The sequence below is a fragment of the Kaistia algarum genome, assembly GCF_026343945.1.
Classification (GTDB): domain Bacteria; phylum Pseudomonadota; class Alphaproteobacteria; order Rhizobiales; family Kaistiaceae; genus Kaistia; species Kaistia algarum.
The window spans coordinates 278,903-499,619 of the sequence record NZ_JAPKNJ010000001.1 but is presented as its reverse complement, the minus strand read 5'-3'; the positions used below and the strand labels follow the sequence as shown (position 1 = coordinate 499,619).

The following is a 220,717-nucleotide window of genomic DNA, read 5'->3' as shown; positions in this document are numbered from 1 at the left end:
GGTTGGCGAGCGCGTCCCAGGCCGGATAGACGACCAGCAGCGCCGCGCCGGCGGGCGGCAGGCTGCGCCCGATCGTGAAGGCGGCCGCCACCCAGGCGACTGAAAAGGCGGCACGGGAGAAATAATACGATCTCAGCCAGCGCGACGCTTCGGCGGGACCGGAAGACGGGTTCATGGAATGGTTCACTTGAGGGCTCTTTCGGGATTCGGTTTGGACGAACGGAGAGGCGCCCGATCCCTTTCGGGCGGGACCGGGCTGGCCTTGACGGGCGATGGAGTGCAAATAGATCAGAGGGTTGCGGTCATCGTCCCCGTCGGTGTACGCCTTCCCATCGGGAGCCGGCCATGATGGAACCGCTGGAAAACTTGACCATTCATCCGGAAGACGCGCGCGGCGCGGTTTCCGGTGATCTGCTGTCGCATGTGCTGGCCCAGATTCGGCTGACCGGCGAGCATGTGGCCTCGCACACGCTGGAAGCGGCGGGGCCGCTGGAAGTCGGCTCGGAGGATGCCCATGTCGCCGTCGTGACGAGCGGCTCGCTCCGAATGGAGGAGGAGGATACCGCCACCGTCACGATCGGGGCCGGCGATCTCTTCCTCTTTCCCCGCGGCCGCGGCGGGGCGCGGCTCGTGGCGGAGGAGGCGAGAACGACGGTCGTCGTCTGCCGCTTCTGGTTCGATCCCGAGAGCCTGCGCGGCATGATCTTCGCGCTGCCGCGATGCATCCATATCCGCCGTGCCGATACCGACGGCTGGACGGACGGCATCGCTCATTTTCTGCTGATCGAGACGAAGGATATCCAGCCGGGCGCGGCGCTCATGATATCGCGGCTGATCGATCTCGTGGTCATCCGCGCGCTGCGCAGCTGGGTGCACCGGGAACGCGGCCGGGGATGGTTGGGCGGGCTTTCCGACCCGCGCATCTCCAAGGCGCTGAAGGCGATCCATCAGGAGCCGATGCGGCGCTTCAGCGTGCCGGTCCTCTCCGACATCGCGGGAATGTCGCGGTCCAGCTTCTGCGAACGGTTCGCCGCGCTCGTCGGACGATCGCCGCTGCGCTACCAGAACGAATGGCGCCTCGGCCTGGCGCGGGACATGCTGGCCCGGCGCGACGCGCGCGTCGGCGAGATCGGCCTGCGCGTCGGCTATGTCTCGGAGGCCGCCTTCAGCCGGGCCTACAAGGATCTCTTCGGGCACTCGCCGCGCGATGAATATTCCCCGCGGAACGGCACGGGACCCGGCTGAGTCGCATCCGTCGCGAAGGCGTGCCGGCGGGCCGCCAGCGCCCGGAAACGGCTAGAGCCGTTCATCGCTTCCTTGAATCGAGGCTCGGCTCTATCTTCTTGTTTTGACGCATTTTCTTCACGCGAACCGGGATCCGCTTCGCTCGAAAATGCTTCATGTCGCCGTGCCGCCGACCGTGATCTGGTCGATGCGGAGCGTCGGCTGGCCGACGCCGACCGGCACGCCTTGGCCGGACTTGCCGCAGGTGCCGATACCCAGGTCGAGTTCCATGTCGTTGCCGACCATGGAGACGCGCCGCATCGCTTCCGGCCCGTTGCCGATCAGCATGGCGCCCTTGACCGGTGCGCCGATCTTACCGTTCTCGATCCGGTAGGCCTCGGTCGAGGCGAAGACGAACTTGCCGCTCGTAATATCGACCTGGCCGCCGCCGAACGAGACCATGTAGAGCCCGTCCTTGACCGAGGCGAGGATTTCGCCGGGGTCCTGCGCCCCGCCAAGCATGATCGTATTGGTCATGCGCGGCATCGGCACATGGGCATAGGACTGCCGGCGGCCATTGCCGGTCGGCTGCATGCCCATCAGGCGCGCATTCTGGCGGTCCTGCATGTAGCCGACGAGGATGCCGTCCTCGATCAGCGTCGTCGCCTGAGTCGGCGTGCCCTCGTCGTCGAAGGAGAGCGAGCCGCGCCGACCGGCGATCTGGCCGTCATCGACTACGGTGACGCCCTTCGCCGCCACCTGCTGGCCCATCAGCCCCGAGAAGGCGCTCTCGCCACGGCGGTTGAAATCGCCTTCGAGCCCATGGCCGACAGCCTCATGCAGCATCACGCCAGGCCATCCCGGGCCGAGCACGACGTCGAAGGTGCCCGCCGGCGCGGGGATCGCCTCGAGATTGACCAGCGCTTGCCGCAGCGCCTGGTCGACGGCCTGCTGCCAGCGCTCCGTCGTCACGAACTGGCCGAAACCCTCGCGCCCGCCCATGCCGAACGAGCCCTGTTCCTGCCGGTCGCCTTCGCCGACGACGAGCGAGACATTGACGCGCACCAGCGGGCGGATATCGCGGCGGAACGTGCCGTCGGGACGCAGGATCTCGACGATCTGCCACGAGCCGGCGAGCGAGGCCGAGACCTGCTTGACGCGCGGATCCTTCGCCCGCGCATAGGCGTCGATCGTCTCCAGCAGCGAGACTTTCTCGGCGAAGCTCGGGCTGCCAAGCGGATTCTCGTCGGTATACAGCACGCGGTTGGTACCGGCCGGCGCAGCAGCCAGCATGCCGGAGCGCCCGCCCTTTACCGCCGCAACGGCCTCGCCGGCCCGGCGGATCGAATCCAGCGAAATCTCGCCGGAATGGGCATAGCCGACCGCCTCGCCGGAGACCGCGCGAAGTCCGAAGCCCTGGCGCGTATCGTAGCTGGCGCCGGAAAGGCGGCCATTGTCGAAAACGAGGCCCTCGGACTGCGCATATTCGAGATAGAGCTCGCCATCCTCGGCGCCGGCCAGCGCGGCGGCGACGACCTTCTCCGTCTCCGCAGGGTCGAGCCCGGCGCGGGCAAGGATGGAATGGGTATCGTCGGACATGGTGGGCTCCGGGGCAGGTAACGAGTTCAACAGATAGGAGAGGCGGACGCGTTTCGCACCCCCGAAACGCGAGGGCGGGCGACGGACCGCCGATCAGTCCAGGATCTCGGCCGGACCCGGCTCTTCCAGCTGGGCGGCCGCGTAGCGGTCCCGGCCACGCCGCTTGGCGTCGTAGAGTGCGCCGTCGGCACGATCGATGAGGCCGCCAATGTCAGCGATGCCAGGGGCGGGTACGGCAGCAAGGCCGATGCTGATCGTCAGCTGGATCGCCTGACCGCGCCAGGCAAGGGGAGCGCTGCGGAACGAGGCAACGAGGATTTCCGCGGTCGCCGCTGCGCCCTCGATGTCCATTCCGGGCAGCAGCAGGCAGAACTCGTCGCCGCCTGTGCGGGCGAGGAGAGCCTGAGACGGCAGCCGGGAGGCGGCGTGCCGGGCGAAATGGCCGAGGCTCGCGTCTCCAGCGGCGTGGCCGTACTCGTCGTTGATCTGCTTGAAATTGTCGAGATCGACGACGAGGAGGGCGAGCGGATCGCCGGTCGTGACGCTCTGGACGAGCGCGGCCGAACCACGTTCCTGGAAGGCCCTGCGATTGGCGAGGCCCGTCAACTCGTCGACGAGCGCCATGTCCAGCAATTCGCCGCGCAGCCGGTCGATCGCCATCATCACATAGCCGAAGTTCCACACCATGGCCGTGAAGATCTGAGCGAGAATGCCGGCCGTATAGACCGCGCTGTACGTTTCGAAGGTCGCCGCGCCATTAGCGTTAGCCGCGACGGCGCCGAAACAGGTGAAGCGGGCGGCGATGTTTGACGTCATCCCCCAGCTCGCCATGGCGAAGCCGGCAGCGGGCCGTCCGCCGCGCCGCAGTTCGACGATCGCGAACAGCAGGGGGAGCGACTGCCCGACCGCATAGATGAGGTTGCGGGCTGTCCGGTTTTCCTGGAACAGATAGAGCAGGGCGACCGAAACGATGATCAGGGCCGCGGTCTCCCGCCAGGGCTCCCGCCGGCCCAGGAACCGGCAGACGCCGACCCACGAGAGACAGTATCCGAGCAGGATGACCGCATTGCCGCCGATGGTAAGGGTCTGGGAGCGCAGCGGCTCGGCCGCCAGGAGAACCACCCCGCCGAGCGCCAAGTTGCCGGCGGAAAAGGTCCAGATCCGTGCGGCGTGAAAGCCCGGATAGGAGCGCCAGATGGCGAACCAGATGATGGTCAGCGTCGTCGCGTTCAGCAGGACCACGATGTAGATCGTGAGAAGGTCGACAACCATCATGTGCATCGAGGCCGGAGCCGGGGCAAGACGACCGATGCTCGGCCCCGAAGTTCAGGAGCCCATATGGTCGTCAAGCGAACCGGAGCCGGTCGTCGCTCCCTGCGGACTGCTATTCATTCTCAATAGAGGGCGCCGCGATAGCGCGCCAGCATCGCATCCTGGGCCTCGGGCGTATCGCTTGACCGTGTATGGTCCTTCAGCATCTCGCCCATGGTCGGCAGCGCTGAGCGTTCGACCCGGCTTTCGGCGGCCCATAGCTTCGAGCGCATCAGCGCCTTGGCGCATTGGAGATAGGCTTCCTTGACGGCGACGACGAGGACGGTCGCCGGCAGATTGTCGTCGACGCGGTGCGCCTCGCGCAGCGCCATGTCGTCGTCGATATGGGCCGTGCCGTTGACCCGCAGGGTCTCGTCCACGCCGGGGATCAGGAACAGCACGCCAATGCCGGGCCGTTCGACGATGTTCATCAGCGAATCGAGCCGCCGGTTGCCCGGCCTATCGGGGATGATCAGCGTCTGGTCGTCGGCGACGCCGACAAAGCCCGGATGGTCGCCGCGCGGCGTCGCGTCGCCGAGCCCGTCAGATCCCTGCGTCGCCAGGATCAGGAAGGGCGAGAGCGCGATGAAGCTTCGGCAATGCCGGTCGAGCCGGTCCAACTGCTTGGCCACAGCCCGGCCATGGGGCTCGCCATAGAGGGCGCGGAGCGCCGTGGTCGTCTCGATCCGCGCCATCGTCTGATCCCGTCAAGGCAGGGCGTCGAAGCCGGCCGCGAAGCCGTTCAGCGACACGGGAATGCCGAAACCGTCGTCCGGCGTCTGGTACACATAGAACAGCGCCGTCGTGCCCTTGCGCAGCATGTCCAGCACCGTCGGCGTCAGGTCGACATCGAGCACGCAACCATCCGGCAGGCAGCGGTCGAAACCAACGGCGCCGAGATTCTGGAACACTTCGGAAATCGCGATATTGGCCGGCTTCGCGCCGTTCCACTGTACATTCGCGACCCTGCCATTCATCGAGACGATGCGCAGGAATTCATTGGTGTCGGCGCGCACGAGGATATCGCCCTGCTTGGCGTCGACATTGTCGGGGACGGTGATCGAGACAGTCTTGTCGCTGTCCCCGGCGCCGACGTCGGATTTGAACGACACGGTCCTGCCGACCGAAACGCCGAGACCGCGCTTCAGATAGACGCCCAGCGGCGCCAGGACGCGCAGGATCTGCGCCTTCTTGTCGACGGTCTTCAGCGCGACGACGGCGAGGCCGACATTAGGCCGGTCCTCCGCCGAGACGAACTGCATGATGGAGCAGACTTCCTCCTGGGCGCCCGGCGGCTTGTCGCAGCGCGTCTCCCAGTCGCCATTCTTGCCTTTCGAGACGCCCTGCGCCGAAGCCCCGCCAAACGGCGCAAGCGCCAGCGTGGCCGCGAGGGCGACGCCCGCGAGGCAGGCGATTCGGCGTCCGGTCTGCGTCCAGCGAAACGCACTTGCCGCTGCGTTGGCCTTCAAGGGGTCGATCTCCTCAATCAATTGGCCTTCCAGCGTCTCTTATTGCACAGCTTGCGACCGATCGGCAGCACCCCGCTGCCCGTCGTTTTGACGGAGCCGGGCGCGATTTGCCGCATCATTTCGATCGATGCACCGTTGCGAGCCAAAGGACCATGTGGTTTGTGTCGGGCGATATTAGGCCGAATCCTAAATCGCCGTGGAAGCCTGATGGCTTCGGCCTATACTGTTGCGGAAAGTGGCGCAACGGAGGCCGGGCTGGCGCGGCGGAGAGGGCGCGGCCCGACAGGGGTTCGAGAAGGGAGTGACGAGGTGGCGAAGTCGATGACGCGTCTCGTGTCGGGGCTGGCGCTTGCAGGCGCGGTCACTGCGGTCTGGGGTGGAATGGCGGGGGTCGCATCGGCGGCCCAGCCGACGCCTTGGGCGATGTGGCTGCAGGAGCCTGCCTCGCCGATCATGGAAATGATCAACCGGTTCAATACCGGCATCACCATCGCGATGATCGCCGTCGTGCTCGTGGTCCTGGCGCTGCTCATTTATGTGATGGTGCGCTTCAATGCGAAGGCCAATCCTGTGCCTTCGAAGACCTCGCACAACACCATGATCGAGGTGGTCTGGACGGTCGCTCCGATCCTGATCCTGATCGCGATCGCCGTTCCCTCCTTCTCGCTGCTCTTCGCCCAGCAGGACCCGGGCCGTATCCTGAAGGACTACGATCCCGCGAAGGTGCTGACGGTCAAGGCGACCGGCATCCAGTGGTACTGGAACTACGAATATCCGGACAATGACGGCGTCGCGTTCGATTCGAACATGCTGACCGACGATCAGCGCACGGATCCGGCCAACCAGCCGCGCCTCCTCGCCGTCGACAACGAGATGATCGTTCCCGTCGGCACCGTGGTGCGCATGCAGGTCATCGGGCAGGACGTGATCCACTCGTTCACGGTTCCCGCTTTCGGCATCAAGATCGATGCGATCCCCGGCCGCCTGAACGAGACCTGGTTCCTCGCCGAGCGCGAGGGCGTCTATTACGGCCAGTGCTCGGAACTTTGCGGCATCAATCACGCCTTCATGCCGATCGCTGTGCGCGTCGTGAAGCCGGAGCAATTCAAGGCCTGGGCCATTGCTGCCAAGACGGATCTGCCGGGCGCCTACAAGGCGCTGACCGCGAGCATCCAGGCCGATATGGCCAAGGTTGCCGACGCGGGTTCGAAGGTTGAGGTCGCGGCGCGCTGAGGCGCCCGCGCATGAGTTGGAAGGGCTTCCCGCGCCGAGCGCGGTGAGGCTGAGGAACAGGAAGGGAAGCAGGCCATGGCCACGGGTGCTGCGCACGCCGCCGAACACCACGACCATCCGACCGGATGGCGGCGTTGGGTCTATTCGACCAACCACAAAGACATCGGCACGATGTACCTGATCTTCGCGATCATCGCGGGCATCATCGGCGGTGCGCTCTCGGTCGCCATCCGTCTCGAGCTTCAGCAGCCGGGCCTGCAGATCTTCGGCAATCCCTATGTCTTCAATACATTCGTGACGGCGCATGGCCTGGTCATGATCTTTTTCATGGTCATGCCCGCGATGATCGGCGGCTTTGGCAACTGGTTCGTGCCGATCATGATCGGCGCGCCGGACATGGCGTTCCCGCGCATGAACAACATCTCGTTCTGGCTGCTGCCGCCCGCGCTGCTGCTGCTGCTGATCTCGATGTTCATGCCGAGCGCGGCCGGCCAACATGGCGTCGGTGGTGGCTGGACGATGTATGCCCCGCTTTCCGGCTCGGGCCCTGAGGGCCAGCCTGGCCCGGCGGTCGATTTCGGCATTCTGGCGCTGCACATTGCCGGCGCCTCGTCCATCCTCGGCGCGATCAACTTCATCACGACCATCTTCAACATGCGCGCCCCGGGCATGACGCTGCACAAGATGCCGCTTTTCGCCTGGTCGGTGCTGGTGACCGCCTTCCTGCTGCTGCTGTCGCTGCCGGTTCTCGCTGGTGCCATCACCATGCTGCTGACCGACCGCAATTTCGGCACCACCTTCTTCAAGCCTGAAGGCGGTGGCGACCCGATCCTGTTCCAGCATCTCTTCTGGTTCTTCGGCCATCCCGAAGTGTACATCCTGATCCTGCCGGGCTTCGGCATCGTCAGCCATGTGATCTCGACCTTCTCGAAGAAGCCGATCTTTGGTTATATCGGCATGGCCTATGCCATGGTCGCGATCGGCGTCGTCGGTTTCGTCGTGTGGGCGCACCACATGTACACCACCGGCCTATCCTTCGAGACGCAGGCCTATTTCGTGGCGGCGACTATGGTGATCGCGGTGCCGACCGGCATCAAGATCTTCTCCTGGATCGCGACGATGTGGGGCGGCTCGATCGAGTTCAAGACGCCGATGCTCTGGGCGATCGGCTTCATCTTCCTGTTCACGGTCGGCGGCGTCACGGGTGTCATGCTCGCCAATGCCGGCCTCGACCGCTCGTTCCAGGACACCTATTTCGTGGTGGCGCATTTCCACTATGTGCTGTCGCTGGGCGCGGTCTTCGCCATCTTCGCGGCCTGGTACTACTGGTTCCCGAAGATGTTCGGCTACATGTACAGCGACAAGATCGGCAAGCTGCATTTCTGGGTCACCTTCATCGGCGTGAACCTGGTGTTCTTCCCGCAGCATTTCCTCGGCATGGACGGCATGCCGCGCCGCTACGCCGACTATCCGGATGCGCTGTGGGGCTGGAACTTCGTTTCGTCCATCGGCTCCTACATCTCGGCCTTCGCCGTCTTCATCTTCCTCTACGGCGTCATCGACGCCTTCCTGAAGAAGGTGCCGGCGCCGAACAATCCGTGGGGCGAGGGCGCCACGACGCTTGAGTGGCAGCTCTCCTCGCCGCCGCCCTTCCATCAGTGGGAAGTGCTGCCGCGCATCGGCGACGTGAAGCACTAAGAAGAGAAGTCGCGGGACGGGGCGGGTACGCTGCCCGTCCCGCTCCGAACAGGTAGAAGATAATGTCCGACGTGCAGCTCGAAGCGATCGACTCGGAGGCCGGCCAGCTTGCCGGTCCTTCCGATTTTATCGCCCTTCTGAAGCCGCGCGTCATGTCGCTGGTGGTCTTCACGGCGTTGACGGGCCTTGTCATGGCGCCGGGCGGCATCCATCCGGTGATCGCTTTCGCGGCCATCCTGTCGATCGCGGTCGGCGCCGGCGCCTCGGGCGCGCTCAACATGTGGTACGACGCCGATATCGACCGGATCATGAGCCGCACGCGTGGCCGTCCGATCCCGTCGGGCCGCGTCACGGAGGGCGAGGCGCTCGCCTTCGGCCTGACGCTCGCCGCCCTCTCCGTCCTGGTGCTGACGGTCCTCGTCAATCCGGTGGCCGGCGGGCTGCTCGCTTTCACGATCTTCTTCTATGTCGTGATCTATTCGATGGGTCTGAAGCGCTGGACGCCGCAGAACATCGTCATCGGCGGCGCGGCCGGGGCGTTTCCGCCGATCATCGGCTGGGCGTCGGTGACCGGCTCGGTCAGCCTCGAAAGCATCGTGCTGTTCCTTATCATCTTCATGTGGACGCCGCCGCATTTCTGGGCGCTCGCCCTGTTCAAGTCGGATGACTATGCCCGCGCCGGCATTCCGATGCTACCCGTGGTGTCCGGCGTTCCCGAGACTAAGCGGCAGATCCTGATCTATTCGCTGGTGCTGGCGCCGATCGGAGTGCTTCCGGCCATTCTCGGCTTCGCCCCGCTCGGATATGGCATTGCGGCGACGGCGCTTGGCGCCACCTTCGTGTATCTCTCCGTTCGGGTGATGCGCATGGATGCCGCCGACCGGGATATGCGTCCCGCCAAGCAGCTCTTCGCATTCTCGATCCTCTATCTCTTCCTTCTCTTTGCCATGCTGCTCGTTGATCGGCTGGCGATCCTCGCGGGAGTATCGGCGTGAGCGTAGCCCGTCCGGAAGCCAAGTCGCCGGTCCAGGTCGACGCGCCGGGCATAAGCCTTACGGCCGCGCAGCTGCGCCGTCGCCGCGCCCGCTCGATCGCGATCGGCCTCGCGCTCGGCGCGCTCGTCATCCTGTTCTGGGCGGTCACCATCGTCCGCCTTGGCGGCAATGTCGTGAACCGGTCGCTTTGAGACGATGATGGAACCGAACGCTCCAAACCCGTCATCCGCGCCCGGCAGCGAAGCCCAGGCTAAGCCGCACAAGGCGCAGTCACGCCGCCGCTCGTTTGCGGTGACGGCCGCGGCATGCGGCGTCTTCGGCGCCGCCATGCTCGGCGCGGCCTTCGCTTCGGTGCCGCTCTACAAGTTGTTCTGCCAGGTGACGGGTTATGGCGGCACGACGCAGCGCGCCGAAGCCCCGCCGGAAAAAGCGAGCGACCGGACGATCATCGTGCGTTTCGACGCCAATGTCGCCAACGGCATCGGCTGGGCGTTCCGTCCGGAGCAGCGCCAGATCAAGGTGCGCCTCGGCGAGCTCTCGAAGGTCAACTTCTTCGCCGAGAATCGGACCGGCGTCACCTCGAGCGGGCAGGCCGGGTTCAATGTTCAACCCGATTCGGCCGGCCGCTTCTTCAACAAGATTGCCTGTTTCTGCTTCAACCAGCAGACGTTGAAAGCCGGCGAGAAGGTCGATATGCCGGTGACGTTCTTTGTCGATCCGGCGATCGTCGATGATCCCGACAGCCGGTTCACCGACACCATCACGCTTTCCTATACCTTCTATCCGAGCCAGGCCGCGACGACGGCGCCGCTCGCGTCGATCGACGCGAAGGGCTCGGGCAAGCCACTTTGATCCGGACCGGGGAGCTCCTCCATGGCTGAAGCCCACGCCAAGCATCACGATTATCACCTCGTCAATCCGAGCCCCTGGCCGTTCGTCGGCTCGATCGGCGCTTTCGTGATGGCTCTCGGCTCGATCGCGTTCATGCACGGCGCTTCGCTGCTGTGGATCCTCCCGGGCCTGCTGATCGTGCTCTACACGATGGCGTCGTGGTGGACCGACGTGATCAAGGAGGGCCAGCAGGGCTATCATACGCGGGTCGTGCAGCTGCATCTGCGCTACGGCATGATCCTGTTCATCGCCTCCGAAGTGATGTTCTTCGTCGCCTGGTTCTGGGCATTCTTTGACGCCAGCCTGTTCGCCAACGAGGCGCAGCAGGTCGCCCGCGTGCAGTTCACCGGCGGTCACTGGCCGCCCCAGGGTATCGAAGTCTTCGATCCCTGGCACCTGCCGCTCCTGAACACGCTGATCCTGCTGACCTCGGGCACCACGGTGACATGGGCGCATCACGCGCTGATCCACGATGACCGCGAGGGCCTGAAATGGGGTCTCGTGCTGACGATCGTACTCGGCATGATCTTCACGACCGTGCAGATCATCGAATATTCGCATGCGGCCTTCTCGTTCGGCGGCAACATCTACGGCGCCACCTTCTTCATGGCGACGGGCTTCCACGGCTTCCACGTCTTCGTCGGAACCGTGTTCCTGATCGTCTGCCTGTTCCGGGCGCTGGCCGGCCAGTTCACCCCCAAGGAGCATTTCGGCTTCGAGGCGGCCGCTTGGTATTGGCACTTCGTCGACGTCGTCTGGTTGTTCCTCTTCTTCGCCATCTATGTCTGGGGCGGCTGGGGCGCGCCGATCCACGCGGCGTAATGTTCTTGGGCCGCCCGCTGCCGGGCGGCCCTTTTCACTTGAGTTAGGATGATAGCGATGAGCGATGCGGAAGAGGCGGCGGCGAACCGCCCGCGCGACCGGGCGCTCTATCCGCCGCTATCGCCGAGCGCGACCGGCATGCGCGGACTGTGCCCGCGCTGCGGCCAGGGGCGCCTGTTCGCGGGCTTCTTGTCCTTGCAGCCTCGTTGCCAGAATTGCGGGCTCGACTATAGCTTCATCGACTCCGGCGACGGCCCTGCCGTTTTCGTCATCATGATCGTCGGCTTTATCGTCGCCTTTCTGGCGCTCTATGTGGAATTCACCTTCCAGCCGCCGATCTGGGTCCACATCATCCTGTGGTTCCCGCTGGTGATCGGACTTTCCCTCGGCATGCTCCGGCCTCTGAAGGGCCTGATGATCGGGATCCAGTACCGCACCAAGGCCGAACAGGCGCGGCTCGAGCCGTAGCCAGGGCGGAAACCGCCGAGCCGACATGTCAGCCACCACGATCGATCGTTCCCCTTGGAAGCGGCTCATCGCGCCGGCGATCGCCACCGTCATCATGTTCGCGATCCTGTGCTCGCTTGGCGCCTGGCAATGGCGCCGGCTGCACTGGAAGGAAGCATTGATCGCGCAGGTCGACATGAGGCTGAAGACGGCGCCCGTCGCCGCGCCGGGGCCTGTCGGTTGGTCGACGCTCGACCTCGTGGAATTCGACTATACGCCGGTGACCGTCAGCGGCACCTTCCTGAACGACAAGGAAGCGCATCTCTACGGCCAGATCTCCCAGCCGCGCGGAAAGCTCGGCGGCGTTGGCTGGTGGATCTATACGCCGCTGAAGACCGATGAAGGTTGGATCGTCTATGTCAATCGCGGCTTCGTGCCGGATGGCAAGCAGGCGGCGGCGACGCGACGCGAAGGCCAGATCGATGGCCACGTTACCGTGACCGGTCTGGCGCGCCGGCCCGAGACGCCCTCGCACCTTTTCGGCGATGGCATCCCGGCGGATGATCAATGGTTCGCGCGCGAGCCCTCGCTCTTCGCCAAGGCAGCGGGTTTCCCGGCGGCAAGTGTTGCGCCCTATTCGATCGACGCCAACGCCGCGCCCAATCCCGGGGGCATGCCGCAGGGAGGCGAGACGCTCGTCGTCTTCTCCAACAACCACCTGCAATATGTGGTGACGTGGTTTGGGCTCGCCTTCGCACTGCTGGCGGTCTTTGCGGTCTATGCGCGCGGCGTCCTGAAGGGACGCGACTGAGCGACAGGGCTCAGGCGTGACCGGCCTCTCCGGAGAGCATCCGCGGGTCGATGCCGAGCAGGCCCATGGCGCGGCCATATTTGCTGTCGAGGTCGGAATCGAAGATCAGGTCGGTCTGCGCCTCGCAATGGAGCCAGCCATTCGACTGGATCTCGCGTTCGAGCTGACCCGCCGACCAGCCGGCATAGCCAAGTGCCAGCATGGCGCTTTCGGGCCCCGCGCCGGTGGCGATCGCCTTCAAAATGTCGAGCGTTGCCGTCAGGCAGATATTGTCGTCGATCGGCATGGTGGAATTTTCGGCGAAATAATCCGCGCTATGCAGCACGAAGCCGCGTCCTGTCTCGACAGGGCCGCCGCGCTGCACGAGCATCCTGTCGACCGAGACAGGAACGCGAATCTCCGGGCCGTCGGGCAGGATGTCGAGTTGGACGAGGAGGTCGACAAACTCGATCTGCGGCACGAGCTGGTTGATGACGATGCCCATCGCGCCCTCGGCCGAATGGGCGCAAAGATAGACGACGGCGCGCGCGAAGCGCTCATCCTCCATGCCCGGCATGGCGATCAGAAAATGCCCGTCCAGATAGCCGCCGGAGCCGGTATCGCGATAAATCCGCTCGCTCATAGGTCAAAGCCTATCACGGCGCCGATAAAAGAAAAGCGAGGAGCAGGACGGGACGCCCACACGAACAAATGATCGTTTTGTCGCGAGGCCTGCCGCGCGCCACCCTGTTCATTCGACCGGGCAGCCTCTAGCTTCCCGCCATGTCGAGATTGCTGGCCGTCCTGTTCGCGCTCCTTGCCGCTGTCCCCGCTCATGCCGCCATCGGCGAATGGCAGGCGGGAGATCATGTTCGCCTCCGGCTGATCGCCGCCCGGTCGGCCGATGGAGTGGTGGACGGTGTCGTCGAGCTTGAACTGGACCCTGGCTGGAAGACCTATTGGCGCAGTCCGGGCGATTCCGGCATCCCGCCGCGGCTCGATTTCGGCGCCTCGACCGGCGTATCCGACCCGGCGATCGACTTTCCGGCGCCGGAGCGCTCCGACGACGGCTTTGCCGTCTCCAATGTCTATCACGGCAAGGTTGCGCTTCCCTTCCGCTTCGCCAAGACGGTCGCCGGCGGGCCGATCCGCCTCGAACTCGCTGCCGATCTTGGCGTCTGTGACGAGATCTGCCTGCCTGTCGCGCTGACGACCGGACTCGACGTGCCAGACGGAGAGAGCGACTCGGCGGCTGCCGCGCAGATCGCCGAAGCGCGGGCGGCGCTTCCCGGGCCGGGGCGTCCGGGGGAATTCGAGATCCTTTCGCTGAAGCGGGCCGGCGGCACCGACAAGCTGCCGGTCTTCGAGGCGGCGGTCCGCAGCCATAGCGCGGGCGATCCCGTGCTCTTCGCCGAGACACCGGCCGACTGGTATCCCGCTGCGCCGACGGCGACAGGCCCGGCTAAATCCGGGGAGGCGACGTTCCGCTTCGAGGTCGATCGGAAGACGGCGACGACGCCGCTGGCCGGCGCCGCCATCCGCCTGACGCTGAAAAATAGCGATGCTGCAACCGAGCGGAGTTTCCATCTCGACGCGAGCGGCTCGCCACAATAATCTCCCGGCGGCCGGCATTCGCCGATCCCCCACGCCCTATCAGGAGAGAGACATGACGATCTCGGTCGGAGACCGCCTGCCCGACGCCAAGTTTCGCGTGATGACGCCGGACGGCGTTGTCGAGAAATCGACCGCCGACATATTCGCCGGCAAGAAAGTTGTGCTTTTCGCTGTTCCGGGAGCCTTCACGCCGACCTGCCACCGCAACCATCTTCCGGGCTATGTGGAGCAGGAAGCGGCCATCAAGGCGAAGGGCGTCGACGAGATCGCGGTCGTCTCGGTCAATGATGTCTTCGTCATGGACGCCTGGTCCAAGGCCACCGGCGGCGAGGGCAAGATCCTCTTTCTGGCCGACGGCGCCGGCCTGTTCACGCAGGCGGTAGGCCTGACGCTCGATCTCGTGCCGGCGGGTCTCGGCCTTCGTTCGCAGCGCTATTCGATGATCGTCGAGGACGGCGTCGTGACGGCGCTCAACATCGAGGATGCGCCGGGCGTGAACGTCTCAGGCGCCGCCGCGGTCCTGGATATGCTCTGACCGCTTGCGCTGCGTCGCGCCGATGGTTAGCTAATGTCTTAGCTAACCATCGGAGGCGTCGCCGTGATCCGCGTCAAGATGCATGAGGCCAAGACCAACCTCTCCAAGCTGGCGGCGCTAGTCGAAGCCGGCGAGGAAATCACTGTGATGCGCGGCGACAAGCCGGTGATGAAGCTCGTGCCGATTTCGCCGCCTGCAAAGGCGCTGCGCGTGCCCGGTAGGTTTAAGGGCGTTTTTGAGCTGGATGACCGCTTCTTCGAGCCATTGCCGGACGAAGAGTTGGAGGCTTGGAACAATCCGAAGTGAGGCTCTTACTGGATACGCATGCCTGGATCTGGTGGAATACCGGAAGCCCGAGGCTGCCGCGGTCCATCGGGGCCGCAATCGCAACCAATGGCGACGGTGTCTTCGTTAGCGCCGCCTCGATATGGGAGACGGTCACCAAATATCGTCTCGGCAAGCTTCCAGAGGCCGAGCCGTTCGTCGCCGGCCTGGAGGAGGCGATCGATGCGGACGGATTTGTCCGTCTGGCGATCTCGACGGTTCACGCCTATCGAGCGGCGTCGTTCGATCATCCGCATAAGGATCCGTTCGATCGCCTGCTGATCGCCCAGGCGCTCGTCGAGGACATGGACATCGTCTCGAACGAGCGAATCTTCGACGCTTTTGGCGTCCGGCGGCTGTGGGAATAGCTAACCGGAGACCGAGGGGGCAGGGCGCTTCTTCGTCTTGAACGGCGCCATGCCTTCCCGCGCGAGCTCGTCGGCCTTCTCATTGGCATCGTTGCCGGCATGGCCCTTGACCCAGTGCCACGTCACCTTGTGGCGCTTCAGCGCCTCGTCGAGGCGTAGCCAGAGGTCGACATTCTTGACGGGCTTCTTGTCCGCCGTCTTCCAGCCGTTCTTCTTCCAGCCGTGAATCCAGCCGGTGATGCCGCCCTTCACATATTGGGAATCGGTGTGGAGATCGACGGCGCAGGGGCGGGAAAGCGCGCCGAGCGCCTCGATCGCGGCAGTCAGTTCCATGCGATTGTTGGTCGTATCCGCCTCGCCGCCGCTCAGAAGCTTCTCGCGGTCCCCATAGAGCAGCACCGCCCCCCAGCCTCCGGGCCCCGGATTGCCGGAACAGGCGCCATCGGTCCAGATCGCGACGCGTGCACTCTCGCTTTCGGTCATGCTCAAAGGTTCAATCCATAGGCTCCGGCATCCTCCACCGACTGGTGAAAGCGGAGCTTCTTCCAATATTCGAGGGGGTCCTTGGGCGCGACCAGCGCACCCGGCGGCACGTTCAACCAGTCATAAAGCCGCGTCAGCAGGAAGCGCAGTGCCGAGCCGCGGGCGAGGAGCGGCAACGCCTCGATCTCCTCGCTCGAAAGCGTCCGCACCTTGGCATAGCCGGCGAGCAGTGCCCGCGCCTTGGTAACGTTCAATGCGCCATCCACCTCGAAGCACCAGGCATTCAGGCAGATCGCGACGTCATAGGCGAGAAAGTCGTTGCAGGCGAAATAGAAGTCGATGAGGCCCGACAGCTCTCCCTTTAGGAAGAAGACGTTGTCGGGAAAGAGATCGGCATGGATGACGCCGCCAGGCAGTCCGATCGGCCACGACGGCTCCAGATGGCCAAGCTCGGCCAGGATGGCATCGGCGAGGCCGGGCAGGACCGTATTGGCCCGCTCAGCCGATCGCTCGAACAGCGGTCGCCAGCTATCGACTGACAGCGCATTGCGTCGGCCGATCGAGAAGCCCTCGCCGGCAAGGTGGAGGCGGGCCAGCGCCTCGCCGACCGCCGCGCAATGTTCGACGCGCGGCCGCCGGATCCACATGCCTTCCAGGAAAGTGACGATCGCGGCAGGTTTGCCGGCGAGCCGTCCGAGCGCCTCGCCCTGGCGGTTGCGCACCGGCCGGGGACAGGTCAGTCCGCGGGTCGCGAGATGATCCATGAGCCCGATGAAGAAGGGGAGGTCGTTGGCGTCGACCCGCTTCTCATAGAGCGTGAGGATATGCGGCCCGGCCTCGGTGACGATCAGATAGTTGGAGTTCTCGACGCCCTCCGCGATGCCCTTGACGGACAGAAGGGCACCCAGCTCGTATCCGGCGATGAAGCGTTCCAGCTCCTCGTCGGCAATCTCGGTATAGACGGCCATTCTTTTCTCGTTACTCGGCGGCCGAAAGGCGCAGCTCTCGTGGCAGGTTGAAGGCGATCGTCTCCTCGGCCGTCTTCACCAGTTCGACGCGGACGTCGAAACGAGCCGCGAAAGCATCGATCACCTCTTCGACGAGAATTTCGGGCGCCGAGGCGCCGGCGGTAACGCCAACGCGGCGGATGCCGGCTAGGCGGCTCCAATCAATGTCGCTGGCGCGCTGGATCAGAATCGAGACCGGGCAGCCCTCGCGCTCGGCGACTTCGCGCAGCCGCTGCGAATTGGAGGAATTGGGCGCGCCGACAACAATCATGGCATCGACGAGGCTCGCAATGCGCTTCACGGCCTCCTGGCGATTGGTCGTCGCATAGCAGATATCTTCCTTGTGCGGCGCCGTGATCGCCGGGAAGCGCTCGGTCAGCACCTTCACGATCGCCGCGGTGTCGTCGACCGACAGCGTTGTCTGGGTGATGTAGGCGAGGTTCTGCGCATCCTTCGGCTCGAAGCGCTCGGCGTCGGCCACCGTCTCGACCAGGCTGACAGCTCCCTCGGGCAATTGCCCCATCGTGCCGATCACCTCGGGATGACCGGCATGGCCGATCAGCACGATCTCGCGCTCCCGCTTGAAATGGATCTGCGCCTCCTTGTGGACCTTGGAGACGAGCGGGCAGGTGGCATCGAGGAAGAACATCTGCCGCGACCTGGCGTCCTCCGGCACGGATTTCGGCACACCATGCGCCGAGAACACGACCGGCTGGCCATCGTCCGGAATCTCGCTGAGTTCCTCGACAAACACCGCGCCCTTTTCGCGCAGCCCATCGACGACATAGCGGTTGTGGACGATCTCATGCCGCACATAGACCGGCGCGCCGAACTTCTTCAGCGCCAGCTCGACGATCTGGATCGCCCGGTCGACGCCGGCGCAGAAACCGCGCGGGGCCGAGAGCAAGATCTCCAGCGGTGGCTTCAGGTCGGCTGTCATGGCGGATCCGTCGCGAGGAACGGTCGGAATAGAGGGATGCGCAGCGGCGCTGTCAAGCGGCGCGAAGCGGATCAATCGTCGAGATATCCAGGCGGCGCTCTGCATGCCAGAGGTCATGTTCCGCCTGCATCCGTAGCCAGACTCGCCCTCCATCGCCGAAAAGCCGGCCGAGACGTAGCGCGACCATCGGCGTGACGGGCTGGCGACCGGCCAGGACATCGTAAAGTGTCTGGCGGGATATGCCGAGCCGCCGCGCCACTTCCGACTTGGACAGGCCTGTCGCGGGAATGACGATCTCATTCAGGAGTTCGCCGGGATGGGCAGGTTCGATGTCGGGGCTGCGAGCGATCGCTTCACCCATGATAGTCCTCCAGATCCACATCGACGGCATCCTCGCCGTCAAAGGCGAATGTCATTCGCCAGTTGCGAGATACGGTGACGGAAAAGCGCCCTGTCTGATCACCAACAAGAGCATGAAGTCCGAGCCCGGGGAGGTCCATTTCCTGTGGAATTGATGCCGCGTCCAGACGCGAAAGAACGAGGCGAATGCGCTTGATCCAATCCGGCCTCAGACCGGAGCTGTCGGCCTTCGTCCAATAGCGAGACAGAGCCTTGCTGCGGAAAGTCCGGATCATGTTCGCAATGTAAGGCGATGCCTTACAGAAATCAATCCGCAGCCTGACCACCTACGCGATCATGACCTCGTCCTCGCGGAACAGCAGCTTGCCGGCCTCCTGTGCCGTCATCGGCTGGCCGAAGAGCAGGCCCGAGGCGAATTCGCAGCCGAGATCGTAGAGATCCAGCGCATCGTCCTCGCTCTCTGCGCCCTCCGCCGTGACATCCATGCGCAGTTCATGGGCGAGGCCGATGATCGCCTTCAGGATCACGCGGCGATGCTTGGCCGTCGGGCCGCGCACGAAGCTCTGGTCGATCCGGAGCGTATCGAAGGGGAAGCGCTGCAGATAAGAAAGCGATGAATAGCCCGTGCCGAAATCGTCGAGCGCGAGGCCGGCGCCGAGTTCGCGCACGCGGGTCAGCACCTGCGCCGCATATTCGGGATTCTCCATCACCAGGCTCTCGGTGAATTCCAGCTTCAGCGATCCCCGCTGCAGCGCCGTGCGCGACAATACCGATTTCACGTCGTTGATCAGATCGTGCCGCAGCAATTGGCGGCTGGAAATGCCGACCGAGACGAAGAGCGGCACGTCGCGGCCGAGCTGCTCCTGCCAGTCCGAGAGCTGCTTGGCCGCGCGGTCGAGCACGAAGAGGCCGAGCGGCACTATCAGCCCGTTGCGTTCGGCGAGCGAGATGAAATCAGCCGGGGCGATGCGGCCATGCTTGGGATGATCCCAGCGCGCCTGCGCCTCGAAACCGGCGATCGTGCGATCCTCGAGCCGCACGACGGGGCGGTACAGAACCTTGATCTCCTCGCGGCCGATGGCACGGCGCAGATCCGCTTCCAGCGTCAGCGTGTCGGTGCCGTGCTCGCGCAGCGTCGGGCGATAGGCCTCGATCCGGTCGCCGCCGAGCCGCTTGGCGTAATACATCGCCATCTCGGCATCCTTGACGAGATCCTGGGCGTCACCCTGCTTGGCGTCGTACATCGAGATGCCAATCGAGGCGGTCAGGAAGATCTCCTTGTCGCCGAACGAGATCGGGGCGCGCAGCGTGCGGCGGACGGAATCGGCGAAGGCGGCGATGCGTTCGGGTTCGGCTTCCGAGATCAGCAGGAAAGCGAACTGGTCGCCCGAAAGCCGCGCCAGCGTGTCCTGTGGTTTCAGCAGGCGGGCGAGGCGGCGGGCGATGGTCAGGAGGATTGAATCGCCAACTGCGAGGCCGAAGCCGTCATTGACCTGTTTGAAGCGGTCGACATCGAGCATGAAGATAGAAGGTGCGGTCGAGCCTTCCGCCGCGGTGCGCAGGACAGCGCTGGAGACGCGGTCGGCGAAGAGCTCGCGGTTCGGCAGCCCGGTCAGGTTGTCGTGCACGGCATCATGGAGCAGCCGCTCCTCCGCGGTGCGCTCGTCGGTAACATCGCTGATCGTGCCGACGCAACGCAGCACCTCGCCGTCCGAGCCGATGACCGGGCGTGCCCGAAGATGGAACCAGCGATAGTGCCCATCCTCGGAACGGAGGCGGAAATCCTGGCTGATTCGGCCGCGTCGCTGCTCGACCACGGCGTCGAGCGTCGATTTAAAGCGGTCTCGATCCGCCGCGTGCAGCACTTCGAGCCAGTCGCGCGCCGGGCCTTCGAGCGTTCCGCGCTTCAGCCCGAGCAGGTCCTCGGCATCCGATCCCGTAAAGATGCGATCGCGGGCGACATCCCAGTCCCAGACGATGTCGCCGGCACCGACCAGGGCCAGCGCGCGTCGCTCCGTCTCGCCGATCGTTCCTTGCGCGATCGTCCCGCCGGCAAAGGCGTGCTGCATCACGGTAAAGCCGATCAGCAGCACGATCAGCACCAGCCCGCCATTCAGCGCGGGCTGGATCACGTCATTGGCCAGCGTGCCCGTCACGGTCAGATAGGCGCCGGCCAGCCAGACCATCAGCAGGACCCAGGTCGGGATCAGCATGATGGCGCGGTCGTAGTGGTGCAGCGACAGATAGACGATGACGATGAAGCCGAGCGACACCGTAAGGCCGAAGGAGAAGCGGGAGACGCCGGCGGCTATCCCGGGCTCGAACACCGCGACGCCGAGCAGGATCAGCAGGCCGACAAGCCAGGCGATGGTCGCGTGGCTGTAGCGCACATGCCATCGGTTGAGATTGAGATAGGTGTAGGTGAAGATCAGCAGCGACGCGGACAGGAGCACCTCGGCGAAGGCGCGCCACATCTTGTCGTCGCCGGGCGCGATCTGGATCACCTTGTTCCAGAAGCCGAAATCGATGCAGAGATAGATGAGCACCGACCAGGCCAGCGCGGCCGTCGCGGGGAACATCGCCGTTCCCTTCACCACGAAGACGATGGTGAGGAACAGCGCCAGCAGGCCGGAAATCCCCAGCACGATGCCGTGATAGAGCGTGAAAGAGTTGATCGAATCCTTGTACCCGTCCGGATCCCACAGATAGAGCTGCGGCAGGTTGGGCGTACGCAGTTCCGCCACGAAGGTCACGATGGCGCCGGGATCGAGCGTGATGCGGAAGACGTCCGCCTCCTGGCTCGGCTGGCGCTCCGGCGCGAAGCCCTGGCTGGGCGTTACGGCCGCGATGCGCGAAGCGCCGAGATCGGGGATCAGCAGGCCGGAATTGGCGAGACGGAAATGCGGCGCCACCAGCAGGCGGTCGATCTGCTCGTCGCCATTGTTGGAAAGCGCGAAATAAGCCCAGTAGGAGGTGCCGCCGGCCTGGTTGGAGCGCACCTCGATACGGCGGACGATACCATCCGCGCCCGGGGCCGTCGAAACCTGCACGCGGTCCGACGGGTCACGCGCAGCGTAATCGATGGCTTCGGTGAGATCGAGCGTCTTGCCGTCGAGCGGAACCGTAACAGCGTCCAGAGCCTCGACCCGGGATGCGGTTCCAGCGAGCGCGAACAGCACGATGCCGATCGCGGCGACAATACGGTTAAGCGACAAACAAACCTCCTGCACGCCGCCGATAGGTACTATTCCGCGGCATGGCAGTCCAAGGAATTTTCAATTGGATAGAAATCGTGAAGGCGGGAAACGATTTTGACCGCCCGCTGCGGGGAAGGCTTCAGGGACGGGGATCGTCGGCGACGATGGCGAAGAGCAGGTGGTCCTGCCAGCGACCGTCGATGCACAGATACCGGCGTGCGTAACCCTCGCGCGTAAATCCGGCTTTTTCGAGAAGGCGGATCGACGCGGCATTGTGCGGAAGGCAGGCGGCCTCCAGCCGGTGCAGGCGCAGCGTATCGAACACGAACGGGATCACCGATTTGGCGGCGGCCGTCATGAGACCCTTGCCCGCGAAGGGCTCGCCCATCCAGTAGCCGAGCGAGCAGGATTGGGTGACGCCGCGCACGACATGCGACAGCGTCAGTCCGCCAACAAGGGCAAGGTCCTGCGTACGAAAGACAAGGAAGGGAAAGCCGGTCGCCTCGTTGAGTTCGCGCTGATAGCGGCGGAGGCGCCTCCGGAACGCTGCACGCGTCAGATCGTCGATCGGCCAGACGGGCTCCCATGGCATCAGGAAGTCGCGGCTGCGGCCGCGCAGATCGGACCATGCGCCGTAGTCCGCCATGGTCGGCGCCCGGAGAATGACCGTCTCCGTTGCGATCATTGGCGCGGGCTGGAAGGGGACGACCGATCGCAGGAATTCCATCGTCGCCCCGCCGCTCCGCGCCTATGCCTCGACGCGGGATCCGAGGCGCTCGGCGATGCGGTCGCGGCTCGCAAGCTGCTCGATCGGCCCGATTGCCGCGATTGTAGGTGGAGCGCTCGTGAAGATCGTCTCCGCCAGCCGGCGAAGCCGCTCGACCGAAACGCCGTCGATCCGGGCGACGAGTTCCTCTGTGGTGATCGGGCGGCCAAACAGCAGCATCTGACGCGCCAACTGGCCGGCCCGTGCCGCCGGGCTCTCCAGGCTCATCAGGAGGCTCGCCCGCATCTGCGCCCGGGCACGGGAGAGTTCCGCCTCGTTGATATCGTGGCTGGCGCGCTCCAACTCGCCCAGCACCACCGGCATCAGGCGGCCGATATCCTCGGCTCCCGTCGCGGCATGGATGCCGAAAAGGCCGGTATCGGCGAAGCTCCAGTGGAAGGCATAGATCGAGTAGCAGAGCCCACGCTTCTCGCGTACCTCTTGGAAGAGGCGCGAGGACATGCCGCCGCCGAGCAGCGAGGCGAGGATCTGCACGGCGTGGAAATCCTCCGCCGGATAGGGCAGCCCCTCGAAACCGAGGAGGATCTGCGCCTCCATGAGCGGCCTTGCCTCGCGCACGTCGCCGCCGCGATAGCGGGCGGGAGGCGGGGGTGGCGTTTCCGAGGCCGGCAGGCTGGCGAAACGTTCCTCGGCGAGGTTGACGAGCGCGTCGTGATCGACCGCGCCAGCCGCCGACAGCACCATGGACGGTCCGTGATAATGCCGGTCGAGATAGGAGAACAGATGGTCGGAGCGGGTCTGGCGCACCGTCTCTTCCGTCCCGAGAATCGTGCGGCCGAGTGGCTGGTCGGGAAAGGCGCCCTCGATGAAGAAATCGAACACCCGGTCCTCAGGCGTATCGAGCGAGGCGCCGATCTCCTGCACGATGACATGCTGCTCGCGTTCGAGTTCTTCCTCGTCGAAGGTCGAATGGCAGAGGATGTCGCTCAATATGTCGACGGCGAGTCCGGCGTCCGGCTTCAGGATGCGAGCGTAATAGGATGTGGTCTCGACGCTCGTCGCGGCGTTGACCTCGCCGCCGACCGCCTCGATCTCCTCGGCGATGTCGGTCGCGGAACGGCGCGCGGTTCCCTTGAACGCCATGTGCTCAAGGAGGTGCGAAATGCCGTGCTCGGTCGGCGATTCGAGCCGAGAACCGGCACCGATCCAGACGCCGAGCGCCGCGCTTTCGAGATGATCCATCGCGTGTGTCGCGACCGTCAGGCCCGACGATAGCTTCGTGACACGAACCGTCATGCCGGAAGACCCGCGAAATGTCGCATCATGACTCAACCCTCTCCCGTACAGCGCGCGAGCGCTGCTCGACGAACGCGGCGATGCTCGCCGCGTCGTTCGGCAATGTGGCGAACCGCTCCTCGCGGTGCATGAGATCGCCCGTCCAGGCTGGAAGGGCGGGGCGCATACCGGTCGCGCGCTCGACGGCATCGGGGAACTTGGCCGGATGCGCGGTCGAAAGCGTCACCATCGGTGCCGATGAGCGGTCCTGCCGACCGGCGACCGAGAGCGCGACGGCGGTATGCGGGTCGGCGAGGTAGCCGGCCGAGGCGAGCATCTGGCGCAAGGTCGCCGCCGTCTCGTCTTCGCTCGCCCGTCCCGCTGTGAATTCCCGGCGGATCGTCGCGAGCGCCTCGGGCGGAACCGTGAACGCGCCGGACTGCGAGAGCCCGCCCAGCAGACGGCGAACCGTCTCGCCGTCGCGCCCGACCGCGTCGAAAAGCAGCCGCTCGAAATTGGATGAAACCTGAATGTCCATCGACGGCGAAGATGTCGGCACCACTGCGCTCGTCTCGTAACGGCCGCTTTCCAGCGTGCGGGCGAGGATGTCGTTGGTGTTGGTCGCGATCACCAATTGCTCGATCGGCAGGCCGATGCGCTTGGCGACATAGCCAGCAAAGACGTCGCCGAAATTGCCGGTCGGGACGGTGAAGGAGACGGATCGCGCTGGCGCTCCCAGTGAGAGCGCGGCCGAGACGTAATAGACGACCTGCGCCACGATCCGAGCCCAGTTGATCGAATTGACGCCGGAGAGCGAGACCCGGTCGCGGAAGCGATGATCGTTGAACAGCGTCTTCACAATCGCCTGGCAGTCGTCGAAGGTGCCTTCGACGGCGACGGCATGGACGTTCGGGTCGACGGTCGTCGTCATCTGGCGCTGCTGCACCGGCGACACGCGGCCCTTCGGGAACAGGATAAAGACATCGGTGGCAGAGCGCCCGCGGAAGGCCTCGATCGCCGCCCCGCCCGTATCGCCCGATGTCGCGCCGACGATGGTCGCCCGCTGGCCGCGCTCGGCGAGGACATGGTCCATCATCCGCGCGAGCAGCTGCATGGCGACATCCTTGAAGGCGAGCGTCGGTCCATGGAACAGCTCAAGGATGAATTCGTTCGGCCCGGTCTGGACGATCGGGGCTACGGCCGGATGGCGGAAGGTCGCATAGGCCTCGGCGCACATTGCCCGGAGCGCGGAATCAGCGATATCCCCGCCGACAAAGGGCCGGATCAAGGTGAAGGCGATTTCGTCATAGGGCCGCCCGGCCAGGGCGGCCAGGGCCTCGGCGGAAAAATGCGGCCATTCGGCCGGAACATACAGCCCGCCGTCTCGTGCGAGTCCGGCGAGGAGAACATCGGAGAAGCCGAGCGCGGGGGCTTGACCTCGCGTGCTCACATATATCACGGAACTGACGCCTCCTCGTGACAGACCGCCTGTGGCGAGCCGCCGTACCGACAACCTATCGCCGCGCAGCCAAGCCGGCAAGGCGGACGAATTTTTGGGCGACGGTCACTAAGTCGCCAAAGATCGAGGGGACTGTTATAGAGATCGCGCTTCAGCGTCGAGGATTATCAGGATGCTTCTTTCGTCCGGCGGCAGCGCGGCGATTTCGTGCCGTAATTTGAGCCTTGTGGCATTGGCGGCGATAGGGCTCGCCGGATGCGGCAGCACGGCTGAGAACACCGGCACTGCCGGCAATGCTGTTACTAACGCGGTATTCGGCGCGCCGAACACGGCCCAGCAGGGCGCGATCGTCGTCAATGCCGAGAATTTCGGCTTCACCAGCACGACGGACTGTCCGCCGGTCGCGATCCGTCCCGGCACCGAGTCGGTCGTCACCTATCAGGCGGGCCAGAAGATCAATCCCGAACTCGGCGAGAAGCCGACGGTCCAGTACCAGTCCACCATAGTCGATACGGCCCGCGAATGCCGCAAGACGGCGACCGGCGTCGCCGTCAAGGTCGGCGTCAAGGGCCGCACCGTGGCAGGGCCAGCGGGCAAGGCCGGAACGGTCACGCTGCCGATCCGGATCGTGGTCATGCAGGGCACCGACAAGGTCGTGAAGTCGGAACTCTACAAGGTCCCGGTCAGCCTTCAGGAACCGGATCTCGCCGCGAACTTCACGAAGATCGACGACACGATCGAATTGCCCATCGCCCCCGGCAATACCGATTATCGCATCTATGTCGGGTTCGACGATAGCGGCGCCAAGAAGCGCGGCGGCTAGAGGCTGCATGGCAGATCGGCGCGCTGCGCCGATTGACTCGGCCGCGCCACTCCCTAGAGTAAAAGGCAAGCTGGATTCGCGTCGAAGTCCAGTTTGCAAGTCGCTGCAAGGCGGCTGGCCCAACGATCGCCGGGAGAGTCCGGCCGGTGAAAACCGGTCCGGCGCCGAAGGAGCAACCGCCCCGGAAACTCTCAGGCATAAGGACCGGACGGTCGTCGACGCTCTGGAAAGCAGCCCTTCGTTGCGAAGGGCTCACCGAAGGAGCAGCCGTGCCCGCAGGGGCGCGGGAAATCTCTCAGGTTCTCGGACAGAGGGGGCGCGGTGGATCCGATTTCGGATCGTGTCGTGCTGACTCTGGCTTCCGGGACCCTTGATGACCGAAAATTCCGAGACTGACCTGCTGGAGACGCCGCTCGCGTCGCTCCATCGCGAACTGGGCGCCCGCATGGTACCATTCGCCGGCTATTCCATGCCGGTGCAATATCCCAAGGGCATCCTGACCGAGCACAACTGGACGCGCGAAAACGCCGGCCTGTTCGATGTCTCGCATATGGGGCAGGCCCTGCTCATCGGTCCGGACCATGAAACGACGGCCAGGGCACTGGAGGCGCTGACGCCGGGCGACTTTCAGGCGCTGGCTCCCGGCCGTGTCCGCTACACGCTGCTGACCACCGATCATGGCGGCATCATCGACGATCTGATGGTGACCCGCCCTGCCGATCCGGCCGAGGACGGCACGCTCGGCGTGATCGTCAATGCCGGCCGCAAGACCATCGACTACGCCCATTTCGCTGCCCGCCTGCCACATGGCGTCCGGCTCGATGTTGCCGAGGACCGCGCCTTGCTGGCGCTGCAGGGTCCGAAGGCCGCGGAAGTTTTCGCGCGCCATTGCCCGGCCGCCGCCGGCATGGGCTTCATGACGTCGATCCGCACCGAGGTGGACGGGGTCGAAGCGATCATCAGCCGCTCGGGCTATACCGGCGAGGACGGCTACGAGATTTCGGTGCCTGGCCGCGCGGCCGAGGCCGTCGCCCGGGCGCTGCTCGCCGAACCGGAGGTCGAGCCGATCGGCCTCGGCGCCCGCGATTCGCTGCGGCTCGAGGCCGGGCTCTGCCTTTATGGCCACGATATCGACGAGGTGACGTCGCCCGCTGAGGCTGATCTCGGTTTCGCCATCGCCAAGCGCCGCCGCGTTGAAGGCGGATTTCCGGGCGCCGACCGCATCCTCGGCGAACTCGCCGACGGTGCGCCGCGCCTCCGCGTCGGCATCCGGCCCGAGGGCAGGGCGCCGGCCCGCGAGGGCACCGAGATCCGCAACGCACAGGGATCCGTCATCGGCATCGTCACCTCGGGCGGCTTCGGCCCGACCGTCGGCGGCCCGATCGCCATGGGCTATGTCGCCGCCGACTATGCCGCGCCGGGCACGCCCGTCTTCCTCTCCGTCCGCGGCAAGGATCTTGCTGCGCGCGTCGAGGCCTTGCCCTTCGTTCCGCACCGCTATTACCGCAAGCCTTCCGTCTGAACCGCCACCGGGGAACCCTCCATGACGACCTATTTCACCAAGGACCATGAGTGGATCCGCATCGACGGCGATATCGCGACCGTCGGGATCACCGATTTCGCCCAGTCGCAGCTCGGCGATGTCGTCTATGTCGAGCTGCCGGAAATCGGCAAGGCACTCGTCAAGGGCGATGAGGCAGCCGTCGTCGAATCGGTCAAGGCGGCAAGCGAAGTGTTCGCGCCGGTTTCGGGCGTGGTCGAGGCGGTGAACGCCTCGCTCACCGAGGAGCCCGGCAAGATCAATGAGAGCCCGGAAGCCGAAGGCTGGTTCGTCAAGCTGAAGCTCACCGCTTCGGATGAACTCGCCGAGCTGATGGACGAAGAAGCCTACAAGGTCTTCGTCGAGACGCTTTAGCAACCCGGCCGGTTTCGGCGAAGAGAACCCAATCGATGCGCTTTCTCCCCCATTCCGAGGCCGATCGCGGCGCCATGCTGGCGAAGATCGGCGTTGCCTCGATCGACGAGCTTTTCGCCGATATCCCGGCGCGGCTGCGCGTCAAGGGGCTCGATCTCCCGAGCGTCGCCGGCGAAATGTCGGTCGAGCGGACGCTCGGCCGCATGGCCGCGAAGAATGTGCCGGCCTCGTCCGTGCCGTTCTTCGTCGGCGCCGGCGCCTACAAGCACCATGTCCCGGCAAGCGTCGATCATCTGATCCAACGCTCGGAATTTCTGACGTCCTATACGCCGTACCAGCCCGAGATCACGCAGGGGACCCTGCAGGTCCTGTTCGAGTTCCAGACGCAGGTCGCAAACCTGACCGGCATGGAGGTCGCCAACGCCTCCATGTATGACGGTTCGACGGCAACGGCCGAAGCCGTGCTGATGGCGCACCGCGTCACCAAGCGGAAGAAGGCGGTCCTGGCCGGTGGCCTGCATCCGCATTATCGCGCCGTCGTCGAAACCACTTCGGCCATGGCCGGCGACGCCGTCGTGGCGCTGCCGCCCGATCCCACCGCGACCGAAGATATCCTCGCGGCAATCGACGGCGAGACGTCCTGCGTCGTCGTGCAGTCGCCCTCCTTCTACGGCCATCTGATCGACCTCGCTCCGATCGCGCAGAAGGCGCATTCGGTCGGTGCGCTGCTCGTCGCCGTCTTCACCGAGGCGATGTCGCTCGGCCTCGTCGAGCCGCCGGGAGCGCAGGGCGCCGACATCGTCGTCGGCGAGGGCCAGTCGATCGGCAATCCGCTGACTTTCGGCGGGCCCTATGTCGGCCTGTTCGCGACCCGGCAGAAATTCGTCCGCCAGATGCCGGGCCGGCTCTGCGGCGAGACGGTGGATGCGGAAGGCCGGCGCGGCTTCGTGCTGACGCTGTCGACCCGCGAGCAGCATATCCGCCGCGACAAGGCGACCTCGAATATCTGCACCAATTCCGGCCTCTGCGCGCTGGCGTTCACCATCCACATGACGCTGCTCGGCGAAAAGGGGCTCGGCCGTGTCGCGCGGATCAACCACGCCAACGCCGTCGAACTCGCTGAGATGCTGGTCGAGGTTCCGGGCGTAGCCCTCCTAAACGATTCGTTCTTCAACGAATTCACCCTGCGGCTGCCGAAGGACGCCGCCGAGGTGGTCGAGGCGCTCGCGGCACGCGGCATCCTCGCCGGCGTGCCGGTCTCGCGGCTTGAGCCGGGCCGGCCCGAACTCGCCAACCTCCTCGTCGTCGCGTCGACCGAGGTAAACACCGTCGAGGATCGCACGACCTTCGCCGCCGCGCTTCAGGAGGTGCTCGCATGACCATGAACACCCACGGCCGTCCGACCGCTCCCGGCGAGGCAGCCATCACCAATTCCGACACCTTCACCGGCAACCGCGCCCTCCAGATCGAGGAAGCGCTGCTGTTCGAGATCGGCCGGCATGACGTCACCGGCGTCGATTTCGACGAGCCGGAGGCCTTCACCCCGCGTCTCGGCAAGCTGGCCCGTAAGGCGCCGATCGATCTTCCCGGCCTCTCCGAGCCGGAGGCGGTGCGCCATTATGTGCGCCTCTCCCAGAAGAACTATTCGATCGACAGCGGTCTCTATCCGCTCGGTTCGTGCACGATGAAACACAATCCGCGCCTCAACGAGAAGATGGCGCGGCTGCCGGGACTCGGCGACATCCATCCGCTGCAGCCGCTTTCGACCGTTCCCGGGGCGGTCGAGCTGATGTCCGAACTCGGCCGCTGGCTGCTCGAAATGACCGGCATGACCTCCGTGGCGCTCTCGCCGAAGGCCGGCGCCCATGGCGAACTCTGCGGCATGATGGCGATCAAGGCCGCGATCGCCGCCAAGGGCGAGCCGCGCGACATCGTGCTGGTGCCGGAATCGGCGCATGGCACCAATCCGGCGACGGCGGCGCTGATCGGCTTCAAGGTCGTGACCGTTCCGGCTCGCGCCGATGGCACGGTCGACCCCGAGGCGGTGAAGGCGCTGCTCTCGCCGCAGGTCGCGGCGATCATGCTGACCAACCCGAACACCTGCGGCCTGTTCGAGCGCGACGTGGTCGAGATCGCCGCGGCGGTGCATGAGGCGGGTGCCTATTTCTATTGCGACGGCGCCAATTTCAACGCGATCGTCGGCAAGGCCAAGGTCGGTGAGCTCGGCGTCGATGCCATGCACATCAACCTGCACAAGACCTTCTCGACGCCGCATGGCGGCGGCGGTCCGGGCGCCGGCCCAGTGGTGTTCTCCGAGCGCCTCGCCGCCTTCGCGCCGTTGCCCTTCATCCGCATTGAGGCCGAGGGACCTGTGCTGGTCGAGAGCGACACGGAGTTGAAGCCCGGTGAGACGCCGTTCGGCCGCATGGTCGCTTTCCATGGCCAGATGGGTATGTTCGTGCGCGCGCTCTCCTACATGCTCTCGCATGGCGGCGACGGCCTGCGGCAGGCCTCCGAGGATGCTGTCCTCAACGCGAATTATGTTCGCGTCGGCCTGCGCGATCTGATGAGCCAGCCTTCCGGCGACCGCACCTGCATGCATGAGGTGCTGTTCGACGACCATTTCCTGGACGGGACGGGCGTCACCACGCTCGATTTCGCCAAGGCGATGATCGACGAGGGATATCATCCGATGACGATGTATTTCCCGCTCGTCGTGCACGGCGCCATGCTGATCGAGCCGACGGAATCGGAATCGAAGGCGTCGCTCGACCTCTTTGTCGCGACGCTGCGCGATCTGGTCATGAAGGCGAAGTCGGGCGACACGGCGATGTTCCATGAAGCGCCGCGCTTCGCGCCGCGCCGCCGTCTCGACGAGACCAAGGCGGCGCGCTCGCCGAAGCTTAAATGGGAAAAGCCACAGCCCTGGTCCGAAGCGGCGGAGTAAGTCTCAGCCGCTGGCGGTAAGGCGGATCGCGGGATAGCCCGCGTCCGCGATCCCGTCGCACAACTCTGACCATTCGCAATCCGCACAGGCGGTGCGGATGGTTCGCGCCTGGAAGGCGGTGCGCAGCGCCGCCAGCCGCTCTGCGCTCAGCGTCAATCGCGCGCCTTCGTCCGCCGGAATGCCGAGCAGGGCCGTGACGGAGGCCGCGGCCTTCGCGTCGCGGTCGACGATGCTGGTCTCAAAGCAATGATGGCCTTCGAGCGTTTCGACGGGCGCGCAGACATCATCCGGCCCGGCGACGACGAGGATTTCCTCGCCGGCCCCGAGCCGGGCGGTGATGGCGTCGAAGTTCGTGCAGAAGGCGTCCGTATAGCCCTTGCCCACATAGGTGAGCATGCAGAGCAGATGATGCGGACGCAGCCTTATTGTCACGCGGCGCCGTTGCTCCGCTTGGCGAGCGCGCGCTTCGCGACGACGAGCGTGCAGACGGCGAGCGCCGACTTCAGCAACGCGCCGACGATGAACGGGGTCACGCCGAGCGCGATCGCCTTATCGAGGCCGGTGAAGGTTGCGAGCCACAGCGCGCCGGGCACGAAGCAGATCGCCTGCGCCAGCAGCATGCCGAAGAAGGCGGGGACGATGCGCTGCGTCCAGCCCTGCTCGGCGAGCCAGCCCGCGAAGGCGGCGACCAGCGGGAAGCCGAACATGTAACCCGCCGTCGGGCCGACGAAATGCACCGCGCCACCGGCGCCGCCCGAAAGAACCGGGAAACCGACAACAGCCTCGGCAAGCCAGGCGATGACGGTGATCGCGCCGAGACGCCATCCGGCCAGCGCGCCGACGATGAGCACGGCGTAGGTCTGCATGTTCACTGGAACCGGCGCCAGCGGCACCTCGATGTAGGAGGACGCGGCGAGGAAGAGCGTGCCCAGGAAGATGAGGGCCACCTTGTGCGTCAGCGGCCGGCCGTCGAGGCGGAGCGGCACAAAGGCGGCGGGAGTGACGATGCGATCGGTCATGGAGAGGCCCGTGCTGGAGGGTCGAAAGGAGGGAATCAGACGTCGAGGCCCGGCCATGCCGCGATCGCGTCGATCGTCGCCGGCAGGTCAGCCATGCGGCTGATGACGGTCTCGGCACCGGCGGCGGTCAGCGCGTCGGCATGGCCCGGCCAGGAATGCGAGCCGCCGGTGAAGCCGATGACGCGCATGCCGGCCGCCTTGGCGCCGTGGATGCCGTGGGTCGAATCCTCGATCACGACGGCCTCGCGCGGATCGACGCCGAATTCCGCAGCGCCGTGCAGGAAGACGTCCGGCGCCGGCTTCGGCCGCTTGTTGCCGACCGCAACAGCCGAGAACACATAAGGGCGGAATCGATCATAGAGCTTGGTACGGGTCAGCGAGATCTTTAGCCGCTCCGGCGAGGAGTTCGAGCAGATGCAGCGCTGATAATCCAGCCGGTCGAGCATCTCATGCACGCCCGGAATGATCTCAAGCTCGGTGGAAAGACGGCGATCGAGCTCGGCGTCGGTCTCGTTGTGGAAATTCTCGGGAAGCGAATGGCCGAGATCGGCCTCGATCAGCTTGGCGATGCGGTCCCAGGTGAGGCCGGCAAAGCGATGCGACATCTCGTCGACGGAAATGTCATAGCCGACATCCTTGAGCCGCTCGCTGTCGACGCGGGAGGCAAGGATCTCGGAATCGACCAATACGCCGTCGCAGTCGAAGATCACGAGCATGAGTAGTCCAGTCGGTAGGGCGGTAGGGCCGGAAGGATTCGAGCGCTCTCTATCAGATCGAATCGACCCTGTCTGCGAACGATATTGCGGGTCCGCCCTGCGTCAGCGGACGGTGAGCGGCTCGGCGGCGAAGATCGCCTTGCCGTCGCCGGCAATGTATCGGATCTCGTAGCGGCCCGGCTGCTTCGGCGTCGTGAGCCGAACCTCCGGGTAGTTGGACCGTACGCGAGCCATGGTAACATGCTCCGTCGGGGCCGCGCCCGGAACCGCGACGACGATATCGTCGAAGCGAGCGCCAGGGCCGCTCCAGGTAACGATGATCCGGCTTCCCGCCTCGGCCGTCGCGGGCGCCTTGAGGCTCGCGGCCGGCGGATCGACCGTGAAATGCGTGCTGGCGCCGACATTGTCCTCGGCGGCGACATGGTATTGCGCCTCGTAAGAGCCGGCTTGGAGCGGTGCCTCCAGCGACACTGGCCTAGCCGTCTTGCTGACACGGATCGCGGCAATGGGGTCGCCGCCGCCCGCCGGCAGGACGCGGATCTCATCGAAGGGCGCCGCCGGGCCGGTCCAGGCGATCTGGAACGGCGCTCCCGCGGCGACGCTGGCCGGTGCCGAGACGCTGACGGGCGTCACGGTCACGTCGATGGTCCGGCTCGCGAGGATCGCGTTGAGCTCGGGATGATAATAGCGGATCTCATAAATGCCAGCCTCGGCAGGCGCCTTCAGGCTGCGACGCGCGCCATCTTCGCCGACGAGAACGCTGCGGATCTCGGAGCCCGGCGGCAGTCCCGGCCAGGCGATCTCGATCCGGTCATCCTTCGCCTTCGGCCCGTCATAGCCGACGCTGAACGCCTGCGACTGCAGGATGGTCGAGGGAGCATCGATCGAGGCGAAGGGGAGGTTTTCCGGCGGCGCCTTGGCGCTCGCCAGCGCCGCCGTGAGGCCGCCGCCGAGATCGGTGCCGTCCATGGCGTTCAGGAACTTGCCCCCGGTTTTCTCGGCGATGCAGGAGGCAGAGGGGATTTCGGTATCGTCGAGGCCGAGGCCGATGACCTCGATCGTCAGGTCCTTGGCCTTCTGTTTCAGCGATTCGGCCAGAACGCAGGGATCGGCCTCGCAGGCCTCGATCTTGTCGACGAAGACGACCAGCGTCGCCCGCTGGTGGCGATAGTCGAGCGCATTCGCGGCGCGGTCGATCGCCACCGCGAGCGCTGCCTTGCCGCGGGGCTGCAGCCCGGCCGCAGCGGCGGCGACGAGATCATTGCCATCCTGCTGCGGGCGCACCCGCACCTCGGCATCGGAACAACTGGACTTGCTCCGCCCGCCAAAGGCCAGCAGCCCGATGCGGGCTTCCGTCGGGAAATCGGCGACGGCGGTCTGGATCGCGTCGGCGACGAGGTCGGCCTTGCGGTCGCGGCCAAGCTTTCCCGCCATCGAGGCGGACGAGTCGACGACGAGCATGACATCGTCGGCGAAGGCTGGAACGGCGAGCGACAGGCTCGCGAGAAAGGCGCCGAACACGGCGAGGGAACGAAGGATCATCGGAGCCTCGGCAGGCGGCCCGTCGGGGGCCGGATCGGATCGCACCATAGACGAAGAGTTTCGGCGAAACGATGTCCCCTTTGCCACGGTTCTGCGAAACAATTGGTTAACCATGCTTCCTAACCCGACCTTCACCCTGTTCGCTAACCATGTCGGCATGTGGGCGTTGCGTGGGAGTGGCGGATGCGTGCGTTGCGGACGAAGACGGAAAGCGTGGCGGTGCGTCCCGCCTTCATCGATACGATTTTGAAGGGAGACTGCGTCGCGGCGTTGGAACAACTGCCCTCTGCCTCGATCGATGTCGTCTTCGCCGACCCGCCCTATAATCTCCAGCTCGAAGGCGGCCTGACCCGCCCTGACCAGTCAGTTGTCGATGCCGTCGACGACGAGTGGGACAAGTTCGCCAGCTTCGAGGCCTATGACGCCTTTACCCGCGCCTGGCTCCTGGCGGTGCGACGCGTGCTGAAGCCCGATGGCGCGATCTGGGTGATCGGCTCCTATCACAACATTTTCCGCGTCGGCACGATGCTGCAGGATCTCGGCTTCTGGATCCTGAACGATGTCGTCTGGCGCAAGACCAACCCGATGCCGAATTTCCGCGGCAAGCGCTTCACCAATGCGCATGAGACCATGATCTGGGCTTCGCGCGCGCCGAACTCGCGCTACACCTTCAATTACGAGGCTATGAAGGCCTTCAATGACGACGTTCAGATGCGCTCCGACTGGCTGCTGCCGATCTGCACCGGCGGCGAGCGGCTGAAGGACGACGATGGCAAGAAGATCCACCCGACCCAGAAGCCGGAGGCGCTTCTGGCGCGCGTCCTGCTCGCCTCGTCCAAGCCCGGAGACGTCGTGCTCGATCCGTTTTTCGGCTCGGGTACGACCGGCGCCGTGGCCAAGCGTCTCGGCCGTCATTATGTCGGCGTCGAGCGCGAGCAGACCTATATCGACGCCGCCACGGCCCGCATCGCAGCTGTCGAGACCGCCCCGGCCGCGTCGCTCGAATTGTTGAAAGGCAAAAGGTCGGAGCCGCGCGTTCCCTTCGGCTCGCTGCTCGAAATGGGCCTCGTCGTTCCGGGCTCGGTCCTGACCGATGCGCGCGGCCGTCACCAAGCCCGCGTGCGGGCCGATGGCTCGCTGGAATCCGGCGACCGGGTCGGCTCGATCCACCGTGTCGGCGCGCTGGTCCAGGGTTTCGATGCCTGCAATGGGTGGACCTTCTGGCACGTCCACCACAACGGCCGTCTGACGCTGATCGACGATCTGCGCAAGATCGTCCGCGACGAGATGGCGGCGGCGGGGGCTTGATGGCGGGTTCGCTCAGATGAAGCGGAAATCGGGCGGGTAGCTGTGGAAACCGTCGAAATCCGCCTTGCCGAGCGGAACCCCGGCCATGCGGAGGATCGCGAAGGCCGTCACCAGGTGAAAGAAGAAGTTCGGCAGCGCGTATTGCGTGACGAATGTCATCGCATCGGATTCGAACCGGGCCTCGCCGGCCCGTTCGCAAACGAGGCTTGATTCCTTCCCGTTGATATCTTCGGGCCGCAGCGCGGAGAGGGCCGCAATCCGCTCGGCGATCCGCAAGCGGAGCTCCGCCACGGACGTGGCCTCGGCTGAAGGCAGCGCTTCCAGCGCCGGAGCGATCGGCCGCAACGACCGGACGGTGAAGTCTGCCGCGATCAGGACCTGACGGCGTAGGTCGAACATGCCGTCGCTCAGCGACAGCACCAGGAACGTGGCCTCGTCTCGACCCTGATCAGCGGCATAGGCGGAGAGGCAGCCGAGCATGCCGTCGAGCCGCCCGAGATAGCGGATCAAGACCGGGACGGAGAGGTTGTAGAGATCGGCCACGCAGCCCTCGCTCCTGCCGCCGCCAGTCGCCAGGCGAGCTACGCCAGCAGCTTGATCCCATAACGCTTCAGATCCGCCCTCATCGTCGCCGGATCGACGAATCGCTCGGCGTTCCAGCCGGCGGCGCGGGCTGCTTCGATATTGGCCGGCATGTCGTCGAAGAACAGGATGCCGGCCGGGTCGAGGCCGTGGCTCTCGGCGTGCAGGTGGTAGATTGCGAGATCGGGCTTCACCAGCTTCACCTTCGCTGAAACGGTGATGCCGCGAAAGCTCTTCAGATAGGGGAAGCGCTGCTGGGCCTCGGTGAAGGTGTCATCGGCGAAATTGGTCAGCGCCGTCACGTCGTGGCCGGAGGCGATCAACGTTTCCAGGATGGCGGCGCTCTCCTCGATCGGTCCCGGCACCATCTCATGCCAGTTGCTTCGCCAGGCGCGGATGTTCTCCTCGTGATGCGGGAAATCGGCGATCACGGCCGCCTCCGCGTCCTCCCAGCTGCGGCCGCGATCCTGCTCGAGATTCCATTCATGGATGCTGACATCGTCGAAAAAGCGCTGGCGCGCCTCGGCATCCGGGATGAGGCGGCCATAGACGATTTCCGGGTCCCAGCGGATGAGCACGTTGCCGATGTCGAAAACGATGTGGCGGATCTCGGTCATGACGCGTTTCCCGGTTCGAGTGCCATGCTCATGGCGGCTTTCCGGCGGTATCGCAAGGGCATGACGGCTCTGTGATAGCAGTCACTGCGCATAAGCCGGGACGGGCGGACACTGCCGGCCGAGGGTAGGTTCGCCTGCTCGAGGAGGCCAGGAGGTGGCCTCGGATCGCAGGCCGGCGGGAACCTGCCGGCAGCGATCGACGCCTCGGAGGATGATCATGAGCCTTGCCGTTCCGGTGGCCCGCCCACCGCGAGATTTTGCTCGGACCCGGCGCCGCCGGTCCCTCGCCGCAGCCTTTGCCCTGATCCTCGCCTCGTTCGCCGCGCCCGCAGCCTGGGCGCAGCAGGCGATCGTGGGGCCGGAAGATATCGTGGCCACGGGCTTTTCGGGCTTTGCCGATGGCGCGACTCCCACCGGGGCCGATCCCCTCGATTACAAGATCATCGCGCCCAACGGCCCTTCGGCCCGCATCGTCGACGTATCGCGGCTTGGCCCGCAGGGCGGGCTCTCGCGGGTTTCGAAGCCGTTCACCGTGACCGCGGCCGAGATCGGCCAGGTATTTGGCGTCGCGCTCGACGACGCGCAGGCGCCCAACATCTATCTCGCGGCGACGGCTGCCTACGGGCTTTCGATCGGCGTTGCCGACCCGTCCGGCGCGGTGAAGCGACTGCGTCAGGGCGATGGCGGCGCCGCCTATATTCCTGGAATGTTCGGCCCGTCGGCTGAGGGCGGCGGGCCGGGCTCGATCTGGCGCATCGACGGTGCCGGCGGCCAGGCGACGAATTTTGCCAATATCGGCGATGGCTTGCCCGCGTCGCTCGGCGCGCTCGCCTTTGATCCGAAAAGCCAGCAGCTCTTCGTCTCCGACCGGGCCACCGGCCTGATCCATAGGCTCGGGCTCGACGGGAAGGATCGCGGCAATTTCGACCATGGCGTCGAGGCGCGGCCAGCGGCGGGTTTGCCGGATGCGCCGCTGGCGCCGATTTCGGTCGATATCACGACATCCGATTTCGACACGGAGCAGCCGGCGACCTGGGGTTTTGCCGATCCGGAGCGCCTGGTCTTCGGCCTCGCCGTCCAGGACGACCGGCTTTACTATGCCGTCGCGGCCGGCCCCGAGATCTGGTCGGTCGGCATTGCGGCGGACGGGTCCTTTGCCGCCGATGCGCGCTTCGAGCTCGCCGTTCCGGCATTGCAGGCTGGCATGGAGGTCGCCCAGATCGCCTTTGACGGCGAGGGGCGGCTTTATGCGGCCGAGCGTTCGCCGCCGACCGGTGCCTATGATTTTCAAGCCCTTGCGACGGGCGGCGACAGCCGTGTGCTGCGCTTCCTGCCGAAGCCGGTGCCGGACGGCAATCCCGGCTTCTGGCTTCCGGATCCCGAGACCTACGCGATCGGCCTCGCCCCCGAGCACCGCAATGCCGATGGCGGTATCGTGCTCGGTCGTGGCTATGATGCCAACGGCCGGATCGCGCTGGATCAGTGCCGCGCCACCTTGTGGTCGACGGGCGAGAAGCTGCTCGGCGATGGGGCCTCGAACGACCCGGTCGACGGACTTCAAGGCAACGATCCCTCGCTCGTCGCTCCCGCCAATGTGCCACCAATCGCGAGCTGGTTCGTCGACTATGACGACCTGCCGGGCGACCCGCTGAATGCGGGCCATATGGGCGCGCTCGCCGTTGTCGCCTGTCAGGGTGGCGTGCGGGCCGAAATCCCGCCGCCCCCGCCGCCGGTCATCGTCAACTGCCCGGTCGGCACGATGCTCGTCGGCGGCGCCTGCCTGCTGCCGCCGCGCTGCCCGCCCGGAACCCGCTTCCGCGACGGCTATTGCGTCGTGGTCGGCTGCCCGCCGGACATGGTCCGCGTCAACGGCGCCTGCATTCCCCCGCCTCGGATCTGCGATCGTTACGAGACCTTCGTCAACGGTCGTTGCCTGCCCTGGGCCTGCCCTGGCGATCTCGTCCGCATGCCGAACGGCTATTGCGGCTGCCCGCCGAGCGAGATCTATCTGCGCGGCAAATGCGTGCCGCCGCCAGCTTGCCCGCCGGGAATGGTCCAGACGCGGGATGGGCGCTGCCTGCCGCCGCCTTGCCCGGAATTCTGGCAGCGCGACCGGGCTGGCCGCTGCTTGCCGCCGGAGTGCCGTCGTCCCTTCGTTCAGGATCGGGCCGGCCGCTGCGTCTGCCCGCCGAACCTCGTGCAGAAGGGTCGCGAGTGCCTGCCGCCGCCGAAGCAGTGCCCGCCCGGATTTGTTGCGGGACCCAAGGGCCGCTGCGTTTGCCCGCCGAACCTGATCCAGAAGCGGGGCGTCTGCGTACCGCCGCCGGTGGTTCAGCCCTGCCCGGAGAACAAGGTGCGGGATGCGAAAGGTCGCTGCGTCTGCCCGCCGAACCTGATCCTGAAGCGGGGCATCTGCGTCCCGCCGCCGGTGGTTCAGCCTTGCCCGGAGGATAAGGTGCGGGATGCGAAGGGTCGTTGCGTCTGCCCGCCGAATACGATCCAGCGCAAGGGCCGCTGCGTGCCACCGCCCGTCGTCCAGCCTTGCCCTGAGGGCCAGCTGCGCGACAAGCGTGGCCGCTGCGTCTGCCCACAGGGCCTGATCCTGCGGAACGGTGTCTGCCGCCCGCCGGTGGTGATCGATTGTTCGCCGGGCTTCGTCCTGAAGGGCGGCACGTGCATACCGGTGCTGCGGCCCGACCTGCCGATCCGCCCGATCCCGCCGAAATGCGAGCCCGGCGAGCGCCTCGTGAACGGCCGGTGCATCACGGTCATCAACCCCGGACCGCTGTGCAAGAAGGGAACCGTGCCCCGGGATGGTCGCTGCGTGCCGATCCGGATCGAGACGCCGCAGAACGACAACCCCGAACCGCCGGTCCTGCGCCAGCAGGGCATCCAGCTGATGGTGCCGGGCAAGATGATGGTGGCGCCGCAGGATCCAGCGCCGCAATAGGGCCTGGTTCGGTTGAAGAAGGAGGGTGGCGGCCGGTATTTCCGGCCGTCACTTCTTTTTGCGCGTCGCTCCCGGCAGCGCCGCTTCCACGACCTTCTTCATGACGCTCGGAAGCGCCTCATGCGGCAGGTCGTGCCGCGCCGACCACCAATGGCCTTCCGGAGCGGCAAGCGCATTGTCGATGCTGGCCGTGAAGACGTCGAGCGTCAGCCCGAAATGGGTGAAGACATGGTTGACCGGGACGGAGGTCCGCTGCCAGCCGGCTTCTATCGGCGCGGCAGAGTGCCGTTTGTCGATAAGAAAACCCTCGGACCATTCGCTCCCCGGCACCTCGGCCATGCCGCCGAGCAGGCCGCGCTCCGGGCGCTTCCGGAGCAGCACCGCGCCATCCTCCCGAACCGCCACATAGGCCGCGCCTCGCCGCTCCGGCCTGACAGCCTTCGCGCCTCGTCGCGGGAAGGTTTCGGCATCTCCCGCGCGATAGGCTGCGCAGGCGCCGTTCCACGGGCAGAGCGAGCAGGCCGGCTTCTTCGGCGTGCAGATGGTGGCGCCGAGATCCATCATCGCCTGCGCATAGTCGCCGGCGCGCTTCTCAGGCGTCAGTTCGGCCTGCAGGCGGCGGATTTCCTTCTTGGCGGCGGGAAGCGGCGTCTCGATGCGAAAGACGCGCGCGATCACGCGCTCGACATTGCCGTCGACCACCGCCGCCGGCTCGTCATAGGCGATGGCCGCGATCGCCGCCGCCGTATAATCGCCAATGCCGGGAAGCTCGCGCAGCCCTAAGGCGCTGGACGGAAAGACGCCCGCAAGTTCGCCGGCCACCTGATCGGCGCAGGCCTTGAGGTTGCGCGCCCGCGAATAATAACCAAGCCCGGCCCAGGCCCGCATGACGTCGTCGACCGGCGCGGCGGCGAGATCGGCGACGCGCGGCCAGCGATCGAGGAAGGCCTCGTAATAGGGCTTCACCGTGGTGACGTTGGTCTGCTGCAGCATGATTTCGGACAGCCAGACCCGGTAGGGGTCCGGCTTGACGCCCGCGGCGCGCTCGCGCGGGCCAGTGCGCCAGGGCAGCCGCCGCGCATGGCGATCATACCAGGCGAGCAGATCGGAGGGGGAGGGGGAGGGGGTGTGGCGTGGCGGAATCATCCGCCCATTTTGGGCGAGGGAAGGCCTCTCCGCCAGCCCGGCGATGGCCGGCCTTTGATCGGGAGCAAGGCGCTTTCCACGCCGTCATGTTCATGAAGCCGAGCCGCGCCAAGCTCTCGCATCACCCATCCGGAGTGCCGCCATGCCGATACCGCCGTTGAAGCAGCTCGAACACGATGTCTCATTGCTCACAAAGGCCGTCCGCGCCGAGGGCGATGCTCGTCTCGACGACTGGTCGCCCTGGATCGGGCGCGAGGCGTTTCGCGACAGCGCCGCCAACCTTGCCGAATATCTGGCGCTGCGCAGCCGCGACATCCGTCCGCTGCAGCGCAGCCTGATGGTGCATGGCCTCTCTTCGGTCGGTCGGCTGGAGAGCCGCGTCATGCCGACGCTCCATGCTGTCGGCGCCGTCCTGAAGGCGCTGAATGCGGGCGCGCCGCTGGAGCCGGTCTCCTCCGAAGAAGCCTTCTTCATCGGCGAGAAGCGCCTTGCCGAGCGGACGGAGGAGATCCTCGGCCCCTCCGCCGCCCATCGTTCCGTCCATCTCCTCGTCACCTGCCCGAGCGAGGCGGCAGACGGGCCGGATTTCATGCGGAAGCTGGCCGAACTCGGCGTCGAAGCGATCCGCATCAACTGCGCCCATGACGATGCGGCGGCGTGGAAGCGCATGATCGATTTCGCCCATGCGGCAAGCCTTGCCACGGGACGCCCGATCAAGGTGCTGATGGATCTCGCCGGACCGAAGATCCGCACCGGCGCAATCCACCCGCTGGATGGAGGCAAGCGCATCCAGCTCGAGGAGCGCCTCGCCATCGCCGCGCCGGGCCGCCTTGCCGAAGCGCCGGTAGGCATCCTCGCCGTTGAATGCACGCTGCCGCAGGCGCTCGCCGCCGCGAAGCCGGAGGAACGGGTCTTCATCGACGACGGCAAGCTCGGCACGATCGTCGAGAGCGTCGCCGATTGGGGCATTGTCGTCCGAGTGAATGCCTCGCCGGACGAAGATGGCTATAAGCTGAAGGAGGAGAAGGGCGTCAATTTCCCCGACACTGACTTCCAGATCCCCGCGCTCACCGACAAGGACGTCGAGGACCTTTCCTTCATCGCCGCCCATGCCGACGGCATCGAATTCTCGTTCGTGCAGTCGGAGGCCGATGTCGCTCTCTTGCACGAGACCCTGGCGAGGATCCGCCCGGATTGGCAGAAACTGTCGTTGGTGCTGAAGATCGAGACGACGCGGGCCATCGCCAATCTCCCCGAGATCGTGGTGCGCGCCGCCGGCCGCCAGCCGACTGCGATCATGATCGCCCGCGGCGACCTTGCGGTGGAGATCGGCTTCGCCCGGCTCGCCGAAATCCAGGAGGAGATCCTGTGGATCGGCGAGGCGGCACAGGTGCCGGTGATATGGGCGACGCAGGTGCTCGAGCATCTGATCAAGAAGGGCTATCCCTCGCGCGGCGAAATGACCGACGCGGCGATGGCGGCCAGAGCCGAATGCGTCATGCTCAACAAGGGCCCGCATCTGTTCGAGGCGATCACCGAACTGGACGGCCTCCTCGCGCGCATGGGCGAGAACCAGCACAAGAAGACGCCGATGCTTCGGAAACTGATGAGCTGGTAGGGGGGCGTCGGGAGCTTTGGCGACCTACGGCAGCGGCTTCCCCTCTCGCGCGGGAGAGGGGAAGGAAGGGTAGTCGCCTCACCCCGCCTCCAGAAACCGCTCCGCCGCCTCCAGATCGACCGACACGAGCTGGCTCACCCCTCGTTCCGCCATCGTCACCCCGAACAGCCGGTTCATCCTCGCCATGGTGATCGGGTTGTGGGTGATGGTCACGAAGCGCGTGTCGGTCGAGCGGGCCATTTCGTCGAGGAGGTTGCAGAAGCGTTCGACATTGTGGTCGTCGAGCGGGGCGTCGACCTCGTCGAGGACGCAGATCGGCGCCGGGTTGGTGAGGAAGACGGCGAAGATCAGCGCCATCGCCGTCAGCGCCTGCTCGCCGCCGGAGAGAAGCGTCATGGTCTGCGGTTTCTTGCCCGGCGGGCGGGCCATGATCTCGAGGCCGGCTTCGAGCGGATCGTCGGATTCGGTGAGCTGAAGCTCGGCCGTGCCACCGCCGAAGAGATGGGTGAAGAGCCGCTGGAATTCGGCATTCACCACCTCGAAAGCGGCCAATAGCCGCTCGCGGCCCTCGCGGTTGAGGCTGGCAATGCCGAGGCGCAGGCGCCTTATCGCCTCGATGAGGTCGTCGCGATCGGTGATCAGCGTCTCGCGCCGCGCGGCGGTCTCTGTCGCCTCCTCCTCGGCGCGCAGATTGACGCCGCCGAGCTTCTCGCGCTCCTGCTTCAGCCTTTCGAGGCGGGTTTCGACCTGGGCGAGATCGGGCAGCGGCGCAGCGAGGTCGATCTCGGCGAGCTTTGCGACCTCATGCGGCTCGCAATCGAGGATCTCGACGATGCGGGCGCCGATCTCCTGCCGGCGATCCTCGGCCGCCTTCAGCCGCTCCTCGGAACGGCCACGCTGCTCGCGCGATTGCGACAGCTCGGCCAGTGCTGCCTGCGCTGCCCGGTCCGCCGCGACGCTGCCGGCCTCGGCCTCGCCGCGTCGCTCGGCCGCCTCGCGCCGTTCTCCCTCGGCTTTAAGGATGGCGGTGAGCAGCGCACGGCGCTTCGTCTCGATCTCGGCCGGCGAATCGGCGTGGGTCGTCCGCTCCGCTTCGATCGTGCCGAGCCGACCCTGCAGAACGCGGAGCTGGCTCTCGGCCCCCGCCGCGCGCTGGATCCAGCCCTTGCGCTCATCCGCGATCGCCGAGAGGCGGCGGCGGCGATTGTCGCTCTCTCGCGCCATCTGGTCGGCGGTGGCGCGCGCCTCGGCGAGAAGGGCGCGGGCTTCGGCGACGGCGGCGCGGCCGAGCGCCATTTCCTGCTCGGCGCGGCTGGTATCGGCGGCCTCCGCCAGCGCGGCTTCGGCGGCATGGTGCTGAGCCTCGGTCTCGGTTAGCGAATCGGCGAAGCGCTGGCGGGCTTCCTCGACGGCCGTGCGCCGCGCCGTCAGCCGCCCGGCCTCGCGCTCGGCAATGGCGAGCCGGTTTCGCGCCTCGTCCAGCCGCGCCCGTGCGCCGCGAACGGCTTCGCGCGCCTGTCGTTCGGCGTCGAGCGCGGAACGGGCGGCCTGGGCGGTGCGGTCGAGCGCCTCGCGCCGCTCGGCTGTGAGCTGGCGCACTGCGGCGGCTTCCGTTTCCAGTTCGGCGAGGCGATTGCGGCTGGCGAGGCGCTGCGCCGCCGCGGTCGGCGCGTCGGCGGTGGCGACGAAGCCGTCCCAGCGCCAGAGGTCCCCCTCGCGCGAGACGAGGAGCTGCCCCGGTGCCAGCATCGCCTGCAGCATCGGGCCCTCGATGCGGGCGACGATGCCGATCTGCACCAAAGCGCGGGCGAGCACGGCAGGGGTCGTGACCTTATCGGCGAGTGGCGTCGCCCCGGCCGGCAGCTTCGGGTCGCCGGCGAGCGGCGGCACGTTTCGCCAATGCGTGACGGCAGAAAGATCGTCCGAGGCGTCGAGCCCATCGCCGAACGCCGCCGCTAACGCAGCTTCGAAGCCGCGTTCGACGGAGAGCGAATCGAGGATCGGCGGCCGGCGGCCTTGGATCGTGCCGGCGCCGAGGATCTTGGACAGCGTGCGCGCCTCGGTCTCGATCGCGGCGAGCGAGCGCTCGGCCTCCGTCAGCGGACCGCGCGCGGCCGCTTCGGCCTCGCGGGCGGCAGACGAATCGCGTTCCGCCGCGCTCGTGCGGGCCTCGGCGGCGGCGAGCGCGGCCTCAGCTTCCGCCGCGCCGGCCTGCAATCCCGTCATGCCGGGCAGGGCTGCGATCTGGCCGTCCAGCGACGTCTTCTCGCGTTCGACCTCGGCCAGTTGCGAACGGGCGCGGGCCAGCCGCTCGCCGGCTTCGCGCGCCCCGCGCTGCAATTCTCCCCGGCGGGCGACGAGGGCCGCATGGGCGGCGCTGGCTTCCGTCAGCCGCGCCTCGCGGCCCGCCAGTTCCGTCTCGGCCGCTTCCCGCGCTTCCCGCGCCTTGGCGAGTCGGGCGGCAATATCGGCCTCGCCTGATTCGATCTCGGTCCGCTCAAGGTCCAGCTTTTCGACGAGGCCAGCATTCTCGCGCGCCATGCGCGCCTCGCGCTCGATATCGCCGCGCACCTGCGCCATCTGGCGGTCGAGATCGGCGATCCGCTCGCGCAGCCGCTTTTCGTCGGCGTCGAGCGCGTCGCGGGCGAGCACGAGCCTTTGCAGCGCGGCGGCGGCGGCAGCCTCGGCCTCGCGCAGCGCCGGCAGGGCAGAGCCGGCCACGGCCTGGTCGCGCGCCGCCTTGCCCTGTGCCTCGGTACGTTCGGTGACGAGGCGATCGGCGGCCTCCAGCGCCATTTGCGTCGCGCGCACCTGCTCACCCGAGGCGGCGAGCTTCAGATACAGCGCGGTCGCCTCGGCGCGGCGGATATCGCCGGAGAGATTTCGATAGCGATTCGCCTGGCGCGCCTGGCGCTTGAGGGCCTCCAACTGCGCCTCGATTTCGGAGACGACGTCTTCCAGCCGTTCGAGGTTGGTCTCGGCCGCCCGAAGCCGTTGCTCCGCCTCGTTGCGGCGCGAATAAAGGCCGGAAATGCCGGCGGCTTCCTCCAGGATCGCGCGCCGCGCTTGGGGCTTGGCCGAGATCAGCTCGCCGATCCGGCCCTGGCCGACCATGGCCGGCGAGCGCGAGCCGGTCGAGGCGTCGGCGAACAGCAGCTGCACGTCGCGGGCGCGCACGTCCCGGCCGTTGATCTTGTAGACTGAACCGGCCTCGCGCTCGATCCGCCGCGTTACTTCGAGCTGGTCGGCATCGTTGAAGGCGGCCGGCGCCTTGCGGGCAGCGTTGTCGACGAAGAGCGTCACTTCGGCGGTGTTGCGGGCCGGGCGATTGCCGCTGCCGGAGAAGATGACGTCGTCCATGCCGGACGCGCGCATGTTCTTGTACGAGCTCTCGCCCATCACCCAGCGCAGCGCCTCGACGAGGTTCGATTTTCCGCAGCCATTCGGCCCTACAATGCCCGTAAGGCCCGGCTCGATGACGAAGTCGGAAGGCTCGACGAAGGATTTGAAGCCGATGAGGCGAAGCCGCGTGAACTTCATGGCGCGGCCGTCAAAAAGACAAAGGCCACCCGCCCGGCGGGCGGATGGCCAGTCGGATGGAGGGCTGCGTCAGACGAGCAGCTTCTCGATTTCTTCGAGCGTAAGAGCACCCGGTGCCTTCACTCCGTTGATGAAGAAGGTCGGCGTCGCGTCGACCCCGAAGGTCTTCGCGCCGCGATCCTTGACGGCGTTCACTGCATCGAGCAGCGCCTGGTTTTTCAAGGCCAGCTCGAAAGTCTCCTGTGTAAAACCGACCTGCTTGGCAAGGTTTAGCAGCGCCGGCACCGGGGCATCGACAAAAGCCCAGTTGGCCTGCTGGTCGAAGAGGAGGTCGACCATCGGGTAGAAATTGTTGCCAGGCGCCGCATGGGCCAGCATGAAACCGGCGGTGGCGAGCGGATCGAGCGGGAAGTCGCGCAGAATGAAGCGCACCTTGCCGGTGTCGATATATTTCGTCTTCAGGTCCTTCCACGTCGTGTCGTGGAAATGCTTGCAATGCGTGCAGGTCAGCGACGCATATTCGACGATGGTGTTCGGAGCATCGGCCGGGCCGAGGCTCTGGTCGCCGAGCGGGCCGGGCTTCATGAGCTCGGCAATATCGACCTTGTCGGCGGCGAAGGCGCCCGCAGGGAGCGCCGCCAGAGCACCGGCTCCCAATGCGGCGCCGCCCAGTCCGGTGAGAAACGCTCTACGATTGAACGGCACGATCACAGTCTCCTTGGGTCGTGCGCTGCGCCGGGCGCCGCGCGCTATGGCTTTGCGGCGAAACGATTGCCACGCCTGCGCAATGCATTGCCACAAAAATTGCGGCGAGCGTGCGGGCGCGCGCCTTCACAATCTCTCGACCGCCCGGAAGACGCCGCGGCCGAGCCGTTCCAGCGCCTCGCGCAACGGGTCGCTGTCGATCGCCTCGACACACTCCTTTATATGGGCCTCGGAACGAGCGGAAATCGGCGCCGGTGCGGTACGGTCGGCGGCGCGCGAGGATGGCTCGACCGGGCCTTGCACGATCTTGAGGGTCGAGATGGCGGCGAAGCCCAGGAAGGCGTTGACCTTTTCCAGGATCAAGGTCGTCTCGTGCTGGAGATAGATCGCCATGCCGGCATCGACGCGGACGATCAGCGTGGCGCCGCGCGAGGACGCCGATTCGCGGCGCGGCCAGGCGATCTTCTCCGGCTGGGTGACGCGGGCGTAGCGCGGACCGACGATTTCGTCCCAGGCGCCGATCAGATCGGCCGAGGCGAAGCCGCGCTTGGCGCAGATCGGATCGATCACGCTGCCGATCAGCGCGCCGATCGGCCGTGCCTCGCGTCTGTCGCCTTTTCGTGTCGTCTCCGCCATGCCGAAGGTGTCGCACGACGCCGCCCGAAGGGGAAGGGCGCCCCGCCAAAGCCGCGCCGCATTGAACGAGAAGGGGTATGCTGCTTTAGAGAAATTACAGACGAATCATATAGTTACGATCGGGCCGACTCGCCTTGACACGCCATGATGCCGTCACTATTGTGCGCGCGGTTTCGGGGAAGGCGCGAAGTATGCCCTGTATCCATTGCCTGGCGAGGGTGGCGCGATGAGCGAGTCGGGTTCGCAAGGTGACGGGGGCAGGGGGAGACGTTCCGCCGAAGACGAAGCCGCGTTGTCCGAAAGGCTGCGCAAGCTCGGAAGCAAGCTCGACAAGGTTGCGGAAGAGCAGAAGCGCGAGGCCGACAAGGCGGCACCATCCGGCGGCATGCAGGGAATGGGGCTGGCTTTCCGGGTGGCGGGCGAGTTTGCCTCTGGCGTCCTGGTCGGCGCGGGTTTGGGCTGGCTCTGCGATCATTTTCTCGGTACGTCCCCCTGGGGACTTATCGTGCTTCTGTTGCTTGGCTTTTTTGCGGGCGTCCTGAATGTGCTAAGGGCGGTCGGCAAGGTGTCCCAGCCGGAAGAGCGGTTGAACCGCCGTCCTGGCGGCGGCAAGGATTGAATACGGAGCCGTGGCCGATGCCGCGGCGATAGAAGGAAAAGGCGGGCTCGGTGGCGAACGATCCGATCCATCAGTTTCAGATCCACGAGTATTTCCCGCTCGGCCAGTTCGGCGGCATGGAGTTCCATTTCACGAACTCCGCTCTGTCCATGATCGCCAACGTCGCGGTGGTCACCGGCTTCCTCTATTTCGCGACTTCGAAGAAGAGTCTCGTCCCCGGGCGCGTCCAGTCGGTCGCGGAACTCGGCTACGAATTCGTCGCCAACACGCTGAAGTCGAGCGCGGGCAAGGAGGGGATGCGCTTCTTCCCCTTCGTCTTCTCGCTGTTCTCCTTCATCCTGATGGCCAATTTCTTCGGGATGTTCCCCTATTTCCTGACGGCGACCAGCCAGATCATCATCACCTTCGCGCTCGCGATGACGGTGATGCTGGTGGTGGTCGGCTATGGCTTCTATCGCCACGGCATCGGCTTTCTCGGCCTTTTCGTGCCGCATGGCGTTCCGGGCGCGGTGATACCGCTCGTTTCCGCGATCGAGGTGATCTCGTTCCTCTCGCGGCCGATCAGCCTCTCCGTCCGTCTTTTCGCCAACATGCTCGCCGGCCACATCACGCTGAAGGTGTTCGCCGGCTTCGTGGTGACGCTGGCCAGCCTCGGTGCCGTCGGCATCGGTGGCGCCATCGTGCCGCTGGCGATGACCGTGGCGCTCACGGCGCTTGAGTTCCTCGTCGCATTCCTGCAGGCCTATGTCTTCACCATCCTGACCTGCATGTATCTGAACGACGCCCTGCATCCCGGCCACTAGGGCCACCGCACGGCACCCCTCAACACGATTTCGAATTACCCCTGAAGGAGAGAATGCAAATGGATCCGATCGCCGCCAAGTACATCGGTGCTGGTCTCGCTTGCTTCGGCATGGCCGGCGCGGCCCTCGGCCTCGGCAACATCTTCGGCAGCTTCCTGTCGGGCGCTCTGCGCAATCCGTCGGCTGCCGACGGCCAGTTCGGCCGTCTGATCCTCGGCTTCGCCGTGACGGAAGCGCTGGGCATCTTCTCGCTGCTCGTCGCCCTGCTGCTGCTGTTTGTCGTCTAATCCGGCGGGCCGGCTCTGGCCGGCCTGAAGGCTGTTCGCGTGCGGCGGCGTTTCCGCCGCACGACGTCGTCCGTTTGAACCGGGGTCTTTGATGACTTGGCTCGTCAGCGCCGCCATGGCGCAAGAATCGGCACCAGCTCCGGCCACGGCTCCGCCGGCGGCTGAAGGCGCGGCTGCCCCGGCAACGGGTCATGCCGAGACCGGCGCGGCTCCGGCCGAAGCTGCGACTCATACCGAAGTCGGGCATGGCGGCGAACATAAGGGCCCGTTTCCGCCCTTTGACACGCACACGTTCCCCTCGCAGATCTTCTGGTTCATCATCTGCTTCGGTGTGCTCTACATCCTGATGAAGCGGGTGATCGCTCCGCGCATCGGCTCGATCGTCGAGGGCCGCGCCGAGCGGATTGCGAATGATATCGCCGAGGCGCAGCGCCTGCGCACCTCGTCGGATGCGGCGCTCGCCGCCTATGAAAAATCGCTCACCGAGGCGCGCGGCTCGGCCCAGAAGATCGCCCAGACGGCGACCGATGCGGCCAAGACGGCGGCCGACAAGCGCCGCGTCGAGATCGAGGCGGACGTTGCCGCCAAGCTCGCCGAGGCGGAGACGCGGATCGGCGACATCAAGTCCAAGGCGCTTGCCGATGTGGGCGCCATTGCCGAAGAGGCCGCGAGCGCGGTCGTCGAGGCTCTCATCGGACAGCAGCCGGCCTCGGATGAGGTCAAGGCCGCCGTCGCCGCGGTTGCGACCAAGTAGGAGGGCGGAACCATGGAGTTCGATGCTACATTCTTCGCGCTTGTCGGGCTGATCCTGTTCTTTGTGCTGATCGGCTATCTCGGCGTCCACAAGACGCTGGCCAAGGCGCTCGACAACCGCTCGGCCCTGATCGCCAAGGAACTCGACGAGGCCAAGCGCCTTCGCGAGGAAGCCGCCGCGCTGCTCGCGGACTACCAGAAGCGGGCCAAGGATGCCGAGGTCGAGGCTCGCTCGATCGTCGATCAGGCAGGCCGCGAGGCTGCCGCGCTCGCCGAGGAAGCCAAAGCCCGTCTGGAAGACTACGTCACCCGCCGCACCCGCATGGCCGAGGACAAGATCGCCCAGGCCGAGCATCAGGCGCTCGCCGAAGTCCGCTCGCTGTCGGCCGATGTCGCCATCGCCGCTGCCGAGAAGATCATGGCCGCCAAGGTGAAGGCTGGCGCGGGCGTCGGCCTGGTTGCCTCCGCGATCAACGAGGTCAAGAAGCGCCTCAACTGAGGCCTTTGCTTTACTCGGCGAGAATCAGCTCTTCGAAAATCACGCCGCCGGTCCATCCGGCGGCGTTTTCGTTGGTGAGCACGGCCCGAACCGGCGCGAAGGTCGTCCGGTGCAGCGCGCAGGCGCCGTGCTCGCGCAAGGCCGTCAGATGGAAGGCCGTGCCATAGCCCATGTGGCGGTCGAAGCCGTAGCGCGGGAAATGGCCGGCGGCGCGGATCATCATCCGGTCCCGCGTCACCTTGGCGACGATCGAGGCCGCCGCGATCGAGACGGAGCGCGCATCGCCCTTGACCAGCGCCTCGCTGGCGCAGGGCAACCCCGGTGGTACGTCAATGCCGTCGACGATGGCGTAGTCGGGGACCAGCGGTAGCCCGGCTGCGGCGCGGCGCATCGCCCAGAGCGTCGCCTGGCGAATATCGGTCGCCCCGATCCGCCCAACCGAAGCCGCCGCAACGGAAACGACCGCGTTGGCGAGAATCAGCGCGAATAGTCGTTCCCGTTCGGGGCGGCTGAGCTTCTTCGAATCGTCGAGGCCTTCGGGGATGTTGCGCGGGTCGAGAATAACTGCCGCCGCCACGACCGGCCCAGCCAGCGGCCCTCGCCCGGCCTCGTCGATGCCGGTAACCCGCTTCGAGCCAAGCCGCCGCAGGCGCCGCTCAATCGAATCGGTCGGGGCAGGGGGGAGTTCGAACAGCAAGGGTGATTCGGCAGGACGGCGGGCCATGGACCGACTGTCAGCAATCATGGGCGCGGAAGCAAGGCGGGGGAGGGTGGTTACGCTTCACCTCTCTAAAGGGAGAGGTGAAGGGAAAGCGTCTCTACTTCGCCTTCCGGCGAATCATCACCGCCTTGCCGCCGGCCTCCATGTCGACGCGGCGGATTTCGACGCCCGGCACCGTTTCCATCAGGTCGACCATCTTGCGATAGCCGAAATTGCGCGGGTCGAAATCGGGCATGCGCTTGAACAGGATGGTGCCGACCGCGCCCAGATGCGCCCAGCCATCGTCGCCGGAGACGTCCTCGATCGCCGAGAAGATCTCGTCCTTCGGCAGCTTCGGGCCAGTCTTGGCAGGCGCGGCGGCGGTCTTCGCCTTGGCCGGGGCCTTCTGCGCCTTCTCTTCGGCGAGCAGCAGATCGCAATAGAAGAAGCGGTCACAGGCGGCAACATAAGGCTTGGTCGATTTCTGCTCGCCGAAGCCATAGACGACGAGGCCATCCTCGCGGATACGGCTCGCCAGCGTCGTGAAATCGCTGTCGCTGGAGACGATGCAGAAGCCGTCCAGCCCCTTCTCATGCAGCATGTCCATGGCCTCGATGGCGAGCTTCATGTCGGTAGCATTCTTGCCGACGGCGGCCGGCGGGACATGCACGGGCGTCAACGCATGGCTGTGGAGCAGCGGCTGCCACGCGTTCATCGTGCTGGAGGCGAAATGGCCATAGACCCGGCGGATGACGATCCGCCCGAGCGTCGAAGCCTCGCGGATGACGATCGGCAGAAATTCGGCGCGGACATTGTCGGCGTCGATCAGCAGCGCCAGCTTCGCGGTGGCATTCGGGGCGGCATCGGTCATTCGTAACTCCAAACGCCGCGCGAGCGGAACGTTCGGGCGACTTCTATTGAGCCGCCATTCTCGCACAGGCGCGGCGCTATCGCACGCCTTCAGAACAGGCTGAGCTGCTTCACCATTTCGGCGGGCGGCGCGAACAGATCGGTGCGGAGCTTCAGATGCCGCCGGTTCAATTCCAGCCGCTTGGCCGCGATCTCGAAGCGACGGCCGATCTGCCAAGCATAGGGTCCCTCGCCCTTCTGCCGCTTGCCGAAGGCAGCGTCATAATCCATGCCGCCGCGCATCGAGCGCAGCAGCGTAAGGACATGGCGGTAGCGATCGGGATAATGGCGCAGCAGCCATTCCTTGAAGATCTCGTTCACCTCGAGCGGCAGCCGCAGGATCACATAGCCGGCCTCGGTCGCGCCGGCCGCCGCTGCCGCGTCCAGAATGCGTTCGATTTCGGAATCGTTCAGAGCCGGGATGATCGGCGCCGTCATGACACCCACGGGAATGCCGGCATCGGCCAATCCCCGGATCGCGTCGAGCCGGCGCGTCGGCGTCGCGGCTCGGGGCTCCATGGCGCGCGCCATCTCCCGGTCGAGCGTCGTGATCGACAGCGCGACCTTGGCGAGGCCCTTTTCCGCCATCCGGCCCAGAATATCGATGTCGCGCAGGACCAGCGCCGATTTGGTGAGAATGCCGACCGGATGGTTGAAGCGCTCCAGCACTTCCAGAATGTCGCGCATCAGCCGGTGCTGGCGCTCGATCGGCTGATAGGGGTCGGTATTGGTGCCGATGGCGATCGTGCGCGGCTTGTAGCCGGGCGCCGAAAGCTCCTTCTCCAGCATGCGGGCGGCGTCCGGCTTGTAGAAAAGCTTCGATTCGAAATCGAGGCCGGCGGAAAGGCCCATATAGGCGTGGGTCGGCCGCGCGAAGCAGTAGCTGCAGCCATGCTCGCAGCCGCGATACGGATTGATCGAGCGATCGAAGCCGATATCCGGGGAATCATTGCGCGTGATGATCACGCGCGCCTTTTCCGCCTGCACATCGGTCTTGAAGGGCGGCAATTCGTCTAAGCTCTGCCAGCCATCGTCGAACGTTTCGGCCTGCAGTCGCTCGAAGCGGCCGGAATGGTTCGACTGCGCGCCACGGCCGCGGCGGCGGTCGGGATCGATGGCCGCGGCGGCCGCATCGGGCATCAGCGGCAGCGGATCGAGGGCCGGATCGAGGGGGCGAGCGAGCGACATACCGGAAGGGTAGGTCGAGAGAGAGAACAAATCAAGAACATTAACTTAAGGTCCTTACAAACTGCGGCATTCGTCTCGCGATTGATGAAAATTGGCGCTAAGCAAGGGGAATGATCAGTGTGATCCTTCCAACATGCAACGACGAGGTGGCCCTCGCCCATGCGCTGGCGGCGCTGGTGCCGGCCGCCGCCGACGGCATGGTGCGCGAAGTCATCGTCGCGGATGCCAGTTCGGAGGACGGCACGCTTCAGGTGGCCGATGCCGCCGGCTGCCGCATCTTCAGGGGCGGCGCCTCGCTGGGCGAAGACCTGTCGCGCGCCGCCGCGCTCGCGCGTTCCGACTGGCTGCTCTTCCTGTCGCCGCGCGCCATGCTGGAGCCGGGATGGCAGCGCGAGGCTCATGATTTCATCGACCGCGTCGCCATGTCGCCGGCCGGAGGAGAGCGCGCCGCCGTATTCCGCTACACGCGACCTGAATTTGGCTTCCGCGCGCGTTTCGCCGAGATGGCGGCCGGCCTGCGCTCGCGCCTGTTCGCCGCGCCCAATCTGGAGGAGGGCCTGCTGGTTCCGGCCCGGCTCTATCGCGAACTCGGCGGCCACCGCGCGCTGCCACGCCTCGTCGAGGTCGATCTCGCGCGCCGCATCGGCCGTGGGCGGCTCGTCTTCCTGCGCGCCCGCGCCGTGGTGCGCCGCGATACGCCGCAGGCGCTTGCCACGCGCGGCCTCAGCGACAGTACAGCCTAGACGGCCTGTCAGCCCCGCAGCTTGCCGCGCTTCAAATGCTCGTCCAGCCTCGGCATAATCTCGACGAAATTGCACGGCTGGCTGCGATAGTCGAATTGCGGCGCGATGATCCCGTCCCAGGCATCCTTGCAGGCGCCGGTGGAGCCCGGAACGACGAAGATGAAGGTCGATTTCGCAAGGCCGGCGGTGGCGCGCGATTGCACCGTCGACGTGCCGATCTTGTCGTAGCTGATGCGGTGGAAGACAGCGGAGAAGCCCTCCATTCGCTTGTCGAACAGCGGCTCGATCGCCTCGGGCGTCACGTCGCGGCCGGTGAAGCCGGTGCCGCCGGTGGTGATGACCACGTCGATGCCGGCATCGTCGATCCAGCGCGAAACCACGGCGCGGATGGCCTCGATATCGTCCGTCACGATCGCCCGATCCGCGAGGCTATGCCCGGCGCCCTCGATGCGCTCGGCCAGTGTCTGGCCGGATTTGTCTGTCTCCAGCGTGCGCGTGTCCGAAACGGAAAGCACCGCGAAGCGCACGGGGATGAAGGGCTGCGTCTCGTCGATGCGGACCATGGTGGCCTCCTGGAGGTTCGCGACAGTTTCCCATAGTTCGCCGGCCGGAGCGAGGCGGGATCAATCGCCCGGCGCATCGCTGACGACAAGGCCGTGCTTCGCCCACTCCCGCTCCGGAATCGGATCGCCGACGCGATAGGCGAAGGAGACGACCTTGCCGAGATCCGGTGCGACCGCGCAGCTGTAGCTGATCTGGTACCAGCGCCGCCGGCTGCGAAACGCGCCGCCATCGGCGGCCACGGCGTGTTCGGAGAGCTTCACCTCCGCCATCGCATAGGCGACGAGGAAATCGGGCTCAAGCAAAGGGGCATTCGCTGTGTGGACCTGTTCCAGCGCCTCGATGTTGCACAGTTGGATGATCCGCTCGTCCGGCGCCAGTCCCGGCAGCGCCTCGCGCGCCCGTCGGCTGCGCGGGTCGGCGAGGAGGCCGCCGGAGAAGAAGCGCGTTGCCTGCGTCATCTGCTCGCCGGAAGAGCGCGGTTCCGGTGTGGCGGAAGCGGGCGCTGCGGGCCTCAAGGCCGCCGGGCGCCGCGCGGTTGCCGCTTCGAACTGTTCGGGCGTCAGGATCTCGACGGCTAGGCTGTCTTCCTGACGCGTCCGCGGCAGCCGCGCCAGGGGCAGCAGGAGCAGCCCGACCGCAAGTGTGACGTGCAGCGCCAGCGCCGCCGCGGCCGGCAGGAGGAAGGGCTCCGGGCCGTCATCCGGCTCCAGCATCGGCCGGGGCGCGGCTCGCGGAAAGGGCAAGGCGATATTGGCAGCCGTCACGATGCCCTGATGATCAGGGCGCAATACGCCGAGATCGTGGACATGGAAAGTCGTCCGACAGCCATTTTCGGCTCAATCAGCCGCGGGCGAGGCTTCCGCGCTGGTCGCGACGACCCACCAACTGGGATGGGCACTGCCGATGGCGCGCGCGGCCGCCTCGGCAGCCGCATCATTCGCGAAGAGCCCGAACACTGTCGCTCCCGAGCCGGACATGCGGGCGAGCCGGCAGCCGGCGCAAGATTCGACCTCGCGCAGTGCCTCGGCGATCATCGGCGCTTCGGCGATCGCCGGCTCCTGAAGATCGTTTCGCGTGGCTTCGGCGAGCCAGGCGGCGAGTTCCGCCATGCTGGGCGCTGGTGGCAGCTCCGGCAGCGGCGTGCGGTCGCGCCGTTCGAGACGGCGGAAGATGGCGGGTGTGGAGACGCCGACGCCGGGATTGACGAGGAGGAGGGAAAGGCGCGGTGCCTCCGTCCAGGGCGTGAGCCGCTCGCCTATTCCCTGGGCGCGCAGCGGGCGGGAGGCGAGGCACATCGGCACGTCGGCCCCCAGCCGCGTCGCGAGCGCCGGGAGGCGCGGATCATCGGCTGCGATCCCGGCATGCCTCGCTGCCAGCCGCAATGTCGCCGCCGCGTCGGCCGAGCCCCCGCCGATGCCGGAGGCGATGGGAAGGCGCTTGGTCAGGTGGAGCGCGAGGACGGGCAGGGGGGCGATGTCCGCCTCGAAGGCCGCCATCGCCTTCAGGACGAGATTGTCGTCGCCGGCTCCAAGGCCCGCGGCAAATGGCCCGTCGATGATGAGCCGGCCGGTGCCGGGCGCAGCTCTGGCAATTTCCAGCGTGTCGCCGATGGCCGCGAAAACGACAAGGCTGTCGAGCTCATGATAGTCATCGGCACGCCGCCCGACGACATGCAGGGCGAGATTGATTTTCGCCCTGGCCGTCTCCGCGAGCGTGCCCCCGGCTGCCGTCGTCACTTCGCCGAATCGGGCGCCGGCACTTCGATCACGAGGCCGGGCTCGATCCGGTTGGGATTGCGGAGCTTGCCGCGATTGAGGTCGATCAGGCGGATATAGAGTTCGCCATTGCCGTAGAGCTTTTCGGCGATCTTCCAGAGGCTGTCTCCCGCCTTGATCGTCAAAGTCGTCGGCATAGGTGCTGCCGCGGCCGCCGTCGTCGCGTCGGTCACCGTATTGCCGGTTGCCGAGGCGACGCGTTCCTCATCGACGCGGTCGAGACCCTTGGCGAGCTTGGCGAGAATGCGCGGCTTGTCCGCCGGCTCGGGGTTGAGGTCGCGGGCATGCATCCACTGGAACGTCGCCTCGAGCTTGCGACCGGCCTTCCAATAGGCGTCGCCGAGGTGATCGTTGATCGCGGCATCGTCCGGCCTAAGCGAAATGGCGCGCTCCAGCTGTGCCACGGCCTCGTCATAGTGGCCAAGGCGATAATAGGCCCAGCCAAGGCTGTCGACGATGTAGCCATCGTCCGGCTTGAGGTTGACCGCCTTCTTGATGAGCGCCGTGCCCTCGTCGACATTCATGCCCTTGTCGACCAGACTGTAGCCGAGATAGTTGAGCACATCCGGCCGGTTGGGCGAGAGCTGGATCGACTTGCGGAAATCGGCCTCGGCCTTTGGCCATTCGTTCAGGCGCTCATAGGCGATGCCGCGGAAATAATAGAGCAGCCAGTTGCGTGGATCGTCCGGCGTGATGACGGCGAGCGCCTTGCTGTAATAGTCGGCCGCCTCCGCATAGCGCTTGTCGTTGCGATACAGCGTGCCGAGGCTCGTGAGCACCTCGGGGTCCTTCGGATCGCTGACCGCGAGCTTCTTCAGATCCTTGATCGCGTCGGCCCGCTTGCCTTCCGCATCCGCGTTGAACGCGATCTGCATGTCGGCCGTGCGGCGCAATGGCGAGGCTTTCGGGATCTTGTCGTAGATCTTGGACGAGCGGGCGAAATCCTCGCTGCTGCGCAGCACTTCGGCGAGCGCCATCGTGGCGAGTTCGGATTTCGGATTGAGATAGAGCGACAGCCGCAGATAGACGGTGCCGACATCGTCGCCGCCCTTCTGCGTCGAAAGCGCAGCGCCAAGCCCGTAAAGGATCTCAGCGGCGCCTTCGGTCGCGCTCGCCACCAGAGGCGCAGGTTTTTTGCCAGCGGCAATCTCGGCGGACAGCTCCTGGATTACCGGCAGCGCCGCTCCGGTCTTTGCGAACTGGTCGAGCGCCACCTTCGCTTCCGTGACCCGCCCCGCGCGCGCCAGAAGCCGCGCATAGGTTTCCACCACCCGCATGGCAGATGGGTCGGACTTGTAGGATTTCTCGATATAGGCGACCGCATCGGCCTGCCGTCCGGCAAGGTCGGCGATCAGCGCCATGTTGAAGAGCTTGAAAGTCTCGAACCAGGGCGGACCCTGCGTCGTTTCGACGATCTTCAGGGCCGCATCGGTTTCCCCGCCACCGGCAGCGGCCCAGGCTGCGAGCAGGCTGGCCGTCAGATTGGCCAGTTCGCCGCGATCGCCCTTGTTGAGGCGCTCGGCGCTGTCACGGTAATTCTTGTTCTTGAGTGCGCGAATGCCGAGGGCGATCTGGCCCATCCGGCTGATATCGCTGGTCGCCACGAGGCGTTCCGCGATCGGGAAGGCCTGCTCGACCTTGCCGTTGGCCAGAAGCAGCGTGAAAGTGCGGTCCAGCAAGAAGGGGTTCTTCGGGTCGAGGCTCAGCGCTTCCTCGAAGAAGATCGTCGCAGCGTCGAGGTCGCGGGCTTGCGCCGCGCTCATGGCCGCCAGATAGCTGCCCGACAGCGTCGTTTCGACGTCGTCCGGCAGCAGGTCCGCGATCGTCATCTCGGCTCGGGAGGGCTGGCTCCAGAGAACGGTAAGGGCCAGACAGGCAACCGCTAGGCGGAGCCGGCGGGCGCGCGAATTCACCATGCAAAACACCGATTATGCTGTCTGTAACCTCGGAAACGCTCTGCCCCAAGCATGGCTGTTTTGCGGCTGCGCCGCAAGAAAGCCTCAACTCGGCTCAATAGGCGCGCTCGATGCAGAAATCCACGACTTCGAGCAGGGCGGCCTTGTGCGGCGAATCAGGCAGCGGCGCCAGCGCGTCGCGCGATACCGATCCGAAATGCCGGGCCCGCTCGACCGTGTCGTCGATCGCGTCATGGGCCCGCAGCAGGTCGATCGCCTTTTCAAGGTCGCCTTCGGCGATCTCGCCGCGCTCCAGCGCGCGCTGCCAGAAGCCGCGCTCCGCTTCCGAGCCGCGCCGATAGGCCAGCACCACGGGCAGGGTGATCTTGCCCTCTCGGAAATCGTCGCCGACCTTCTTGCCCAGATCGGCCGAAGAGCCGCCATAATCGAGCGCATCGTCGATCAGCTGGAAGGCAAGACCGAGATTGGTGCCGTAGGAGCGGAAGGCGGCGCGCTCGTCGCGGCCGAGACCGGCGATGATCGGCCCCACCTCGGCGGCAGCCGAAAAGAGGGCGGCGGTCTTGGCGCGGATGACGGCGAGATATTCGTCCTCGGTCGTCGACATGTTCTTCGCGGCGGAAAGCTGCATCACCTCGCCTTCGGCGATGACGGCGGCGGCCGTGGCGAGAACGTCGAGCGCGTCGAGCGATCCGACCTCGACCATCATGCGGAACGCCTGGCCGAGGAGGAAATCGCCGACGAGCACGCTCGCCTGGTTGCCCCACAGCATGCGGGCCGACAATTTGCCGCGCCGCAATTCGCTCTCATCGACCACGTCGTCATGCAGAAGCGTCGCCGTATGCATGAACTCGACGCTGGCGGCGAGCTTCACATGCCCCTCGCCGCGATAGCCGCAAAGCCGCGCCGCCGAAAGCGTCAGCATCGGGCGAAGCCGCTTGCCACCAGATGAAATGAGATGGTTCGCCACTTCGGGAATCATCGCGACGTCCGAGCCGGCCTTGGAAAGGATCAGCTCGTTCACCCGGTTCATATCCGCCGACACGAGCTGAACGAGCGGCTCGATCTTCGCCGAACCCTTTTTCTTGCCCTCGTCGAGAGGAACTACCAATCCCACGGACACGCTCCCGGTTGCCGTTTCGGGGGGGACAATAGGGGGGGAGGGGCGTGGGAACAAGGGACACGATGGCTCAGCCGTCCCTGTATGACCCCGCGGCGGCGGCGGAAAGCACGCATGGCGGGAACGACGGCGTGCGCCAGCCGTTGCCGCCATGACGCGTCGCGCCTAGGCTCATCCGGCGGCGCAGCCAGCGCATCACGCAAGGGGGCCATATGGAAGAGCTCATCCGGACCAATGACATGGTCCTCATCTCCTTCGTCGAGGCGCTGCTGAAGGATTCGGGCATCGGCTATTATCTCGCCGACCAGAACATGAGCGTCATGGAGGGTTCTCTGGGCGTGCTGCAGCGGCGGATCCTGGTGCCGACGGACGAAATCGCCGCAGCCCGCGCGCTCTTGACCGATGCCGGCATGGCGGCGGAACTTCGGCCCGATACCGGGGGCGACTGAATGGCGTCCGCGATCGCCGGCGAGGGCCTGGAGGGCTGGAGCGTCGACGCGTTCCTCGGCGGCCGCGTCGAGGCGGTGCAGCCCCGCACCGGCCATCACCGCTCCGGTCTCGATGCCGTTCTGCTGGCCGCCGCCTTTGACGCCGATGTGCGGGGAAGATGCATAGACCTCGGTGCGGGGGCGGGCGTCGCAGGCTTCTGCCTGGCCGCGCGCTCCGTCGGCGCCGAAGTGATTCTCGCCGAGCGCGAGACAGAACTCCTTGCCGCCGCCCACACCGCGCTTTCCCGTCCCGCCAACGCCGCCTTCGCCGGCCGGGTCTCGCTCGCCGAGGCTGATCTGCTGAACGAGGCCGGACGCAGCCGGGCAGGGCTCCTGGCCGGGAGCTTTGATTTCGCTTTGATGAATCCGCCCTTCCATGAGCGTGCCAGCGTGCGCGCCTCCCCGGACCCGCAGCGGGCGCGGGCGCATGTTCTTGGCGAGGAGGGGCTCGAGGGTTGGTTTCGCGCTGCTGCCGCGCTACTGGCGCCTGGGGGCCAACTGGCGGCGATCCTGCCGGCCGTCCGTCTCGCCGATCTCACGGAGGCGATGGCCGGCCGGTTCGGCGGCCTTGCCCTGCTCCCCGTCCATCCCCGCGCCGACGCGCCCGCGCTCCGCATCCTGGCGCTGGGCACCAAGGGCAGCCGCGCGCCGATGCAGCTTTTTCCCGGCCTCATCCTGCACGGGGCCGGTGGCAACGCCTTCACGCCGGCGCTCTCGGCGATCTTGCGCGAAGGCGCAGCCTTGTGCGACGTGCATCCTTGGGTGGCGCCCGGCGCTGCAAAGACAAAGAGGACATGATGGCATCGTCCCTCGAACCCTGGCTCGCCTGGCTGCCGGAGCGTTTCCGGCGCGAGAAGATCGTCGTTCCGGTCGTGCGTCTCTCCGGCGTCATTGGCCAGGTTTCGCCGCTGCGCCAGGGCATAACGCTTGCCGCCGTGGCCGGAACGCTGAAGCGCGCCTTCGCGGTGAAGAAGGCGCCGCTGGTCGCGATCGTGATCAATTCGCCCGGCGGCTCGCCCGTGCAGTCGCATCTGGTCTTCAAGCGCATCCGCGCGCTGGCCGAGGAGAACAAGAAAGAGGTCATCGTCGCCATCGAGGATGTCGGCGCCTCGGGCGGCTACCTCATTGCGCTCGCCGGCGACGAGATCATCGTCGACGAAAGCTCGATCGTCGGCTCGATCGGCGTCGTTTCCGCCGGCTTCGGCTTCGTCAAGCTGATCGAGAAGATCGGCATCGAGCGCCGCGTCCATACGGCCGGCGAGAACAAGTCGATGCTCGACCCCTTCCAGCCCGAACGCGAAAGCGATGTGCAGCATCTGAAATCGCTGCAGCGCGACGTGCACGACATGTTCGTCGATCTCGTTCGCGCCCGCCGCGGCGTCCGCCTCGCCGATGAGCCGGCACTGTTCTCGGGCGCCTTCTGGTCGGGCACGCGCGCTGTCGAGATCGGCCTTGCCGACCGCATCGGTGATCTCCGGACCGTGCTGCGCGAGCGCTTCGGCGATAAGCTGCATCTGGTGCCGATCCAGCCGAAGCGCGGCCTGTTCGCGAGGTTCGGCGGCGGGCTGCCGTCCTCGCGCCTTGGCGCCGAGGCCGTGGAAGCGGCAGTGTCGGCGATCGAAGAGCGCGCCTGGTGGAGCCGCTACGGCCTTTGATTGGCGGACGATTTGCCGCATCGCCGCGGGGAGTTGCAGCGGCGGTCAGAAAGAGTCATGTTTGATCATGGTGGACGGCAACTTCGGGGCCGCTCGTGAGGGAAGGTCAAATGCCGCAGCTCGTCATGGTCGCACTGCTCGGAACGCTCGGCGTCGTCGCCGCGCGCACCTTTGCCAAGGCACGCGAGCACGCGGCGATCCGCCTTCGCGAAGCCGAGCGCGCCATGGCCGACCGCCCCACCGCGACCCTGGTTCAGGATCCGGTCACGGGCATCTATCGCCCCGTCCGTCGTGACTGAGTTTCGGCAAGCTTCGGTCTTCCTCTATCGTTGATGGCGTCTGGCAGCGCGGGACGAGGCTCGGGCCTCTGTTCCGTTCGTCTGGATTCGCTAGCCGCTCGACGGTCCCTTTCCGGCTTCCATGCCGTGGATCAGCATAGCCGGTCGGGAGAGCCGGATCATGGCTCGTCTCGGCCGACGACTTTCCTCTCGTCCTCGGCTTGGCTTTCCTCCCCCCGATGGATCTCCGCCGCGCTCGGAGCTCGCCGGGATCCCGATCTGTCCCGCAACGGCACGCGTCGTTAACCTCGTTTCAAGGTTAATCCATCAAGTTTTAGCGACGTGACCGGATAGACACACCCGGTCGTTCCGAGTTCGTGCGCGTGGAGTTGCGTGCTTGATGGTTCCGAGTGAGCAGCGAGTTTATTACGCATCGCGCTCCGGTGCCCCGCTGGGCCGCGATCCGCGCCTGGCGCTTCGCCGCCGCAAGCCGCGCCCGTCACCGGCACGCGCCGTCTTCTTCTCTCTCATTCTCGCTGCCGCACTGGCCCCGTTCGGCTCCGTCACGGTTGCACTGCAGGACGTTGTCGAGCTGTTCGGCAAGGAGAGGCCGGTCTCCGAACGCTGGCTGACCCGTGTCGTCGCGACGCCGGCCGGTGAAGCCTATCTGCCCGATGTCGGCGATCCGCAGTCGAAGTCCGAGCGCCTCGCCGAGAGCGAGGGCATTCTGATCGTGCCGAAGCTCGACGTCGCGCGCCGTGGCGGCCTCGTCTCGGCCCCGCCCTTCGAAGCGCCGGCCGTCAACCGTCTCGCCAAGATGGACATCACCGTACCGCTGAAGCCGGCACAGATCGCCTATGTGCGCTTCTCCGCCGGCACGCTGGTGGCGGAAAAGGAGAACATCGCCTTCGCCGAGCCGAACCCACGCCTTGCCGCCGCGCTGCTGCCGCGCGACGAAGTGAAGACGGGCGACACGACGGAGATCGCCTCGGCCGCGTCGGCGAAGAAGAAGATCGCCAATCCCACCGTCACGCTGGCCTCGATCGCGCCGATCGACCGGCCCGGCAAGGGGCGGCGCGGCCGACGGGCCGACACTGCCGATGTCGTCTCCGCCTATGCCAATCCCGATGACAATACGGCCCTTGAAGCGCCGTTCAGCGCCCTGCTCAACAAGCCCTCGGCGATGGGCATCGACGGCAGGCCCGACCATTCCTGGGTGACCAACCCGATCCCGCCCAATGCCCGCTCGAAGACCGAGCAGAAGTGCCTGGCGACGGCGATCTATTTCGAGGCGCGCGGCGAACCCGAAAAGGGCCAGCTCGCGGTCGCCCAGGTAGTGATCAACCGCCTGAAGAACCCGGCCTATCCCAGCACGGTCTGCGGCGTCGTCTACCAGAACAAGGACATGCGCAACGCCTGCCAGTTCTCCTTCGCCTGCGACGGCATCAAGAAGCGGATCACCGACGCCGCGGCGTGGAAAGAGGCGGAAACGCTGGCGCGCCGCGTGCTGTTCGACGATGGCTGGTGGAACGCCAAGGTCGGCTCGTCGACGCATTACCACGCCAATTACGTCAAGCCGCGCTGGGCCCGCACGATGAAGAAGATGCAGAAGATCGGCCACCACATCTTCTACAAGACCTATGGCGGCGGCTGGAGCTGAGCGGGAAATTTACCGCGACCTCCGTCCTTTCTTGAACTCGCCCTCAAGTGGAGGGTTCAAGAGCCATCCGCGCGCGCCGATTTTCACCAACCATCTACGTGCACCCCGACCTCGACGATATCACTCGTCGCCTCGATTCCGTCATTGAACGGGCAGGCGTTGCATCGCGCTGTCGAGCTTCCAAAGGCCAGCGGGATTTTTGCAACCTGAAGTTAAAATCCCGCTTGGATTCGTCGCCCAAATGATGTGAACATCGCGCTGGGAATGGCACGATGGGGGCAACGATGACTATTCCGCGCATGGCGTTTGCCATTGGCATCTTGGCTGCACTGGGTCTCTCGCAGGCTGCGTCGGCGCAGGAAGCGACAAGCTGGAATCTCTACGACAGCTACACGACTTCCTACACGATCAACTATACGAAGAATTCGAGCCTGGATCCTTCCGGGGCTGCGCTCTATGTGATGGCTTCGGTCGCCGGGGGAACTCCCGTCGAATACCAGCTCGATACCGGTTCGCAGGGCATGGTCCTGCCGCAATATCTTCTGCCGGACTTCCAGCAATCGTCCGATCTGCAGAAGATCGAATATGGCAGCAGCGGCAATTACGCGCTCGGCACATGGACGACGCAGACGGTCACCTTTACCGACAGCAATGACGGCAACGGCAACCTCGCCACGGCCGAGGTCGAAGTGTTCGTCGCGGCCGAATACTACGATTCGGCCAATCCCGGCGGCGTTTCATGCGCCAGTGCCGACTCTGGCTGCGCCCATATGATCGGCATCGGCTTCGGCCGCCCGGATACGGGCTGGGGGCCGGACTATCTGCCCTCGCTGAACAACAACCCGCTGCTCCACCTCACCGGGATGGACGAGGGCACCGTTCGGGCGGGCTATGTCATCACGGCGGATGGCATACAGGCCGGCCTCACCAGCGCGAATGCCGGTACCGGCTTCGCCTATGTCCAGCTCCAGCCCACAACCGGCGCGACGGCGCCCAACTGGCAGACGACGGCGGGTTCGGTGGTCGTCAACGGAACGTCGTCGTCGTCGCCGATCCTGGTGGATACGGGCCTGCAATATATGTGGGCCGATCTCGGCAGCAGCATCGCAGGGCAGTCCGTGCCGTGCGCCAGCAACGCCTCGTTCAATTGCGCACCCGACGGAACGCAGGTCTCCGTTTATTTCGGCGGGACAGAGGGTGTCGGCTACAGCTTCGTCGTCGGCGGCACCGACAACCCGCCCGCGACCCCTGAATTCGCTCGTCTCGCCGGCGGCGGCGTCAACACGGGCATCAATGTCCTCGCCTCGTTCACCTATGTCTTCGATGCCGTTGGCGGGTTCGTCGGCTATTTGGCAAACGATCCGCAGGGCTCGGGGATCACTTTCTCACCCTATCTGTCCGCTATCGGCGATTTCGACATGCCGTCGAGCTTCGCCACCAATCTCCCGGTCTATATCGCGGGAGATTCGGTGTTCTCCACGCCCGATAACGCGACCTTCGCCAGCGCGTTTACGGGCATCGGCGGGCTGACGCTCGATGGTCCCGGCGGCATCATTTTCCAGGCGAATATGACGTTGCCGGCCGGGATTACCGTATCGGCAGGCTCCGCGACATTCCAGGCGACGGTAGCCGCGCCGCTTGCCGTCGATGCCGGCGCCAGCGTTTCCAATCTCGGCACGATCGTCGGCAATGTGACGAATGCGGGAACCTTCGCCAATGACGGGACGGTCGATGGCAATTTCGCCAATACGGGTGTGCTCAGCGGCAACGGCACGATCACCGGCGATCTGACGACGGGCGGCGGCGTCTCGCCCGGCCATTCGGTCGGAATGACATCGGTACAGGGAAACGTCGCCTTCCAGCCAGGATCCTACTATGTGGCGGAACTCGGTGCCGGCGGCACCAGCGACCTTGTCCAGTCGGGTGGCCAGGTGTTCGTCGACAATGCAACGCTCTATGTGGCGCCGACGGCCGAATGGAAACCCGGCTTTGCGAGCTATCAGATCATCAGCGCCGCTGGGGGCGTCGTCGGCAATTTCGACGTGGTCGCGCCCAGCTTCGGCGCGATCGATGCCCCGTATCCTTTCCTCGACGTCGACACGACCGCCGACAGCGATGGCCTCCAGCTCGACATCGTCCGGAGCGGCATCGCCTTCGCCTCGGTGACCGAGACCGCCAACCAGACGGCGGCCGCCACTGCGCTCGATTCGGCCGCCGTGGGTCTCAACGCCCAGCTTGTCGTCCTCAATGCCGCGGACGCGCGCTGGGCCTTCGATCAGCTTCCCGGCTACGTGAACGCCTCGGTGAAGGGACTGCTGGTGGAGCAGAGCGGTCTGATCCGCGGCGCGCTCGACGGGCGTCTGCGGGCGGCTCAGGGCGGCGTCGCCGCATCGGCCGCGCCGGTGGTCGGCTATGCTTTGGACGGCGGCGCAGACAATCTGGCGGCTGCTCCCGCCACCACAGACGGCCTCGCGGTGTGGACGACCGGATTCGGCTCCTGGGGCGAGATGGCCGGCGACGACAATGCGGCGGGAATCTCGGGATCGACCGGCGGCTTCCTGATCGGCGCCGACACGGCGCTCGGCGATAGCTGGCGCGTCGGCCTCGCCGGCGGCTACAGCTACACGAACTTCAACCTGATCGACCGCAACGCGTCGGGGGACAGCGAGAACTGGCATCTCGGTATCTACGGCGGAAGGACGTGGAGCGGCCTCCCGGCGGGCGACATCGCGCTCCGTACCGGGCTTGCCTATACGTGGCAGAATGTCGAGGCGAACCGCTCGGTCGCCTTCAGTGGCTATGCCGACCAGCTGGCGGCCAGCTACAATGCCGGCACGCTGCAGGCCTTCGGCGAACTCGGCTGGCGGCTCGACACGGCGGTGGCAGCGCTCGAGCCCTTCGCGAACCTCGCTTATGTCCATCTGGATGATGGCGGCTACACCGAGGATGGCGGCTTGGCGGCGCTTTCGGCGCCGAGTTCTAGCATGGACACGGGCTTCAGCACGCTTGGTCTCCGCGTCTCGCGAAAGGCGACCTTGGCGGCGCTCGACGCCACGCTGCGCGGCGAGATCGGCTGGCGCTACGCCTTCGGCGATATCACGCCGATGGCCACGCAGACCTTCGTCGGCTCGGACGCCTTCACCGTGGCGGGCGTGCCGATCGCGCAGAACGCGGCCGTCCTGCAGGCGGGCCTGGACGTCAAGCTGGGTCAAGCCACCACGCTCGGCGTCGCCTATGCCGGCCAGTTCGGCGACGGCGTCACCCAGAACGGCTTCAACGCCAATCTCAAGATCGAGTTCTGATGCTGTGGCCCCTTACCCGATCTCGACCACCAGCCGGCCGCGCACCTTGCCCTCGACGATCTCCCGCGCCGCGTCGATCACGTCGGTGAAAGCGATGTGCTTCGTCGCGTCTGCGAGCTTCTTGCGGTCGAGGTCGCGGTCGAGCCGGTCCCAGGCGATGAGGCGGATCGCCTTCGGCACATAGACCGAATCGATACCATAGAGGGTGACGCCGCGCAGGATGAAGGGCGCGACGCTTGCCGGCAGGTCGAGGCCGCCGGCATTGCCGCAGGAGGCGACCGCGCCGTCATAGCGGATCATGGAAAGCACGTTGGCGAGCGTCTGCCCGCCGACCGCATCGATGGCGCCGATCCAGCGCTCCTTGGCGAGCATCTTACCCGGCGCGGAAAGCTCGGCCCTGTCGATGATCTCCTTGGCGCCGAGGCCCTTCAGATAATCCGCCTGTTCCGGCCGGCCGGTCGAGGCGACGACGTGGTAGCCGAGGTCGGCCAGCAGCGCGACGGCGATCGAGCCGAGGCCGCCCGAGGCGCCGGTGACGAGCACGGGGCCCGCGGCGGGATGGATGTCGTGGCGCTCCAGCGCCAGTACGGCACGCATCGCCGTATAGCCGGCCGTGCCGATCGCCATGGCCTCGTCGGCCGAGAAGCTGGAGGGCAGCGGCAGCAGCCAGTCGCTGCTCCAGCGGGCGCGCTCGGCCCAGGCCCCGAGATGGGTTTCGCCGATGCCCCAGCCATTGATGAAGACGCGGTCGCCGACGGCGAAGAGATCGCTATCCGAGGCCTCGACGATTCCGACCCCGTCGACGCCCGGCACCATCGGGAAGCGCCGCACCACCGGCGCCTTGCCGGTGATGGCGAGGCCGTCCTTGTAGTTGACCGTGGAGCGCTCGACGCGGACCGTGACGTCACCTTCCATCAGCTCGTCGTCTGTCAGCGTGCCGAAGGCGACCTGCTGCCCGCCCGCCGCGTCGCGGTCGATCCTGACGGCCCTGAATGCTGACATCTCGTCCTCCATGCTTCGTCGCCCTGAACCGATGATAGGCACGCCGCCGGCCGAGGTTAAGGGCAGCGCCGCAATCGGGCGCGGCTTTCTTGACCTTGCGCGCACCGCGCGATTAGGGTGCGCCGCCTTCCAGCGGCCTTGCCGCGCCGTTCTTCGAGATGTTGCCCGTGTCCGAGACCCTGCCTCCCCATATGCGGCCCGACCGGTCCTTCCAGGGCCTTATCCTGGTGCTGCAGCGCTTCTGGGCCGATTATGGCTGCGTCATCCTGCAGCCCTACGACATGGAAGTCGGCGCCGGTACGTTCCATCCGGCGACGACGCTGCGCGCGCTCGGTCCCAAGCCGTGGCGCGCCGCCTATGTCCAGCCGTCACGCCGGCCGAAGGACGGGCGCTATGGCGAAAACCCCAATCGCTTCCAGCATTATTACCAGTTCCAGGTCATCCTGAAGCCGAACCCGCCCAATTTGCAGGAACTCTATCTGGAGAGCCTGAAGGCGATCGGCATCGATACGCGCCTGCACGACATCCGCTTCGTCGAGGACGATTGGGAAAGCCCGACGCTCGGCGCCTCGGGACTTGGCTGGGAGTGCTGGTGCGACGGGATGGAAGTCTCGCAGTTCACCTATTTTCAGTATGTCGCCGGCATCGAATGCCGCCCCGTCTCCGGCGAATTGACCTATGGTCTCGAACGCCTCGCCATGTATCTGCAGGGCGTCGACAATGGCTATGAGCTGAATTTCAACGGCCGCGAGGGCGCCGAGAAGGTGACCTATGGCGACGTGTTCAAGCAGGCCGAGGAAGAATATTCGCGGCACAATTTCGAGCATGCCGATACCGAGATGCTGAAGCGGCACTTCGATGATGCGGAGCGTGAATGCCGCATGCTGCTGGAGGCCGGCACGCCCCAGCCTGACGCCAACGACCAGCGCCACAAGATGGTGCTCCCCGCCTATGACCAGTGCATCAAGGCGAGCCACCGCTTCAACCTGCTCGACGCGCGCGGCGTCATCTCCGTGACCGAGCGCCAGAGCTACATCCTGCGCGTGCGCGAACTCGCCAAGGCCTGCGGTGCCGCCTGGCTCCTGACGGACGCCGGAGGGAAGAACTAATGCCTGATCTCCTGCTCGAACTCTTCTCCGAGGAAATTCCGGCCCGCATGCAGCGGAAGGCCGGGGAGGATCTGAAGCGGCTTGTGACCAATGCATTGGTCGATGCCGGGCTGCCTTACGAAGGCGCCAAGGCGTTTGCGACGCCGCGGCGGCTGGCGCTCGTCGTCAACGGCGTGCCGGCGCATTCGGCCGCGACCCGCGAGGAGCGCAAGGGGCCGAAGGTCGGCGCGCCGGACGCGGCGATCCAGGGCTTCCTGCGCAGCGCAGGGCTTGCCTCGATCGAGGAAGCGACGATCCAGTCCGACCCGAAGAAGGGCGATTTCTACGTCGCGGTGATCGAAAAGCACGGTCGCCATGCCGAGGATGTGTTGGCCGAGGCGCTGCCCGCCATCATCCGCTCGTTCCCCTGGCCCAAATCCATGCATTGGGGGACCGGCACGCTCAACTGGGTGCGGCCGCTGCAATCGATCGTCTGCACCTTCGGGCCGGAGACCGAGGAACCGGAAATCGTCGATTTCGAGGTCGACGGCATCCGCTCGGGCAATGTGACGCGCGGCCACCGCTTCCTCGCGCCCGGCGAAATCACTGTGCGGCGCTTCGAGGATTATGTCGACAAGCTGGAGAAGGCGAAGGTCATTCTCGACGCAGACCGGCGCAAGGACATCATCCTCGCCGATGCGAAGACCGGCGCCTCGGCGATCGGGCTCGACCTGGTCGAGGATGAGGGACTGCTCGAAGAAGTCGCCGGGCTGGTCGAATGGCCGGTCGTGCTGGTCGGCACCTTCGAGGAGGAATTCCTCGAAATCCCTGCCGAGGTGATCCGCGCGACGATCCGCGCCAACCAGAAATGCTTTGTCGTGCGCAAGGCGGATTCCACCGCGCTCGCCAATCGCTTCGTGCTGGTTTCCAACATCGAGGCGATCGACGGCGGCGACGCGATCACGGCGGGCAACGGCCGCGTCATCCGCGCGCGCCTGTCGGACGCGAAGTTCTTCTACGAGCAGGATCTGAAGTCGCCGCTCGATAGCCGCATCGACAAATTCTCGCAGATCGTCTTCCACGAGAAGCTCGGCACGCAGGCGGAGCGGATCGATCGGATTGAGCGGCTGGCGGCCGAACTCGCGCCGCTCGTCGGCGCCGATGTCGAACTGACGAAGCGCGCGGCGCGGCTCGCCAAGATGGATCTGGTCACCGAAATGGTCGGCGAGTTCCCCGAGCTTCAGGGCCTGATGGGCCGCTACTACGCGACCGCACAGGGCGAGGCGCCCTCGGTCGCGACCGCGATCGAGGATCACTACAAGCCGCAGGGCCCGAGTGACCGCGTCCCGACTGACCCGGTCGCGATCGCCGTCGCGCTGGCCGACAAGCTCGATACGCTCACCGGTTTCTGGGCGATCGACGAGAAGCCGACGGGCAGCAAAGACCCCTATGCGCTGCGAAGGGCGGCGTTGGGGGTTATTCGGATTGTGCTGGAGAATGGGCTGAGGGTGCACCTTCAGAACCTTATCCGGATTGCACTCAGTGATGATCTCTACGGTGTTGTGTTCGCGCCGCTCGTCGATATTCCGCTGAGCGTCGCCGGACAGTCACGCAGCGATCGGTTCGCCTACATTCGCGAGATGTCCGAGAGTGCCTTGGCCACAAATCTCCTCGCCTTCCTCATCGACCGCCTGAAAGTCCAGCTCCGCGATTCCGGCGCGCGTCATGATCTGGTCGACGCCGTTCTGTCGGCGGGAGAAGGCGTCGCCAACGACGACCTTCTCCTCATCGTTCGCCGCGTCGAGGCGCTCGGCAAATTCCTCGAGACGGATGACGGCGCCAATCTTCTCGCCGGCTATAGCCGCGCCGCCAACATCTTGAAGGCCGAGGAGAAGAAGGGCGAGAGCTTCGAAGGCGAGGTCGATACGTTGCTGCTGGCGGCGGAAGAGGAGAAGGCGCTGCATGTCGCGGCGCGCTTTGCCCTCGCCGAGGCGAAGGCTGCCGTGGCGCGCGAGGATTTCGCCGCGGCCATGGGCGCGCTCGCCCGTCTGCGCGCGCCGGTCGACGCCTTCTTCGACAAGGTGCTCGTCAATGCCGAGGACGCCGCGATCCGCGCCAACCGGCTGAAGCTGCTCACCGCCATCCGCGACGCGACCCTCGCTGTGGCGGATTTCTCGAAAGTCGGTGGGTAGGGCTCTCGCTGGAGCCCTTCACCGCTGGATGGATGCACGGTTGATCCGACCGCTGGGCGGCGTTGGTTCGCTGTCCTTGCTTCGCTCACGAAGCGAAGAGTCCTAACCGTCGATGTCGTCCTTCTGTCTTGCCTCGATCTCCGCCTGCGCGGCGGCGAGGCGGGCGATCGGCACGCGGAAGGGCGAGCAGGAGACATAGTCGAAGCCGGTCTCGGCGAAGAAATGGATTGAGGCCGGATCGCCGCCATGTTCGCCGCAGACGCCGATCTGCAGTTCCGGCCGCGTCGCCCGGCCGCGTTCGCAGGCGATGCGGATCAATTCGCCCACGCCCTCGCGGTCGAGGCTGGCGAAGGGGTCGTGCGGCAGCAGGCCCATGGACAGATAGGTGTTGAGGAAGGTCGCGGCGTCGTCGCGCGATATGCCGAAGGTCGTCTGCGTCAAATCGTTGGTGCCGAAGGAGAAGAAGGTCGCGCTGAGCGCGAGCTGGCCGGCGGCGAGCGCGGCGCGCGGCAGCTCGATCATCGTGCCGAGCTTGAAGGGCGGCGCGCGGCCATGGAGCTTCTTCACCTGTGCTTCGGAATCATGGATGCGCGCATAGATGAGGTCGAGCTCGGCCTTGGTCGCGACCAGCGGCACCATGATCTCCAGTTCGACCGGCGTTCCCGCCTGGTCACCGACCTCCAGCGCCGCCTCCAGAATGGCGCGCACCTGCATCTCGACGATCTCGGGAAACGAGATGGCAAGGCGCACGCCGCGATGGCCGAGCATCGGGTTGGCCTCGGCCAGCGTCTGTGTGCGGGCACGGATACGGGCCGGCGAGATCTTCATGATCGTCGCCAGTTCCTCGATCTCGGCATCGCCGCGCGGCAGGAATTCGTGCAAAGGCGGATCGAGCAGGCGGATCGTCACCGGCAGGCCGCTCATGATCTCGAACAGCGAGGCGAAGTCGGTCTTCTGCATCGGCAGCAGCCGGGCGAGCGCATCGGCGCGCTCGGCCGGCGTTTCGGCGAGGATCATCTCGCGCACGACCTGGATGCGGCGGACATCGAAGAACATGTGCTCCGTGCGGCAGAGGCCGATGCCTTCGGCGCCGAAATTGCGTGCCGCGCGCGCATCGGCGGGCGTATCGACATTGGTGCGGATCTTCAGCCGGCGGATCTCGTCGGCCCAGCTCATGAGTTCGGCGAAATCGCGCGACAGCTCGGGCTCGCGCAACGGAACGGCGCCGATCAGTACCTGTCCCGTGCCGCCGTCGAGCGTGATCATGTCGCCGCGCCGCACCGTCCGTCCGCCGGCCGTCATGGTGCCCGCCAGGAAATCGACCCGCACCGTGCCGGCGCCGGAGACGCAGGGCTTGCCCATGCCGCGCGCCACCACGGCGGCGTGGCTCGTCATGCCGCCGCGCGTCGTCAATATGCCGCGCGCCGCATGCATGCCGTGCACATCCTCGGGGCTGGTCTCGACGCGCACCAGGATGACCTTGCGGCCCTGGGCCCGGGCCAGCTCCGCCTCTTCGGAAGTGAAGACGACGGCGCCGGATGCGGCGCCCGGCGAGGCGGGAAGGCCGCGCGCGAAGATGTCGCCGCCGGCCTCGGGATCGATCGTCGGATGCAGCAATTGGTCGAGCGAGCGCGGCTCGATCCGCGAGATCGCCTCGGCCTTGGTGATGAGGCCCTCATGCACCATGTCGACAGCCGTCTTGAGCGCCGCATGAGCGGTCCGCTTGGCAGGCCGGGCCTGCAGCATCCAGAGCCGGCCGCGCTCGATGGTGAATTCGAGGTCGAGCACGTCGCGGTTATGCCGCTCCAGCGCCTCGCAGACGTGGCGGAATTCGGCGAAGGTCTCCGGCATCATCGTCTCGAGCGAGGGCAGGTCGGAGCCGGTCTCCTGCCGCGCCCGCTCGGTCAGATCCTGCGGGGTGCGCGTGCCGGCGACGACGTCCTCGCCCTGCGCATTGGGCAGGAACTCGCCCCAGAGCACCTTCTCGCCGGTCGAGGGATGGCGCGTGAAGGCGACGCCTGTCGCCGAGGTGGCGCCGAGATTGCCGAACACCATGGCCTGCACGGTCACGGCGGTGCCGCCCGAAGGCGGAATGGAATTGATCCGCCGATAGACGGCGGCGCGCGGGTTGTTCCACGAGGCGATGACCGCCCGGATCGCGCCCCAGAGCTGTTCGGACGGCGACTGCGGAAAGGCCTTGTCCAGCTCTTCGAGCACGAGGCCCTTGTAGATGTCGCAGACGACCTGCCAATTTTCGGCGGCCAGTTCCTCGTCGAGCATCAGCCCGAGGCTGAGCTTGTAGTCTTCGAGCCGCTCCTCGAACAAGGTCAGGTCGAGCCCGAGCACCACGTCGCCATACATCTGGATAAAGCGCCGGTAGCTGTCGAAGGCAAAGCGCCGGTCGCCAGAGACGCGGGCGAGCCCCTCCACCGTCTGGTCGTTGAGGCCGAGATTGAGCACCGTGTCCATCATGCCCGGCATGGAGACCGCCGCGCCGGAGCGGACGGAGACGAGCAGCGGATCTTCGGAATCGCCAAAATGCCGGCCGGCAATGGCGCCGATGCCAGCGAGCGCGGCGTCGACTTCGGCGGCCAGTTCCGGCGGAAAATGGCTGCCATTGGCGAGATATTGCTGGCCGATCGCCGTCGAAAGCGTGAAGCCGGGCGGCACCGGCAGGCCGAGGGCGCTCATTTCGGCGAGGCCCGCGCCCTTCGATCCGAGCCGTTCCTTCAGCGCGATCCCACCTTCGGCCAGGCCGCCGCCGAACGTGTAGACCCACTTTGCCATTGCCAGCGCTCCCACCTGGACGCGGCTCGCGTCCGGCGCCTAGCTAATTCAAGCGCTTGCCGCGCTGCAACACGAATTAATTCGCCAGCAATGTCCATATCATGGCGATGGGGTGCGACCGAAGCGCCCGGAAGGCTCTAGCCCGTCGGCCGCGTCAACACGAATCCAGCCGAAAGCACCAGCGGGACCGCGACGATCGCGGCGAGCGTCGGAGAGGGCGAGAGGGCGAACCAGAACAAGGCATAGCCGACCGCCATCGAAATCGTCGCCAGCGCCTTGGCCCTCCCGCCGATCGCGCCGTTCTCGCGCCAACGGCTGACCGATGGGCCGAAGACGGGGTGATGGAGCAGCCAAGCCTCGAAGCGCGGCGAGGAGCGGGCGAAGAACCAGGCGGCGGCGATCAGAAAGACCGTCGTCGGCATCACCGGCAGGAAGATGCCGACGACGCCGAGCGCCACCAAGACCCAGCCGGCGGCGAGGAAGGTGACGCGCTTCATGGGCGTCGCCCTCGCGCCAAACCGTTTCAGGCTTGCCGGACCGGAGATTTGTCGAGATCGAGCGAGAAGGGGTGGCCCTCAAAGGCGTCGCGGCCCCGTCCGATCGCCTCGACGGCGCTGACCATGCGGCCGCGCCGCCCCAGAATCTCGTCGGCGAAACCGACCAGCCGCAGGTTCGGCGTCGCCGACGGCGAGCCGGCGCGGATCAGCGCGGCGATCTCCGCTTCGTCGCGCTCGGGCCGAAGCGCACAGACCGTGATGAAGGCGGCGGCGGTCGAGCGGCTGATGCCGGCGAAGCAATGGACGACGATCGGCTTCTTCTCGTCCCAGTCATCGAGAAAATCGAGCAGGGCTAGCACATGCTCCTCGGCCGGCGCAGTCATCCCCTCCATCGGCTCCAGAATGTCGTTGAAGCCGAGAAAGAGGTGGCGATCGGCCGGAATCGATGATGGGCGTTCGACTGGCGTTCCCTGATTGATCAGGGTGACGAGATGGCTGGCGCCGGTCTGGGCGACGGTCGAACCGATGCGCTGCAGCGAGCAGACATGAACACGAGGCATGGCGTTTCTCCTTGCCGTCTATCTAGTGCGGGCGCCGCCTCCGGTCATCCCGAAATCGACGGCCGGCGCCTCCCCGCTTCATATCCCTGGATGAAGCGCGGCAAACCGCTCCAGGAATTGCCGCTCGGCCCTTGCCGTCGGCCAGGGACCCAGCGCGAGATCGGCGGCGAGGATCCCACGCGGACGGCCGAAGAACTGCGCCGCCTCCGCGTCGGCGAAGCCGGCGAGCTCCGTGGCCTCGAAGAAGGCGGCGACGCGGTCGGCCGCCTTGATCGCGTCGACGAGCCCCGGCCGCCGCTCCGCCGGCAGTCCGAAGCGGATATGGATCGCCGCCAACAGCCGCGATTCGACCGCCTTGTACTCGCCGCCGACCACCGCCTTGAACGGCGAGATCATGTCGCCGATGACATATTCCGGCGCATCATGCAGCAGCACGGCGAGCCGTTCCCCCGCACCGAGCGACGGCGTCATGCGCCCGGCGATTGCCTCCACGAGCACGGAATGCTGCGCGACCGAGAAGGCGTGGTCGCCATGCGTCTGTCCATTCCATCGGGCGACGCGGGCGAGGCCATGGGCGATATCCTCGATCTCGACATCAAGCGGCGAGGGATCGGCGAGATCGAGCCGCCGACCGGAAAGCATGCGTTGCCAGACGCGAGGACGACCCGCCGGACCCTTCATGCCGCGCCCTCATCCTCCGAGCCGGAGGTCGGCCAGGTGAAGCGTGCGAAGACCGGCAGAGTGGGCATCAGTTCGACGCCGTCGGCGGTGAGCGCGAGCCCGTCGTCGAGCGCGCGTCGCGCCCGGTCAAGGCGTAGAAGAGCGATGCCGTCGCCCCCGGCCGAACTTCCGAGCGTACCGATCGGCTTTCCACCAGCCTCGATTGATGTTCCCGCCGGCGGCAGCGGCGCCCCCGCCGTCACCTTCACCGCCCGCCGCCGGGCCGTGCCACGATGCTGCATGCGCGACACGATCTCCTGGCCGACATAGCAGCCCTTGCGGAAATCGAGCCCGCCGAGATCGTCCATGTCGGCGTCATGGGGAAAGGCGTCGCCATAGGCGAAGTCGCGCCCGCCCTCGGGAACGCCGAGCGCGATCCGATGGGCGTGATAGGCCGCCTCGCCGTCCGATCCGATGAAATCCGCGTCCTTCGTGGCGATCGCCCGCCAGCCGAGGGCGGCGAGGCGCGGATCGGGGAGGGCGCCCGGAACCGCTGGCGCCTCGCCGCCCCAGAAGGCGACGACCTGGTGCGTCTCGCTCTCGTCGGCGATGTCGATCTTGGCGCGAAGCCGATAGAGGGTCATGCGCTTCAGAAAATCGGCGCGCTGCGAGGCCGGCAAGTCGAGCCGATAGCCGCCTTCGATCGGAAAGAGGATGAAGTCGCAGAGGATCTTGCCCTGCGGCGAGAGCAGGGCGCCGAAGCCGGCGCGACCGGGCTGGATCGGCGCCATGTCGGGCGTGACGATATTCTGCAGAAACCCCTCGGCATCCGCGCCGGTAATGCGCACCACGGCGCGGTCGGGAAGTTGTGCGCTGCACCCATTACGCATCGGCATGGTTCCCATGCGCCGGGCGGGGTTGTGCCGGCTCCCCACCTTCCTTAAGCCGAATAAGCAGATCCGCCGGGGGAGAAGAGCGGATGGTGGGGAGGTCTACCATGAGCGACAAATTCGAACTCCTGTTTCGCAACGGCACCGTCGTCAACCAGGACGGCACGGGGACGCGCGACATCGCCGTCGCCGGCGGGCGGATCGTCGCGATCGGCGATATTGACCCCAGACGTGCCGGCCGCGTCGTCGATTGCACCGGGCTCCATATATTGCCGGGGGTGATCGACAGCCAGGTGCATTTTCGCGAGCCCGGCGCCGAGCACAAGGAAGATCTGGAGACGGGATCGCGCGCCGCGGTTCTGGGCGGCGTCACCACCGTCTTCGAGATGCCGAACACCAAGCCGACGACGACCAACGCCGCGACGCTGGCCGACAAGATCCTGCGCGCCCGTCACCGCATGCATTGCGACTTCGCCTTCTGGGTCGGCGGCACGCGCGACAATGCGCGCGACATCCCCGAACTCGAGCGCCTTCCCGGCGCCGCCGGCATCAAGGTGTTCATCGGCTCGTCGACGGGCGACCTGCTCGTCGAGGACGATGCCGGAATATCCGAGATCCTGTCGCGCACGCGCCGCCGCGCCGCCTTTCATTCTGAGGATGAGATGCGGCTGGAGTCGCGGAAATCGCTGCGCATCGAGGGCGATCCGTCCTCGCATCCCGTCTGGCGCGACGAGATTGCGGCCATGATGGCGACGGAGCGGCTCGTCGCCATCGCCCGCAAGCACGGCGCCCGCATCCACATTCTCCATATTTCGACGGCCGAGGAGATCGAATTCCTCGCAGCCCACAAGGACATCGTCACCTGCGAGGCAACGCCGCATCATCTGACGCTCTCTGCCGACGACTATGCGAGGCTCGGCACGCTCATCCAGATGAACCCGCCGGTGCGGGCGCCCCATCATCGCGCCGGTATCTGGAAGGGCGTCACCGGCGGCGTCATAGACGTGCTCGGCTCCGATCACGCGCCACATACGCTGGAAGAAAAGGCCAAGCCCTATCCGGCCTCTCCCTCCGGCATGACCGGCGTCCAGACGCTGGTGCCGATCATGCTCGACCATGTGAATGCCGGGAAGCTGACGCTGGAGCATTTCGTTGATCTGACCTCCGCCGGGCCGGCCCGCATATTCGGCATCGCCCGCAAGGGCCGCATCGCGGTTGGCTATGACGCCGATTTGACGATCGTCGACATGAAGCGCCGCGAAACCATCACCAATCGCTGGATCGCCTCCCGCGCCGGCTGGACCCCCTATGACGGCAAGCGCGTCTTCGGCTGGCCGGTCGGCACGATCATCCGTGGCCGCAAGGTGGTTTGGGACGGCGAGATCGTCGGTCCGTCGACCGGCGAACCGGTGCTGTTCCAGGAGGCGCTTCCTCGCGGATGAAACGCTGCCGCGAGCGCTTCAGTCCGGAAATTCGATGACGACCGAAGGCGCCGAATAGGTGGCGGGGCCGTGATAGACCGCCTCGATGTTGTTGCCGTCGGGATCGAGCAGGAAGGCAGCGTAATAATCGGCGTGATAGTCGCGAACGCCCGGCCCGCCATTGTCGGCACCGCCTGCCGCGAGCCCAGCCTCATAAAACGCCTCGACAGTGGCCCTGTCCTTTGCCTGGAAGGCCAGATGGCAGCGCCCGGTACGCGGCTCGCCAGCCGAGACGAACAGCTCGTCGGCATAGAAATAGGGTCCTGCAGACACGACCGGCACGCCGATGACCTTCAGCACCGCCTCATAGAACTGGCGGCTGCGCTCGATATCGACGACGACTAGCTGAACATGATCGATCAGACGGCCACGATGAAGCTGCATGGTTGCTCTCCCGTTTCCATGAGAACAAACCATGAACGAAGAAGGCCGTCAAGCCGTCAGTCTCCGGCCTGGAACTCGCTCCACTGGCCGTCCGGCGTGATGCCGACATGGTAGAAGAGATAGGCGCCGGAGCCCTTCATCTCGTCGAAATCGGACGCGGTCACGATCCGGAACAATTCGACCATCTGCGGCGGCGTCAGCTTGTCGATCGGGTAGCGCGCAAAATAGGGCCAGACATACTGCTCCTGCGGCGTGCCGGCTTCGACATGGACATAGCCGGCGTCGAGAACGTCGGAGAGGATGGCGAGGATTTCGCGTCCGTCCGGATCGCCGGAAATCGACTTGAGGAACGCAATCGGGTCCTTGTCCTGGCTCTCGTCGGCGCCGAGATTGGGCGGATGGGCGCCGCTGTCGATGATGGGCTTCAGCTGGTTGATGTCGCCGGTCTTCGCCGCCGCGAGAATGCGCTCGCGCAGCGCCTTCACGGGCGCGGGCAGTTTGGAGAGGTCGTATTCGACGATCGGCACCGGCTCGTTCGCGTCCGCCGCGGTCGCTGGCGCATCCGGCGTCGGACCCGCAGGCGTGTCGCTGTCGCCCATGTCGTCGCTGGGGTCGGGCGCGAGGGGGACGGTCAGCGTCGGAACCTGCTTGGCATCGGCCGGAGCCGCGGCGAACGCCATCGAAGCGCCGACCAAAGCGACCCCCGCGACCAGCAGCATGGCGCAGCGTGCGAACATCCTCGTCTCCTCGCTCTTCGGCTCCTTTCTACAGGAGCGCGCCGCAAGGGAAAAGCAGACCCGCGGGACAACGCACCGATGGTCATGCGCTGTGGCAGGAATGTGCGCCGCCGAAAGGCGACTACTGGATGGTGCGCTGCAGGGTAAACTCGCCGCGCTTCACGCGGCCCGGAAGCGATTCGGTCAGATCCGCGACGGCATCTTCGCCATAGGTGTCGATCAGATCGGCCAGCGCCGTGAACAGCGCAGCATGGGCCAGGATGTCCGGCTCGATACCCTCGGCGATCGCCTCGTCCCAGGCTTCGGTCAGATAGGCGAGCGCAGCCCGCTTCTGCTCGGCGATCTCGATGGCGTCGTTGTCTGCTTCCATGGCGTCGGTTGGCCTCCATTGGGAACCGCTGGACGGAAAACGAATCGCCCACCCGGCAAAACTAGCACGCACCGACTCGCGCACAGGCATTATCCTGAAGGAGGGGTTAATGCGTTCCTAAGAATCTGGTTAATTTGGTTAACGCGTTGGACGCGGACCAGAGGACGGAGCCGTTATCGCCCGTAGCGCGTCGCGATGTCGCGCGTGAGGCGGGAGCCTTCCGAAACATAGCGTTCGATCGCGGTCGTCGCCGCCGGCGTGCAGCTTCGATAGAGCGCGGCAAAGCTCGAATAGCTGCGGTTGAACTCGGTCACCAGCCGCGCCCGTCGCTCCGGGCTGGGCGCTTCGGCGGCGACCAGTGCGTCCATCTGGTCGCGCCAGAGGGTCGGTTCATCGGCGCCGCAAAGCGGTCGCAGATAATGCAGCGCGCCGAGAATCTCGGAAAGACGCAGCAGCGACGCCTCGTAAGGCGGGTCGCCATCGGCCGCGCGAGCGGGCAGGGCGCAGGCAAGCCCTAGAAGTCCGATGGCGAGCAGCCGGGGAAGAAGAGAATATTCGAGGCGCATGGCCCTCGCCCGTTCTTCGGCGCTCGCCGCGCACGATCCTTCGGCGCCGTTCGCCGTAGGTGGGCGTAGCGCAATTTTCCGGCGGAGAAAACCGGCGTGGCTCAGGATCGCTGCGAAAGGGCGACGATCCGCGCCAGGTCCGGCGTCGTCGGCAGGGCGGCGATGGCCTCCGGCTCGAACCAGCCGATCTCCGCCGCATCGTCGCCGGCAACCGGCTCGCCAGTGGCATCGGCGGTAAAGACGACGATGACGAAATGGCTTGCGGGCGGTTCGCCCGCGCCGATCATGTCCAGTGTGTCGACCAGATGCGGCGTGTGCAGCGATAGGCCGGTCTCCTCAGCCGCCTCCCGACGCACCGCGTCCTGAAGGCTCTCGCCCCATTCGACCCGCCCGCCGGGCAGCGACCAGTGATCCTTGAACGGCTCGCGTCCCCGCCGCACGAGCAGCACGCGTCCGCCGCGCCAGATGGCGACGCTGACGCCAAGGACCGGTCTCATCGTCTCGTTCATCAAGGGAAATCCATCCAGCCTGGAGCGGGGGCATCATTTGGCCCACAGCCGCATCGCCAGGGCAAGAGCCGTCCGCTGGGCGGCTCGCGATCGTCAGGGGGCGGGCGAGGGCGCGGCGTCGGGCGTATCGACCGAATTGTCGAAGAGATCGGCTTCGGCGTTTACGTCGCACGGCGTCGCGGCGCGCGCCGCAAGCCTCGGGCAGGCCTCGAGTATCGCGTCCAGCGTCCCGACGCTCGGGACTCGGGCATGGTGGATGCAGACCGCGCCGTTCGGCGACCAGGCCGCCTCCAGTGTCATATTAGGCGGGTTGTCCGCTTTCTGAACGCCGAAGCGGTCGAATATGTCGATCGTCATGCCGTTGCGCGTCCACGACCGGCCATCGCCGCAATAATCCGCCCGTACCATCCGGATGCAGGATCGGTAGAGCCGTTCCATCGGAACGCTCGCGCTGTTCTTCCAGGGATGATAGCCGAACAGCAGGCATTTTCCGAAGGCGCCGCTAGTGCAGGCGATTTCGAAGCCGGACGCGGCGGGATCGAACGAGCCCTTGCCTGTCGAGCGCCCGGATATCGGAAAGCCGAGGCGGCGGCCCCTCGGGTCAGGCTCGCAGGCCGGCTGCCAACTGCCATTTTTCTCGATTTCGAGGTCGTGAAGCAGGATGGGACCTGATGGCGTGGCGATCTCGGCGACCGATGCGATGCGGATGCGCTCGGCGCCGGCCGCGCCATTGTCGACGGAGAGAACCGCGCCGACCAGGTCGGGGCTGCCGAGCGTTCTTCCGTCGGAGAGGGTAACGACGAATTTCGTCCCCTCGATCCCGACGGAGCGGATGGTCGGCTCGGCACGAAGAGGCGCAACCGACAGGCAGCCCAGAGTCAATCCGATAGCCGCGGCGGCAATGAAGCTGGGCGCGGCTTTCATCATGGTCTTACTTGACCGTCAGGATGGTGCCGTCCGAGAGCGTGATCGTATGGATCACGACGGTGCGATCCGCGGTGCCGCTCGTCTGGGTGCCGTTCTGGCTGGAGCCATTCTCGTTGGCACCGTTCAGGCCAACGCCGTTGTTTGACAGTGCGGCATGGGCGTTGCCGGCCGAGATGGCGAGGATCGAAGCGAACAGGGCGGTCTTCAGCAGGGTGTTCATGATGTCTTCCTTTATTCTTGTCCGCCGCGGCTGCGTCGGTGGCGCCTATCTAGAGTGGTTGGCGGGGTGCCACTATGACGGGCATCACAGGGCTCGATCGGGGAGGCGGGGCTGTCGACCCCGCGCAGAGGCGCGCCTATATTGGACCCTCCAGCAGGATCGGGATCGAAGGTCTCATGTGCGGTCGCTATGCCCTCGCGGTGACACCGGAGGATGTCGAACAGGAATTCTCGATGATCCGGATCGAGTGGTTTCCGCCGCGCTACAATATCGCGCCGACACAGCCCATCCTTGTCGTGCGGGCAGGGAGGGCAGGGCGCGAGGCGGCGCTGGTGCGCTGGGGGCTGGTGCCGTCCTGGGCCAAGGATATCCAGGCGCTGCCGCTTTTCTTCAATGCCCGCGCCGAGACGGCGGCGGTGAAGCCGGCCTTTCGCGGTGCGTTCCGCCATCGCCGCTGCCTCATTCCGGCCTCCGGCTTCTATGAATGGCTGAAGGAGCCGGCGATCGGCCGGAGCGGCAAGGCCACGATCGTCCGAAAGCCCTATTATCTGACGCCGAAGCGGCCCCTCGTCGCCTTTGCCGGACTTTGGGACGAGTGGGGCGATGCCAATGGCAATCTGCTGGACAGCGCCACCATCCTGACCACCTCGGCCAATGACGATGTCGCCGCGCTGCATGACCGCATGCCGGTCGTCGTCGAGCCGCAGGACTATGACCGCTGGCTGGGACTGGAAGGCGATGGCGATGTCGGCTCGATCCTGCGCCCGGCGCCGGCGGGAACCTTCACCGCCGTCCCTGTCGATCCGCGCGTCAACAGCGCCCGCTCCGACGATGCCCGCCTGATCGAGCCGATCGGGCCAGCGGAGCCCGCGGCAAAATCGGCGGCGACCCAGCTGAAGCTGTTCTGACGCTTCAAAGCCAGGGTGCCGGCTACGCGCGTTGCCATTCCCGGCCGCGGCGACTATGAGACGCCCCTTTCATCGGCCAATCGGATACCACCCATGCTCGCCGCCGCGATCCAGGGCTTCCTCCTCGGCGCGAGCCTCATCGTCGCGATCGGCGCGCAGAACGCCTTCGTCCTGCGGCAGGGCCTGGCGCGGCGGCAGGTGTTCGCGGTCACGACCTTCTGTTTCCTCGCCGATGCCTTGCTGATTGCGCTCGGCGTCGCCGGCGTCGGCTCGCTCGTCCAGTCGTCACCGGGAATTCTCTTTGCCGTGACGTTGGCGGGCTCGGCTTTCCTCTTCGCCTATGGCGTCATGGCGCTGCGCCGGGCGCTGCATCCGGGAAATCTCTCCGCCGCCGATGCCGCCCGGTCGACGCTGGGTTCGGCGCTGGCGACCGCTGCCGCGCTCACCTTCCTCAATCCGCATGTCTATCTGGATACGATCGTGCTGCTGGGGTCGCTTTCGGCGCGCCACGCCGGGGCCGCCCGAATTGCCTTCGGCGCCGGGGCCGCGCTCGCCTCGGCGCTCTGGTTCTATGGCCTCGGCTTCGGGGCGCGGCTGGCGGCGCCGCTCTTCGCCCGCCCGGCCGCCTGGCGCATTCTGGACGGGGCGATCGCGGTCATCATGGCCTCGATCGCCATCTCGCTGCTGGTGCAGCTTTTCTAAAGCTGGCTTACGTAGGCGCGGTGAGCTTCAAGGCGGCGATGCCGAGCACGATCATCGCGATGGCGCCGAGCCGCATCGGGCTGGCCGATTCGCCGGCAAAGGCGATGCCGAAGATGACCGTGCCGACCGTGCCGATGCCGGTCCAGATCGCGTAGGCCGTGCCGAGCGGCAGTGTCCGCAGCGCAAGGCCGAGCGCACCGATGCTGGCGATCATGGCGGCGATGGTGAGAAGCGTCGGCAAGGGCCGACTGAAACCGTCCGTGGCGCGAAGGCCCACGGCCCAACCGATTTCAAGCAGACCGGCGACAAACAGAAGAAACCATGCCATGGCGAAACCTCGTTCGCTCGGCAGGGCCGTCCCCGCGACAGTCTGGATCGAACGAGGTCGTCCTCGTCCGCTCTGCTAGATGGGACCGATGTCCGCGCCTTCAAGCCACCCGCGAGCGCAGGTGGCCGGAAATATCAGTCACTGTCCGGTTTGACAGTCGACATCTGCATCTGCGTTGGCCGGGGAGCAGCCTTCTTCTGCTGCTTGATGGCCTCGACGAGGTCAGGGTTGCCGAGCTCTCCGTATTTCGAACGAAGATCGCTTTCCTGCTCTCGTTGAGCGCGCGTGCGAAACTGCGGATGTTCTTTCGTAGTCATGATACGCCAATAGTCCTGAACGTTTTCCAACCCACTGCCTGCCGGTCTCGCGCCGACTGGCCTGTGGGTCGGCGCGTATGAAGCTGCAATATGGCAGATTCGTGTTTTAGAAATGGGTTAACGCCGCGTTTGGTTGGTCAAAACATGCAACGAATTCTTGCGAATCGTGAGCGTGCACTGCGGTATATATCTTGCGAGACCCGTGCCATGCAGCGCATCCGGAAGGCTGGGCGGCTCCCGGGCCGCGTGGTAGGACGGTGCCATCTGGCGGCGGAGTAGACGGATGAGCGCTCGCCCATCGCAGAGGCTGACCCGTTCGGCGCCATGGGCGCTGCGCTTCGCCTCGCTCCCGATTCCTCTGGTCGTCCTGGCGGCACTGCTGCGCCATCTTGGCCTGATCGAGCTTTCGCCGTTCTTCGTCACCCTGGCGCTGGCCTGGGCGCTCGCCGGCGCGGCCCTCGTTCTGTCGGCGCTGGCCTTCCGCTCGATCTGGGTGAACGGCGATGCCGGTTTGCGCGATGCGCTGGTCGCGGTCTTCATGGCGCTGGTCGTGCTGGCGCTGCCGGCGGCCATCGTCTTCGACATGTTCCGCCTGCCGCGCCTTGCCGATGTCTCGACCGACGGTACCGATCCGCCTCTGTTCACGGTCGCACCGGAGACGGTGACGATGCGACCGCTGCCCGGCGCCGCGGCGAAGATGGCGCAGGGCGCGGCCTATCCCGATATTGTCCCGCGCCATTATCCGCTCTCGCCGGAGCGCGTGTTCCAGTCGGTTTCGTCGATCGTCGCGCAGAAGGGCTGGCGCGTGACCGACAGCCGGGCGCCGGACACCGACAACGAAGTCGGCTGGATCGAGGCTGAAGCCTCGACGCTTGTCTTCGTGCTTCCCGTCGACATCGTCATCCGAGTGATCGGCGACGAGGACGGCACGCTGATCGACATTCGCTCCGCGTCCCGGATCGGTGCCCATGATCTCGGCGACAATGCTGCCCGCATCCGCGATTTCTTCGCCAGCCTCGATGCCGCGCTGCAGGGGGTGACCGACGACGACATGGCGGGCGACGATACTGATTCGGACACGCCCGCGCCGTCCGATCTGCCGCCGCTGCCCGTTCCCGCGCCCGTCAACGGGCGTTGAGCGTTTCGTAGCTGCCGTCGAGCCCGCTGCCGGAGGTGAGCCGCAGCCTCCCGCGGGCGACGAGATCCTCGACATGGGCGAGGACGGAGAGCGCGGCGGCGCCGTGCAGGGCCTTCGGCGTTTCGCGGTAAAGCACCCTAACGATGTCGGCGATGTACCGATCGCCGCGTGCAATCCGCTCGGCGATAGCCGCCTCGCGCAGGCGCCGGTGGGCCCGAAGCGCCCTGACATAGACTGGCGCATTGGCGATCGGGGCGCCATGGCCGGGCAGGTAGATGGTCTCCGGCCGCTGCGCCAGGATATCGAGCGAATCCATATACTCGGCCATGGAGCCGTCCGGCGGCGCGACGACCGTGGTCGACCAGCCCATGACGTGATCGCCGGAAAGGAGGCAATCGCTGCCGTCGATGCCGAACGCCATATGATTGGCGGCATGGCCGGGTGTCGCGATCGCGGTCAGGCTGTAGCCGGCTCCAGCGATCGTCTCGCCGTCGACAATCCGGCGATCCGGCAGAAAATCAGTGTCGCCCGCCGCATCCATCACGCCGGATTCGCCGGGGAAATGTGGCCGGGAGAGGCGATGCGGGCCCTCGCCGACGATCTCCGCCCCGGTGGCCGCCCTCAGCCGGGCGACGCCCGTCGAATGATCGCGGTGGGTGTGGGTGACGACGATGTGGCGGATGGTTTCGCCCGTCGTTGCCCGGAGCAGGGCGTCGATATGGCCGGCATCGTCGGGTCCCGGATCGAGGATTGCCACCTCACCCGTGCCGATAATGTAGCTGTTGGTGCCACGGAAGGTGAACGGGCCGCCATTGGGGGCCGTCAGCCGGCGCACGCCCGGGATGATCTCGATCGCGGTGCCATAGTGAGGGTCGAAGTTGCGCTCGAAGGAGATGTCGTCGCTCATGCGCACAAACTGGGAAGGAATGGGCGCGATGGCAACCCGCCCTCGAAAAAGACGACGCCCCGGCCAGGGGCCGGGGCGTCGGGTGCGCGCCGCGTCTGAAGGAGGAGCGCGGCGGCGCGAAGTCGTCAGGCGTTGGCGAGTGTCTTGCCGGCGACCTTGGCGGCGATCTTGGCGACATGGGCGCCCTGGTAGCGCGCGGCTTCCAGCTCGATGGCCGAAGGCTGGCGGCTGCCGTCGCCGCCCGTGATCGTCGAGGCGCCATAAGGCGAGCCGCCCTTCACTTCCTCGAGGCCCATCTGGCCCTGGAAGGCGTAGGGCAGGCCGACATAGGCAAGGCCGTGGTGCAGGAAGGTCGGGATGAAGCCGAGAATGGTCGATTCCTGGCCGCCATGCTGCGTCGCCGAGGAGGTGAACATCGAGCCGACCTTGCCGACCAGCTTGCCCTGCGCCCAGAGGCCGCCGGTCTGGTCCCAGAAATTGCGCATCTGGGAGGTGACCGTGCCGTAGCGCGTGCCCGAGCCGACGATGATGGCGTCATAATTCTCGAGTTCGGCCGGCGTGGCGATCGGCGCCGCCTGGTCGAGCTTGTAGTAGGAAGCCTTGGCGACCTCTTCGGAGACCAGTTCCGGAACGCGCTTGATGTCGACGGTCGCGCCGGCCGAACGGGCGCCCTCGGCGACGGCCTCGGCCATCTTCTCGATGTGGCCATAGGCCGAATAATAAAGCACCAGAACCTTGGTCATCATTGTCTCCTTCATGGTTGGTGAGCCCTACATGGCGTGCCGCGGCCGGCATGGAAAGCCGCGCATCGGTGAACAGTCTGTTAGGGGAACGATCAGGGAGGAGAACCGATCCACTCTCCCTTGCGCCGCATGGGCTTTGTCCTATGCTCGCGGCGGTTCAAGAAAAGTACAAAGGGAAGAGACATGCTCGACAAGGATTTCGTCGTTTTCGACGACCGGTTCCGTCGCTACGCGATGGGCAATGTCCACATCGAGAAGCTGTGGACCGGCAGCCGCTGGGCCGAGGGCCCGGCCTATTTCGCCGCTGGCAAATACCTGATCTGGTCCGACATCCCGAACGACCGCCTCCTGCGCTACGACGAGACCGACGGCTCGGTTTCGGTGTTCCTCACCCCATGCAACAACCATAATGGCCACACGGTCGATCTCGAGGGACGGCTCGTCTCCTGCGAGCATCGCGGCCGCGCCGTGACCCGCATCGAGCATGATGGCTCGCGCAAAATCCTCGCCGATCGCTTCGAGGGCAAGAAGCTCAATTCGCCCAATGACGTGGTCGTGAAGTCCGACGGATCCGTCTGGTTCACCGACCCCAGCTACGGCATCGACGGCGAATATGAGGGCGATTACGCGGTTTCCGAACTCGGCGCCTGCAATGTCTACCGGATCGATCCGGTGAATGGCGGCGTCACGGCGGTCATCACCGATATGGTACGCCCCAACGGCCTGGCATTCACTCCGGACGAGAAGACCCTCTACGTCGCCGATACCGGGCTGACCCACAAACCCGACTGCTCGCCCGACATACGCGCCTATCCGGTCAATTCGGACGGCCGCGGCGTTGGCCAGGGGCGGAAGTTCGCCACCTGCGACGCCGGGCTTTTCGACGGCTTCCGCGTCGATGTGCATGGCAATGTCTGGAGTTCGGCAGCCGACGGCGTCCACTGCTTCGCGCCGGACGGCAAGCTGATCGGCAAGATCCTCATCCCCGAAGTCGTCGCCAACGTCACCTTCGGCGGCCGCAAGCGCAACCGGCTCTACATCTGCGGCACGACGAGCCTCTATTCGGTCTATCTCAACACGCAGGGCGCGCTCCGGCCGAAGGTCTGAGCGGCACCGACGTCACTGAGCGCCCGATATTGGCATCGGGCGCTCAGTCGCGACTGACGCGCGTATCAGACAAGACCGTGCAGCCATCCAAATCGTGTAGCCGGAGTCTGAAAGACACCCGGATCGGTAATTTGAATGGCATTGCCAAATTTCCGATCATTGCCCATCGAGCAATGCACGACATGGTTGGCGTTGAGCATGATGCCAATGTGGCCCTCATGCCCATCATGGTCGGGATAGACGACGATCGCACCCGGTCGAGGACCTTCGATGCTCTCCAGGATGCCGACATTGGCACCGATGTCCGTCCAAACAGCAGTGGTTTCGAACCAGCCGCCGTTGAAATGTCTGTAGAAGGATTCGTCTAGCTTGCGGCTGAACCCGAGACTCCAAGCTGCAAATCCGGTGCAGTCGCAACGTCCGCCCGAGCCGGGCGTCGGAGACCCGGGGTTCATCCCGCCTTTGCCAAGCCCGTAGCGAATGCCTTGCCCAGTAGCGACCCGGGCACGTGCCAATACAGCTTCAACCTGCATAGTCACCTCCATACATCTGATGGTTGCATCATGTATGAGGATTTCGGGCACTGCAATAGTCTGTCTTCCAAACGAAGCAATGCTCCGGCCATTGGCTTCGGGGCTTGTTCATCGATACGGCGTCGCCCCGGATAGCATCCCGCTGATGAGGCGCTCGTGGATGAAGCGCAAGCAGCAGATCTTCCTCCGAAGGAAGCAAGAGTCTCTGCCGGATGCTCGGCGCGGCGAAGCAAGCTGCCAGCCGCCCGAAAAGGCACGAGCGTTCGCAACCCGCTCTTTGGGGGCGGGGATGCGTCAATACGCTGGTGCGCCCCGTTGCCCCCGAAAAGAAATCTATCCCCGCTACATACAACCTGTAGTATAGTCTGGTTGTCTCCGCTCAACGAAGAGGGCGAACCGGTCATTCCGAGACGCGGGCGGGGATGTGGCGGGCCGGCTGGCGCGGGCGTAACGAGCCTTGGCCTTCCGGCGGCCGAAGCGTGATGCGCCTGTCCCGTGATACCGGAACAGCGGCGGTGCTTCCCTCGTTCGAGCGGAAGCGTGGACTTCGTCGCCGGGCGGCCGAAGCGAAAGCAACGCCCAGGGTCCATCGCGCGAGGCTGGAACACCTGCCGCGCGCGGGGCGCCGGACCGTCGCACAAGGGCGGTCGGAGCAAACCACCACCATCAATCTTACGCCGGCGCGACGCTCCTGCGCCGACGCCCGGCCGCCCCGCGCGACCTCTTCGATTGCCTCAAGCCTCGCGGCCACCGGCCGGCGGGGAGATCGGTGCTGACCCCTGCACGGTGTGCTTTCTGGTCGCGATCCCTGTGCTGCGGTGGGGAGGGCCGAAGGTCCATGGGCGATTCTTCCGCACCGGGTGCTTGCGCGATGCGTGCCGCCCGGCAATGTGTTGCGGCTGCAACGGGGGATTCGGTTTATGGCACGCAAGACGGTTTTCAGAACAGGCGCGGCAATCGCCATGCTGGTGGCATCATTGGCGATCGGCGCGGGTGCTGCGCTCGCCGAGGACGGCGCTGTGCCAACGCTGGGCGGCGCCGACGCGGCAAGCCCGCCGCCAGGCTGGGTCAGCGCCTGCTCGGCGCCCTCGCGCGATGGGCCGCTCGAATGCCGCATGGAGCAGCGCGCCGTGCTCAAGCAGACGGGGCAACTCGTCGCCTCGGTGACGATCCGCGTGCCGGCCGATACCAAGAAGCCGGTATTGCTCGTCCGCGTGCCCCTCGGTCTCTCGCTTGAAGCGGGCGTGACGCTCGACGTCGACGGCGCCAAGGGCCGCAGCCTGCCGCTGCAGACCTGCGATGCGGGCGGCTGCTATGCCGGCTCGCCGCTGCCAGCCGATTTCCTCGCCGCCCTCCAGAAGGGCAACACGCTCGACCTGATCTTCCAGAATCTCGACAAGGCGCCGATCAAGCTGCAAATGCCGCTCGCGGGCTTTTCGGACGCCTATTCCAGGATCCATTGAGCGAATTGCTGCCGATCGATTGACCGCGCGAATCGCTGGAAGGCATGATTCGCCCATGGCTGATTCGTTCAACGACGAGGGACCGCCCGACGGTCGACCCATCCTCCCCCGATTGATCGAAGGGGCATGCGTCGTCGCGTTCGTTGCTGCCGTCATCCTCTGGCAATCCGACGGGACGCTGAACGCCGCCCGCAATCTCCTGGCCGGATGGGGGCTGGGCGGGGGTCCGGTCGAGCCGATATTGCAGGTCGCGGGTCCCGTGGCGCCGCCTGTGCATCCCGTAGACGCTGCCGGCCTCGATCCGGCGCCGACCGGATCGATATCCGCTGCGCCGCCGCTCCGCATGGCCGCGGAGGAGGCTGCCCTGGCGCCATCCCGGCCCATGGGCTGGCAGGCCGCCTGCGACGATGCGACGCCGCGATTCTGCACGGCCTCGCAGAGCCTCGCCATGCCGGATGATCCCTCGCTGGAGACATCGTGGACGATCGAGAAGGGCAAGGATGGTCTCTTCGCCGTCTGGACGACCCCGACGGATGTCCAGATCAATCGCGGCATGTCGCTCGTCCTCGGCAGCGGGGCGCCGAAGATCGTGCCGTTCCAGTCCTGCGGCCGTCATTCCTGCGAGGTGCGCGCCAAGCTGGCCGGCGATTTCATCGCGCTCCTGCGGAAATCCGGCACGGCGAGGACGGAAATCATCATGCGCGGCGGGCGGACGGTAACCTTCGACTTCACGTCGGAAGGGCTGGACGCGGCGCTCGACAAGCTCGGCAGCTGACGCGATTCAACGCGGTCCGGCGCAGGCAAGGAAAAATTAATTGGGGGCCCCTAGGGGGTCGTCTATGCGTCGGATAGGGATCGGGAAAGGCGCGTTGGTCGGAGTGGCAGGATTTGAACCTGCGACCCCATCGTCCCGAACGATGTGCGCTACCAGGCTGCGCTACACTCCGTGACCAGCGGCGAGCCGGTATATAGCTGCCGTCCTTTCCGCCCGCAAGCACCGAATGGGCCTGTGGACGACGCGCAAGGCGATTGCAGGGGAAAAGTTGAACCGGTATAGGACGGACGCCGGCCGAGAACTCCTCGCGCCGCCTGCTGGGGCGTAGCCAAGCGGTAAGGCAGCGGTTTTTGGTACCGCCAACCGGAGGTTCGAATCCTCCCGCCCCAGCCATCGTGTCAAGAGTGTCATGCTTTTCAAGGGCTTGCGCTCTTAGACATCCTGTATTTTACTCAGGATCTGTACTCAACGATTGTGGATGGTGCCGTGAAGGCTCCCCCTTATGCAAAGCTCCGTGGCAACGTTTTTTGGTTTCAGATCGGCGTCCCGATCGCTCTCCAAGCCCACTATGGCAAGGTGTCCATTCAGGAGAATCTCCGTACCTCCGACAGGTACGTGGCAGCGCATCTTGCCGACGAGCGCAAAGTTCATTGGAAGCGGGAGTTTCGTTTGTGGAGCGGGAAGGACTCGGCTTCGACGCCACGAGCTGTCTATCAGGAGACCCTGAGACAGGTCGAATGGATCAGCGAGAACTATCGCGACAAGGACGATCGCGATATGCACCTCGATCTGCTTTGGGATTCTGTGGCCAATCCAGAGGCAAGACGATTGGGGCTTGTCGACATTAGCGAGGCGACAGGGGACGAAGTTGTTCCCGCAGTCGATGCTGCACTCACGGCAATCAAGAATGCTCGCGAGGGCACGCCGATGCCAAGCCGATTCAAGATACCGTTCTCAGAGATTTCGGCCCGCTTCAATTTGGACCGTCAGCGCGATAGCCGCGCAAAGCTGTCAGATCAAACCATCAGCCAGCGAGAGGCTGTTTATCGACTATTTCGAGACCACATCAATGATGCTCCGCTTGCCACGGTCGACGCAAGGAAGTCAGCGGACTTCTTCGATAAGGTGAAGCGACTTCATCCCCATTGGGGACGTTCTCCGCAGACGAAGTCTCGTTCTTTCGCTTATATCCTTGCTCTGTCCGAAACGATGGAGGGAGAGCGAATCTCTGGTCGTACGGTCACCCGTTTTGCCTCTGATCTTGGGGCGCTGTGGGACTGGGCAGTCAAGCAAGGCGAGGTGATCGGCGCCAACCCGTTTTCAGGGCACCGGGTAGAAAGCAAGACCCGAAAGGGTGCCAACGCCCCTTGGTCAAACGCCGCCCTTCGCAAATTGCTGGCTAGCGAAGTTAGCGCCGGAATAAAGGGAAGGCCTGACCCGCTGTATTGGTTGCCTCGCATAGCATTGTTGTCAGGACTGCGGCTCAACGAGATATGCGCGTTGGAAGCTGTCAACTTATGCGAGGTCGACGGCGTCCGCTATTTCGACATCACTGCAGGAAAGACCGATAGCAGCGTCCGCGTGGTCCCGATTCATCACGCATTGCAACCACTTCTCGAACTCGCACCAGCAGACGGTTACCTGTTTCCCGATCTGAAGCCCAGCAAGCTTGACGGCAAACGAGGGGCAGCCATCGGCAAAGTGCTTGGGCGTCGCTTCAAGAGCATCGCGGGCGGATCGACTTTCCACGCATTTCGCAAGAACGTCGCACAAACTTTCGAACGGAGCCGTATCCCCGAATCCGAAGCTGCTCAAATCCTTGGGCATAAGAAGACCGGGATGACCTATGGCGTGTATTCGCCGAACGGCCTCGAAATCGGCCAAAAACGTGATCTTGTCGAACTGCTCTCGCTAGGCGAATAGAAAACGGACTCACAGTTCGCCAAGCCGTCATCGGGGGTTCCTTGACTCGCACCCGTGCGACCCTTCCGCCCCTAAAAGCGACTTTGGAATAGGCGGGGAGACCCCGGATACTTGATCGCCTAGCTATGCAGCGCGGAAGGCTGACAGCACGGTTTGTGTCTTGTCGGAGCTTGGCGTCGATTGCCGGCCCGCCCTAACCACGCTCCGCGAAAATGCTTGATAGAAGAGCTGGGCTAGAGGCCCTCTTAGAAGAACCCAACTCCTGGCCTTGTGGCAGAACGATCGAGTTGGACACGCGGCCTGTGGTTCCATCAGCATGTGCAGCTTTCTAGCCAAATGCCGGCCTATGGCTTTCCTGATGTCCCAAAGGACTTGCTACCTCAGCCCCCCGCAGTAAGGCTTTCAAATCGCGTCCGTGTCAGATGAGGTTCGATGTCGATGCCTCGAGCGGATATCGTGATCGCAAATCTCTGCCGCCCGAAGAAGCTCGGACACAACCGATACGCGCAATTTGGCACTCGTAAGGCCGCCTTAGTGTTGGTTTTGCAACTCATTGTTTTCGCAGCGCTTTTGATGGCCATTTTGTTCTTACGACCATCTGCCCCCGTGTGATCCACTATAGGTTCACCCCTCGTGAGCCTTCGATCACCTAAGTCTGCAACTCAATCAGATACGGGGATATCATCCCCTCCTGAGGCGAAACGAGACGACAAACGCCCTGTCCTAGCGAGCTTAAGTTCCCCGTCTCGTTCTCCAAAGGCCAGTCGGCAGAGCAACATCCCACCAGATGCGCCGCCGATTGACAGAGGACGTTCCCTCGCTTCTGCTATGTGAATATCGCCCCGGCTGATCTGGCCAAGACCGACTACGCCATGTCGGCAAGGCCTTTGAGTGGTGTGCACGTCAATCGGTGAGATACGCTGCAGATGCTCCGCGTGGAAATTTCGTCCGCGCTGATCCTCCGGATGCTCCTACTCCATAATGCAATCATTACGCGCAATTCGATATCCGTAAGGCCGACTTAGTATTGATTTTTCAACTGGTTGTTTTTGCATCGCTTTTGGCGATCATTTAGTTTTTGCCTCCATCTGCCCCTGTGTGATATACCATAAATACACGCCTCGTTTTCCTTCCGCCGCTTGTGTCTGCAACTCATCAGAGACGGGGATATCATCCCCTCCTGAGGCGAACCGAGACGACGAACGCTAAGTCGCCAGCGGGTTCAGTTCCCTTCTCGATCGCCACAGGCCAGTCAGCCTAGCAACATCCTCCACCTGCATGCGCCGCCACTCGACAGAATCCGTCGCCCGGCTTCTCCGATCTGATTATCGCTGCGAGTGATTGGCCGGACGCTCTGGAACGGTCGCCACATGGTTCTCGATGAGATCCCCCATGAGGTGTGGACCAACACCAACTTCCGATAGCTCATAGGAGCCTCGTACAGAGACTCCGCGCCGTCAGGCTACTGCCCTAGCGGGCACCCTGAGAAACGCGCTGTACGGACTCCCTGAGTCATTCTTTCGGGGTCAGGATGGAGGGCGGGAGGTTCACCCCTCCGGGGCCAGGTGTTCCCTCTGTGTAGCGCGCCATTTGAAATGGCAGTGCGGGACACTTGAAATGGCAGCAATTTGCATTCGGCGATCATAGTCCCCTCCCGCCAGTGATGACCAGTTCCCGCGCTGGCCGGATGTTCTGGCCTCCGGCCGCAGTGTAGCTTAGGTCCTCGGTCCGGATCTCCGCCCAGCCGTAAAGCTCCCGAACCTTGGGATGATCGTTCAAAGTCAGTATGAACCGGCCTTGAAGGGCTTTCAAAGCCGCTGCGAGCCGCTCGTGGTCGGCAGGCGAGAACAGCGCCCTGCCGTAGTAGTGCTCCGTCCCGACATAGGGCGGGTCGACGAAAAAGAGCGTCTTCGGCCGATCCCAGCGGGCGAGGAATGCCTCCCAGGGAAGGCACTCGATCCAGACGCCCGCGAGCCGCTCGTGGACGGCCTCAAGCAACCCGGTAAGTTTCGTCACGTCGAACCGGGCGGGGCCGTTCGTATCAATCCCGAAAGTCCGGCCGACGACCTTCCCGCCGAAGGAGAGGCGCTGGAGGTATAGGAAGCGTGCTGCCCGCTCAAGGTCGGTCAGAGATGCTGGCTCCATCGCGAGCAGGCGCTCGAATTCGGCGCGGCTCGTCACCTGCCACTTCAGCATGTCCATGAACGCCTGATAGTGACGCTGCAGGATGCGGAACAGGCATGCGACATCCTGCGACGCATCGTTGATGGCCTCGACGGGCGGTGCCAGACGCCGGCGCAGGAAGACGCCGCCCATCCCAACGAAGGGCTCGGCATAGAGGCGATGCGGCGTCCGCTCGATGTCGGCTATCAGCCGCCGGGCGAGCTGCTTCTTGCCGCCGACATAGCCTGCGGGCGTGCGCACCGGATCAACGGTGCGAAACTCTTCCATCTCCATTGGTAAAACCGATCGAATCGACCACGCTCGGCGGGCTGTGCACAGCAGCGGCGGGCGCGGCGTTGAGCTTCTTGGCGTCGGACGGGTTCTTGGTTGGCGCCTGGTCCCGTCGTCCGGAGGCTCAAGCTCCGGGCCGCCCGCTCCCCTAACGAGGCGGGCCTCTCTGCCCCAGCACGAAAGAACGCTTCAAATGGCCACCCATACCGAACATGTCGACGCGCTGGCAATGATCGTCGCAACGATGGATAGGTCGACCTTTCGTCGCCAGCTCGACGCGGTCAGGTTCAATCTGACAGTCACGCTCGAGCTGATGCAGGTGACCTTCGAACTTCGCGAGGCCGCGGCCTTGGTGGATATCACCACAAAGGAACTGGCGGCCCAGATCGACGCCGAGCCACAGAGAGCTTCGTACACGGAGCATTCTGCCCAAGTGGCCTTCGCGCGTTCCAAGGCGGTCGACGCGGTTGAGCGCTTTGGTAAAGCACTCGACGAGGCCACGCCGACCGACAAAAGCCGGATCCTCGGACTGTACTGACCTCATTCCGGCGGCGCCTTCACGTTGATGACCTGAATCGCGCCGCCGTCCTTGTCGAACGTCGCCTCGATCGTCTCCGAGACCCACTCCCCGTCGACGCCGTCACCAAAGCCGGTCGCGATGACCTTCGCGCCGGCCGACCGCGTCGGGTCATAGGTCTCGATGAAATGCCCCGAGCCCGTGAGCATCGTCAGCTCGCGCGCCTTGGCCTCCGCCGCCGCCTTCGCCTCGGCCTCAGAGGCGCGCGGATGGATGATCGAATGCGCCGGGCCGTCCTTGCCCGTCGAAGCCTCTACCGTCTTGCTCCGGCCGGTCTTCGCGTCGTGCCAGGACGCCGTGACCTTGCCGACGCGCGGCCGTGGCTCGCCATTGATCGACCAGCCTAGGGACCCGCGCCGCTGAACGCGGATGATCGGCAGATCCTCGCCCGAGGCGGCCTTGCCTGATCCCCGCTTTGTGACGGACAGCTTGCCACCGCCCGGCTTGGCGACGGCGCCGTGCTCCTCGGCGAGGCGGGTCGCGAAATCCTGCGGGCTCGCCTCCCAGCGCGCCAGCCAGTCGAGCTTGACCGAGGAAAGGGCCGCGTCGATGACCAGCGACAGGCCCATCTCCTTCGCGATGTCCGCGAAGATCGCCTTCAGCGTCCGTTCGTCATAGTGCTTGCGGCCGCCTGCCTTGGTGGCCGTGGAAAGCGATGCGGCCCGCGCCTGCATGACCATCGTCTCCGGGCCGCCCTGCCATCCACTGCCCCAACCTTGGACGACATAGATGCCGGCGACCGACACGCCGGTTTCGGCATAGCCGGCGAGCACCGTCAACTCGTCGCCCTCGACTGGCAGCGGGATCTGCCGGCCGATGTCGTCGAGCTCGATCTCCAGAGCGTCGTTCTCGATTCCGACAGCGTCGCTGATCGACGCCCGGATGAAATAGGGCGCGAGCCCCGGCATCAGGTCCGTGCCGCCTTTGAGGATCTGGATCACGGGCCTCATGCGTCGCCCCAGATCCTGGCGACGGTCCGGCGCGCCGGCGCGGTCGCCGGCCGCGGTGGCAGGACGATCCGCGTACCGACGGGCAGGACGGCCGGCCAATCGGCGAGCCCCGGATTGAGGCCGAGGATCGTCTCGACGATGCCGTCCGTCCACGTGCCGAGCGTTTCGCGCGCGACCTGGTCGAGCCGCATCCCGTCGCGCTTCACGGTGTAGATGTCGCTCACCGGCCGCCCTCATAGCTCTTGAGCGTGACGGTGAAGGCGACGCGGGCGGGCACGCCACCGGCGAGGATATGGTCCTCCAGGTCGGACACCTGCTCGATCGTCACGGTGCCGAGCACGCGGGCGGCGAAGCCGCGGCCCATACGGATCAGAGGTACGGCCTGGCCGCCGCCCTGCGTCGAGCGGATGGCGTCATAGTCGGCCAGTCCGCCGATCGCGTCCGGAAACAGCACGCCGCGGAGCGTCTGCTGCGCCCGGCGCATGCCGGTGAATTGCGCGCCATCCGCCATGCCGAAGCGGGCGAACTCGGCCCAGGCGGCCTCGGTCACCGTCTCGACCTCGTGAAAATTGAGGCCGATGACCTGGAACACATGCGGACCGAGAGAGGCGAGCGACTGCATCAGGCGGTGTCCAGCAAGAGGTTGGACGAATTGCCGAGCCGCGCGAGGCGCCGCTCGATGGCGCGGGCCGTCGCATCGGGGTCAGAAACGCCGTTGACGTGGATCGTGTTCGTCTGCGCGAAGGTGCGCGCGCCGCCGGCATCGGCACTGCGCTTGACGGTCTCCGGCCGGCCCTCCGGGCGGAACGACATCGGCTCGACCTTGGGCGAACCGGCCGGTGCGGGCGCGGACGGCGTCGGGGCCGGCACGCCCATCTGAGGAACGATCGAGGGCGTGATCGTGACGTTCCCGATCGATTTCAGCTTGTCGACGATGCCCTGCATGGTTGCCTCGGCCGAGGGACCGGCGGCCTTGAGGCCGTCGTCGAGGCCCTTGCCGACCGCTTGGCCGGCAGCGTTGCCGCCGTCGCCGGCTGTCTGCTTCAGAACCACGAGGTCCGCCTGCATCTGGGCGATCTCGTTGTCGAGAGCCCCCAACTTGCCTTCAAGGCTCGGGATCGTAGAGCGCTCGGTCGCGTCGCCCTCGAAACGGGCGTGATCGAGATCCTTGGCCGTGCCGGTCCGAAGTTCGGCGAGCACTTTGAGCGTCGCCTCGATCTCTGCGATCCGCTTGTCGATGCCGCCGGCCGCGGTCACGCCTTCCTGGACCCGCAGATCGCCTGGATTCCACAGGACCGCTTGGAAGCGCTTCCACTCGGTCACGAACGGCTGGAACCACTTGCCCCATTCAGCCTGGCCGGCGGCCGCGATCGCGTCGTACTGGTCCTGCTTCCCGCCCTCGCGCGTGCCGACAAATTGCGCGCCCTTCTCGACCGTGCCGGCCGAGCCGGTGCGAAGCTGATCAATGAGCGGCTGCAGTTTTTCGAGCTCGGGAATCAGCCCGTAGAGGGCGCCGAGCACCTGCTGGTCCTGAAACAGGGTGGCCATCTTGGCCGCGTCGCCGCCCGTGATGTCCTTGATCTGCTGGAGCACGGCCATGACCGGGCTTTTGCCATCGGCGATTGCCTGGCTCTTCACGGCCTCGATGTCGACGCCGTACTCGGCAAAGTTCTTCGCGGCGTCGGGCGACGACAGCTTGAGCAGAAAGTTCTGCAGATTATTGCCGGCGATATCCGAGGAGCCGGCCGCCTCCCGCACCATTTCCGCCATCGCGGCAATTTCGGCGGCGGCGTCGAGGCCGCCATAGCCCAGCACCTTGTAGGATGCTGAGTAGCCCGGCATGAACTTCGCGAGATCCTTGCCCTCGAACCGTCCGGAATTGCCGCCGGCGGCCATGATGTCGAGATAGCTCCCCAGCCTGTCGGCGCCGACCCCGAGGTTGCCGAGGCCCGCGATCGTCATCTGCCCGACATCCTCGGGCGAGGCATTCATCGCCACCATGGCCTTGGCAGCCGGTAGCAGGATGCGCCCCTGCTGGTCGAGCGTGTAGCCGCCGGCCGAGAAGACGTCGCGAAGCGGCTGGACCTCTTCCGGTGCCTTGCCGACAGCGAGGCCGACCTGAGTGTTCTCGGTGCGCATGCGGTCGATCGCACCCTGGTCGAGCATGCCGGCGGTCACCGCCGTCGCGGCCAGGCGCTTTTCGAGGCTCGTCACCTTCGCCTCGAGCTGGGAGAGCCCGGCAATGATCTTGGCTGGATTGGCGAACTCCATCAGCGCGCCGACCGCCGCCCCGGCGGCGCCGGCGACGAAGCCCATCGCGACGCCGAGCCCGACCGCCCGCATCGTCCCTCCGACCGCAACGGCATCGACGGCTTCAGCCGCCTCGGCCGCGGCGGTGCCGCCGACCGAAGGCACTGTCGCGCCCCTCGGCGCCGATGCCGCTGCCGGCGGAACCATGACGGGACGTGGCGCCGCCGACGGTACGGAAACGGAGGGAACAATGGCGGGCGTGGGACGGACCGGCGCGGGAGGCGGAACCCCTACGACCGGAGATACGCGGGCGCCCGGCGGATTGACGGCAGCCGGCGCGCCGGCCGGATTGACTGATGGCGGAGCGGCCGAACCTCGGCCGCGGACCCCGGCGGCCGTCGCTTCGAGATCCCGAAGCGCCTGGGCGGCCTGCTGGGCCGGCCCGGTGACGTTGTCGATAAGCCGCAGGCGAAGGGCGACGTCGAGTTCAGCCACCGATTTCCTCCGCGACCAGCGCGCGCGCCTCGCGATAGAGCAGGATCACCTCGTCCCAGGGTAGCCCAAGGACTTCTCGCCAGGGCGTGGCGAGCCGGCGCGCTACAGCCGCTGCGTAGCGTCGCCAGAGCCGGGGTTCGCCGGCGATTCGCTCGCCGTCCGCAGCCAGCGGGGCAAAAAATCGAACGCCGCCTTGTTCACCAAGGCGCCATCATCCGCCACCATGCCGCGCAGCACCGGCGCCGGCAGACCGGTCATGATCGCGTAGAGATCATAGGTGTCCGCCGTGCCGGCTTGAACGCGCGTGTTCCACTCGCCGACCTCGGCCGTGAGCGGCCGGCGGACATGGACGCTGCGGATCTCGCTTCCGCCCAGCCGGAAGGGATGGTCGAGAGGAATGTCGACGGCCAGCCGCTCCGGATCGAGGAAGTCGAGCACGGCAACATGGGCCGCCGGCACGATCGGGCCGGCAGGACCGCCGGCGGCGGCGGCGTCGCGATCGGACCGCGGAACGGGCTTCAGCGTCGGTTCGCCGGCGATCGGCGGGGGAAGGGTTTCCATGGCGATGCCTTCAGCCCGCGATCCGCAGGATGCTGTTGTCCTGGTTGTCGGCTTCGATGCCGTAGCCGGCCCATTCGTTGCGCCAGAAATTGAAGCGCGCGACGATGCCATAGCCCTCGATCACGTCCTCATAGTCGGTGATCGACGTGATCGTGTGCTGATAGCCCTTGAGGCCGCGGCCCTTCATTTCGTCGGCCTCGGCCGACTGGTAGATGCCGCGCATGGTGACGATGCGCTCGCGCTTCGTGTTCGAGCGCTCATCGACCAGCAGTTCGTAGATCGTCCAGAGCTTTGCCTGCGCAAGCGCGAGCCCCATGCCGCCATGGAGGTTCGGATTGGCCGAGATCGTGTTGAACGCGAGCGTCAGCGCTTCGATCGAACCGACCGGCACGGCCAGCTCCATCCGGCCGCCGCCCGGCGTATGGTTCTCGGTCTTCACCTTCGGCGACGGCAGGCGATAGCTCGAAAGCTGGAGCCAGAGATTGGTGCCCTCGCAGTAGAGATTGCCGGCCTTGCGGACGAATTCCATGTCAGGTGCTCCTTACGCGGCGACGGCGGTGAGCGAGCCGAGCGCCTGCTGGATGTCGGCGGCGAGGACATCGAAGGCCGCGAGATAGGGCCGCATGCCGATCTGAAGATCGGAAATGATGGGGGTGTTCTCGTGCGGCAGCTCGATGCGCAGAATGCCCTGGCGCATGTTGGCGTTTGGATTGAGCCCGCGGTCGAAATAGCGCGTGTATCCGACGACGACGCCGAGAGCGACGAGTTCGTCCAGGAAGGTCTCCAGCGTCTTGACGATCATCAGCGCGTTGTGCGCCGTGAAGTTCTCGCCGCGCCACTTGCGGACCGCGGCGGGCAGCGCCTTGCGGATCGCGTTCTCGGTGCGGACCTTGTTGACGAAGCGCCAGTTCGTGTCGTTCGAGAGCGTCTCGGAGCCGAACAGCTCCTTGCCTTCGATGATCGTGTTGACCTTGCCGGTGACGAGGAGGTTCGCCTCATGGTCGACCTCGCCATCGTAGTAGGAGATCGGCCGAGCCGTGCCGACAATGCCGGCGAATGTCTGGTTTTCCGGCGACCAATAGGGGCCTCCACGCTCCCGGTCCCGCTTGGCGAACAAGGCCGCGACCGAGACCGAGGACGGCCGGGTGAGAAGTGAGGCGACGCCGGCCTCATCCTCTTCGAAGCGGCGGATGGCCGGGTCGATCGGGTAGAGGTAGCGGCCGATATCGCTCTTGAGCTTGGTCGCCCAGGCAAGCGCGTCGGCGCGGGTAGTGTTCGGGCCATCGACGATGCCGATGCCGAGCAGGCGCTTGGCGACCGCGGCGATGGCCAGCGCGACGGGGTTCGCCACCGCGGCGGCCGTGGCGTTGGCCGTGGCCAGGGTACCGTCACCGGTGACGACGATCGTGATGGCGCCGGTGATGCCGTAGCCGGCATCCTTGATGGTATAGCCCGACACCTTGCCGTCCGCGACGATCGCTTCCGCCTTCGGCTGCACAACCGCGCCGATCGCCGTGATGGTGACGGTCGCGTGGGTGTAGCCGGAGCCCTGTACGTTCGGGACGAGGGTGGCGAGGCCGATCGGGCTGGCGCCGGTGAAGCCCGGCGCGACGATCAGGCCGGGGTCGACCCCGGTCAGCGCCTTGGCATTGAGCAAGGCCCATACCCCGGTCCGCGCCGAGGGATCGCCGATGACGGCCGCCATCTGCGCATTTGCAGAGACTTCCTTGCCGACCCGCAGGATGATCATGGAGGGGTTGATGCCCTCGGCGATGATCGCGTCGATCGCCGGCGGCAGCTCGCCGACGAGGCCGAGCGCAGCGATCTTGTCGGCCTCGTCGGCGAAGATCTGCACCGGCGTATCGAGAGGAAAGAGATCGTCATCGGCGTCGTCGGCGGTGCCGACCAGGGCGATGGTCGAAAAGTCCGGAACGATGACGGTGCGCGCATCCTCGCCCGCGTCGAGGAATCGGACACCATGATTAGGCGTGAGTGCGGCCATGCGCTTGCGTCCCGGTGGTCAGAGGGTCGCGAACAGCATGGCGGGCGGGACCCGAGACAATGGCCGGGAAGTAATTCCCCCCGGCATCGCGGGCCGATCAGGCGGCTATGAGGAGGCTTCGAGCGGCGTTTGTCCAGCCGGTCCGAACGCTATTCGGAGGCCAGCATAGCCTCCAGCTTCGCCCGCGCCTCGGCATCAAGGCCGTCCCGGGCGCGCTCCTCCCAGTAGCCCCACCCCTCCGGCATCGACCCGAAATCGAGCGCGGAGGAGAGATTGAAGGCTGCGACTTCGCCGGCCAGGATCGCCTTGATCAGACCAATGTCGGGCATGGAAACTCCTATCGAATGTAAGGAAGAACCGTCCGCTTGATCTCGCGGGCGGTATAGGTGGCAAGGCCGTCGATGCCGAGTTCGGCAGGGTGAGTACCGTCGCCGCCGATCATGTACGACGAGTTGTCGAGAGCCGCGTTCACGAGGTTTTTCGCGACGTTGTAGGCGCCCGTCACGATGGGCATCATCGGGGCGTCGTAGAGCGGGATGAAGAAGGTGAGCCCTAGCGGATCGGACGCCTGCTGCACCGCCGCCAGAACAGCCGCCTCCGTCGTTGCGACATTGGCATCGTTGCGAGGCCAGACACCCATTTGAACAATCGGGCACTTCGAGCCGGCGCGCACCGCCTGCAGATAGGCCTTAGTCGCCGCCGTCACCGACGCGGCCGACTGGCCCGTATCGTTCGTGGGAGGGCCGAAGCACGCGATATCAGGGTTGGCGGCCAGAAGCTGAGGCACGCGCTCGCCGAACGTGTAGTAGCCGCCGCCTGTGTTGATAGGCCCCGTGCCACCTCGCGACATGTTGTAGACGTTGGTCCAGCCGAGGCGCCGGCCGATGCGTTGCGGGATATTGTTACCCGAGAGCCAGGGACCATATGAGGATCCGGCGCCGAGGCTGTCCCAGATGAAATAGGCCGTGATGTCGTGTTCGTTCGACGGTGGGCGAATATGCGCTGACGTGCTGATGAGGACGCCGTACCACGCCCACAGATCCTTCGCGCCTTCGACCTCAACCGATCGCCAGGTGCGGAGCCCCGGAAAAGCCAGCGTGTAGTAGGTCAGCGTCGAAGCGCGCCGAAGCGCGCCGATCGTCAGATAGCGACCATCGATCAGGATGCGGGGAGCTGGCGATCCTGCCGGAACCATGAAGGTTAGAACCGGGCTGTCCGTCTCGAAGCCAACGCGGACGCTGTTCCCGTATTGGCGGCTTCCGGCCTTGTTATCTCCCACATAGGGGTAGTGATAGTTGGCCGAAACGACCTCGCCCTGTCCCCCATAGTATCGGAACAGCGCTGCGTGCCCGACGGGGAAGATCTGAACGTTGTTGGGGGACGTCGGTGCCACGGTGGAGGCTGTGAGCGTCGGCGCACCGGGCTCATTTACGGTTATCGGCGCGGCGCCGAGATAGGTCCAATATGCGGTACCGTCTTGAACGGCCTGCCCGTTGACGTGGCTGGGGCCGGTGCCGCTCGCCGCCGTGGTTCCTGGCGTGGCGCAGACATACCAGTTGCCGTTCGCCACGCACGTGTCGGAGACGAGCTGAACGGTGCTCTGTGCCCATGCCGGCGGAACTAGCCATGGATTGCGGATCAGCGGGTTACTGATTTCGGCCGCGCGCGCCAGACGGCGCATCTTGGCGCCGAGGGTTTCAGCGAGCCGCGTGGGCGGCAGGATGATCGGGTCTGCCATGATCAGCCCCGGAATTCGATCGACAGCACGACGTTCGACGGCGCGATGAGTTTCAGCGTCGCGAAGTCGTCGAGCCGGAGCGGATATTGAGCGCCCTCATAGAGCGCCGTGCCGATGCCGGTAGCGTCGGCGGCGGTGGTCGGCGTCGTGGCGCCATGGGCGTAGCGGATGCCGTCGCCGCGAGGTTGAAGATAGATGAGCTTGGTGTTTGCCGGGATCGCGGCGATGGCGCCGGCGGCGGCCGTAAGGAGCTGGGCCAGCGTTTGGGCCGCGTTCGTCACGGTGACGGTCTGGTGCCCGAGCGGGACAGCCGGCGCGTCGACCATGGAAAGGATGCGATCCTTCGCGGGCATGGTGAAAGTCTCCTGTTCAGCTGGGCCAGCGCGAATCGTCGGCGAAATCGGCCGGGATCGGGCTCATGTTCTTGATGTTCCGGGCCGCAAAAGTGTTTTTGCTGACCCATAGCTTGGCGGCATCGGCGAAAGCCGTCATGGTCGGCGCGTCCATCGGCGTGACTGTATTGTCGGTGGCGATCCAGCCGAAATCAGCCTCGGGATCGGCCCAACGGAGGTTACCAATCCCGGCGCCGGCCAGCAGCGCGAAGCGGGCATCGGCGCCCATGGCCGTAATCCGTGCGATGGACTTTTCGTCGAGCCGGTAGGCCTTGCCGCCGAATCGGAAGCCCGTGACGGTGCGCCGATCACATTCGGCGTCGATCTGCGACGGCCGGGGCGCCGCGTTGACCGCCCATTCGGCGCGGCGCGCCGTTTCCTGCTCGGCGGTGAGGGCAACTTCCTGCATGACGCCGTCGGCGTCGACCACCACATCAATGATCGGCATCACGAAGCTCCATAGAGCGACCACGCAGCGGCCGCGATGTTGCCGTTGTAGGTCTCGAAACGGATCGCGTTCACGCTTGCCGGCCCCTTGGCGGAACCGTGAGAGATGCCGACGCCCCCGCCACTGTAGAAATATGGGCAAGCCCGGTAGATCAGATCGAAGAAGTCAGCCCCGCACTCGAATTCAAGGATAGCCGAGCTGATGTTCGGCCCGCCGTTGCTGAGTCCGCCTAGCAGGGGAATCTGTGCTTGCGCCGTCGTTCCATCGCCTGCTGCCACAGTCGTGGTTCCGTAGGCAGTGAGCGCGGCGCAGAGATAGACGTTCGTCCCGAGATAGTTCACGCCCCCGTTCGTGGAGACCTTCATCACCATCCCAGCCCCGTCCGTCGCTGGACGGTAGGCGTGGAAGTGAAGGCGAAACTTGCTGAAGCCGGCGGCGAGATGGCTCGACAGGACGATGGCCAGCGATCCGGCATTCGCCACCGTTCCTGTCGCGAGCCGCCGGCCGATATTGGCGTTGCTCGCCAAGAGGCCAAGGACGGCGAGCTGCTGCGCGCCCTTCAGCGGCGTCATCGCCGTCGCATCGTCGGTTCCGGCCTCGGCCTGCGCTTGGCTGGCCTTCGTGACGGTGATCGTGCGGTTCGCCGAGAGGTCGCCTCCCCCGGTCGCGAGACCACCTACGTCGATCTGGCGGCCCGCATCGGCCGCGCCGATCGTTCCGCGCATCGTCGCTGCGTCCCCGTCATCGAGCAACTGGCGCGCAAAGGGCGTGATGTCCGTCAAGGCAAAGGCGTCAGCGCCGGTCGCATAGATCATCTTGTTGGCGGCGACCGTCAGTGCGGCGAGCGCGGTCAGGGTCGGATCGCCGGACTGCTTTGCGTTCCAGGCGGCGAAGAGTGCCGGCGTCAGCCAGATCCGATCGGCGGTCTCGGCGACGGCCGAGGCCGGAACGGACCCGGTGATGAGCGCCGTTATAACGTCCTCGGCCTCGGCGACATCGGCCTGCAGCGCCGCGACGGCCGCGCTCATGGCGGTGAGCTGCGGCTCGACATTGGTCGCGATGACGTCGAGCGCCTGGCTCGTGCCGAGCGCGATCAGTGCGTCGAAATCGGCCTGCACCGCCTCAAGGCCGCGCAGGCGCGTGCCGATCGACACCAGGGCGGCGTCCCATGCGGCCCGGCTGAGCGCCATGTCGGACGGAGCCTTGTAATCGTCAGTCGGTGACGGCAGCGACGGCATCGGCGCCATTCTCCTCGATCAGTCGCGTCAGATAGGCGCCGTCCATCTTGAGTTCGCCGAGCGGGCGGAACGGGACGCCGCCGACGCGGACCGCACGCATCAGGGTGACGCGATAGGTCCGGCCGGGTTCAAATGGGGGTATCGGTTCGCTCATCGGGACCTCAAAGCGCGTACATCGCGATGTTCTGGATGAAGGGGCAGACGGTCACGTCGCTCGTCGTCATGTCGACGCGCGCGCGGGCGGAGGTGGTCGCCGAACCGAGGGTGAAAGTGGCGAGCAAGGTCCGCTTCCGCGGATTGACCATGTCGAGTGTCGTGGCCGTCGCCGAGGGCGTCAGGATCGAGGCGCCGATGACCAGCTTCGGCGCGACTGTGTGATAGGTCGGGTTGAACTCGTCGAGCACGATCTCAAGCTGCACCGTCGAGGTCGAAAGCCCGAAGGCCTGTTCCTTGCTGACGGCTTGGCAGTCGCCGCGCGGCCGGAAGGTCATGCCGCGAGCATTGGCGTCGAGCACGATCGCCGCCTGTAGATCCGTGGTGCCGGTGAGCGCCAGACGCAGGCGCACCAGCGCCGGCCGGCCGGCGAGCGCGTCCGAGCCCTCGGCCGCGAGCGTGAGCGGCACCCATTCCTCGTCCGGATCGTCGCTGTTCTGCACATACCAGACCAGCGACGTGCCGCCCGGCGCCCAGCCACCATGGAGGAGGCGCAGCTCGGTCATTCCGTCCGTCAGGGTGAGCGGCTGGAACTCGATCACGGTGCGGGTCGCCGCAAAGCTCGCCGCGTTGATGCGCATGGCGAAGTCGGTCAGCGGATCGCCCATCGCCCAAGCGCCGTCGGAGCAGGAGAAGAGCGACCCCTGCGCATATTTGTTGCCGGAGGCGGTGCCCAGCGCGTGGTTGCCGGTGGTGACCGTGAACCAGGCGTAGCGCTTGCCGCTCTCCAAAAGCGACGGCCGCAACGCGAAATTGACCCACCCGGCATGGAGACCCGCCGCGGAAATCGTCTTCTCGACGATGACGGCGCCGAATTGCGGCTGGCCGGAATCGTCGCATTCGCAGACGAAGACGTGGACGTCGCCGGTCGACCCGATGCGGGTGAAATTCAAGTCGATCGAGGTCAGGATCATGGGCTGCGAGCACAGCCAGGTGTTGCCATAGACCGAGCCGTTGACGCCCATCGTCTCGGTCACATAGTCCCAATAGACCTGTGTCACGGTACGGACGATGACCTTGCGCACGGCATAGATCCGGTGGCCGGCCCAATCCTGGTTGCCGACGATCGCCACCACCTGGAAGGTCTCGCCGTCCCTCTTGAACAGCTCGCCGACCGACTGGTTCATCAGCATCGACCATTCGGCCTGGTTCTCGCAGACCGTGACGGTCTCGCCATATTCGGTCACTTGCCGGGAGATCGACTTCTTGACCGCCGTGGTGACGGTGTGGACGAGCTGCGAAATGTTCTTCGAGCCACCATCGGGCTCGACGCTGATGCGGGTCTTCTCGGTCCAGGCCGGCAGCAGCAGCGTGTCGCTCATCCGGATCGACGCGGAGGACGGGTCGATCAGCGAGAGCTGCATGTCGCGCTCCTGCGCCCAGGCGAAGCGGATGCCCTCGCGAACCCGGGCAAGCCAGGTCGCGTGCACCTTGTCCCACCCGTCTTGAAGCAGGCCGGCATCGTACCAATAGGCGCGCGCCTCGTCCGGGAGCGCGAGCTGGCGACGCAGCAGCCCGACATCGCGCTTCAACTGCCGCATGATCGTCGGGTGCGGAATATCGCCAAGCCGCGAGGCGATATTGGCGATGTCGGTCTCCATCGTCGTGGTGCGACGGATGGTGTTCGCCATGTCGCCCTCGACCTGGGTGAGACGGCCGTCGACCTCATAGAGCGACTTGACGCGCGAGGCATTGTCCATCTCGACCGCGACGATGCCGGTGGTCGAGAGCTCGACGAAGGCAAGGCAGCACTGGTCGGCCGCGATGGTCGGCTTCAGCGGCGTCGGCGACGAAAGCCCCTGCTGGATGACGATGCTGACCGTGCGCCGATCGGTCTTGGGCACGGCCTGCTGCACGGTCTCGTGTGTTTCGGCGTCCGTCTCGATCATGCGCAGATTGGTGACGGTCTCGCTTTCCCCGCGCACCAGCAGCGCGATGTAGCGGTGGTCGCCGGTGACGAGCGGAAGATGGACCTGCAGATTGAGCTCGATCGGCGCGTCGGCCGCGAAGATCGCGTCGACCGCGAAGAGCCGACCCTTGGAGATCGTCAGCTCGATCGCGCTCGTCTGCGCGATGGTGAAGTCGGCCCAATGGTGCGGATAGTCGACGGCGCCGCCGGTGATGAATTCGTCGCCCTCGCGCGCATGCTCGCCGATCGCCTCGAAATCGGCGGGCTCGGAGATCTCGGCCTCGGTAAAGCGGACAATTTTGGTCATGCGGGCCTCAGAGCTTGTTGCGGGCGACGAATTCGCCGAGGTGATGGCTGCCGTCGAGCGACGGTGCGTCCGCGAGCAGCAACGGCCGCTTGTGGCCGAAATCGGCGCGATACTCGCTTTCGGGCGACTTGGCGGTGGCAAGCGCGATCAGCGCGCGGCGGATCTTCTCGCGGCTCGGCGTGCGATAGCGGGCACTGCCGATCGCGGCGCGGCCCATGACGAAGGCGCCGGCCGGCGCAGCCGTTTCGACCTTCACCAGATGGCGGGCGACGAAGGCGGGATGGCCGATCGGCGTCCGGCCGATGACAGCGCGGCCCTGGACGAACGGCGTCGGATAGCTGACGACATCGAGCAGCGAGCCGTCGACATAGAACAGCATCCGCACGCTGGCCGTCCGGAGGCCGACCTTGCCGGCGAGGACCGGCGCGTCCTCGATAACCAGCCGCTTCAGTTCCTCCGGCCAGTCCGAGAACCACAGCCGGACGCCGTCATGAACGGCGAGCCAGGGGATGAAGGCGGACGGCGTCTGCGCCGGGTCGAACACCGCCGCGATCGGCACCGGCAGCGTGTCCGACATCGCGTCAGCCAAAGCGCGCTCGAACGGTCCGGCCGAGGTCGGGAGGATGGCGCCGGCCGCGCTCATTGCGTCACCTGAAGCGCGATCGAGGCCATGACGGGGATCGTGTAACGGTCGGCCGGGATGTCGGCCGAGGGCGAGGACAGGTCGGCGCGGATGATCGAGAGGCCATAGGCGGCGCCTTCCAGGAGCGCGACCGGCACTTCGGCGCCGATGCGCAGGCGATCGGTCGCCGCTTCCGTGATCCGGCTTTGCGCCTCGGCGCGCACCGTCTCGGCGTCCGGGCCAGCCGCGACGCTCACCGTGCCGGCGACTTCATAGGTGCGCCGCGTGGCGCGCATCACGGTGAGGCCATGCGCCTCGGGCTTGATCAGTTGCGCAGCGTCGCGAACGAGCGTCATTTCCCCATTCGTCGCGTCGCGGCCGCCGGGTCCGGCGAGGACGAGATCGACATCGCCGCGCCTTCCATGGACCGCGCGGCCGTTGACGGCCGCATGCAGCAGCCCCGGCCAGGCCGTATAGGCGGCATATAGATAGCCCTCGGCCGAGCCCGCGGATGGCCGCGAGAAGGCGAGCAGGTAGCGCATCAAAAGCCGCGCATCGCTCTCCATCACGGCTGACGCCGTGTCGGTCGCGGGCGTGACGATCAGACGTTCGACGCCGAGCCGCGCCACGACGTTGTCGAGGTTCGTGCCCCTGGCGAGCGGCGCCAGCACCGAGCGGATGCCGTCATTGACGCGGGCGCGGTCGAGCAGGCGCAGATACGACCAGGCCTCGCCGACGATGACGACGGGGTCGGTCTCCAGCGCGCCGACATCATAGGCCGGCAAGGTCGGGTCGGCCGCGCGCTTGGCATCCCAGCTCGTCTGGAACCGCGCCTTGAACGCCGCGAACAGCGTCTCGAAATCGAGGGCCTCGATCGCGTCCGGAGCGGCCAGCCGGGAAAGGTCGATCGTCGTCATGCCGACCTCGCGAGCGACGCGATCGGCAGGGTGAGCGAGGCCGGCTCGGCGACCGAATAATCGCCCAGATGCCCGAACGGGTAATGCGTGCAGGCCAGCAGGAAGCCGATCACGCCGGCGCGCCCATCGAGCGTCCACGGCTGGACCTCGACGATGCGGATGTTCGGCTCCTGCGAGTGCACCGCCTCCACCATTTCGGCATAGGCCCGCAGCACATTGGCCGCCGTCAGGTTCTCGCCCCGGAGCGCGCGGAGATCCGAGCCGAAGGCAAGGCGCATGACGCGGCTATTGCGCCGCGTCGAGAGGATGATGCGCACGGACTGGTCCGCGTGGGCAAGCCCGCGCAGAACCTTACCGGTTCGGCGATCGACACCGGAGCGGAGGCGACGCTCAGTCATCGGCCCTCGCTTTGCGCCGGCGTGTGCGCTTGCTCGTCACCTCCTCGATGACGCCCCAGATCCGCTCGGCCGAGGCCTCGCGCTCGGTCAGCTGGAAGGTCGCGCCCTTCTTGCGCCAGCGGCCGGCGACGGGCGCGTCCCTGGTGGCGGTGAACCATTTCTTCGGCGCGGCGGTCATACGAGCACCTGGTCGTTGCCGTCCGTCGACGTGTCGCCGTCCGAGTCCTTGCCGCCCTGGTAATGCGCCGGGCGCGAGCCGTCCTTGCCGCGAAACAGCGTCGACATGGCGAGCTCGGAGCCGTCGATCGTGAAGCCCTTGCCGCCGACGCCGAGCGCGATTGTGCCTTCGGTCAGCGCGATCTCGGCATCACCGACCGTGATCGTCAGACCATCGGCCTTGAGAACCATGCGCATCGAACCGAACGCCCACACCCGCTCGTCGCCCTTGTCGGTCGGCGGCTGATGCTCGTCGTCGAAGGTGCCGAACATGGCTCGGGACCCGGAACCGATGACGCCGGACGGCGAGAGGAGCAACATCTCCTCGCCCTCCTCGGGCGGCGACCAGTCGCGCACCTTGCCGGCCGAGCCGGACTGCCATTTGACCCAGGGCGAGAGGATCTCGGCGCCGGACTCCGCATCGGTGGCGAGCACCAGGCGCAGCCGATACTTTTCCGGATCGACGGCTTTGACCTTCCCCGGAATCATCATTCTGGCGACGCGCTGGTCGGTCTCGACGAGACGCTTCTCGATCCGGATCAGCCGGTCGGCGAGCTGGCGGAGGTTCATGGCCCATCCTCGCCATCGTCACCGTCATCGACGCCTTCGGTCGGCCAGAGCGTAACCTCGGCAGCGTCCTCGATCGTGTACAGCCGTTCCGTCGCCATCGGCAGCGGCATGGGCGATCCGAGTTCGAACAGGCGCTGGCGCCACGTCGTGGCGTAGAAGGCGATGCCCTTCTCGAACGACAATTGCGTGAACAGGGGCCGGATGCGGATCTCGGCCGGCGACGTGATCGAGGCGAGACCCCAGCGCGGCGCATCGAAATCGGTGAGCACGTCGGCGACGCCCTGGCACATGGCGAGCGCGACCTGGTCGCGGCCCGTCGAACGATTGCCGATCGCCATGTCCTCGGAGACCACATAGGCGCAGCACTCGGCGAGGACGGAACAGTCGCCCGCAATCTCGACGGACGGGTCGGCCGCCACGACGCTGATCGCAATCATCGGCGGGAGGAACACATCGCCGGCGAGCACGTCGGCGACATCGATCCGGCCAGGATGCGTCTTCACCTGGACGCCGAGAAAGAGCGGTCGCAGCGTTGTCGCTATCGCCGTCGGAAGCGGCGCCAGGCGGGATGCCGCGATGCGGGCCGCCAGGGTCATCGGCACAATCGTCATGGCGCCACCGGCACGGGCGCGTCGAAGGCGCCGCCGAAGACGTCGGAAACCAGCTCCTCGATCTCGGCGATGTTGTCGGACGACAGTCCGACGAAGGGCCGCGGCGGGATCGTCACTTTCTTGGCGTGCACCTTCTTGCCGCCGGAGGTGAAGACGAGCCGCTGCGCCGTCTTCGGCACGATCGTCATGCCGTCCTGGTGGACATGCGCATATTCCCAGCCGGCGCCCCATTGCACCTCGTCGCTGCCGGCGATCCAGGAGACGGAGGCGAGGAGGTGCTGGCCGGAGCGAACCAGGATCGGCGTCCCCTCGCGGTTCGGCGGCCAGGGCGTGCCATCCGGTCCCGTCTTCTCGTCGACGATGCGCCGGCGCGTCTGGCTCTCGCCAAGCGCGCCGATCGACGACAGCAGGTCGCGACGTTCGAAATCGCCGAGGCCGGAGACGAGCCGCGTCGCATACTCGAGCGCGCCGGTGTCGATAACGAGGCCGATGCCGTCCATCAGATCCCCCGCATCCGCTCGCGCGTGAACATGCGCTCGGGGCCGACGATCAGCACTTCGTTCGGCGACGCGTCGCCTTCGCCGGCGCCCGTCTCGGGATCGACGCCACCGGCACCCTCTATGGCGAGCGCGCCCTTGCCCTGGGCGATGGCCGTCAGGCGAGCAATGGCCGCGTCATAGCGCTCCTTGATGCGCTCGTTCGACCGGCCCATCGAAAGGGCGACGCGGTAGAGCGCGATGTCGATGCAATAGAGCTGGAGCACAGCGGCCGATTCGCTCGTCGCGCGGCCAAGCTCCGCCTCGGTATAGCGGGCATAGAGAATGCCGCGGATCTCGGACGAGGCATCGGAGAGCGCAGCCGCGATGCGCGCATCGTCGCGAACGCGCGTCACCTCGTCGGCCGCGAGGATCGTGGCCTCGGACGGGTAGCGGGTGACGACCTGATCAAGCGTGGCGAAAGCGGACACGGCTCTCTTCTCTGGTTTGGCCTGGACATGGCCTCCGGCGCGTACGCCGGAAGCGAGGGCCGCGCGCGGCCGGCCGGCAGGGAGGAGGTTGCCGGGAACCCGATCGGCCGGAGCTATCCCCGGCCGGCAGCCCGTCGGCGGCGCCAGCGCCGATGGGCGCAGCCTCCGGGCGAGCGATGGACGATGGCCGGTCCGAGCCCGCTCAACACCGGCATGGGCGGCGCGGACAGCGCAGCCAGGATGGCCGGAACGGCAAGAAGGAGCCCGCCCCAGCGCATGCTCAGTCCGCCCAGAACGGGCGTTCACGGAGCAGATAGCCCTCAAGGCTCCAGATCTTGTCGCGGGCATTGCGGCGCGCGATCTGGCGACCGATTGCCGCGTCGAAGTTCTGGGGGCTCGCCGACGCGCTCTCGCCGGTGACTGTGAAACCGTTGCGCAGATGCAGGCAGCACACGGTGAGCGTCGTGCCGGGGAAGACGTGATAGTCCTCGGCGACGATGGCGCCGTCGATATCTGCCGGCGTCAGGCGCGGCGCCGCGAGGCCCTGCGCTTGTATCTGCTGTTCAACCGCCGACTCGTCGGCCGGCACTCCGCCGTCTCGCCCGTTCATCGGGGCCTCTCCTCGTGACAGTGGTTGCGGGGGGTGGCTTCGATCCACCGACCTCCAGGGTATGAACCTGGCGAGCTACCGGGCTGCTCTACCCCGCAGAAACCTCTTGTTCGGGCCAATCGCCCGCGACCGCGCCGGCCGTCTTCAAGGCCTCGAAATCAGCCCGGTTGACGATGACGGTGGCGCCGGCCGGCACGAAGCCGTGGCTTCCAAGCACGTTCGAGACGGCTTCGAAGGCGGCAAGCCGCTCGCCCTTGATGATGGTCGCCTCGCCGGGTGGCAATGCACCCTGCGCCAGCGCCGCCTTCACCAGCGCGCCGATCGCCGCGACGGTCGCGGGATCGTCATGGTTGAACTGGCCGGCGACGGTGACGCCGGGCGGAAGCGGCGGGAGGACGGTATCGGCGGCCTTACCCGGATCGGCCGACGAAGCCTGACCGGTATCGGCCGCGGAAGTGTCACCCGAAATCGCCGCAACGGCGCCCCCGGTTTCCCCGGCCGGCGCGGCCCCAACGGGCTCCGGCTGTGCGCGTCCATCGGCCTCGGCTTTCGCCGCCGGGAGGCCCTCGGTATTCTTGGACTTGGCGCGCGCCGCCATAATCAGGCGACCGCATTCTGGACGAAGTAGCCGACGTCCTGGGCGATCACGACCTCGCGCACCTTCTCGCCGACGCGGATGCGCGTGCCGCCTTCGAGGCCGATATCCTCGTCCTCGATCCGGCCCGCGATCTTCTCGCCGAACTGCGCCGTCATGCCGAAGGTGATGCCCTGGTCGGTGTTGGCGGCGGGGTCGATATGGAGCATCGCGATATGCTTGCCCCAGACCTGCGCGAGCTGCGCCGCCTGTCCCTTCTTGGCAACATTGACCATGGGCTCGCCGATCAGCAGTTTCTTGAGACCATCGCCCGAGAACAGGCTGACGAATTCCTCAGGCGTCAGGATGCCCTTGTTCGTCAGATTGCCGCGAACCGCGTTGACGAGATCGGGATGGCTGGAAATCTTGCCCCAGACCGAGCGGCCCATCACCATCGTGTTCGGGCGATAGACCAGCGTGCCGTCGAAGCCGGCGCGCAGCACGGCGATCGGGTCGGAATTCGCGTAGTCGGAGAACTGGGCGGTGCCGGCCAGCGTCACCCGGCGCGCCGCCGCATAGCTGTTCAGATTGTGGACGATGCCGGCGACGCGAACTTCGCGGGCAAGCTGGATGAGGTTGGCGACGCCTTCGGCCGCCCGCGCTTCCGGATCATAGACCGAACGCCCCTGCGCCCGTGCCGCCGCCGCGACCTTGATGTCGGAGTTCGGGACCGGCGCGTCGAGGCCGTGGTCGGTCGTCGAGCCGGTCTTCTCGGTACCCGAGAACTCGACGGTGTTGACGCGGCCTTTCCGGCCGACCTCGGTCTCCGGATAGGTGAAGCCCTCGGCGAGCGGATATTCGGTGTACTTAAACTGCTCCTGCAGCACGGGAACGCGCGGCAGCACCTGGTCGGCGATCAGCGTATGCGCCGGATTGGTGTAGCCGATGGCGATCGCGGTCAGGACCGGGTCGACGACGAAGGGACGGTTCGGAGCCATGGAAACTCGGTCCTCTGGATGAGCGGGTGACGGGCGAGCCGGTCTAGACCGGCGTGGTCAGATAGCCGGGAGAGACATTGACCGGGATGATGTCGCCGGAGACGCCGGCCGACAGCGCGAAGGCGACATAGGCGGCCTTGGCGCCGGCCGCGGGATTGCACTTCACGGCCTTGCCGTTCGCATCCGAGGTCAGCGGATCGCCGGCGGCGACAGTGCCGCCGAGCAGCACGTCGGCAAGGCCGGCGATCGTCAGGTCCGCCATGCCGCCCGACGCCGCGCCCTGGCTGTCGATGATGCCGGCGAGCGGATCTGTGGCGGCGGCGGCCGTGGTCACGGTCGTCGCCGTGGTCGGCGCCGACCATTTGACGATCAGGAGCCCGGCAATCGCCGCGGCAGCCTTGTAGGATTTGATGATCTGCGGATTCACGGGTGGGCTCCTCTGGAAGGCCGGGCGACGGGACGGGCGGCTATTTCGCGCCGCGGGAGACGGCCAGGACCGCTTCGGAATACGAGACCTGACGCCCACCGGCCGCGAGCTTCTGCTGGTAGGTGGTCGCCGCGGCGGCGAGCGCTACGGGATCGGAATGGTCGCCATCCTCAGCGCTGCGATCGTCGAGGCCTGAGGCAGCGAGCTGCGCCGGGCTGGCGGCGATCAGCTGCTCGACCTGGGCGAGGCCGGCATCGGTCGAGCAGAGCCCGACATAATGGTCCTTCTGCGCCGGAAGGATCTTCTTGGCCTTCAGGGCACCCTCGATCAGGGCGTCGACCTTGCCCTTGCGAACGCTCGCCTGAAGGGTTTCCAGCGTCGTCTTCGTTGCCGAAAGCGTCGCGACGGTCTCGTCGTGGATCGTCTTGGCGACCGTTGCGGTCTTCAGCGTCGTGAGCGCGGAGAGGCAGCTTGCCTCGTCCGCCGCCTCGGTCAGGCCGAGCGCGAGCGCGATGGATTTCATGGGAAGCTCCGAAGGTTCAGCGTTGTGAGCGGCGGCGAGCGCCGGCATTTCGGCGAGCGCCGGCACGGCGACCAGGGCAAGCGAGCGGATGCGCGTCACCAGGCCGGACTTGTCGTGGTTGAAGCTGGGCGAGACGTAGCGATAGGCCTTCGCGGCCGCCTTGCCCTTGTCGGTCCATTCGACACGGCCACACAGGAGCCCCGCCCGGATGGCGATTTCCTTGATCCAGCCGACCGGCTCCGCCTCTTCGCCCTTCGGTGCGCGGATCTCGGTGGCATGATTGATGTCGACCGGAATCTCGGTGGCTTCGCTCGTGAACACAGAGGCCAGCTGTGCGGGATCATCGATCCGGAAGTGGCGCCCGTCGCGGGTCTCGAATGCCGGCGACGCAGGGAAGAGCTGCACCCATTCGGGAGCAACGTCGCCCACTACCGGCAAGGCCGACAGGGTCGCGAAATATCCGATCGAAGGGGTTGCGCCGCGGTTCGTCATGCGGCCAGATTGGCCGGTAGGCGCTGATCAAATGGCCGGGAAGTATTTCCCCCCGTCAGCCTGGGCCATGCTGCGGCCGGCCCGGCGATCGGCAGCCGAGACACCCCGCATCCGATCGTAGCACACTCCGCCCTCGCGGCGGCGCGTTCAAAGCCTCTTCAAAGCCCGTCAAAGCCATCTGTCCGCCTCGGACGGGGGTTCGGCGCGGCGGCGCGGCCGAGGCCTCTGGCCGCACATCTAAGCGGATCGTCGTGAATTCGTGGGCGGGTGGATCCGGATGGTGGCATTTCGGGTGCCGCAGCGACATCGAAGCATGCGCCGGAGCGGGCTGTGCTCGCCGATGACACCGAGATCGCGGCCATGCGTGGCGGCAATCGTCTCGAGGTCGAGAACGGCATGATGGCCGCAGGCCAGGCAATGCGCATGGATCTCGTATCGACTCTGCAGGAACCCCCCGACCGTCGTAAGAGCCGTCATCGCGCCGGATCCTCGTTTTGCTCATCGAGGAGGAGCTAGCGCGGGACGGGCGCGAAGGAAAGCGACGGGATTGCGAGGCCGGGGGATTGATCCTATGTTGGCTATGCGGGTGAGACATTTCGTTCGCCGTCGCCTTCGGGCGCCGCGAGGAGGTTACGGCCCTCCACCCGCGTTTTCATTCAAGATGACCTGGCGCCCCGGACGTTGCCGTTGCCTGTCTCGATAGGACGCGCTCGATGGCTTGTAGTATGTCAGGAGCCGCCAGCCGCCAGCCTTGTTGACGAGCACAAGCATCCAGTCGACCGCCTCCTCCCGCAGGAAGGCCCACAGCTTTTCCCCCGTATCGTCGAGATGGACTTCGCCCCTGTCGAGCACATCCTGAACGCGCCGCCACGCGGCGATCTCGATCGGGTGCGCGGCCACAGAGTGCGCAATCGCGTTGTCGGTGACCGTGACAACGAGCGGTGCGGGGCCAAGTCGATCGGAAACGCGCGGCGGCAGAACGGCGATCGGCAGGGGTGCATGGCTCCATGGCGCCTCTGTCTCGACCAGGCGTTTGGCCTCGGCCTCGCTCTGTCCTCGCGCCAGAGCATCGGCCTGGACGGCCTTCCGGCGGGCATCGAGCGCGATAGCCCCGTCGCGGTGATCCACGAATGCGGCGCCCTCGACGATCTCGGCGACTGCCTTTCGCGCGGAATTGTGCAGGGTCGGATCGGCGGCCGTCGTTTCCACCCGGCCGGCAAGCGTCTCGTCCAAGAGGCGGCGGCGGGCCGGCATGCCGGGGTTGGTATGCCAACCCGGATCGATGCCCTCCGGGACGTAAGTCACCTCGCCGGTCCGCCGATTGACAAACGGCTTCATTTCGATCACCGGCCGATCGGGCGAATAGAATTTCGCCTCGCTCGCAGAGGAGAGCAGCCGTTCCCGCTCGCGGCGCGTGATCTGACGCACGGTGCATTTGCAGCCCCAGCCGTTGGGCGGAAAATGCGTCCGCCAGAACGGGTCATCCGCCGGGAGGATGACGCCGACCCATGTCAGGTGCTCCTGCCGGGGCTCCGCTGCCGTGGTGCGGACATAGAGGAGATAGGGCAGCGCCCGCTTGGTCCGCTGGATGCGGTCCCACTGCCCGGCTGCGCGCGCGGAATTCATGTTCGACCAGAACAGGTTCTTGAGCCGGCGCGGCGACGAGAAGTCGACCATCCGCGGCTTGTCCTGCCCGGTGGGATCGATGACCGGGCGCCTGCCCCACCAGCCGAGACGCCGCAGCTCGGGCTCGATGCCGGCCTTCCAGGTCTCCAGGCCCTGGCCCTTTTCGAGCGCGGCGCGGATCGAATCGCGGAAGGCGGTCAGCAGTTCAAGTTCGGTCGCCTTCGCCACGGTGAAGGCCGAAGCGTGTTCCTCGCCCCAGACGTCCAGCCAGGAGAAGCGCGGCGCGAGCTGCTTCCCCTCGAAATAGGAAAGCACCTCCGGCGCCGGCCCGAAACCTCGCTTCGGCTGGGCCTCCTCAAGCCCGGCCATGGCTCAATCCTTGATGTCGCCGAGCCCGCGCGCGATCGAGGTCGCGATGGCGAGCTTCTCGGCAAGCGGCCGGCCGTCCAGCTCGAGCCCGTGGAGCGTATCGAGCAGATCGTCGAACGACGCGGCACTATCGGCCGTTGCCAACAGCTTCTCGATCATCGGTGCGAGCAGCGGCTGCCACCCTTCCATGACTTCGTCGAGATAGTCCTGGACATCGTCCACCGCCTCGGTTGGCCGATCGGCGGCCAGACGCGCTGTGCGCAGGCACGATCCGCAGCGGCAGCCGCCGACATGGCCGGCGAGTTCGGCCGTCGGATCGGCCTTGCCGCCGCCCTTGCCTTTGCCGTTCTTGACCGTGCCCCTCTTGGCTGCGGCCGGATCGGGCTCGCCGTCATCGGTGATGTCATCGGGCAGCGGTACGACGGAGCTGGGCGGCGCCAGAAGTTCGTCATCGGTTCCGGGCTCCGAGAGGCCGATGCGCTCGCGCATTTCCCGCTGCGACACCTTGAGGCCGAGCGGCACGAGGCTCTTCACCGCCGTCGTTAGCGCCACAACATCCTCCGGCTCGGCAACCGGCATGTCGACATTGGGATAATTGGCCTGCGGCCCGAAATTCAGCGCGACGAAGAATGGGATCAGGTCGCGATTGAGCGTGTTGCAGATCTGGCGGCAATCGGCGCGCTGGATGTCGAGGCGCACCTCGTTGTGGATTTTTGCCTGCCCGAGGGAGGCGCCGTCGTCCGAGGTCATGGTCTGGCCGACGACGAGCTTGGAAATCGACTTGTCGATATAGCCGGTGAGCCCGCCGAACACAGCCTCCCCCTGGCTGCCCTTCACCTCCTGGAACACGATCTCCATGCCGGCCGGAATGATGGCGGCCGCGTCATTGGCGATCGAGGCGACGGCCCGTAGAAGCGTCCGCTTGTCCTTCTCCGAAGCGCTCGGATGATATTTGCCGATCCGGAACGGCATGCCGTAAACCTCGGCAAAGGCCGCCCAGTCCTTCAGGCCCAACGACTGGATCAGGAACCCCCATGCGGCGGCGCGCGCGAAGCCGCGGCGAATCGGGATGCCCATCTTGGTGCGCGGCAGATGCCGCAGGAACTTGCCCACCGGCAGCGGCACGCCGTCGAACTGCCCGTCGACGGCGAGGCGCAATTCGGTCATGGAGGCGCGGTCGAACTGGAAATAGCGTGGATCGCGCCATTTATATTCGACCGGCTGCAGCAGGCCGTCCTGGTACTCCCATATCAGCTCGACGACGGAGAGGCCCTTGGCGATGCCATCCGTCATCGCGCCGACCGCATCGAGCAGGCCGGGCTTCTCGACCAGGGCGCGCACCGCATCCGTGATCTTCGGTGCGACGCTTGGCAGGGCGTCGACGGAGATCTCGACGCCCTCAATGGCGAGGCGCCGGGTCTGCACCTGGCTGGCATAGTGCAGGTAGCGCTCCTCCATCTCCTCCGCGAGGGTGAGATAGTCGCGCATGTTGCCCATGCTGGCGCTTTTCAGGATCGCCGCCAGCCGCTCCGGCGTCAGGCCGGAGGCGACACCGTCGGACAGCGTGTGTCGCACGCCCATCACCGTCGGCGTCGCGATCTCCTGGCCGAGCGTAGCGCGCTCGATCGGGCGGCCATCCGGCCCGAGGATGGAACTCACCATAGCGCGCGCCTCCCGGTCGAACGGTTCTCGGGCACGACCTGTTCGAGCCAGTCTTCCTGGATAAGGTCGGAGATCGGCTCGTAGCCGTAGGTCGGCAGATTGGCGCGCGAGGCGGCATAGCCGAGCATGCCGGCGATCGAGGAATCGCCGTGACGGTCGAAGCCGTCCGAGCCCTTGAAGCGCATGTCGTCGGGAACCTTGATCACGCCGCCGACATAGGAGAGCGCCTGGTGGTCGCGAAGCACGTCCTCATGGCGCGGGATCAGGACCGTTCGGTCGACGAACGCCTCGACATAGGGCGGAGCGTTCAGCCGGTACCATTCCACCGAGAGCTTCACCTCGACGACAAGCGAGCCGTAGCGTTGGGCCGCCACTTCCGCGAGATACGCGCCGTTGCCAGTGGCATCCATCATGCCGCCAGCCATTCGCGGTAGGCGATCGACGACATAGAAGAAGATCTCGCGCTGCTGGTCGAAGGGGACGTTGCGAAGTTCGACCAGGAGAGCGCATCGACGAACCAGCGACGGCTCGATCGCGAAGACCTTGATGTCGGTGACATCGCCGGACCGCGCAAAATCCTCGCCGAAGACATGCTGGAGGTGCGGATCGAGGCTCGCCAGCACGGGGGCCAACTCGCGCTCGCAGAAGTCCCGCGCCTCGGCCTTCCGGATATGTTCGGGAGCGTTTTTGAAGGCGTCGTCCCGCGCCCAACGCACGATCGGCGCCTCGATCATGCAAGCCTCGATCTGGATGCGCGTCAGCGCCGATCCCTCTGCCTCGGCCGGAACACAGTCGAGTTCCTGCTGCATTGCCGCCGTGCGCGGGCCGTATGCCCCGCGGATCTTCGCTTCCCATTCCGCCTCGCCCTGGGCCGTCCAAGGGACGCCCTTCATCAGGCAGACGCGTCGGAAAAGCCCGTTTTGAACGGCCTTCGAGAAGGGAATGAAGTGGAGGCTGAAGGGAACCTTCCCGGCCTTCGCCTCGCGGATCAGTTCGTTGAATGGGTTGAGCACGCCGTTATGGGTGGAGATGACGCGGATGCGGCCTCCCCAAATCAGGAGAGCGTTCACGGCGTCCAGCACCTCGCGGACATCGCGATGGAACGCCGCCTCGTCAATGCAGACCGTACCCTGCAGGCCGCGGATGTTCTCTGGCCGTGACGACAGCGCCTCGACGCGGAAGCCGGAGCCGAAGCGAACGCGGAAGGCAGCGATCAGCTTCGTGCTGCCGTCGGCCTGCTGATCTTCGAACAGGAACTCCTCGACCTGCGCGAGCTGCTTCACCACCACCTTGGCAAAATGCGCGACATAGCCGATGAACTCGCGGCCCTTGTCCTTCGTATCGCCGATGTAGAAATAGTTCTGCCCGCCGGCCGAGCGCTTCGCGGCGGAGATCAGCGTCGCGTCCAGCGCCTCGGCAAAGGTGATGCCGGTACGACGCCCCTTCTCACCGAGCTTCAGATCCGAGTCGTCCTCGATCCACTCGGCCTGGTGGCGCATGAGCACGCCATCCGCCAGCGGGTCGAGGTTCTCGGGGATGTCGGCACCGCGCGGCAGCTCCTCGAGGAGCGCGTCCGGAGAGCGGCCGAGAACCGGATCGGTCATGCTGCCTCCTTCGGCCGCACGCCCAGGAAGTCGCGGCGCAGCTGCGCCACGGCCTCTTCCGAGAGGCCTTTCTCCTCGGCAATCTTGTCGATGACCGCAGCCGTCTTCTTTTCGTACTCATCCATGAGCTTGAGGCGATCGGCCGAAATCTTTTGACCTGAGACGGTGGCCAGGTAAGCCCGCGACAGCTCCATGGATTCCTTCGTCGTCCGGTTTTCCGGCTGCTCCTCTGCCAGTTCGAAGATCAGCGTTTTCAGCATCTCGCCGAGGATCAGGGTGCTCTCGTTGATGTCCTTCGGCGACAGCTTCGCGCCGATCGCCTGCAAAACGGCGTCGCGCTCGCTCTGGCGACGCTGGCTGCTGGCCATGCGCATGGAACGCCGGTTGAAGGCCGAGCGCGAGATCGGATCGAGCCCTTTGGCTTCGAGCCTATCGTTGAATTCGAACAGGATATCCGTCTGTGTCCGCTTTCGAGCGGCCAGCTCCTGCATCGCCCAGATCACGTCGTCGGCGGCTTCCTCCGGCAACTGCTCGATCGACGATAGACGTCCGCGGCCCTCGCGCTCCGGCCGATCGGCCATGTCACACCTCCGGCCGCGACGGCCGCCGGATGCCCTCGATCGCAATGCGCCGATCGAGGTGACGGCTACCTTTCTCCGTCAGTCGCGCGATCTTGACGGTGCCGGCATCGGTGAGCGTGACCGCGCCGGCCTCAGCCATCCATGCCAGCTCGTCATGTACCCAGGAGCGTTCCTTGTAGATCCCGAACATGTCGAGGACATCGACCAGCCGCGACGAGGTCAGCGTCTCGTTGATCTCGTCGGCGAGCGCCCGCAGCATGATCAGCCGGGCCTCCTCCCGCATCTTCCGGCGCAGCGTATCAGCGCGCTGCTGCTCAATGTCCGACATCACCGCGCCCCCTTCTCCAACATGAATTCCTGCAGGCGATCCGAGATCGCCGCGACCGGGTGCAGTCGCTCCGACAGAACCGAGATTTCCATCTTGAGGGCAGCCAGAGTCAGCTCCATCCGGTGCGTCACCTCCTTGTCGGGCAAGTGACGCATGTCCGTCTCAACCCGGTCGAGACGACGCGCGCCGTCGGCGATGCGGTCGGCAAGTTGCTGGTCCGCGGCGGCCCGCGAGGACGCCTCCGTCGCCTTGGCCTGCTCAAACTCGGCGCGCGGCACGAGACCGGTCCGGATGATCCAGCCAGCGGCTGGCATGAGAACCGTCGTGTAGGCGAGCGCGATCAGCGGCCACCAATCCCTCAGCCATTCCGGCATCACGCCTCCAGACGTCGGCCGAAGATGGCCTTGGCCGTATGGCCGCCGCCATAGATCGTGAGCCAGATCGCCGAAATTCCGATGACGTTGTCATAGGGGACCGCGACCGAGAGGCCGAACAGCGCCTGCATCCACGGCCCGACGATGAAGCTCTGCAGGATGATCGCCGCGATCAGCCACGACAGCGCCGGGCGCCAGCCCCACGAGATCCAGCCCTCGGACGATTCCTTCGCCGCGAGCTGGCCCATGAGCTGGAGCCCCGCCTGCTCCAGCGCCGCCCATTCCGGCGCCCGCTCGGCCTCCAGGTCGTTCAGCCGAATCGTTGCTTCGTCCGGGTCTTTCTCGATCTGGCGGGCGACGGCCGCCGGCGTCGGCTCGACGCCGAGCGTCTGGGCGATGGTCTCGCCGACGACGCCGCCGACAGCGGCGCCGAGCGGCCCGCCGATGATCCCACCGAGCGTCTTGGCGCCGATCTGCGCCAGCGGGCCTGCGATCTGCTTCCAGTCGAGATCCATGGTCCTGCCCCTACTTCGCGACGGCGACCATCGCCGCCGCCATTTCGCGGCGGGCGTTCGCCCGGCGATAAAGGATGATGCCGCAGCCGATCAGCACGACGGCCGCGACGGCCAGGGCGCCGAGCGCCAGCCAGTCGAGGCCGCCGGCCTGGACCGTGGCGGTGCCGCCCGTGACCGCGCCGCCCGCGACCGAGGCATTCGACGCCTTGTTGTCGTTCGCGGCCTTGCGGGTCTCGTCCGCGGCGCTGGTGAGCACGGCCTCGGCGGTCGCGCCGGCCATCAGCAGCGCCCGCGCCTTGACCTCGCCGACGCGCCGGCCCCAGCCCTTGCCGAATGTCTTCCAGCTGGTGAGGCTACGCAGGAACGACAGACGCGCGCCGCAGATCGCATTCACGACCGCCTTCGGCTCGGAAGCCGACGCCGCATAGATCGTGGCGGCACCGATCTTGCCGTCGACCTTCGCGCCGACCGCCTTCTGCAGCGCCTTCGCCGCGCGCGACACGCCGGAGTTCACGCCATAATCGAACGTCGCGAGATCAGGGCCGGCGGCGAGACTGTCGCCCCGGATCGGCCGCCAATAGTCGCGCTCGTAGATCGCGGCGATCTCGTCATCGGTGAGGCGGGCAATGTCGAGGTCGGGATAGGCCGAAGCGGCGATCCCCTTCATGGTGCCCTTGAGCGTCCCCTTTCCGACCTTCCCGCCGGTCCAATTGCCCGGATCGGCGCGGACGGTCGAATAGCCGCCCTCATAAGCGAGGGTGACCGCGAGGCAGGCGGCGAATTTGGGGGTCGGCATGGACGGGCTCCGAGCGCTTCGGTGCCGTCCAGACTGGTCGAACGAGGGTGGGAAAATGGCCGGGAAGTAATTCCCCCCCCCTGCCGGCCTGGGAGGTGGGAGGATCGATGTCCGATCCTAGCGCGGATCGCGCGAAACGCTAGAGCAGCGTCCCCTGCGATCCGTTGCGTTTGGCGCGGGTCTTGGCTCGCCGCATGCGGACGGCCCGCATCGTGACGCCGGCCTCGCGCGCGGCGAGGCGGATGGAGAGGTCCGGCCGGTCGCAGATTCGCGCCACGCGCCGCCGCAACTGGATGACGGCGCCATCCGCGCCGCGTGGCAGCTCCAGCCAAAGGCCTCCGCGCCCGGTGCAGATATGGCGGGACAACTGGTCGGCCGCGTCCGCTCCGATCGCCTGCACGACGCGCGATGTCGCCCGGAACCGGCGCGGCACATATAGCCGCTCACCGCCGCAAGCGGCGACCAGCCTCGCGGCCGCCGCGTCGCCGATGACGCCTGCGAGCTCATCGAGGGTGACATAGAGATCGTCGGGCACCTCACCTCCCCAGTATCGGCAGGATGGTGACGACGCGATGGTCGCGGACGACATAGCGGACGCCGTCGAGCACGACCGTGACGTTGCCGCGCTCGTCCAAGCGCTCGGCGAGGCCTACCGAGCGGGTAACCTTGCCGACGATCTGGCGGCGGATCGCCGCGACATCGATCCCGTGCGCCCGCTCGATCCAGCGCACCACGGCATGATCCGTGACCCCGATCGGCTGGTTCACGATCGGCCCTCGCACCAGCTCCGCCGCCGCTCGCCGTGATACGGCCGGGCGAGGCCTTCCGAAATCAGCACGCGGGCGACATCGACGCCGTCGGCGCGGACGATCGCCAGCGTTCGCCGGTACTTGTCGAGGCGGACCGAGCGGATGATCTCGACATCATCGGTCGCCAGCAATTCGGCCAGCCGATCCCGCGCCCTCATGGCGAGACGCTTTTCTTCCCGGCACTTTCCGTGCAGCTCCGGCGCGTCGAGCCCGATCAGGCGGATGCGCTCGGCGCCGAGCCGGACGGTGTCGCCATCGACGACGCGAAGCGACTCGCCAACCTGCAAGCGATCCTCGCTGGCCGGATGCGCCGGTGTCGGCTGAAGAGCCAAGGCGGCAGCCAGAAAGCCAGAAAGCCAGAAACCCTGAAAGCATGACTTCATGATTTCATGGCCCGGATCTGGGCGCCGAGATCGGCGCTATACGTGTCCAGGTCATAGATCGTGCCGTCCAGTTCGGTCGGCAGGCCGAAGATGATCTGGAGCTGGGCCGCGACGACCGCCTTCTTGGTCGAGTGCGGCAGTGCACCGCGACCGGGCCATTGCACCCCGGCCTCGCGCGCCAGCCAGGCCTTGATAGCCTCAATCACCTTGTTGCCGTCCTTCGGATCGCGGACCCACGACACGTGGTCGATGCCCGTTTGACGGCGGACGAAGGCGATCAGCGCCGTGTCGTGCCGATCCTTGACCACGCCGAGGTTCCAGCCGGCGATCCACAGCGCGCGGATCTTCGGGACGAACGGCCCGTCCAGATGCACCGCGCCGCGTTGGCGCCGCTCGCTGCGTTCTTCGGCGGTCTTCTCCTGAGGCCGATAAGGACTGGTGACGGTCCGCGAGGCCGGCGGCGTCGGCTCGAAGCCGAGGCGCCGGAATTCGGCGAGCACGGCGCTATGCTGGGCCGGCGTCATGTCCTTCGACGAACTGACACCGGTGACGCGGTGCAGCACCGCCCGATAGGTCTCGTCGTCGAGACCCAGCTGCTTCTTGGCGACATGGATCGCCGCGTTCGGGTTCATGCGATGCCTCCTTTGGCTTCGGTGATTTGGGCCTTGATCGCTTCCCAGCTTGCGTAGAAGGTCTCGATCTCGGCCGCGCTGGGGTCGGCAAGTCGATAGAGCCGGCGGTTCTCGCGGCGCGTCGCAGGGTCTGCGAGCCTCCAGCACTTGCCGCAGATGATCTGGGCGTCATCGCCGTGCTTCTCGGCCGGCGCGGTGCGGCAGCAGAACGGGATCTCGCAGGCGATGCGGCCGGGCTTGGTCATGCTGCGTCCGCCTCCTCGCCGAGCCGGGAGAAGAAGGTGCGGATCGCCAGTTCGTGCGGCGCGAGATCGCGAAGGGCGGCTTGCCAGGAAGCCAGCACGTCAGCGGTGCGTCGCGAATCGACGAGCGAGCGGCCGATGACGCCGGCCGTGATGCGGGCATCGGGATCATGCGATGCCGCGATCTCCAGGCGCGCGTGAAGGACTTCGAGCGCCTCGATCCCCATGGCCTCCTGAGACGCCAGCGCGACCAGGATCGCGGCGAACTCACCAAAGCTTGCCGATGGGAGGCGGATCGAGGCGCCGGCCATCAGTTGGCCCTCGCAATGACGGTGGCGCGGCCGGGCGGCACGATGAAATTGCCGATGCCGGAGATGCTGACGACGATGAAATCGCCGGGCAGCACCGTCGCGACGCGGCCCGTCGCGCTCGCCACGCCATCGAACAGCGTGAACTCGACGAGGTCGTGAACAGCCGGGACATCTGTCGTCCTGGCCGGCCGGAGATCGGCATATTCGAACATCTTCAGGACGTCGTCGGTCATGCTTGCGCTCTTTCCAGCAGGCGGTGATCGGCGTCGGTGCGCGCGGCAACGAGCGAGATCTTCGGCCATGCGATCTGCACCACGCAGGGATGTCTGCAGTCGGGGCAGTCGATCGTGAGACCGTGCGTCCAGGCGTAGCCGTCGGCGTCGACCGGCACGCGCTCGGCGAGATCCTTCCAGGCGTCGACAAGGTCGACGACGGAGATCCGGGCGGCGCCAATTCCGGTGGATTGGCAGTGCGGGCAGCACGGCACGACTTCGTCGCTGATCAGCTCAGAGACAATGCGAGGGCGAGTCACGATAGCAGCCTTCCGACTGGCGATGGTCCGGGACCGGATACACCGGCCTCGATCGCGATTTTCTGCGCGGCTCCAAAGCCGGAGGCGCGCACGCTGTCGCGGAACTTCCCCGATGCCGATGCGACGGCTGGCAGATTGTCAAAGGTGATACCGCGGCGCTCCAGCTCGGCTTTCAGCGTCGCCTGCTGGTCGGCAACGAGATCACGCGCTCCGCCGGCCTCGCCACCCTTGCGCTTCCAAAGCCCGGCAATGAGCTTCGCCTGGATCGATATCGAAAAGCCTTCTAGAAACGCCTTCAACGCCTGGGCGCGCGTCTTTGGCTTCCGCCGCGACTGGTACGCCGGCGATGTCTTGAACCGGGTCACGGCGGTTCCGGCTGCGCGGCGAACGACCTCGTGGACATACTCCGCGATGAGCACGTCGGCTTCCCGGCCGAAATACACGTAGCGCCAGCGCCCGCCATCGCGGAGCAGATACCCGTAGCAGTCCGCGAATTTCGCAACGGTCTTCCAGACCGCATCAAGCGGCGAGCGGCGCGCGCCGAGTTCAACGGCGATCTCCTCAAACGCGCCGCGATCCAGATCGGCCTCGCTGATCCCATGTTCTTCCATCAGGGAGGCTGCCTTTTCGGCAGCCGCCATCGCCTCGGCCTCGGTGCAGCCATTGGCGGTGGTCTTCGCCCGCAAGGCGCCAAGCTTGGCGCGAAGTTTAGAAAGATCGGTCATGATCCCTCCTATCCGTCAGCAACAGTGGCCCTGCCGGCCTCTTCGGTGCCGACCGAGCAGGCGCGTCCTGGTCGCGCTGGGTCTCGGCGAGGTCCTGCAGCAGCATGCCGAGCCGCAGCGCATCCGTGACATGCAGCTCGATCTTGAGGACGGAGCCGACCTTGGCCGATGCGATCGAGAAAGATTTCAGGCGCGCCTCGCTGGGCCGCCAATAGAGGCCGGGGACGCTCATGCAGCACCTCCCGCAAACCGCTTCTGAGCGCCAGCGCGCCAGTTGCGAAGCAGGGTGGCGGCGCCGCCGGTGCTGGAGGCGCGGACGCCTGCCATGGCGAGCGTCCAGGCGTCGCCTCGACGGCTGATCTTGGCACCCTCCGAGTGCGCCAGTTGGTCGAGGATCGCATTGCCCGCGCGGTGATACGCGCGGAGACCTTCATAGTCTCCGGGTCCCCACGACGGCAGAGTTACCAGCCCCGTTGTGACGACATCGATCAGGCGAAAGAGATCACCGTCGCCACCCGTGCTGACACCCGGCTGGGCGAAATACTCATGATCCCAAAAGATGATCTGCCCCGAGAATACGGCGGTGCTGGGGTGTTCATCCATCCAGAAATCGCACATGTCGGCCCAATCCTCGAAGCCGTCGCGCTCGGCAAAGAGGTCAAGTTCGCCGGCCGTCCGATACGTCCACGGCCCGCACTCGATCCGATCCAGATGGACGAAGATCCGGATCGGCCCGACGAGCAGACATTGTGGCGCGCCAATCAGCCGGCAGGTGCGGGTGCGCATGCCTTCGTAGAGCTGGACCGGTTCGCCGGCTCGCGCGTGCCGGGCGCGATCGGCTCGGATGGTGTGGCGCTTCGATCCATCCTCGATCTTCGGGATGAAGCGCGCCTTGAAGGAATAGGCGACCATCGCTCAGCCCCCCCGCTGGATGTTGAGCGAGCCGAGCCGGAAGTTGTCCTGCTGCAGCTCGGCCGCGATCGTGTCGTAGGCCTCGCTCGCGAGTTCCGGCGTGGTGAACCGGAGCGTGATCACGATCTCGCCGGCCCGGTCGTACAGGTCGGCCGAAGACCATTCGAGGCAGCCGGCCTCGGCCAGCGGGCGGGTGACGTTTTCGACTTTCACAGCCATGGTCAAACCTCCTCAACCTCGAAGGGGTCGGGCGTGCGGAGGACCATCGGGCCGATCTTCACCGAGCCCGATTTCATCGCCGCCAGGATCCGGTCACGGAAGGCGTCCGCGAGCGCCGAATTCGCGAGGGCGACCCGGAGCACGACCTCGTCCGTGAAATAGTCGATCTCGAGTTCGACTGACTTGACGACGTCGGGCGAGGCCAATGCGTCCTCGGCTGTGTGGATCGTGGTTTCCATCGTCCCGCCCTCACGCTGCAGCAAGGTCGATGGTGATCGGGCGCCAGGCGCTGTCGACGCTTTCGCGCTCGTGGAAGCGGATATAGGTCTTCGACCCGATGATCCGGATCGAGTCCCGCACCGCCCGCATGGCCGACTGCCAGCGCTCATCCTCGATCGCCACGCGCAGCAGCATGAAGATCTCGGCGCGGTTGATCTGGCCCTCTTTGTCGACGGAGAAGGCGCGGTTGACGATCGCCACCAGTTCGTCGCGCGAGCCGGTGGTCCACTCGGCCAGACAGGCATCCACGAGCCGCTTTGCCGCCTGCAGCTCCGGCCCGAAGGTGAGCTGGTCGGCGACCTGGACGGTGACCTTCAGACGGCCGTCGAATGTGGTCAGGGAGATATTTCCCTTCGGCCCGCCGAGCGTGGCCTTGTATTCCTGCGCGATCAGCGCCTGCAGCGAGCCGACGTCATCAAAGCAATGACCCTTGAACCGGGCGATCTGGCCGGAGAGGTCGCGGGCATGGTCGACCATCTTGCGGACGGTCTCGTCGGTCAGCTTGTCGATCGGTTTGACGGTCGACACGGGGGCGTAGCCGTTCTTGCTGTCGACCATCATCAGCTTGCCGCCCACGTCAAAGACGCCGGGCGAGACCTCGGGGAACGGCACGGCGCTCGGGGCGATATCAGTCATGGTCATGATCAGATCTTCCTAGGGCTAAGGCCGCGCGCTGGCGGCAGGTGGTTGCGGGCGGCGTGCCGGCGCACGGCCGCCACGACGGTTGCGTGGTGCCGATCGCCGAAGGCGCGGCCGATCGTGGGAAGGGACAGCCGGGTGCGGCGGGCGACCTCGTACATCGCCTCATGGCGCGCCTGGGAGAGCGTCCGGCCGCGCGAGCGCGACAGGATGTCGTTGACCGTCAGGCCTAGACCGGAAGCGATCTCGGCGATGATTTCGGCCGCGCTGATCTGCGAGCCGGGCACCGCCCGGATCGGGATCACGCGCGCCCGGCGCGGTCGGTCGAGGGCACCCAGCCGCATGAGTGCGGCGAGCGCCCGACGCGGTGACTTGCTACCGGATGCCAGTCGCGCGAACAGGGCGGCGCGATTGACGCCGATCTTTCGAGGCGGTTCGGCGGCCGGCCGCTCGACGTGAACAAGCGGCAGGTTCATGACGGCCTCGCCGGAAAGGCGACGACCTTGCCGCCCTGCGGCAGGATCGGCGCATGGCGGCCGATCGCGGCCAGGCTGTCGAGGCGCTCCTCCATGTTGCGAGCCTCAATCTCGAAGGCACGCAACATCATGACGTGGCCCTCGACACCCTCGGGGCTCATCTCGACGCCGCTGCCCCGGTACTCGTCGAGGTGGCGGCGCATTTCGCGGATGGAGTCGGAGAGCATCAGATCGCCTCCCCGGAACGGTTGCGCCAGGCCGAGCGGATATGGTCGGCAACGACAGGGGTGCCGCCGCCGGCCGCGATCATCGCGGCGAGGCGCAAGGTCTTGTCGATTTGGCCGAGCGTGCCCGGCTTCCGGCCGATCGCCGCGAGCAGGCGGCGGCATTCCCCGTCTTCTACCTCCCAGGCGTCGAGCAAGGCGGCGATGTCGCCGTCGAGCGGCGCCATCCGTTGCATCCGCTTGCCGACACGGCGATGGATCTGGCCGTAGCCGGCGCGCGGCTCCGGCTTGCCGAAGCGCGTATAGACCTCCTCATTGCCGACCAGCGCGATGCCGCAGCCATAGAGATCGAGGAAGTAGCGGAGCTGATCGACGCTCTTGTCGGCAAGGTTCTGCGCCTCGTCGACGATCAGCAGCGTATGGCGGCCGTTGCGCTTCAGCCGCTCGCCGATGGAGCGGTCGAGCCGCGCGGGGTTGCGCTCCGGCACCTCAAGCGCCTGCGCCAGCTCCTGGAGCATCGCGTGCACGCCTGACGTCGTCGGCCGCATCGTGACGACGAAGACGGCCGAGCGACCCGACGCATATTCGCGGCAGGTGGTGGTCTTACCCATGCCGGCCGCCATCGTGGCAACGATCAGTTCGGGCGAGGATTGCGCGTAGGCGAGCGTGTCGATCAGCTCGCGGGACGACGGCGTCTCGACGAAGCCGGGCGCCTTCAGCGCGGTCAGGGCGAGCACCTGTTGGCGCGCGCCCTCCATCGTCAACAGATAGCGACGCACGCGCTCCGTCGTATTGATGTAGGAACCGGCATAGGTGCCGTCGATCCACTGCGTCAGCGTGGGTAAGGGAATGGTCGACCCGCGGGCGACATCCGAGCGCGTCAGGTTCTGCGTCATGGCATGGGCGACGATCTGACCACGCACCTCGCGCCAGTCCCGCAAATCGGCGTCCAACAGCTTTGGCGATCCTTTCGGCTCGCCCCAGCCGCCCGCCGGCTCTTGTCCCGAAGTTTCCGACATGAGATGGTCCTTCTGTTTCGTGACTACATTCGGGGGTGGCCGTCTCTAGCGGCCGCCCCCGTCTTCTTTTTGCCGGAAGGGCACGACGTCCCCCTCCAGCATCCGGACGGCACGGCCGAAGGCCTCGCTGTCCCAGACTTCGGCTTGGCCTGGCCGTGAACCAGCACCGGCAACCATGCGGACGACCTTCGGCATGACGGGCTCGATCGGCGGCGGCGCCGGCAGGAAGGCGGCGGCCTCGTCGATGGTGAGGCGCTGCTCCATGTCCAGCACGGCGCGGCGAGCCTTCACGAACTGACGTTTGCGGCGGCTATGGTCCGAGGCCGCCTCGCTGTCGAAGAACCCCGTCTTGTCGATGCAGTCCGCCTCGCAGAGGAACGATCCGTCCTGCCGGTAGATCGCGACGGGCAGGTGCAAATTCTGCGGATCGAAGCGGACCGTGACCCGACGCCCGGCGAGGTCGGCGAGCGGTTCGGCCCAGTAGCGGTTGTTGGCGAGGTGGATCTCGCCGGTCGGGCGGAGGCAGGTGACGCCCTCGGCGCCGAGCAGGAAGAGCCGGCGCTGTTCGGCTGTCGCCCGGCGGACCAGCGTCCCCGGCGCCTCCAGGCTCTCGCGGAAGGTTTCGGCGAAGGACCTGCCATTGCAGACGGCGGAACGACGGCCCTGTCGAGCGTTGTGCCGGGCGATCTCCGCCTTCACCAGCGCCGCGAAATCGTCGATCGGGATGGCCCGCTTGCCGTAGTTCTCCGGCTTTGCGACCGGGCTGTTGCCGGTATAGGCGCCCTCGCATTTCGGGTGCTTGGCGATCTCCTCGCACATGTCGCGGAAGGCGCGCTCGATCGGCTTGGCCTGGCCGTGATAGGGCGTCGCGAAATGGACCTGGACGCCGAGCGCCACGAGCACACCGTCTGGCTTGTCGTCGCGCATCTTGAAGCGGAACCGCGTCTTCGCCCCGTTTGTCAGCCAATGCGAGGCGAAGTGGCGACCATTGTCGAACACGACATGGTCCGGCACGCCATAGGCCTCGATCATGTCGGCGAGGCAGAGGCGCACCGCCGTCCAGTTCTCGGAACGGTCGAGCCGATGCGCGACGATCATGCCGGAATGGAGATCCTGGAAGGCCGTCATCATGACGCGGCCGATCGTGCCGTCCTGCCAGCGCACGAACACGTCGAAGCGGTGACCGTCGGCGTTGACCGCCTCCATGGCGTGGAAGATCGAGCGGTCGCGCGTCTGGTGCGGGAAGATCGCGCTCGCGGCCCGCGTCCCCTTGCGGGCAAGCGCCTGGACGCTCGGCGGGAACTGCGCATCCAGACGGCGCTTGAGCGTCTTCGCCGAGGGGATCGGCGACCATCCATGCTCGCGCGCGGCGTCGAGCATCCGACCATAGCAGGCCTCAAAGGCTGGCTGGGATTTCCGCATATAGTCCGCGACGAGATAGTCCCAGGCGCGTGGATCGCAGTCGGCCTTTGCCGTGCCGCCCTTACGCTGCGGCGCCAGCGCGGCAAGCCGGTCGGCACGGGCGACGGCCGCCGCCGTCTGAAGCCAGCGATAGAGGGTGCGGACGGGCGTGCAGGTGCGGGCGGAAACCTGAGAAATGGCGGATTGACGGCCGATCTGAGGCGACAGCGTCTCTACGAGATCGACGGCGGCAAGGCGTGATGCCGCCTCGTCCTTCGCCTTCTGCGGCAAGGCCTCGAAAGCCTGCCAAACGAGGCTCAAACTGGCTTCGACCGCGTCTTCGTCGCCAGCGCGCTCCGCCTCGATAAGGCGACGCTGCGCGTCGATGGGCAGGAGGGATAGATGATACTCCCAGCCGCCGCCCTGGCGTTCGGCCGTGCGGGCGCGCTTGCGATCGGTTCGCCAGCCGTCCCGCAGCACCAGCTTGTTGAAGCCACGGACGCTGTCCGGCAGGGATGCCGATCCGACAGATAGAATGTCGTCGGGCGAGAACCACTCTCTCATGTCCGCCCCCGCCTACGCACGGTGACCGGCGCATGTTTCAATTCGCCCTTCAGCGTCTTGATCTGGTCAGTGATCCGGGCCTGCTCCTGCTGCAGGAGACCAAGCTGGGCAAGATGAGCCTCCCGCCCTTCCAGCACGATGAGCCCGTCATCTTCGACGAGGACACCCCAAAGCCAGTTGGCGCCTGTAGCGCGAACGAAGGCGACGAAGCGGGTGAGCGAGATGTCGTGTTCGGGCTTGGTCGGGGCGGTGTAGGCATAGAGCGCGTCGGCGGTCAGTTCGCGGCCCGTCATTTCCGAGATCTCGGCAGCGACGGCAAAGGCGTTCTTCGGCGATTTCTTCAGCGCCTCGCCCATAGCGGTCTTGATGCGGAGGGACAGATCGACCGGCCGGACGCGCTCGACCGGGCGGCGCACCGGGAACAGCTCCGCGGCGGCGAAGAGGTCGCCCTGTTCTGTTGGCCGGGCCGCGCGCTTGCCCATGACCTAGCGGACCTCCCGCCTGCGCGGATTGACGATACGATCGTGCGCGTCAGCATCGACACCGATCGTCTCCAGGAAGCGTCGCTTCTCCTTCGCAGCCATGCGGGACCAGAGACCGAGCATTTTTTCGCTCGTTACCGGCGGCGGTCCGATGCGCTCGCCCGGCTCGGCGAAGGCGGCCTTGATGGTCTCCGCCTCGCCGGATGTCAGCTTCTCCAGCGCGATCCTCTGGCTGTCGGGCGAGAGCTTCGAGAAGGCTTCGAGATCGCGTTGATGGTTCGCCAGATAGGTGCGACGGATGTCGGTGACGGCATCAGGGCGGAGGCCGGAGGCGATGTCGCAGGCGCGCTGCACGGAACGTTCGGATAGCCCGACTTTCTCCGCAACTTCCTCAGAAAACCGCATCGCCAACTTGGCGATCTGATTTTTCGCCTTGAATTCCGAGGACTTACGGTCGCCACCGTCCCGCGTTTGCGGGTGAAGCCGCTCCCAAACGCGCTTGCGCTCCGCCAGGAACAGCGCCCGATCGAGCGGACCGAGTTCGCGGCGGATCAAGTTCTCGTCGATTTCGGCGAGGCGGGCCTCGTCGTCGGTCATTTCCCGAACGCTGGCCTCGATATCCGCCCAGCCATTGCGGGCGACGGCAGCGAAACGGTGTTCCCCGAAGACCAGCGAGTACCGATCGCCGCTCGGCCGAAGCGTGATCGGCTGCAATTGGCCTTCCTGGCGCATCATCATGGCCAGCGCTTCGACCCATTCGGCATCGAGCGCGCGAAGGCGGTCAGCGGGGATGTCGATCAGGTTGAGTGGGACGTGAATCGTCGTCATGCAGCGGTCTCGAAGTCGGAGGGTCGAACGTCGCCGGCGCCGTCCAGTGTTTCGCTGGCGAGCCGGAAGAGCGTGTTGCGAGCGGCACGGAGGATCAGGAGACGCTGCGCCTTCAAGCCTCGCTCCGTGGGCGTCCGTTTGCCGGCCCGCTCCAGATCGGCGAGCCAATTGCGGTTCTCGAGATAGAGAAGTTCCAGCTCCTCATATTGCTGGCGGAGCGTCGGCCGGTTCACGCTGCAGCCTCCACGCGATGGGCGATCATCACGAACCACGAGCGCCACGACGGCGAGCGCTGGGAGAATTCCGCGACAAGCCGTCGCGCGGCTTCGACCTCGGCGATGCGGAGCGCCTCCTCGGCGAACCACGACGTGCCCGGTATCCAGACGAGGCAGCCGGAGGCGGCGGTCTCGAGCGAAATCTGTCCGGTGAAGTAGGAGAGGCCGGTCGGTGATTTCACATTTTGGGATGCGATGACGACAGCGGCCATCAGATCACCCCGAGCGTGATGGCGAGCACGAGCCATGCCGAGGCGGCTAGGAGGATCACCCCAGCCCAGGCCGAGAGCTTCACGCGATCGACCCGGCGCGTCATTGCGGCACCGACAGAATGATCTCGCCAACCTTGGCAGCGACGACCGCCCCGCTAAAGAGGAGCCCGACCGCGCCGAACTCGATCGCCAGAGCGATGACATCGCGCCGGCTCATCGATCGAAGGGCATCCAGAAGCGCGCGCATGCGTTGCGTCCCCCTATGTCTACGCGGCGGTGTGTTTCAGACTGGCCGCGCGGTGCCGGCCTGCGGTATGAAGGGAGCGCGGGGCGAATCCCGTGCGGTAGCGCTCCGGCCACAGATCGGCCGGGTCGACACCGAGAAAGGCGGCAATCGCTTTCTCGCCTGCCCGGTGCCGCCGGCGCAGGGCAACCTTCGTGGACGACGGTTCGAGGCCGTTTTCACGGGCGATTTCGACGAGGGTGCCACCTCGACGATGGACCTCCGCCTTGATCGCGTGTCGATCCCAGCCTTTCGGCTTTTGTTGTTGCCGCACCTGCTTATCCCCGACCTTGGAGCCGGCATTGGACGCCGGCTTTTTAGGGAGCATTAATCACTTTGGTGACGACCATAATCTCTTAGGTGATTTCCGTCAACGAGAACGATTGCTTTGGTGAAGACAAAATCACGCGTCACCGCAATCTCTTCAGAACCGCAGGTTTCAGGCGGGTTTTCCGATCGCCTGCGGGCACTTATGGATGGGTCGACACAGGCGGCTTTTGCCACTGACGCCGGCATTTCGCAGGCGGGCATACACAAGCTTCTTCACGGAGGTGAACCGAATCTCGGCACTCTTATCGCTCTAGCGAAGGCGGGTGGCGTATCCGTTGAATGGCTGGCGACGGGCCGGGGCAACCGAATCCTCGCTGATGAGGAGGCCAGTGCGCTGACGGCAAGCCTCACGACGCACCTGAATGAGTTCGCCTTCGTGCCTCGCTATGAGGTATCCGCATCGGCAGGGCACGGTCTGCGTCCGATTTCGGAGGATATTTCCGAACGCGTCGCCTTCCGGGCTGACTGGCTCCGCGAGATCGGTGTCTCAGCGGCCAATGCCGCGGTGCTGACGGCGGACGGGGATTCGATGGAACCCCTGATCCCCGACGGAGCGCTAATGCTGGTCGACGTGTCGATCCGCGAGGTTCGCAACGGCTGCATCTACGTCATCGTCAAGGATGGCGACTTGTTGGTGAAGCGTGTGCACCGCAAAGTTGACGGAACCGTCTCGCTCATCTCAGAAAACGTGCGCTATGATCCCGAGATCATTTCCGCCGACATGCTCGACAAGCTGCATATCGTCGGTCGAGTGCGGTGGGTTGGACGGACGATCTAAGCGGGGGTGGGACGCTTGAGCATGAAGTGGCTTGTGGCGCTGGGCCTCGCCATCATCGCCTTATCCGGCACCCTTAGAATCGCTTCGGCAGAGCCGGATTCATGCGAGACGGAACTGCCCAAATTGGCCGGTTTCTATGATCAGTTGAGCGCCGACGGCCGATATCGACAACTCGTTGTTTCGGTGCAGCCGGATGATTGGTCGATCGATACCGGCATTGCTCAGGCGGTGACCGCACTACGGTGGGCTGCTGCGAACAAGCGAAGCTTCGGACTATGGGCCCAGGCCCAATGCTATGATCTGTCGAAGGCCACCGACGCGGAGCGCCGGATGTTTCTGTCTTGGAAGAGACTGTCTCCCGAGTTTGGTGAGGTCATCGTCAACATTGATCCGCCGCAAAGGTTCGCGGACGGCTTCCAGATCGTGCTCAACGGCATTCCGGATAATATCCGCACAAACGATCTTCTGGTCGTGGGCCGCTTCTCAGGCACAAACGACAAAGGCGCAGGCGACCTCATGAAATGGTGCGACGCCGGAGCCGCGACGAGCTTTCCGGCATTCTGTCGGGACGCCACTCCGCGCTTCTGTCGATCGACACACCGGGATGGTCGATGCGGGTGACGGCTCAAATTGCGAAGGCGCATTTGTTCCAGGTTCGACGACGCGATTTGGCGGCGTTCCGCCATTTTCCCGATTCTCCGGAGTTCCAACTTGGTGGGCCCAGCTTCGCACAACAAAGCCACTGTTTTCGGGCCTCGACCCGCCGTCTGACCAGCGCTCAAACCGGCCTCAAAGGCCGATTCCGGCCCTATTCAAAGGCCACTTGCAGCCGCTCAACCTTCCCGCGCGCCTTGCCATTTTCGCTGTCCGCCAGCCCCTTTGGGTGCCATTTCAGATGTCTACCGCCTCATCCGCTCTAGACACCACCCACGCCCCGGAAAACCGCGCCAATCCGCCATTTTCTCACGCAATCCCGCCTTTTCCTGCTCAATCCCGCCACCTGCCATTACTGATGTCCACCCACACTCTGCGTCGGCTTGAGCCATCATGGCGGCTTCCTTCAGTTCGAAAGCAGTCCAGCGAGCGAGAGCCTTGGCGCGTGCCTGTTCGTATGTCTCATTGATCGGAGTGGGTGTCGGTTTCGTAATCGACGAGTAGGAGAGACCCACACCGAGGCCGAGCAGAAAGCAAAGGGATGACGCGAGAAGTGCGGAAGAGCGGCTGGGCGACGACTTGAGACGACTCATGGTGCGATCTCAAAAAATGGCTCTGCAATTAGAGGCATATATTCCCCCGAGCGCAAACGCCAGCGCCCCCTGTGCCCCCCAGTTGAAGGCCCCCCGGCCGACGAGTTCACTATCATGACTGCCTCACACCACCCCCGCAATCCACCCCTCTTCGCCGATGCGGGTCTCAACTCCGTCAGTCCCGAGAGTGGACAGCGGCGGCACTGAGAAGACGCGGGCCCCGAGTCCCCTCAATCCGTTGGCAGCACGCAAAGCATCCCGCTGGTGCTCGTTGGCCGTCACGTCAGAGTGCTTTGGCCATATCGCTGGGTAGACCTCGACTAGTGCATGAGTTCCTGCTCTCGGTGCTTCGAATGGATGAACCGCAAAGGCTACCTCGCTCCGATCGCGCCGCGCGAGAAGTGAGCCGAGGGCTGCAAGGCCCGTGAGTGTCGAGAAGGCGACTGTCGCGCCGCTGCCGACATACCACTGGCTTATCGCCTGAGGGACGAAGGTCTCCACAAGCCGATAGTAGGGGACGCCACGGTCAAGATAGAAGCGGACATTGGTCCGATCCTCGTTGGTGCGAAACGGGCCATTGCCCTTGAATTTCGGCTGTGAGTTGATCGCGGATGATGACATCCCGGGCCAATTCGTGGGTGCGGAAGAGATCGTAGAGACGGTCGGCCAATTCGCGCCACGACGACGCGCCGAACACTCCCTGCATCGCGCCGTGTGGGTATCCGAAAGCGAAGTCGAGACCGATGCACACGGGTGAGACGTCGAGCTTCAGTCGCGATGCCAGCCAATCTGCAAGCTCGGGTCGGCTGCGTTTCTTCTGATGCCACCTGACAAGCGACGCGTGCGCTTCCGAGGCCTCAGCGACAGCCAGACCCGTGGACGAAGCGTGCGCCTTACCTCCACCGCTCCAGTCCACCCCAACATAGGAACTAAATTGCACCGTCATATCCGCACCTCCCCAAGCGCGTCAGACATTGGGCTGGGAGTGCGCTTCTGTCCAATGGACCTTGCCCTAGCGGACGTGTCCGTTTGGTCGCTCAAAGATGTCCAATAGAATGGTGTTGACATTTCGGACGCGACGTGACTCGATAGCCTGGAGCCTATCGGACATTTCGGAGCCCATCATGCTTATCGGTTACGCCCGCACCTCGACCATTGAACAGGAGGCGGGATTGCTTGCCCAGCGTCGCGACCTGGAGGCCGCAGCGTGCGAACGGCTCTATGCGGAGCACGTCTCCTCCATCGCCCCCAGAGAGCAGCTCAAGGCCGCAATGGACTTCGCCCGCGAGGGAGACACGCTCGTGGTCACGAAGGTTGACCGCTTGGCCCGCTCCACGGTCGGCCTGTGGGATATCGTGCGGGAACTGGACAGGAAGGGTGTGGCGCTGCGGGTGCTGAACCTTGGGGGCGAGACAGTCGACACCCGTAGTGCCACGGGCCGTCTGATCTTGAACATCTTCTCCGGCTTCGCCCAATTTGAGCGCGAGATGATGCTGGAGCGCCAACGGGAGGGGATCGCCAAGGCGAAGGCAGAGGGGAAATACACGGGTCGCAAGCCGACAGCCAAGCTGAAGGCGGACGACGCCAGGGCGCTGCATCGCGAAGGCAAGACCGTGACCGAGATCGCAAAGGCGCTCGGGATAGGGCGAGGCAGCGTTTATCGGGCGCTGGAACTAGCCGTTGAGCCATAGAAGGCAGCATCGCCAGTGCCGCCGAACCAAGCAGTGCCGCTAGGTGGTACGTTTTCTTCTCCAATCGAGAGAAGCCCTGCTGACGAGCGAAAAACTCGCCTCGAACGATCCGATTGTTTTTCGTCACGAACGGCAGTTCGAACTTGCAGCCCTGAAAGGGGTATCGCTTGGTCTGACGACTTTTCGACCATTCGAGAGAACCTTTCCGGCCCGACCGACTGAAAGAGGGGAGCATTCGCGTGTCCTTTTGGAGGGCGAGTAGCCTCGCACTGGACGTGAGGTTGACCGGAGATACCCCTCCGAGGCCTTCGCTATTCCGCAGCGCTCAATCCCGCGCGCCAATGACAGCTGTCATCGACGACAACGATTGATGATCCCAGCGTCCGGCGGAGGTCGGCTGAGTGTGACGACGATCCGAGATCGGTCCTTCGGGGCTGAGCGTGACTCGTTCGAATTGGGCTCTATGACAATCTGATGAGTGTCATGGTTCGCGCGCCGTAAGACCGGGTGGCAACTGCGACGCGCCGCTAGGGCGGAACGCGGTCGCCGCCCGGCCGGCTTCGGCCCCAACGATAATGCGAAAACTATGATCTCTGTGCAGAAGTTATCATAAGTATATGTTGTCGATACGAAAATAACCTGAACGCCCGCTTTTTATGTCACACTTTGACATACTCATAAAATGAAGTATATTTGGAACATCAACAAATGCATTCAAAAGATATGCGCAGCATCGAAGCTCAAGAACGTGAAGAAGAGCGCCGCAAGGCTGGCGCCTATATCAGGCACTTACGCCAGGCGAATGGCCTCACGCAACTCGAACTGGCTCAGCTGGTCGAAATCGGCTGGTATACGAATGTGGGGCAGATTGAGCAGGGAAAGACGGCGTTGTCGCCTAAGCAGATGCATTTATGGGCCGATGCGTTTGGCGTAGATCGATCGGTCTTCGCCAAGCGTCTTATGTTCCACTACGAGCCGCACTACTGGGAAATGATCTTCGGCAACAGCCGTAGCTCTAGAACCAAGGGCGCTTAGGCAGGACTGCCTCTCTGAGGAGAGATTCCAGACTGGTCCATGGGCCAAGCAGAACGCTGCCCTCTAGGTCTACACAGACCCAGCCATCGCGCGACCAATAGAAGCCAATTTCGAAGCCGAGCCGATGGACGGCCAACACGGACGGCTCTTCGTCGTCGAAGCACGCCTCCAGTTGCCAGTCGCCACAAGCAATCTGGACCTCCCGCACGGCTCTTGTGACAAACGGGGCGGACGGCACATAGTCCGAGAGATGAATTAGAGCGGACATCAACAAATCCTCTTGATGATCATCGAATCAATCTCAGGTTCAAGCCGTCGACGCAAGCCCCTGTTAGTTTTTTGCAATACGAATAGTTACAGTGACTACACCTATGATAGTTGCTGATCGATCAAATATGAAAGGAAAAGCATGATACATGCTCGCTCGGTGATGACTGAACATCTGTCCATCCGACTCTCGAAAGACGAACGCGCCATCCTCGCGGCGATTGCCCGACGCGTCCTCCCGATGGGTCAAATGACCCTTGGTGCGACCATTCGATTTCTCATCAGGGATTGGAGCGTTCGCAATCTTGCCTAGCCGTCCTCGCGTCTCCACAGCTCTCCATGCAGAGAACGATGCGCGCGCTTTTGAGTGACCCAATGCCGATCAATCGGACGGCCGATGAAGACGGTAGCGCGATTGTTGTTGTGACGCTGATGGGCGGCAAGAAGGCACGACTGTTCGCGGAAGATTTCGACCGCCTGATGGAGGAGGGGTACAGCCCCGTTTGGGACGTTTCCTCGTCTCGAAGCGCTCCGTACGTCTTCATCAGGGGCATTTCTACGAAGCGCGTCCCCATGCTTCGCCCGGCTGTCGCAGATCTTATCGTCCATCGAAAAAGGCGACAGAATCCAGCGACCAGCCGAGACGGCGACCCGCTCAATCTGCGGCGAGACAATCTGTTCATTCCGCCGTACGCAGCGAGCTAACGCCACGTCGGCTTCTCGACCCTGTCACCGCCCCGCGCGGCATGACTGACACCACCACCCGCCCGCCGCCCTTTAGGCGGTCCTATTTCGGACTCATGACACATACAGCCACCGAATCGACCAACCGCCGGCCCGACAGGACCAGCAGCATTGGGGCTTTCCCCGCCTCGACCATAGGACGTGCCGCCAAGCTTGCGTCGTGGAATCCAAATGCAGCGTTTGGATCGTCGCCTACACTCCTTGGAGCGGCCTAGCCTATGGCGAAGGAAATCCGATCCTCTCGTACCTCAATCCGAGGCTCGGGGATCTCCACCACGTCCCCTACCGTCCAGACGCAAGTCGTTCCTCGCGCCATCCCGGAGTTCCGCTCCACGGCCGAGGGACTGGACGGCCTTTCCAACGCCTTTGGTCAGTTCTTCGGCGCCGCCTCCGGCGCTCTGAGCAGCGTCCGCGACGGCATCATGATCGGCGAGCGCCAGCGTATCGAGCAAGAGAACGCTGCGCAGAAGGATCAAGCCCAGGGCGACTTCTATGCGGGCCGACCGATGGACGCTGCGCAGCAGGACGACCTCGACTACTTCGACACCTATCGGTCTCTGGTCGCCGGGCGCACCGGCTACGACGCGGTCCAGGATTTCAACAAGTGGTATCTGGAGGACTTCGCTCCGAAGAACCCGAAGGGCGATATCGTCGCCGCGCGGGACCAGTGGGTGAAGGACAACCTGTCGGGTGCGGAAGATCCCGCACTCGAAGGGCAGATCCTCGCGGCCTTCTACAAGGGCTCGGAACAGACTGTTGCGACGCACCAAGAGAACGCCGTCCGCATCCAGATCTCGCAGGGCGTCGACAACCTCAAGTCCGTCATCGCGGCCGAAGCGAAGGCTGGAGATTTCACTCCCGATCGCCTCGCGTTCTACGTCTCGGCCGCGCGCACGCTCGATCCGCTCAACCCGAGCGAAGCCGCTCCCCGTGTCGCCGCTGCGGTCTCCGCTGCGATCAAGCTGAACCCCGACAAATCGATCTCGATGCTGTCGGTGCTTCAGAAGCCCGGCACGGGAGTGAACGGCAAGTCGTTCGCTGAGTCCTTCCCCGACGCCTATGCGGCGGTCGAAGAGAAGGCCGTGTCGGATCACATGCAGATCAACACGATGGAGGCGCTCGGTGCCGTGAAGGCGCTCGACGAGCGCGCCCGCAAGATCGAGACGATGTCTCAGGACGAGATCAATGTGCTCGTCTCGGACATGATCGCGACCGAGCACAAGTACGGCGCGGGCTCAGCCATCGACGGGCTCATGGGCACCGTCCAGAAGGCTCTCGACAAGCGCGTGGATATCCAGCTCAACGTCGAGCATGTGGACGCGATGTTGAACGGTTCGCCGCTCGATGTCGACGTGATGAAGAAGTACCTGCCGACCTATCTGAAGGCGAAGGGCATCGACAGCATCCTGAGCGGCGATCCCGCCCAGGTCGGGCTGATCCTCGCGAAGACGAACGGCAACATCCCGGAGGACTACAAGGCTCAGCTCAGCTCGGCTCTGATGTCGTTCAACGATCCGGCGACGCAGATGAAGGCGCTTCAGCTTCTGGATGTGATCCAGCACGAGCGCGGCGTCAGTCTGGTGACCGGCTCGTTCCTGAACGATGCGGCGTCTCGCTACTTCGATCAGGTCATCCAGCGTCAGAACTCGACGCACGACGGGTGGGACAAGGCAGCGGCCTACGTCAACTCCCTGCGAAATCGCGATCCGAAGAGCGTCCCGACGTGGGCTCAGGTCTTCGGCGATACGCAGGAAAAGAGCGTCGCCAAGCTCAACACGGCGATCAACGACACGCTGTCTTCCGTCATCGGCGGGCGATCGTGGGGAGGTCTCTTCGGCGATAGCGTCCAAGCGCCCAGCTACATTCGGCAAGAAGTCGCCAACGAGGTAATGAGGACGTTCACGGAATATGAGGCGCACGGCATCCTCGACCCCTACAAGGCGATCACCGACGCGGTCACTCGCATGAAGGGTCGCATCGAAGTCCTTCCGTCCAATGGGGGCACCTACATGCTCTCGATGAATACCGATCTGCCTCCGATCTGGATGGACGAGAACGGCAAGCCTCAGCCCCGCGTCTCCCTCGGGTTCGACGTGACGAATCCCAACACCGGACAGCCGGTGAACACGGTGAAGGTCTATGAGGATGAGCTGAAGCAGGTCGGGAGGAGCGCGAGGGAGCTGTTCGCAGGGGACGGCTCAGTCGAGCACGTCTCCCTCGATAGCTCCTATGCGGCGGCCAATTCGAGCGGCGCCTACGCCGTCGCTCACGACAATCCCGACGACGCGGCTGGCGCCATGCCTATCGTGCTGGTGCCGGGAACGTCGATGAAGCTGGAGACCCGTCCTCCGTTGGTCAATCTTCCGCAGCGCGGGACTGGCGTAATCCTCCCCAAGCAGATGGAATCGGCCGCGCCCTCCACGTTCACCGACGCGGTCGTACCGGACACCATCGAGGGACTGCAGGAACTCTACAAGGACCGGCTCCCGAAGGGATTCGGCTTCGTTCCGCTGCCTCTCGCCGACGGAAAGACCGGCTTCATGCTCGCCTACCGTCCGCACTTCGGGGACGAGGAAGGCATGTCCATTCAGGACCGCGAGAAGAACTTCCAGCACCCGTTTGCTCGGGGCAAATAGCCACCCATAGGAGACCATGGCTTATCAGCCCGCCTACAGCGGACAGACTTTTGATGCCGCCAAGAGGCGGGGTGAGATCCTGCAAGAGATGCAGGACGGTGTCCTCTCTTCTCTGAGGGATTCCGGGGCGGTGCCTATGACCTCTGGGGTCACGCGCAGTCTTGACGCGGAGGACCTAATCCCTTTTTGGATTTGGAAGTATCCGCGTCTTACGAATTATGTCCCTACCAATGGCAGAACGGCGAAACCGCTGCGCCTCAAGCTTCTGCACCGGGAGCGAGAGCTTAGCGGCCAGCCACTGCTTTTCCTCAGTCTCAAGGGGCATATAGTACGTATAGATATGGATCGCGACCTTCAGCAATTGTAAGACTGCGCTGTGAGGGCCATAACGCTCTAAGCAATCCTCAATGTCAGTCCTGCTTATTTTTCCTGTATGGTACAATCTCGCAATTATGAGAACACTGGTATAGTTAAATGGAAGATCGCGATGGAGGCGACTCTCGATTTCATTGCGGTCGCGCAATGTCTCTAATGCTCGGATCGCGTGAGCGTTGCTGAGATACCGCGCCAAGCCAGCTTGAGATAGGTACACAGACCAGAAAGCGAATATCCGCTGAACCTTCTTGAGTTTTTCTTGTGGGGACAAGTCACCAGAAATTGCACGCTGAACCTCAGCATGAGTGGTCTCATCGTCCTCATGCATGAGGACGGTTGCTATGGCGTGATTCAGTGACGCATACCTTCCGCTAGCGTGCACCATGTTTGTTATACAATCTAGAAGAACATCAGCGCCGAATGTTCCAGCACGCGTCGACAATATTTGACCAAGGACAGAGTGCGTTCGCAGTAGCGCATTCACACTGCGCATGTACGAATCCCCGTCGATCTCGTCGCTACTAATTGCTTCTACGAATTCGGAATCGGCGATACTAGAGTGAAGAAATGGAAGCGTATATCGTGCCACGACTTTCATCGCGTCACCCACTATGTCGTTTATCTTCTCGCGAAGAATCGCAAGACGATTTCGATCTACGTCATTGGATGCAGTGATATATAGGCCAGTGCCGGGGCCGATACCGAGCATTATCTCCCGAATTCCGTCCGAAAGTTCCCACGCTTCCGCCTTAGAGAATAGTCCCTTAAGTGTGTCGGTCAAGCAGCTCAGAACAAGGTTGTCGGATGAGAAGTATGCGATAAATATAGCAATGTTTGCGTACTTCTTCTGGAATATGTTCATCGAACACGTTTTAACAAATCTCTCATATGATGTCCGGTCATCGACCGATAGGTCTTTGGCAACGTGACGGGCGCATAGAAAATACCATAGATACTCTTCGCGGAAAAAATAGCCGCCGTCCTCGTCTTTCGTAAGAAAGGATCCCAGTGCCATCCGGCTCAGTGCGGCCCTTGATGAAAGATAGCGCTGTTCGAATAAATCCAGTGCCGACTCGAACATCTCGGATGAAACATCTCTGGATTCAACGGTAGCAAATGACTGAAAAGCGAGGTAGGCCAAGAAGTTCTTGGCTTCGTCAAAATTATGCCAATCAACGCGCGCAGTTTGAAGGCGTGCGGTAATCAAAGCTTCGTAGCAGGAAGCGAACGACGAAATCGCAATATCGCCACCGACCGCGTTGTCGAGAAGCTCAAGAAACGTTACGGTCGAGTAGGCAGAGCATTCAATCTCAGATTGGTCAAATATGAGATTTATTTTTTCCAGTGTTTCTAAAAAGTGTCGATCATCAGGAACTAATCCTGAAGAAAGACCTATTTCTTTCCACTTAAATACGATGCGATATACCTTGTCGCGAGCCAATTGATTAATATTGAAGACGTGAGGGTCGGGCAGTCCGTCTGCAGCAAAAAGAACAGACGGCGCGCTTGTATAAGAAAAAAGTATAATTCTACCGTATGTTTCAGATAATAGCGCGATCATGCGCTCTTTAATGTTGTCCGCCAGCGTGCACTCATCGAAGTCATCTATAACAATCGAGAAAGAACGTCTATCATATGGTGTATCACCGTATTGCGATCGAATTGCGCGTTCAGCGATACCGACAATATCCGCGTTCTTGATTGAGCGGCCACGTATATAGGCGGTAGGTTCTTCGCAGCTGTCAAGAAAGAACTGCAATTTCTTTGCTAGTAGTGATTTCCCCGAACGGTCACCGCCTGTAATTATGGAGACAGGTTGCAGCTTTATGGATTCCGCAAATGCTTCAAAGCTTGTGAGTTGTTCCTTACGGTTCTCATAGTAAATATCAGGATCTACAAATATCCGACGCTCGTCAAATTCGGCGAGAGATGGATGACGAATGAAGTCAACAATAAAAAGACGGTCAATATAGTCCTGCGGGAGGCTTGGAGGCGTTCGCTTTTTTTTTAGAGCTTGGAGAACCAATTTGAGGCCGTCGACCACAGCGGCCCACTTTCCATCACGCTGTTGAGGTTGGGTGCGGTCCAACGCGTCCTTTGCTACAGCTATAGCGTCTGGCGGCAGAGCATTGTAGTTCCGAAGACCTCCTACATCCCAGTCACCTTCTCTTACGATAATTGGAACGATAACTGCCTCGCCAAGTTCTTGCCGAGTCTTCGCTGTTTCGTACTCCTTGTGAAAGCAGTAGTCGGATTCTATGAAAGCGGGGCTGACAAGGAAGAGAAATATATCGGATGTGTTAACTTTTTCGTCGATATCATCGGCTAATAAATTCCCAGGAGGAATGAGTCGGTCGTGCCAGACCTCTATAGCGCCGTTGCGTTTCAGTGCGGACAGGTGAGTGATCAGCTCGGACTTTAACCATTCGTCTGCATGCGAGTAGGAAATAAATACTGAAGGCGGCCGCATAGAGGCATCTCCATGATGTTGCTACGGAGGTTAGTGTAGCGGCGAACTGCTTGCAACTGATCGGTGTCCGGTAGCTTCACTGAATGCAGAGCCGGCGTTGGATTCCGCAACGGACTGCCTCTCACGCACTGGTCCTACCGATTGGCGGAGGTGGGACGACACCGAGCAGAATTCAGGCCTTCTCTCTATACGCGACCGCAGCAGTTGAGCAGGCGTTCAACCTGAGAGGAGGTCCATCTTTCCAGGCAATATCGGCGAGCGGCTCGTGCTGCCGTCGACTCGCGAGCGGTGAGTCTGAGGTGAGCCAGTGAGGACAGCCTATCGCGCGATAGGAGGATATCCTCATATTCGGTGTATCCCGGCGCCGAGGCCGAATGTCCCGACGTCAAGTTGGTTGAAAATGCCCAACAGATCAGCGTAGCAAGGCATACGTGTTGTACCCTCGACAAAGCCGAAGCATCTAACACGAGGACTCGCCCACGAGCATGGGAACAACCTGACTAGCGGTGCCGTACGTCGGCTTCCGAAGGAAATTACAGACGGCTGCCTTCAATGCCAATGTCGTGCCGATTGGTTTCGGCGCTCGCGCGTATTAGGACGTGAACCCATAAACCGTTGGCGCTGGAGCGCCGCTGTGCCAATCTTCGTTTATGGATCAGCAGGACGAGCCGAGCTTGGCAGGTATGACCGTCAACGAGCGGCTATCTCACGTTGGTATCCTCGATCAATGGGATGTTGCGGTCAGGCGGCGGGATCGGGCTGCGATGATCGCATTGCTGGAGCAGGTGGAGGTTACGGACCCTCACGTGACCGCCGATACCGTGCTTGCCAACCCCCGGGCATACGGTTTCTGAGCGGGGGGCTCTCCCTCGTGGCGATCATCTGATTCAGCGTTGGCATGAGCCGATATGATCTGACCGACTTCGAGTGGCGCGTGATCGAGCCGCTTCTGCCCAACAAGCCCAGAGGCGTGCCGCGGGTGGATGATCGCTGTGTGTTGAACGGCATTTTCTGGGTCCTGCGATCCGGTGCGCCGTGGCGTGACCTGCCCGAGCGCTATGGCCCTCGCGCCACCTGCTACAACCGTTTCGTGCGATGGCGAAAGGCGGGCGTGTGGAGCCGGCTGATGGATGCCATCACCGCCGTGCACCATGGCAACATCCAGATGATCGACAGCACCCCCGTTCGCGCCCAGCGGAAAGAGCGCGCGGTGCTCGTATCGGGCAGCGAGCTAGATTGGTCTCGTTGGATGTACTAATATTCTGTACTAAAATGTCGTGGGAACTGAGACGTAAAATACTGAAACATATGAGCTATATAGCGGCCGCTCGGGCTCCTCCCGCCCCAGCCAGACCAAAGATATCGCTGTTTTGGCCCCGGCTCGGCGCCCCGTCATCGGGAACCCTCTACGGAGCTGTCCTGGCGAGACGGCGTCGGCCTGGTGGCGAAAGCGCAAAGCTCCTGGTGAAGCTGGGGACGTCGCCGGCCGGCATGGGCTCGGCGATTAGATAGCCCTGGACCAGATGGCATCCGAGGCCGCGAAGCAGATCGAGCTGTTCGCGCGTCTCAACGCCTTCCGCGACGATGTCGAGATCAAGGGCGGCGGCGAGGGAGACGAGCGAGCGCACCACCGCGGCGGTTCTCTGGCTGGTCTCGATGCCGGACACGAAGGAGCGATCGATCTTGATGCTTCCCACGGGCAGCTTCAGGAGATGGCTGAGCGATGCGAAGCCGGTTCCGAAATCGTCGAGCGCCACCCCGAAGCCAAGGCGCTGAAGCTCAGCGAGCGTCTCGCTGATCCGATCGGCATCGCGAGACAGCACGGTCGTTTCCGTTACCTCGATGGCAAGCTGGCGGCTCGAAAGCCCCTTCGCCGCAAGCTTCTGGTTGAGCGCCGCCGCGAAGCCGGGCTGTCGGAGGTCGAAGCCTGTCACGTTGACGCTGACATGGGTCGGGACGGCTTGACCATCCCAGCTCACCAGATCCTCCGTGACGGCATCGATCATCCGCCGAGTCAGCGCCTCGGCTACATCGGGAACGTCCAGCGCCTCGGAGAAGCGGGCGGGCGAGATCAGGCCCATTTCCGGGTGATGCCAGCGTGCCAGCGCCTCGAAGCCGATGATCTGCCCGGTTCGAAGATCCAGAAGCGGTTGGTAATAGGGGTGGATTTCGCCAAGCTCGATAGCCTTGGAAAGGCGCCCGATAAGACGATAGAGACGTTCGGCCTCGAACCGAAGCTGGGGCTCGAAGAAGACCGGACGCCCGCGACCGTCCTGCTTGGCGCGATAGACGGCCATATCGGCGGCGGCCATCAGTTCACGCGCGCTCGTCACGTCCGTCGGATAGATAGCGACGCCTACCGAGATGCTGAGCGGCACATCCTGGCGATCGAGAGCGAAGGATGCCATTCCGGCCCGGAGCAGTCTCTGCACGGCGGTGCTGATCGACGCATCATCCTCCCGGCCGGCGAGAATGGCGGCGAATTCATCGCCGCCCGTTCTGCCAACGAAATCCGCAGGACCCAAGGCGGCCGACAAGCGTTGCGACACCTCCCTGAGCACGCTGTCTCCAGCGGCATGACCGAATCGATCGTTGATTTCCTTGAAAAGGTCGATGTCGATGACGCAGAGCGCCAGCGGCTGTCCTGTCTCGCCGGCCGACTTCAGGGCTTCGTCAAAGCGGTGCTCGAAATAGCTCCGATTGGGCAGTCCCGTCAGGCTGTCATGGCGGGCGAGATGGATCAGTTCGAGTTCGAGAACTTTGTTGCGTCGGATCTCCTCGCGCAATTCGCGCGTCGTTTGCTGAAGCGCATCATGACTGGCCTTCGAAGCAAGGGCGCGCCGCTCGAGCAGCGCGTTCGCGGTCACGAGTTCGTTGCGCTGCGCCTCCAGCGATCGCGAGGCGGCGCGTGCTGGCGCGATGTCGACATTGGTGACGGTCAGGCATTCACCGAAGGGGGCAAGCCGCAACTCTCGTTCGACCTCCTTGCCCTGGCTCATATACCGGCTTTCAAAAATGGCCGCGCTCTGTTCGTCGACCGCCTTCGAGAAGCGCTGGAGCATACCGTTTCCGGCGGTCATCGGCCAGATTTCCAAAAGGCCATGGCCGATCAGGCTGTCGGGCACCATGTCCAGCCGGCGGGCCGTCTCGGCGTTGACGGCCACAACGCGGAAATCGATGATCGTGCCATCGTCATTCCGGACGGCCTCGATCACGGAAATCGAATCCGAGCTGGCGTGAAAGACGGAGCGGAGGATTTCGCTCTCCGTTTCGCGTCCGCGAAGATACACGAGAAGCCCAGGCCGGCCCTCGGAATGTACCGGAAGGATCAGCCTCTCATTCTCGCCGATGGCGCTGGGTCCGACACCGTGCATCACGCAGAAGGATGGCGTTTGCCCGGCGGCGATCCGACGATAGCGTTCGCGGAACAGCTTGACGCCCGGATTGTCGATGCTGCGAAGGGTCAGCCCGGTCAGGTCGCGGCCGATCAGCGTGACGACGGAGCGGCCGAGGCGTTGATAGACGAAGTCATCCTCCTGCCGGAGCAGGACCATAAGCCGATCCTCGATGCGTCGAAAAGCTTCAAACAGAGGCTGCAGTTCGACCGGTCCGTCACCGGCCTTCGAGCTCCATGCCGACAAGAGATCGCGCACGTCGCAATATTGCGTTGCGTGTTCAATATCTTCGCGGATTTCCTCGACGAAGCTTGCCACGAAATCTACCTCTTGCTCCGCTTTGGGAGAGATTGCGCGCGCTAGGTTAAATCATGCTTCATGCAAGGCGGAGATAGAGCGAATAGTCGAGGTCCGGGATTTCGGCGAAGAAGCGCTCGGATTCGGCGCGCTTGATGGCGAGGTAAACTTCCACGAAACGCTCGCCGAGGCGGCGGGGCAGGAAGTCGGAGGCGCCAGCCGCGGCGAGTGCATCGGGCCAGCTTGCCGGCAGGCTCGGCTCGATCTGCTCATAGCCGTTGCCGATGATCGGCGCGCCGGGATCCAATTGTTTTTCAATGCCTTCCAGCATTCCCGCCAGGACGGTGGCAAGAGCGATGTAGGGATTGGCGTCGGCACCGGCGACCCTCTGTTCGAGATGCCGGCTCGCCGGAGGGCCGGCGGTCACACGGACCGGGACGGACCGGTTGTCGATCCCCCAGGCCGGGCCGACCGGCGCATAGGAATTGCGGCGGAAGCGTCGGTAGGAATTGGCGTTCGGGGCAAACATGGCGATGCTCTCGCCCATCGTCGCCAGCAAGCCGCCAATGGCGAATTTCAGCAGAGAGTTCGCCTCGCCCTCGCCAGCGAACAGGTTGCTGCCGGCGGAATCGGCGAGGCTCGCATGGACATGCATGCCGCTACCCGACCAGGCCGCATAGGGTTTCGCCATGAAGGTCGCGACATAGCCGTGCCGCTCGGCGACGCCCTTGACGAGCCGCTTGAACAGCACGGCGTCGTCGGCGGCCCTAAGTGCATCGGTCTGGTGGCCGAGCACGATCTCGAATTGGCCCGGCGCATATTCGGAAATCAGCGTGCGCGCCGGCAGGCCCATCACCTCGGCGCCGCGATAGACCTCGTCAAGAAAGGGTGAGAAATCCTCGAGATCCTGCAGGAGATACGCTTGGAGCTGCGATTGGCGGAAGCCGGTCTTGCCGGAGGGCGGCCTTGGACGACCAGCCAGCATCGCCTCGCGGTCGACAAGATAGAATTCAAGCTCGATGGCGACGACCGGGAAAAGGCCCGCCGCCTCCAATGCCGCCTTGATGCGGGCGACAGCATGGCGCGGATCGGCATCGGTAGGCGTGCCGTCCTTCTCATAGGAGGTAAGCACCAGTTGTGCCGTCGGCGTATCGAGCCAGGGCGCCAGCGTGAGGGTCCCCGGCACCGGGCGGCAATCGCGGTCGGAATCGCCTTCGTCCCAGACGAGGCCTGTCTCTTCGACATCGGCGCCCGTGATATCGAGCGACAGGATGGAGCAGGGCAGGGGCCGGCCGTGGCGATAAGCGCCGGCCAACTCCTCCGGCCGCAGGATCTTGCCGCGCTGAACGCCGGAAGGATCGGTCAGGAACGCCTCGATCTGCCGGATCTCGGGATGAGCGGCGAGGAACGCCTCGGCCTCGGCGGCATCGCGCGCGGTCATGAGCCGTCTCCTGCGCCTATCAGTTCGTCAAAGGCCTCGGCCAGCATCTGGGTCAGCTTCGTCACGTCGTCCTCTCTCGTTGCCGGGGAGACGAGCATCATGTTGTGGAATGGCGTCAAGAGAATCCTGCGATTGAGCGGCGCGCTCGATCTCTCCGTTGCGCGCGAAGCGGGCGTCGTTCGGGGTGTCCTTGGGGCGTCACCATAGCCAAGACGGATATCTTCAACAGGTGCGACCTCGGCCTCCGAATTTTCCAGCCTCCTGCGGGCACGACCGTTCCCGTCGGAGCCCGGTGTCCTATTTAGCCCGCCCCGGCGCAGAAGATGAAGCGCTCTGCCGGGTGGCAAGGCGCCCGGCGTTGAGGCTTCGGCCCAAGCCGACTGACTCCAATCCGGACTGACAGCCCAGCCAACGCGCGACCCCAAAAAATACAGCGTTCTGGCCTCCGCATGGAACTTCCATGCGCCTGCAATCGTTTGTGACGGTAATCAATCTAACAGGAGGCAACTATGGGCCGTGGTATACTTCTCTGGCTGCTCGGTGTTCCGATCCCGATCATCATCCTTCTCGCAATCTTCTTCCGTTGAGGGGGTCGGCAATGGCAATGATTGAGACATCGACGGTCGGTACACCCGAATCGCCACGTTCGGCCGTTTCCTGGGGCGCCATCATCGCCGGTGCCGTCGTGGCGGCTGCGGTGTCGCTTGTCATGCTGCTGCTTGGCTCCGGCTTGGGGCTAGCGGCAGTCTCTCCATGGTCGGGCGCCGGCGCGGCCGCCACGACATTCGCCGTCTCGGCGGTGATCTGGTTTGTGGCGACGCAGTGGGTGGCTTCGGCGTTTGGCGGTTACATTACAGGTCGCCTCAGGACCAAATGGACCAACCTCAACGGCGATGAGGTCTTCTTTCGCGATACGGCGCATGGCTTCATCACCTGGTGCTTCGCGACGTTGATCGTCGCAGCGGCGTTCTCGTCCACCCTCGCGGGCATCGTTTCACAGGGCGCGCAGAGTGGCGCGGCGATCGTCGCCGGGGCCGCGCAGGGCGCGACGCAAGGTGCAGTGCAGTCGTCCAGCCTGACCGATCCCACGGGCTACCTGGTCGACACGATGTTCCGACCGGCAACCCCTTCGGCTACTTCGGCCGCGGGTGACGCTGAGGCGCGGGGCGAGGCGACGCGCATCCTCGTGAACGGTCTCGCCAATGGCGAAGTGCCGGCAGCCGACAAGGAATATCTCGCCAGCCTGATCGCGAGCCGGACCGGCATCAGCCCCGCCGACGCAACCAAGCGGATCGATGACGGTCTCGCTCAGATCGAGGCGGCGAAACAGAAGGCGAAGGAAGCCGCTGACGCGGCGCGCAAAGTCGCCCTGACCACGGCGCTGCTCACGGTTGCTGCGCTGTTGGTTGGTGCGTTCATTTCGGGCGTCGCCGCTGCCTTTGGCGGCCGCCAGCGCGACGACGACGCGCCGGTCATTGCCACCGCCCGGGTAGCATAGCTCACGCAAATTCGCACAGGTCGGGCGTATCACCCGTCCTGTGCGACGTTCTTGGACGAAGAGAATTAGCGAGGTGTCAGGCGGCAACGCAATTTCGTTGCCGCTTTTCATTTGGGTCTTACGCGACGTTTTCGAACGCCACGGTCAGCCCCGACGATCCGCTCTTGCGGCGAACCTTGCGGGCGGCGCGCTCGGCGGCGACCGCGTCGGTGAAGAGTGCGCCCTCAAGGACCGCGAAGGTCCGCTCCAGGGCGTGGAAGGCAAATGAACGGCCCGTCCGGACCAGAATGCCGGCGGCCTTGTCGTCGATCTCGATGATGTAATTGTCGAACATCGAAAAACCCCTTTGCGCCAACCCAAGCTATGCAAGCCTCGGGCCGCGTCAGAAACAGCTCGATCAAATTTCACGTCTTGCGTGTCGCAACGTGAACCAATGCGTTCGTTCAGAGTGGGTTCCGACGACAGCAGCGCATCGCTGCGGTTTCACGGCGCCGATGGCGGCGTTGGAAGGTCTTGGGCATCGAAGGCACTCCCGTTGGAGACAATCGGCATTCAAAGGCGCCTCCTGTCTCTTGTTCGACAGACGTCCTCGGCTTTGCCGGGGCCGCGGCGGTTAAGCCGGACGCCCCTCGCAACGTCCCGATTCTGCTCCCGTACGGCCCTCGCTTACCAGCCAAGCATTTCCGTTTTTTGACAGGCAATTGGAGCGATTTTTTCAAGCTTTGCCGGCTTTCTGGGCGCGCGCCGCTAGCCTGCCGTTGACAGGCGCCAGGGCTCGGCCTTGTCTGCGCAACGCGGAACGGGAGGAATATATGGCGAGCTATTTGGGTATCGACGTCGGGACGTCGGCGGTGAAGGCGCTGCTCATTGATTCGGCGCAGGCCATTCTTGCCGAGGCGGAGGAGCCGTTACCGATTTCGAGGCCGAAGCCCCTCTGGTCGGAGCAGGATCCGGTCGATTGGTGGGATGCCACCGAGCGCGCTGTCCATCGCCTGCGCGCCGCCGCGCCAGTCGCCTTCGCCGCGATCGCCGGCATCGGTCTATCTGGGCAGATGCATGGCGCCGTGCTCATGGATGAGGCGGACAAGGTCCTGCGGCCGGCGATTCTGTGGAATGACGGCCGCAGCCACGCGGAATGCGCCGAACTCGAACGCCTCGTGCCGGGCCTTGGCCGCATCGCTGGTGTCCCGGCCATGCCCGGCTTCACCGCCCCGAAGCTGCTCTGGGTCGCGCACCATGAGCCGGAAGTCTTTGCGGGCGTCGCTCATGTGCTGCTGCCCAAGGACTATGTCCGCTTCCGCCTGACCGGCGACCACGTCTCCGAGATGTCGGATGCTGCCGGTTCGCTCTGGCTCGACGAAGGGGCCCGGCGCTGGTCCGAGGCGATTGTGGAAGCGACCGGACTGTCGATGGCGGTCATGCCGCGTCTGGTGGAGGGGTCCGACGCGGCAGGGGTGTTGCGGCCGGAAATCGCCCGGCACTGGGGAATTGCGGGCCGGGTCGTGGTAGCAGGCGGCGCCGGAGACGCTGCGGCCGGCGGCATCGGCATCGGCGCGATCGACGAGAATGACGCCTTCATCTCGCTCGGTACCTCCGGGCAATATTTCGTCGTCAACGAGACCTACCGGCCCTATCCCGACGCTTTCGTCCACACCTTCGCCCATGCCCTGCCGGGCCGCTGGTTCCAGATGGCGGCGATGCTGAACGGCGCCAGCGCGCTCGCCTGGGCGGCAGGTGTGGTCGGCGAGCCCGATATCGGCAAGCTCCTCGCCGAGGTCGAGGCGGCACCGCAGGGTCGCGACGGCCTTGTCTTCCTGCCCTATCTCGCCGGCGAGCGTACGCCGCATAACGATCCCTATGCGCGTGGCGTCTTCTTCGGTCTCGACCCAACGACGCGCCGGCCGGACCTGATCCGCGCCGTGCTCGAAGGCGTCGCCTTTTCCTTCGCCGACGCGCAGACGGTTCTCGCCGAGGCCGGAACCCGGCCGACCCGCATGGGCGCGATCGGTGGCGGTTCCCGCAGCCCGTTCTGGATGCAGATCTTCGCCGATGTGCTGGGCATCGAGATCGTTGTCCATCAAGGCGGCGAGAAGGGGCCGGCCTTCGGCGCCGCTCGCCTCGCCATCATGGCCAGCGAGGGCATCAGCGCCGCGGAGGCCTGCCCGGCGCCGCCGGTCCGCCACGTCTTCGAGCCGAACCGTTCACGGCACGATGCCTACCAGCCGAAGATCGAACGCTTCCGCCGGCTCTATTCTTCGCTGCGCGAGGAGTTTGCGCGGGGCTGAGCCGGCCGTCGCGACGGGATCGCCCTTCCTCGGTCCGAGGGGAGGGGCAGGCCTATTGTGCGCCTAGCTAGAGATGATTGCCGCACCGTGGGCATTTGTTGGGATAGTAGAATGGGTTTATCCAACTGGATACACTTCGTCTCGGAGAGAAATATATCATATACCCACAATTCTCACAAACGTCGGTGAAATATATCAGAAATACTGGAAAAATAGAGAAGAAAACGATAATACTTCCAGTCATATATGACGATATAACCAAAAGTACCAACGCTATTGCCTGCAGATACCGTCTCAATATTCTTGCAGTACTAGATTTCATATTATCTACCTCCGCAGACAGCAGGCAGGTTGCCGACTAAGCTTGTGCTCGAAATCGTAGCTTGGAAAGCAGACACATAGCCGCTCCAATACCCTTTGGAAAAGTCTTAGACAACGCGAGAGAGATCCTCGGCACGACCCGTCGCAGCGCCGAACGACAGCGCTCGCTCTTCGCAATGCCGCAGAATGCTTGGCTTTTCTGTCGCAACGCGGCGACGAATTGGCATTGACTCGGCTCCCGACCCGGCGATTAATTGTAGCAAGATAAATTAATGGCGGCCTCGAAGTCGCCTCGGGGAGGAAGCTTTGGAGAGCGTCGGCCTCGGCCGCGGTAGCAATTCCGCGCAGCTTCGCCGCTACAATGAACGCCTGGTCCTGCAGCGGCTGCGCCGGGCGGGCGAGGCGTCGAAGGCCGATCTTGCCCGCGCCGCCGACCTGACCAACACCGCCATAGGCGCGATCATCCAGAAGCTCGAGGACCAGAGCCTGATCGTTTCGGTCGGCAAGCGCCATGATGGCGGCCGAGGCCAGCCGGCAACCATGCTGCGCCTCAACCCGAAGGGCGCTTACGGTATCGGCGTCCGTCTCGACCGCCGCTCGATCGAGACGATCCTGATCGATTTCGCCGGCCATCCGATCGCCCGGCGCGCCTATGACATCGTCCTGCCGCGGCCGGAAGAGGCGCTCGCCATGGTCGAGCGCGACATACGTGAATTGCTTTCACTGCTCGATCGCCCGGCACGCGAGCGCTTCGCGGGTGTCGGCCTGGCGCTGCCCTATAATCTCGGCTCCTGGCTCGGCCGGCTCGATTTGCCGCCGGACACGTTCGGTCTCTGGGATCACGTCGATTTCGGTGCCTGGCTGCAGGAGGCGACCGGCCTGCCGGTGTTCAGCGAGAATGATGGCAACGCCGCCGCGATCGCGGAGCTGTTCTACGGCGTCGGCCGGCGCATGGACGATTTCCTCTATCTGTTCCTCGGCCCCGCGATCGGCGGCGGCGTGGTCACGGGTGGTGATTATCTGCGTGGCAGCCATGGCAATGCCGGCGACGTCGCCGTGATTCCAGTCGGCCCCAGCCGGCTGGCCTCGGCGCCCAAGCCGCCCCAGGGCGGCGAATTGCTCATCACCCGCGCCTCGCTGAATGCGCTCGCCCGGCACCTGCTGGCGGCGGGTGTGCCGGTCGTCTCCCCACTGGATGCCGAGGCGGCGTTCGTGGCGCAGCACCCGGCCGTCGGCGAATGGCTCGACGATGCGGTCGATGCCCTGACGCCGGCCATCTGGACGGCGATGGCGCTGCTCGACGTTCCGGTCGTGGTGCTGGACGCCGACATCGATGCCGGCCTTGTCGATGCGCTGATCGGCCGGCTCGCCGCGTCGCTGGCGGCACACGCCCCGGAAGCGCGCCGCCCGCCGCGCCTGGTGCATGGCTCGTTCGGCCGCGATGCCGGCGCGATCGGCGCCGCGAGTCTGCCGATGTTCTATTCTTTCTCACCCCGCGCCTCGATCCTGATGCGATCGAATGACGAGCGGGGTCTGCGCGAGACCGTCCCCGGCTGAGGCCGGCGGGATGGCGTTTGATTGCGGCGGCCGCCGGGGAGGGGTGGTCGCCAGGGAGATCCGGGAGGAGCCGGGTGCGTCGCGGAGGTCTGGTCGCTTCGCGAATGCCTAAGGGAGATCGACCAGGGAGGAAACGACATGCTGAAGAAACTGTTGCTCGCCGGCGCCATTGTCGCGTTGTCGGCCGTGCCGGTGCTGGCCGACGAGACTATCGGCCTCATCACCAAGACCGAGACCAACCCCTTCTTCGTCAAGATGCGAGAAGGCGCGCAGGCGAAGGCCAAGGAGCTCGGCATTACGCTGATCACCGCCGCCGGCAAGTATGACGGCGACAATGACGGCCAGGTGGCCGCGATCGAGAACCTCATCGCCGCCGGCGCCAAGGGCTTCGCGATCGTCCCGTCTGACTCGAAGGCGATCGTGCCGACGATCAAGAAGGCGCGCGACGCCGGCCTGATGGTCATCGTGCTCGACACGCCGCTCGATCCGATGGATGCCGCGACGGCGACGTTTGCGACCGACAACCGCAAGGCCGGCATGCTGATCGGCCAGTGGGCCAAGGGCACGCTGGGCGACAAGGCCAAGGACGCCAAGATCGTTCTGCTCGACCTCGCCACCAACCAGCCGACCGTCGACTACCTGCGCGACCAGGGCTTCATGGCCGGCTTCGGCATCGACGTCATGGACCCGAACAAGATCGGCGACGAGACCGATGCGCGCATCTGCGACCATGAAATCTCCCAGGGCGACCAGGAGAAGGGCCGCACGGCGATGGAGAACGCGCTGCAGAAGTGCCCGGACGTGAACGTCGTCTACACGATCAACGAACCGGCCGCGGCCGGCGCGTGGGAAGCGCTGAAGGCGGTCGGCAAGGATGACGGCAGCGTCATGATCGTGTCGGTCGATGGCGGTTGCCCGGGCGTCAAGAACGTCGAGGCCGGCGTGATCGGCGCCACCAGCCAGCAATACCCGCTGAAGATGGCGGCGATGGCCCTTGAGGCGATCCATTCCGGCAAGATCCCGGAAATCGATCCGAAGATGGGCTTCCTCGACACCGGCGCCCAGCTTGTCACCTCGAAGCCCGTGGACGGCGTGACGTCGATCTCCGTCGAAGAGGGCCTGAAGCTCTGCTGGGGCTGATGCTGCCGTGCCGGCAGGCCGGCGGTGCTGAACGTTAAACGGTGGGGGCGCAGCCGCGCCCCCACGCCACGGCGTCGGGGAGGATAGCCGCATGAGTGACAATTCGTCGGGTTCGGCCGTGGCCGAGCGCGGATTGGAGGGCGCCGATCAAACGGTCGCCAGTTTCGACGAGAGCGATGTCGGCCTCGTCCGGCGGCTGCAGGGCTTCCTGCACCGATTTCCCACCAGCATTCCCTTCTTCGTGCTGCTGCTCGGCGTCCTGATTTTCTCGATCGCCGCACCGGGCAAATTCTTCGCGCCGTTCAATTTCTCGCTGGTGCTCCAGCAGGTGACGATCATCGCGATCCTCGGCGTCGCGCAGACGCTGGTGATCCTGACCGCCGGCATCGACCTTTCGGTCGGCGCCATCATGATCCTCTGCTCGGTGGTGATGGGCCGCACGGCCGTCGCCTATGGCGTGCCGGTCGAGATCGCCTTCCCGCTCGGCCTCATCGCCGGCATGGCCTGCGGCCTGGTCAACGGTCTGATCGTGACGCTGCTGCGCCTGCCGCCCTTCATCGTAACGCTCGGCACCTGGTCGATCTTCGGCGCGCTCAATACCTGGTATTCCAGGAGCGAGACCATCCGCCAGCAGGATGTCGAGGACCATGCGCCGTTCCTGCAATGGACCGGCACGATCGTGAAGCCCTATGACTTCTTCTCCAAGACGCTGGGCCTCGACTGGACCTTCCTGAAGGGCTGGGTGCTGACCTATGGCTCGGTGGTGATGCTCGTCCTCGCCCTGGTCGTCTGGTACGTGCTCAACAAGACCGCCTTCGGCCGCCACGTCTATGCGACGGGCGACGATCCCGATGCCGCGCGTCTCGCCGGCATCAGCACGACCAAGACCCTGATCGGCGTCTACACCTTCGCGGGCTTCATCTGCGCCATCGCCGCCTGGGTCCTCATCGGCCGCATCGGCGGCGTCAGCCCTCAGGCCGGCCAGACCGCCAACCTCGATTCGATCACTGCCGTCGTGATCGGCGGTACCAGCCTGTTCGGGGGGCGCGGCTCGATCATCGGCACGCTGATCGGCGCGCTCATCGTGGGCGTCTTCCGCAACGGCCTCGCGCTCTCCGGCCTCGAACTGCTCTGGCAGGATTTCGCCGTCGGCGTGCTGATCATCGTCGCCGTCACCATCGACCAGTGGATCAGGAAGCTGTCGACATGAAAGTGGAACCTGTTCTCCAGGCCCGGGGCCTCAACAAGCGCTATGGCCGCGTCGTGGCGCTCGACAATGCTGATTTCGACCTGTTGCCGGACGAGATCCTCGCCGTCATCGGCGACAATGGCGCCGGCAAGTCAACCCTGATCAAGGCGCTCACCGGCGCCGTGATCCCCGATTTCGGCGAGATCCGGTTGAACGGCCAGCCGGTCTCGTTCAAGAGCCCGATAGAGGCCCGCCATCGCGGCATCGAGACCGTCTACCAGAACCTGGCCGTCTCGCCGGCGCTGTCGATCGCGGACAATCTCTTCCTCGGCCGCGAGAAGCGGCGCGACGACTGGATGGGCCGCATCTTCCGCACGCTGGATAGCGGCTACATGCAGCGCGAGGCACGGCGGCACCTTTCCGATCTCGGTCTCCTGACGATCCAGAACATCAACCAGCCGGTCGAGACGCTCTCGGGCGGCCAGCGCCAGGGCGTCGCCGTGGCAAGGGCCGCGGCCTTCGGTAGCCGGGTAGTCATCATGGACGAGCCGACGGCGGCGCTCGGCGTCAAGGAATCGCGCAAAGTGTTGGAGATGATGCTGCGGCTGAAGTCGAGGGGTTTGCCGATCGTTCTCATCAGCCACAACATGCCGCATGTGTTCGAGGTGGCCGATCGCATCCACATCCACCGCCTTGGCAAGCGCATCGCCATCATCGATCCGAAGCGGCATTCCATGTCGGATGCGGTGGCGATCATGACCGGCGCCATGGCCCCGCCGGAGGATGAGGCAGCCTGACGGGAGGGCTCAGGAGAGGGCGACTTCCGCTTCTTTGCAATCGCGCAATCGGACGGCCTCGGCTATCGTCGCTAAGTCCTTCCGAGTCCGTCGTCGATGCGCCTCACCGGTCGTCCGATTTACTATCTTGTCGTCGCTGCCTTCCTCGCGGGGGCGACATTGTTGCGCCTGTCGGACCCCTTCGCGGTCCAGGCGCTGCGCTATCTCGGTTTCGACCTCTACCAGCGTCTCGACCCGGCGCCGCCGCTCGCCGACAAGCCGGTCGCGATCGTCGACATCGACGAGGCTTCGCTGAAGGCGCTGGGTCAATGGCCCTGGCCGCGGACGCGGATGGCGGAGCTCGCGAGCCGCCTCACCGCGAACGGCGCCGCCGCCGTCGCCTTCGACATCCTGTTCTCCGAAGCTGACCAGACCTCGCCCGAGGAGGTGGTGAAGCGCCTGCCGCCGGAACAGGCGGCACGCGTCGCGGGTATGGTCGATCCGGCCGCGGGCAATGACAATGTCTTTGCTGGGGTCCTCGCCTCGACCCCTTCGGTACTCGGCATTTCGCTTTCGCGCGGCGGCGGCGATCCGCCGGAGCTTCGTGTCGGCTTTGCCACGGCCGGCGATGATCCGCGCGCTTACGTGCCCGATTTCACTGGCGCGGTCCGCAACCTGCCGACGCTTGAGCAGGCGGCGCAGGGCGTCGGCTCGATCAACTGGATCCCGGACCGCGACCAGATCGTCCGCCGCGTCCCGCTGGTCTTCCGGGTCGGCAACCAATATGTGCCCTCGCTCGCCGCCGAAGCGCTGCGGGTAGCACAAGGCGCCGGCTCTTATATCCTTAAGGCCTCCAATGCGAGCGGCGAGGAGGCATTCGGCGCTTCGACGGGGCTCAATCACATCAAGATCGGCGCCATCATCGTGCCGACGGATTCGGAGGGCGCCGTCTGGCTGCGCTTCCGCCCGTCCGATCCGGGCAGCTTTATCCCGGCGATGAGCGTCCTCGACGGCACCATGGCGCCTGACGCCGTCAACGGGCGCATCGTCCTTGTCGGGACCTCGGCCGCCGGGCTCCTCGATCTCCGCGCCACGCCGATTGATGTCGCCGTGCCGGGCGTCGAGATCCACGCGCAGGTGATCGAGCACATTCTCTCAGGCAGGACCTTCGCGCGCCCCGACTTCGCCCGCGGCGTCGAATTGCTGGTCATGGTCCTGCTGGGCATCGGCCTTGCTGTGATTGCGCCGCGCCTCTCGGCCATTCACGGCGCACTGCTGGGTTTCGCGACGATCGGCGGGCTGCTCGCCGCCGGCTATTTCGCCTTCGATCCGGGCGGGCTGCTGTTCGACGTGCTCTATCCGGCGCTGGTCCTGATCCTGCTCACCATCGGCACCGCGCTCTACACCTATCGCGAGGCGGAGCGGTCGAAGGCCGGCGTACGCCGGGCGTTCCAATATTATGTCTCGCCGGATGTGGTCGACGAGATCATCGCCGATCCGTCGCGACTGGAACTTGGCGGCGAGGTGCGTGTCCTGACGCTGCTCTTCTGCGATGTCCGCGGTTTCACCACCATCTCCGAGGGTATGACGGCGCATGAACTGACGCGCTTCATCAATAACCTGCTGACGCCGCTGTCCGAGATCATCCTGAAGCATCGCGGCACGATCGACAAATATATGGGCGACGCGATCATGGCGTTCTGGAACGCGCCGCTCGACGATCCGGACCACGCGCGCCACGCGATCAATGCTGCCGAGGAAATGCTTGCCGCGATGGCGCCGCTGAACGAAGCCTGGCAGCGCGAGGCCGAGGCCGCTGGGCGCAGCATGCCCTTGGTCAAGATCGGCGTCGGGGTCAATACGGGCGAGTGTTGCGTCGGCAATCTCGGCTCGGCCACGCGCTTCGACTATTCCTGCATCGGCGACGAGGTCAACGTCGCCAGCCGGTTCGAATCGCTCACCAAGGAATATGGGCTCACCCTGTTGATGGGCGAGCAGACCGCCCGCCTGGCCGGCCGCGACGAGATCATCGAGGTCGACCGCGTCCAGGTTCGCGGCAAGACGATCGCGACGCGCCTCTTCACCCTGGCGCCAAAGGCGAGCCCGGCGAATTGGCTGACAGGGCATCGGCGCTTCATCGATGCGCTTGGCTCTGGCGATCTCGATCTGACGGAAGCGGCTCGCCAACAGGCTGCTATGGAGGCGCCGGTCCCGTTCGGTACCTATTACGAGCGGATCGGGGAGAAACTTCGCTCGCAGGCTGCGAAGGGGAAAAAATCCCACGTTTCGACAGTTGATGTGTGACCGAGGTCACACTAGAAGGTCCGCAACTCTGCCTACATTCAATCAAATTGAGGGATGATGGCGGGCTGGACGGAAGAGCCTCTCCATCCTTCTCCGCATTGGAGAGTAGCTCCAACTCGTTGTTTCATGGCGCCTTGCCAGCGCGCATCGGTTTTTGTTTCGCTTGAAACGCTCTAGGGAGCCGCCTCTTCGATGACCCCAGCCCTGACGGTGCTAGCGGCCCTCGCGATCCTGCAGGTGAAGCACCTGCTCTGTGATTTCTTCCTGCAAACCAGCCACCAGATCGAAAACAAGGGCACCTATGGCCATCCGGGCGGCCTCATTCATGCAGGCATCCACATGCTCGGAACGCTGCCGGTTTTCCTTGTCTATCCGGTGAGCCTGACGGCCGGGGCGGTGATCCTGGTGGTCGAATTCATCGTCCACTATCACATCGACTGGCTGAAGAACGTCATCGGCAACCTCTACGGCTGGACCACGCGTGACGCGGCCTATTGGTGGGCGTTCGGAACCGACCAGTTCCTGCACCAGATCACCTATCTCGTGATGGTGCTGGCCCTGGTTCAGCTTCAGGGCTGACGGCGTTGGCTGCAGCGCGGCGCATAGCTTCCGCGTTCCCGGCGAACCGGAGCCTTAGCCGCCGCGGAAGAATCGCCGGACGGCTCCCGCAATGTCATCGGTACGAACACCGAGCAGGCGGTGGGCGTGCTCGTCGTCGGCGATGCGGCTGAGTTCGGCCCGTCGCGCGGCCAGAACTTCGTCCATCCGGTCGAGCAGTTCCGGCGAGCGCACGAAAACCGATTCCAGCGCCACTTTCGTGATCTCGACGACACGCGTCGGCTCCAGCGCCGTTACGCTCGCCGCGCGGCGGTCACCGGTCAGGAGCGACATCTCGCCGACGATCTCACCCGGCCCGAGAACCGCGACCTCGCGGGTGGGATGGCGCGTGCCGACGACGGAAACCTCGAGTTGGCCGGAGAGGATTGCGACCATGAAGGTGCCGAATTCGCCCTCGCTCATCATCACCGTACCGGCTTCATAATCCACGATATGGCAGCGGGCGGCGAGGTGATCGAGTTCGGCTGACGGCAGAACCTCCGCGAAAAGCGCAATCTTGCCAAGCGTTTCGCGAACTTCCATGACGAGCGCCTCCCGGATGCGGCTGCATTGTTGGGTGCCACCCGCGCCGCGTCAAGGCGGGGTCAGCGCGATACGAACTCGATAGCGACCCGGATGGCAAATCCGGCCTTGGGCGGGGGAGGGAAGGGGGCGGCGCGCCGGACGGCGTCCAATGCTGCGCCGTCAAGGGCGCCATCGCCGGAACTGGCGACGATGCGAAGACCGCTTACCGTTCCCCCCGCCCCGATGCTGAACGCCACATGCGCGGTACCCCGCTCTGATGTCCCATCGGGATAGCGGCGCGCTCGCCGCAGCTTGGCCGAAACGCGCCCGGCATAGGCCGAGGCGAGCGCTGCGCCGCGGCCGGCCTCGCGGCTGCGGCCAAGCCCGGGATCGGTGCTGTCGCGATCGGCATCGGCGATTTCGGCGCCCTTGCGGCTGGAGGTTTCGCTGGAGCCGCGCGGCGGGGCTGCGGGTTTCTCGGCCTTCTTTTCCACGGGCACCGGCTTGGCCTTCGCGATCTTGCGCTCGGGCTTCGGCTCGGGTTTCACCTTGGGTTGGGCGGGAGGTGCCGGCTCGATCGCCGTCAATGTCTCGGCCGGCGTCGTCGCGGCCGTTTCGGGCGTGGTCGCGAGTGCCGCCGTCTCGGCGGTCTGAATTTCTGTCGCGGTCGGCGTTGCGGTCGCCGCGTTCTGGAGCTCTGTTTCACTCGTGGAGGAGGCCTTTACCTCGGCCACCTCCGTCGTTTCTCTGGAGGCTTGCGCGGCAACAGGTTCGCTCTCGCGCGCCACGGTTGGGGCCGCGGCGAGATCGGCCTCGATCGCAGGCGCCGTTGTTGCCTCAAGCGGTGTTGAAGCGGCGATCTCGGCCGGCTCGGACGAATGTGTCTCGGCGCTGTCGGGCTGCGCAGCGACCTCGGGGGCATTCGCGGCGGAAGCCTCCGTCGGTTCGGCAGTAGCGGCGAGCGGCGTGACGTCGGAACGCGGCGCAGGAGCCGCCTCGGCAGGCTGCAGTGCGGCGACTTCCATCTGGTGCGGCGGCGGCTCCGCCTCGGCCGCCGGTGTCTCCGAGGTCTCCATCGGTTCGAGCGCTGCAGCCGGTTCCGGTTCGCTCGGCGTTTCGACTGGCATGTCGATGCCGATAATGGCATCGACCGATCCGACGACATGGCTGCCGGCGCCGCTGCCGGCCTCGATATCCGCCTCATCGGACGGTGTCAGCGCCAGCACCAATCCGGCATGGGCGAAGAACGACAACCCGATCGCGACGATCCAGCGCCGACGCAGCATCACGGAACTCCGGCGGTTCTAGTTCTCGAAGCCGATGGCGGCGCGGCTCGACGCCTGGATGCGATCGCTGCACAGCGGCGGCGTCAGCCCGTCGCCCTTGCATTCCTTGACATCGTTCAGCAGAACCCTGCCGATATCGGCGCAGGCTGTCTCCGCGATATCGAACTGCCGGACGCGATTCTTGGCGGCCGGGACCTTGCCGCTGCGCACGACGACGAAGCGCTCGACGCGGCCATCCTTGTCGAACAACACCAGTTCAAGCGCCATGTCGTCGATATCGATCGTCTGCTTATTGGCGATGACGAAGGAGAGGCGGCATGCCTTGGCGTTGGCGGCCGCGTCGTTGAGTTCCAGCGCGATGACCGGATCGCCGGATTGCGCGACGGCGGCGCCGCCCGTCATCAGGGTCGCGCCCAGCAGCGCGATGGCGCCAGCGCCTATTGCGGAAAGAGAAGCGCGCCTGTCGCCGCACCGAACCGACATGTTTCACCTCGTTGCCAATGAGAGCCGCGCCGATACCAGCGGGCCTCACGCAACTAGAAAAACATGAGTATGAAAGTCAATATAATTCGGTGCGAACGGCGTCAGGATGGTGTTGCGAAGGATGCGGCCATGAGCGGGTGCAGGGCCTCGGCGCCGCCAAGGTCGAGCAGGCCGCGAAGCTGTCCGCGATCGGAGGCGACGTCAGCGATGGTGTAGCTGTCGAGTACGGCGAAGAAGGCCCTGAGCGCCTCGCTGAGCACGCGGTTGACGCCGCAGGAGTCAACCAGCGGGCAATCGCGATTGGTCGTATCGAAGCAATCCGTCAAAAAGAAATTGCTCTCGGTCGCGCGGACGACGGCGCCGACCGTGATCTCGCTCGCGGGTTTCGCGAGGCGGATGCCGCCATTGCGACCGCGGATCGTCTCGATGAAACCCGACTCAACGAGGACATGCATGATCTTGAAGAGGTGCAGTTCCGATATGCCATAGGTCGTGGCGATATCGCGGATCCGGCTCGTCCCTTCATTATTGGCCTGACAATAAAGAAGGACGCGGATCGAATAGCTGGTTTGCTGGGTCAAGCGCATAGGGCATCCCTTGCATAGTCCGCGAAACGCGCCCTGTGACGGTTCCGCAACGGCCATCCGTTAAACCTTCTCTTTAAAGTCTTCTTTTCTCCCTTTCAATGTCCGCGATGGTGGACATGCAAAAAAGGCCCGGAAAGCAGAGCTTTCCGGGCCTTTTGAAAACTATGGGACCGGTCGTCCCGCTGTCAGATCAGCGAGCCGTTGACGATCGCCTGGCCGTCCTGGCCGAAGAGATGCACCGTTTCCGGCGCAATGACGATCCGTACCTTGTCGCCGGTACGCTGCGGCGCCAGGCCGTCGGCCTTGACCACGGTCGTGTCGGATCCCTCGACGTCGACATAGATCATCGTCTCGCCGCCGAGATGCTCGGAGAGCGCCACGACGCCGGGGATGCCGCCGGTTTCGGTCGGAGCGATCGTCAGATGCTCAGGGCGAACGCCAAGCGTGATCGGGCCGGGCGAGACGGTGGCGCCCCGGGTCGGCACGGCGAGCGTCGAGCCGCCGGGCAGGGCGATGATCGCCGATCCGTTCTGGACCTCGGTCACCGCGACATTGAACAGGTTCATCTTCGGGCTGCCGATGAAGGTGGCGACGAAGATGTTGTTGGGGCGGTGATAGAGCTCCAGCGGCGAACCGACCTGCTCGATCCGGCCGGCTGACAGCACGACGATCTTGTCGGCCATGGTCATGGCCTCGACCTGATCGTGGGTGACGTAGATCATCGTCGCCTTCAGATCGTTATGGAGCTTCGAGATCTCGATGCGCATCTGCACGCGCAGCGCGGCGTCGAGGTTCGACAGCGGCTCGTCGAACAGGAACACGTCGGGCTCGCGCACGATGGCGCGGCCGATGGCGACGCGCTGGCGCTGACCGCCGGAGAGCTGGGCCGGACGGCGGTTCAACAGTTCGGTGAGGTGCAGCAGCTTAGCCGCCTTCTCGGTTCGCGCCGCGATCTCCGGCTTCGGCATCTTGGCCATCTTCATGCCGAAGCCGATATTCTCGGCCACCGTCATGTGCGGATAGAGCGCGTAGGACTGGAACACCATCGAGACGCCGCGCTCGGCCGGAGCAAGGCGGGTGACGTCGCGGTCGCCGATCTTGACGAGGCCCTCGCTCGTGCCTTCGAGGCCGGCGATCAGGCGCAGCAGCGTCGACTTCCCGCAGCCCGACGGGCCGACGAAGACGCAGAACTCACCATCCTTCACTTCGAGATCGACACCGCGGATGATCGGCACTTCGCCGAACGACTTCTGGATATCGCGAAGCGTCAGACTTGCCATAGAACGTTCCTCCAACAAGCTAAAATGGATCGGCCAGACGACGTCGATCCTGCAATACGAGCGGGCTCAGAAATTACCGTCCACGATCCCGCCGCCGGAGTAAAGTCCCGATTTGTAGGCGGGGTGGAATTCCGCCTCGCGTCGCGGGCCTTGGAAGCTGGCGCGCTTCGGCTATCCTTCGACGGGGAGGAGAAGGGCATGAGCGAGGAGTTCCTGGTCGATCCCGATCACCGGACGACGCCCGGGAGCGAGTTCCTCGTCGGCGACATCTGGAAGGTCAAGCTCATGCGCTCGGCGCATGTGCACAGCCATGTCGAGTTCAACATGCTGCTAGCCGGCGCGATGACCTATCTCTTCAACGGTCGGACAGTGACGCTAAGGAAAGGTGATCTCGGACTCTTCTGGGCGGCGATCCCCCACCGCGTCATTGAGGTGGAGGAGCCGACCTATTTCATCTGCATCGACTTGCCGGTCGAGATGTTTCTCGCGATGCCAGGTTGCGAGCCGCTGAAGACGCCCATCCTGCAGGGTGGCGTGCTGGTGGCCAACAAGCTGCGGCCCTTCGATGAGCCGATGTTCAAGAGCTGGCATGCTGATATGGCGCAGCCGGGCGCAACGTTGCACGGCCTGGTGCGCGATGAACTGGCATTGCGCCTTCGGCGCATCATCCTCGATGGCTGGCGCGACCTTGCGTCCGACGAGGAGGAGCGGCGCGCGCTCGAATCGGACCCGCGTTCGGGCGAGCACCAGCGTGACCGGGCCCACCGTATGGCGCGCTATATCGCCGAGCATGCGATCGAGCCGATCACGGTCGCCGATATCGCGGCCTCGGTCGAACTCCACCCGAACTATGCCATGACGCTGTTCCGCAAGACGCTGGGCATGACGATCAACGAATATGTGACGCGGCAGCGCCTTATGCTCGCCCATGGCCGCCTGCTCGCCAGCGAGCGGGATATCGCCGATATCGCCTTCGAGGCTGGCTTCGGCTCGCTCAGCCGCTTCTACGAGGCGTTCAAGGAGCGTTATGGCTGCACGCCGCGCGATATGCGCCGCAATTTCCACGAGACCCGAGAGGCCGCGGCTCCGCGCGCCTGACGGCAAGTCCGGAAGAACCGCTGGCTCCGCGACGGAAGCGTCGGTGCCGCCCGTTTGACTCCTCGTCGGATCATCAACGGGATCACCATGTCCATCGGCAAGCAAGCTCTCCTCGCTGTGTTCGTGCTGCTGCTCGCCGGCGCTGGCTGGTACGCGTTCCAGCATCGCGCCAGCCTCTTCGGCGGCGCCGAAGTCGCGTCCGGCGGGACCGCGGGGGGTGGGCAGGGAGGGCAGCGTGGCGGCGGGCGCGGCGTTTCAGGTCCCACTCCCGTCGTGACGGATGTCGTGGGCAGCGACGTGACGGGCGAGGAAGTGCGTGCCGTCGGCACCGTGCTGGTGCCTCGCTCGATCAACCTCTACCCGCAGGTGAGCGCCATCGTCACCGAGGTGCTGTTCAAGGCCGGCGACAAGGTTGCCAAGGACCAGTCGATTCTCCGCCTCGACGATGCCGACCAGAAGGCGGCGCTCGATCTGGCGCAAGTTGCCCTCAGCGACGCCCAGAAGACGCTGGAGCGCTCGCAGAAGCTTGCCAGCACGAATAATCTGACCCAGTCGGCGCTGCAGGATGCGCAGTCGGGCGAGCGCAAGGCCGAGATCGCGCTGCTCGGCACCCAGATCGCGCTGGAGCGGCGCACCATCGTGGCGCCCTTCGCCGGGGTCGTCGGCATCAGCAATATCTCCGAAGGTGACCTCGTCACGACGTCGACCGTGGTGGCAACGCTCGATGATCTGACCGTCATGAAGGTCTCTTTCCTAGTGCCGGAGCGCTTCTCGGGCCGCGTCGCGATCGGCCAGCCGATCACGGCAACGGCCGATAGCGATCCGGATGCGGTCATCAAGGGCGTCGTCTCCGCCATCGATACCCGCGTCGATGCCAGCGCGCGTACGCTGAAGGTCGAGGCGACGATCGATGCGGCCTCCGCCGAGGCCGTGGGCGTCAAGCCGGGCATGTCGATCAAGGTGCGTCTGCCATTCCAGGGCGAGAAGCAACTGGCGCTCTCGGCGCTTGCCATCCAATGGGACCGCAACGGCGCCTATGTCTGGCGCGTCGCCGGCGACGGCGTGAAGCGCGCCGCGATCAATGTGCTCGAAAGGCAGAGCGGCCGCGTGCTGGTCTCGTCGGCCGATCTTGCCGAGGGTGACAAGATCGTGGTGGAGGGGCTGCAGCGTCTGCGCGACGGCGCCAAGATAGCCGAGCTGAATGCGCATGCCGAAGGCGGCAAGGCAGCCGCCGGCGGCGTGGCGAAGGGGAGCTGACGATGAGCGAAAGCCAGCCGCCGAAGCCGGTGCCCGCACCCGATCATTCGCTCGATCATGACCCCATGCCGAAGGGAGGAATCTCTCTGGGCGGCATTTCGGCGATTTCCGTACGCCGGCCGGTGCTCGCCATCGTCGCCAATCTCCTGATCGTCGTGGCAGGCCTCGCTGCTTTCGGCGGTGTCGAGATCCGCGAACTGCCCAATATCGACCAGCCGGTGATCACCATCACCACGACCTACACCGGCGCCTCGCCCGACACTATGGACAAGGAGGTGACCAGCGTTATCGAGAACGCCGCGGCCGGCGTCTCGGGCTGGACCGACATCCAGTCTCAGTCCACCAGCGGCCGCAGCCGCGTGACAATCCAGTTCTCCGATTCGACCGATATCAACGTCGCGGCCAGCGACCTGCGCGATGCCGTGGGCAATGCCCAGCGCAATCTGCCCGACGATGCCGACCCGCCGACGATCGCCAAGGCCGACACCAATGGCGACGCGATCATGCGCCTCGCCGTCACCTCGTCGAGCCAGAAGATCGAGGACCTGACGCAACTGGTGAATGACGTTATCGTCGACCGGCTGAAATCGGTCCCCGGCGTCGCCGACGTTCAGGTCAATGGCGATCGCTCGCCGATGATCTCCATCTATATCGATCCGATGCGCCTTGCCGCCTATGGCCTGACGGTGACGGATCTGAAGACGGCGCTTGCCACCGTGGCGCTCGATGTTCCCGCCGGCAACCTGACCGACGCCAACCGCAACATGTTCGTGCGCGCCGATGCCAGCGTGAAGGGCGCCGACGACGTCAAGGCGATCCGCATCAAGGGCGATACGCGCATCGGCGACGTCGCCGACGTGGTGTTCGGACCGGCGACCAAATCGTCAAGCCTTCAGGTCAATGGCCGCACCGGCGTCGGCCTCGGCATCGTGCGGCAGGCAAGCTCCAACACGCTGTCGATCTCGAAGGATGTGCGGACCGCGGTCGACGAACTGACCGCCACGCTGCCCAAGGACGTTTCGATCCGCATCACTTCCGACGACGCCAATTTCATTGCCGGCTCGTTCGAGGAGGTGGAGCGCAGCCTCGTGCTGGCGATCGGGATCGTCATCGCCATCATCTACCTCTTTCTGCGCTCTTTCCGCGCGACGTTGATCCCCGCTGTCACCGTGCCGGTGTCGCTGCTGGGCACCATAGCGGCGATGTATCTGATGGGCTTCTCGCTCAACATATTGACGCTGCTGGCGCTGGTGCTGGCAACGGGTCTCGTCGTCGATGACGCCATCGTCGTGTTGGAGAACATCGCCCGCCGCCGCCACGAGGGCATGGGGCCACGCGCAGCCGCCGTGCTGGGCGCAAGGCAGGTGTTCTTTGCCGTGATCTCGACCACGGCAACGCTCGCCGCCGTGTTCATCCCGATTTCCTTCTTCAAGGGCACGGCCGGCCGCCTCTTCTCCGAATTCGGCTTCGTGCTGGCCTTCTCGGTGGCGCTCTCCGCCTTCGTGGCGCTCACCCTGGTGCCGATGATGGCGTCGCGTCTTCTGTCTGCCGGGGATCTCGAGGAAGGGCCCAACGACGGCAAGCGGCACAATATCCTTTTCCGCGCGCTCGGCGCCTTCGGCCGCGGTGGACAGCGGCTCTATGAGAAGCTGCTCGACGCGGCGCTGGCCGCCCCGCTTGTCGTCATCCTCATCAGCGTCCTCTTCGCGGGCGGAGCCGTGCTTGCCTATGAGCTGCTGCCGCAGCAATTGACGCCGCAGGAGGATCGCGGCGCCGTCATCATCTCGATGTCCGCGCCGCAGGGCTCCACCGTCGACTATACGCAAGGCCAGATGGCGCGCGTCACGCAGGCGGTGCAGCCTTTGCTGAAATCGGGCGAGGCGACCAATGTCTTCTCGGTCGCCGGCAATTTCGGCAGTGCCAATTCCGGCTTCATGTTCGTGACGCTGGCGCCATGGGGCGAGCGGGCGCGCAGCCAGCAGGCGATCGCCGCCGAGCTCTCGGCGAAGCTGCGCAATATCCCCGGTGCCGTCGTCAATCTGCGCCAGGCGAACAGCCTCGGCATTCGCGGCGGCGGCCAGGGCCTGACCTTCGCCGTCACCGGCGCGGACTATGAAACCATCACCAAGGCCGCGACGGGCCTCATCGGCACGCTGTCGTCCGATCCGGCCTTCACCAGCGTCCAGCTCAACTATGATCTGAACCAGCCCCAGCTCTCGGTCGATATCGACCGCGATCGCGCCGCCGACCTCGGCATTTCCGTCGCCGATGTCGGCACGATCGTCTCGACGCTGCTGGCCGGCGCCGACATGGGCAATTTCTATATCGGCGATGACAAGATCAACATCCGCGCCTTGGCGCCGGATGGCATGATCGTGACGCCGAACGATCTTGAGAACGTGCAGGTCCGCACGGCCAGCGGGGCGATGGTGCCGCTCTCCTCGGTCATCAGTGTCTCGGAGGGCTCGACGTCGCCCACGCTGGCGCGTCAGTCGCAGCGCCGCGCCGTACCGATCACGGCGACGCTGGCGCCCGGCGTCGATCTCGGCTCGGCGATGCAGATCCTCGACAAGGCTGTGCCGAGCCTGCCGGCCGGGATCGGTGTCGTCTATACCGGCGAGGCGGCGACGCTGAACGAGACGTCGAGCGGCGTGCTGCAGACTTTCGGCTTCGCCGTGATCATCATCCTGCTGGTGCTCGCCGCGCAGTTCGAGAGCTTCATTTCGGCCGCGATCCTGTTCGCCACAGTGCCGTTTGGCGTTGCTTCGGGCATTTATGCCATCCTGCTCTCCGGCGGCTCGATCAACATCTACACGCAGATCGGCTTGGTGATGCTGGTTGGCCTGATGGCCAAGAACGGCATCCTGATTGTCGAATTCGCCAACCAGCTCCGTGACGAGGGGCTATCGGTGCGCGATGCGATCCGCGACGCCTGCCGCATCCGTTTGCGCCCGGTGCTGATGACGATGATCGCGACCGTTCTTGGTGGCCTGCCGCTGATCCTGACCGGCGGGGCCGGCTCGGAGGCACGCGCCGCGCTCGGCTGGATCATGGTCGGCGGGCTGGGATTCTCGGCGCTGGCGACGCTTTTCCTGACGCCGGTTGCCTTCCTGCTGCTCGCCCGCTTTGGCAAGCCGCGTGCGTCGGAGGAACAGCGCCTCGTTCGCGAACTGCGCGAGGTCGAGCGCGCCGAGGCGCGCCATCCCTCCCAGCCCGACCGGGAGATCGCGCGAGACGTCCCGCAGCTGCCGATCGCCGCGGAATAGGAGGCGCCGGTGGATCCGATCCGTGCCCACGATGAGGCGAAGGTGGCTGTGGTTCGCGGCCGGATGGGGTATCGTCTCGTCGCCGGCGGCCACAACGCCGGTCTTCCCCACGAAGAGACGAAAGGTCGGGTCCAGCCCTTGTCGCGCAAGGACGATTTCGGAAGAGACGCCGTGCTTCGTGCCGAGGAGGCGCTGATGCAGGCGATCGCAAATGGCGAGCGGGACGTCTTCGCCCGGCTGATCGGCGCGGAGGCGCCACGGCTGACGCGCTTCGTGCTCGCCATTCTCTCCGATCTGTCGGAGGCGGAGGAGATCGTCCAGGAATCGCTGCTGCGCCTCTGGCGCCAGGCGCCGACCTGGGAGCCGCGGGCTCGCATCGGCACCTATCTGCACCGCGTCGCCTATCGCCTCGCGATCGACCGGATCCGCCGACGACGTCCCCATGTCGATATCGACGACTATGACGATCTGATCGAGGACGAGGACGAGAGCGCCGCGCCCGACCGCAATCTCGACCGCCTCGACGAGGTCCGCCAGGTGCACGAGGCGCTCGACCAGCTCTCGGATCGCCAGCGCGCCGTGATCGTCCTCGCCCATTTCCAGGAACTCGGCCAGGCGGAAGCCGCCGCGATCCTGGGCATCGGCGAGCATGCCTATGAATCGCTTCTCGCCCGCGCGCGTCGGCGTCTTCGCACGCTGCTCGCGGAGAACGGGGAGCCCGCCGGGGAGGATTGGACAAAGCCATGAGCAACCGCACTTCCGAACCAACTAGCGGCCTGCACGCCGGCCCGATCGGCCTTCGCGACGCCGTCGATCTCTGGGGGCCCGACCTCTCGAAATGGCCGGATATTGCCCATCTGCGCCATGCCCGCGAGGCGCTCCTATCCGACCGGGGCTTTCGCGCCTATCGCGACGGGGCGATCGCCGCCGACCGCCGACTTCTCGCCACGGCGGCGGCGCTGGATGATCGCATCGCGTCGAAGGGCTCCGTCGCCCGCATTGCCGATGAGGTTCTGGCGAAGGTCGAACCGCGCCATAGCCCGCGCTATTCGCGTTATTCCCGTTTTGCCGCTGTCGCTGCCGTGATCGTCATTGCCGGTCTTCTTGGCGGCGCGTCGGGATGGATGCGTCCGGACATCGGCGAGGACGGGCGCATGACGGTAGTCCAGCTCGATCCGCTTCTTTTTGGTCCGGCCGAGATCGGCTTCTAGATGGCACCCAAGCCCGAAAGAAAGCGCGGCCGCAACTGGCTCGCCGGCGTTGCCGTCGTCTCGCTGGCGGTGAATGCGTACTTCCTGGGCGCGCTCTTTACCGAGACGCTCCGCTTCCGCACGTCGCGCGACGAGAGCAGCCCCCACGCCGCCAAAATGGAGCTGCGCTGGCTGCGCGGACGACTTTCGCCCGATGCAGTCCGCTCCGTCGAGGCTGCCCTTGAGCCGCTGAAGCCGGATATGATGGCTCGCATCCAGCGCCTGAAGACGCTCCGAGCCGAACTCGGCCCGCTCGTTGCTGCGCCCGAGCCGGACCGTGCGGCGATCGATGCGCATTTGCGCGAGATCCGGCTCGAAGTCGGCGCCATGCAGGAGCAGACCCAATCGAAGGTGTTCGACGCCGTCCTGGCGCTGCCCCAGGCCGAGCGTGCGCCGCTGGCGACGCCCGCGCAGGGAAGCGCCAAGGGTAACTGACCCCAAACGAAAAACGGGGCCGCGCGGGCCCCGTCAATCTTGTGCCGCACGTGCTGTCAGCGCGACGCGATCAGCCGCTCAGCATCGGTGGCGGTCAGCGGCGCGGGACGTTCCGTGGTCGTCGAGAGTTCGACGACCTTGCGGCTTGCCGCTGCGTCGAGGATCGAGACCATGATGTCGAGTGCGTGCAGCGCGACGCGGCCCGAGCAGCGCGGCTCGCGGCCGGTCTCGGCAGCATCGAGCAGATCGGCGACGCCGAGCATGCGATAATTGGCCCGCTCGCCGCTCCAATTGGCGCGGCCGAACGGCGCCTCGGCCGCGTCGACCTCGATATAGTCGCCGCCGGCCTTCGAATAGCGGACGGCCCCGCCGAAGAAGTTCGGATCGGGCACGAGCATCGTTCCTTCCGAGCCGTAGAGCTCGATAGGGTTCTCATGGCCGTGCTTCCAGACGTCCCAGCTGACGCCGAACGACACCTGTGCGCCGGAGACGAATTCGATGATGGCGTTGATCGTCGTCGGCACCAGCACCGGTACCGACTTGCCCTTCATCGGACCCTCGGCCGTGACGAAGCGCTCCTCGAAACCCTTGCTCGCGATCGCGGTGACCGATTTGGCTGGTCCGATCAGATTGATCAGCGCGGAAGTGTAATAGGGTCCCATGTCGAGCACCGGTCCACCGCCCGGCTGGAAGAAGAAGCCGGGATTGGGATGCCAGGCCTCCATGCCGTGACCCATGAAATGCATGGTGCCGGCGATGATGTGGCCGACCTTGCCCTCGTCGATGAGGCGACGCGCCGTCTGGCCGCCGCCGCCAAGGAAGGTGTCGGGTGCGCTGCCGAGCTTCAGCCCGCGTGCGTCGGCTTCCGCGACGAGCTTCTTGCCGTCGTCGACCGAGAGCGCGAACGGCTTCTCCGAATAGGCATGCTTGCCAGCGGAGAGGATCGAATGGCTGATCTCATAGTGAGCGGCCGGGATCGTCAGGTTGATGACGGTGTCGATCTCGCTGTTCTTCAGGAGTTCATCGACGGTCATGGCAGCGATGCCGAACTGGTCGGCCCGGGCCTTGGCCGCGGCCGGCGCAATATCCGCGACGGCGACGATCTTTGTGCCGGGAAACAGCGGCGCCAGCTTCAGATAGGCTTCGGAGATGTTGCCGGCGCCGATCAGGCCGATCTTGTGAACGGTGGACATGGGGTGGTCTTTCAGGAAAGGAGGGCCTTGATCGAAGCAAAGGAGCGCTCCGCAAAGCGCTTCCAGTCCGCCGGATTGTCGTGCTCGGCGACGAGGACATGCGCCTTTGCCGCGCCATCGATATGCGGCTTCAGGGCTTTCCAGTCGACCGTGCCCGTGCCGACATCGGCCCATCCATCCTCGGCCGTGGTGCCGGCGGGCGCCAGGTCCTTGATGTGGAAGGCGATGGTGTCGCCTGCGAGCTTCTCGATCTCGCGCACCGGATCCTTGCCGGCGCGCACGACCCAGCCGATGTCGAGCTCAGCCGAGACGCCATTGCCGATCAGGTGGTCGATCGGCCGCGAGCCGTCTGGCAACGAGACATATTCGAAGTCGTGATTGTGCCAGCCGAGGCCAAATCCGGCGGCCTTTGCCTTCTCGGCCGCCCGGGCGAGCGTGTCGTGGAGCTTCTTCCAGCCATCGATATTGGTCGGCCGCTCCTCGGCGACGAGATAGGGCACGACGATGGTGGATGCGCCGATCGTGCCGGCAATGTCTATGAAGCGGGCGGTGTCTCCGGCAACGCCGTCGAGCGGGGCATGGAAGGTCGGCGTGACGAGGCCGACCGCATCGACCTTGGCGCGATAGGCGGCGGCATCGTCGCCATAGAGGGGATAATAGGGCTCTACCGCGTCATAGCCTATGGCGGCGAGGCCTTCGAGAACGGTCTCCAGCGGCGGGAAATTGCGCGCCGAATAGAGCTGGAACGAGATCTTGTGCTGGGGCATGAGAACATCTCTTTGATGCGGCTCACCCTTTCGGGCGGGTGGACGTGGCAGGGCGAATCAGAGCCGGTTACCGCTGGCCGTGTCGAAGATCGATGCATGGCTCGGCGAGAAGAAGGCATCCACTTTCAGCGGTGTCGCGACATGCGTATCGCCGTCGATGCGAACAGAGAAGGGCGCACCGCTGAGGTGGCCCCAGACGAGGCTGTCGGCGCCCATGGGCTCGAGGAGGGTGAGTTCAAGCGGCAGCGTGGAACTATGATCGCCCTTCCGCTCAAGCTCCACCTGCTCCGGCCTCACGCCCAGCGTCGCCTTCTGGCCGTCGACGGGGGGGACGCTGAACTCGTAGCCGGTCAGATCGATCCTGGCGCCGTTGGACAGCAAGAAGCTCGGCCGGCCGGCGTCGAAGGCGAGCGTGCCGTCAACGAAATTCATGGCGGGCGAGCCGACAAAGCCGGCGACGAAGCGGTTGACCGGCCGGCGATAGATTTCCTTTGGCGTCGCGAGCTGCTGGATGACGCCGCCATACATGACGGCGATGCGGTCCGCGAGGGTCAACGCCTCGATCTGGTCATGCGTCACATAGATCATCGTCGAGCCGAGCTCGTGATGCAGCCGCTTGATCTCGACCCGCAGTTCCGTGCGGAGCTTGGCGTCTAGATTGGATAGCGGCTCATCGAACAGGAAGACGTCGACGTCGCGGACCAGGGCGCGACCGATCGCGACGCGCTGACGCTGACCGCCCGAGAGTTCGGACGGACGGCGCTCCAGCAGCGGCTCTATCTGCAGGATCTTCGAGGCCTTGGCGACGCGAGCCTCGATATCGGCCTTCGGGGTCTTCGCCATCTTGAGACCGAAGGAAAGGTTGCCCCTCACCGTCATGCGCGGATAGAGCGCATAGGACTGGAACACCATGCCGATGCCGCGGTCCTTCGGCTCTTCCCAGGTGACGTTCTTGCCGCCGATCCAGATCTGGCCGGCGGCGACGTCGAGCAGGCCCGCCACGGCATTCAGCAGGGTGGACTTGCCGCAGCCGGACGGTCCCAGCAGGACGACGAACTCACCCTCGGCGATGTCGAGGTCGAGGGCTTTCAGCACCTTCACGGAGCCGAATGCGATATCGAGATCGCGGATCGAGACAGTGGCCATGGATTACCCCTTCACGGCGCCGGCGGCGATGCCGCGAACGAACCAGCGGCCGGAAACGAAATAGATGACGAGTGGAACAAGCGCGGTCAGGATCGTCGCCGCCATGTTGACGTTGTATTCGCGGACGCCGGTCGTCGTATTGACGATGTTGTTGAGCTGCACCGTCATCGGCCAGTTCTGTCGCCCGGCGAATACGACGCCGAACAGGAAGTCGTTCCAGATGCCGGTTACCTGAAGAATGACCGCCACGATCGTGATCGGCACCGACATCGGCAGCATGATGTAGAAGAAGATGCGCCAGAAGCCGGCGCCATCGACGCGTCCCGCCTTGAACAGTTCCGCCGGCAGCGCCGCATAGAAATTGCGGAAGAGCAGCGTCAGGATCGGCATGCCGAAGATGGTATGCACGATGATGATGCCGGGAAGCGAGGCGAACAGCCCAACGGAGCTCAGTCCGATGATCAAGGGATAGATTACGACCTGATAGGGCACAAAGGCCCCGAACACGAGCAGGCCGAACAGCAGATTGGCGCCCTTATAGGGCCAGAAGGTCAGCGCGTAACCGTTGATCGAGGCGCAGACGATCGAGATCAGGACGCTGGGAACGGTGATCTTCACCGAGTTTAGGAAGCCGGGGCTGAGGCCGAAGCAATCACGGCCGGTGCAGGCATGTAGCCAGGCGTCTGCCCAGGGTTGGAAGGTCACCTCTCCGGGGAAGTTGAAGAGATGGCCGAGCCGGATCTCGGGCATGCCCTTCAGTGAGGTGACGATCATGATGTAGAGCGGGATCAGGAAGAACAGCGCCGACAGAATGAGAAAGGCATAGAGGCCGATGCGCCCCGGCGATATGCGCCGCGGCTTTGGGCCTGAGGGCTCGACAGACGTGCCCGCGCGTTCTGGCTCGGATCCGATTCGGCTTGCCACGCTGGTATCGGTCATGCGCGCGATTCCTTGCGCCGATTGCGCCACTGTAGAATTCCGCCGATCGCGAGGACGAGGAGGATAGGCGCGAGCATCAGAGTCGCGGCTGCCATACCCTGTCCCACATTCTGGCGGACGGTGATCAGCTGGATGACGTAGACGGCCGGCATGGTCGTCGCGATGCCCGGTCCGCCGCCCGTCATGGCGATGACCAGATCGTAAACGCGGACGACGGCGACGCATTGCAGCACGAAGGCGGTCGCAAAGGCGCCCCGCATCATCGGCGCAACGATGAACACATGCGTGCGCCAGGTCGGGATGCCGTCGATCTTGGCGGCTTTCCATATTTCGGAATCGATACCGCGCAGCCCGGCGAGCAGGATCGCCATCGTCACGCCCGAGCCCTGCCAAATGCCGGCAACGACCAAGCCGTAGATCGCGGTATTGGCCTGCACCAGTGGGGCGAAAGTGAAGCTCTCCCAGCCCCAGTTCCGCATGGCCTGCTGGATCCCGAGATTGGGGTCGAGGGCCCATTGCCAGACAAGACCGGTCACGATCAGGGACATGGCGAAGGGGTAGAGGAAGATGGAGCGCAGCGCGTCTTCCTGGCGAACGCGCTGATCCATGAAGACAGCCAGCAGATAGCCAAACACCATGTTGCAGGCGATGGACATCAGGCCGAAGAACCAGATGTTGTTGATCGAAATAAGCCAGCGATCATCGGCCCATAGCCGCCGGTATTGCGACAGTCCGACGAAGTTATAGCTTGGAAAGAGCTTCGAGCTGGTGAAGGACCAAAGCACGGAAAAACCGATTCCGATGACGAACACGCCGACCGAAACGAGGATCATCGGCACAGTGCCGACGACGGCATGGATAGGAAATCGGCGCTTTCTGGTCTGCGTCATCGCGAAATACGCCCGGTCATCTGACAGAACAATAAGGGGACCGCGGGCGCGCTACGACATCGGCGCCCATGCCGGCTGTTCGGCGTGACGGAGGTGCCGCCATGGCGACGGCACCTCCTTCCGTTCAGCCGACGCTAGTCGGAGTTCTTGATGATTTCCGCGAACTTAGCCGTGGCAGCATCCGCCGTGACGGAGTCGTCGGCGAAGTACTGGGCAACCAGCTCGTTGAGCTGCTGGTTGGTGTTCTCGGTGATGAACCGGTTCGTCGCCGTGACGATCTTGGCCGGATCCTTGACGGCCTCCAGCGCCTTCTGCATGCACGGATCGGCCGAGCCGAGATCGACGTCGCCACGCACTGGCATGGAGCCCTTGGCGTTGTTGAAAGCGACCTGGACTTCCGGGCTGATCAGCAGCGCGGCCATGCGCTTCTGGGCGGCTTCCAGTTCCGGATTGTCCTGCTTGAAGAACACGACGATGTCGCCGTCCGTGCTGACGACCGGCTTGCTCTCGTTGAGGCCGATCATGCAGCCGAAGTCCTTGACGCCGGTCATGCCAGCCGCCGCGAACTCGCCGCGCGCCCAGTCGCCCATCACCTGAAGTCCCGCCTTGTTGGTGATGACGAGATTGGTGGTGTCGTTCCAGTTCCGGTTCGCGTAGCCGTCATCGGTATACTGCTTCAGCGTCCGCAGCTGCTCGAAGACGCCCTTCATTTCCGGCCCGCCGGCGATCTCGGCGCTCTTCGTCGTGTACATCTTGTCGCGAGCTTCGACGCCGAGCGCCTCGGTCACCATGTCCTGGAACAGGAGCTGAATCTGCCAGCCATTGCCGTCGCCGCCGATGGCGAACGGAATGATTCCGGCCTCCTTGAGCTTCGGCGCCGCGGCTACGAAGTCGGCAAGGCTCTTCGGCTCCGGCACGCCGGCCTTTTCGAATGCCGGCTTGGAGTACCAGGCCCAGTAGTTCGAATGGATGTTGACCGGGACGCACCACCAATGGCCATCGACGAGGCAGGCGCTGGCGATCGCTTTCGGCCGGATGATTTCGTCCCACTTGCCAGCCGTGGCCACGTCGGTCAGGTCGAGCAACTTGCCGCCCTTGATCAGTTCCTCATACTGCCGGCCCGGATTGAACTGGGCGGCGGCAGGCGGATCACCGCCGAGAACGCGCTGCATCACCGTGGCGCGCGCGGTCTCGCCGAGAGCAATGGCGCTGTCGACCCAATGGTCGCCGGCGCCGTCATTGTCGACGGCCTTGGCGAATTGCGAAACCGCTGCCGACTCGCCCTTGGACGTCCACCAGTGGATGACTTCCACATCGGTCGCGTACGCCGCGCTGCTGGCGCCGGCCAAGGCCACCGCCGCGACGGCACCCAGGAGCATCTTGCTCAGGTGTCTCATGCTTCCTCACCTCCCTGTTTAGGCTGCCCGCTCGGAGCTTGCCTGCCCGATCGAACGTTCGCCTCCGATTTCACCGGACTTGAGCGCCCGAATTCTTGTAATCGATTACATCTAACGTATACTTCCCGAGACCACTGTCAACGCGAATTTATTTTGCACTGCAAAAGAACAGTCTCGAAAACACGGGGAGGAGAATGAGCCGATGGCTTCTGACAAGGGGGCGCCGGTGACGCGATCGGTTACGATTCAGGATGTTGCGAGGCGTGCTGGAGTTTCCACTGCAACCGTGAGCCGCGCGATTGCCCTGCCGGACAGAGTTACCGAGGCGACCCGGGAGGCTGTCTTAACCGCCATACGCGAGACCGGCTACACACCGAATGCTGCAGCGCGGTCGCTGCGGGCCAAGTCGACGCGCATGGTTCTGGTGCTGCTGCCGGGCATCGGCAACTCGTTCTTCACCCCCGTGCTGAACGCTCTGGAGGAGGTATTTTCCGAGGCAGGCTACGGCGTGCTGATCGGCTATGCGCGCAACAGCCCGCGACGCGAGACGCATTACGCCCGCCTGATCCGCGCCGGCCAGGTCGATGGGGTGCTCGTCATCACCGGCAATATTCCGCGCGACGAGCAATTCGTGCAGATCCCCGATCTTGTGCCGATGTCCCTGATGTTCTCGGAAATCCCCGGCACCGACGAGTTCTCGGTATTCGACGTCGACAATCGGCAAGCGGCCTCAGCAATGGTCGCGTATCTGATTGCCAGGGGTCACCGCCGCATCGCCCACATCGCCGGTGCCGATACGAGCCTCGAAGCGCGCGAGCGGAGCCTGGGCTATGGCGACGCGCTCCGCGCCGCCGGACTTCCCGTCGATCCCGCGCTTCTTTGGCACGGCGCGACCAACTATGATTTCGGCTCAGGAGAGCGCGCCGCTTCGCGGTTCTTCGCACTGGACGATCGTCCAACCGCCGTGTTCGTTGCCGCCGACGAGATGGCGTTCGGTTTCATGCGGCAGCTCAAGAACCAGGGCCTCGACATACCCGGCGATGTCTCTGTCGCCGGCTTCGACGATACCGAATATGCCGTCCACTACGATCCCGCGCTCACCACCATGCGCCAGCCGCGCACGGAACTTGGCACGCTGGCGGCACGCGATCTCCTGCGCCGCATGACCGGCAAGGACGGCGAGGTGTCGATCTCGCATGTCCGCTTGAAATGCCAACTCGTCGTGCGCGACAGCGTCCGGCCGATCTGATCAGCCTTCGAGCGTTTCTCGGAGCATTTCCAGCGTCAGCCATTCCTCTTCCGCAGCGTCGCGTTCGGCTTGGGCGGCGCTCATGCGGGCCGTCGCCGTGTCAAAGCGCTTGCGGTCGCGAGCGAAGAGGTTGCCGTCCTGCAGCACGGCTCCGAGGGTGGCGATCTCGGTTTCGAGCGTCGCGATCCGCTTCGGCAGCGTTTCCAGCGCGTGCTTCTGCTTGAACGACAGTTTCACCTTCTGGGCGGCGCGTGGTGCCGCGGGTGCCTTCGCCTCGTCCTTCCGCTCGGACTTGGCAATCAGCCGCGCCGGTGCCGCCTCGCCCCGCTGGGCAATCATGTCGGTGTAGCCGCCCGCATAGTCGGTCCAGGTTCCGTCGCCCTCGGCGACGATCACCGAGGTTGCCACGCGGTCGAGGAAGTCGCGGTCGTGGCTCACCAGGAGGATGGTGCCGGCATAGTCGTCGAGCATCTCCTCGAGCAGGTCGAGCGTCTCGAGATCGAGATCGTTGGTCGGCTCGTCGAGAACCAGCAGGTTGGATGTCTTCGCCAGCGCCCGCGCAAGCATCAGCCGGCCGCGCTCGCCGCCGGACAGCGCGCTGATCGGCGCGCGCGCCTGCTCGGGCGTGAACAGGAAGTCGCGCATATAGCCGATGACGTGGCGGGCCTCGCCATTGACGATCACGCTGTCGCCACGTCCCTCGGTAAGCGCCGCGGATAGCGTCGTCGTCGGATCGAGACTTTCGCGGCGTTGGTCAAGCGTCACCATCTCCAGATTGGTGCCGAGCTTGACCCTGCCTTCGTCGGGCTTGATCGCGCCGGTCAGGAGGCCGAGCAGCGTCGTCTTGCCGGCGCCATTGGCACCGACCAGCGCGATGCGGTCGCCGCGCAGGATGCGGGTGGAGAAGTCGCGCACGATCACGCGTTCATCATAAGCCTTGGATACGCCGAACGCCTCGACGACCAGCTTGCCGGAGAGATCGCCAACCGCCGCGCCGAACTTGACCTCGCCAACGGCACGCCGCTGTTCCCGCCGTTCGGTGCGTAGTCCTTCCAGCTTCCGTAGGCGACCCATATTGCGTTTGCGCCTGGCGGTGACGCCGTAGCGCACCCAGTCGATCTCCTGCGAGATCTTGCGGTCCAGTCGCTCGCGCTCCTTCTCTTCCTCGTTCAGGATGGCGTCGCGCCAGCCCTCGAAGGCGGAGAAGCCCTGGTCGAGCCGCCGCGTCTTGCCGCGGTCGAGCCAGACCGTGGTGCGCGACAGCCGCTCCAGGAATCGGCGATCATGGCTGATGAGGACGATGGCGGAGCGCATGGAGCGCAGCGTTTCCTCGAGCCACTCAATCGCCGGAAGGTCGAGGTGGTTGGTCGGCTCGTCGAGCAGCAGCACGTCGGGTTCCGGCGCCAGCGCCTCGGCCAGCGCGGCACGGCGAGTCTCTCCGCCGGAAAGGCTCTTCGGCGTCTCCTCGCCGGTGAGACCAAGCGATTCGAGCAGCCGCGTAGCCCGGTGCGGATCATCTCCCGGTCCGAGCCCGGCCTCGACATAGGTCCGCGTCGTCGCGAAGGCTGAAAGATCGGGTTCCTGCGCCAGATAGCGGACCGTGGTGCCAGGCTGCAGGAAGCGTGTGCCGGAATCGGCCTCGACAAGGCCGGCGGCGATCTTGAGCAGGGTCGATTTCCCCGAGCCGTTTCGACCGACAAGGCAGAGCCGCTCGCCGGCCGAGACGGTCAGCGCGGCGTTTTCGATCAGGGATGGGCCGCCGAACGAGAGGCGGATGTCCTGCAGAGCGAGAAGAGGAGGAGCCATGGCGGGGGTTTAGGCTGCCGGCCGGCCGCGGGCAAGCCTTACCTCGGAAGCCGATCTCGCCACGTGGCGCGTTCGACAGAGATGGCCGAACGACGATGCTTGCCCTATGTTGGGCGCGAGGGTGTCGTGGAGGACGGCTTGGCTGAGATTGCCGACGCAGAGGCGCGACAGCGGGAACTGGTCGCGCTGCTGGCGGATGTGTCCCGACGGAACGAGACGTCGTTCAAGCGACTTTATGATCGCTGCTCCGCGAAACTCTTCGCCGTCATTCGCCGTATCACCATAAGCGAGGCCACGGCGGAAGAAGCGCTACAAGAGGCCTTCATGCGGATATGGGATCACGCGGATGCGTTTGATCCGACGCTGGCCTCGCCGATCACCTGGATGACGACGATCGCGCGCAATACCGCGATCGACAGCATCCGACGCGGCGCCGAGCGGATCTCTGCCACGGCGGTGGTGATCGATGAAGAACTTGCCGATCGGCTCGCTGCTCCCGGATCCGTGCCGGATGTGCTCGCCTCGCGCCAGCTTCGCCGCTGCATCGACGGATTGGACGTCGACCGGCGTGGCATGGTGTTGCTTGCCTATTGTTATGGCTGGAGCCGGGAGGAATTGTCGCATCGTTTCGACCGCCCGGTAGCGACCGTGAAGACCTTGTTGCGGCGGAGCTTGATCTCGTTGAAGGAGTGCCTCGGTGGCGGATGACGATCTGGAGGGTCTGGCGGGGGAATATGTCCTCGGGACGCTCGATGCATCCGAGCGAGCCGAGGTCGAGGCGCGGCTGCATCGCGAGCCGGCGCTTGCTGCCGCTGTGGCGCAATGGGCTGAGCGCCTCCAGCCATTGGCCGATCTTGCCGGGGAGGCTGAGCCGCCCAATATCGTGTGGCCGAAGATCGAGGCGCGGATCCGCGATGGGCTCGGCGACCGCGTCGTGCGGCTGCAGCGTTCGGTGCGGCGTTGGCGCTTCGCGACGGCGGCGACGCTATTCGCCGCGTCGATACTCGCTGTCGTGATCATCGGCGAACGGCAGGTCGCACCGCCGGCCGGCGCGAGCTATGTCGCAATCCTCGGCGGCGAAGGTGGCAAGCCGGCGTTCGTCGCATCGGTCGATACAGAGGCTCGGACCATTCGCCTGCGACGTGTCGGAGACGCGCCGCCCCCCGATCACAGTTTCGAACTCTGGCAGGTTCCGGCCTCCGGGCCGACCGTTTCTCTCGGAACGGCAGACGCCATCTCGGACCTGAAGGCGTTGCAAGTGTCCCTGAAACCCGGCGAATTGTTGGCGATATCCGTCGAGCCGAAAGGCGGCTCGCCCACCGGTCAGGCAACCGGCCCCGTGGTCTTCACGGGCGCGCTGCTGCCCGCGGAATGAGGGTGAACCGACATTCCGATCGAGCCTCGCAACCCGATCGTGGTGAAGTCGTTGGGGGCTGTGGAGCCGAAGTGGATCGGGGACCTGCTCTCGTGGCAAGGCATTGGTAATGCGTGAAATCGTCGGCACAGGCGACGGGTTGGGCGTTCCGGCATTTCTGTCTCATGGCGGCGACGTCGCGCGCCTGATCGCGAACTATGGCTGGGAGCGGACAGCGGTTGGTCCGATCGATGCGTGGCCCTCCCATCTCCGCGCCACGCTATCCTTCATGCTGTCGTCCAAGGTGCCGCTCGCCCTGCTTTGGGGCGAAGATGGCATCATGTTCTACAATGCCGGCTATGCCGAAATCGCCGGTGCGCGCCACCCCTCCATCCTCGGCTCCAAGGTTCTCGACAGCTGGCCGGAAGCGGCGAGCTTCAACAGCCGCGTTCTGGAAACGGGATTTCGTGGCGAGACGCTGTCGTTCGAGGACATGCATTTCGTGCTGATGCGAAACGGCTTTGCCGAGGACGTCTGGCTCGATCTCGACTACAGCCCGATATTTGACGAAGCCGGCATGCCGGCGGGCGTCCTGGCAATCGTCCATGAGACTACCCGGCGCCATTTCGCCGAGGCGGAAGCGGAACTCAATCGCGAGCGTCTCTCCCACGCTCTGAACGCCGCTGGCGTCATCGGGATTTGGGATTGGCATCTGGCGACGGGGCAAATGTTCACCGATGAGCGTTTCGCTGCCTTCTATTCGGTCGACGGAGAGCGAGCGCGCCTTGGCGTGCCGCGATCCGAATTTACGGCCGCGATCCATCCCGAGGATCGCGAGCCCGTCGAGGAAGAGATCCGCCACGCGATCGAGACTGGCGGCGACATTGCTCTCGAACATCGCCTGCTGCATTCCGATGGCTCGATTCGCTGGGTGATGATCCGCGGCACGGCCTCTCGCGACGGATCGGGACGGGCGGTTCGGGTTTCCGGCGCGGCAGTGGATGTGAGCGACCGGCGTGCATCGGAAGAAAAGCGGCGCCTGCTTGTTCGCGAATTGCACCACCGAATCAAAAATACCTTCGCGATCATCGGCGGCATGGTCACGATGACGGCTCGCACGGCCCGCACCGTCGACGAGATGGCTGGCGTTCTGCGCGGCCGCCTCGTCGCGCTCGCCTCGGCACATGAACTGATCCGCCCGGCGATCACGGCGGAACTCGACCAGATCGAAAAGACGACGTTCGCCGATCTTTTCCAGGCCATCCTGTCGCCGCACCTCCTTCGGCCGGAGCAGCTCACGATCGAGGCTCCCGAGGTGGAAGTCGGTGTGGTCGCGGCAACGAGCCTAGCGCTGGTGCTGCACGAATTGGCGACGAACTCGTCAAAATACGGCTCGCTGTCGACGGCGGAAGGTACGTTGACGATCCGCGGATCGCAGGTGGGAGAGAACCTGCGCCTGGATTGGGTCGAAGCCGGCGGGCCACCTGTCTCGGGGCCGCCGCGCTATCAGGGCTTCGGAAGCCGCCTCGCCAGCATGAGTATCGCCGGCCAACTGGGCGGCGAACTTGAATTCCACTGGCAGGAGAGCGGCCTTCACGTGGTGATGCTCATTCCGATCGAGCGGATCACCCGTTAGCGCCGAAACGCTTCGATGGGAGCCCGTAACCTATCGGCGGGCGGCGGTCAGGCGACGGCGCGGCGCAATCCCTCGATCCATGTTCCGAGCCGTGCCAGCGCCTCGTCCAGAATCTCATCGCGCTTCGAGAAGCAGAAACGGACGAAATGCGACGGGCCGTTCTCGGCATAGAAGGCGGAGACCGGGACGGCCGTGACTCCTGCCTCGATGGTCATGCGCCGGCATAGCTCTACGTCGTTGGCGCCGAGGCCGAGCGGCGAGACGTCGGCGGAGACGAAATAGGTCCCCTCGCACGGCACGACGCCGAAGCCTAGCGCGGCGAGACCGGCGGCGAGGCGGTCGCGCTTGGCTGCCAGCGCGCCCGACAGCTCCGCGTAATAGTCGTCGCCTTTGGCCAGGCCAACCGCAACCGCCTTTTGCAGATGCGGCGGCGTCGTGAAGGTCGTGAACTGGTGCGCCTTGGCGATCGGGTCGAGCAGGGTCGGCGCCGCCGCGACATAGCCGACTTTCCAGCCGGTGAAAGAGAAGGTCTTACCGGCCGAGCCGATCCGGATCGCGCGCTCGCGCATGCCGGGGAGGGTCATCAGCGGGATATGGTCGCGGCCATCGAAGGCGATATGCTCGTAGACCTCGTCGCAGATCGCGTAGGCGTCAAAGCGCACGCAGAGTTCGGCGATCACTGCCAGTTCCGCCCGGCTGAACACCTTGGCGGCCGGGTTCATCGGGTTGTTGATGAGGATGGCCTTGGTCTTGGGCGAAAAGGCAGCTTCGAGCGCGGCAACGTCGAGCTTCCATTCCGGCGGCGTCAGGCGCACCAGCCTCGGAATGCCGCCGGCCCGGCGCACCAGCGGCAGATAGCAGTCATAAAGCGGCTCGATCAGCACGATCTCGTCGCCGGGCTCGATCAGCGCCGTGATGATGTCGGAGAGAGCCTCGGTCGCGCCGGAGGTAACGAGGATCTCGCGCTTCCAATCGAGCTCCAGTCCATAGAAGCGCCGATCGGCCTCGGCCACGGCCTGCCTCAGTTCGGGCAGTCCCATCATCGGGGGATATTGATTGGGTCCGGCGATGAGGGCATCGGCCGCGAGGCGGCGAAGATCCTCCGGTCCATCGACGTCGGGAAAACCCTGCCCGAGATTGATCGAGCCATGCTCGATCGCAAGGCGCGACATAACCTCGAAAATCGTCGTCGGCAGGCCCGTATAGACGGGATTGGTCGTCTTCATGAAAAGCTCCGCAGGTTGCGGACCATAGGTCCGTGAATTTCGCCGCGCAAGCAAAGTCATCCTACGTCGCGGTCCTCCCTCAGAACGAATTGCTCCGAACAGGATCACGCGTTCGTGATCGATCCGGGCGGTGCGGACCGAAACCAGATAGGAAAAGCTTCCGTATAAGCTCATGTGACCGACAAAATCAGAGCAACGAAAATGTCGGTCCAAATATAGCGGGAGGCATCCTTCACGTTAGTGGGATTGATGTCGACCTTGTTGGATCGATGCCGGGGCAGCTTTGCCTCCGGATCGTCTGAGAAACGGGCAACAGATCGCGATCTATTGAATCGCCGATCGAAGATCGGGAGATAACGAACATGCATGTCTTTTCGAACGCTATGCGGGCCGCTGCCATCGCTGCCATCGCCATCACGGGCACCGTCGCCGTGTCGAGCCCGTCCTTCGCCAAGACCGTGATGGTCGGTGGCGCGCCGATGTATCCGTCGAAGAACATCGTCGAGAACGCCGTCAACTCGAAGGATCATACGACGCTCGTCGCCGCCGTGAAGGCAGCCGGCCTGGTCGAGACCCTGTCCGGTCCCGGGCCGTTCACCGTATTTGCTCCGACCAACGCCGCCTTCGCCAAGCTGCCCAAGGGCACGGTCGAGATGCTGGTCAAGCCGGAGAACAAGAAGACCCTGACCGCGATCCTGACCTACCACGTGCTGCCGGGTCATGTTTCCGCTGCTGACATCGTCGCCGCGATCAAGAAGGGCGGCGGCAAGGCCGAGTTCAAGACCGTCAACGGTGAGTCCCTGACCTTCATGCGCAAAGGCAAGTCGGTCCTGATCATGGACGCCAAGGGCGACACGGCCAAGGTCACGATCCCCAATGTCGAACAGTCGAACGGCGTGATCCACGTCATCAACACCGTTCTCCTCCCGGGCTAAACGGCCCCGCGGCGCGCCGGCTCTCCTCCCGCCGGCGCGCTTCTTTCCCCCAGGATGAACAGACCGCAACGGAGACCACCATGATCCCGACAAACGCCAAGATCTCGTCCATCGCCAGGGTTTCTCGCGCCCTCGCGCTTGCAAGCGTGCTTGCAAGCGGCGCTGCCTTTACCGCCCCCGCAGCCTTCGCCGAAGACACCGTCATGGTCGGCGGCGCCGCGATGTATCCCTCGAAGAACATCATCGAGAACGCGGTCAATTCGAAGGACCACACGACGCTTGTCGCCGCCGTGAAGGCCGCCGGACTGGTCGAAACGCTGTCCGGTCCCGGGCCGTTCACCGTGTTCGCGCCGACCAATGAAGCCTTCGCCAAGCTCCCGGCCGGCACGGTCGAGACGCTGGTGATGCCCGAGAACAAGGCGAAGCTCGTCGCGATCCTGACCTATCACGTCGTCCCCGGCAAACTCGCCGCCAAGGACGTTATCGACGCGATCCAGAAGGGCGGCGGAACCGCCGAGGTCAAGACCGTCAACGGAGCCGTTCTGAAGTTCTCGCTCGACGGCAAGGACGTGATCGTCACCGACGCCGCTGGCAACAAGGCGAAGGTCACGATCGCCGACGTCAATCAGTCGAACGGCGTGATCCACGTGGTCGACACGGTTCTGCTGCCGGGCTGATCCCATTGGCCTGACGCGGAGGGAGCGGCCCGAAAGAACGGCCGCTCCGTATTCGCGAGAGGTCTCAGTCGCACGAGGTGCATCGGACCTCGTCGCGGCGGCGCCGTCCCGGTCCCGCCCCCGATTTGCCGGGGCGGCGTCCTCTCCAACGAAGAAGCCTCAGCCGACCGCCTTCTGCGCGAAGCCGAGCCGCCGGTTCAACGCCTCGACTAGTTGTTCCGCTGCATCCGGGATCACGGTCCCGGGCGGGAATATGGCTTCGGCACCGGCCTCGCGCAGGGCATCGAAATCCTGGGGTGGGATGACGCCGCCGACGACGATCATGATGTCACTCCGGCCCGCCGCCTCAAGCGCATCGCGCAGAGCCGGCACCAGCGTCAAATGTCCAGCCGCCAGCGACGAGACACCGACGATATGGACGTTTCGCTCGATCGCCTCGCGCGCCGCCTCGCCCGGCGTCTGGAACAGTTCGCCGATCTCGACATCGAAGCCGAGGTCGCCAAGCGCGGAAGACACGACCTTCTGTCCGCGGTCATGGCCATCCTGGCCCATCTTGGCGACGAGGATCTTCGGCCGCCGTCCCTCATTGTCCGCGAACGCCTCGGTCATCTGCCTGAGCCGCGTGATCGCATCGGAGCCGCCGCTCTCGCTCGCGTACACCCCACGCACCGCCTCGACCTTGGCATGATGCCGGCCGAACGCCTGTTCCAGCGCCGCACTCATCTCGCCGACGGTCGCTTTCGAGCGGGCGCAGTCGACCGCCAACGCCAGCAGATTGGCGTCGCTCCGCGCGCCTTCCGTTAGCGCGGTGAGCGCGGCTTGTACCGCCGCCTCGTCGCGCTCGGCGCGGAGTTGCGCCAGCTTGGCGATCTGCGCGGCGCGGACGGCGGAATTGTCGATCTTCAGCACCTCGATGGGTGCCTCGTCGCTCGCGCGATAGCGATTGACGCCGACGACGGTCTGGCGGCCGGAATCGATCCAGGCCTGCGTGCGGGCAGCCGCCGCCTCGATGCGAAGCTTCGGAATGCCCGCCTCGATCGCCTTGGCCATACCGCCCAGTGTCTCGACTTCCTCGATATGGGATAGCGCCCGTTCGGCAAGGTCGGCGGTGAGGCGCTCGACGAAGCAGGAGCCGCCCCACGGGTCGATGAAGTGCGTCGTGCCGCTTTCCTGCTGCAGGATGAGTTGCGTGTTGCGGGCGATACGGGCGGAAAAATCCGTCGGTAGAGCCAGCGCCTCGTCAAAGGCATTGGTATGCAGCGACTGCGTCCCGCCCTGCGTCGCCGCCATCGCTTCGATCGTCGTGCGGACGACATTGTTGTAGACGCCCTGCGCCGTCAGCGACCAGCCTGAGGTCTGACAATGGGTGCGCAGAGACAGCGACTTGTCGCTCTTGGGCGCGAACTTGTCCGCGACCAGCTTCGACCAGAGCAGCCGCCCGGCGCGGAGCTTGGCGACCTCCATGAAGAAGTTCATGCCGACTGCCCAGAAGAACGAGATGCGCGGGGCGAAGGCGTCGACGTCGAGCCCGGCGGCGAGGCCCGCGCGGATGTAGTCGAGCCCGTCGGCAAGCGTATAGGCGAGCTCTAGATCGGCCGAGGCGCCGGCTTCCTGCATGTGATAGCCGGAGACGGAGATCGAGTTGAATTTCGGCATATGCGCCGAGGTGAAGGCGAAGATGTCCGCGACGATCCGCATCGAGGGCTCGGGCGGATAGATATAGGTGTTGCGGACCATGAACTCCTTGAGGATGTCGTTCTGGATGGTCCCGGAAAGCTGTTCGGGCGCGACGCCCTGTTCCTCGGCGGCGACGATATAGAGCGCGAGGATCGGAAGTACGGCGCCGTTCATCGTCATCGACACGCTCATCTTGTCGAGCGGGATGCCGTCGAAGAGCTGGCGCATGTCGAGGATGGAATCGATCGCCACGCCTGCCATGCCGACATCGCCGGCGACGCGCGGATGATCGCTGTCATAGCCGCGATGCGTGGCGAGGTCGAAGGCAATGGAAAGCCCCATCTGACCGGCGGCGAGGTTGCGCCGGTAGAAGGCGTTCGATTCTTCCGCCGTCGAAAAGCCCGCATATTGCCGGATCGTCCAGGGCTGCTGGACATACATGGTCGGGTAGGGACCGCGTACGAAAGGCGGCAGGCCTGGATAGCTGGCGACGAAATCGAGGTCGTCACGGTCGGCCGATGTGTAGCTGCCGCGGATCTCGAGGCCTTCGGCCGTCAGCCAAGGGCCGCTCTCGCAGGCGGGCTCGGAAGGCTCGACGGCGAAGGGGATGGATGTGAAGTCGGGGATGCGGGTCATGCCGCCTCGCCTTCGGCTGTCTCGCTGGTGCGTACTGAAGGCAGCGGCTCGAACTCCGTCGCCGCGGTTGTGACCGGTGCGGGGCAGGGCGCCTCGATATCGATTGGCGAGGGCAGCGTCGCGCGGAAGAGCGTGGTGCCGACAATGGCGACCGAACCCTCGGCCACGGCCGCCTGCCAGTTGGCGCGCTCGGCGCCGATCCGCTGCTGCACGAGGCCGGCGGCCAGCGAGGCCGCAAGCCCGCCTTCGCGCTCTATCGTCTGGAACCGCCGCCAGGCCGCCTCGGCAAGGTCGAGGGTCATCGCCTCGATCGAGCCCGATCCGGCCGACGGATCGGCGACGCGGAAGAGGTTGGCCTCCTCGATCAGGACCGATTGCGTGTCGAGTGCCAACCGCCTTGCCGTGTCGCCCGCGAGGCCGAACGGGGCCGTGAAAGGCAGCACCGCCATCGAATCGACACCGCCGACGCCGGCCGCGAAAGCGGCGATCGCGGCGCGGATGAGGTTGGAATGGGCGTCGAGCCGCGTCGTCATGCGAAAACTCGTCTCGCCATGGACACGGATCGGCGCCTCGGGGAAGGCGGACGCGCGGCGGAGGCGACGGATCAGCAGCCGCACGGCCCGGAATTTGGCGATGGTGAGAAACTGATCGCTGTCGGCCGCCAGCACGGTATCGACCGCACCGGCGATCCTGTCGGGATCGAGGCCGGCCTCGTCCAGCATCCGCCAATAGGCAACGGTCGACGCCAGCACGAAGGCGAGCTCGCTGGCGGCATCGGCGCCGGCCTCATGCGCGCGTCGGCCATCCCCCGTCAGGAACGGGCCGCGATAGCCCTGCGCCGCGAGTTTGGATACACAAGCGGCGATATGGGCTCGCCGCCGTGGCCAGCCGGTGCGTCCCATACCGGTCGCGGCCATGGCCGCGAGCGGGTCGATACCGAAGGCGACGTCGACCAGCGCCGGGTCGATCCGACGCCCCGCCGCAACCGTCGCGAACACCGCCGCCACATCGGGCGCGTCGGCACCGGCTTCGATCCGGATCGGGCAGGCATCGATCACGACATCGCGCAGAATGTGGCCGAGATCGTCCGGCGTCAGGCCGAAGCCGCGTGCCGATGGAGCCGAGCCCATCACGAGCGCCAGTCCGCTGGCGCCGGCATTCAACGCCGCGACGGCATGAGCACCGGCTCGGTCGGCATCGGGATGGTCCAGGCGTTGAAGTCGTTGCCAAGGTAGCGCGGCACGTCCGTGAACGGGGAGTGGTGCGGCGGGCAGCGCGAGCGGCTGTATGGAAAACCCTTCCGCCGCCCTCGTGACGAGATCGGAGAAGGGACGACCGCGAAGGCCCTTGTCGACGAGTTGCCGCCAGGCGTCCGCTGTCGTCGCCGCCTCTGCGGCGTTGTTCCTATCGTTCATTGGCGTCACGCGACCCGCAGACACAGCATGCCGGCCACGCTACCGCGTCGCCAGCTTCCTGCGATCCATATAGGCGCGCTGCAAAAGGGTCCGCAATCGACAAGGCGCCGCGGACCCTGGACGGTTTCACGCGATTCAGTAGGTGAGGACGGGCGGAAGCGTCTTCGCCTGCTCGATCCACTCCGCGACCTGCTTCTCGGATGGCAACTGACGCACCAGCTTCTTGGCGCCATTCACCTCGACCATCTTGGCGGTCAAATTATCAGCGCGCCGCGTCTTCAGTTCCTTGACCGTATCGACGCCGGCGGCCTCCAGCAGCTCCGAATATTCTTCGGCAACGCCTTTGATCCGCATGAGATCGGCCATGTTGGCCCATTTCAGCACGCGGGATTCGTCGATGCCGGTCTTCTCGGCGAGAGCCTTGCGGCCCTTGGGATCCTTGGCGGCCTCCAGCAGCGCGCCCGTCGTCGCCAATCCAGCCGCCTTGAGCTTCTCGGCATGAGCCGGGCCGATACCTTCGATATCTATGATCGGATAGGACAATTTCTCGTTCTCCCTCGTCCGAGACTCAAGCGAAGCAAAGTCTCGCGGGAATGTTCCACCGCCTGTTCATCAATGGCAAGTCTCGGCCGAACTCCAGCAGCCAAGTTTGCGCGACGATTGGACCGTCCTGTAAGCTCGCAAAGTCCAATTGCATTGGGGCGAGAGCCTCGACACGGAGTTGCCGCGCATGCCGATGCTTCAAGCCGACAAGGTCTATCTCGGAACGAGCGAGAAGCCGGAATATGTGCTGCTTCCGCTCGCGAACCGGCATGGCCTCGTCACGGGCGCCACCGGTACCGGCAAGACGGTGACACTGCAGGTACTGGCGCAGGGCTTTTCCGATGCTGGCGTCCCCGTATTCTGCGCCGACATCAAGGGTGATCTTTCCGGCATCGCCGAGCCCGGCGAGCCCAAGGACTTCCTGATGAAGCGGGCCGAGCAGATCGGCTTTGCCGAGGAATACAAATTCAGCGCCTGCCCGGTGATCTTCTGGGACCTGTTCGGCATCAAGGGCCATCCGATCCGCACGACGGCGAGCGAGATGGGGCCGCTGCTGCTGGCCCGGTTGATGCAGCTCAACGACGTGCAGGAAGGTGTGCTGACCATCGCCTTCAAGCTTGCCGACGAGCATGGCTGGCTGCTGCTCGATCTGAAGGATCTGCGCGCTATGCTCGGATATATGGTCGAGAACGCCGATACGATCGCGGTGACCTATGGCAATGTCTCCAAGGCTTCGGTCGGCGCGATCCAGCGCTCGCTGCTCGTGCTGGAGAACCAAGGCGGCGACGGCTTCTTCGCCGAGCCGGCACTGGAGATCGCGGACATCATGCGCACCACGGTCGACGGCCGCGGTATGGTCAGCGTGTTGGCCGCCGACAAATTGATGTCGTCGCCGCTGCTCTACGCGACCTTCCTGCTCTGGCTGATGTCGGAGCTGTTCGAGACGCTTCCCGAAGTGGGCGATCCTGAGAAGCCGCGGCTCGTCTTCTTCTTCGACGAAGCGCATCTCCTGTTCGACGAAGCGCCGAAGCCGCTGCTCGACCGGGTCGAACAAGTGGTGCGTCTCATCCGCTCCAAGGGCGTCGGTGTCTATTTTGTTACGCAGAACCCGCTCGACGTGCCCGATACCGTGCTCGGCCAGCTCGGCAACCGCGTCCAGCATGCGCTGCGCGCCTATACACCGCGCGACCAGAAGGCGGTGAAGGTTGCCGCCGATACATTCCGTCCCAATCCGGCTTTTTCGACCATGGAAGTGATCAGCCAACTCGCGGTCGGCGAGGCGCTGGTCTCGACGCTGGAGCCGAAGGGCGTCCCGAGCATGGTCGAGCGCACGCTGATCCGGCCGCCATCCTCGCGCATTGGGCCGGTCACCGACGCCGAGCGGGCGCAGATCATGGCGACGAGTCAGGTGGCGATGAAATACGACAAGACCGTCGATCGCGAATCGGCCTTCGAGATACTGGGTGCTCGGGCCGCCGGCACCGACATGTCGCCAACCGATCCGGCGGCGGCCTCGGACGCGCCGGCCAGCGGCGGCTTCGACGTCGGCGCCATCCTCGGCTCGGTCCTCGGCACCAACCGGCGTCGAGGCGAACGGCTGACGGCGACGCAACGCGTCGCCCGCGAGGTGACGCGCACCGTGACCAACCGCGTCGCCGGTCAGGTCGCCGCCGATGTCGGCAAAAGCATCGGCGGCTCCGTAGGCGGCTCGATCGGCCGCGCCATCGTGCGCGGCATGCTGGGCGGGATATTGCGGGGCGGCTAGTGTCAGGCGGTTGCGAAAGGCCTGTGTAGACACTACGCTATGGCTGTCTACACAACGGGGCCGCCATGCCGCTCAATATCCGCAATGAAGAAGTCAATCGTTTGGCGGAAAAGCTGGCTAAAAGCCGAGGCATGACCAAGACCGACGCGGTACGGATGGCGCTGGAAAACGAGCTGCGTTCCGTGGATGCCAAACGCGAAAAGCTGCGTGAGCTTCAGGCCTATATCCGCTCATTCCCGTCAACAGGGCTCGAAGCAGACAAGGCATTCTACGATTCTCTCAACGACGAATGATATTCGTTGACGCCTCCGCCATGGTGGCCATCCTGTGCGAGGAAGGAGACGCTCGCGAACTGGAAACCCGTCTTCTGTCCAATGATCCATCGATGACCTCGCCGATCGCTATCTTTGAAGCGAGCTTGGCGTTGCAGCGCAAGCTCAAGGCTGACGCCGACGAAGCCAGGGAAATGCTCCAGCGCCTGCTGGCCTTGGCTGACACGGCGATCGAACCCGTGACGGAAGCCGATGCCCAGCTCGCGCTTTCCGCGCATGCGCGCTACGGCAAGGGCCGGGGCCATCCGGCCCAGTTGAATATGGGCGAGTGTTTCGCCTACGCGATGGCGAAGTCGCGCGGAGCCGCCTTGCTGTTCAAGGGCGATGATTTCATCCATACGGACATCCGGTCGGCCGTCCTGTCCCGATGACGCTCGGGACGAGCATCGAGCGCGCCCCCGTCTTCCTTTTACCCGCTACCGGGCGTATCAGCATGGCTCGCCCGCGCCTCGAAACGCCCGCAAGGAGCCAGCCGTGACCGATCGTCTCGATGACGTTCTCGCCTATATCGACGCCCATATGGACAAGAGCCTGGACCGGCTCTTCCGTCTGGTCGAGATCGAGAGCATCTCCACCGATCCGGCATATGCCGGGCGCTGCATCGAGGCCGCGGAATGGCTCGCCTCGGCGCTGGAAGGCATCGGCTTTGATGCCGCGGTCCGTCCGACTCCGGGGCACCCGATGGTCGTCGGCCATTCGGGCGGCGGCAGCGGGCCTCGCGTCCTCTTCTATGGTCATTACGACGTGCAGCCGGTCGATCCGCTCGATCTGTGGAACGCTGCGCCCTTCGAGCCGAAGATCGTGACGGCCGCGGACGGTACAAAGCAAATCGTCGGACGCGGCACTTCCGATGACAAGGGCCAGCTCATGACCTTTCTGGAGGCGTTCCGCGCCTGGAAGGCCGTCACCGGCGAATTGCCGATCCCCGTTTCCGTCCTGCTCGAGGGCGAAGAGGAATCCGGCGGCAAGAACCTCGCACCCTTCATGGAGGCCAACCGCGACGAACTCGCGGCCGATCTCGCCTTCATCTGCGATACCGGCATGTGGGACAAGTCGACCCCGGCCATGACCACCATGCTGCGCGGTCTCGTCGGCGACGAGATCATCATCACCGCTGCCTCGCGCGATCTCCATTCCGGCATCTATGGCGGCGCGGCGCGCAATCCGATCCACGTCCTCGTCGACATCCTGGCGGGTCTGCGCGACGAGACCGGCCGCGTCACGCTGCCCGGCTTCTACGACGGCGTCGGCGAAGTATCGCCCGCCGTCCGCGATCAGTGGCAGCGCATGGGCTTCGATCCCGATGCCTTCCTCGGCGAGGTCGGGCTTTCCGTGCCCGCCGGCGAGATCGACCGCTCGGTTCTGGAAAAGGTCTGGGCCCGTCCCACCTGCGAGGTCAACGGCATTTCCGGCGGCTATACGGGAAATGGCTTCAAGACGGTGATCCCGTCGCAGGCCTTTGCCAAGGTGTCGTTCCGGCTCGTCGACCGCCAGGATCCGGACGCGATCCGCAAGAGCTTCCGCGATTATGTCCGCTCCAAGCTGCCGGCGGACTGCAAGGTCGAGTTCGTTCCGCATGGCGGCTCGCCCGGCGTGCGCCTGCCGACGGACAGTCCCGCCGTCGTGAAGACGCAAGCCGCGCTCACCGCAGAATGGGGCAAGCCCTGCGTCCTGGTCGGCTCCGGCGGCTCCATCCCGGTGGCGGGGGATTTCAGCCGGATCCTCGGCCTCGATGCGCTGATGGTCGGCTTCTCCCATGACGACGACCGCATCCATTCGCCGAACGAGAAATACGACGTTGCCTCGTATCATGGCGGAATCCGCTCCTGGGCGCGCATCCTCGCAGCCCTTTCCGAAGGGAGAGTGTCGTGAGGGTCTGTGTCTTCTGCGGTTCGAGCGTGGGCGTCCGCCCGCAATATCGCGACGCAGCCACAGCGCTCGGCCGGGCTCTGGCGGAGCGGGGCGACGAACTCGTCTACGGCGGCTCGAAGGTCGGGCTGATGGGCGCGGTCGCCGATGCGACGCTTGCCGCGGGCGGCAAGGCGATCGGCATCATCCCGACAGCGCTTCGCGACAAGGAAATCGCACATGAAGGCCTGACGGAGCTGCATATCGTCGGCTCGATGCATGAACGCAAAGCGATGATGGCCGATCTCTCCGGCGGCTTTGTCGCGCTCCCAGGCGGCATCGGCACCTTCGAGGAACTGTTCGAGATCTGGACCTGGGCGCAGCTCGGCTATCACCGCAAGCCCGTTGGCCTGCTCGATATCGAGGGCTACTACGCCAAGCTGCTGGCGTTCCTCGATCACTCCGTCGAGGAAGGTTTCGTGCGCGCCGAGCATCGCGGCATGGCGATCGTGGAGCGAGATCCGGGACGGCTGCTCGATCGCTTCGCCTTCTATGAGCCGCCGACTGTGGTGAAGTGGATCAAGTCCGGCGAACGCTGATTACGTGCCGCTGTCGATCGGCGCCAGGTCCTTGAGATAGGCGGCGATCGCGGCGCGGTCGGAGGCTGGCAGCTTCGCCATGTTCTCCTGCACCTCGACCATCGTTCCGCCGACCGAGTCAAAGTCTGGCGTCATGCCGGTCTCGAGGAAATTGGCGATTTCGTCCGCCGACCAGTCGCCGATGCCGCCCTTACCGGGCGTGATATTCGGGATTGTGCCCTTGCCAGAAGGATCGGGTGCCCCGGCAAGCGCGCGCGACCGGTCCAGCCCGCCGATAGCACTCCGCGGCGTGTGGCACTCGTTGCAATGGCCTGGGCCGTTGACGAGATAGGCGCCGCGGTTGATTTCGTCGCTCTTGGACGGGTCAGGCTCGAAGGTTTGGTCGTCGAGGTAGAGCAGCTTCCACAAGGCCACGCCACGCCGCACCGAGAACGGGAACGGCAATTCGTGCGGCTGGTTCGCCGTCGCAACCGCAGGCAGGGTATCGAGGAAGGCCTTGAGATCGACGAGATCGCCGATCGGCATGCGCTGATAGGACGTATAGGGGAAAGCTGGATAGAGATGCTGGCCCTGCGGCCCCAGTCCGAGTTTCATCGCGTTCACGAAATCGAGCGTCGTCCAGTTGCCGATGCCGTTGGTCTTGTCCGGCGAAATGTTGGGAGCGTGGAAGGTGCCGAACGGCGAGGCAATGGCCTCGCCGCCGGCGAGCTTCAGCCGGTCGTCGCCCTTGGAGCCCGGCGCCGCGTGGCAGGAGGCACAGCCTCCCGCCCAGAACAGCAATTCGCCCTTGGCCGGATCGCCTTTTCCCTCCGGCAGCACGGCCGCAGAAAGCGGCCGAGGCATGGTCAGCAGCCAGAAAGCGGCGCCGCCGGCGATAAGCAGGGCGAGAACGACGAAGGCCAGGCGGCGAAGCATGGACTAGTCCGACAGGCGGTAGGTCTGATGGCAGGCCTTGCAGTTGGCAGCGACGGCGACGAGCGCCGGCTTGAAGGCGTCGAGTCCGTTGCCCGCGGCAGCGGCGGCGGCAGTGGCATCCGTGGCGAGCTTCGCCGCATGGGCTTCAAAGTCGGCCTTGTTCGTCCAGATATCTGGGGACGCCTTGCTGTCGACCTTCTCGGAGCCGGCCGGGAACAGCGTAGGAAATTCGGTTGCCTTGGCAGCGATCTTCTCCATGGCCGCCTTCGCTTTGGCCGCATCGAAGTCCGTCTTGCCCTGAACCATGTCGAACCCGGTCTTCAGCGAGCTGCCGATCGCCTTCATGTCCGCCTCGCGCTGGGCGCCGAGGTCGGAGGCAGCCATCGCGGCCCCACCTGTCGCAAGCGCGACGACAATACTCGCAGCAACCAACAATCCCCGCATGTCCGGATTCCTTTCGTGGTGTTGAACCCAGCGTGAACTGTCGCTTGCCGCAGGTGAAGCTTTCAAGGCGAAAGCCATCCAATAACGCAAAGATGATGCCGTCGTGATGGTGGATCGGAGCATCGGCATTCGGGAATTCAACGCTTCCCGGCACTTCTCTTTCCGATTGGCGAAGAGGCCGGCGAAAGCGTTGCCCCGGACCGGCGAGGTGCCTATGGTGCGTTCGGAACCCTCCCTGCCGGATGGCGGTTATCGATTCATCCGACCCCACATGACGCCGAAGGAGTGCTTGAAATGGCTTTCGAACTTCCGCCGCTTCCCTATGACTACGAGGCGCTTGCGCCGTTCATGTCGAAGGAGACGCTCGAGTATCATCACGACAAGCATCATCAGGCCTATGTGACCAACGGCAACAATCTGCTGAAGGACTCGGGTCTGGAGGGCAAGAGCCTCGAGGACGTCGTCAAGGAGAGCTACGGCAAGAATGCTGGCCTCTTCAACAACGCCGCCCAGCACTACAACCACGTCCTGTTCTGGAACTGGATGAAGAAGGGCGGCGGCGGCAAGTCGCTGCCGGCCAAGCTGCAGGCAGCGATCGATTCGGACCTCGGCGGCTACGACAAGTTCAAGGCCGACTTCATCGCTGCGGGCACGACGCAGTTCGGCTCCGGCTGGGCCTGGGTCGCGGTCAAGGACGGCAAGCTCGTCATTTCGAAGACCCCGAATGGCGAGAATCCGCTCGTTCATGGCGCGACGCCGATCCTCGGCGTCGATGTCTGGGAGCACTCCTATTACATCGACTACCGCAACGCCCGGCCGAAGTACCTTGAGGCCTTCGTCGACAGCCTGATCAACTGGGACACGGTCCTGGAGCTCTACGAAAAGGCCGTCTGAGCCGAGCCGGCCAGGCTCGACGCAAGCTCGCCCCTCTCCCGATCGGGGGAGGGGCTTTTTTGTGACCCCCTTCGGAAGCGACCGCCATGATCCAGGCTGTCCTCTTTGACCTCGACGAGACGCTGATCGATCGCGCACCTGCCATTCGCGTCTTCGTCGCCGACCAATATCGCCGCTGCGCGGAAGTGCTGGCGGGCGTGACGGCGGAGCGCTACAGCGAAGAATTCCTTGAGGTCGAGCAGTTTGGCCGCATCGCCAAGAAGCTGGTCTATCCGCAGTTGGCCGCCAAGCTGGGACTGGACGATGGCGCCGCCGAAATCCTGCTGAACGACTATACGGCGCACTATCCGAGCTATGCCACGCTGCGCCCCGAGGCTAGGCCGACGCTTGATGCCTTGCAGGCTGCCGGAATGCCGCTTGGCATTATCACCAATGGCGTGGCGGAAGTGCAGTTCGGCAAGATCGACGCGCTAGGGCTCCGCGATCGCTTTGAGGTGATTCTCGTCTCCTCGGTCGAAGGGATCAGCAAGCCGGAGCCGGCGATCTTCCGGCGCGCCGCCGAGCGTCTCGCTTTGCCCGAGGCCTCCTGCCTCTTCGTCGGTGACAATCCGGCCGTCGATGTGATCGCGGCGGAGGCCGCCGGCATGTTGGCGGCCTGGCTCGAAAACACCGAATCTCCCTGGCCAGCGGAAGTTCCGCCACCGCGTCACAGCCTTGCAACGCTCGCCGATGTCCTGGCGCTGGTGCCTGTGGAACCGGGCGGACTCTGATGCCTTTCGTGGCGGGTTGCGGGCTGGCGCTGGTCGACGAGGGCGTTGGTCACTGCGCTCGGTCACTTGCCGACCCGACCATGCAATCGGGCTAATATAAAAAACCGACCAGATGGTTTGTTATTGAAGCCAAGTGTGCTATATGAGCCTCTGTATTGAGCCAGAGGCAAACTCGACGTGCGGCGGCTTCCTCCATCTTCGGGACATCACGGCGGGCTCGAAGCCGTTGCGAGCCTGGGGACCCCATCGCTATGGGTCGCCGGAGGCAATCTCGGGGGGCGGCAGCCCTTTGATTCGGCTTGGCCTCCTTGCGAAGATCGTGGCATTGGCGGAACCGGCGCTCGCTAGCCGCATGCAGCTGATTTCCGGACGTTGCATTAAGCTGGTCGCGTCGGATCAACCCGCCACGGAGAGAAGACATGGACAACCCAACCCGGTCGGAACGATCCCGAAACGCTGCCATTCAGGCGGCCCTCACCATCATCGCCCGGGATGGCCCGAACCGTTTGACGTTGGATGCGATCGCCCGTGAGAGCGGCATGAGCAAGGGCGGGCTGATGCATCAGTTCCAGTCCAAGGATGCGGTGTTGAAGGCGCTGATGGAGCGCCAGTTCGAGCATTTTGAAGCATTCTCGCAAGAATATCTCGCAGGTCTCGAACCCGGTACCCAGGACAGCTATCTGATTTCGCAGATCGCGGTTTTGCGCGAGGCGACCGATGGATTGGACGCAGTCGCGTTTGCGATCCTCGGCGCGGTCGCGTCGGACCCGGGTCTCCTGGCGGGCTTTCGCGAGATCGACAGCAAGCGCGCCGACCTCATCAGGGCGGAAACGGCGGATCCCGATGTCGCCATGTTGCGCCTGGTAGCGGCCCAAGGTCTCCTGCTGACGACGCTCCTAGGCTTGAGCCCCCTATCGGTCGAGGACCGTGAACGGCTCTTCGGCAGGCTACTGGACAGTTCGCAATGGCCGAGTTCGCGATCGGTATCCGCCTCCGACACTCCCAGCCAGCCATAGACGGCCCTGCCTGTCTATCGCTTCCCCGACTGCCGGCCGGCTCAGACTGGTAGAAACCGGGAGAACACTGTCGCACTGCGCAGCCGCGCTTGCGCGCTCGATTCACCATGACGCCCATAGCGCTCTGCGTGACTGCCCAGGGCCGACGATGCAACAAAATTAAAAACCGACCAGACGGTTTGCAAATTAGCAGAACGGTGCTATACCGACATCGACGGAGCAGCGATGGGTATGGCGATGGCTGGTTTGGCTTCAATGACAGGCGCAGGGCAGAGCGGGTTTACCTTCCAGGGCAACTACCGGGCGCTGGGTGAGATCGGAAGTCGGCGTGGCATGTGGATCTCAGGGGCACGCCTCCGCAGTGCGTCGTCGGCAGTTCTCTTGGCCATGAGGCTCGTCCTCGCCGGGCTCTTGACCATCCAGAGTTCGGGGCGATCCGTGTTCCTGAAGGCCGCGTCGACCCATCCCGGGCCGGGGTCTCTCTCCGATGGCAGGTTGCAGGCCGTGTGGCTGTTGTTGACGGCAACGGTGCTGATGGCGCCGTTCCTGCGCTCCCCGTCGCGGTTCGTGGACAGCATCATGATGGCCGCGTTTCTTAAGCCCGCCGTCGGGCTGGTCTGCCCGCGTTCGTGCTTCCGGACGCTGGGATAACGCGGCCATCGTGAAAGCAGGACGGTTGTCGCATTGGAGCGGCAACCGTCAGGTCAACCTTGGCTTCACGGCCGTTCTGGGCGTCGCGATTCAGTAGCCTGTTCGCGCTGGCTATCCCCGCCGGGCGCCTTCGCCGATCGCTGTCAAGCAATGAAGTCTCGGGCCAGGCACCCGCCTAGTACCGGGCCGGCAAACCCTGCTTGCAGAAGGTGAAATCCATCAGCCGCGGATACTCGGTCTGCGAGCTATAGAGCCAGGACTTGCATTCCTTGTAGGTCTTGAAGCACCCGACGCCCCAGGCGCTCCAGAGGCCGCGGTCCCATGGATCGGGCTGCGAGCCGGCGAAGCGCGAATACCAGACCTTGTTCGGGCCGAGCGTGGCGGCAAGGGCTCGGCAATCGCCCTGGCTCAGCCTGCTGGTCGGGCCAAAGCCGACCTGGGCATCGGCCGCCTGAGGTTGTGCCAGCAGCAATAGAGCTGCGACGCTCAAGGCCGATCCGACGCTGCGAGCCGATCCTATCCTGACACGGGTCATGACAATCCTCCCTGGACGATGGGGCGGCCGACGCGCCGCGTTGCTCATGATATACGCGTCGGCCCTCTTGAGGTTTCATCTTCGCTCAAAAGACCGGTGGTTCACGCCCGCCCGGCGACCTTGAGCGCGAAGGCGGTGGCAAATGCCGTCTCCTTCAGGCTGTCGAACCGTCCCGACGCGCCGCCATGGCCGGCGTCCATATTGGTCTTGAGCAGCAATTGCGCGTCGCCGAGCTTGGTTTCGCGCAGCTTCGCCACCCATTTGGCCGGCTCCCAATAGGTGACGCGGGGGTCGGTCAGCCCGCCGATCGCCAGAATCGGCGGATAGGCCTGTGCCGTGACATTGTCATAGGGCGAATAGGCCGCGATCGTCGCGAAATCGGCGGCGCTCTCGATCGGGTTGCCCCATTCGGGCCATTCCGGCGGCGTCAGCGGCAGGCTGTCATCGAGCATCGTGTTCAGCACGTCGACGAAGGGCACCTCGGCGACGATGCCGCCGAAGAGGTCCGGCGCGAGATTGGCGACCGCGCCCATCAACATGCCGCCGGCAGATCCGCCCCAGGCGACGATCTGGCCGCGCGACGTGAACTGCTCCGAGGCCAGGAATTCGCCCGCCGCGGTGAAGTCCGTGAAGCTGTTGGTCTTCTTGTCGCGACGGCCCTCGCGGTACCAGCGATAGCCCTTGTCCTTGCCTCCGCGGATATGGGCGATCGCATAGACGAAGCCGCGATCGACGAGCGACAGTCGTGTCGTCGAGAACGAAGCCGGTATCGTCATGCCATAGGCGCCGTAGCCATAAAGCAGCAGCGGTGCCGAACCGTCGAGCGGCGTGTCCTTGCGGTACAGCAGCGAGACCGGCACGGTCTCGCCATCGGCCGTCGGCGCGAAGACACGGCGCGTCACATAGGCGTCCGGATCATGGCCGGACGGCACCTCCTGCTCCTTGCGGAGCACGCGGGTCCGGGTGCGCATGTCGTAGTCATAGACTCGCGAGGGCGTCGTCATCGACGAATAGGAAAAGCGCAGGCTCGTCGTGTCGAACTCATAGCCATCGCCGAGACCCAGCGAATAGGCCTCCTCGTCGAACTCGATCGAATGTTCCTCGCCGCTGGCGAGTTCGCGGATGATGATCCGCGGCAGTCCGGCGAAGCGTTCGAGGCGGACCATGAATTCCTTGTAGACCGTGAGACCCAGGATCAGCGTCCCGGGCCGGTGCGGCACCAGATCCGTCCAGTTTTCGCGGCCCGGAGTCGCGACTGGGGTCGTCACGATCTTGAAATCCTCAGCGCCATCGGCGTTGGTCAGGATATAGAGCGTGTCGCCGTTGTGCTCGATCTCATATTCGACGCCGGTCTGGCGCGAGGCAACCAGGCGGGGCGATCCGGTCGGGTCGGCAGCGTCGAGCAGATGGACCTCCGCCGTCTCGTGATCATGCGTGTCGATCAGGATGAAACGCGCTGACTGTGTCTGGCCGACGCCGAGGAAGAAGCCGGGATCGCTCTCCTCATAGACGAGGACATCCTCGCTAGACGGCGTGTCGACGACATGACGGAACAGCCGGCAGGGACGGTGATTGTCATCCAGCACCGTATAGAACAGCGTGGCGCTGTCGGCCGCCCAGACGGCGCCGCCGGTGGTGCCCTCGATATTGTCGGTGAGATCGGTGCCGGTGTCGGCTTCGCGCAGCTTGAGCGTATAGGATTCTGAGCCGCGATCGTCGAAGGACCAGGCGATGAGACGGTGATCCGAGCTGTGATCCGCACCGCCGAGATCGAAATAGGCGAGGTCCTTCGCCATGGCGTCGGCATCGATCAGGATGGTTTCGGGGCCGCCGTCGCGCGGGGTGCGGACGATCAGCGGATGCTGCGCACCTTCGACAAAGCGGGTGGAATAGGCGTAGGGCCCGTCCTGTGCCGGCACGGAGGAATCATCCTCCTTGATGCGGGCACGCATTTCCTTGAACAGCGCCGCCTGCAAGGCTTCGGTGTCGGCCATTTCGGCTGCAGTGTACGCGTTCTCGGCATCGAGATGGGCACGGATCTCGGGATCGAGCACCGACGGGTCCCGCATCACCTCCTGCCAATTCTCGGCACGCAGCCAGGCATAGTCGTCGGTGAGCGTCACGCCGTGGTGGTGCGTGATCACGGGCCGCTTGGCGGCGATGGGTGGCTTCAAGAAGAAGGCTCCTGAACAAAGATGGTGCGATAAGGCGGTCCCGCGCCCCTTCCTTGCCCCGATCGGGCGAGCGCTTCAAGACGGTTCCGCAACTGGATGCCGGATGCAGCGGCGAGACTGCAGGGCAGCGCCTCGGCACAGGGGGCGCCAATCAGCCTGCGACGGGGAACGGCGCCGCTGTCTGCCTTCTAGATGGGGGCCGCTGCGAGGCTCGCAAGCGGCATGGATCCGCATCCGCAGACCTAGCCGGAGGCTTTTCCTGCCCCTGTCGGTCCACTTTGGCTTGGGATCACGGCCGTACCGTGCTTTTCTGGCCGCGACTCGAACGAATCGACGTGGGACGAACAGCGGAAGGAGAGAGACGCCCCGATGCTTCGCACGATCAGCCTGGCCTTGTTTCTCTTTGCCTTCTGGCTTCTGCTTTCCGGACACTACACGCCTTGGCTGATCGGCTCAGGCGCCGTCGTCTCGGTCGCCCTCGCCTTGGCTGGCCGCCGTCTCGGCTTCTCGGATGAGGAAGGCCACCCGGTCGATCGCCTGCCTGCGGGTCTTGCCTATTGGTCCTGGCTGCTCACCGAGATCGTGAAGTCCTCGCTTCAAGTCGCTCGGGTGGTCGTCGATCCGAAGCTGCCAATTACGCCGAGGCTGTTCGAAATCAAAATGGACCTGCGCTCGGCCGTCGGTGTCGCAACCTATGCCAATTCGATCACGCTGACCCCTGGCACGGTGACGGTCGGCGTCGACCGTGAACATGATCTCCTGCGCGTCCACGCCTTGACCGCCGAGGGAGAGGCCGGATTGCGGGCCGGCGAGATGGAGGCCCGTGTCCGGCGCTTCGAAGGGGAGACCTGACATGCTCGCCGCCGCCCTGTTCGCCATTCTCGTCTCGATCGCTCTTCTGGTCGTCCGTGCGTTGCGCGGTCCGACCGTGTTCGACCGACTGCTCGCGGCCAATTCGATCGGCAATGGCGCCATTCTCGTCCTCGCGCTGTTTGGCTTCCTCACGGGGCGGCCGGAATTCCTCGACCTCGGCCTGACCTATGCATTGCTCAACTATGTCGGCGCCTTCGCCGTCCTGAAATTCTATCGCGAGGGTTCGCTGGGTGCCGCGCCGGAGGATCGCGCGTGATCGACCTGGCCCGGGAAATCGTCGGCGCGCTTTTCCTCGTCGCGGGTGGGACCTTCTTCCTGATCGGTGCGATCGGCGTCCATCGGATGCCGGATCTCTTCACCCGTATCCATGCCGCGTCGTTGGCCGATACGGCCGGCGTCGGGCTCGTCCTCATTGGCTTGATGGTCTATGGCGGTCTCACACTCGTTACCGTCAAGCTCGTCTTTCTCCTGCTCTTTCTGATGTTCATGGGCCCCGTGGCAACGCATGCGCTCGCCGCTGCTGCACTGCAGGCCGGACTGAAGCCGGGGGCTGAAAAGCGGCATGCGTCATCTCCGGCGAGGAAGACGCCGGTGACCCGCAAGGGCAGGGGAAAATCGCGATGATGTCCGATCCCGCTATCGTTGAGCCGATCCTGACGCTCGTCCTGCTCATCCTGCTGGCGATCGTCACTTTCGGCATCGTCAGGGTGCGCGGCCTCTTCGCGGTGGTGATCCTGCTTGGAATCTATTCCTTCCTGATGGCGACGCTGTTCGTCGTGCTGGATGCCGTCGATGTCGCGATGACCGAGGCTTCGGTCGGTGCCGGCATCTCGACCGTCCTGTTCCTCGGCGCGCTCTATCTGACGGATGTCAAGGAAGCGACGGGCAAGGCACGTCACGTCGCCCCGCTGCTCGTCGCCGCCGTCACGGCAGGGGTCCTCATTTGGGGGCTGAGCGACCTCCCCGAATTCGGTTCGGCCGACCAGCCGATCCATGCGAAAGGCCCTGACTATCTCGCGCGCTCGCTGCCCGATACGGGCATACCGAACGTCGTCACCTCGGTCCTCGCCAGCTATCGCGGCTTCGATACGCTCGGCGAGACGGCGGTGGTCTTCACCGCGGCTATCGGCGTGCTGGCGCTTTTTGCTCGGCGCCGCAGCGAGCGAAAGGGCTGAGCGATGCGCCTTGACGTCGTCCTCCGCGTTACTACCAAGTTCATCCTGGCGCCGCTGCTGCTCTTCGCTCTCTATGTGCAGTTTCACGGCGACTACGGCCCTGGCGGCGGCTTCCAGGCCGGCGTCATCGCGGCGGCGGCCATCATCCTCTATGCGTTGATCAACGGTGTCGGAGCGGCACAGCGGATCATGCCGCAGGCTGTGCTGGAAACACTGATTCCGGCCGGTGTGCTGGTCTACGCGCTGGTCGGCGTCGCCGGCATGCTGACCGGCGAGAACTTCCTCGGCTATGACCATCTGGCCCATGACAAGGTCCACGGCCAGGAATGGGGCGTCTTCCTGGTCGAGGCTGGCGTTTTCATCACTGTCTTCTCCAGCATGATCGGCATCTTCTACGCCTTCGCCGGCCGGAGGCGCGCCTGATGCTGATCGATCCGCTGATCGCCTCGGCAACCCGCATCGTCACGGTTTTCCTGATGGTGGCCGGTCTCTATGTGGTCATCGCCCGCGGCAACATGATCAAGAAGCTGGTCGGATTGTCGCTGTTCCAGTCATCGGTCTACCTGCTCTTCATTCTGCCCGGAAAGATCATCGGCGGAACGGCGCCGATCCTGGATTCACGCTTCCCTGTCTACGCTCATCCTCTCCCGCATGTCCTGATTCTCACCGCGATCGTCGTCGGCATCGGCACGCTGGCGCTGGGCCTGGCGCTGGTGGTCCGCACCCGCGAGGCATTCGGGACCATCGAGGAGGACGAGATCATCGCGCGCGAGGGTGCGAAGGCTAGCCGTGACGGGGAGGGGGCATGATCGCTGCCCATTTGCCGGCCCTCGTCGTCCTGCTGCCGCTCTTCGGGGCGCTGCTGGCGGCGCTGTCGCGGAATGGAGCCGCAGCCTTCGTCGTCGCGATCGCAGCGACCTTCGCTTCCGCCGTGATCGCCGCGATGCTGCTGGTCGAGGTGCAATCCGCAGGCGCCGTTTCCTACCATATGGGCGGCTGGGCGCCGGAACTCGGCATCGAGTATCGCATCGACGCGGTCAACGCGCCGATCCTGCTGCTGGTCTCGGTGATGGGCGTCGCCGCGCTCGTCTATGCGCGCGTCTCGGTGCTGGCCGAGATGATCCCGGAGCGGATCGCCTGGTACTACACGATGATGCTCGTCTGTCTGACGGGCTTGCTCGGCATGGCCGCGACGGGCGACGCCTTCAACGTCTTCGTCTTTCTCGAGATATCGTCGCTCTCGACCTATACGTTGATCGCACTCGGTCGTGACCGCCGCGCGCTGGTCGCCGCCTATCAATATCTGATTGTCGGTACGATCGGGGCAACCTTCTACGTCATCGGCGTCGGCCTGCTCTATCTCTCCACCGGCACGCTCAATCTCGGCCTCATCGTCGAGCGTTTGCCGGATGTAACGAGCCCGCGCGCGCTGATTGCAGCGGAGGCCTTCATCGTCGTCGGCATCGCGCTGAAGCTGGCGTTGTTCCCGCTCCATGCGTGGCTGCCCAATGCCTACGCCTATGCGCCGTCCTCGGCCTCTGCGCTGCTCGCCTCGACCGCTACTAAGGTCGCCGTCTATCTGCTCGCCCGCTATCTCTTCGGCGTCTTCGGCATCCATCGCAGCGTTGGGCAGGTATCGATTGCCGATGCGCTTATGGTGCTGTCGATCGCGGCGATGGTCGCGGCTTCTCTCGCCGCAATCTTCCAGAACGACATCAAGCGGTTGCTCGCCTTCTCCTCGGTGGCGCAGATCGGCTACATCACGCTCGGCCTCGCCATCGCCAACGAGGCTGGCATGACCGGCGCGTTCCTGCACATCTTCAACCACGCGCTGATGAAGGGCGCGGCCTTCATGGCGGTTGGGGCGATCCTGCTGAGCACGGGCTCGTGCAAGCTCGACGAACTCGCCGGCATCGGCCGCACCATGCCTTTGTCGGCTGGAGCGCTCACGGTTGCCGGCCTCGCCCTCATCGGCGTGCCCGGCACGAGCGGCTTCGTCTCGAAATGGTATCTGGTGCTCGGAGCCTTCGATGCCGGCATGCCATGGCTTGCCATCCTGATCGTCGCGAGTTCCGTGCTCGCGGTTCTTTATGTCGGCCGCATTCTCGAGGTCGTGTGGTTCCGCGAACCATGCCAGCGCTCGCTGGAGGCGAGCGAGGCGCCGGCCGGCGTTCTGGTCCCGACGTTGGCGCTCGCCGCGCTCACGATCTATTTCGGCCTCTCGGCCAGCTTCCCGGTCAGTCTCGCCTCCAATGCGGCAACCGCGCTGCTCGGAGCGAGGCCGTGAGCGGCGCCCTGATCCTCGCTCTCGCGATACCGGGCGCCGGGGCGCTTGCGATCGCGCTATTATCCCGCTTTCCGAACTGGCGCGAAGCGGCAACGCTGGCAGCGGCGGTCGGCCTCTTCATCACAGTCTGCGACCTTCTCGTCGGCGTGCTGAATGGCGAACGGCCGGCGCTGCACCTCGCCACGCTCGCACCGGGATTGGAACTGGCACTCCATATCGATCCGCTCGGCATGCTGTTCGGCATCGTCGCCTCGACGCTCTGGGTCGCCAATTCCGTCTATTCGATCGGCTATATGCGCGGCAATGACGAGCCGCGGCAGACCACGTTCTATGTCTGCTTTGCGCTGGCGATTACGGCGACCATGGGGCTCGCCTTTTCCGGCAACCTGCTGACGCTGTTCCTCTTCTACGAGATGCTGTCGCTCACGACCTATCCACTCGTCACACACAAGCGCTCGCGCGAGGCGATGCGGGCCGGGCGAATCTATCTGCTGACGCTGATCGGCGCCTCGATGATCCTACTGCTGCCGGCGATCGTCTGGACCTATGCACTAGCCGGCACGCTCGATTTCAAGGCCGGTGGCATCCTCGCCGGCAAGCTCGGCCCGACCGCGATGGCGGTGCTGCTCGCGCTCTTCGTCTTCGGCGCCGCCAAGGCCGCCGTCATGCCGCTGCATCGCTGGTTGCCGACGGCGATGGTGGCGCCGACGCCGGTCTCGGCGCTGTTGCACGCCGTCGCGGTGGTGAAGGCCGGCGTCTTCACCATTCTGAAGGTCGTCGTCTCGATCTTCGGCATCGAGACGCTGCAGCAAACCGGAGCGTCCGCCTGGCTGGTCTATGTTGCGGGATTCACGATCGTCTCCGCCTCGATCGTGGCGCTCCGGGCCGACGACCTCAAACGCCGCCTGGCTTATTCGACCGTCAGCCAGCTCTCCTATATCGTCATGGCCGCGGCGCTTGCCTCGCCGCTCGCCGTCATGGGCGCCGCGATCCACATCGCCGCGCATGCCGTGTCCAAGATCACGCTGTTTTTCGCCGCGGGCTCGGTCTACACGGCCGAACACGTCACCAAGGTCAGCCAGATGCAGGGCATCGGCCGCCGCATGCCCTGGACCATGGCTGCCTTCTCGGTGGGTGCGCTCTCCATGATCGGCCTGCCGCCGACAGCCGGCTTCCTGGGAAAATGGTTCATGCTCGGCGCGGCCGGCACGGCGACGAACTGGTTCGCGGTCGGCGTGATCCTCGTATCGACAGTGCTCAATGCTGCCTATTTTCTGCCGATCCTGACGCGCGCCTTTATGAAGGGCGATGACCGCCCCGTGCGTGAGGCGCCGCTGCCCATGGTGGTAGCGCTGACGGCAACCGCGATCGGCACGATCCTGCTCTTTTTCCTGCCCGGCGTACCGCTGCGCCTCGCCAGCGCGATCTTGGGAGGGTGACATGGCCCGTATCCGAACCGCCTTCCCGTTGAGCCAGCCCCAGCGCCTTTCCCTCCTGGCCGCGATCGTCGTGCTGGCCGTCCTCGTCATCGTCGATTTCTTTGTCGACCATCACGGCGCCTTCGGCATCGATGGAACACCCGGCTTTGCTGCCTGGTTCGGCTTTGCGGCGGCGGTCCTCTCGATCGCCCTTTCGATCGGATGGGCGAGCCTTGCCGCTGGAAAATCGCGAGGTCGCAATGACTAACGCGCTCGCCTCGCTTTCGCCCGCCTACCCGCTGTTTGCCGGCGCCCTGGCTATTCTGCTGTTGCGCGGTCTTCTGCAGGACCTGGCTTTCAGCGTTGCCCCCCTTGCCGCGCTTGCGCTGGTCTGGCTCATCCCGCTTGGATCCGGTCCATCCCTGGAATGGCTCGGCCTCGGGCTCCATCCGGTCGCCTCCGACTGGATCGCTCGCCTCTTCGGAACGGCCTTCGCCATCGCCGCCTTCTTCGCCGCCATCTATGCCCTCGACCGGCGTTCGACCTCGGAACGGGCTGCGGCGCTGCTCTATGCCGGGGCGGCGCAGGGCGTCGTCTTTGCCGGCGACTTGCTGACGCTGTTCGTCTACTGGGAGGTGATGGCGATCGGTTCGACGCTCGTCGTCCTCGGCGGCGGCGCGGAGCGCGCAGGCCTGCGATATGCGTGGATGCACGTCTTCGGCGGCGTGCTGTTCTTCGCCGGGCTCACCATTGTCGCCTCGGCGCCGGAAGGCTTGGCACTGCGGTCGCTGAGGGCCGATTCGTTCGGCACCTGGTTGCTGCTCGCCGGCATTCTCGTCAATGCCGGCGCGCCGCCGGTCTCGGCCTGGGTGGTGGATGCCTATCCGCGCGCCTCCTGGGCCGGCGCCGTCTTCCTTTCCGCCTTCACCACCAAGGCCGCCGTCGCGGTCCTGATCCGCCTGTTTCCGGGGGAGCCGGTACTCGTTGCCGTCGGGTTGTTCATGGCCGTCTATGGCCTCGTCTATGCGCTGATCGAGAACGACATCCGACGCATGCTGTCCTATTCGATCGTCGGCCAGGTCGGCTTTATGGTCGTCGCCGTCGGGATAGGCTCGCCGCTGGCGCTGGCCGCTGCCGCCACCCATGCCTTTGCGCATATTCTCTACAAGTCACTCCTGATGATGGCCGCGGGCTCGGTGCTGCGGGCGACGGGAACTTGCCGCCTGACCGAACTGGGCGGCCTCGCCTCGCGCATGCCGGCAACGGCGGCCGCGGCTGTCGTCGGCGGGCTGTCGCTCGCTGCGGCGCCGCTTACCGCCGGCTTCGTCTCCAAATCGGCAATCATGGCGTCGCTCACCGATGCCCATGCGGCTTTGCCCTGGTTTGTGCTGACTGCCGTTTCCGCCGGATCGTTCCTCTATGCCGGCCTGAAGCTGCCCTGGTTCGCCTTCTTCCACGGTGCGGCACCGGCAAAACTGGAGCGGCTGCCGCGTTCGATGATCGTGGCGATGATCGCCCTGTCGGTCATGAGCCTCGCGGCCGGGATCGTGCCGGGGCTGCTTGCCGGATTGGCGCCGGAAATCGCGTCTGTATCGGTGCTCACGCCCGATCACGTGGTGTTCCAACTCCAACTGCTCGGTGCGTCGATCGTTTGTTTCATTTTGTTGATGAAGTTACTTTGGCCTGTGGTTCGCGTTACCATGGACTTCGACTGGCTCTGGCGTGAGCTTCCAACGTCGGCTTACAGATGGGCCAGCCTAGGAATGACGCGCGTTAACGCTTGGATTCAGCCGGAACTTGCTGCTTTCAGGTCACAATGGGGCGGCTTTCTGCCAGTCTGGTCGGTTCGGCTGCTGGAAGCGGGTAATTGGCGGACGGGAGATATCGCGCTGGCGGCGACCGCGCTGCTCGCCATCGCACTGTTGATTGCCGCATTCTGAACGCAATATCGACGTTTGCATGCAATGCTGGATAGGTTGTGACGAGACGAATCGCCACGATGTGAACTCTACTGAATATCGAGCAGGCCGACTTATCGCTTGTATTCGCAGTAACTGGATTATATAGAAGCCTGCGAATAGCGGATTCAACGTGGTTTCGGGTCGATTCATGTCTCGCGCGAAGATGCGGTGGCTGGGACCCTGATGACCAAGATGATCAGTATTGCCACGGCAATTTTCCCGAGCAAAAATCGAGGTAAGCGATGACCATAAGTGAGAAGACCCCAAACACAGATCTGATTGATCTTACGGCGGACATCGTTTCCGCTTACGTGAGCAACAATTCGATCTCGGCGCATGATCTGCCGGGACTGATCTCTGAGGTCTTCCAGGCGCTCAATCGTACGCATGGCGGCGTTGTGGAGGCCGAGCCCGAGCCGTTGAAGCCGGCCGTCAACCCGAAGAAGTCGGTGTTCCCCGACTTCATCGTCTGTCTCGAGGACGGCAAGAAGTTCAAGTCGTTGAAGCGCCATCTGCGTACGCACTACGACCTGTCGCCGGAAGAATATCGCGAAAAGTGGGGCCTGCCGGCTGACTATCCGATGGTTGCGCCCAGCTATGCGGCGGCCCGTTCCGAACTGGCGAAGAAGATGGGCCTCGGTCAGCAGCGCAAGCGCCGCTGATCAGTGTCTGAAGTGTAGGGAAGGGCCCGGCATCGTTCGGGCCCTTTTCTTTTGTGCGCCGCCGTCGTGGGTGCGGCCGCGCGAAGTGATGATCTGGCGAAGTGGTCCGGCGTATTGGGTCCGCCTTTTCGATCCGAGCCGATGCGGATATCGTTCATTCCGGCTAATGGGCTCGGACGACGAACGGCGATGACGCAGCGATCCGGACGATGGGCGGTCGCGATAGGGCATGCGGCAGTGTGCCTGTTGCTGCTCGGCAATGCACTCATGCCGGGTTCGGCCTTGAGCCAGCCGGTGGAGAGCCGATCGGAGCCGACAGGCGCGCACTATGGCCCCGTGGAGGCGATCCTCCTGCGGTCTACCCTTATCGCGATCAATCAGGCGAATGCCACGGGCGAGTACAAGGTGTTGGGAGCGCTGATCGCGCCGGATGTCGCCCAGAAGCTCTCCGTCGCTTCGCTGGAGGCGATATTCAGGCCCTGGCGCGACAAGCGGCGCGATATTGGCTTTGCCGTCATTGCCGAACCGGCGTTCCAGACAGCGGCCGTCCAGCCTTCCAGCGGCGAACTCTGGCTCGTTGGGACGGTGCCGACACCTGGATTTGAACTCGAATTCGACTTCGCCTTCCGCAAGGTCTCCGATCGCTGGCTTCTGGCGCGCTTTTCCATCGCCGACGGAACGCTGACGATCAGTTCGGCGGTGCCGCCTCCTGCGAAACGGACCGTCGTGGTTGCTCCGATCGGAGGCGCCGAGACCGTGTCGAGCGAGGTCCCGCTGAAGAATCCGCCCCTGCCGCCGGATCGTCCCTGGTTCTGACGAGCGCGCCGGCCATCGTATCCGCAAAGAAATCTATCCCCGGTCCGTGAAACTGACTTACCCTATCATAGGAAGAAATTCCTAATTATATACTTGACGTACCGAGTCCAATTTGCGACAAATGGGCCAAGGAGATACGCCATGTTCGACATCACCGCCGCGATCTACACCGACGCAGACAAGGCCCGCGAGCACCTTGAGGCTCTGCATTGGCCGAATGGTCCGATCTGCCCTCATTGCGGCAATGTCGATCCGACGCGCATCACCAAGCTTCAGGGCAAGTCGACCCGTCCCGGCGTCTACAAGTGCAAGGAATGCCGCGAGCCCTTCACCGTGACCGTTGGCACCGTGTTCGAGCGCTCCAAGATTGCCTTGAACAAGTGGGTTCTCGCCTCGCACCTCATGGCTGCGTCCAAGAAAGGCATGTCTGCCCACCAGATCCACCGCATGCTCGGCGTTACCTACAAGACCGCTTGGTTCATGTGCCATCGCATCCGTGAGGCCATGGCCGAAGATGTGAAGTCCGCCGGACCCATGGGCGGCTCTGGTAAGATCGTCGAGGCCGATGAGACCTATTTCGGCAAGACCGATATCCAGCCGACTGAGACGACTTCAGGCCGTCCTTTCATCAAGAAGGGCAAGACCGGCCCCTCCGGAAAGCGCGCCGTGGTCGGCCTTGTCGAGCGCGGCGGCAAGGTCCGCATGTTCCATGTCGAGAAGGCCGACGTTGCCACCGTCCGCGATATCCTCGTTCGCAACGTTGATCGCCGCTCGGAATTGCACACCGACGAAAGCCGCCTCTATGTCACCGCTGGCAAAGAGTTCGGCACTCATGAGACGACCAAGCATTCGGCCGGCGAATATGTCCGCTACGAAGGCGAGCGCGTGATCCATTCCAATTCGATCGAAGGCGCCTTCGGCCTGTTCAAGCGCGGAATGAAGGGCATCTACCACCACTGCGGCGAGGCGCACCTGCACCGCTATCTCGCGGAATTCGATTTCCGCTACAACCGCCGCACCGCGCTCAAGTTCACCGATGCAGAGCGCGCCGAGGAATTGCTTCTTGGCGCCCGTGGCAAGCGCCTCACCTATCGGCGGCTTGACGAAGCCCGCCTCGCGTAAGCAGCAGGCCAAACGCATGCTCGCAATGCGACGAAATCAACCCCCTTGACCGTTCCGCTTTGCGTCGATTGCGTCATTGAGCCGCTTTCGTTGAATTTCTTTCAACGAAAATGGCATCCACAGCGACGCCCAAAATCCCAGCGTAACGAGAAACAGGCAGACTCTTTGCAGGTGTACATACACGTCGCTCTTGGCGTCAGTCATTCCAAATATTACGATAACAATTAGAATAATTATATACAGAACAAATATATCCATATTCCTGTGTATTTTTCTCTGCGTTTCCGAGGCCAATACAACATTATATCGCCATGATTGATCCATAAGCATACTTGGATCTCCAAGTATTGAAATAATTGCAAATAGAACACCGGCAAGGACTGAGAATACTGTTGCGATCATCGAGAGCATGTCGGTCGAATTAGACAGTCTCTCTCCGTATTGGTGAGCTATAAATAACGAAACAATTACGCCGGCGGCAAACCATGCGAGCCGTCCATAGGCGATTTGCCGTTTTGGCGATGTCATTGCAAACTATCGAGGAACGCTAGCCCTTGCGTCCACGCCAAATTATGATTTAGATAGGCGATCGCCTGCGGTTGAGTATAGTGTCCGCGCACAAGCAATTGATCTCTGCTATAGTCATTACCTTTTGTCGTTCGTATCTTAAATTCATCGTCCTCTTCGATTACTTGCGTCGCTAGCTCTGTCAGACTTTGGATCTTATCCAGTTGAGCGTTATTCCTGAAATTTAGAACGAGGCGAACATTTGCCGTCGCGAGGCGATCGAGATCGGCCTCATCGAAATCATCGTGAATTCGCGCTGACAGAGCGTTTCGTATGGCGGCCCCCAAGGTCTCACTCATCGAGCGAGGCTGCGCCTCAATATGCTGATTGGCTTCGACTTCACTTATGTCTAGGCCCATATCGAGCAAGCTAATGCCCTCGGCAATCAATCGGGCGACCATAGCGGGATCCGCGTGGGCGGCCAGGAACATCTGGTTAGCTATGTCCATTCCAGCATCCAAGCCTACCAGCCCGCGCAACGCGCGCTCGACGAAGCCGGCCCGAACGTGGCCCAGCGAAACGAATGAGAGGTTGTTGCCGCGGATGGTCATCGCCACTTCGCGTTCAGTGAATTCTGAGTCCGCTGGCGCCGAGGCTTCAGTAAGATCGCCACTTAGGACGCCTTGCACGTGGGGACTGATGCCCCTGCGACCGCCTGTCACATGGGTAGCAAAATGGAGGCAGACAGCCGGCCCGCGAAGCTCACGATGTCTGAGCTCGAAGATCTCTCCGGCAATCTCGAAACTTGTCTGATCGACAGTTTGGCGAGCCGCCAATGACGCTTGTAGCAAACCAGTCAGGTTATGGTCTGCGTTAACCCAGCGCACTTGCCTATAGTTTATGGATTTTCGCATGTTATCCCCCCATCAGGAGGATAAAAGCATACTATCTCTCAGGTTGCGAATCCTCTTGATCTCGCTCTGTTGAGGGAGGGCGAGGCGGCATTTGCGTCCCTTCATGCGGCTTTGGTGGCGTCTTCAGCATACGCCGGAGAATGTCGTCGCCCCGCTGGGGGTCCGGCTGCGCCTCAGTGGATTGCGTCATATCCGACCGCCTCCCGTACTATCCGCTTCACCGCGTCACGCTCGGCTTTTGCGTAGCGAGGAACTGCGTCCAACCTGTTGTCCGCCTTCTGTCTCAGCGCTTGCGTAGTCGACGTTTCGTTTTCCAGCATCGCAGTGACTTTGAGCGGAATATGAGCCTCAAGATGAGCAAACATGTGAAGCTGGATCGCCTGATACAGCTTCGTTGCCGACGTGACGATGAAAAGCGCTACCGGCTCTCTCCCCTTGGCCTCGATTACGAGGTCTGGAATTTCTTCCGAGAGCTGGTCTGATACGGGCTCCCCTTCACGAATTACCGCTCGGTCTCCGATCTCGTCACGAAGCGCTTGAATCACGTCCTCGCGAAAACTGCTTTCGACGCGCTCGATCGTCAAATAGGCCAAATCCTGGACGCGGAGCATGAGCGCCAAGAACGAGAGCGCAGCCTTGGGCAAGTCGTCTTCGGCAATGCCGGCGCGAACAATTTCCATATTCACTTCGTCGAACGTCGCGCCATACTCAGAGAGCAACCCCTCGAAAAGGCTGCGGCGCGTTTGCGCGTCCAGCGTGGCGCCCATTGATTCCAGCATGGGCACGACCGATCCGCCGTCAATGAGACGATACTGGCCGTCCAGATCCGGCCCTATGGCGTAAAACCCGACCGCATCGCCGTCCAGATTCGTATAGGCGGTCGAGATGCCATAGCCGTTCCGCATCTGGTTCACAGACAGGGAATTGCAGAACTGGGCGCATATGAGCTTCTTCACGGCCTTGCTCGAAACGAAAGCAGATCGGGCGGGTCGAGGCGGAAACGCTTTTGGATGACCGTCAAGGCGGCGTTGTCGCTCATAGGTGACGATGTGCCCGCGAAATTCTGTTGTCGATGTATGGATCTGCCACCTGGCAGCCTCACTCCGGGCGGCCTCGCTAGCCCTGGCGTTATCTTGCTCACTTCATCGCAGTTGACGTGAATGTGCCAACCAGGATGGGTGCCGTGATATTCCCAGCTGCATAGAACGGTCATGTCGCTGGCGTGTTCCAAAGCGAGATGCGCTTTGAACTCGTCAATATCTTGACGATAGGCCGCCAAAATTCGGAATGACGCGCCAAGAGCCTCAAAGCGTATCAGGCGCCATCGATGCGAGGCGCCATAACGAAGGCATGCGCCACGACGCTTCGTCAGCGGGAAGACGTGCTTCCCCATCTGATCGTTTGTCCACTTTCCCCAATCAGTCACAACCTTTGGGGATGCAATGACGTTGGATACCCTCATGCTCAATGTCATAGCGCAGAGCGGTTAAGGCGTCCTTGTCGATTTTCATAAGCGCCGGCCTGTCGCCCGAATCAGTACCCATTCCGCCCGCGCGGTACGTCAAGTATATAATTAGGAAGAAATTCCTATCGTTAAGCGTAAGGGTTGTGTCGGGGAGTATTGAATGTTCGCTGAACTCGATGGCTGGTCGCGCGGAAGCGGAAGCGGTGGCAAGGGCAACGGGCGGGAGGGCTTGGGGAGGCTACTCGCCGAGACCGTGGGGGATGCGCTCCGCGTCGATCCGGATCGACTGTCCCGCAAGGGCAGGGGCGACGCCCGCACGGCCTTCGCGCGGCATGTTGCGATCTATCTCGCCTGCACCCGGTTTGGCCTTTCCTTCACCGAGGCTGGAAGGCTCTTCGGCCGCGACCGGACGACGGCGGCCTATGCCTGCCGTCGCATCGAGGAAGAGCGTGACGAGGCCTCCACCGATCGGTTCGTCGATCAACTCGATCGATCCATTGGCTGGCAGCTCCTCCGCCCGGCAGACAGGGAGGTCGCGGCGTGAAGAAGGATCCAATCGAATCCCGGCTCATCCGACGCCTCGCTGCCGGCAACGGCTACCTTCTGGTCGAGGGCGATATGATCCGTCTGCTCGTCGGCGCGAACAGCGAGCCAGTCGTGGTGGACCCAGCGGTCTTCCGGCGCGTCCGGGCGAGCGGGGCGCTTCGGGAAATCTCGGAGGGACGCTGGGAGCTGTCAAGGCCAGGCCTCGCGCTGGCTCGTCGCCTCGCAGCGGTCGACGGTGATTTTCGCCGGCAGCACCAGTCCCGCAGTCATCAGCGCATCGGCGATGGAGTTAAGGCGCAATGGGTAGCCGTCGATCTCGGCGAGAGCCCACTTGCCTGGCTCCGGTCGCGCAAGGGGCGGGACGGCGAGCCCATGATTGCCGACGCGTCCTTCCAGGCTGGGGAGCGGCTCCGTAGCGATTTTACGCGCGGCCAGATGATGCCCAGCGTGACGTCGAACTGGAGCCTTGCATCGCCAGCGAACCATCGCAGCGGTTCAGCTGGCGGCAAGGGCGAACTGACCGACGCGGCGCTGGCGGCGCGGATCCGCGTCGAGCGCGCGCTCACCGCTCTGGGGCCGGAATTGTCCGGGACGGTGGTCGATTTCTGCTGCTTCCTGAAGGGGATCGAGACAATCGAGCGCGAGCGCAATTGGCCAAAGCGTTCCGCTCGTCTCGTCCTGCAACTCGGGCTCTCCGCGCTCGCCCGCCACTACGGATTTGTGCGCGAGGCGATCGGCCCGCAGCCTCGAGGAAGCCTGACGGGGACAAGACGTTCGGACGTGGCGTGATCAGGCGGCCGTAGCGGCTTCGTCCCGGATGCGCTTCACCATCGAGCGGAGCCCGTTCGAGCGCTGTGCCGTCAGGTGCTCCTTGAGGCCAAGGCGGTTGAATACCGCCTCGGCGTCGGTTGCAACAATGTCGCGGGCCTGCCTGCCCGAGAAAATGGCGATCACCAGCGCAACCAGGCCCTTGACGATCAAAGCATCGCTGTCGCCGACCAGATCGAGATGGATACCGTCCACTTCCGGCCGCTTCGTGGTCTGCAGCCAGACCTGACTCGCGCAGCCTTGTACCCGGTGGGCCTCGTCATGAGCCTCTTCAGCGAGCGGCGCCAAGGTGCGCCCCAGCTCGATCAGAT

General features: G+C 64.9%; 234 protein-coding genes, 3 tRNA genes, 1 pseudogene and 1 riboswitch (2 of these 239 cut by a window edge). Of the genes and pseudogenes, 96 read left to right on the top strand and 142 right to left on the bottom strand.

Annotated features, from left to right (window positions below):
• Positions 1-175: the beginning of a DUF308 domain-containing protein gene (locus OSH05_RS02580; RefSeq protein WP_104218693.1), read on the bottom strand. Its footprint begins 407 nt before the window's first position; the window shows 175 of its 582 coding nt (coding positions 1-175); the start codon lies at positions 173-175; its stop codon lies off the left edge, out of view.
• A 170-nt stretch (positions 176-345) separates the two neighbouring features.
• On the opposite strand from OSH05_RS02580, the gene OSH05_RS02575 reads away from it, so the two are divergent.
• Positions 346-1,245, top strand: coding sequence for an AraC family transcriptional regulator (locus tag OSH05_RS02575; RefSeq protein ID WP_104218692.1), 900 nt, complete (start codon positions 346-348; stop codon positions 1,243-1,245).
• 153 nt (positions 1,246-1,398) lie between these two features.
• Here the strand turns inward: OSH05_RS02575 and tldD are convergent, their stop codons facing one another.
• From tldD to OSH05_RS02555, 4 genes are all read right to left on the bottom strand, one after another.
• Positions 1,399-2,823, bottom strand: a complete 1,425-nt coding sequence (gene tldD, locus OSH05_RS02570) for a metalloprotease TldD (RefSeq protein ID WP_104218691.1) — start codon at positions 2,821-2,823, stop codon at positions 1,399-1,401.
• Positions 2,824-2,916: 93 nt separating this feature from the next.
• On the bottom strand, positions 2,917-4,098 hold the full coding sequence (locus tag OSH05_RS02565; RefSeq protein ID WP_165801550.1) for a GGDEF domain-containing protein: 1,182 nt from the start codon (positions 4,096-4,098) through the stop codon (positions 2,917-2,919).
• A gap of 119 nt (positions 4,099-4,217) precedes the next feature.
• Entirely contained in the window at positions 4,218-4,829 is a 612-nt protein-coding gene (locus OSH05_RS02560) for a pyridoxamine 5'-phosphate oxidase family protein (RefSeq protein ID WP_104218689.1), read from the bottom strand.
• A 12-nt stretch (positions 4,830-4,841) separates the two neighbouring features.
• Positions 4,842-5,603: an invasion associated locus B family protein gene (locus OSH05_RS02555; RefSeq protein ID WP_266352027.1), complete on the bottom strand. Its 762-nt coding sequence runs from the start codon at positions 5,601-5,603 to the stop codon at positions 4,842-4,844.
• Between the two features lie 321 nt (positions 5,604-5,924).
• Here OSH05_RS02555 and coxB point away from each other — a divergent pair, with 321 nt between their 5' ends.
• The 8 genes from coxB to OSH05_RS02515 all read left to right on the top strand — a co-directional run bounded on the left by coxB (position 5,925) and on the right by OSH05_RS02515 (position 12,500).
• Complete coding sequence (gene coxB / locus OSH05_RS02550; protein WP_104218837.1) at positions 5,925-6,836, top strand: cytochrome c oxidase subunit II; 912 nt, start codon at positions 5,925-5,927, stop codon at positions 6,834-6,836.
• Positions 6,837-6,911: 75 nt separating this feature from the next.
• The gene (ctaD, locus tag OSH05_RS02545; RefSeq protein ID WP_104218687.1) at positions 6,912-8,534 is read left to right on the top strand and encodes a cytochrome c oxidase subunit I; all 1,623 of its coding nucleotides are present in this window, start codon (positions 6,912-6,914) and stop codon (positions 8,532-8,534) included.
• A gap of 62 nt (positions 8,535-8,596) precedes the next feature.
• Positions 8,597-9,529 (top strand): heme o synthase, encoded by a 933-nt coding sequence (locus tag OSH05_RS02540; RefSeq protein WP_104218686.1) that lies wholly within the window; start codon positions 8,597-8,599, stop codon positions 9,527-9,529.
• Positions 9,526-9,720 (top strand): hypothetical protein, encoded by a 195-nt coding sequence (locus OSH05_RS02535; protein ID WP_104218685.1) that lies wholly within the window; start codon positions 9,526-9,528, stop codon positions 9,718-9,720. The genes OSH05_RS02540 and OSH05_RS02535 overlap by 4 nt, the downstream gene beginning before the upstream one ends.
• 7 nt (positions 9,721-9,727) lie before the next feature.
• Complete coding sequence (locus OSH05_RS02530; RefSeq protein WP_104218684.1) at positions 9,728-10,381, top strand: cytochrome c oxidase assembly protein; 654 nt, start codon at positions 9,728-9,730, stop codon at positions 10,379-10,381.
• A 21-nt stretch (positions 10,382-10,402) separates the two neighbouring features.
• On the top strand, positions 10,403-11,242 hold the full coding sequence (locus tag OSH05_RS02525) for a cytochrome c oxidase subunit 3 (protein ID WP_104218683.1): 840 nt from the start codon (positions 10,403-10,405) through the stop codon (positions 11,240-11,242).
• Positions 11,243-11,299: 57 nt separating this feature from the next.
• Positions 11,300-11,710, top strand: a complete 411-nt coding sequence (locus OSH05_RS02520) for a DUF983 domain-containing protein (RefSeq protein ID WP_104218682.1) — start codon at positions 11,300-11,302, stop codon at positions 11,708-11,710.
• A 25-nt stretch (positions 11,711-11,735) separates the two neighbouring features.
• Positions 11,736-12,500: an SURF1 family protein gene (locus OSH05_RS02515; RefSeq protein WP_104218681.1), complete on the top strand. Its 765-nt coding sequence runs from the start codon at positions 11,736-11,738 to the stop codon at positions 12,498-12,500.
• A gap of 10 nt (positions 12,501-12,510) precedes the next feature.
• Here OSH05_RS02515 and OSH05_RS02510 read toward each other — a convergent pair whose 3' ends face one another.
• Positions 12,511-13,122 (bottom strand): YqgE/AlgH family protein, encoded by a 612-nt coding sequence (locus OSH05_RS02510; protein ID WP_104218680.1) that lies wholly within the window; start codon positions 13,120-13,122, stop codon positions 12,511-12,513.
• Positions 13,123-13,262: 140 nt separating this feature from the next.
• Between OSH05_RS02510 and OSH05_RS02505 the strand changes: the two genes are divergently transcribed.
• The 4 genes from OSH05_RS02505 to OSH05_RS02490 all read left to right on the top strand — a co-directional run bounded on the left by OSH05_RS02505 (position 13,263) and on the right by OSH05_RS02490 (position 15,320).
• The gene (locus OSH05_RS02505) at positions 13,263-14,093 is read left to right on the top strand and encodes a protein-disulfide reductase DsbD domain-containing protein (RefSeq protein WP_104218679.1); all 831 of its coding nucleotides are present in this window, start codon (positions 13,263-13,265) and stop codon (positions 14,091-14,093) included.
• Between the two features lie 52 nt (positions 14,094-14,145).
• A complete protein-coding gene (locus tag OSH05_RS02500) occupies positions 14,146-14,628 on the top strand; it encodes a peroxiredoxin (protein WP_104218678.1) in 483 nt (160 codons plus the stop codon).
• A 63-nt stretch (positions 14,629-14,691) separates the two neighbouring features.
• Positions 14,692-14,934 carry a type II toxin-antitoxin system Phd/YefM family antitoxin gene (locus OSH05_RS02495; RefSeq protein ID WP_104218677.1) on the top strand — a complete coding sequence of 81 codons (243 nt, stop codon included), beginning with the start codon at positions 14,692-14,694 and terminating at the stop codon, positions 14,932-14,934.
• Positions 14,931-15,320, top strand: coding sequence for a type II toxin-antitoxin system VapC family toxin (locus OSH05_RS02490; protein WP_104218676.1), 390 nt, complete (start codon positions 14,931-14,933; stop codon positions 15,318-15,320). The genes OSH05_RS02495 and OSH05_RS02490 overlap by 4 nt, the downstream gene beginning before the upstream one ends.
• Here OSH05_RS02490 and rnhA read toward each other — a convergent pair whose 3' ends face one another.
• The 9 genes from rnhA to thrC form a co-directional block, all read right to left on the bottom strand.
• Complete coding sequence (gene rnhA, locus OSH05_RS02485) at positions 15,321-15,803, bottom strand: ribonuclease HI (protein WP_104218675.1); 483 nt, start codon at positions 15,801-15,803, stop codon at positions 15,321-15,323.
• A gap of 2 nt (positions 15,804-15,805) precedes the next feature.
• A complete protein-coding gene (locus tag OSH05_RS02480) occupies positions 15,806-16,771 on the bottom strand; it encodes a homoserine kinase (RefSeq protein ID WP_104218674.1) in 966 nt (321 codons plus the stop codon).
• Positions 16,772-16,781: 10 nt separating this feature from the next.
• On the bottom strand, positions 16,782-17,750 hold the full coding sequence (gene ispH, locus OSH05_RS02475; RefSeq protein ID WP_104218836.1) for a 4-hydroxy-3-methylbut-2-enyl diphosphate reductase: 969 nt from the start codon (positions 17,748-17,750) through the stop codon (positions 16,782-16,784).
• Positions 17,751-17,802: 52 nt separating this feature from the next.
• Complete coding sequence (locus tag OSH05_RS02470; protein ID WP_104218673.1) at positions 17,803-18,111, bottom strand: HigA family addiction module antitoxin; 309 nt, start codon at positions 18,109-18,111, stop codon at positions 17,803-17,805.
• The gene (locus OSH05_RS02465; protein WP_104218835.1) at positions 18,104-18,385 is read right to left on the bottom strand and encodes a type II toxin-antitoxin system RelE/ParE family toxin; all 282 of its coding nucleotides are present in this window, start codon (positions 18,383-18,385) and stop codon (positions 18,104-18,106) included. The genes OSH05_RS02470 and OSH05_RS02465 overlap by 8 nt, the downstream gene beginning before the upstream one ends.
• 51 nt (positions 18,386-18,436) lie before the next feature.
• Positions 18,437-21,325, bottom strand: coding sequence for an EAL domain-containing protein (locus tag OSH05_RS02460; protein WP_104218672.1), 2,889 nt, complete (start codon positions 21,323-21,325; stop codon positions 18,437-18,439).
• Between the two features lie 121 nt (positions 21,326-21,446).
• On the bottom strand, positions 21,447-22,034 hold the full coding sequence (locus OSH05_RS02455; protein ID WP_104218671.1) for a GNAT family N-acetyltransferase: 588 nt from the start codon (positions 22,032-22,034) through the stop codon (positions 21,447-21,449).
• Between the two features lie 21 nt (positions 22,035-22,055).
• On the bottom strand, positions 22,056-23,330 hold the full coding sequence (locus OSH05_RS02450; RefSeq protein ID WP_104218670.1) for a M16 family metallopeptidase: 1,275 nt from the start codon (positions 23,328-23,330) through the stop codon (positions 22,056-22,058).
• A gap of 25 nt (positions 23,331-23,355) precedes the next feature.
• Positions 23,356-24,768, bottom strand: a complete 1,413-nt coding sequence (thrC, locus tag OSH05_RS02445) for a threonine synthase (protein ID WP_104218669.1) — start codon at positions 24,766-24,768, stop codon at positions 23,356-23,358.
• 172 nt (positions 24,769-24,940) lie between these two features.
• On the opposite strand from thrC, the gene OSH05_RS02440 reads away from it, so the two are divergent.
• The 5 genes from OSH05_RS02440 to gcvPB all read left to right on the top strand — a co-directional run bounded on the left by OSH05_RS02440 (position 24,941) and on the right by gcvPB (position 30,453).
• A complete protein-coding gene (locus OSH05_RS02440; RefSeq protein ID WP_104218668.1) occupies positions 24,941-25,591 on the top strand; it encodes a hypothetical protein in 651 nt (216 codons plus the stop codon).
• A gap of 120 nt (positions 25,592-25,711) precedes the next feature.
• Positions 25,712-25,809: riboswitch (glycine riboswitch) on the top strand.
• A 155-nt stretch (positions 25,810-25,964) separates the two neighbouring features.
• Positions 25,965-27,113: a glycine cleavage system aminomethyltransferase GcvT gene (gcvT, locus tag OSH05_RS02435; RefSeq protein ID WP_104218667.1), complete on the top strand. Its 1,149-nt coding sequence runs from the start codon at positions 25,965-25,967 to the stop codon at positions 27,111-27,113.
• 21 nt (positions 27,114-27,134) lie between these two features.
• Positions 27,135-27,506, top strand: a complete 372-nt coding sequence (gene gcvH / locus OSH05_RS02430; protein ID WP_104218666.1) for a glycine cleavage system protein GcvH — start codon at positions 27,135-27,137, stop codon at positions 27,504-27,506.
• A 35-nt stretch (positions 27,507-27,541) separates the two neighbouring features.
• Positions 27,542-28,885 (top strand): aminomethyl-transferring glycine dehydrogenase subunit GcvPA, encoded by a 1,344-nt coding sequence (gene gcvPA, locus OSH05_RS02425; protein WP_104218665.1) that lies wholly within the window; start codon positions 27,542-27,544, stop codon positions 28,883-28,885.
• Positions 28,882-30,453, top strand: coding sequence for an aminomethyl-transferring glycine dehydrogenase subunit GcvPB (gcvPB, locus tag OSH05_RS02420; protein WP_104218664.1), 1,572 nt, complete (start codon positions 28,882-28,884; stop codon positions 30,451-30,453). Before gcvPA ends, gcvPB begins: the two co-directional genes overlap by 4 nt.
• A gap of 3 nt (positions 30,454-30,456) precedes the next feature.
• Here gcvPB and OSH05_RS02415 read toward each other — a convergent pair whose 3' ends face one another.
• The 4 genes from OSH05_RS02415 to OSH05_RS02400 all read right to left on the bottom strand — a co-directional run bounded on the left by OSH05_RS02415 (position 30,457) and on the right by OSH05_RS02400 (position 33,730).
• Complete coding sequence (locus OSH05_RS02415; protein WP_104218663.1) at positions 30,457-30,885, bottom strand: DUF1284 domain-containing protein; 429 nt, start codon at positions 30,883-30,885, stop codon at positions 30,457-30,459.
• The gene (locus OSH05_RS02410) at positions 30,882-31,472 is read right to left on the bottom strand and encodes a biotin transporter BioY (protein ID WP_104218834.1); all 591 of its coding nucleotides are present in this window, start codon (positions 31,470-31,472) and stop codon (positions 30,882-30,884) included. The genes OSH05_RS02415 and OSH05_RS02410 overlap by 4 nt, the downstream gene beginning before the upstream one ends.
• A gap of 35 nt (positions 31,473-31,507) precedes the next feature.
• Positions 31,508-32,188 carry an HAD family hydrolase gene (locus OSH05_RS02405; protein ID WP_104218662.1) on the bottom strand — a complete coding sequence of 227 codons (681 nt, stop codon included), beginning with the start codon at positions 32,186-32,188 and terminating at the stop codon, positions 31,508-31,510.
• A gap of 102 nt (positions 32,189-32,290) precedes the next feature.
• Complete coding sequence (locus OSH05_RS02400) at positions 32,291-33,730, bottom strand: vWA domain-containing protein (RefSeq protein ID WP_165801549.1); 1,440 nt, start codon at positions 33,728-33,730, stop codon at positions 32,291-32,293.
• Between the two features lie 183 nt (positions 33,731-33,913).
• Here OSH05_RS02400 and OSH05_RS02395 point away from each other — a divergent pair, with 183 nt between their 5' ends.
• Positions 33,914-35,038, top strand: coding sequence for a site-specific DNA-methyltransferase (locus OSH05_RS02395; protein ID WP_104218660.1), 1,125 nt, complete (start codon positions 33,914-33,916; stop codon positions 35,036-35,038).
• Positions 35,039-35,050: 12 nt separating this feature from the next.
• Here the strand turns inward: OSH05_RS02395 and OSH05_RS02390 are convergent, their stop codons facing one another.
• The gene (locus OSH05_RS02390; RefSeq protein WP_165801548.1) at positions 35,051-35,581 is read right to left on the bottom strand and encodes a DUF1993 domain-containing protein; all 531 of its coding nucleotides are present in this window, start codon (positions 35,579-35,581) and stop codon (positions 35,051-35,053) included.
• Positions 35,582-35,619: 38 nt separating this feature from the next.
• Entirely contained in the window at positions 35,620-36,237 is a 618-nt protein-coding gene (locus tag OSH05_RS02385; RefSeq protein ID WP_104218658.1) for an HAD family hydrolase, read from the bottom strand.
• A gap of 217 nt (positions 36,238-36,454) precedes the next feature.
• Between OSH05_RS02385 and OSH05_RS02380 the strand changes: the two genes are divergently transcribed.
• Positions 36,455-39,187 (top strand): hypothetical protein, encoded by a 2,733-nt coding sequence (locus OSH05_RS02380; protein ID WP_133163092.1) that lies wholly within the window; start codon positions 36,455-36,457, stop codon positions 39,185-39,187.
• A 48-nt stretch (positions 39,188-39,235) separates the two neighbouring features.
• Here OSH05_RS02380 and mutY read toward each other — a convergent pair whose 3' ends face one another.
• Complete coding sequence (mutY, locus tag OSH05_RS02375; RefSeq protein ID WP_104218656.1) at positions 39,236-40,333, bottom strand: A/G-specific adenine glycosylase; 1,098 nt, start codon at positions 40,331-40,333, stop codon at positions 39,236-39,238.
• A gap of 142 nt (positions 40,334-40,475) precedes the next feature.
• Here mutY and OSH05_RS02370 point away from each other — a divergent pair, with 142 nt between their 5' ends.
• Positions 40,476-41,951, top strand: a complete 1,476-nt coding sequence (locus OSH05_RS02370; protein WP_104218655.1) for a pyruvate kinase — start codon at positions 40,476-40,478, stop codon at positions 41,949-41,951.
• A gap of 78 nt (positions 41,952-42,029) precedes the next feature.
• Here OSH05_RS02370 and smc read toward each other — a convergent pair whose 3' ends face one another.
• From smc to OSH05_RS02355, 3 genes are all read right to left on the bottom strand, one after another.
• Positions 42,030-45,491, bottom strand: coding sequence for a chromosome segregation protein SMC (gene smc / locus OSH05_RS02365; protein WP_104218654.1), 3,462 nt, complete (start codon positions 45,489-45,491; stop codon positions 42,030-42,032).
• 69 nt (positions 45,492-45,560) lie between these two features.
• On the bottom strand, positions 45,561-46,196 hold the full coding sequence (locus tag OSH05_RS02360) for a DsbA family protein (protein WP_266352026.1): 636 nt from the start codon (positions 46,194-46,196) through the stop codon (positions 45,561-45,563).
• 126 nt (positions 46,197-46,322) lie between these two features.
• A complete protein-coding gene (locus tag OSH05_RS02355) occupies positions 46,323-46,832 on the bottom strand; it encodes a DUF721 domain-containing protein (RefSeq protein WP_104218653.1) in 510 nt (169 codons plus the stop codon).
• A 292-nt stretch (positions 46,833-47,124) separates the two neighbouring features.
• Here OSH05_RS02355 and OSH05_RS02350 point away from each other — a divergent pair, with 292 nt between their 5' ends.
• From OSH05_RS02350 to OSH05_RS02330, 5 genes are all read left to right on the top strand, one after another.
• On the top strand, positions 47,125-47,451 hold the full coding sequence (locus tag OSH05_RS02350; RefSeq protein WP_323181340.1) for an AtpZ/AtpI family protein: 327 nt from the start codon (positions 47,125-47,127) through the stop codon (positions 47,449-47,451).
• A 50-nt stretch (positions 47,452-47,501) separates the two neighbouring features.
• Positions 47,502-48,254: a F0F1 ATP synthase subunit A gene (locus tag OSH05_RS02345; RefSeq protein WP_104218651.1), complete on the top strand. Its 753-nt coding sequence runs from the start codon at positions 47,502-47,504 to the stop codon at positions 48,252-48,254.
• A gap of 59 nt (positions 48,255-48,313) precedes the next feature.
• The gene (locus OSH05_RS02340; RefSeq protein ID WP_104218650.1) at positions 48,314-48,541 is read left to right on the top strand and encodes a F0F1 ATP synthase subunit C; all 228 of its coding nucleotides are present in this window, start codon (positions 48,314-48,316) and stop codon (positions 48,539-48,541) included.
• A 115-nt stretch (positions 48,542-48,656) separates the two neighbouring features.
• Positions 48,657-49,295, top strand: a complete 639-nt coding sequence (locus OSH05_RS02335) for a F0F1 ATP synthase subunit B (protein ID WP_104218832.1) — start codon at positions 48,657-48,659, stop codon at positions 49,293-49,295.
• 12 nt (positions 49,296-49,307) lie between these two features.
• Positions 49,308-49,793: a F0F1 ATP synthase subunit B family protein gene (locus tag OSH05_RS02330; protein WP_104218649.1), complete on the top strand. Its 486-nt coding sequence runs from the start codon at positions 49,308-49,310 to the stop codon at positions 49,791-49,793.
• Between the two features lie 10 nt (positions 49,794-49,803).
• Here OSH05_RS02330 and OSH05_RS02325 read toward each other — a convergent pair whose 3' ends face one another.
• From OSH05_RS02325 to OSH05_RS02315, 3 genes are all read right to left on the bottom strand, one after another.
• Complete coding sequence (locus OSH05_RS02325) at positions 49,804-50,517, bottom strand: ribonuclease HII (protein ID WP_104218648.1); 714 nt, start codon at positions 50,515-50,517, stop codon at positions 49,804-49,806.
• A gap of 94 nt (positions 50,518-50,611) precedes the next feature.
• Positions 50,612-51,364 carry an NYN domain-containing protein gene (locus OSH05_RS02320; protein WP_104218647.1) on the bottom strand — a complete coding sequence of 251 codons (753 nt, stop codon included), beginning with the start codon at positions 51,362-51,364 and terminating at the stop codon, positions 50,612-50,614.
• Positions 51,365-51,453: 89 nt separating this feature from the next.
• Entirely contained in the window at positions 51,454-52,590 is a 1,137-nt protein-coding gene (locus OSH05_RS02315) for a PA0069 family radical SAM protein (RefSeq protein WP_104218646.1), read from the bottom strand.
• A 110-nt stretch (positions 52,591-52,700) separates the two neighbouring features.
• On the opposite strand from OSH05_RS02315, the gene OSH05_RS02310 reads away from it, so the two are divergent.
• Positions 52,701-53,333: a glycosyltransferase gene (locus tag OSH05_RS02310; protein WP_104218645.1), complete on the top strand. Its 633-nt coding sequence runs from the start codon at positions 52,701-52,703 to the stop codon at positions 53,331-53,333.
• A gap of 8 nt (positions 53,334-53,341) precedes the next feature.
• Here OSH05_RS02310 and moaB read toward each other — a convergent pair whose 3' ends face one another.
• The 5 genes from moaB to OSH05_RS02285 all read right to left on the bottom strand — a co-directional run bounded on the left by moaB (position 53,342) and on the right by OSH05_RS02285 (position 58,702).
• Entirely contained in the window at positions 53,342-53,896 is a 555-nt protein-coding gene (moaB, locus tag OSH05_RS02305) for a molybdenum cofactor biosynthesis protein B (RefSeq protein WP_104218644.1), read from the bottom strand.
• A gap of 60 nt (positions 53,897-53,956) precedes the next feature.
• Positions 53,957-54,685 (bottom strand): DUF930 domain-containing protein, encoded by a 729-nt coding sequence (locus OSH05_RS02300; RefSeq protein WP_266352024.1) that lies wholly within the window; start codon positions 54,683-54,685, stop codon positions 53,957-53,959.
• Between the two features lie 48 nt (positions 54,686-54,733).
• A complete protein-coding gene (locus OSH05_RS02295; protein WP_104218643.1) occupies positions 54,734-55,633 on the bottom strand; it encodes a 4-(cytidine 5'-diphospho)-2-C-methyl-D-erythritol kinase in 900 nt (299 codons plus the stop codon).
• Positions 55,630-57,501 (bottom strand): tetratricopeptide repeat protein, encoded by a 1,872-nt coding sequence (locus OSH05_RS02290; RefSeq protein WP_266352023.1) that lies wholly within the window; start codon positions 57,499-57,501, stop codon positions 55,630-55,632. The genes OSH05_RS02295 and OSH05_RS02290 overlap by 4 nt, the downstream gene beginning before the upstream one ends.
• A 181-nt stretch (positions 57,502-57,682) precedes the next feature.
• On the bottom strand, positions 57,683-58,702 hold the full coding sequence (locus OSH05_RS02285; RefSeq protein WP_104218641.1) for a polyprenyl synthetase family protein: 1,020 nt from the start codon (positions 58,700-58,702) through the stop codon (positions 57,683-57,685).
• Positions 58,703-58,917: 215 nt separating this feature from the next.
• On the opposite strand from OSH05_RS02285, the gene OSH05_RS02280 reads away from it, so the two are divergent.
• The 6 genes from OSH05_RS02280 (at position 58,918) to OSH05_RS02255 (ending at position 66,088) form a co-directional block, all read left to right on the top strand.
• Positions 58,918-59,154 (top strand): putative signal transducing protein, encoded by a 237-nt coding sequence (locus OSH05_RS02280; RefSeq protein ID WP_104218640.1) that lies wholly within the window; start codon positions 58,918-58,920, stop codon positions 59,152-59,154.
• Positions 59,155-59,991 carry a tRNA1(Val) (adenine(37)-N6)-methyltransferase gene (locus OSH05_RS02275; protein ID WP_266352022.1) on the top strand — a complete coding sequence of 279 codons (837 nt, stop codon included), beginning with the start codon at positions 59,155-59,157 and terminating at the stop codon, positions 59,989-59,991.
• On the top strand, positions 59,991-60,848 hold the full coding sequence (locus OSH05_RS02270) for a S49 family peptidase (protein ID WP_104218639.1): 858 nt from the start codon (positions 59,991-59,993) through the stop codon (positions 60,846-60,848). Before OSH05_RS02275 ends, OSH05_RS02270 begins: the two co-directional genes overlap by 1 nt.
• Before the next feature lie 110 nt (positions 60,849-60,958).
• A complete protein-coding gene (locus OSH05_RS02265; RefSeq protein WP_104218638.1) occupies positions 60,959-61,147 on the top strand; it encodes a hypothetical protein in 189 nt (62 codons plus the stop codon).
• A gap of 376 nt (positions 61,148-61,523) precedes the next feature.
• Positions 61,524-62,786, top strand: coding sequence for a cell wall hydrolase (locus tag OSH05_RS02260; protein ID WP_133163090.1), 1,263 nt, complete (start codon positions 61,524-61,526; stop codon positions 62,784-62,786).
• A gap of 284 nt (positions 62,787-63,070) precedes the next feature.
• Entirely contained in the window at positions 63,071-66,088 is a 3,018-nt protein-coding gene (locus OSH05_RS02255) for an autotransporter family protein (RefSeq protein WP_165801547.1), read from the top strand.
• A 12-nt stretch (positions 66,089-66,100) separates the two neighbouring features.
• Here OSH05_RS02255 and acuI read toward each other — a convergent pair whose 3' ends face one another.
• Positions 66,101-67,090, bottom strand: a complete 990-nt coding sequence (gene acuI, locus OSH05_RS02250) for an acrylyl-CoA reductase (NADPH) (RefSeq protein ID WP_104218829.1) — start codon at positions 67,088-67,090, stop codon at positions 66,101-66,103.
• 158 nt (positions 67,091-67,248) lie between these two features.
• Here acuI and OSH05_RS02245 point away from each other — a divergent pair, with 158 nt between their 5' ends.
• Both OSH05_RS02245 and glyS read left to right on the top strand, forming a co-directional pair.
• The gene (locus OSH05_RS02245; RefSeq protein WP_104218635.1) at positions 67,249-68,199 is read left to right on the top strand and encodes a glycine--tRNA ligase subunit alpha; all 951 of its coding nucleotides are present in this window, start codon (positions 67,249-67,251) and stop codon (positions 68,197-68,199) included.
• On the top strand, positions 68,199-70,370 hold the full coding sequence (glyS, locus tag OSH05_RS02240; RefSeq protein ID WP_104218634.1) for a glycine--tRNA ligase subunit beta: 2,172 nt from the start codon (positions 68,199-68,201) through the stop codon (positions 70,368-70,370). Before OSH05_RS02245 ends, glyS begins: the two co-directional genes overlap by 1 nt.
• A gap of 102 nt (positions 70,371-70,472) precedes the next feature.
• On the opposite strand, the gene ppdK is transcribed toward glyS, so the two are convergent.
• The 5 genes from ppdK to ygfZ form a co-directional block, all read right to left on the bottom strand.
• Positions 70,473-73,157: a pyruvate, phosphate dikinase gene (gene ppdK, locus OSH05_RS02235; RefSeq protein WP_104218633.1), complete on the bottom strand. Its 2,685-nt coding sequence runs from the start codon at positions 73,155-73,157 to the stop codon at positions 70,473-70,475.
• Positions 73,158-73,294: 137 nt separating this feature from the next.
• Positions 73,295-73,654 (bottom strand): YbaN family protein, encoded by a 360-nt coding sequence (locus OSH05_RS02230; protein WP_104218632.1) that lies wholly within the window; start codon positions 73,652-73,654, stop codon positions 73,295-73,297.
• Between the two features lie 26 nt (positions 73,655-73,680).
• Positions 73,681-74,214 carry a tyrosine phosphatase family protein gene (locus tag OSH05_RS02225; RefSeq protein ID WP_104218631.1) on the bottom strand — a complete coding sequence of 178 codons (534 nt, stop codon included), beginning with the start codon at positions 74,212-74,214 and terminating at the stop codon, positions 73,681-73,683.
• A gap of 78 nt (positions 74,215-74,292) precedes the next feature.
• Positions 74,293-74,895 (bottom strand): HD domain-containing protein, encoded by a 603-nt coding sequence (locus tag OSH05_RS02220; protein WP_104218630.1) that lies wholly within the window; start codon positions 74,893-74,895, stop codon positions 74,293-74,295.
• Positions 74,892-75,764, bottom strand: coding sequence for a CAF17-like 4Fe-4S cluster assembly/insertion protein YgfZ (gene ygfZ / locus OSH05_RS02215; protein WP_207778734.1), 873 nt, complete (start codon positions 75,762-75,764; stop codon positions 74,892-74,894). Before ygfZ ends, OSH05_RS02220 begins: the two co-directional genes overlap by 4 nt.
• 107 nt (positions 75,765-75,871) lie before the next feature.
• Between ygfZ and OSH05_RS02210 the strand changes: the two genes are divergently transcribed.
• The gene (locus OSH05_RS02210) at positions 75,872-77,206 is read left to right on the top strand and encodes a dihydroorotase (protein WP_104218629.1); all 1,335 of its coding nucleotides are present in this window, start codon (positions 75,872-75,874) and stop codon (positions 77,204-77,206) included.
• An 18-nt stretch (positions 77,207-77,224) separates the two neighbouring features.
• On the opposite strand, the gene OSH05_RS02205 is transcribed toward OSH05_RS02210, so the two are convergent.
• From OSH05_RS02205 to OSH05_RS02175, 7 genes are all read right to left on the bottom strand, one after another.
• Complete coding sequence (locus tag OSH05_RS02205; RefSeq protein ID WP_104218628.1) at positions 77,225-77,629, bottom strand: VOC family protein; 405 nt, start codon at positions 77,627-77,629, stop codon at positions 77,225-77,227.
• Between the two features lie 56 nt (positions 77,630-77,685).
• Entirely contained in the window at positions 77,686-78,366 is a 681-nt protein-coding gene (locus tag OSH05_RS02200; protein WP_266352021.1) for a hypothetical protein, read from the bottom strand.
• A 121-nt stretch (positions 78,367-78,487) separates the two neighbouring features.
• A complete protein-coding gene (locus OSH05_RS02195; RefSeq protein ID WP_104218627.1) occupies positions 78,488-78,736 on the bottom strand; it encodes a hypothetical protein in 249 nt (82 codons plus the stop codon).
• A gap of 173 nt (positions 78,737-78,909) precedes the next feature.
• A complete protein-coding gene (locus OSH05_RS02190; protein WP_104218626.1) occupies positions 78,910-79,302 on the bottom strand; it encodes a TIGR02301 family protein in 393 nt (130 codons plus the stop codon).
• Between the two features lie 101 nt (positions 79,303-79,403).
• Entirely contained in the window at positions 79,404-79,811 is a 408-nt protein-coding gene (locus OSH05_RS02185) for an NUDIX hydrolase (RefSeq protein ID WP_104218625.1), read from the bottom strand.
• A 93-nt stretch (positions 79,812-79,904) separates the two neighbouring features.
• On the bottom strand, positions 79,905-80,738 hold the full coding sequence (locus tag OSH05_RS02180) for an ADYC domain-containing protein (RefSeq protein ID WP_104218624.1): 834 nt from the start codon (positions 80,736-80,738) through the stop codon (positions 79,905-79,907).
• 4 nt (positions 80,739-80,742) lie between these two features.
• Complete coding sequence (locus OSH05_RS02175) at positions 80,743-80,958, bottom strand: hypothetical protein (protein WP_104218623.1); 216 nt, start codon at positions 80,956-80,958, stop codon at positions 80,743-80,745.
• Between the two features lie 176 nt (positions 80,959-81,134).
• On the opposite strand from OSH05_RS02175, the gene OSH05_RS02170 reads away from it, so the two are divergent.
• Entirely contained in the window at positions 81,135-81,866 is a 732-nt protein-coding gene (locus tag OSH05_RS02170; protein ID WP_104218622.1) for an SOS response-associated peptidase, read from the top strand.
• Positions 81,867-81,959: 93 nt separating this feature from the next.
• A complete protein-coding gene (locus tag OSH05_RS02165; RefSeq protein WP_104218621.1) occupies positions 81,960-82,568 on the top strand; it encodes a LysE/ArgO family amino acid transporter in 609 nt (202 codons plus the stop codon).
• A gap of 7 nt (positions 82,569-82,575) precedes the next feature.
• Here the strand turns inward: OSH05_RS02165 and OSH05_RS02160 are convergent, their stop codons facing one another.
• Both OSH05_RS02160 and OSH05_RS02155 read right to left on the bottom strand, forming a co-directional pair.
• Entirely contained in the window at positions 82,576-82,896 is a 321-nt protein-coding gene (locus tag OSH05_RS02160; protein WP_104218620.1) for a DMT family transporter, read from the bottom strand.
• A gap of 134 nt (positions 82,897-83,030) precedes the next feature.
• A complete protein-coding gene (locus OSH05_RS02155; RefSeq protein ID WP_104218619.1) occupies positions 83,031-83,213 on the bottom strand; it encodes a hypothetical protein in 183 nt (60 codons plus the stop codon).
• 283 nt (positions 83,214-83,496) lie between these two features.
• On the opposite strand from OSH05_RS02155, the gene OSH05_RS02150 reads away from it, so the two are divergent.
• A complete protein-coding gene (locus tag OSH05_RS02150; RefSeq protein ID WP_104218618.1) occupies positions 83,497-84,351 on the top strand; it encodes a DUF1499 domain-containing protein in 855 nt (284 codons plus the stop codon).
• Here OSH05_RS02150 and OSH05_RS02145 read toward each other — a convergent pair.
• Entirely contained in the window at positions 84,338-85,258 is a 921-nt protein-coding gene (locus OSH05_RS02145; RefSeq protein ID WP_104218617.1) for an MBL fold metallo-hydrolase, read from the bottom strand. The two genes, OSH05_RS02150 and OSH05_RS02145, sit on opposite strands and share 14 nt — an antisense overlap.
• 125 nt (positions 85,259-85,383) lie before the next feature.
• Positions 85,384-86,001 carry an NAD(P)H:quinone oxidoreductase type IV gene (wrbA, locus tag OSH05_RS02140; RefSeq protein ID WP_104218616.1) on the bottom strand — a complete coding sequence of 206 codons (618 nt, stop codon included), beginning with the start codon at positions 85,999-86,001 and terminating at the stop codon, positions 85,384-85,386.
• Between the two features lie 183 nt (positions 86,002-86,184).
• On the opposite strand from wrbA, the gene OSH05_RS02135 reads away from it, so the two are divergent.
• Positions 86,185-87,108 carry an SMP-30/gluconolactonase/LRE family protein gene (locus OSH05_RS02135; protein WP_104218615.1) on the top strand — a complete coding sequence of 308 codons (924 nt, stop codon included), beginning with the start codon at positions 86,185-86,187 and terminating at the stop codon, positions 87,106-87,108.
• A gap of 65 nt (positions 87,109-87,173) precedes the next feature.
• Here the strand turns inward: OSH05_RS02135 and OSH05_RS02130 are convergent, their stop codons facing one another.
• Positions 87,174-87,641, bottom strand: coding sequence for a hypothetical protein (locus tag OSH05_RS02130; protein ID WP_133163089.1), 468 nt, complete (start codon positions 87,639-87,641; stop codon positions 87,174-87,176).
• 920 nt (positions 87,642-88,561) lie between these two features.
• Between OSH05_RS02130 and OSH05_RS02125 the strand changes: the two genes are divergently transcribed.
• Positions 88,562-89,104: an invasion associated locus B family protein gene (locus tag OSH05_RS02125; protein WP_104218613.1), complete on the top strand. Its 543-nt coding sequence runs from the start codon at positions 88,562-88,564 to the stop codon at positions 89,102-89,104.
• A 55-nt stretch (positions 89,105-89,159) separates the two neighbouring features.
• Positions 89,160-89,879, top strand: a complete 720-nt coding sequence (locus OSH05_RS02120) for an invasion associated locus B family protein (RefSeq protein WP_104218612.1) — start codon at positions 89,160-89,162, stop codon at positions 89,877-89,879.
• Positions 89,880-89,974: 95 nt separating this feature from the next.
• On the opposite strand, the gene OSH05_RS02115 is transcribed toward OSH05_RS02120, so the two are convergent.
• Positions 89,975-90,051: transfer RNA gene (locus OSH05_RS02115), tRNA-Pro, on the bottom strand.
• Positions 90,052-90,197: 146 nt separating this feature from the next.
• On the opposite strand from OSH05_RS02115, the gene OSH05_RS02110 reads away from it, so the two are divergent.
• Together OSH05_RS02110 and OSH05_RS02105 are read left to right on the top strand one after the other, a co-directional pair.
• Positions 90,198-90,272: transfer RNA gene (locus OSH05_RS02110), tRNA-Gln, on the top strand.
• Positions 90,273-90,365: 93 nt separating this feature from the next.
• The gene (locus OSH05_RS02105; RefSeq protein ID WP_104218611.1) at positions 90,366-91,802 is read left to right on the top strand and encodes a DUF6538 domain-containing protein; all 1,437 of its coding nucleotides are present in this window, start codon (positions 90,366-90,368) and stop codon (positions 91,800-91,802) included.
• Positions 91,803-93,443: 1,641 nt separating this feature from the next.
• Here the strand turns inward: OSH05_RS02105 and OSH05_RS02100 are convergent.
• Entirely contained in the window at positions 93,444-94,253 is an 810-nt protein-coding gene (locus tag OSH05_RS02100; RefSeq protein ID WP_407660340.1) for a DNA adenine methylase, read from the bottom strand.
• A 196-nt stretch (positions 94,254-94,449) separates the two neighbouring features.
• Here OSH05_RS02100 and OSH05_RS02095 point away from each other — a divergent pair, with 196 nt between their 5' ends.
• On the top strand, positions 94,450-94,794 hold the full coding sequence (locus OSH05_RS02095) for a hypothetical protein (protein WP_104218608.1): 345 nt from the start codon (positions 94,450-94,452) through the stop codon (positions 94,792-94,794).
• 2 nt (positions 94,795-94,796) lie between these two features.
• Here OSH05_RS02095 and OSH05_RS02090 read toward each other — a convergent pair whose 3' ends face one another.
• The 60 genes from OSH05_RS02090 to OSH05_RS01795 all read right to left on the bottom strand — a co-directional run bounded on the left by OSH05_RS02090 (position 94,797) and on the right by OSH05_RS01795 (position 134,891).
• Entirely contained in the window at positions 94,797-95,783 is a 987-nt protein-coding gene (locus OSH05_RS02090) for a phage late control D family protein (protein WP_104218607.1), read from the bottom strand.
• Positions 95,780-96,007: a tail protein X gene (locus OSH05_RS02085; RefSeq protein ID WP_207778733.1), complete on the bottom strand. Its 228-nt coding sequence runs from the start codon at positions 96,005-96,007 to the stop codon at positions 95,780-95,782. Before OSH05_RS02085 ends, OSH05_RS02090 begins: the two co-directional genes overlap by 4 nt.
• The gene (locus OSH05_RS02080) at positions 96,004-96,405 is read right to left on the bottom strand and encodes a phage tail protein (protein WP_104218606.1); all 402 of its coding nucleotides are present in this window, start codon (positions 96,403-96,405) and stop codon (positions 96,004-96,006) included. The genes OSH05_RS02085 and OSH05_RS02080 overlap by 4 nt, the downstream gene beginning before the upstream one ends.
• Complete coding sequence (locus OSH05_RS02075; protein WP_104218605.1) at positions 96,405-98,528, bottom strand: phage tail tape measure protein; 2,124 nt, start codon at positions 98,526-98,528, stop codon at positions 96,405-96,407. Before OSH05_RS02075 ends, OSH05_RS02080 begins: the two co-directional genes overlap by 1 nt.
• 102 nt (positions 98,529-98,630) lie before the next feature.
• A complete protein-coding gene (locus OSH05_RS02070; RefSeq protein WP_104218604.1) occupies positions 98,631-99,089 on the bottom strand; it encodes a phage tail assembly protein in 459 nt (152 codons plus the stop codon).
• 10 nt (positions 99,090-99,099) lie between these two features.
• A complete protein-coding gene (locus tag OSH05_RS02065) occupies positions 99,100-99,618 on the bottom strand; it encodes a phage major tail tube protein (RefSeq protein ID WP_104218603.1) in 519 nt (172 codons plus the stop codon).
• Between the two features lie 12 nt (positions 99,619-99,630).
• Complete coding sequence (locus OSH05_RS02060) at positions 99,631-101,091, bottom strand: phage tail sheath protein (RefSeq protein WP_104218602.1); 1,461 nt, start codon at positions 101,089-101,091, stop codon at positions 99,631-99,633.
• Between the two features lie 149 nt (positions 101,092-101,240).
• Entirely contained in the window at positions 101,241-101,420 is a 180-nt protein-coding gene (locus OSH05_RS02055) for a hypothetical protein (protein WP_104218601.1), read from the bottom strand.
• Positions 101,421-101,428: 8 nt separating this feature from the next.
• The gene (locus tag OSH05_RS02050; protein WP_104218600.1) at positions 101,429-102,829 is read right to left on the bottom strand and encodes an SGNH/GDSL hydrolase family protein; all 1,401 of its coding nucleotides are present in this window, start codon (positions 102,827-102,829) and stop codon (positions 101,429-101,431) included.
• A 2-nt stretch (positions 102,830-102,831) separates the two neighbouring features.
• Positions 102,832-103,182 carry a hypothetical protein gene (locus tag OSH05_RS02045; RefSeq protein WP_104218599.1) on the bottom strand — a complete coding sequence of 117 codons (351 nt, stop codon included), beginning with the start codon at positions 103,180-103,182 and terminating at the stop codon, positions 102,832-102,834.
• 16 nt (positions 103,183-103,198) lie between these two features.
• Positions 103,199-103,669, bottom strand: coding sequence for a DUF4376 domain-containing protein (locus OSH05_RS02040; RefSeq protein WP_104218598.1), 471 nt, complete (start codon positions 103,667-103,669; stop codon positions 103,199-103,201).
• Positions 103,669-104,907 carry a hypothetical protein gene (locus OSH05_RS02035; protein WP_133163088.1) on the bottom strand — a complete coding sequence of 413 codons (1,239 nt, stop codon included), beginning with the start codon at positions 104,905-104,907 and terminating at the stop codon, positions 103,669-103,671. Before OSH05_RS02035 ends, OSH05_RS02040 begins: the two co-directional genes overlap by 1 nt.
• A complete protein-coding gene (locus tag OSH05_RS02030) occupies positions 104,882-105,061 on the bottom strand; it encodes a hypothetical protein (RefSeq protein WP_104218596.1) in 180 nt (59 codons plus the stop codon). The genes OSH05_RS02035 and OSH05_RS02030 overlap by 26 nt, the downstream gene beginning before the upstream one ends.
• Positions 105,062-105,068: 7 nt before the next feature.
• Positions 105,069-107,336 carry a hypothetical protein gene (locus OSH05_RS02025; RefSeq protein WP_104218595.1) on the bottom strand — a complete coding sequence of 756 codons (2,268 nt, stop codon included), beginning with the start codon at positions 107,334-107,336 and terminating at the stop codon, positions 105,069-105,071.
• Positions 107,337-107,343: 7 nt separating this feature from the next.
• The gene (locus OSH05_RS02020) at positions 107,344-107,979 is read right to left on the bottom strand and encodes a phage tail protein I (RefSeq protein ID WP_104218594.1); all 636 of its coding nucleotides are present in this window, start codon (positions 107,977-107,979) and stop codon (positions 107,344-107,346) included.
• The gene (locus tag OSH05_RS02015; RefSeq protein ID WP_104218593.1) at positions 107,976-108,875 is read right to left on the bottom strand and encodes a baseplate assembly protein; all 900 of its coding nucleotides are present in this window, start codon (positions 108,873-108,875) and stop codon (positions 107,976-107,978) included. The genes OSH05_RS02020 and OSH05_RS02015 overlap by 4 nt, the downstream gene beginning before the upstream one ends.
• Positions 108,872-109,273, bottom strand: coding sequence for a GPW/gp25 family protein (locus OSH05_RS02010; protein ID WP_104218592.1), 402 nt, complete (start codon positions 109,271-109,273; stop codon positions 108,872-108,874). Before OSH05_RS02010 ends, OSH05_RS02015 begins: the two co-directional genes overlap by 4 nt.
• Positions 109,266-109,451 carry a hypothetical protein gene (locus OSH05_RS02005; RefSeq protein WP_104218591.1) on the bottom strand — a complete coding sequence of 62 codons (186 nt, stop codon included), beginning with the start codon at positions 109,449-109,451 and terminating at the stop codon, positions 109,266-109,268. The genes OSH05_RS02010 and OSH05_RS02005 overlap by 8 nt, the downstream gene beginning before the upstream one ends.
• Positions 109,448-110,059: a phage baseplate assembly protein V gene (locus tag OSH05_RS02000; protein ID WP_104218590.1), complete on the bottom strand. Its 612-nt coding sequence runs from the start codon at positions 110,057-110,059 to the stop codon at positions 109,448-109,450. The genes OSH05_RS02005 and OSH05_RS02000 overlap by 4 nt, the downstream gene beginning before the upstream one ends.
• Entirely contained in the window at positions 110,056-110,670 is a 615-nt protein-coding gene (locus OSH05_RS01995; RefSeq protein WP_133163087.1) for a hypothetical protein, read from the bottom strand. Before OSH05_RS01995 ends, OSH05_RS02000 begins: the two co-directional genes overlap by 4 nt.
• Complete coding sequence (locus tag OSH05_RS01990; protein WP_104218588.1) at positions 110,667-111,170, bottom strand: phage virion morphogenesis protein; 504 nt, start codon at positions 111,168-111,170, stop codon at positions 110,667-110,669. Before OSH05_RS01990 ends, OSH05_RS01995 begins: the two co-directional genes overlap by 4 nt.
• On the bottom strand, positions 111,170-111,637 hold the full coding sequence (locus OSH05_RS01985; RefSeq protein ID WP_104218587.1) for a gp436 family protein: 468 nt from the start codon (positions 111,635-111,637) through the stop codon (positions 111,170-111,172). Before OSH05_RS01985 ends, OSH05_RS01990 begins: the two co-directional genes overlap by 1 nt.
• Positions 111,638-111,917: 280 nt before the next feature.
• Positions 111,918-112,247 (bottom strand): Gp49 family protein, encoded by a 330-nt coding sequence (locus OSH05_RS01980; protein ID WP_104218586.1) that lies wholly within the window; start codon positions 112,245-112,247, stop codon positions 111,918-111,920.
• 21 nt (positions 112,248-112,268) lie between these two features.
• Positions 112,269-112,345 (bottom strand) — tRNA-Met (locus OSH05_RS01975).
• Complete coding sequence (locus OSH05_RS01970) at positions 112,336-112,845, bottom strand: hypothetical protein (RefSeq protein WP_104218585.1); 510 nt, start codon at positions 112,843-112,845, stop codon at positions 112,336-112,338. Before OSH05_RS01970 ends, OSH05_RS01975 begins: the two co-directional genes overlap by 10 nt.
• 2 nt (positions 112,846-112,847) lie before the next feature.
• Positions 112,848-113,819, bottom strand: coding sequence for a capsid protein (locus tag OSH05_RS01965; protein WP_104218584.1), 972 nt, complete (start codon positions 113,817-113,819; stop codon positions 112,848-112,850).
• Between the two features lie 43 nt (positions 113,820-113,862).
• Positions 113,863-114,246, bottom strand: a complete 384-nt coding sequence (locus OSH05_RS01960; RefSeq protein WP_104218583.1) for a DUF2190 domain-containing protein — start codon at positions 114,244-114,246, stop codon at positions 113,863-113,865.
• 40 nt (positions 114,247-114,286) lie between these two features.
• Complete coding sequence (locus OSH05_RS01955) at positions 114,287-115,261, bottom strand: phage protease (protein WP_104218582.1); 975 nt, start codon at positions 115,259-115,261, stop codon at positions 114,287-114,289.
• A gap of 630 nt (positions 115,262-115,891) precedes the next feature.
• Positions 115,892-117,256, bottom strand: coding sequence for a phage head morphogenesis protein (locus tag OSH05_RS01950; RefSeq protein ID WP_104218580.1), 1,365 nt, complete (start codon positions 117,254-117,256; stop codon positions 115,892-115,894).
• A gap of 3 nt (positions 117,257-117,259) precedes the next feature.
• Positions 117,260-118,918, bottom strand: a complete 1,659-nt coding sequence (locus OSH05_RS01945) for a DUF935 domain-containing protein (RefSeq protein WP_104218579.1) — start codon at positions 118,916-118,918, stop codon at positions 117,260-117,262.
• On the bottom strand, positions 118,912-120,522 hold the full coding sequence (locus OSH05_RS01940; protein WP_207778732.1) for a hypothetical protein: 1,611 nt from the start codon (positions 120,520-120,522) through the stop codon (positions 118,912-118,914). The genes OSH05_RS01945 and OSH05_RS01940 overlap by 7 nt, the downstream gene beginning before the upstream one ends.
• On the bottom strand, positions 120,519-121,103 hold the full coding sequence (locus tag OSH05_RS01935; RefSeq protein ID WP_104218578.1) for a phage protein Gp27 family protein: 585 nt from the start codon (positions 121,101-121,103) through the stop codon (positions 120,519-120,521). Before OSH05_RS01935 ends, OSH05_RS01940 begins: the two co-directional genes overlap by 4 nt.
• Position 121,104: 1 nt before the next feature.
• A complete protein-coding gene (locus OSH05_RS01930) occupies positions 121,105-121,431 on the bottom strand; it encodes a VpaChn25_0724 family phage protein (RefSeq protein WP_104218577.1) in 327 nt (108 codons plus the stop codon).
• Positions 121,431-121,805, bottom strand: a complete 375-nt coding sequence (locus tag OSH05_RS01925) for a hypothetical protein (RefSeq protein WP_104218576.1) — start codon at positions 121,803-121,805, stop codon at positions 121,431-121,433. The genes OSH05_RS01930 and OSH05_RS01925 overlap by 1 nt, the downstream gene beginning before the upstream one ends.
• Positions 121,805-122,320, bottom strand: a complete 516-nt coding sequence (locus OSH05_RS01920) for a hypothetical protein (protein ID WP_104218575.1) — start codon at positions 122,318-122,320, stop codon at positions 121,805-121,807. The genes OSH05_RS01925 and OSH05_RS01920 overlap by 1 nt, the downstream gene beginning before the upstream one ends.
• Positions 122,321-122,330: 10 nt before the next feature.
• Positions 122,331-123,116: a glycoside hydrolase family 108 protein gene (locus OSH05_RS01915; protein WP_104218574.1), complete on the bottom strand. Its 786-nt coding sequence runs from the start codon at positions 123,114-123,116 to the stop codon at positions 122,331-122,333.
• Positions 123,117-123,255: 139 nt separating this feature from the next.
• Positions 123,256-123,651, bottom strand: a complete 396-nt coding sequence (locus OSH05_RS01910; protein ID WP_104218573.1) for a hypothetical protein — start codon at positions 123,649-123,651, stop codon at positions 123,256-123,258.
• A 1-nt stretch (position 123,652) separates the two neighbouring features.
• Entirely contained in the window at positions 123,653-123,883 is a 231-nt protein-coding gene (locus OSH05_RS01905; protein ID WP_104218572.1) for a hypothetical protein, read from the bottom strand.
• On the bottom strand, positions 123,880-124,308 hold the full coding sequence (locus OSH05_RS01900) for a thermonuclease family protein (protein WP_104218571.1): 429 nt from the start codon (positions 124,306-124,308) through the stop codon (positions 123,880-123,882). The genes OSH05_RS01905 and OSH05_RS01900 overlap by 4 nt, the downstream gene beginning before the upstream one ends.
• Positions 124,305-124,940 carry a gp16 family protein gene (locus OSH05_RS01895; protein ID WP_104218570.1) on the bottom strand — a complete coding sequence of 212 codons (636 nt, stop codon included), beginning with the start codon at positions 124,938-124,940 and terminating at the stop codon, positions 124,305-124,307. The genes OSH05_RS01900 and OSH05_RS01895 overlap by 4 nt, the downstream gene beginning before the upstream one ends.
• Positions 124,937-125,185 carry a hypothetical protein gene (locus tag OSH05_RS01890; protein ID WP_104218569.1) on the bottom strand — a complete coding sequence of 83 codons (249 nt, stop codon included), beginning with the start codon at positions 125,183-125,185 and terminating at the stop codon, positions 124,937-124,939. Before OSH05_RS01890 ends, OSH05_RS01895 begins: the two co-directional genes overlap by 4 nt.
• Entirely contained in the window at positions 125,182-125,493 is a 312-nt protein-coding gene (locus tag OSH05_RS01885) for a hypothetical protein (RefSeq protein WP_104218568.1), read from the bottom strand. Before OSH05_RS01885 ends, OSH05_RS01890 begins: the two co-directional genes overlap by 4 nt.
• Positions 125,493-125,726, bottom strand: a complete 234-nt coding sequence (locus OSH05_RS01880; RefSeq protein ID WP_104218567.1) for a hypothetical protein — start codon at positions 125,724-125,726, stop codon at positions 125,493-125,495. Before OSH05_RS01880 ends, OSH05_RS01885 begins: the two co-directional genes overlap by 1 nt.
• Positions 125,723-126,025 carry a hypothetical protein gene (locus tag OSH05_RS01875; protein ID WP_104218566.1) on the bottom strand — a complete coding sequence of 101 codons (303 nt, stop codon included), beginning with the start codon at positions 126,023-126,025 and terminating at the stop codon, positions 125,723-125,725. Before OSH05_RS01875 ends, OSH05_RS01880 begins: the two co-directional genes overlap by 4 nt.
• Complete coding sequence (locus OSH05_RS01870; protein ID WP_104218565.1) at positions 126,022-126,750, bottom strand: DUF7168 domain-containing protein; 729 nt, start codon at positions 126,748-126,750, stop codon at positions 126,022-126,024. Before OSH05_RS01870 ends, OSH05_RS01875 begins: the two co-directional genes overlap by 4 nt.
• Entirely contained in the window at positions 126,734-126,982 is a 249-nt protein-coding gene (locus OSH05_RS01865; RefSeq protein ID WP_104218564.1) for a hypothetical protein, read from the bottom strand. The genes OSH05_RS01870 and OSH05_RS01865 overlap by 17 nt, the downstream gene beginning before the upstream one ends.
• Complete coding sequence (locus OSH05_RS01860; protein WP_207778731.1) at positions 126,979-127,662, bottom strand: hypothetical protein; 684 nt, start codon at positions 127,660-127,662, stop codon at positions 126,979-126,981. Before OSH05_RS01860 ends, OSH05_RS01865 begins: the two co-directional genes overlap by 4 nt.
• A 3-nt stretch (positions 127,663-127,665) precedes the next feature.
• The gene (locus OSH05_RS01855) at positions 127,666-127,881 is read right to left on the bottom strand and encodes a hypothetical protein (protein WP_104218563.1); all 216 of its coding nucleotides are present in this window, start codon (positions 127,879-127,881) and stop codon (positions 127,666-127,668) included.
• A 2-nt stretch (positions 127,882-127,883) separates the two neighbouring features.
• Positions 127,884-128,120: a hypothetical protein gene (locus tag OSH05_RS01850; protein WP_104218562.1), complete on the bottom strand. Its 237-nt coding sequence runs from the start codon at positions 128,118-128,120 to the stop codon at positions 127,884-127,886.
• A gap of 10 nt (positions 128,121-128,130) precedes the next feature.
• Positions 128,131-128,802, bottom strand: coding sequence for a DUF3164 family protein (locus tag OSH05_RS01845; RefSeq protein ID WP_323181334.1), 672 nt, complete (start codon positions 128,800-128,802; stop codon positions 128,131-128,133).
• A 2-nt stretch (positions 128,803-128,804) separates the two neighbouring features.
• On the bottom strand, positions 128,805-129,275 hold the full coding sequence (locus OSH05_RS01840; RefSeq protein WP_104218561.1) for a helix-turn-helix domain-containing protein: 471 nt from the start codon (positions 129,273-129,275) through the stop codon (positions 128,805-128,807).
• The gene (locus OSH05_RS01835) at positions 129,272-129,502 is read right to left on the bottom strand and encodes a hypothetical protein (protein ID WP_104218560.1); all 231 of its coding nucleotides are present in this window, start codon (positions 129,500-129,502) and stop codon (positions 129,272-129,274) included. Before OSH05_RS01835 ends, OSH05_RS01840 begins: the two co-directional genes overlap by 4 nt.
• Complete coding sequence (locus tag OSH05_RS01830) at positions 129,502-130,518, bottom strand: AAA family ATPase (protein WP_266352020.1); 1,017 nt, start codon at positions 130,516-130,518, stop codon at positions 129,502-129,504. Before OSH05_RS01830 ends, OSH05_RS01835 begins: the two co-directional genes overlap by 1 nt.
• 45 nt (positions 130,519-130,563) lie before the next feature.
• The gene (locus OSH05_RS01825; protein WP_104218559.1) at positions 130,564-132,483 is read right to left on the bottom strand and encodes a transposase domain-containing protein; all 1,920 of its coding nucleotides are present in this window, start codon (positions 132,481-132,483) and stop codon (positions 130,564-130,566) included.
• Positions 132,480-132,965, bottom strand: a complete 486-nt coding sequence (locus OSH05_RS01820) for a hypothetical protein (protein ID WP_104218558.1) — start codon at positions 132,963-132,965, stop codon at positions 132,480-132,482. Before OSH05_RS01820 ends, OSH05_RS01825 begins: the two co-directional genes overlap by 4 nt.
• A 3-nt stretch (positions 132,966-132,968) precedes the next feature.
• Positions 132,969-133,793, bottom strand: a complete 825-nt coding sequence (locus OSH05_RS01815) for a ParB/RepB/Spo0J family partition protein (RefSeq protein ID WP_104218557.1) — start codon at positions 133,791-133,793, stop codon at positions 132,969-132,971.
• Positions 133,790-134,026 (bottom strand): hypothetical protein, encoded by a 237-nt coding sequence (locus OSH05_RS01810; RefSeq protein ID WP_104218556.1) that lies wholly within the window; start codon positions 134,024-134,026, stop codon positions 133,790-133,792. The genes OSH05_RS01815 and OSH05_RS01810 overlap by 4 nt, the downstream gene beginning before the upstream one ends.
• Positions 134,023-134,280: a hypothetical protein gene (locus OSH05_RS01805; protein ID WP_104218555.1), complete on the bottom strand. Its 258-nt coding sequence runs from the start codon at positions 134,278-134,280 to the stop codon at positions 134,023-134,025. Before OSH05_RS01805 ends, OSH05_RS01810 begins: the two co-directional genes overlap by 4 nt.
• Positions 134,281-134,380: 100 nt before the next feature.
• Positions 134,381-134,527 carry a hypothetical protein gene (locus OSH05_RS01800; RefSeq protein ID WP_165801546.1) on the bottom strand — a complete coding sequence of 49 codons (147 nt, stop codon included), beginning with the start codon at positions 134,525-134,527 and terminating at the stop codon, positions 134,381-134,383.
• 19 nt (positions 134,528-134,546) lie between these two features.
• A complete protein-coding gene (locus OSH05_RS01795; protein ID WP_104218554.1) occupies positions 134,547-134,891 on the bottom strand; it encodes a helix-turn-helix domain-containing protein in 345 nt (114 codons plus the stop codon).
• Positions 134,892-134,954: 63 nt separating this feature from the next.
• Between OSH05_RS01795 and OSH05_RS01790 the strand changes: the two genes are divergently transcribed.
• The gene (locus OSH05_RS01790) at positions 134,955-135,671 is read left to right on the top strand and encodes an XRE family transcriptional regulator (protein ID WP_266352327.1); all 717 of its coding nucleotides are present in this window, start codon (positions 134,955-134,957) and stop codon (positions 135,669-135,671) included.
• A gap of 21 nt (positions 135,672-135,692) precedes the next feature.
• Positions 135,693-136,292, top strand: a complete 600-nt coding sequence (locus tag OSH05_RS01785) for a hypothetical protein (RefSeq protein WP_104218552.1) — start codon at positions 135,693-135,695, stop codon at positions 136,290-136,292.
• 1,152 nt (positions 136,293-137,444) lie between these two features.
• Here OSH05_RS01785 and OSH05_RS01780 read toward each other — a convergent pair.
• Entirely contained in the window at positions 137,445-137,864 is a 420-nt protein-coding gene (locus tag OSH05_RS01780; RefSeq protein WP_133163085.1) for a hypothetical protein, read from the bottom strand.
• A gap of 178 nt (positions 137,865-138,042) precedes the next feature.
• Between OSH05_RS01780 and OSH05_RS01775 the strand changes: the two genes are divergently transcribed.
• The 4 genes from OSH05_RS01775 to OSH05_RS01760 all read left to right on the top strand — a co-directional run bounded on the left by OSH05_RS01775 (position 138,043) and on the right by OSH05_RS01760 (position 143,291).
• Positions 138,043-138,609: a recombinase family protein gene (locus tag OSH05_RS01775; RefSeq protein WP_104218823.1), complete on the top strand. Its 567-nt coding sequence runs from the start codon at positions 138,043-138,045 to the stop codon at positions 138,607-138,609.
• Positions 138,610-139,317: 708 nt separating this feature from the next.
• Positions 139,318-139,644 carry a helix-turn-helix domain-containing protein gene (locus OSH05_RS01770; protein ID WP_104218550.1) on the top strand — a complete coding sequence of 109 codons (327 nt, stop codon included), beginning with the start codon at positions 139,318-139,320 and terminating at the stop codon, positions 139,642-139,644.
• A gap of 618 nt (positions 139,645-140,262) precedes the next feature.
• Positions 140,263-140,616 carry a hypothetical protein gene (locus OSH05_RS01765; protein WP_266352019.1) on the top strand — a complete coding sequence of 118 codons (354 nt, stop codon included), beginning with the start codon at positions 140,263-140,265 and terminating at the stop codon, positions 140,614-140,616.
• 257 nt (positions 140,617-140,873) lie between these two features.
• Positions 140,874-143,291 (top strand): hypothetical protein, encoded by a 2,418-nt coding sequence (locus OSH05_RS01760; protein ID WP_104218547.1) that lies wholly within the window; start codon positions 140,874-140,876, stop codon positions 143,289-143,291.
• Positions 143,292-143,466: 175 nt separating this feature from the next.
• Here the strand turns inward: OSH05_RS01760 and OSH05_RS01755 are convergent, their stop codons facing one another.
• The gene (locus tag OSH05_RS01755; protein ID WP_104218546.1) at positions 143,467-146,136 is read right to left on the bottom strand and encodes a TIR domain-containing protein; all 2,670 of its coding nucleotides are present in this window, start codon (positions 146,134-146,136) and stop codon (positions 143,467-143,469) included.
• An 898-nt stretch (positions 146,137-147,034) separates the two neighbouring features.
• On the opposite strand from OSH05_RS01755, the pseudogene OSH05_RS01750 reads away from it, so the two are divergent.
• A pseudogene (locus tag OSH05_RS01750) lies at positions 147,035-147,334 on the top strand (IS5 family transposase); the annotation flags it as partial.
• Positions 147,335-147,542: 208 nt separating this feature from the next.
• Here OSH05_RS01750 and OSH05_RS01745 read toward each other — a convergent pair.
• Both OSH05_RS01745 and OSH05_RS01740 read right to left on the bottom strand, forming a co-directional pair.
• Positions 147,543-149,849 carry an EAL domain-containing protein gene (locus OSH05_RS01745; protein WP_104218544.1) on the bottom strand — a complete coding sequence of 769 codons (2,307 nt, stop codon included), beginning with the start codon at positions 149,847-149,849 and terminating at the stop codon, positions 147,543-147,545.
• Positions 149,850-149,907: 58 nt separating this feature from the next.
• Positions 149,908-151,269 carry a glutamine synthetase family protein gene (locus tag OSH05_RS01740; RefSeq protein WP_104218543.1) on the bottom strand — a complete coding sequence of 454 codons (1,362 nt, stop codon included), beginning with the start codon at positions 151,267-151,269 and terminating at the stop codon, positions 149,908-149,910.
• 460 nt (positions 151,270-151,729) lie between these two features.
• Between OSH05_RS01740 and OSH05_RS01735 the strand changes: the two genes are divergently transcribed.
• On the top strand, positions 151,730-152,767 hold the full coding sequence (locus OSH05_RS01735; protein ID WP_407660339.1) for a hypothetical protein: 1,038 nt from the start codon (positions 151,730-151,732) through the stop codon (positions 152,765-152,767).
• Positions 152,768-152,885: 118 nt separating this feature from the next.
• Here the strand turns inward: OSH05_RS01735 and OSH05_RS01730 are convergent, their stop codons facing one another.
• Positions 152,886-153,101 (bottom strand): hypothetical protein, encoded by a 216-nt coding sequence (locus OSH05_RS01730; protein ID WP_104218541.1) that lies wholly within the window; start codon positions 153,099-153,101, stop codon positions 152,886-152,888.
• 478 nt (positions 153,102-153,579) lie between these two features.
• Here OSH05_RS01730 and xylB point away from each other — a divergent pair, with 478 nt between their 5' ends.
• From xylB to OSH05_RS01695, 7 genes are all read left to right on the top strand, one after another.
• Complete coding sequence (xylB, locus tag OSH05_RS01725; protein WP_104218540.1) at positions 153,580-155,052, top strand: xylulokinase; 1,473 nt, start codon at positions 153,580-153,582, stop codon at positions 155,050-155,052.
• A 627-nt stretch (positions 155,053-155,679) separates the two neighbouring features.
• Entirely contained in the window at positions 155,680-156,930 is a 1,251-nt protein-coding gene (locus OSH05_RS01720) for an ROK family transcriptional regulator (RefSeq protein WP_104218539.1), read from the top strand.
• A 138-nt stretch (positions 156,931-157,068) separates the two neighbouring features.
• Positions 157,069-158,070, top strand: coding sequence for a sugar ABC transporter substrate-binding protein (locus OSH05_RS01715; protein ID WP_104218538.1), 1,002 nt, complete (start codon positions 157,069-157,071; stop codon positions 158,068-158,070).
• 91 nt (positions 158,071-158,161) lie between these two features.
• The gene (locus OSH05_RS01710) at positions 158,162-159,280 is read left to right on the top strand and encodes an ABC transporter permease (protein ID WP_104218537.1); all 1,119 of its coding nucleotides are present in this window, start codon (positions 158,162-158,164) and stop codon (positions 159,278-159,280) included.
• Entirely contained in the window at positions 159,277-160,056 is a 780-nt protein-coding gene (locus OSH05_RS01705; protein WP_104218536.1) for an ATP-binding cassette domain-containing protein, read from the top strand. The genes OSH05_RS01710 and OSH05_RS01705 overlap by 4 nt, the downstream gene beginning before the upstream one ends.
• A 96-nt stretch (positions 160,057-160,152) precedes the next feature.
• On the top strand, positions 160,153-162,339 hold the full coding sequence (locus OSH05_RS01700; protein ID WP_104218535.1) for a CHASE2 domain-containing protein: 2,187 nt from the start codon (positions 160,153-160,155) through the stop codon (positions 162,337-162,339).
• Positions 162,340-162,531: 192 nt separating this feature from the next.
• Complete coding sequence (locus OSH05_RS01695) at positions 162,532-162,918, top strand: DUF3307 domain-containing protein (RefSeq protein ID WP_104218534.1); 387 nt, start codon at positions 162,532-162,534, stop codon at positions 162,916-162,918.
• Positions 162,919-162,972: 54 nt separating this feature from the next.
• On the opposite strand, the gene OSH05_RS01690 is transcribed toward OSH05_RS01695, so the two are convergent.
• From OSH05_RS01690 to OSH05_RS01670, 5 genes are all read right to left on the bottom strand, one after another.
• Positions 162,973-163,479, bottom strand: a complete 507-nt coding sequence (locus OSH05_RS01690; protein ID WP_104218533.1) for a Crp/Fnr family transcriptional regulator — start codon at positions 163,477-163,479, stop codon at positions 162,973-162,975.
• A gap of 62 nt (positions 163,480-163,541) precedes the next feature.
• Positions 163,542-164,747 carry an energy transducer TonB gene (locus OSH05_RS01685; protein WP_104218532.1) on the bottom strand — a complete coding sequence of 402 codons (1,206 nt, stop codon included), beginning with the start codon at positions 164,745-164,747 and terminating at the stop codon, positions 163,542-163,544.
• Positions 164,748-164,765: 18 nt separating this feature from the next.
• Positions 164,766-165,230 (bottom strand): hypothetical protein, encoded by a 465-nt coding sequence (locus OSH05_RS01680; RefSeq protein ID WP_104218531.1) that lies wholly within the window; start codon positions 165,228-165,230, stop codon positions 164,766-164,768.
• A gap of 101 nt (positions 165,231-165,331) precedes the next feature.
• A complete protein-coding gene (gene rirA / locus OSH05_RS01675) occupies positions 165,332-165,817 on the bottom strand; it encodes an iron-responsive transcriptional regulator RirA (RefSeq protein ID WP_104218530.1) in 486 nt (161 codons plus the stop codon).
• Positions 165,818-166,002: 185 nt separating this feature from the next.
• Entirely contained in the window at positions 166,003-167,097 is a 1,095-nt protein-coding gene (locus tag OSH05_RS01670) for an ABC transporter ATP-binding protein (RefSeq protein ID WP_104218529.1), read from the bottom strand.
• 198 nt (positions 167,098-167,295) lie between these two features.
• Between OSH05_RS01670 and OSH05_RS01665 the strand changes: the two genes are divergently transcribed.
• The 6 genes from OSH05_RS01665 (at position 167,296) to OSH05_RS01640 (ending at position 174,403) form a co-directional block, all read left to right on the top strand.
• Positions 167,296-168,195: an AraC family transcriptional regulator gene (locus OSH05_RS01665; RefSeq protein ID WP_165801545.1), complete on the top strand. Its 900-nt coding sequence runs from the start codon at positions 167,296-167,298 to the stop codon at positions 168,193-168,195.
• 87 nt (positions 168,196-168,282) lie between these two features.
• Positions 168,283-169,452, top strand: coding sequence for an efflux RND transporter periplasmic adaptor subunit (locus OSH05_RS01660; RefSeq protein ID WP_104218527.1), 1,170 nt, complete (start codon positions 168,283-168,285; stop codon positions 169,450-169,452).
• Positions 169,453-169,517: 65 nt separating this feature from the next.
• On the top strand, positions 169,518-172,718 hold the full coding sequence (locus tag OSH05_RS01655) for an efflux RND transporter permease subunit (RefSeq protein WP_104218822.1): 3,201 nt from the start codon (positions 169,518-169,520) through the stop codon (positions 172,716-172,718).
• A gap of 9 nt (positions 172,719-172,727) precedes the next feature.
• Positions 172,728-173,465 (top strand): RNA polymerase sigma factor, encoded by a 738-nt coding sequence (locus OSH05_RS01650; protein ID WP_104218526.1) that lies wholly within the window; start codon positions 172,728-172,730, stop codon positions 173,463-173,465.
• Positions 173,462-173,929 carry a hypothetical protein gene (locus tag OSH05_RS01645; RefSeq protein WP_104218525.1) on the top strand — a complete coding sequence of 156 codons (468 nt, stop codon included), beginning with the start codon at positions 173,462-173,464 and terminating at the stop codon, positions 173,927-173,929. The genes OSH05_RS01650 and OSH05_RS01645 overlap by 4 nt, the downstream gene beginning before the upstream one ends.
• Positions 173,930-174,403: a periplasmic heavy metal sensor gene (locus tag OSH05_RS01640; RefSeq protein ID WP_104218524.1), complete on the top strand. Its 474-nt coding sequence runs from the start codon at positions 173,930-173,932 to the stop codon at positions 174,401-174,403. It begins immediately after the preceding gene.
• A 56-nt stretch (positions 174,404-174,459) separates the two neighbouring features.
• On the opposite strand, the gene OSH05_RS01635 is transcribed toward OSH05_RS01640, so the two are convergent.
• The 6 genes from OSH05_RS01635 to OSH05_RS01610 all read right to left on the bottom strand — a co-directional run bounded on the left by OSH05_RS01635 (position 174,460) and on the right by OSH05_RS01610 (position 180,735).
• Positions 174,460-175,596, bottom strand: a complete 1,137-nt coding sequence (locus OSH05_RS01635) for a Gfo/Idh/MocA family protein (RefSeq protein ID WP_104218523.1) — start codon at positions 175,594-175,596, stop codon at positions 174,460-174,462.
• An 11-nt stretch (positions 175,597-175,607) separates the two neighbouring features.
• Entirely contained in the window at positions 175,608-176,363 is a 756-nt protein-coding gene (locus OSH05_RS01630) for a sugar phosphate isomerase/epimerase family protein (RefSeq protein WP_104218522.1), read from the bottom strand.
• Positions 176,364-176,420: 57 nt separating this feature from the next.
• Positions 176,421-177,509, bottom strand: a complete 1,089-nt coding sequence (locus OSH05_RS01625; RefSeq protein WP_104218521.1) for an ABC transporter ATP-binding protein — start codon at positions 177,507-177,509, stop codon at positions 176,421-176,423.
• A gap of 3 nt (positions 177,510-177,512) precedes the next feature.
• Positions 177,513-178,448 carry a carbohydrate ABC transporter permease gene (locus OSH05_RS01620; protein ID WP_165801544.1) on the bottom strand — a complete coding sequence of 312 codons (936 nt, stop codon included), beginning with the start codon at positions 178,446-178,448 and terminating at the stop codon, positions 177,513-177,515.
• Positions 178,445-179,338, bottom strand: coding sequence for a carbohydrate ABC transporter permease (locus OSH05_RS01615; RefSeq protein ID WP_104218520.1), 894 nt, complete (start codon positions 179,336-179,338; stop codon positions 178,445-178,447). The genes OSH05_RS01620 and OSH05_RS01615 overlap by 4 nt, the downstream gene beginning before the upstream one ends.
• A gap of 134 nt (positions 179,339-179,472) precedes the next feature.
• Positions 179,473-180,735: an ABC transporter substrate-binding protein gene (locus OSH05_RS01610; RefSeq protein WP_104218519.1), complete on the bottom strand. Its 1,263-nt coding sequence runs from the start codon at positions 180,733-180,735 to the stop codon at positions 179,473-179,475.
• Positions 180,736-180,937: 202 nt separating this feature from the next.
• Between OSH05_RS01610 and OSH05_RS01605 the strand changes: the two genes are divergently transcribed.
• Positions 180,938-181,984: a LacI family DNA-binding transcriptional regulator gene (locus OSH05_RS01605; RefSeq protein WP_104218518.1), complete on the top strand. Its 1,047-nt coding sequence runs from the start codon at positions 180,938-180,940 to the stop codon at positions 181,982-181,984.
• Here OSH05_RS01605 and OSH05_RS01600 read toward each other — a convergent pair whose 3' ends face one another.
• Positions 181,985-183,790, bottom strand: coding sequence for an ATP-binding cassette domain-containing protein (locus tag OSH05_RS01600; protein ID WP_104218517.1), 1,806 nt, complete (start codon positions 183,788-183,790; stop codon positions 181,985-181,987).
• A gap of 138 nt (positions 183,791-183,928) precedes the next feature.
• On the opposite strand from OSH05_RS01600, the gene OSH05_RS01595 reads away from it, so the two are divergent.
• From OSH05_RS01595 to OSH05_RS01585, 3 genes are all read left to right on the top strand, one after another.
• Positions 183,929-184,498 carry a sigma-70 family RNA polymerase sigma factor gene (locus tag OSH05_RS01595; protein WP_266352018.1) on the top strand — a complete coding sequence of 190 codons (570 nt, stop codon included), beginning with the start codon at positions 183,929-183,931 and terminating at the stop codon, positions 184,496-184,498.
• Positions 184,488-185,165 (top strand): anti-sigma factor, encoded by a 678-nt coding sequence (locus OSH05_RS01590; RefSeq protein ID WP_104218515.1) that lies wholly within the window; start codon positions 184,488-184,490, stop codon positions 185,163-185,165. Before OSH05_RS01595 ends, OSH05_RS01590 begins: the two co-directional genes overlap by 11 nt.
• A gap of 109 nt (positions 185,166-185,274) precedes the next feature.
• Positions 185,275-186,780 (top strand): sensor histidine kinase, encoded by a 1,506-nt coding sequence (locus OSH05_RS01585; RefSeq protein ID WP_104218514.1) that lies wholly within the window; start codon positions 185,275-185,277, stop codon positions 186,778-186,780.
• A 47-nt stretch (positions 186,781-186,827) separates the two neighbouring features.
• Here OSH05_RS01585 and OSH05_RS01580 read toward each other — a convergent pair whose 3' ends face one another.
• Positions 186,828-188,006, bottom strand: coding sequence for an aminotransferase (locus tag OSH05_RS01580; RefSeq protein WP_104218513.1), 1,179 nt, complete (start codon positions 188,004-188,006; stop codon positions 186,828-186,830).
• A gap of 362 nt (positions 188,007-188,368) precedes the next feature.
• Here OSH05_RS01580 and OSH05_RS01575 point away from each other — a divergent pair, with 362 nt between their 5' ends.
• On the top strand, positions 188,369-188,941 hold the full coding sequence (locus tag OSH05_RS01575; protein WP_207778729.1) for a fasciclin domain-containing protein: 573 nt from the start codon (positions 188,369-188,371) through the stop codon (positions 188,939-188,941).
• 80 nt (positions 188,942-189,021) lie between these two features.
• On the top strand, positions 189,022-189,618 hold the full coding sequence (locus OSH05_RS01570) for a fasciclin domain-containing protein (protein WP_104218512.1): 597 nt from the start codon (positions 189,022-189,024) through the stop codon (positions 189,616-189,618).
• A gap of 159 nt (positions 189,619-189,777) precedes the next feature.
• Here OSH05_RS01570 and scpA read toward each other — a convergent pair whose 3' ends face one another.
• The 3 genes from scpA to OSH05_RS01555 all read right to left on the bottom strand — a co-directional run bounded on the left by scpA (position 189,778) and on the right by OSH05_RS01555 (position 193,889).
• Complete coding sequence (scpA, locus tag OSH05_RS01565; protein ID WP_104218511.1) at positions 189,778-191,931, bottom strand: methylmalonyl-CoA mutase; 2,154 nt, start codon at positions 191,929-191,931, stop codon at positions 189,778-189,780.
• Positions 191,928-193,346 carry a methylmalonyl-CoA mutase family protein gene (locus OSH05_RS01560; RefSeq protein ID WP_104218510.1) on the bottom strand — a complete coding sequence of 473 codons (1,419 nt, stop codon included), beginning with the start codon at positions 193,344-193,346 and terminating at the stop codon, positions 191,928-191,930. The genes scpA and OSH05_RS01560 overlap by 4 nt, the downstream gene beginning before the upstream one ends.
• Positions 193,347-193,481: 135 nt before the next feature.
• Positions 193,482-193,889 carry a DUF4332 domain-containing protein gene (locus OSH05_RS01555; RefSeq protein ID WP_104218509.1) on the bottom strand — a complete coding sequence of 136 codons (408 nt, stop codon included), beginning with the start codon at positions 193,887-193,889 and terminating at the stop codon, positions 193,482-193,484.
• Between the two features lie 193 nt (positions 193,890-194,082).
• On the opposite strand from OSH05_RS01555, the gene OSH05_RS01550 reads away from it, so the two are divergent.
• The 5 genes from OSH05_RS01550 to OSH05_RS01530 all read left to right on the top strand — a co-directional run bounded on the left by OSH05_RS01550 (position 194,083) and on the right by OSH05_RS01530 (position 198,433).
• Positions 194,083-195,654, top strand: coding sequence for a helicase HerA-like C-terminal domain-containing protein (locus OSH05_RS01550; protein ID WP_165801560.1), 1,572 nt, complete (start codon positions 194,083-194,085; stop codon positions 195,652-195,654).
• Between the two features lie 65 nt (positions 195,655-195,719).
• A complete protein-coding gene (locus tag OSH05_RS01545) occupies positions 195,720-195,947 on the top strand; it encodes a type II toxin-antitoxin system VapB family antitoxin (protein ID WP_104218507.1) in 228 nt (75 codons plus the stop codon).
• A 20-nt stretch (positions 195,948-195,967) separates the two neighbouring features.
• On the top strand, positions 195,968-196,357 hold the full coding sequence (locus OSH05_RS01540) for a type II toxin-antitoxin system VapC family toxin (RefSeq protein WP_407660338.1): 390 nt from the start codon (positions 195,968-195,970) through the stop codon (positions 196,355-196,357).
• A 103-nt stretch (positions 196,358-196,460) separates the two neighbouring features.
• Positions 196,461-197,858, top strand: a complete 1,398-nt coding sequence (locus OSH05_RS01535) for a M20/M25/M40 family metallo-hydrolase (RefSeq protein WP_104218506.1) — start codon at positions 196,461-196,463, stop codon at positions 197,856-197,858.
• Positions 197,855-198,433 carry an LOG family protein gene (locus tag OSH05_RS01530; protein WP_104218505.1) on the top strand — a complete coding sequence of 193 codons (579 nt, stop codon included), beginning with the start codon at positions 197,855-197,857 and terminating at the stop codon, positions 198,431-198,433. Before OSH05_RS01535 ends, OSH05_RS01530 begins: the two co-directional genes overlap by 4 nt.
• On the opposite strand, the gene OSH05_RS01525 is transcribed toward OSH05_RS01530, so the two are convergent.
• Entirely contained in the window at positions 198,434-199,348 is a 915-nt protein-coding gene (locus OSH05_RS01525) for a c-type cytochrome (RefSeq protein ID WP_104218504.1), read from the bottom strand. It lies immediately after the preceding gene.
• 3 nt (positions 199,349-199,351) lie between these two features.
• Complete coding sequence (locus OSH05_RS01520) at positions 199,352-199,915, bottom strand: c-type cytochrome (protein WP_266352016.1); 564 nt, start codon at positions 199,913-199,915, stop codon at positions 199,352-199,354.
• 171 nt (positions 199,916-200,086) lie between these two features.
• Between OSH05_RS01520 and OSH05_RS01515 the strand changes: the two genes are divergently transcribed.
• From OSH05_RS01515 to OSH05_RS01500, 4 genes are all read left to right on the top strand, one after another.
• The gene (locus OSH05_RS01515; protein ID WP_104218502.1) at positions 200,087-200,686 is read left to right on the top strand and encodes a superoxide dismutase; all 600 of its coding nucleotides are present in this window, start codon (positions 200,087-200,089) and stop codon (positions 200,684-200,686) included.
• A gap of 86 nt (positions 200,687-200,772) precedes the next feature.
• Complete coding sequence (locus tag OSH05_RS01510) at positions 200,773-201,456, top strand: HAD family hydrolase (RefSeq protein WP_104218501.1); 684 nt, start codon at positions 200,773-200,775, stop codon at positions 201,454-201,456.
• Positions 201,457-201,875: 419 nt separating this feature from the next.
• Positions 201,876-202,472, top strand: coding sequence for a TetR/AcrR family transcriptional regulator (locus OSH05_RS01505; RefSeq protein ID WP_104218500.1), 597 nt, complete (start codon positions 201,876-201,878; stop codon positions 202,470-202,472).
• Between the two features lie 225 nt (positions 202,473-202,697).
• Positions 202,698-203,123, top strand: coding sequence for a hypothetical protein (locus OSH05_RS01500; protein WP_104218499.1), 426 nt, complete (start codon positions 202,698-202,700; stop codon positions 203,121-203,123).
• 175 nt (positions 203,124-203,298) lie between these two features.
• On the opposite strand, the gene OSH05_RS01495 is transcribed toward OSH05_RS01500, so the two are convergent.
• The gene (locus OSH05_RS01495) at positions 203,299-203,658 is read right to left on the bottom strand and encodes a hypothetical protein (protein WP_133163082.1); all 360 of its coding nucleotides are present in this window, start codon (positions 203,656-203,658) and stop codon (positions 203,299-203,301) included.
• Between the two features lie 101 nt (positions 203,659-203,759).
• On the bottom strand, positions 203,760-205,832 hold the full coding sequence (locus OSH05_RS01490) for a S9 family peptidase (RefSeq protein WP_104218497.1): 2,073 nt from the start codon (positions 205,830-205,832) through the stop codon (positions 203,760-203,762).
• A 369-nt stretch (positions 205,833-206,201) separates the two neighbouring features.
• Here OSH05_RS01490 and OSH05_RS01485 point away from each other — a divergent pair, with 369 nt between their 5' ends.
• From OSH05_RS01485 to OSH05_RS01425, 13 genes are all read left to right on the top strand, one after another.
• Positions 206,202-206,684, top strand: a complete 483-nt coding sequence (locus OSH05_RS01485) for a Na+/H+ antiporter subunit E (RefSeq protein ID WP_104218496.1) — start codon at positions 206,202-206,204, stop codon at positions 206,682-206,684.
• 1 nt (position 206,685) lies between these two features.
• Complete coding sequence (locus OSH05_RS01480) at positions 206,686-206,961, top strand: monovalent cation/H+ antiporter complex subunit F (RefSeq protein WP_104218495.1); 276 nt, start codon at positions 206,686-206,688, stop codon at positions 206,959-206,961.
• Entirely contained in the window at positions 206,958-207,329 is a 372-nt protein-coding gene (gene mnhG / locus OSH05_RS01475; protein WP_104218494.1) for a monovalent cation/H(+) antiporter subunit G, read from the top strand. The genes OSH05_RS01480 and mnhG overlap by 4 nt, the downstream gene beginning before the upstream one ends.
• Positions 207,326-207,880, top strand: coding sequence for a DUF4040 domain-containing protein (locus OSH05_RS01470; protein WP_266352015.1), 555 nt, complete (start codon positions 207,326-207,328; stop codon positions 207,878-207,880). The genes mnhG and OSH05_RS01470 overlap by 4 nt, the downstream gene beginning before the upstream one ends.
• Before the next feature lie 3 nt (positions 207,881-207,883).
• A complete protein-coding gene (locus tag OSH05_RS01465; RefSeq protein ID WP_104218493.1) occupies positions 207,884-208,303 on the top strand; it encodes a Na(+)/H(+) antiporter subunit B in 420 nt (139 codons plus the stop codon).
• Positions 208,303-208,689: a cation:proton antiporter subunit C gene (locus OSH05_RS01460; protein WP_104218492.1), complete on the top strand. Its 387-nt coding sequence runs from the start codon at positions 208,303-208,305 to the stop codon at positions 208,687-208,689. The genes OSH05_RS01465 and OSH05_RS01460 overlap by 1 nt, the downstream gene beginning before the upstream one ends.
• Positions 208,686-210,167 (top strand): monovalent cation/H+ antiporter subunit D family protein, encoded by a 1,482-nt coding sequence (locus tag OSH05_RS01455; RefSeq protein ID WP_104218491.1) that lies wholly within the window; start codon positions 208,686-208,688, stop codon positions 210,165-210,167. Before OSH05_RS01460 ends, OSH05_RS01455 begins: the two co-directional genes overlap by 4 nt.
• Positions 210,164-211,606 carry a proton-conducting transporter transmembrane domain-containing protein gene (locus OSH05_RS01450; RefSeq protein WP_207778727.1) on the top strand — a complete coding sequence of 481 codons (1,443 nt, stop codon included), beginning with the start codon at positions 210,164-210,166 and terminating at the stop codon, positions 211,604-211,606. The genes OSH05_RS01455 and OSH05_RS01450 overlap by 4 nt, the downstream gene beginning before the upstream one ends.
• A 1-nt stretch (position 211,607) precedes the next feature.
• Positions 211,608-211,853 (top strand): hypothetical protein, encoded by a 246-nt coding sequence (locus tag OSH05_RS01445; RefSeq protein WP_133163081.1) that lies wholly within the window; start codon positions 211,608-211,610, stop codon positions 211,851-211,853.
• Positions 211,846-213,525, top strand: a complete 1,680-nt coding sequence (locus tag OSH05_RS01440; RefSeq protein WP_165801543.1) for a proton-conducting transporter transmembrane domain-containing protein — start codon at positions 211,846-211,848, stop codon at positions 213,523-213,525. Before OSH05_RS01445 ends, OSH05_RS01440 begins: the two co-directional genes overlap by 8 nt.
• Positions 213,526-213,788: 263 nt before the next feature.
• Entirely contained in the window at positions 213,789-214,208 is a 420-nt protein-coding gene (locus tag OSH05_RS01435) for a MucR family transcriptional regulator (RefSeq protein ID WP_207778726.1), read from the top strand.
• A gap of 189 nt (positions 214,209-214,397) precedes the next feature.
• A complete protein-coding gene (locus OSH05_RS01430) occupies positions 214,398-215,024 on the top strand; it encodes a hypothetical protein (RefSeq protein ID WP_104218488.1) in 627 nt (208 codons plus the stop codon).
• A 141-nt stretch (positions 215,025-215,165) separates the two neighbouring features.
• Positions 215,166-216,146: an IS1595 family transposase gene (locus tag OSH05_RS01425; protein ID WP_104218487.1), complete on the top strand. Its 981-nt coding sequence runs from the start codon at positions 215,166-215,168 to the stop codon at positions 216,144-216,146.
• Positions 216,147-216,670: 524 nt separating this feature from the next.
• Here OSH05_RS01425 and OSH05_RS01420 read toward each other — a convergent pair.
• From OSH05_RS01420 to OSH05_RS01410, 3 genes are all read right to left on the bottom strand, one after another.
• The gene (locus tag OSH05_RS01420; protein ID WP_133163079.1) at positions 216,671-217,264 is read right to left on the bottom strand and encodes a hypothetical protein; all 594 of its coding nucleotides are present in this window, start codon (positions 217,262-217,264) and stop codon (positions 216,671-216,673) included.
• Between the two features lie 476 nt (positions 217,265-217,740).
• Positions 217,741-218,523 carry a DUF1828 domain-containing protein gene (locus OSH05_RS01415; protein WP_104218484.1) on the bottom strand — a complete coding sequence of 261 codons (783 nt, stop codon included), beginning with the start codon at positions 218,521-218,523 and terminating at the stop codon, positions 217,741-217,743.
• Complete coding sequence (locus tag OSH05_RS01410; RefSeq protein WP_133163078.1) at positions 218,520-219,029, bottom strand: hypothetical protein; 510 nt, start codon at positions 219,027-219,029, stop codon at positions 218,520-218,522. Before OSH05_RS01410 ends, OSH05_RS01415 begins: the two co-directional genes overlap by 4 nt.
• A gap of 163 nt (positions 219,030-219,192) precedes the next feature.
• On the opposite strand from OSH05_RS01410, the gene OSH05_RS01405 reads away from it, so the two are divergent.
• Positions 219,193-219,576 (top strand): helix-turn-helix domain-containing protein, encoded by a 384-nt coding sequence (locus tag OSH05_RS01405; protein ID WP_104218483.1) that lies wholly within the window; start codon positions 219,193-219,195, stop codon positions 219,574-219,576.
• On the top strand, positions 219,573-220,367 hold the full coding sequence (locus OSH05_RS01400) for a DUF6456 domain-containing protein (protein WP_104218482.1): 795 nt from the start codon (positions 219,573-219,575) through the stop codon (positions 220,365-220,367). Before OSH05_RS01405 ends, OSH05_RS01400 begins: the two co-directional genes overlap by 4 nt.
• Here OSH05_RS01400 and OSH05_RS01395 read toward each other — a convergent pair whose 3' ends face one another.
• Positions 220,368-220,717 carry the 3' portion of a SufE family protein gene (locus OSH05_RS01395; protein WP_266352014.1) on the bottom strand. The gene runs 94 nt beyond the window's last position, so the window shows 350 of its 444 coding nt (coding positions 95-444); its start codon lies beyond the right edge, outside the window; it ends in the stop codon at positions 220,368-220,370. It abuts the gene before it with no gap.

What these genes read in the sequence shown, in the direction of transcription:
- OSH05_RS02575 (WP_104218692.1), top strand. Translation starts at nt 346, where the DNA reads ATGATGGAACCGCTGGAAAACTTGACCATTCATCCGGAAGACGCGCGC.
- tldD (WP_104218691.1), bottom strand. Translation starts at nt 2,823, where the DNA reads ATGTCCGACGATACCCATTCCATCCTTGCCCGCGCCGGGCTCGACCCT.
- OSH05_RS02565 (WP_165801550.1), bottom strand. Translation starts at nt 4,098, where the DNA reads ATGATGGTTGTCGACCTTCTCACGATCTACATCGTGGTCCTGCTGAAC.
- OSH05_RS02560 (WP_104218689.1), bottom strand. Translation starts at nt 4,829, where the DNA reads ATGGCGCGGATCGAGACGACCACGGCGCTCCGCGCCCTCTATGGCGAG.
- coxB (WP_104218837.1), top strand. Translation starts at nt 5,925, where the DNA reads ATGACGCGTCTCGTGTCGGGGCTGGCGCTTGCAGGCGCGGTCACTGCG.
- ctaD (WP_104218687.1), top strand. Translation starts at nt 6,912, where the DNA reads ATGGCCACGGGTGCTGCGCACGCCGCCGAACACCACGACCATCCGACC.
- OSH05_RS02540 (WP_104218686.1), top strand. Translation starts at nt 8,597, where the DNA reads ATGTCCGACGTGCAGCTCGAAGCGATCGACTCGGAGGCCGGCCAGCTT.
- OSH05_RS02530 (WP_104218684.1), top strand. Translation starts at nt 9,728, where the DNA reads ATGGAACCGAACGCTCCAAACCCGTCATCCGCGCCCGGCAGCGAAGCC.
- OSH05_RS02525 (WP_104218683.1), top strand. Translation starts at nt 10,403, where the DNA reads ATGGCTGAAGCCCACGCCAAGCATCACGATTATCACCTCGTCAATCCG.
- OSH05_RS02520 (WP_104218682.1), top strand. Translation starts at nt 11,300, where the DNA reads ATGAGCGATGCGGAAGAGGCGGCGGCGAACCGCCCGCGCGACCGGGCG.
- OSH05_RS02515 (WP_104218681.1), top strand. Translation starts at nt 11,736, where the DNA reads ATGTCAGCCACCACGATCGATCGTTCCCCTTGGAAGCGGCTCATCGCG.
- OSH05_RS02510 (WP_104218680.1), bottom strand. Translation starts at nt 13,122, where the DNA reads ATGAGCGAGCGGATTTATCGCGATACCGGCTCCGGCGGCTATCTGGAC.
- OSH05_RS02505 (WP_104218679.1), top strand. Translation starts at nt 13,263, where the DNA reads ATGTCGAGATTGCTGGCCGTCCTGTTCGCGCTCCTTGCCGCTGTCCCC.
- OSH05_RS02500 (WP_104218678.1), top strand. Translation starts at nt 14,146, where the DNA reads ATGACGATCTCGGTCGGAGACCGCCTGCCCGACGCCAAGTTTCGCGTG.
- rnhA (WP_104218675.1), bottom strand. Translation starts at nt 15,803, where the DNA reads ATGACCGAAAGCGAGAGTGCACGCGTCGCGATCTGGACCGATGGCGCC.
- OSH05_RS02480 (WP_104218674.1), bottom strand. Translation starts at nt 16,771, where the DNA reads ATGGCCGTCTATACCGAGATTGCCGACGAGGAGCTGGAACGCTTCATC.
- ispH (WP_104218836.1), bottom strand. Translation starts at nt 17,750, where the DNA reads ATGACAGCCGACCTGAAGCCACCGCTGGAGATCTTGCTCTCGGCCCCG.
- OSH05_RS02470 (WP_104218673.1), bottom strand. Translation starts at nt 18,111, where the DNA reads ATGGGTGAAGCGATCGCTCGCAGCCCCGACATCGAACCTGCCCATCCC.
- OSH05_RS02465 (WP_104218835.1), bottom strand. Translation starts at nt 18,385, where the DNA reads ATGATCCGGACTTTCCGCAGCAAGGCTCTGTCTCGCTATTGGACGAAG.
- OSH05_RS02455 (WP_104218671.1), bottom strand. Translation starts at nt 22,034, where the DNA reads ATGGAATTCCTGCGATCGGTCGTCCCCTTCCAGCCCGCGCCAATGATC.
- OSH05_RS02450 (WP_104218670.1), bottom strand. Translation starts at nt 23,330, where the DNA reads ATGACGGTTCGTGTCACGAAGCTATCGTCGGGCCTGACGGTCGCGACA.
- OSH05_RS02440 (WP_104218668.1), top strand. Translation starts at nt 24,941, where the DNA reads ATGCTTCTTTCGTCCGGCGGCAGCGCGGCGATTTCGTGCCGTAATTTG.
- gcvT (WP_104218667.1), top strand. Translation starts at nt 25,965, where the DNA reads ATGACCGAAAATTCCGAGACTGACCTGCTGGAGACGCCGCTCGCGTCG.
- gcvH (WP_104218666.1), top strand. Translation starts at nt 27,135, where the DNA reads ATGACGACCTATTTCACCAAGGACCATGAGTGGATCCGCATCGACGGC.
- gcvPA (WP_104218665.1), top strand. Translation starts at nt 27,542, where the DNA reads ATGCGCTTTCTCCCCCATTCCGAGGCCGATCGCGGCGCCATGCTGGCG.
- gcvPB (WP_104218664.1), top strand. Translation starts at nt 28,882, where the DNA reads ATGACCATGAACACCCACGGCCGTCCGACCGCTCCCGGCGAGGCAGCC.
- OSH05_RS02410 (WP_104218834.1), bottom strand. Translation starts at nt 31,472, where the DNA reads ATGACCGATCGCATCGTCACTCCCGCCGCCTTTGTGCCGCTCCGCCTC.
- OSH05_RS02405 (WP_104218662.1), bottom strand. Translation starts at nt 32,188, where the DNA reads ATGCTCGTGATCTTCGACTGCGACGGCGTATTGGTCGATTCCGAGATC.
- OSH05_RS02400 (WP_165801549.1), bottom strand. Translation starts at nt 33,730, where the DNA reads ATGATCCTTCGTTCCCTCGCCGTGTTCGGCGCCTTTCTCGCGAGCCTG.
- OSH05_RS02395 (WP_104218660.1), top strand. Translation starts at nt 33,914, where the DNA reads ATGCGTGCGTTGCGGACGAAGACGGAAAGCGTGGCGGTGCGTCCCGCC.
- OSH05_RS02385 (WP_104218658.1), bottom strand. Translation starts at nt 36,237, where the DNA reads ATGACCGAGATCCGCCACATCGTTTTCGACATCGGCAACGTGCTCATC.
- OSH05_RS02380 (WP_133163092.1), top strand. Translation starts at nt 36,455, where the DNA reads ATGAGCCTTGCCGTTCCGGTGGCCCGCCCACCGCGAGATTTTGCTCGG.
- mutY (WP_104218656.1), bottom strand. Translation starts at nt 40,333, where the DNA reads ATGATTCCGCCACGCCACACCCCCTCCCCCTCCCCCTCCGATCTGCTC.
- OSH05_RS02370 (WP_104218655.1), top strand. Translation starts at nt 40,476, where the DNA reads ATGCCGATACCGCCGTTGAAGCAGCTCGAACACGATGTCTCATTGCTC.
- smc (WP_104218654.1), bottom strand. Translation starts at nt 45,491, where the DNA reads ATGAAGTTCACGCGGCTTCGCCTCATCGGCTTCAAATCCTTCGTCGAG.
- OSH05_RS02355 (WP_104218653.1), bottom strand. Translation starts at nt 46,832, where the DNA reads ATGGCGGAGACGACACGAAAAGGCGACAGACGCGAGGCACGGCCGATC.
- OSH05_RS02340 (WP_104218650.1), top strand. Translation starts at nt 48,314, where the DNA reads ATGGATCCGATCGCCGCCAAGTACATCGGTGCTGGTCTCGCTTGCTTC.
- OSH05_RS02335 (WP_104218832.1), top strand. Translation starts at nt 48,657, where the DNA reads ATGGCGCAAGAATCGGCACCAGCTCCGGCCACGGCTCCGCCGGCGGCT.
- OSH05_RS02330 (WP_104218649.1), top strand. Translation starts at nt 49,308, where the DNA reads ATGGAGTTCGATGCTACATTCTTCGCGCTTGTCGGGCTGATCCTGTTC.
- OSH05_RS02325 (WP_104218648.1), bottom strand. Translation starts at nt 50,517, where the DNA reads ATGGCCCGCCGTCCTGCCGAATCACCCTTGCTGTTCGAACTCCCCCCT.
- OSH05_RS02320 (WP_104218647.1), bottom strand. Translation starts at nt 51,364, where the DNA reads ATGACCGATGCCGCCCCGAATGCCACCGCGAAGCTGGCGCTGCTGATC.
- OSH05_RS02315 (WP_104218646.1), bottom strand. Translation starts at nt 52,590, where the DNA reads ATGTCGCTCGCTCGCCCCCTCGATCCGGCCCTCGATCCGCTGCCGCTG.
- OSH05_RS02310 (WP_104218645.1), top strand. Translation starts at nt 52,701, where the DNA reads ATGATCAGTGTGATCCTTCCAACATGCAACGACGAGGTGGCCCTCGCC.
- moaB (WP_104218644.1), bottom strand. Translation starts at nt 53,896, where the DNA reads ATGGTCCGCATCGACGAGACGCAGCCCTTCATCCCCGTGCGCTTCGCG.
- OSH05_RS02290 (WP_266352023.1), bottom strand. Translation starts at nt 57,501, where the DNA reads ATGACGATCGCGGACCTGCTGCCGGACGACGTCGAAACGACGCTGTCG.
- OSH05_RS02280 (WP_104218640.1), top strand. Translation starts at nt 58,918, where the DNA reads ATGGAAGAGCTCATCCGGACCAATGACATGGTCCTCATCTCCTTCGTC.
- OSH05_RS02275 (WP_266352022.1), top strand. Translation starts at nt 59,155, where the DNA reads ATGGCGTCCGCGATCGCCGGCGAGGGCCTGGAGGGCTGGAGCGTCGAC.
- OSH05_RS02270 (WP_104218639.1), top strand. Translation starts at nt 59,991, where the DNA reads ATGGCATCGTCCCTCGAACCCTGGCTCGCCTGGCTGCCGGAGCGTTTC.
- OSH05_RS02265 (WP_104218638.1), top strand. Translation starts at nt 60,959, where the DNA reads ATGCCGCAGCTCGTCATGGTCGCACTGCTCGGAACGCTCGGCGTCGTC.
- OSH05_RS02255 (WP_165801547.1), top strand. Translation starts at nt 63,071, where the DNA reads ATGACTATTCCGCGCATGGCGTTTGCCATTGGCATCTTGGCTGCACTG.
- acuI (WP_104218829.1), bottom strand. Translation starts at nt 67,090, where the DNA reads ATGTCAGCATTCAGGGCCGTCAGGATCGACCGCGACGCGGCGGGCGGG.
- OSH05_RS02245 (WP_104218635.1), top strand. Translation starts at nt 67,249, where the DNA reads ATGTTGCCCGTGTCCGAGACCCTGCCTCCCCATATGCGGCCCGACCGG.
- glyS (WP_104218634.1), top strand. Translation starts at nt 68,199, where the DNA reads ATGCCTGATCTCCTGCTCGAACTCTTCTCCGAGGAAATTCCGGCCCGC.
- ppdK (WP_104218633.1), bottom strand. Translation starts at nt 73,157, where the DNA reads ATGGCAAAGTGGGTCTACACGTTCGGCGGCGGCCTGGCCGAAGGTGGG.
- OSH05_RS02230 (WP_104218632.1), bottom strand. Translation starts at nt 73,654, where the DNA reads ATGAAGCGCGTCACCTTCCTCGCCGCCGGCTGGGTCTTGGTGGCGCTC.
- OSH05_RS02225 (WP_104218631.1), bottom strand. Translation starts at nt 74,214, where the DNA reads ATGCCTCGTGTTCATGTCTGCTCGCTGCAGCGCATCGGTTCGACCGTC.
- OSH05_RS02220 (WP_104218630.1), bottom strand. Translation starts at nt 74,895, where the DNA reads ATGAAGGGTCCGGCGGGTCGTCCTCGCGTCTGGCAACGCATGCTTTCC.
- ygfZ (WP_207778734.1), bottom strand. Translation starts at nt 75,764, where the DNA reads ATGCGTAATGGGTGCAGCGCACAACTTCCCGACCGCGCCGTGGTGCGC.
- OSH05_RS02210 (WP_104218629.1), top strand. Translation starts at nt 75,872, where the DNA reads ATGAGCGACAAATTCGAACTCCTGTTTCGCAACGGCACCGTCGTCAAC.
- OSH05_RS02205 (WP_104218628.1), bottom strand. Translation starts at nt 77,629, where the DNA reads ATGCAGCTTCATCGTGGCCGTCTGATCGATCATGTTCAGCTAGTCGTC.
- OSH05_RS02200 (WP_266352021.1), bottom strand. Translation starts at nt 78,366, where the DNA reads ATGTTCGCACGCTGCGCCATGCTGCTGGTCGCGGGGGTCGCTTTGGTC.
- OSH05_RS02195 (WP_104218627.1), bottom strand. Translation starts at nt 78,736, where the DNA reads ATGGAAGCAGACAACGACGCCATCGAGATCGCCGAGCAGAAGCGGGCT.
- OSH05_RS02190 (WP_104218626.1), bottom strand. Translation starts at nt 79,302, where the DNA reads ATGCGCCTCGAATATTCTCTTCTTCCCCGGCTGCTCGCCATCGGACTT.
- OSH05_RS02185 (WP_104218625.1), bottom strand. Translation starts at nt 79,811, where the DNA reads ATGAACGAGACGATGAGACCGGTCCTTGGCGTCAGCGTCGCCATCTGG.
- OSH05_RS02180 (WP_104218624.1), bottom strand. Translation starts at nt 80,738, where the DNA reads ATGATGAAAGCCGCGCCCAGCTTCATTGCCGCCGCGGCTATCGGATTG.
- OSH05_RS02175 (WP_104218623.1), bottom strand. Translation starts at nt 80,958, where the DNA reads ATGAACACCCTGCTGAAGACCGCCCTGTTCGCTTCGATCCTCGCCATC.
- OSH05_RS02170 (WP_104218622.1), top strand. Translation starts at nt 81,135, where the DNA reads ATGTGCGGTCGCTATGCCCTCGCGGTGACACCGGAGGATGTCGAACAG.
- OSH05_RS02165 (WP_104218621.1), top strand. Translation starts at nt 81,960, where the DNA reads ATGCTCGCCGCCGCGATCCAGGGCTTCCTCCTCGGCGCGAGCCTCATC.
- OSH05_RS02160 (WP_104218620.1), bottom strand. Translation starts at nt 82,896, where the DNA reads ATGGCATGGTTTCTTCTGTTTGTCGCCGGTCTGCTTGAAATCGGTTGG.
- OSH05_RS02155 (WP_104218619.1), bottom strand. Translation starts at nt 83,213, where the DNA reads ATGACTACGAAAGAACATCCGCAGTTTCGCACGCGCGCTCAACGAGAG.
- OSH05_RS02150 (WP_104218618.1), top strand. Translation starts at nt 83,497, where the DNA reads ATGAGCGCTCGCCCATCGCAGAGGCTGACCCGTTCGGCGCCATGGGCG.
- OSH05_RS02145 (WP_104218617.1), bottom strand. Translation starts at nt 85,258, where the DNA reads ATGAGCGACGACATCTCCTTCGAGCGCAACTTCGACCCTCACTATGGC.
- wrbA (WP_104218616.1), bottom strand. Translation starts at nt 86,001, where the DNA reads ATGACCAAGGTTCTGGTGCTTTATTATTCGGCCTATGGCCACATCGAG.
- OSH05_RS02135 (WP_104218615.1), top strand. Translation starts at nt 86,185, where the DNA reads ATGCTCGACAAGGATTTCGTCGTTTTCGACGACCGGTTCCGTCGCTAC.
- OSH05_RS02130 (WP_133163089.1), bottom strand. Translation starts at nt 87,641, where the DNA reads ATGCAGGTTGAAGCTGTATTGGCACGTGCCCGGGTCGCTACTGGGCAA.
- OSH05_RS02125 (WP_104218613.1), top strand. Translation starts at nt 88,562, where the DNA reads ATGGCACGCAAGACGGTTTTCAGAACAGGCGCGGCAATCGCCATGCTG.
- OSH05_RS02120 (WP_104218612.1), top strand. Translation starts at nt 89,160, where the DNA reads ATGGCTGATTCGTTCAACGACGAGGGACCGCCCGACGGTCGACCCATC.
- OSH05_RS02100 (WP_407660340.1), bottom strand. Translation starts at nt 94,253, where the DNA reads ATGGAAGAGTTTCGCACCGTTGATCCGGTGCGCACGCCCGCAGGCTAT.
- OSH05_RS02095 (WP_104218608.1), top strand. Translation starts at nt 94,450, where the DNA reads ATGGCCACCCATACCGAACATGTCGACGCGCTGGCAATGATCGTCGCA.
- OSH05_RS02090 (WP_104218607.1), bottom strand. Translation starts at nt 95,783, where the DNA reads ATGAGGCCCGTGATCCAGATCCTCAAAGGCGGCACGGACCTGATGCCG.
- OSH05_RS02080 (WP_104218606.1), bottom strand. Translation starts at nt 96,405, where the DNA reads ATGCAGTCGCTCGCCTCTCTCGGTCCGCATGTGTTCCAGGTCATCGGC.
- OSH05_RS02070 (WP_104218604.1), bottom strand. Translation starts at nt 99,089, where the DNA reads ATGGAAACCCTTCCCCCGCCGATCGCCGGCGAACCGACGCTGAAGCCC.
- OSH05_RS02065 (WP_104218603.1), bottom strand. Translation starts at nt 99,618, where the DNA reads ATGGAATTCGTCCGCAAGGCCGGCAATCTCTACTGCGAGGGCACCAAT.
- OSH05_RS02060 (WP_104218602.1), bottom strand. Translation starts at nt 101,091, where the DNA reads ATGGCCGCACTCACGCCTAATCATGGTGTCCGATTCCTCGACGCGGGC.
- OSH05_RS02055 (WP_104218601.1), bottom strand. Translation starts at nt 101,420, where the DNA reads ATGCCCGACATTGGTCTGATCAAGGCGATCCTGGCCGGCGAAGTCGCA.
- OSH05_RS02050 (WP_104218600.1), bottom strand. Translation starts at nt 102,829, where the DNA reads ATGGCAGACCCGATCATCCTGCCGCCCACGCGGCTCGCTGAAACCCTC.
- OSH05_RS02045 (WP_104218599.1), bottom strand. Translation starts at nt 103,182, where the DNA reads ATGCCCGCGAAGGATCGCATCCTTTCCATGGTCGACGCGCCGGCTGTC.
- OSH05_RS02040 (WP_104218598.1), bottom strand. Translation starts at nt 103,669, where the DNA reads ATGCCGATCATTGATGTGGTGGTCGACGCCGACGGCGTCATGCAGGAA.
- OSH05_RS02035 (WP_133163088.1), bottom strand. Translation starts at nt 104,907, where the DNA reads ATGCCGTCGCTGCCGTCACCGACTGACGATTACAAGGCTCCGTCCGAC.
- OSH05_RS02030 (WP_104218596.1), bottom strand. Translation starts at nt 105,061, where the DNA reads ATGAGCGAACCGATACCCCCATTTGAACCCGGCCGGACCTATCGCGTC.
- OSH05_RS02025 (WP_104218595.1), bottom strand. Translation starts at nt 107,336, where the DNA reads ATGACCAAAATTGTCCGCTTTACCGAGGCCGAGATCTCCGAGCCCGCC.
- OSH05_RS02020 (WP_104218594.1), bottom strand. Translation starts at nt 107,979, where the DNA reads ATGAGCGCGGCCGGCGCCATCCTCCCGACCTCGGCCGGACCGTTCGAG.
- OSH05_RS02015 (WP_104218593.1), bottom strand. Translation starts at nt 108,875, where the DNA reads ATGACGACGATCGACCTTTCCCGGCTGGCCGCTCCGGACGCGATCGAG.
- OSH05_RS02010 (WP_104218592.1), bottom strand. Translation starts at nt 109,273, where the DNA reads ATGACTGAGCGTCGCCTCCGCTCCGGTGTCGATCGCCGAACCGGTAAG.
- OSH05_RS02005 (WP_104218591.1), bottom strand. Translation starts at nt 109,451, where the DNA reads ATGACCGCCGCGCCGAAGAAATGGTTCACCGCCACCAGGGACGCGCCC.
- OSH05_RS02000 (WP_104218590.1), bottom strand. Translation starts at nt 110,059, where the DNA reads ATGAACCTCCGCCAGCTCGCCGACCGGCTGATCCGGATCGAGAAGCGT.
- OSH05_RS01995 (WP_133163087.1), bottom strand. Translation starts at nt 110,670, where the DNA reads ATGACGATTGTGCCGATGACCCTGGCGGCCCGCATCGCGGCATCCCGC.
- OSH05_RS01990 (WP_104218588.1), bottom strand. Translation starts at nt 111,170, where the DNA reads ATGGACGGCATCGGCCTCGTTATCGACACCGGCGCGCTCGAGTATGCG.
- OSH05_RS01980 (WP_104218586.1), bottom strand. Translation starts at nt 112,247, where the DNA reads ATGAACGGGCGAGACGGCGGAGTGCCGGCCGACGAGTCGGCGGTTGAA.
- OSH05_RS01970 (WP_104218585.1), bottom strand. Translation starts at nt 112,845, where the DNA reads ATGGCGGCGCGCGCCAAGTCCAAGAATACCGAGGGCCTCCCGGCGGCG.
- OSH05_RS01965 (WP_104218584.1), bottom strand. Translation starts at nt 113,819, where the DNA reads ATGGCTCCGAACCGTCCCTTCGTCGTCGACCCGGTCCTGACCGCGATC.
- OSH05_RS01955 (WP_104218582.1), bottom strand. Translation starts at nt 115,261, where the DNA reads ATGACGAACCGCGGCGCAACCCCTTCGATCGGATATTTCGCGACCCTG.
- OSH05_RS01950 (WP_104218580.1), bottom strand. Translation starts at nt 117,256, where the DNA reads ATGGCCGGGCTTGAGGAGGCCCAGCCGAAGCGAGGTTTCGGGCCGGCG.
- OSH05_RS01945 (WP_104218579.1), bottom strand. Translation starts at nt 118,918, where the DNA reads ATGGTGAGTTCCATCCTCGGGCCGGATGGCCGCCCGATCGAGCGCGCT.
- OSH05_RS01940 (WP_207778732.1), bottom strand. Translation starts at nt 120,522, where the DNA reads ATGACCGATCCGGTTCTCGGCCGCTCTCCGGACGCGCTCCTCGAGGAG.
- OSH05_RS01935 (WP_104218578.1), bottom strand. Translation starts at nt 121,103, where the DNA reads ATGGCCGATCGGCCGGAGCGCGAGGGCCGCGGACGTCTATCGTCGATC.
- OSH05_RS01930 (WP_104218577.1), bottom strand. Translation starts at nt 121,431, where the DNA reads ATGTCGGACATTGAGCAGCAGCGCGCTGATACGCTGCGCCGGAAGATG.
- OSH05_RS01925 (WP_104218576.1), bottom strand. Translation starts at nt 121,805, where the DNA reads ATGCCGGAATGGCTGAGGGATTGGTGGCCGCTGATCGCGCTCGCCTAC.
- OSH05_RS01920 (WP_104218575.1), bottom strand. Translation starts at nt 122,320, where the DNA reads ATGGATCTCGACTGGAAGCAGATCGCAGGCCCGCTGGCGCAGATCGGC.
- OSH05_RS01915 (WP_104218574.1), bottom strand. Translation starts at nt 123,116, where the DNA reads ATGCCGACCCCCAAATTCGCCGCCTGCCTCGCGGTCACCCTCGCTTAT.
- OSH05_RS01900 (WP_104218571.1), bottom strand. Translation starts at nt 124,308, where the DNA reads ATGAAGTCATGCTTTCAGGGTTTCTGGCTTTCTGGCTTTCTGGCTGCC.
- OSH05_RS01895 (WP_104218570.1), bottom strand. Translation starts at nt 124,940, where the DNA reads ATGAACCCGAACGCGGCGATCCATGTCGCCAAGAAGCAGCTGGGTCTC.
- OSH05_RS01890 (WP_104218569.1), bottom strand. Translation starts at nt 125,185, where the DNA reads ATGACCAAGCCCGGCCGCATCGCCTGCGAGATCCCGTTCTGCTGCCGC.
- OSH05_RS01885 (WP_104218568.1), bottom strand. Translation starts at nt 125,493, where the DNA reads ATGGCCGGCGCCTCGATCCGCCTCCCATCGGCAAGCTTTGGTGAGTTC.
- OSH05_RS01880 (WP_104218567.1), bottom strand. Translation starts at nt 125,726, where the DNA reads ATGACCGACGACGTCCTGAAGATGTTCGAATATGCCGATCTCCGGCCG.
- OSH05_RS01870 (WP_104218565.1), bottom strand. Translation starts at nt 126,750, where the DNA reads ATGACCGATCTTTCTAAACTTCGCGCCAAGCTTGGCGCCTTGCGGGCG.
- OSH05_RS01865 (WP_104218564.1), bottom strand. Translation starts at nt 126,982, where the DNA reads ATGAGCGTCCCCGGCCTCTATTGGCGGCCCAGCGAGGCGCGCCTGAAA.
- OSH05_RS01860 (WP_207778731.1), bottom strand. Translation starts at nt 127,662, where the DNA reads ATGGTCGCCTATTCCTTCAAGGCGCGCTTCATCCCGAAGATCGAGGAT.
- OSH05_RS01855 (WP_104218563.1), bottom strand. Translation starts at nt 127,881, where the DNA reads ATGGCTGTGAAAGTCGAAAACGTCACCCGCCCGCTGGCCGAGGCCGGC.
- OSH05_RS01850 (WP_104218562.1), bottom strand. Translation starts at nt 128,120, where the DNA reads ATGGAAACCACGATCCACACAGCCGAGGACGCATTGGCCTCGCCCGAC.
- OSH05_RS01845 (WP_323181334.1), bottom strand. Translation starts at nt 128,802, where the DNA reads ATGACCATGACTGATATCGCCCCGAGCGCCGTGCCGTTCCCCGAGGTC.
- OSH05_RS01840 (WP_104218561.1), bottom strand. Translation starts at nt 129,275, where the DNA reads ATGAACCTGCCGCTTGTTCACGTCGAGCGGCCGGCCGCCGAACCGCCT.
- OSH05_RS01835 (WP_104218560.1), bottom strand. Translation starts at nt 129,502, where the DNA reads ATGCTCTCCGACTCCATCCGCGAAATGCGCCGCCACCTCGACGAGTAC.
- OSH05_RS01830 (WP_266352020.1), bottom strand. Translation starts at nt 130,518, where the DNA reads ATGTCGGAAACTTCGGGACAAGAGCCGGCGGGCGGCTGGGGCGAGCCG.
- OSH05_RS01825 (WP_104218559.1), bottom strand. Translation starts at nt 132,483, where the DNA reads ATGAGAGAGTGGTTCTCGCCCGACGACATTCTATCTGTCGGATCGGCA.
- OSH05_RS01820 (WP_104218558.1), bottom strand. Translation starts at nt 132,965, where the DNA reads ATGGGCAAGCGCGCGGCCCGGCCAACAGAACAGGGCGACCTCTTCGCC.
- OSH05_RS01815 (WP_104218557.1), bottom strand. Translation starts at nt 133,793, where the DNA reads ATGACGACGATTCACGTCCCACTCAACCTGATCGACATCCCCGCTGAC.
- OSH05_RS01805 (WP_104218555.1), bottom strand. Translation starts at nt 134,280, where the DNA reads ATGGCCGCTGTCGTCATCGCATCCCAAAATGTGAAATCACCGACCGGC.
- OSH05_RS01800 (WP_165801546.1), bottom strand. Translation starts at nt 134,527, where the DNA reads ATGCGCGCGCTTCTGGATGCCCTTCGATCGATGAGCCGGCGCGATGTC.
- OSH05_RS01795 (WP_104218554.1), bottom strand. Translation starts at nt 134,891, where the DNA reads ATGCTCCCTAAAAAGCCGGCGTCCAATGCCGGCTCCAAGGTCGGGGAT.
- OSH05_RS01785 (WP_104218552.1), top strand. Translation starts at nt 135,693, where the DNA reads ATGAAGTGGCTTGTGGCGCTGGGCCTCGCCATCATCGCCTTATCCGGC.
- OSH05_RS01780 (WP_133163085.1), bottom strand. Translation starts at nt 137,864, where the DNA reads ATGACGGTGCAATTTAGTTCCTATGTTGGGGTGGACTGGAGCGGTGGA.
- OSH05_RS01775 (WP_104218823.1), top strand. Translation starts at nt 138,043, where the DNA reads ATGCTTATCGGTTACGCCCGCACCTCGACCATTGAACAGGAGGCGGGA.
- OSH05_RS01770 (WP_104218550.1), top strand. Translation starts at nt 139,318, where the DNA reads ATGCATTCAAAAGATATGCGCAGCATCGAAGCTCAAGAACGTGAAGAA.
- OSH05_RS01765 (WP_266352019.1), top strand. Translation starts at nt 140,263, where the DNA reads ATGCGCGCGCTTTTGAGTGACCCAATGCCGATCAATCGGACGGCCGAT.
- OSH05_RS01760 (WP_104218547.1), top strand. Translation starts at nt 140,874, where the DNA reads ATGGCGAAGGAAATCCGATCCTCTCGTACCTCAATCCGAGGCTCGGGG.
- OSH05_RS01755 (WP_104218546.1), bottom strand. Translation starts at nt 146,136, where the DNA reads ATGCGGCCGCCTTCAGTATTTATTTCCTACTCGCATGCAGACGAATGG.
- OSH05_RS01740 (WP_104218543.1), bottom strand. Translation starts at nt 151,269, where the DNA reads ATGACCGCGCGCGATGCCGCCGAGGCCGAGGCGTTCCTCGCCGCTCAT.
- OSH05_RS01735 (WP_407660339.1), top strand. Translation starts at nt 151,730, where the DNA reads ATGCGCCTGCAATCGTTTGTGACGGTAATCAATCTAACAGGAGGCAAC.
- OSH05_RS01730 (WP_104218541.1), bottom strand. Translation starts at nt 153,101, where the DNA reads ATGTTCGACAATTACATCATCGAGATCGACGACAAGGCCGCCGGCATT.
- xylB (WP_104218540.1), top strand. Translation starts at nt 153,580, where the DNA reads ATGGCGAGCTATTTGGGTATCGACGTCGGGACGTCGGCGGTGAAGGCG.
- OSH05_RS01715 (WP_104218538.1), top strand. Translation starts at nt 157,069, where the DNA reads ATGCTGAAGAAACTGTTGCTCGCCGGCGCCATTGTCGCGTTGTCGGCC.
- OSH05_RS01710 (WP_104218537.1), top strand. Translation starts at nt 158,162, where the DNA reads ATGAGTGACAATTCGTCGGGTTCGGCCGTGGCCGAGCGCGGATTGGAG.
- OSH05_RS01705 (WP_104218536.1), top strand. Translation starts at nt 159,277, where the DNA reads ATGAAAGTGGAACCTGTTCTCCAGGCCCGGGGCCTCAACAAGCGCTAT.
- OSH05_RS01700 (WP_104218535.1), top strand. Translation starts at nt 160,153, where the DNA reads ATGCGCCTCACCGGTCGTCCGATTTACTATCTTGTCGTCGCTGCCTTC.
- OSH05_RS01695 (WP_104218534.1), top strand. Translation starts at nt 162,532, where the DNA reads ATGACCCCAGCCCTGACGGTGCTAGCGGCCCTCGCGATCCTGCAGGTG.
- OSH05_RS01690 (WP_104218533.1), bottom strand. Translation starts at nt 163,479, where the DNA reads ATGGAAGTTCGCGAAACGCTTGGCAAGATTGCGCTTTTCGCGGAGGTT.
- OSH05_RS01685 (WP_104218532.1), bottom strand. Translation starts at nt 164,747, where the DNA reads ATGCTGCGTCGGCGCTGGATCGTCGCGATCGGGTTGTCGTTCTTCGCC.
- OSH05_RS01680 (WP_104218531.1), bottom strand. Translation starts at nt 165,230, where the DNA reads ATGTCGGTTCGGTGCGGCGACAGGCGCGCTTCTCTTTCCGCAATAGGC.
- rirA (WP_104218530.1), bottom strand. Translation starts at nt 165,817, where the DNA reads ATGCGCTTGACCCAGCAAACCAGCTATTCGATCCGCGTCCTTCTTTAT.
- OSH05_RS01670 (WP_104218529.1), bottom strand. Translation starts at nt 167,097, where the DNA reads ATGGCAAGTCTGACGCTTCGCGATATCCAGAAGTCGTTCGGCGAAGTG.
- OSH05_RS01665 (WP_165801545.1), top strand. Translation starts at nt 167,296, where the DNA reads ATGAGCGAGGAGTTCCTGGTCGATCCCGATCACCGGACGACGCCCGGG.
- OSH05_RS01660 (WP_104218527.1), top strand. Translation starts at nt 168,283, where the DNA reads ATGTCCATCGGCAAGCAAGCTCTCCTCGCTGTGTTCGTGCTGCTGCTC.
- OSH05_RS01655 (WP_104218822.1), top strand. Translation starts at nt 169,518, where the DNA reads ATGCCGAAGGGAGGAATCTCTCTGGGCGGCATTTCGGCGATTTCCGTA.
- OSH05_RS01645 (WP_104218525.1), top strand. Translation starts at nt 173,462, where the DNA reads ATGAGCAACCGCACTTCCGAACCAACTAGCGGCCTGCACGCCGGCCCG.
- OSH05_RS01640 (WP_104218524.1), top strand. Translation starts at nt 173,930, where the DNA reads ATGGCACCCAAGCCCGAAAGAAAGCGCGGCCGCAACTGGCTCGCCGGC.
- OSH05_RS01635 (WP_104218523.1), bottom strand. Translation starts at nt 175,596, where the DNA reads ATGTCCACCGTTCACAAGATCGGCCTGATCGGCGCCGGCAACATCTCC.
- OSH05_RS01630 (WP_104218522.1), bottom strand. Translation starts at nt 176,363, where the DNA reads ATGCCCCAGCACAAGATCTCGTTCCAGCTCTATTCGGCGCGCAATTTC.
- OSH05_RS01625 (WP_104218521.1), bottom strand. Translation starts at nt 177,509, where the DNA reads ATGGCCACTGTCTCGATCCGCGATCTCGATATCGCATTCGGCTCCGTG.
- OSH05_RS01620 (WP_165801544.1), bottom strand. Translation starts at nt 178,448, where the DNA reads ATGACCGATACCAGCGTGGCAAGCCGAATCGGATCCGAGCCAGAACGC.
- OSH05_RS01615 (WP_104218520.1), bottom strand. Translation starts at nt 179,338, where the DNA reads ATGACGCAGACCAGAAAGCGCCGATTTCCTATCCATGCCGTCGTCGGC.
- OSH05_RS01610 (WP_104218519.1), bottom strand. Translation starts at nt 180,735, where the DNA reads ATGAGACACCTGAGCAAGATGCTCCTGGGTGCCGTCGCGGCGGTGGCC.
- OSH05_RS01605 (WP_104218518.1), top strand. Translation starts at nt 180,938, where the DNA reads ATGGCTTCTGACAAGGGGGCGCCGGTGACGCGATCGGTTACGATTCAG.
- OSH05_RS01600 (WP_104218517.1), bottom strand. Translation starts at nt 183,790, where the DNA reads ATGGCTCCTCCTCTTCTCGCTCTGCAGGACATCCGCCTCTCGTTCGGC.
- OSH05_RS01585 (WP_104218514.1), top strand. Translation starts at nt 185,275, where the DNA reads ATGCGTGAAATCGTCGGCACAGGCGACGGGTTGGGCGTTCCGGCATTT.
- OSH05_RS01580 (WP_104218513.1), bottom strand. Translation starts at nt 188,006, where the DNA reads ATGAAGACGACCAATCCCGTCTATACGGGCCTGCCGACGACGATTTTC.
- OSH05_RS01575 (WP_207778729.1), top strand. Translation starts at nt 188,369, where the DNA reads ATGCATGTCTTTTCGAACGCTATGCGGGCCGCTGCCATCGCTGCCATC.
- OSH05_RS01570 (WP_104218512.1), top strand. Translation starts at nt 189,022, where the DNA reads ATGATCCCGACAAACGCCAAGATCTCGTCCATCGCCAGGGTTTCTCGC.
- scpA (WP_104218511.1), bottom strand. Translation starts at nt 191,931, where the DNA reads ATGACCCGCATCCCCGACTTCACATCCATCCCCTTCGCCGTCGAGCCT.
- OSH05_RS01560 (WP_104218510.1), bottom strand. Translation starts at nt 193,346, where the DNA reads ATGAACGATAGGAACAACGCCGCAGAGGCGGCGACGACAGCGGACGCC.
- OSH05_RS01550 (WP_165801560.1), top strand. Translation starts at nt 194,083, where the DNA reads ATGCTTCAAGCCGACAAGGTCTATCTCGGAACGAGCGAGAAGCCGGAA.
- OSH05_RS01545 (WP_104218507.1), top strand. Translation starts at nt 195,720, where the DNA reads ATGCCGCTCAATATCCGCAATGAAGAAGTCAATCGTTTGGCGGAAAAG.
- OSH05_RS01540 (WP_407660338.1), top strand. Translation starts at nt 195,968, where the DNA reads ATGGTGGCCATCCTGTGCGAGGAAGGAGACGCTCGCGAACTGGAAACC.
- OSH05_RS01525 (WP_104218504.1), bottom strand. Translation starts at nt 199,348, where the DNA reads ATGCTTCGCCGCCTGGCCTTCGTCGTTCTCGCCCTGCTTATCGCCGGC.
- OSH05_RS01520 (WP_266352016.1), bottom strand. Translation starts at nt 199,915, where the DNA reads ATGCTCCGATCCACCATCACGACGGCATCATCTTTGCGTTATTGGATG.
- OSH05_RS01515 (WP_104218502.1), top strand. Translation starts at nt 200,087, where the DNA reads ATGGCTTTCGAACTTCCGCCGCTTCCCTATGACTACGAGGCGCTTGCG.
- OSH05_RS01510 (WP_104218501.1), top strand. Translation starts at nt 200,773, where the DNA reads ATGATCCAGGCTGTCCTCTTTGACCTCGACGAGACGCTGATCGATCGC.
- OSH05_RS01505 (WP_104218500.1), top strand. Translation starts at nt 201,876, where the DNA reads ATGGACAACCCAACCCGGTCGGAACGATCCCGAAACGCTGCCATTCAG.
- OSH05_RS01500 (WP_104218499.1), top strand. Translation starts at nt 202,698, where the DNA reads ATGGGTATGGCGATGGCTGGTTTGGCTTCAATGACAGGCGCAGGGCAG.
- OSH05_RS01495 (WP_133163082.1), bottom strand. Translation starts at nt 203,658, where the DNA reads ATGACCCGTGTCAGGATAGGATCGGCTCGCAGCGTCGGATCGGCCTTG.
- OSH05_RS01485 (WP_104218496.1), top strand. Translation starts at nt 206,202, where the DNA reads ATGCTTCGCACGATCAGCCTGGCCTTGTTTCTCTTTGCCTTCTGGCTT.
- OSH05_RS01480 (WP_104218495.1), top strand. Translation starts at nt 206,686, where the DNA reads ATGCTCGCCGCCGCCCTGTTCGCCATTCTCGTCTCGATCGCTCTTCTG.
- OSH05_RS01470 (WP_266352015.1), top strand. Translation starts at nt 207,326, where the DNA reads ATGATGTCCGATCCCGCTATCGTTGAGCCGATCCTGACGCTCGTCCTG.
- OSH05_RS01465 (WP_104218493.1), top strand. Translation starts at nt 207,884, where the DNA reads ATGCGCCTTGACGTCGTCCTCCGCGTTACTACCAAGTTCATCCTGGCG.
- OSH05_RS01460 (WP_104218492.1), top strand. Translation starts at nt 208,303, where the DNA reads ATGCTGATCGATCCGCTGATCGCCTCGGCAACCCGCATCGTCACGGTT.
- OSH05_RS01455 (WP_104218491.1), top strand. Translation starts at nt 208,686, where the DNA reads ATGATCGCTGCCCATTTGCCGGCCCTCGTCGTCCTGCTGCCGCTCTTC.
- OSH05_RS01445 (WP_133163081.1), top strand. Translation starts at nt 211,608, where the DNA reads ATGGCCCGTATCCGAACCGCCTTCCCGTTGAGCCAGCCCCAGCGCCTT.
- OSH05_RS01440 (WP_165801543.1), top strand. Translation starts at nt 211,846, where the DNA reads ATGACTAACGCGCTCGCCTCGCTTTCGCCCGCCTACCCGCTGTTTGCC.
- OSH05_RS01435 (WP_207778726.1), top strand. Translation starts at nt 213,789, where the DNA reads ATGACCATAAGTGAGAAGACCCCAAACACAGATCTGATTGATCTTACG.
- OSH05_RS01430 (WP_104218488.1), top strand. Translation starts at nt 214,398, where the DNA reads ATGACGCAGCGATCCGGACGATGGGCGGTCGCGATAGGGCATGCGGCA.
- OSH05_RS01425 (WP_104218487.1), top strand. Translation starts at nt 215,166, where the DNA reads ATGTTCGACATCACCGCCGCGATCTACACCGACGCAGACAAGGCCCGC.
- OSH05_RS01420 (WP_133163079.1), bottom strand. Translation starts at nt 217,264, where the DNA reads ATGACCATCCGCGGCAACAACCTCTCATTCGTTTCGCTGGGCCACGTT.
- OSH05_RS01410 (WP_133163078.1), bottom strand. Translation starts at nt 219,029, where the DNA reads ATGAGGGTATCCAACGTCATTGCATCCCCAAAGGTTGTGACTGATTGG.
- OSH05_RS01405 (WP_104218483.1), top strand. Translation starts at nt 219,193, where the DNA reads ATGTTCGCTGAACTCGATGGCTGGTCGCGCGGAAGCGGAAGCGGTGGC.